Here is a 230,686-nt window from a genome sequence, read left to right as displayed (position 1 = left end):
TTGCGAGGAAGCCTACTTCGCATCGAGCGTGAGCTCGGTGAGAGTGTTGGGCTTTACCTCGATCTCCTGCTCAGCCTTCTTCTGGCCCTCACTGCGGACCACGAGGACCTTGCCAGCGGGCACGGCAACCTTGAAATTCGCATCGTAGGAGTAGGTGAACTTTTTGCGATTACCTTCCGCGTCTTGAGGCCCAAGGAGTTCCCAAGTGCCAGGGGTGGAAGAGCTCAGCTTCAGGGTGCCTGCGTTCAGAATCACAGCGCTGCTGGTCATCTTGCCACCAGTGACTTCCACCTCCTTGCTCACGGTGACGCCGCCACGGTTCACGGTGACGAGGTATTTGCCGGCGACGAGGCGGACTTTGGGCTGCGCATCATAGCTGTAGGTCGCCTTGGGTCGCTCACCTTCCGCGTTGGGCTCGCCAAACACATCCCATGTTAGGCCATCCGGAGCAGGCTCTGCCCCCTCACCCATGAGAGCACTGAGAGCCAGGGTGCCGGCATTCATGGCAATCGGCACTTCCACCAGTTTGCCAGCACTGATCTCGATGTCCTTCTTCATCAAGGCTGCTCCCCACTGAACATGCACGGTGTACTTGCCCGCGGGCAGGCTGATGGTGGGCTGCGCATCATAACTGTAAGCAACCTTCGGTCGGTTCCCCTCGGCATCTGGCGGACCCAAGATGTCCCAGGTGAGCTCATTGGCGACGGGCTCAGCACCCTCCACGGCAAGAGCGGAGAGCTTCACACGACCAGCGCCGAGAGTGAGTGTCTTCTCGATGGTCTTGCCAGCCTCGATGACGATGGTCGCCTTCCCTTTCGCATTCCCCACCTGGGCTTCGACCTCGAACTTTCCGGCAGGAAGCGACAACGTCGGTTGTGCATCATAGCTGTAAGCCGCCTTCGGGCGGTTCCCCTCGGCATCGGCCTCACCATACACGTCCCAGGCCACCTCCTTGCTCACGGGTGTGCCGCCCTCTTCCATCACGACGGCCAGCTTGACCTTGCCGCTGCCGATCAGCACCACAACGTCCAGTGTCTCGCCCGCCTTCACATCGACTTCCTTCTGGCCCTTCGCATTGCCGTATACCACGGTCACCAGGCAGGGGCCGGAGGGTAGTGTCATCTTCGGCTGCGCATCATAGCTGTAGCCGAGCTTCTTGCGCTGGCCTTCCGCATCTGGAGGCGAGTAGATGTCCCAACCGAGCTCCTTGGCAATCGGCGGCTGGCCTTCAGCCGAGATGGCGCTGAGCTTCAGATTACCGCTGCCGAGAATGACCTTCACTTCCTGCGGCGCGCCTTCCTTGACCTCTACTTCCACACTGGCGCTGGCATTGCCACGCGTGGCTTTGAGGAGGTATTTCCCCGCCGCCACTTTCATGAAGGGCTTCGCGTCATAGCTGTAGCCTGCCTTCACGCGGTTCCCCTCAGCATCGGCCGGGCCGTAGAGGTCCCAGCCGACATCCTTTTCAAAAGCGGTTCCGCCTTCCTTGTCATAGGCCACGGCTTTCAATCCCGTCTCGGCAAAGACAACCTCCTTCGTCACGGTCTCACCCTCTTTCAGCGCTGCGTCGACTTCGACAGACTTGTTGTTATGCTTCGCACTGATGGTGTACTTGCCCGGCTTCGGCAGCTCGCTGCTCCAGCGTCCGCCCGTGCCCTTCGCGAGAGCATTCTCTGAACCTTCAGCAAAGAGTTCAAAGCTCACGCCCTGAAGATACTCACCGCCGGAGGACTGTCTGGCCTCGACGACGAGTGTGGTCACAGGTTTGGCCACCTGCTTCATCGCCGTCTCGAGGGAGGTCTTCAGAGAGGCCGCATCTTTGGCAGCGAGATACATTCCGCCGGTCTTCTTCGCGAGGCATTCGAGGCCTGCGGTCTCGCCAGCCTTCATGTCAAAGCCAATGACGTGACAGGTGAAGTCGATGCCCAGGCGCTCCAGCTCCTCCGCCGCCATGCAGGGGTCTTTGTCACAGGTCTCCACGCCATCACTCACCAGGATGACGGACACCTTGGTTTCTTCAAACTTCAGATACTTCGCCGCCTGGATCACGGAGGCCGTGAGCGGTGTCTTGCCCTTCGGCTGCAGAGCCGCCACAGCTGCCGCGATCTCCGCCGCGCTGCCTGGCTTCGGCGGCACGAGCAGCTCGATGTCTTCACAATCACCTTTCTTGCGGTGTCCATAGGCCATGAGTCCCAGTTCCATCGCCGGATCCAGAGAACCGAGGATGTCCGAGACGACCTTCTTGGCGATATCGATCTTCACTCCACCCGGCACCTCGCCATACATGCTGCCGGAAGCATCAAAGACGATGATCGCCCTCGCCGGTGCTGCATTTTGCGCACTCGCTTGATCCATCCCGAACCCGATGAGCATCAAGGCCCATGCCGACAACAACGTGAGGACTGGTTTCATAGTGCCTGAACTACGCACCCACGCCTTGAAAAGTCTCCCCCATTTCTGTAACGAAAATATGCTGGCCGCTGGGGTGTCGGCTCAAGCCGGCACTTCCCTGCCCTCCTGCTCCTTGGCGGGTGTGCCCGCATGCCGTGCCTGACGCTTCGCTCCACCGCCTGCTGCTTTCGCGGCCATGTGATGTCCGCGGAGGTTCAGGGCTGCGCGGCTCGGGGTGCGGTGCCAGTCGGCTTCCAGGGTGGTGGCGACGAGATCATGATCCAGGGCCGATTCGTTGACGAGGAAGTCAAAAAGAGACTGGGCGATGACGTGGAGGGCGATCTGATGCGTGCGACCTAACTTCAGATGCAACCAGTCACTGAAGCGGAGAAACTCGGCGAAGGGCGAGGCACTGCCCTGCCAGAGGAGCTTCAGCGTGGAGGTGAAATGACCGCTGTTCGCCACCATGTCCCAGTAGCGCGCAAAGCGGCGCATGCGCTGCATGTCAGCAAAGGGGATGTCACGCGTGGACAGGATCTCATACGGCGGATGCGGCGCGTAGATCATGTGATGCTCGTCATCATGACGGACAATGGGCGTGCCGCGCAGGCGCTTGAGGATGCCCACCTGGATCTCCTGCGGCCCGAGATGCACCAGGCGGTCAAAGCCACGCCCGAAGCTCTCAATGCCCTCACTGGGCAGGCCGACGATGAGGTCCGCGTGAATGTGGACGCCGGTTTCCTCGCGGAGGAAGCGGAAGTTATCCTCCAGACGGCCGAGGTTCTGACGCCGGCTGATGTTCTTCGACGTGGCTTCATCAAAGGTCTGGATGCCCACCTCAAACTGCACGGCACCTGCCGGGAACTTTTTGATGAGGTCCCGCAACTGCTCCGGCAGGCGATCCGGCACCATCTCAAAGTGCAGGAACAGCCCGTCACGCCAGCGATCGAGGAAGAACTGCAGGATGCCCATGCTTGTCGGCAGATGCAGATTGAAGGTGCGGTCGACAAACTTGAACTGCGTGGCTCCACGGTCGAGCAGGCGCTGCATGGATGCCAGAAACGCCTCTGTCGCAAAAGCCCGCACCGGGATGTCCAGTGACGACAAACAGAACTCACAGGTGAACGGGCAGCCGCGCGAAGCCTCGACGTAGATGACTCGATTCTTCAGGTCTTCATCCGTGTAGAGATCGTAAGGCGCGGCGAGCGAATTGAGCGCCGGCAGTTCCGCCGCGATGACCTTCGGTAATGACGAATCAGATCCGCCTTCTAGCACTGCGTCGTCATTCAGCAAAGCGCGGCACACCTCCGCGAACTTCACATCCGCCTCGCCCGTGATCACATGATCCACCAGGGCGACAATCTCCTGCCCTTCCGTCTCATACGAGACCTCCGGGCCGCCGACGATGATGATCAGTTCAGGGCGGATGCGTTTCAGCAAAGCCACCACCTCCGTCGTCTGCTCGACATTCCAAATGTAGACCCCGAAGCCCACAATACGCGGTTGATGCGCCAGAATGGCCTCCACGATCTCCAGCGGTTGCTGGTTGATCACAAACTCCGCCATGCAGGCGCGATCCCTCAGCCCGCCCAGGTTCGCCATGAGATAGCGGAGGCCAAAGGAGGCGTGGATGTATTTCGCGTTGAGCGTGGCAAGGACGATGTCCGGCATGGGCCCCTATTGTGGCGGATTCTGTGAATCACGCCAGCACGCTTTGCGGACTCATGACAGCAGGTAACAGTCGAGCATCAGACGACTGCCAGCCGAGATCGGCTACGATGCGCAACGATCTATACGAGCAGTTACCGGCATCCGTCCTATTGGGTCACTTGATTTCGTCAGTCGACTGAGCGACGCGGAGTTTCATTGAACTCTTCAACTTCTGATCGTTCCCCGAGAAGTTCAATCCTGACACCATTGCCTTTCACCGTGAAAGTCCCGCCATCACGTCCGTCTTCTGTGGAGAGGGTGAGCACCAACTCGGTTTCCGCTAGGAGATGTCCGCCAGCAGGAATGAACCCCTCGTAAAGGGTTTCACCGACACGCAGGGTCCCGTGATAAATCCAGATCGGCAGGCACACCTCCTGAGAAATCTGAGCGGCGTCAATAATGGTAATCGTTGCGACCTGCGTCCATATCACTCCTGGATCGAAGCCTGGAAGCCCTAGAGACGCATGAATGTAAGCCGTGGAGAGAACGACTGATGTCGAGCCATCAATGTGATGAATGGCCGCTACCTCGCAGTCGTGTAGCTGGATATCCCTGTTCATGAATACATCGGGATGGATGCACCCATCGATGGACCGAGTTATAGAGGGATCCCAGACTGCCATGGCATGAATCAAGCCATCTTTGATGGTGAACCGGTGATCAACCTGGACGTCAGCTAGAAGTTCACCGGCGAGATCACGCACGACCTGATGCACGGTGACCACGATCCGTCCAAAACCCTCATCGCGGAAAGCCACCGGCTCCACATGAGGGTCGATCTCACTCCACTGCTCTGTCCAGTAAGCGCGCACTTCATCGGGTCCGCGGACAAAGCCACCTTTGAAAGCGCGCGGCCATGCGACATCCTGTGTCATCAGTGCGAGAGCAGCGTCAATGTCTCGCGAATTGAAAGCTGCATAAGCGGCGCGGAGAAGCTCGACGGATGGTGGAGGATCGGTTGGCGAGTTCGACATAAAGGGAGTTCTCCCGTTACGTACGACTCACAGCCCCAACCAAACTTTTTTAAGCGAGTGAATCTCCCGCCAGAATCTCCGCAATATGCCGCACCTTCACTTGCGGAGCCTCCCTGGCCAGCAGACCGCCGAGGTGCATGAGGCAGGACATGTCCGCACTGGTGATGAACTCGGCGCCGTGGCTGATGTGATCGTGAATGCGATCGCGGCCCATGGAGAGGGAGACGTCCGGCTCGAAGACGGAGAAGGTGCCGCCGAATCCGCAGCATTCATCGCAGCGATCCAGGGGGACGATTTGCAGACCTTCGATGAGGCTGAGGAGCTTCGCGGGTTTGGAAAAGTATGGGATCATCTGCTCGCTGCATTTGCCGAGACCGAGACCGCGCAGGCCATGGCAGCTCTGATGCAGGCCGACACGATGCGGAAACTTCGCGGGCAGTGAGGTGACCTTGGCCACATCATGCAGGAACTCGCACAGTTCATGCACTCGATGCGCCAGTGGATGATGTGAGGCTTCCAGACTCTCCTTCAAATGCAGCACGCAGCTTCCGGAAGGCGAAACGATGTGCTCAAAGCCATCAAACTCCTGGGTGAAGTCAGTCACGCAGCCTTCGCTCAGCTTGCCATAACCGGAGTTTGACATCGGCTGGCCGCAGCAGGCGGGCTTGGAGGGGATCTCCACCTCATGACCGAGCTGCTCCAGCAAGGAGAGCGTGGCCCGCCCCACCTGCGGGTAAAGTTGGTCCACGTAGCAGGGGATGAAGAGGCCGATTTTCATGCGGCAGGCGCTAGGCGTTCAACTGCTTTGAGGCAGGCTGGAAGGGCTGGTTCAGGGCCACCTCAAACTGATAGCCTCCCGAGAAATCTTCGAGGCTGTCGCCCTCGTTTTTGCCGAAGTAACCCGTGCCGATCAGATTGTAGACGATATTGCCCACGTCCTCGCCACGCTGGATGCCCCACTCATGGAGCACGGTGAGCGCCATCGGCCCATATTCTTCCAGGGCATGGAGCCGCACGCCTTCCAGCACTTCCTGGCCGGAGACATGCTGGTCCTCCTGGCCGGAGCGGAAATGCTTGGCAGCCACATGCAGGGCGTCCCGGACAAACTCATACGCCAGCGGGTGGTAACGCGAGTCTTGGGAAGTCGCTTGAGTGATGGCGAGATGAAACGTGAGGTCTTGGGACATCCTGAGATGACAGGGGGCAGGCTGCGAATGGGGCGGTGATTGATGCTTTCACAATGGGCAAGCGTCAAGCCTGGAGGCTGTGCCAGTTCCCCTACCCTCCAGTCAGGCACGAAAGAAGGATGTCAGGGCGCTTTTCGCGCTGGAAATGCGGGCCGGGCCTCGCGTAGTGTCGCCTCCCTCCCCAAATCACGGCCGTCCCCCACGCTATGCCCTCGGAAAAATCTGCCTCGCTCAAGAACCTCAAGCTCATCGGCCAGGAGAACCTGCCTGCCGACGGCGCCTTTCTGATCCTGCCCAGCCAGCTCAGCTATCAGGACCTGCTGAGGCTGGAGAGCCTGCTGGGCGGGCGCGAGGTGACCTACCTGGTGGAGCAAGGCGCGGCTCTGCGCCCGGAGATGAAGGCCCACATCGAGCATGAGAATGTGCACGCGCTGGCGGTGATTCCTGAAAGCACGGAGGTCGGGGTCTTCCGCCAGGCCATCAATGCCGAGATCAAACAGGGCCGGGTAATCATCTACCTTCCGGCTCAGGCGGCGGTGATCAATTCCCCCATGAGCACGGTGCCGGGCGTAAAGCTGGAGTTCCTGCTGAAGGCCAATGTGCCGGTGCTGCCGCTCTATGTGCAGAGCAGCACGGAGGTGGCCCTGGAGATCGAGCCCGCTTACGATGCGACGGATGTGGTGATGGTCTTTGGCAAGCTGATGAAGGCCGAGGAAGCCACTCTAGCGGCCTACCAAGAAGTATTGCTAAGCCTCGCCGAGAAAGCCTTCTCCTCCCACCCGGCTCTGGAGATGAACCTGGCGTATGCCATCCTGCTGGGTCTGAAGCGCTACGGCACCCGGAACAAGGTGGTGGATGGCAAGGACGACCGCGAGCTCGGCTATGACAAGGTGCTGGCGGCAGCGATCGCCCTGGCGGGACATCTAAAGTCCGAGACGAAAAAGAAGCGTGTGGCCATCGTGCTGCCGCCAGGCATCGGCGGATTTATCGCGAATGTGGCCGTGCTCCTGGCAGGTAAAGTCCCGGTGAACCTGAACTTCACGGCCGGACGTGCGGCCCTCGATCACGCCATCAAATCCAGCGATGTGGACCGTTTCATCACGGCAGACATCTTTGTGCGCAAAGTGCAGCAGTTCCCCTGGCCTCCTGGCAAGAACCTCGTCCTCATCGAGCGCGTGCTGCCGAAGCTGAAGATCAAGATCGCCATGTGGCTGGCACTGAGCAAAGTCCTGCCTGGGGCGCTGCTCGCGACACTGCTCGGCATCTCACGCAAAGGCGGCGATGGCGAGGCGCTGCTGCTCTTCACCAGCGGCAGTTCCGGCAATCCGAAAGGCGTGGTGCTCAGCCATCGCAACCTGATGGCAAACGTCATCCAGTTTGGCAGTCGTCTCGGCATGAGCAAGGGGGACAGCATCCTCGGCTGCCTGCCGCTCTTCCACAGCTTCGGCTGCACGGTCACGCTTTGGTTTCCGGCCATCTGCGGCGTGGATCTCATCACCTATCCAAGCCCGCTGGAAACGAAGAAGCTGGGTGAGTTGATCGAAAAGCATCGGATCACCCTCATGATCGCCACACCGACCTTCCTGCGAGGGTATCTGCGCGGGGTGAATCGTGAAGCGCTCACCTCCATCAAGCTCTGTGTCACGGGCGCTGAGAAGCTGCCAGCAACGGTTTCGGAGTCCTTCGAGGGCAAGTTTGGCAAGAAAGTCTTCGAAGGTTATGGCCTAACCGAAACTTCGCCAGTATCAAACGTGAACCTGCCGAATCCCCTGCCCCTTGGCGAGGCTTCCGAAGGGTATGTGTTCCTGCCGAGTCATCGCCCGGGAAGTGTGGGGCAGATGGTGCCAGGTCTCGCGATCCGAATCACGCATCCGGAGACGTTTGAGCCGCAGTCCATCCACAGCAGCGGCATGATCTGGTTCAAAGGCGCGAATATCTTTGAAGGCTATCTGGATGAGGCCAAACGCACCGCTGACGTGAAGAACAGCGATGGCTGGTTCCGCACGGGCGACATCGGCCGCGTGGACCTGGATGGCTTCCTTTACATCGAGGGTCGACTCAGCCGCTTCTCCAAGATTGCCGGTGAAATGGTGCCGCATGAAACGGTGGAAGATTCTTTGATGAAGGCCATGGGCCTGGAGAACGAGACCACCCGCAAGATCGCGGTGGTCGGCGTGCCGGATCCTGACAAGGGCGAGGCGCTGGTGCTGCTCACCGCGCTGCCCGGCGGTCCTGAACATCAGGAGATCCTGGACCTGCGCTATCGCCTGCTGGAGCGCGGCATGCCGCCGCTGTGGATCCCGAAGAAGATGATCCGCATCCAGGACGTCCCCATCCTCTCCTCCGGCAAGCTGGACGTGCAGGCCTGCGAGAAGATCGCCCGTGCTTCGGTCAGCTAAAGTGGGACAGGTTTTTAACCTGTCTTGTCCCGCACACCCCCAACGTTGGTGATCCCAACTGGCATCTCCTCCATGGGGCGCACTTTCAGTACTTGCCGCTGCGTGGCATTCCGAGTACCTGGGGCTGACGCCCCAGGCTGGTATGGAACGCGCCTTTGGCGCTGCAAGCCGGGGCTGCTTTCCACGTTTTTGATATGCTTCCTATTCTCGCTGCTGCCTCAGCCACGCTGCCACCGTATTGGACCATTCTTCCGTTTGCCCTGCTGCTGCTGTGCATCGCGCTGATGCCGCTGTTTGCCACGCACTTTTGGGAGCATCACTACCCGAAGGTGGCAGTGGGTCTCGGGCTCGTCACGGTGGCCTACTATCTCGGAGTGCGGCATGACTGGCACCCGCTCCAGCATGCAGCGCACGAGTATGTGAGCTTCATGGCGCTGGTGGGATCACTCTTCGTCATTTCCGGCGGCATCAACATCCGCGTGAAGGGCGAGGCCACGCCGCTGCGCAATACCGTCTTCCTGGCCATCGGCGCGGTGCTTTCAAACTTCATCGGCACCACCGGTGCCTCCATGCTGATGATCCGCCCGTGGATCCGGATGAACAAGTATCGCATCACCGGACAGCACATCGTGTTCTTCATCTTTGTGGTGAGCAATTGCGGCGGAGCGCTGACTCCCATCGGTGATCCACCTTTGTTCCTCGGCTTTCTGCGCGGGGTGCCCTTCTGGTGGGTGCTGGAGCATGCTTGGTTAGGCTGGCTGATCTGCGTGAGCCTGCTGTTGGTGGTTTTCTTTGTGCTGGACACCCTCAACTTCCGTCGGGCGCCCAAGCCTGTGCGTGAGAAGGAAACTCATGAGGAGCATTTCTTCCTGCGCGGCCTGCCGAACCTAGCCTGGCTCGGCCTGGTGCTGGTGGCGGTCTTTCTTCCGAAGAGTGTACAGGAAACCGTCATCGGCGGTGTCTTGAGCGTCCCGGCCTTGGTCATGATCATCGCTGGAGCAGCGTCTTACTTCACCACCAAACGGGCAGTGCATGAGGCGAATGATTTCAATTTTGGTCCCGTGAAGGAAGTCGGCTATCTCTTCATCGGCATCTTCCTCACCATGATCCCGGCGCTGCAGATCCTGCAAAGCGGCGAGGCCGTGCAGATCAGCACTCCGTTGGGCTATTACTATGCCACCGGCACTCTCTCGGCTTTTCTGGACAATGCACCGACCTATTTGAGCTTCCTGGCTGCTGCCATGGGCACGGAGCATCTGTCCGTGGATTCGACGAAGGATGTCATCCACTTTGCCGAAACCCATGCGCACCATCTGATTGCCATCTCGCTGGCCGCGGTGTTCTTCGGAGCGGGCAGCTACATCGGCAACGGGCCGAACTTCATGGTCAAGGCCATTGCGGAAAAGGCCAAGGTCGATACCCCGGACTTCCTGCGCTACATCTGGCAGTTCTCCATCCCTATTCTGCTGCCCATTTTGATCGTCGTGGGCTGGCTGGTCGTGAAGTGAATGAGGAATGGCGAAGGAAGCTCTCCCGGGCAGCGTTTAGTCTGGCCTGATTTTCCTCTCCATGAACCGTCGCCTTATCCTCCTCACCGCTCTCGCTGCTGCCCATCTGCCGCTCATCGCCGCCCAGCAGGACGACCAGTATGTCCTCGGCCCTGACTCGCAGGAAAAAGCCGATGTACCAAAGGGCGAGGTGATCCAGATGCCAGCCTGGAAGGACTCCAAAATCTACCCCGGCACCACCCGTGACTGGTGGATCTACGTGCCCGCTCAATACAAAAAAGAAACCCCCGCCGCCGTGATGGTGTTTTGCGATGGCGCAGGCTTCGTGAAGCGTGACGGCCAGTTCCGCGTGCCCAACGTGTTCGACAATCTCATCGCCAAAGGCGAGATGCCGGTGACCATCGGCATCTTCATCCAGCCCGGCACCTTCCCCACCAGCAACCCGAAGGAGAAGGCGCGCAGCAACCGCAGCTTCGAGTATGATTCACTGGGTGACCTGCATGCGCGCTTCTTGCTTGAGGAGATCCTTCCCGCTGTGGCCAAGGACTACAATCTGACCACGAATCCTGATGAGCGTGGCATCTGCGGCAACAGCAGCGGTGGCATCTGCGCCTTCACCGTGGCCTGGGAGAGGCCTAACGAATTTCGCAAAGTCATTAGCCATATCGGCAGCTTCACGAACATCCGTGGCGGCCACGTGTATCCAGCCCTGATCCGCAAGACGGACAAGAAGCCGCTGCGCGTGTTCCTGCAAGATGGCAAGAACGACCTCGACAACCAGTTCGGCAACTGGCCGCTCGCGAATGAAGACATGGCCGCCGCACTGAAGTTCGCCGGCTATGACTACCAGTTCGTCCTCGGTGAAGGCACCCACAACGGCAAGCACGGCGCGGCTCTGCTGCCTGACACACTCCGCTGGCTCTGGCGCAAGTAAGGAGCTTGGATCATCTGCGCCTATCTGAGTTATCTGCGGTTAAAACTCCCTGTATGAAACACCTATTTCTCTCCCTTGCCCTGCTGACCTCTGCTGCGGCCCAGGACACCTCTTTGCATGAGTATCTGAGCGACTCTGAACCGTGGAAAGAAGCGGCTTCGGGCTATGCTTTCACAGACGGGCTGTGCGTGGATGAAGCGGGCAATCTTTTCTTCACGGATGTGAAGGGTGGCAAGGGCATCTACAAGCTCGATGCTGCCTCTGGAAAGGTGGATCTGTTTCTGGATAACCTGCCTGGCATCAGCGGTCTTCAGATCGGACCGGATGGCCGTTTCTACGCCTGCCATAACAAGGAGCAGCGCGTGATTGCCATCACCATGAAGGGCGAGGTGGAAGTGCTGCACAGCGGGGTGAAGTGCAATGACCTCGTGGTCAGCAAGGCTGGGAATGTCTACTTCACGGAGACTCCCACGCAGATGATTCATCTCATCACAAAGGACAAGAAGCACATCGTGGCAGATCAGGGCCATGTGGCCAAGCCAAACGGCATCACCATCTCCCCCGATGAGCGCACCCTGGTGGCTTCCGAACATGGTGGCAAGCATGTCTGGGCCTGGCACATTGAGGATGATGGCACCCTCACAGGCGGCGCGCCCTTCATGACCATGTGGCTGCCAGTCGGTAAGGAGACAGCCTCGGGCGATGGTGCCACCACCGAGTCCAAAGGCCGCTACTTTGTCACCAGCGAACTCGGTGTGCAGATCTTTGATCCTGCCGGACGTCTCTCAGGCATCATCGCCAAACCAGTGGCGGACGGAAAAGTCGTGAGCTGTGAGTTTGCCGGGAAGGATCATGATCTCCTTTTCGTGGCTGCGGGTGACAAGCTTTTCAGCCGCAAGCTCAAGGTCACGGGTTACTTCCGCTGATACTCACAAAGAGGCTCGACGGCGATTTCTGAAGTCGCTAACCTCGGCTTCATGTGCTGCTTCTCAGGAACTCAATTGGTCCAAAGTGTCAGTAAGACCCGCATCTTCGGCCGGCAGGAAAAGAAACTCCAGCATCTGATCTACTCCATGTCCATCGTGGCGAGTGATGCGGTGGCGATGGTTCTCCCTGTTCCTGTGGTGCCGGGAGGTCCGGACGATGCCATGAAGTTCGCCGACTTCTCCGGCTATCCGAAGGTTTTTGATGATCTGGAACTTGGGTTTCGTCCTCCGGTGACCGTCTACAGAGGATCACCAGCTGCACTGCCTGCGTTGCCCAAACCCGTCTTGGAAGTCAAACAGGTCGGGGCTTATGAAGCCAGCTTTGTGCCGACGATTGCCGATTTCAGCCGTCTCGATGCACGCTTCCGACTGCCGGACGATGTCTGGAAAAAGCTGCCCGGATATGCCGCCTTTGGTTTTGCCGTCTTCAAGCTCCGCGCAGGTGCGCAGGATGTGCACCCCATGGCCTTCTCATTTCCCACCGCCAGACCTGGGCATGTGTTCTTCCCTACCCTGCACATCCACGATGGAGAGGTGCATGCGAAGGAGCATTTTGATCACACTCTCTATCTGCAGGGCGAAAACTTAAACCTGAACCCAGGGTGGCAGGGATCGCCTGGAGTTGCCATGAACCACGTGAAGTGCGAGCAGACACATCATTTCGTCCTTCCGGAAATGCATGTGCATCGACGCCGAATCTACGGCAAGCATGCCAATGGAGACATCGTGTTGAAGCCATTGGTGTGACATAGGTCACGCTTCCAGCAACCGCTGAATATCTTCACTGGTTAGGCGGAGTTTCTCAGTGCGGCCGGTGAGGAGGCCTTCGATGAGGGCGGCCTTGGTCTTTTGCATCTCGACAATGCGTTCCTCGATGGTGCCCTGGCAGATGAGCTTGTGGATGAAGACGGGCTTGGTCTGGCCGATGCGGTGGGCGCGGTCGCTGGCCTGGGCCTCAGCAGCGGGATTCCACCAGGGATCGTAATGAATGACGGTGTCGGCGGTGGTGAGGTTCAAGCCTGCGCCGCCAGCCTTCAGGCTGATGAGGAAGACGGGCACCTCGCCTTTTTGAAAGCGCATGATCGGTGTCTCGCGATCCTTGGTATCACCCGTGAGTTTCACGTAGCTGATCTTAGCTTTCTTGAGCTCGCCCTCGATAATGCTGAGCATCTCGGTGAACTGGCTGAAGATGAGGATGCGATGTCCCTCATCCAAAAGCTCGGGCAGCATCTCCTCCATGAGGTAGGCGGTCTTGGCGGAGGTCTCGAGCTTCTGCGCGGCCTCGATCTTCATGAGCTGCGGATGGCAGCAGACCTGGCGGAGCTTGAGCAGCGCGTCCAGCATGATGATCTGGCTGCGTTCCACGCCTTGATTGCTGATGGCATCCCGCACCCGCGCATCCATGGCGGCGCGGATGGTTTCGTAGAGATCGGTCTGGGACTTGTCCAGCTCGATGGTGTGCAGGATCTCCGTCTTCGGCGGCAGATCCTTCGCCACCGCACTTTTGGTTCGGCGCAGAAGCAGAGGCTGCAGACGCTGGGAAAGCTGCTTCTGTCGCTCGGTGTCTGCATCACGCTCGATCGGGGTGCGATAGTAGCTGCGGAAGCCCTCTGCATCTCCCAGCAGCCCGGGCATGAGGAAGTGGAAGAGGCTCCACAGCTCTCCGAGATGATTTTCAATCGGCGTGCCGGTGAGGCAGAGGCGATGCCGGGACTTCAGACTGGCGCAGACCTGCGCGGCCTTGCTCTTCGGGTTCTTGATGTTCTGCGCCTCGTCCAGCACCACGATGTGCCACTCGGTCTTACGCAGCATCTCGGCATCACGCACGAGCAGCGGGAAGGAGGTGATGACGAGGTCATGCTTGCTGATGCGGTAGTAGTCCGCGTGGCGTTCATCGCCATGCAGGAGCAGCACATTCAGCGCAGGCGTGAACTTGGCCGCCTCACGTGCCCAGTTTCGGATCACGGAAGTAGGGGCGATGATGAGCGTCGGGCGGTCCATGCGACCTGCCTCCTTTTCGGTCAGCAAGTGCGCGAGTGTTTGTAATGTCTTACCGAGGCCCATGTCATCCGCCAGCACGCCGTGAAGGCTGAACTCACGAAGAAACTGCAACCAGGAAAGGCCTTCATGTTGATAGGGCCGAAGCTCTGCCTTCAGGCCCGCAGGTGGCTGGACAAAGGACATCTCAGTGAAGCCCTCGAGCCGTTCACGCAGTGCATTCAGCTCGGCGGGAGCACGGATGGGCAGACCGTCCAAAGTGGCCAACTGGGCTGCGCGCAGCTTGTCGAGATGCAGTTTACCGTCTTTGCCGCGAGCGGGCCGTGAGCTGAGGAGTTCATCCAGGAAACGCAGCAGCACCAGCAAGCGCTTCGCAGGCACGGACAGCACATCGTGACTCGGCGGTGGCAGAGCCAGCAGGAAGCGCTGCTCAAGGTTTTGCTCGAGGATGGCAGGGGTGAGTCCCTGGTCGATGCAGTTCACCAGGATCGGCACCAGCGAGACCCGCTTGCCTTCGATCTCGATGCCAAGATCAAGCGCGAAGCTGTCACGTCCGGCGACCTCGGTTTGCAGGTCAGTGAACCAGGCGTTGTCATCTGCAAGGTGGATGGCATAACCAAATTCGTGATCAATTTGCACATCCCATCCTTCAGCACGGAGAGCAGGAACCTGCTCCTCCAAAAACTTCGCCCAAAAGATGGCCTGCACGGGTTCCGCCACAGTCATCAGAGGTTGCAAGGTTTCTGAAGCCTGTGACTCAGGCAGAAGATCGCGCGCCGGATGCAGGCCGGCATGCATGAGGTCTGACACAAGCAGGCGCTCCATGCGCAGATGCCGCGTGAGAATGTGCGTGCTGCCATCTTCTCCAGTCCAGCGAGATCCAGTGCCGCGACCAAGCATCTGAAACGTATCCGGGCAGTCATCATAACGCACCCTGGGCTCCGCCACACCAATGCTGTAAGCTGCGTGATGCATGGAACTGCGGCCCATCTTCAACTCCACACGCTCGATGCTGACACGGCGCAGCACGAGGATGGGGCGAGGATTGTCATTCTCCACAATGACCACGCGTTCCTCAGGAGGAGTCTCCTCTTTGGTCGCACGTCCCACACCCTCGGCAGCGATCATCTGGACCAGTTTCTGGCCTTCGACGGTGCTCAGCGTGAACATCAGCGTGGCCGCATGCTCACAGAGAGCACGACTGCCGAAGCAGGAACAGCTTGAGGTCATTTGCAGATCCCCATTCACCGCAAAGCGCAGGTTCAGACGCGGCTCATGGTAGTTGTTCTCATTCGGGCCAACCTCACCGGAGACGTCCATCACTGCACCGTCGGTAGTCACCACAGAGCGGAGGCGGACGTGGGCCGACTTTACCTGCTTCATCGCCTTCTCCAGAACCGCGCGCTGAAAGAGCCACATCCAGGCCTTGCGGGCGATCTGGGACCAAAGCTTGGAGAAAGGGTAGGCGGGGGTATCGTTGGGCACGGTTGGAACCCCTGCGCATAGCCCCTGGAAGCCATCGCGCCATCACTTTTCTCACATGCCGGGGCTGCACCCCTATTTGTGGTAAACCAGGGCCGGGTGACTTGATGGTCTTTTATTTTACCTTCCCCGCGATCTGACGTCTTGCTTCTTTCAGACCGTCCTGAGAGGCTTGGGGATGGATAGGTTCGGCGAGCATCGCCGTTACGTCTTTTTCCGCCCAGCCTATGAGAAGTCATTCCCGACGTAGCCCTGCCCACCATTTTGCCCAGGCTATTCTGACCGTTGCAGCCTTGGCTCTGCTGCCCACAAGCTCCTCGGCCCAGGCACCTGATACCCTCCTCTACCCCATTCCCCCTCCCGCTGGTGTGCAAAGCGGTGCCCAGACGGGCGCAGCCGTGGCCACAGATGGGGTCCGGACCGTGGTAGGCTCTCCCCAGGATGACACGCTCGCCAACAATGCGGGGGTGGCCCGGATCTATGATGCGGTCAGCGGCGTTCTGCTCTATGAACTGCCCAACCCCGCGCCTGCCGCGAATGATTCGTTCGGAGGGGCCGTCGCCATCTCTGGTGCACGAGTTGTCGTTGCGGCCCCCAATGACGATCTTGGCAGCAGTAACGCAGGAACCGCCTATGTGTTTGACCTCGCCGGAGCAAACCCCACGGTTCCAACCGTGGTGCTAGGCGCTCCGAGCCCCCAAGGCGGAGCTAACTTTGGCTATGCCGTCGCGATCTCAGGCAATCTCGTTGTAGCGGGCGCATACGATTACAACACCAGCGTCGATGGCGCAGGACGCGCCTGGGTGTTTGATCTCGGCAGCGCCACACCCGCCACACCCGTGCATACTCTGGACAGTCCGAGCCAGGCCACGTCCGAGGAGTTTGGCGTATCAGTCGCCATCTCCGGAACCAAGATTGTGATTGCAGCCCGCCGCGATGACACCAGCGCCACCGATGCCGGCATCGCCTACGTGTTTGATGTGGGCAGCGGCACGCCCACGACACCGCTTCATACCCTGCTCAATCCCACCCCGCAGGGAGCGGACCTCTTCGGCACCAGTGTGGGCATCTCAGGCTCCTACGTGGCGGTGGGCGCGGACCGTGACAACACCGCCTTTGTAGATGCTGGCGCGGTGTATGTTTATCATCTCGCCGGTGCCACGCCTGCGACTCCTATTGCCACGGTGAACAATCCAACCCCGGCGGCCAGCGACTTCTTCGGCATCAGCCTGGCGCTGTCTGGCAGCCGCCTGGTCGTCGCCGCGCACAGGGATGACACGGGCGCCACGGATGCCGGCAGTGCCTATGTTTATGACCTGACCCCCACCAGCGCCACGCTGAGCCATTCTCTTTTCAATCCCTCGCCAGGAGTGGATGACCTCTTCGGCTTTAGCGTCGCCATCGCGGGCACTACCGTCGTGGTGGGGGCAAACCAGGATGATGACATCGCCCGGGACTCAGGGGCCGCTTACTCCTACAACCTCGCAAGCGGCACGCCCACCTCGCCCGTGATTACCTGGAATGAAGCCGGCCCCTCTGGAGGTGATGAGTTTGGCAACTCCGTTGCGATCTCGGGCAATCGTCTAGTGATCGGTGCCCCGTCCAATGACACCGACGTGCCGAATGGTGGCATCGTCTATGTCTATGATCTGGCGGGCAGCACACCAGACACACCTGTCCTCACCCTTCATAACCCTGATCCCGCCGCCGATGACAACTTTGGCTATACCGTGGCCATCTCGGGGTCACGACTCGCTGTGTCCGCCTACCAGGACGACACCGCAGGCGCTGGAGCCGGTGCCGTCTATGTCTACGATCTGGACGGTGCCACGCCCGACGTCCCGGTCTATTCCCTCTACGAACCTGTGCCCAGCGCGCAGTTCGGCCTGTCCCTGGACATCTCCGGCACGCGCCTGGTGGTGGGAGCCATCTTCAGTGATGTCGGGGCCACGGATGCAGGCAGCGCCTATGTCTACGATCTCACCGGTGCCACACCCGCCACGCCCGTCTTCACCCTCAATAATCCTGCGCCGTCAGCGAGTGACAACTTCGGCCGTGCCGTGGGCATCTCCGGCTCCCGGGTTGTCGTGGGCGCTTATTTCGATGACGCGACGGGTTCCAATTCCGGCATCGCCTATGTCTACGATCTAAGCAGTGGCACTCCGACAACGCCCACCACGCTCAACAATCCCTCTCCAGCCTCGAATGACTGGTTCGGGAGGTCTCTCTCCGTCTCAGGTTCCCTCGTGGTGATTGGCGCCTGGAATGATGACACGGGTGCTGCGAACACCGGAAGTGCCTATGTCTATGATTTCAGCAGCGGCACACCCACCACACCCGCGTTTACGCTGAACAACCCCGACCTCGGTGTGGGTGCCAACTTCAGCGGAACCGTGGACATCTCTGGCTCACGCGTCTTGGTGGCTGCTTTCCTCGATGACTTCGCTGCCCTGAATTCGGGCAGCGTCTATCTTTATGATCTGGCGGGTGGCACGCCGCTTTCACCCGTCACCATCTTCCGCAATCCCTCGCCAGACGAGGATGACGAGTTCGGCCAGAGCGTGGCTTTGGACGGCCCCTTTTCGGTCGTCGGGGCTCATCATGATGACATCGTCTCCGCGAACAAAGGTTACGCCTATGTCTACGGCCAGCCTCCGACCGTCACCACGCCCACCTCCGCCAGCATCAGCACCACGAGCGCCATACTCGGCGGCAATGTCATCAGCGACGGCGGTGGCGCGATCACCGAGCGCGGCGTGGTGTATTCCATCCAGCTCTTGAACGGCAGTCCGCAACTCGGCGGCGCGAATGTCACGAAAGTCACGGCCAGCGGCACCACCGGTGTGTTCACCGCGAACAGCGGCGTGCTGGAGGTGGGTGTCACCTATGCCTTCGCCGCCTACGCCACGAATGCGGCGGGCACGGGCTACACCAGCACTGGCACCTTCACCACACTGGGTGTCGGCAACACCGACAACGGCGGTCCGGGCTCCTTGCGACAAGCGCTGCTGGCCGCGGCTGCGAACCCAGGACCAGATAACATCGTGTTCAATACCAATCTGAGCGGACAGACGATCACCCTGGCCTCTGAATTGCAGGTGACGGACAACGACGATGTGACGCTAGACGGCGGCAACGTGATTCCAGGCATCAAGATCACCGGCTCCACCCGGCTGATCAGCCAGGCTTCGAACGGCATGCTGACCCTGCGCGGACTCACTTTGACAGGCGGCAATAGCAACTCCAACGGCGGTGCCATCAGCAGCGTTGGCACTCTCGTTTTGGAGAACTGCACGCTGGTCGGCAATTTCGCGGAAACAGGCGGAGCGGTGTTCAGCAATGGCTCGCTCACCCTCACGAACTGCACCTTCACGGAGAATTCAGCCACCTCGGGCGGCGCTGTTTATCACCTCGGCACACTGGAGGTGAAGCACTGCACCATCACGGCCAATTTGGCGCAAAATGGCGGCGGCATCTATGTGGCGAGTGGCACCTGGACACTGGCAAACTCCATCGTCGCTGGAAACATCTTCAGCACGTCCGGAAACGGCCGGGACATCGCAAACTCGGGCAAACTGACGCGCCTCGGCGGCAACATCGTGCAGGATCTATTCAATAGCATCGGTGCCGGCACTGACGGCGGCCCGGACGCCATCAATGCGCCTCCTTTTGTGAGTCCGCTGGCTGACAACTACGGCCCCACCGAGACCATGGCTCCGCATCCCACCAGTGCCGCGATTGACCAGGCCAGCGTGCTCAGCACACCGCTGACCACCGACCAGCGCGGCTTCCCCAGACCGCTGGGCCTGCGACCGGACATCGGGGCCATGGAAGGCGCGGTCATCATGGTCACGACTGCCGTGGATGAACTCGATCCACCAGGCACGCCCGGCAGCGGCGTGTCCCTGCGCGAGGCACTGCGTGATGCGCCACCCAGCGGTGCCGTGATCGCTTTTGACCGCGCGGTCTTCTCTGGCCTCACGCCAACAACCAACACCCTCACGCTCACCAAGGGCCCGCTGCCAGCCAGCAGCAGCTTGCTGTACGGTCTGCCCAACCCCGGCGGCATCACGCTTGTGAATGCGCCCGTGATCATCGCCCAGCCGCAGTCACTCTCCCAGGCCGCAGGCACCACAGCCGTGTTCACCGTGGCCGCTCCGGACGTGAACAATGCCTATACCCATCAGTGGCGGAAAAACGGGGTGAGCATCCCGCTCGCCATCGGCTCCACACTCACCCTCAACAACATCACCGAAGACGACGAGGCGGTGTATGATGTGCGCCTGTTCCGCGCGAATCTGGTGGGCCCCCTCATGGTGGATGTGCGATACGCCAATGCGGCGGAGATCGTCAGCCAGCCTGCAAGCTTGATCGTGGACACGGCTCCGCTTGGCATCCAGCGCGGGCCCGCGAATGCCATGATCGCCCTGGGCAGCAGCCACACGCTGAGCGTGGTGGCATCCGGGCCGGGCACGCTGACCTACCAATGGTTGCTCCAAGGCAAGAACATCAGCGGCGCCACCAGCCGCACCTACACCATCGCCAAGGCCGCGCTGACGCATGCCGGCGCCTACCAATGCCTCGTGAAGACCGGCACTCAGCTTCCCGGTGTATTCAGCGCTGCGGCAGAGATCGGCGTGGTGGACACCGCCGTGAAGACCTTCCATCTCAAGGCGGGCGCCACTTTCACCGCGCTAGTGAATGCTGCGGGCAATGGCCCTCTCAGCTATGCTTGGCTGAAAAATGGCGGGAGCACGACCTTCAACACGAAGACCTTCACCATCAAACCCGTGGCTGCGGGAGATGCGGGCCTTTACACCTGCACCGTGACAGGTGCCGCAGGTGTCTTCACCGGCGGAGCACCCACGCGGCTCACCGTCAGCAATGCCGCGCCCCAGATCATGAAACCTCTGACTCCGCCGCCTGCGGTCATTGGTCAAAACTACTTTTATCAGATCCCCATCGCCAGCGTGGCGGGCGCTCCGGCCACCGCTTTCACGGTCGGCGGCCTTCCGCCCGGCATGACCTGGGACAAGCTGACCGGCATCATCTCCGGCAGGCCCACGGCCTCCACCAAGCCGCTCGGTTATCCTCTGACCATCAAGGCCAGCAATCCTTTCAGCAGTGACAGCACCACTACCACGCTTTTGGTTAACGTGGTGCCTGCCACGGCGGTCGGCACCTTCGCCGGACCTCTGGAGCGATCCACGCTCAACGACAACCTCGGCGGCCGTTTTGACCTCGTCACCACGGCCTCCGGCGCCTGCTCAGGATCGGTGACGCTCGGCGCACGTGCGAAGATCCCTTTCACCAACCAGCTCTTGCTCAGCTCTGGCGTGGGTGATGTCATTCTCCGCGCCAACATCCCAGGCATCACACTGCCGGACAAGACCGTGCTCACTGCCTACATTGAAGTCTTCGCCTTGGATCAACGCGCGGTGCTCACGCTCGTGCATCCCACCCTTGGCACCACGCTGCTCACCGCAGCCTGGAGGAATTCCTGGACCAAGACTAAGCCCGCCACCGCCTACGCGGCCACCTACACAGCGCGACTCGATCCCGAGAACGTCGGCACCTCGCCTCGGGGCTACGGCTTCGCGACCCTCAGCGTGGCAGCGGATGGCTCCGTCAAACTTAGCGGCAAGCTACCAGATGGCAGCGGCATCACGGATGGAGGCTTCGTCGGACCTGAAGGCCAGCTTATGCTCTTCAACCTTCTGTACACCAAGCGGGGCAGCCTTGTCGGCCCGCTGCAAATCACCCCGGCACCCCTTCTTCCAGACAACACTTTGGACGGCACTCTCAGCTGGTTCAAACCCGCGCCTCTGCCAAAAAGCACTGACACAGTTTACAAAGACGGCTTTGGCCCGCTGAACGTCGCAGTGGCAGGCAGCCCCTACATCGCCCCGGCCAAAGGACAACGGGTGATGGGTCTAGGCACCGCGCCGAACCCGAATGCGAAGATGGCCTTCACACTCGGCGGCCTCTCGCCGGAGTTCGAGCAGTTCATGCACATCTCCAACCCGAGCGCCATAGGTCTAACCAACAAGGCTACAATCGTCTCGCCGGTCTTCAACGGCACCAAGGTCACCCTGCTGGACGCGGCGAAGGGCTTGATCGGAGGCAACTTCACCATCGCTGGAGCCAGTACAGCGCTGGATCGCCCCGCACCTTTTGAAGGACTGATCGTGAAAATCGGCGCGACCACACGAGGCTACGGCTACTTCCTGCTGCCCAGCGTGCCTGTCGGACTGGAGAAGGTCGCCACCTCGCCGAAGCTCAGCGGCCGCGTGGTGCTCGGGGCACCGTAAGTGCCGACTTAAATAAAGTCATCTGCGCTCTCCGCGTTATCTGCGGTTAAAATCATCTCTGCGGTCCGAACGCAGAGACAAAAAAACAACTCTGTCGGGAATTGACGCTCAGGAAAAAAACCCCCAAAACCTGAAGCCAATTGATGTCCCCGACAGAGTTGATATTTACGTTATATTCGGTTGGCGTTTGGGCGGGCAATCCTAAATGTCTCTGCTCTGGGCAAAAAACTTTTCCTGGTGCATACCATGTGATCACACCCCTATGAATCGAGCTGCTTTTCCATCTTTTCGTGCTCCTTTTTATCTGTCTTTAATCGCGGGATTATTCGGGATTATCACGACTTCCCAGGCTCAGCTCGGCGGGTCTGTGCGTCAGGTCATTGTGGCCCGTGCAGCGACGTGGAATTCCAACACAGCCTCCCTGCAATGCTATCAGCGTGCCTCGGCGCGTGATCCCTGGCAGCCGGTGTTTGCGAAGCCGTTCCCCGTGCTTTTGGGCAAGAAGGGACTGGCCTGGGGACGCGGTGTCTTCACTCCGCCGCAAAACGGGGTACAGCCGAAGGTGGAGAAGGACTGGCGTGCACCCGCAGGTGTCTTCCAGCTCGGCCTGCTCTTTGGCTATGCAGCGCAGCCACCGGGAGGAAGCCGCTGGCCCTATCACCAGGTGGGGGATCTGGATGCGTATGTGGATGATCCTCAGAACCCCTACTATAACCAGCACGTGCGGGTGGACCCGAACCGCATCCCGCCCTGGTTTGAGAAGCAGAAAATGCGCCTCGGCGATGCCGCCTACAAATGGATGCTGGAGATCCGGCACAATCAAAAGCCTGCCGCACCTGGCTACGGCAGCGCTATCTTCTTCCATGTGCGCCGCGGTGTGGACAAGCCGAGCGCGGGCTGCACCACCATGGCCGTGGAAAACCTGGAGCGGCTCATCCGCTGGGTGGATCCCAGCGCCTCTCCGCACTATGTCTTGCTACCGACGGCGGATTACGATTATCTGCGCGCTTCCTGGCGGCTTCCATGAAAGGTGGCGGTCTGCCGGACCACCTACGCCAATCATGAGATCATTTTTGTTTCTGTTGTTGGCCGCGACCAGCGGTCTCGTCGGCGCGGCGGAGCATGAGATCGGTGTGCCAGTTTTTGGCAGCCAGAAATACACGGAGTATGTGCCCGGTGACCTGCCGCTGGTCATTTCATCTCCTCACGGTGGCGCGCTGAAGCCTGACACAGTGGCCGATCGCACCTACGGGGTGCGTGCGGCCGATGCGAATACCCAAGACCTCGCACGGCGCATCGCGGCTGAGGTCAAGAAGGCGACCGGCAAGCAGACCACGCTCGTCATCAGCCATCTGCACCGCAGCAAGCTGGATCCGAATCGCGAGATCAAGGAAGCCGCGCAGGGAAACTCAACCGCTGAGAAAGTGTGGGGTGAATATCACGCCTTCATTGAAGAAGCGCTTCAGGCGACGGTGAAGCGCCACGGAATCGCCTTCTTCATTGATCTCCACGGCCAGAACCATCCCGATATTCGGGTGGAGCTTGGCTACCTGCATGATCCGAATGACTACGCCAAGGCGGTGAACGAACTGAACTCTTCTGAGTTCATTCAGACTGGCAGTCTGGCTCTCATCAAGAAGCTCAATCCCGGCCTCGACTACCCTTCCCTGCTCAGCGGTCCTGAGAGCCTCGGGGCACTGCTGGAAAAGCGCGGATTCCCCTCCACGCCCAGCCCGCGCATGCCCGTGCCGAGCGTGCCCTACTTCAAGGGAGGCTACACCGTGGCGACCCACGTGCCTTCCAATCCCCAGGTCTGCGGCCTGCAGATCGAGGCCAACCGCGTGCGCCTGCGTGACACGGAGGAAGGCAGGCAGCGCTTCGCCGAGGCGCTCGTGAATGCGCTGGAAGTGTATTTCCCGAGGTTCCTGAAGATGGGGCTGGATGGCAAGAAGTGAGCCTCGTCGCAAGGACAGAGAGGATCGCAAGGACGTATAGAGAGTGTGATGATCTCTTTACCTCTTCGTGGAAGCCACTTTGTTTCACAAAGTTCCTGCTTGCGCTCTTCACTTTATATCACAAAGTAACTTTCATGAGCACCCAGCAAGCTGCGTTGGAAAATCTGCGCGTGATTCGATCACTGATGGAGAAGGCCCACATTTACCGGGCCATCTCCGCACCAGCGGCGCTGGTGGGGGGCGTGCTTGCCATCGCGCTCGGGGGGTATGGAGCTTACACAGGGTTCTCGTTGAAGACGCCGATGGAACCGATGACGTTTTTGATCGCCTGGCATGCGGTGCTGCTCATTGCCGGAGTGATGAATGTGGTGCTTTTGGCGAAGGAGGCCGGGCTGCGTGGCCAGCCACTGATTTCCGATGGCATGCGCATGGCGATGCGGGCGATCTCGCCGCCTCTGATTGTCGGTGGAGTGATCGGTGCGGGAATGATCCTGGCTTTTCATAACCTGACCATGGCTGCGCTGACCTGGACGGTTTGTTATGGTCTCGCGCTTCTGGCCACGGCCAGTTTTTCGCCACGCTCGCTGATCCGGCTCGGACGCTTGTTTGTCGGCGGCGGGCTGGTCTTGTTCATCGCCTGGGCGGCCGTGCCGGACATCCGCCTGCTGCCCACAGATGAAGGTCCGGCCTCGCTGATCATGGCGGTGACCTTCGGCCTCCTGCATCTCTTTTACGGTATTGCCGTCCTGATCCGCACGAAACCTGAGCCCCTGACTGCGGAATGATCGACTTCGACCAGATCGACAAAACGATCCACGAGAAGGCGCGGCTGTCTATCATGACGCTGCTGGCCAGTCGTGGAGAGTGGTCGTTTCAGGAGATGAAGGCCGAGCTGGGCATGAGCGATGGCAATCTCATCACGCATCTACGCACGCTGACCGCGGCCGAGTTCGTCAAAGAGGATCGTGATGAGAGCGGCAACCGTCCGCGCACCACTTACAAGCTCACCGCTGCCGGCAAAAAAGCCTTCAAGAACTACATCGACCTTCTCGAGTCCATCGTGAAGTCCATCAAGCCCGACGCCTAGAGTCGTCTCTCTGCATTTGCGCATCACCATGCCCACTCACTTTGTCACACAAAGTTAAATCACCCCAACAACAACCAACATCCCATGAACCTCCATCTCGCTCAACATCACGGCATGTGCTTCGGCGTGCGCGACGCCCTGCGCGCCACGCATGAAGCCGCCAAACGCGAACCCGTGACCATCCTCGGCCAGCTCGTGCATAATCCGCTCGTCGATGCACATCTCAAGACTCTGGGAGTGCGCAATGGCCAGCTTGAATCCACCGAATCAGCCAGCACTCAGCGTGTGGTCATCACCGCGCATGGTGCGGCGGACACACAACGCGAAGCCTGGCGCAGTGCGGGTCATGCTATCACGGACACCACCTGCCCTCTGGTGAAGAAGGCTCATCAGGCCCTGGCAACGCTTGTGCAGGAGGGCTATCACCCCATCGTCATCGGTCAGCGGCAGCATGTGGAGGTGCGTGGATTGGTGGGAGATTTCCCCGAAGCCACGGTGGTGCTTGAAGAGGTGGACACGCTCCAGATTCCTGCAGCGGCGAGGTTTGGTGTGATCTCGCAAACCACGCAACCTCTGGATCGTGTGCTGGAACTGGTCTCCGCCATCAAGCGCCAGCATCCGCGTTCCGAAGTGCGCTTTGTGGATACTGTCTGCCATCCGACGAAGCAGCGCCAGACAGCCCTGGAAGTGCTTTGCCATCAGTGTGAGGTGGTGATCGTCATCGGCGGACGCAACAGCAACAACACGCGCCAGCTCACGGAGAAGGCCACGCGCCTCGGCGTGCGTGCGCATCAGGTCGAATCCCCCGACGACCTTCGCGAAGAGTGGTTCACCGGCATTCACGAGGTCGGCATCACGGCTGGGACGTCCACCCTCGATGAGACCGTGACCGCTGTGATGGACCGGCTCAGAAAAATGACGCCAGCCTGAACTTTTCCAACCGAGAACAGTGAACTGAGAACCGCGAACAGAGAACAGAGAACAAGAACACATTAGCCTAACCAACATTCATGAACACCCAAGCCTGGATCACCCACTTCGAACGCAACACCCGCCTCAATGACGAGATGGAACTCCCCACGGAAGCCTGCACACTACCGGAGTCCGCGCGAGCACCGCTCGTCGCCTCCATCGCCACCTTTCAGCTCGGAGAGTCGGGCACCGGCTCGCGGCTGAGGCGCTATGCCCGTGAGGTGGCGCCGCTGGAGAACTTCCGCGGTTATCAGCGCGCCATTGATCTCTTCGTGGCGGAGGAGCAGAGCCACTCACGTCTGCTGGCACGCACGGTGGAGCATCTGCGCGGCACCTTGCTGACGAAGCAGTGGACGAACTCCATCTTCCGCCGCCTGCGCTTCCTGGTAAACCTGGAGTTCGCCATCCAGGTGCTGCTCACGGCGGAACTGATCGCCGAGGTGTTCTTTGGCACGCTGTATCTGCGCTGTGAGGATCCGGTGGTGAAGAAGGTGTCACACAAGCTGCTGCGGGACGAGATGAAGCACCTCACCTTCCAGCGCGACTTCCTGAGCGAGCGGGTGGCCACCTTCAATCCACTGGGGCGCTGGCTCTGGAAGGCCCAATTTCAGGCCATCCATGCCATCACCTGCACCGTCGTGGCCTGGGATCATCGCCACACATTCCGGGCCCTCGGCTTGAAGCCTGGGGACTTCCGGCAGCGCTGCCTGCAGGCCTGGGAACGCTACCAGGAACGTCTGGACGAGGAACTGGTTAAGCTGGATTCGAAATTACCCGCCTCTCATTCGGACGAAGTTCATGGTGCAGATCATCGCCGTGCGGGTTGACTGTCTGGAGGCTGAGAGCATTCTACAGCCTCCCGAAATCCCCTCCCCCTGCATGATCTCACCGCGCCTTTCCGCGTCCCTCGCCCTGTGTCTTAGCGCCCTCTGGCAGCTTCCCACCACCGCCCAGGAGATCACGCATGAGCAGGTCACTGATTTTGCCTCGCTGGAAAAGCTGGCCGCCCAACTGGCGCTGAAGCCTTATGAAGCGCCGAACCAGAAGCTCGATCCCTTCTTTGAAGGCCTGAAGTATGACGGGCATCGCAAGATCCGCTTCCTGCGCGAAAAGGCGCTCTTCGCGGATCTGGGCGATGTCTATCGCCTCGAGTTCTTCCATCCAGGCTGGATGTTCAAGAAGCCGGTGCAGTTCTTCTCCACAGGCGTGGACAAATCCGCAGGAGTGCCTTTCGACCAAAAGTTCTTCGACTACCAGGATCTGCCAGTGCCGGAGAAGCTCACCCCGCCGGCGGGTTATGCGGGCTTCCGTGTGCTGGCTCCGGACTCCATGATGAAGAAGCCTTTTGAATTCATGGTCTTCATGGGCGCGAGCTACTTCCGCGCGGTGACCACGGAGCTGGGTTACGGCATCAGTGCTCGCGGCGTGGCCGTGAACACCATCGGCGGAAAGCCGGAGGAGTTCCCGGACTTCACCCACTTCTGGTTCCAGCCGCCGAAGCCTGGCGACAAGTTCTTCAAGATCCTGGCCCTGCTGAATGGTCCAAGCATCACGGGTGCCTATCAGTTTGATGTCATGCCCGGCAAGACCACGGAGACGCTGATCAAGGCGACCCTGCATCTGCGCAACAAGGTGGAGATGCTCGGCATTGCCCCCTTCTCCAGCATGTTCTGGTTTGGTGAGAACAGCCATCCGAAGCCCTATGACTTCCGCCCCGAGGTGCATGACAGTGATGGTCTGCAGATCGAGATCGAAGGCGGCCCGGCCATCTGGCGTCCGCTGGATGTCAGCCGCGACCTGCGCCTGAGCATCCTGGAGACCGACAAGCTCAAGGGTTTCGGCCTCGCGGAGCGTGATCGTGACTTCAACAACTTCCAGGACCTGGAAGCCGTGTATCATCGCCGTCCAGCCGTGTGGGTGGAGCCGCGCACCGGCTTTGGCAAAGGCAGCGTGGTGCTGGTCGAACTCTCCACGGGTGAGGAAACCTGGGACAACATCGTGGCCATGTGGAAGCCTGCCGAACTCCCAGCGACCCCGCAGGAGCCTCTGAAGGTCGAGTATCGTCTTGCCTGGCTGGAGGAGCATCTCCCCGGCCTGCTGGGCAAGGTCATCTCCACCCGTCGCGGCTTCGTGATGGACAGTGACGACCACCTCTATGTGGTGGACTTCTCCAAGGGTGCCCTGGCTCCAGACAAGCCTGCCGACTGGGTGCCGGACATCGAAGTCATCATCAGCAACGGCGACGCAAAGGTGCTCGATAAGCGAGTGATGTACAATCACGAAACCAAGGGCTGGCGTGCCTTCTTCAAGATCGATGTGCCTGAGAAGACCAACCTCATCGAAATGACCTGCGACTTGAAGGATGGCGACAAGGCTATTTCGGAGCGCTGGATGTATCAGTGGAGGAGGTGATCTAGAATGTCATGACAGCGAACAACTTCATCACCCGATGGGACGCTGTGGTGACCCAAGAACGCGCCGAAGCGACTGCTGCTGGAGTGCCTGAAATCGCGGACGATCTTCGACTCGTCAATGCGCCACCAGCGCTTCTAACCGTCCCAGCCTTCCCTTCCGACGCTGCTCACTTTCTAGTCGAGGCAGGATTACCATGGAGTTGCGCGCCATTCCTTTCCTTTGAGGCCATCACACGAGGCCCGATCCCGCTTGTTCAGTACTACGGCGCCCAACAGTTTCCGCCCTCCGACCTGTCGCGCCTAGCTCCATTTTATATTCTGGGCTTTGACGGAGCCGGAGATCCCTTGTGTTTGGACTCTAGCCGCGATGGGGAGATCGTAGCGCTTGATCACGAGAATCGTTTCCAGACTCGCAAGTTCGTTTCATCAAACATCGCCACCCTTGCCGAGGCACTATTGGTCGTGCACACAAAGCCCCATGAAGACTTTGTCGAGCATGTTCAGGCCTTCGACCCGCGAGCAGCCGAGCCATCGGCTTTCTTGCCGTTACAGGTGCGCATGCTGATTGATTGACCAACATCCATCGGCCTGGGACCGGAAAGGTGCGATGCTCAGGAGACTCCCTTCCGCACTTTGGCAAGTGCGCCTACGACCGGATCAATCAAACACCACCGTCTTGTTCCGATAGACTAGCACCTGGTCACGGACGTGCCACCAGAGGGCCTTGGCGAGGACAGTCTTCTCAAGATCGCGGCCGAGGCGGACGAGGTCCAGCACGCTGTCCTCATGGCTGACGCGCATGACGTCCTGATGGATGATCGGACCTTCATCAAGGTCGGCGGTCACATAGTGGCTAGTGGCGCCGATGATCTTCACCCCGCGCACGTGGGCCTGATGGTAGGGCTTGGCACCCACAAAGGCCGGGAGGAAGCTGTGATGGATGTTGAGGATTTGGTTAGGGAAAGCCTCAATCATCGCCGGGCTGATGATCTGCATGTAGCGGGCAAGAACGACAGTGTCGATCTTCTCGCGCTTCAACAGCTCGATCTGCTCGGCTTCTTGGGCAGCCTTGTTATCCTTCGTGATCGGGAAATGGTAAAACGGGATGCCGAAGCGCTCGGCGGCGGGACGCAGGGTCTCGTGGTTCGCCACGATGAGCGGAATGTCCACCGGCAGGTCACCGGCCTCATGACGAGCCAGAAGGTCGTAGAGGCAGTGGTTCTCCTTCGTCACGAAGAGGGCGATGCGCTTGCGCTGGCTGGCGAAGTGCAGGCGCATCTGCATCTCATGGCGGCGTGCCATGGGCTGGAGTCGGTCGTAGATCTCTGACTTCTCCAGAGTGAAGTTCTCCAGGCTCCACTCCAGACGCATGAAGAAGGCATCTGCCTCCGGATCGATGTGCTGCTGGAGGTCGATGATGTTCCCGCGATGCGAGAAGATGAATCCCGTGACATCATGAACCAGCCCCGGCCGGTCCGGGCAGTGGATGAGAAGCGTGGCGGTGTCTGTCATGATGATGGGAACCTCTGATAAACGAACCTCGGTGCAGCTTGGGTCACTCAGATCAGCTCAGTCTTCACAGCGGCCAGCAGATCCGCATATTGGTCAAAGCCGGTGAACTGCGGGAACTCCGATTTGATGCTCTCCGGGGCGTGGAAGAAGAATCCCTTGTTTGCCGCGATCAGCATGTGGGTGTCATTGTAGCTGTCACCGGCGGCGATCACCTTGTAGTTCAGCCCGCGAAAGGCATTCACCGCATGCTGCTTCTGGTTCGACTGACGCAGGGTGTAGTTCACGATGCGACCCGTGGAGTCGACATCCAGCTTATGGCAGAAGATGGTGGGCCAGCCGAGCTGGCGCATGAGCGGCTGGGCAAACTCCTCAAAGGTATCACTCAAAATGATGACCTGCGTCAGGGAGCGCAGTTCATCGAGGAAAGCCTTGGCACCTTCCATGGGGGAGAGTGTGGCGATGACATCCTGGATGTCCGGCAGCTTCAGGCCGTGCTCGTCCAGGATTTTCAGGCGGCCTTTCATGAGCACGTCATAGTCCGGCTCGTCACGGGTGGTGCGGCGGAGTTCCGGGATGCCGGTCTTTTCGGCAAAGGCGATCCAGATTTCAGGCACGAGGACGCCTTCGAGGTCGAGGGTGACGATGGTTTGCTGGGACATGGGGGAGAGCCTTCCCTAGCGTGAAGGAGCGAGGGTGCAAGTTCACGGTTCCCAGTTCAAGGTTCGAGGTTGGCCTCGCCAGACAGATTTTTTACCACTTATAGGCACTGATGAGCACTGATGGCTTAGAAGTGAAGGTTCCAGACATTCGTGTTCGTTCGTGTCCATTAGTGGTTCAAAACTCTTCGACGCGACCTCCCCGCAAAGAACCTAGATTTAGCCCTCGTATCCAGAAGCCCATGCGTCCGATCCTCCTCGCTGCCCTTTTTCTCTCCCCTGCCCTGCATGCGGCCCGTTTTCCGGAGAAGACGCCTGACACGCCAGGAAACCGGATGCTGCAGAACTACTGGGAGCGGCAGGTGAATGAGATCGAAATGAACGGCGGGCTGAAGGACATCCAGAGCGCGGATGACTGGAAGGCGAAGGCACCGGAGTATCGCCGCCAGCTCGCGGAGATGCTGGGCCTGGATCCCATGCCTGCGCGCACGCCTCTCGAGGCCACCAAAACAGGAGAGCTGTCGGGTGAAGGCTGGCGCGTGGAGAAGATGCATTACCAAGCGGTGCCGGGTTTGTATGTGACTTCGAACCTCTACCTGCCTGAGAAGGTGGACAAGCCGCTGCCGGCCATCCTGTATGTCTGCGGCCATGCGAATGTGGTGAAGGACGGCGTGAGCTATGGCAACAAAACAGGTTACCATCAGCACGGCATCTGGTTTGCCAAACATGGTTATGTCTGCCTGATCATTGATACCGTGCAGCTCGGCGAGATCCGTGGCGAGCATCATGGCACCTACAGCAAAGGCCGCTGGTGGTGGATCTCACGCGGCTACACGCCTGCGGGCTTGGAGGCCTGGGCAGGCATCCGCGGCCTGGACTATCTGGAAACCCGGCCGGAGGTGGACAAGACACGCTTCGGCGTCACGGGGCGCAGCGGCGGTGGCGCCTACTCCTGGTGGGTGGCGGCGCTGGATGAGCGCATCAAGGCCGCCGCGCCCACCGCAGGCGTGACGAACATGCGCAACCATGTGGCTGATGGCTGTGTGGAAGGACACTGCGACTGCATGTTTTACGTGAACACGTATCGCTGGGACTATGATCGTCTCGTGGCTTTGGTGGCGCCGAGGCCGCTGCTCATCTGCAACACGGACAAAGATGACATCTTCCCCATCAACGGTGTCTTCAGCATCTTCCAAAATGTGCGCCGCATCTACTCGCTGCTCGGCGCGGACAGCAAGCTCGGCCTGCAGGTGGCTGAAGGTCCGCACAAGGATCTGCAACCGCTGAACGTGGGTGCCTTCCACTGGTTCGAGCGTCATCTCAAAGACGCGGATTCAATGGCCGTGCTGGATGAAGGCGCGAAGAAACAGCTCGAGCCCGAGCAACTTCAGGTCTTCAAAGAGCTGCCGAAGGACGAGAAGAACACCACGATCGACCAGACCTTTGTCCCCCAGGCAAAAGCACCCGAAGTGCCTGCTTCCCAAGGTGACTGGAACCAGCAGCGCGATGCGTGGATGACGGCGCTGAAGGACAAGGTGCTGGCCGGCTGGCCGAAGGACGCGCCCAGCATCCAGGTGGTCAAAGAGGGCCGCAGCGAGCGTGATGGCATCGAGTTCACTGCTTATGATTTCGAATCAGAACCTGGCATGCGTCTCAGACTGCATCTGGCTCATCGCGCAGGTTTGCGGGTCTCCGATCTGGAGCTGGTGGCGCTGAATGTGCTGGATGCGGAAGGCTGGGATCATTTCTGCAGCACGTATCACTCACGCTTTGGCAAGCACCTGGAGGTGTTTCCGGACATCAAGGCCGACGACAAAGCCTTCGAGAGCGAGAAGAAGATGTTTGAGAGCTTCAAGTGGGGCATGGCCTACATCGCCCCGCGCGGTGTCGGTCCCACGGAGTGGAGCGGCAGTGAGAAGGCGCAGACCCAGCGCCTTCGTCGCTTCTATTTGTTAGGCCAGACAGCAGACTCCATGCGTGCCTGGGACATCCGCCGCGCAGTGCAGGCGGCGCGACAGATCAGCGGACTCGAGGAGAAACCTTTGTGGATCCAGGCACAACGAGACATGGCCGCGAATGCGCTCTACGCCTCGCTCTTTGAGGACAAGATCACCCGCATCGACCTGCATGACCTGCCTGTCAGCCACATGGAGGGACCTGCTTATCTGAACGTGCTGAAGTATCTCGACATCCCACAGGCTGCCGCGCTGGCTGCCGAGAAGACCCGCGTGATCATCTACAGCGCGGATGAGAAGGCCTGGGCCTATCCAGCGGGAGTGGTGAAGCTGCTCGGCATCCCCGAAAAGAACTGGCAGATCCGCAAGCCGATGGGTGAGTGAGTGAATCACCTTTGACCTCGCGGGCATTCCATTTCATGCTCGCGGTCATGTTCGTCTGGTCCAAACTCTCCTCTGTGAAATGGATGGATGCCTGGGAAGAGCGCTTCTCCGGTAATCCTGCTCTCAATCTCGTCATCACCACCATCCCGGGTCAGGTGAGGGTCCGTGTGGAGATCTATGCGGAGAAAAAGAAGGACGTGGCGGCCGTGCAAAAGGAATGGGGCGGCAGCGTGCGCGAGGTGAAGCAGCAAAACTGGGCCGCGCTTTCCAAAGAGCCGATGCCATCCATCTCGGTGCGTGGCAAACTTGTGGTCGTCAGCGCACGCTCGGCGAAGGACATCGCCAAAGAGAAGAAGGCGAACGTCGGTAAGGAAGTGGTGGCCATTCCGGCCGACATGGCTTTTGGCACTGGTCATCATGCCACCACGGCCACCGTGCTGCGGATGCTGGTGGATGCGGCGAAGGAACTGGAAGGCCAGAAGTGGACCATGGCAGACCTCGGCTGCGGCAGCGGCATCCTGGCGATCGCCGCCGTGAAGCTCGGCTCGACCAAAACCTGGGGCTGCGACTTTGATCCGAAGGCCGTACTGGTCTCCAAGGAGAATGCCGAGCGCAATGGCACGGCCAAAATCCGCTTCACCGAGGTGGATGTGCTGGAATGGGAACCCAAGGAGCAGTGGGACCTCGTGGCCGCGAACATCTTTGTCACCGTCCTTGAGGAGGCCTTCCCGCAAATTGTCCGCTCGGTGAAGCCAGGAGGCTTCATCATGGCCTCAGGCATCTTGAAGTCACAGGCCCCTCCCTGCCTGAAGGTGGCCGAAAGCTGCGGCATCCGCTGGGACCGTGTGGTCACCAAGGGCAAGTGGCTCTCCGCCATGGGACGAAGAGTTGGTTAGGCTCATCAAGCCCCGGTCAACCCGCCAGCCCCTGGCTCAGAATCTCCTTGGTCGAGTCATCAAGGTCGCTCTCACGGATGCACCTATGGGCTCCTTGAATATCGTGGACCCCACCATGCCAGAGGCGGGCCAGCCACAGGGCCAGGCCCTGGCGTCTTGTCTCAGGCGTGACTTTTTCAAGCATCTCGATCGCCTCAGGGATAGGCAAAGGGGCAATCTTCTGCAGCTGTGGATCCGTAAGTTGAGCGAGGGGCATGAATCAGAGATTTGACGACGCTTGAGCTATCAACGTCGCAGGGGAGGAAATTGAGACAAAACCAACAAGAAAGACTACTAAGAGCACAACTATCAACAAAAACCAAGAGCCTTAACACAACCATAACAAAATTGATCCAGCCAAAGCTGGTTCCCCAGGTGAACCGTCACCAGCAAGCTCCAGACAACGACAAATCCGAAAGGGATTATCTGTGGCTCATACCATGACTGTTATATACACAAAACACATGGCAACATCAAAGCCATAACCTTAGGCAGCAACCTAAATAGCCACCAACCGTGAATCAAGCTAGCGAAACAAGGTCACCGATGGCATCTGAGACTCGTCACTGGGGATTCCAGCCTTGGGAAAAAGAATGTTGATGGTCTGCTCCCGAAACCATTCACGCAAAACCGAAAAGGGGACGTCCAGGTTTTGAGCGATGTTTTCAAGTTCGTCACCGCGCTGAAACTGTTCGTCAGCTTTAGCGAGGATGACCGTCTTTTCAGAGTCAGAATAGCGGCGTCTGCGACGTGGCATGTTAAGGAAGCGATTGGGGGGTTATCGAACCGGGCAGGGTCAATGAGTCGGACAGCAGCAAAAGGCTAAGAAACTTCCTGCAGTGTGCGTTTCCTCTTTGTGAACCACTGAACGACACTCGGGACATCCAAACTCCCTTCCACAGGCCACAAGGGTGGCGGAGAGAGGGCTTGGATGATGTCTTGCTGAGGGTTTGGGGGGGCCGCCGCATCAGGGGCTAAGATGACACGGATCAGCGTTTCCCGTCATGTAGCGAGAATTCGCCAATCATAGGCCATAGCTCAGTTTCCCTATCGGGATTTCCAATCCCGTGCCAGCAGGCTCAAAAAGACGTCAAGTAGCGAAAACTTGCTACAAGACCCAACCATTGGATAGTCTCGCAGGAAACTCAGCTATGTGCGAGAATTGACCTACCCGTGAGCATGCTTCTTTTCGTCAGGCGATTTTTGACCATCCAACTTCTTTCAGTCAGTCTGGTTGCGCAAGATTTGGACAAAAAAGCCGAAGACCCGCCTGCAGGCTCTTCGACGTCCCGGAAACCTCACGTCATTCATCTCAAGGCCGAGGACCTGGGCGACAACCAGGGAAACTGGATCGTCCCACCCGGTGAGGGTGCGCAGGCGACCTTTTTCCGGGTCCCTAACCCCATGTCCACCCGGCGTGTTCGACTGAAGCTGGAATTTCAGGGTGGGGAGGCGGGGAACTTTTTTCGCGAGTTCACGATTTCAGCAGCACGAAACCTGAAGCCATCCCTGAAGAGCGAGTGGACAACCCTCTTTCCAGTTTGGCTGCGCGCGTCCGAGGGTAGACTGGTTCGGGCGGCGGGGAACCGGCTTCAACTGGAGGGCGATGCGACGAATCCATCCCTGCAGATCGATGCAAGCCTGCCCTTTGATGACGTGACGGCACTCAAGTTGGAAGTCACGAAGACGGAGAGGCCAGGACTCGCCACCGTGCTGACACGGATGGACCTGGAGAGGGTTCCGCTGGCGACCACGAATGTGGCCCTGGGCGCTCCCGTGCGGACCTCGCATCCGCTGCCCGACGACATGCCTGCCCATTTTTTGACCGATGGACTGGGTGACACCGAGGTGAGGCCACCTGCGCCGAATCTGGGCCCGGCCTTTTACTACGAGATTGATCTCAAGCGCCGCTGGGAACTGGACCACATCCATTTTCGGTTTGAGGCAGATCCGCATGATGTCACCCGCTTTTCCCAGATCCGGGTGGAGCTCTATGAGGACAGGCCAGCCGCAGGCGTCAAACCCGTCTGGACAGCCCGTCCCCAAGATGATGATGCTGTGTATGCGGATTCGGGGCAGGCGAAGGTGCGTGAGATCATCGGTAAAAATGCTGGCAATGGAGTCTTCCGCGGCCGCTACCTCCGCATCTCCAGCGACAGCAAGGTGCCCCTTTCCCCCCAGCTTTCTGAGGTGGAGGTGTATCCTTCCCTCTTGCCCGCAGGTGTGACGACCCACGCCAATGAGCGGGTCATGGAGGCAAGTCATCCGCTGGAGATCTCCGCAGGCACGTCCTGGCTGGCCTTCTTTATCACCATGCCCGAGTTCAAGGACCCTGTGCCTTTCGAGACCCAATGGCGCATCACAGGCTTCCGGGACGAATGGCTGGCGGGCACGGCCAGCGGCAGTGTGGAGAGCCGCTGCCCGGCGCCTGGCAAATACGCCTTTGAAGCGCGGGTGAGACACACGGATGGAGTCTGGAACTCAGCCCGGCTCACGGTGCCGCTGTCAGTCCTGGTTCCCATCTGGCAGCGCCCGTGGATGCAGCTCGGCATCGTGATGCTGGCCCCAGCCCTGCTGGCACTCGTCACCTCCTGGATCGGCACACGGGTGATGACGCGGCGTGTGGCAGAGCTCGAGCACAAGGACGAACTCTCCGCCGAGCGTGCCCGCATCGCTCGGGACATGCATGACGCCGTGGGTTCACAGCTCACCCAGCTCACCGTGCTGCATGAGATCATGGCGGGTGATCCCGCTCTGTCCGAAGATCATCGGTCCAAGCTCCGCCAGCTGGCCAACACCGCACGAGCCAGTGTCGCAGCACTGGAGGAAGTGGTCTGGGCAGTGAACCCGAGCAATGACACCCTGGCCAGCACGGCCGCCTATCTGACTCATGCGGCGCGAGAGTATATGCGGCCGCTGGGCATCGCCTGCCGTCAGGATGTGCCGCACGAATGGCCTGAGAGACATCTCACCTCCCAGCTTCGACATCATCTCTTCCTGGCCTTCCGCGAGGCGCTGCAAAATGTGGTGAAGCACGCGCAGGCGGACGAGATCACCGTGACCTTGCGCTTTGAGGCCGAAGAGTCTCTCTTCCTGGTGAACATTGCGGACGATGGAGTCGGCCTGCCCTCGGAGACTGATGGCATGGAAAAAGATGGCCTCGAAAATATGCGTGACCGCCTTTCTGAGATTGGCGGCCATTGCCGGATTCGTTTACGCTCCGGCGGGGGAACCATCGTTGAAATGAAAATCGCCATTCCTGTTTAAGACATGCCTGTCCTGGTCGCCATGATTGAAGATGATGGTCCGTTCGCGGATGCGATGAAGCATTTCTTCTCGCTAAGCCACGATGTGGAGTGTGTGGCTGTGTTTCCGAATGCCGAGGCGGCCCTCGGAGGGCTGGCCGTGATGGAGCCGCTGCCAGATGTGCTGCTGGTGGACATCCATCTGCCCAAAATGGGCGGCATTGAATTCGTGGCGCGGCTCAAGGCACGCACACCGAACACACTCTGCCTCATGCTGACGATGTATGAGGAGAGCTCGCTCATCTTTGATGCGCTCAAGGCAGGAGCCTCCGGGTATCTGCTGAAGCGCACACCGCCGCAGGAAGTGGTGGCATCGATCCTGCAGGCGCAGTTTGGCGGTGCACCCATGTCACCCGAAGTGGCTCTGCGCGTGGTGAACTATTTTCATCAACCCGCGCCCGCTCCGGCCTCCGAGGTGTCCACCCTCGCCGCTCGTGAACGCGAGGTTCTCTACCTGCTTTCCAAAGGTTATCTTTACAAGGAGATCGGCGAGCAGCTGGAGATCTCCACGCACACGGTAAATTCCCACATCCGGCGCATCTATGAGAAGCTGCATGTTCAGTCTCGGAGTCAGGCCGTGGCGAAGTATCGTGGCTTGAAGTGATTGCCGCTGGTCTCAATCGCAGACAAAAAAGGCGCGGACCTTTTTAGGGGTCACGCGCCTGACGGTCACTTCCTCAGGTGCTCGCGTTCATCAGTTGAGCGTTGAAGTCGTGGTCACTGATGGATCGCTGCTCACCATGAGCGCGGATGTATCGCATGCCACATTCTTCAAACTGATTTCCCGGACCTAGATCGGGGTAACAAAAAGAGGCGCGGACCTTTTTAGGGGTCTCGCGCCTGACGGCCACTTGCTAGATACTCGTCATGGTAGTTGAGTTTCAATTCTGTGGTCACTGATGGATCGCGGCTGGCCCAGCAGGCGGATGTATCGCGTGTTCTTTTTTCACACTTTTCGCCCAGGAAGCTGCTTTTCCCTTCGGACAAGGACCATGAGACTGGCAAGAAACTTGCACCAGGGGGCGTAGAATCGCTTTCCCCACTTCATGCTTACCCTCTCTGGACCCTCCCACGGCAAACTTTGCGACGGCTACTCGCGTCGTGATTTTCTGCGCATTGGTGGCCTGGCGATGGGGGGCCTTTCCCTGCCCGATCTTTTGAAGGCAGAGGCTGAGGCGAGGACGGGGAGGCAGTTCAAGTCCATCATCATGATCTACCTCTGCGGTGCACCACCGCATCAGGACATGTGGGATTTGAAGATGGATGCCCCTCTGGAGATTCGCGGCCCTTACAAGCCCATCTCCACGAATGTCCCTGGCATCCGGATTTCCGAGCACTCTCCACGTCTGGCCAGGATGATGGACAAACTGGTGCCCATCCGCAGCATGTGGGGATCTCCCAATGGGGCGCATGATTCCTTTATTTGTTATACAGGTCGGCCGCCGCCTCCGAATGGTGGTGCTGCCCCCACCGGTCGCGCCTCCGATCCCCCTTCCCTGGGTTCCGTGATCTCACGCCTGAAAGGTCAGGCAGATCCTGCCATGCCTGCCTTTGTCGGCTTGTCTCCGAAAGCGGGTCACCCGCCCTATGGGTCGCCGGGACATGCGGGTTATCTGGGCTCTGCGCATACCGCTTTCCGTCCCAATGGCGCCGGTGTGGAGGACCTGAAGCTGAACAACATCTCCGTCGCTCGTCTGGATGACCGCCGCTCCTTGCTGAAGGGCTTTGATCATTTCCGCCGTGAGCTGGATCACAGCGGCCTGGTGGAGAGCATGGACAGCTTCAATCAGCAGGCCTTCAACGTGCTGACTTCCAGCAAACTTCTGAATGCCCTGGACCTCAATCAAGAGAGCCAGAAGACCCGCGAGCGCTACGGCAAGGGTGATCCCAAGAACTATGGAGATGGTGCGCCGCTGAACCTGGAGCACTTCCTCATGGCTCGCCGTCTTGTGGAAGCCGGCTCACGCGTGGTCACGCTGAACTTCGGCCGCTGGGATTTCCATGACAACAACTACCCGCAGCTTCTGCGTCACCTTCCGCTCTTTGATCAAGGCATGAGCGCCCTGGTGGAAGACCTGCATGAGCGTGGTCTGTCGGATGATGTCGCCGTCGTGGCCTGGGGTGAGTTTGGCCGCACACCGGTCGTGAACAAGGACGGCGGACGCGATCACTGGCCACGTGTCGGTGGTGCGCTGCTCGCCGGTGGCGGTTTCAAAACCGGTCAGGTCATCGGTGCCACGGATCGCCTCGGCGGTGAACCCTCCGAACGCCCCGTGCATTTCGGCGAGGTCTTTGCCACACTCTACAAGTTCCTCGGTATCGACCCGCACAAGACCACCGTGAATGATCTCCAGGGCCGTCCGCAGTATCTCGTGGATGCCTGGGAAGCGATGCCGGAGTTGATTTGAGGTGACAGGGTGAGCTATGTCCGCTTCTCGACCCAGGGCTAATAATCCATGAAAACAGCCGAGCTCATTCTCTTGGCATGGATCGCTGCGGCGAGCCTGCCCTCATGTACTTCTCAGAGTTGCGATGATGATGTGCAAGACAAGACGAGGGTAGTGGGAGTCATCGACCTAGACTCAGTCTATCGACATGAGTTTGTTTTAGCGGATGGCAAACTTTACGTCCGCCGCAGGGTCCACCCCGGTGGAACACGATGGACCTATTGGGTCAGTGACATCAGTCCCAAGGATTCGCTATTCCTGGAGAGTATTCTCCGGCACCAAGGCAAATCCCTGCCTTTCGCGCCTCCAGGCCCAATGGCTAGCTTCACATTGATCCATTCCAGCACCGCTAAAGAATGCAGGTATCACGACTATGAGTCGCTACGGCCGTTTGATGGCCGGTTGATGTCCATTCTAAGGACAGTGACCCGAGTGAAACCTGCCTGCCTGGAAAAATGGCCGCGACAAGTCATTAAACTTGCCGACGAATTTTGAAGCTACCGACAACAAAATAAAGAGGGCGGACCTTTTGGCGGGCTCGTGCCTGACAGCCACTTCTTCTAACTCATCATTGAAGTCGAGTTTCAAATCTGTGGTCACTGATGGATCACGGGGGCCTCCACATACGGATGTATCGAGTGTCTTTTTTTCCAACAGGCTTTCGTCACTCACTCTACTTCACCGGCAACTCCAACGGCCAGAAGACGGGCACGAGTAGGAGAATCACGCTCACGGTTAGGACAGTGAGACCACCACCGACCTTGATGAAGTCACTGAAGCGGTATTTGCCGGGGCCGTAGACAAGAATGCAGCTTGGTTCGAAAGGGGTCAGCACGGAGATGCTGGCGCTGAGCATGACAGCGATGGCAAAGGCCCGCGGATTCGCATGCATGGTGTCCGCGGCTTTCAAGGCTACGGGGAGCACGACGAGCGCGGCGGCGGCATTCGACATCGGTTGGGTGAGGATCACGGTCAGCAAACTGAAGCCTGCGAGGACGGTAATGGCCCCATACTGATGCAGATTGGTCACGACGAACTCGGCGAGCATCTTGTCCGCGCCGGATTTGGCCATGGCGGTGCCGAAGGCGGTCATGCCACCGATGAGGATGAGCAAACGCCAATCGACGTTTTCATAAGCTTTATCCAATGTCAGGCAGCGTGTGGCCAGGGCGATGAGCGCGACGATGAGGAAGCCGATGGCAGCCGGGAAGAAATCAAAGCTGCTGAGGATCACGGCTAGGGCGAAGACCGCGAGCACGGCCACGCCGCGCTTGCGGGCATTATGCGCCACGGCGTGCTCGGTGATGATGACCATCTCCGAGGTCTCCTCATAGACACGGATGCGGTCATAGGGCCCCTGCAGGAGCAGCATGTCACCGGCCTGCAGAGTGACATCGCCCATGTGGTCATTCAGCGTGCGGTCACCGCGCAGAAGAGCCAGCACGGAAAGCCCCGAGCGGCGGCGGAAGTTGCTGCTGCGCAGACTCTGGCCGACAAGGCTCGAGTGCGGTGTGAGCACGACCTCAGCAATGCTCGCATCCTTCATCTCGACGCCAGCGGTGCGCAGGTCCAGATCCTCCAGGATATCGATGCCCTCGATCTTCTTCACGCGGATGAGGTTCTGCACCTTGCCCGCGACAAGCACGACATCTTTCTCTTCCAGTTTCAGATGCGGACTGACCTCCACTTCATGCCCAGAGCGGCGAACCTTTAGCACCTGGAACTCCATCACGGAGAAGTCCGAAGAATACACTTCCTGGCCAATGATGGGCGAACCCGGCAGGATGACCACTTCGCAAAGATACTCGCGGATCGGTTCGGTGGAGATGCCACCTTCCGCACGATCACGCTCAGGCAGGAAGCGGTTGCCGATCAGCATCATGTAAAACAGACCTGTTCCGAAAATGACCACACCGACAGGGGTGATCTCAAACATGCTGACCGGATCCATGCCGAGCTTCGCCATGGCACCGCTCACGGCCACGTTGGTACTGGTGCCGATAAGGGTGCAGGTGCCGCCCAGAATGGAGGAAAACGCCAGCGGCATCAGCAGGCGTGACGGCGGGATGTTCAGCCGGCGTGCCAGCGCCACCACCGGACCAAGAAACATGGCGGTCACCGTGGTGTTGTTCATGAAGGCAGACACCGCGCCCACCGTGGTCATCATCCCTGCGACCACGCGTTTCGGCCGTCCACCAGTGGTGCGTGCCAGTACATGCCCGATGGTGTCCAGCACGCCCGTTTCACGCAGCGCGGCACCGATGATGAAGATGGCCCCGAGCATGACGATCACTTCATTGCCAAAACCGGCAAAGGCCTCGCCCGTGGTGAGGACTCCGCTGATCACCAAAACGCAGAGCAGTGAGAGCGTGACGAGGTCCACCGAGATCTTCTCAGTGGCGAAGAGGATGACGGCAACAACGAGCAGACCGATGACAATAGCGGCTTCCATGCGGGAGCGCCGATGATGGCGAGCAGGCAGCGCGTGACGAATGAAAAAGTGCGCCTTTAGAGACGGCTAAAGCATTCTGGAAAGCGGAGCTCACAGGCATCGCTGAGGATCATTTTTGCAAACCTGCGCAACTGCCCTCCCTCAGCTTGGTTTCAGCCCCCGTCGATCATTCAGACACTCATCCCCACTATGAAACCAACCTCAAAGTTCCTCTCTGGCCTCGGCTTCCTCGCCCTGGGCACATGCATGGCCGTCGCCCAAGACGGCGCCCCGAAGGGCAAAGGTGAAGGCGCCGGCAGCCGCATCGGCGAATTCCTGAAGCGCGCTGACGCAAATTCCGACGGCAAGATCAGCCAGGAAGAGTTCAACGAATTCTCCAAGCGCGACAATGGCGACCGCTTCTCCAAGATGGACGCCAATGGCGACGGTTTCGTCGACCAGGCTGAGATGGGCCAGATCGGTGAGCGGATGCGCGAAGGCATGCGCCGTCCAGGCGGTGAAGGAAGCGGCAGCCCGGAAGGCGGTTTCCGCCGTCCCCCAGGCACTGCGGCTGAAGGTGAGCGCCCTGCCCCTCCGCCCGCCCCTGAAGGTGGAAACCGTCCAGCACCACCCGAAGGTGGCCGCCCACCCGGCGGTGAAGGCGGACGTCCAGGAGGTCCTGGTGGCCCCGGCGGACCTGGAGGTCCTGGTGGCTTCAACCTTGATGACATCTATGGTCGTATGGACAAGAACGCCGACGGCGGTGTCGACAAGGCTGAGTACATTGAGTTCTCCAAGCAGGAGATCGAAACCCGCTTTGGCCGCATGGATGAAAACCAGGACGGCAAGGTGACCAAGGACGAGATGAAGGCCGGCATGGAACGCATGCGCGGCATGATGCGCGGCGGTCAGGGTGGTCCTGGCGGCCCAGGCGGACCTGGAGGTCCGGGCATGCGCCGTCCCGGCGGTGAAGGCGGCCCTGGCGGTGGTGGCGAAGGCGGTGGATTCCGTCGTCCTCCCCAGGAAGGTGGCACCGGCAGCCCACGCCCTGAGGCTGAAGCTCCGAAAAAGGATCCAGCCTGATTTCTGGCACTAAGTGATTCACAAGGCGGAACTCCGAGAGGGGTTCCGCTTTTGTTTTGAGCTTATGGCGGAGCCCCAGGTCGGGTCTTCGCCGCCACGATCACACGCAGCATGCCAAAATGGTTGCACATCGGTGATGACTCCCTATTTTCACGCTCTCACCGCATTACCCCGTGGTGTAATGGTAACACAGGAGATTTTGATTCTCTCGTTTAAGGTTCGAGTCCTTACGGGGTAACCACCCACGGTGGCTAGTGCTAATGACCCGCTTCCGCCCCTGCATTGATCTCCACTCCGGCCAAGTCAAACAGATCGTCGGCTCCACGTTGAGCGACTCCGGCAGCGGCCTCAAAACAAATTTCGTCAGTGATCGTGACTCCGCCTGGTATGGTGAGCTGTATCAAAAAGATGATCTTCCCGGCGGCCATGTGATCATGCTCGGGCCTAACAATGAGGATGCCGCGAAGGCTGCCCTCGGTGCCTTTCCTGGCGGACTGCAGCTCGGTGGCGGCATCCGCCCGTGCAATGCGGAGGAGTATCTCGCTGCGGGTGCCAGTCATGTGATCGTCACCAGCTATCTCTTTGAAACAGATGGAACTTTCTCCGAGACTCGACTGAACAAGATGGTCGCCGCCGCGGGCAAGGAACGCCTCGTGATCGACCTGAGCTGCAAGGCCACGGGCGATGGCTGGACGGTCGCGATGAACCGCTGGCAGACTTTGACCGATCTTCATGTGACGCCTGAAACGCTGAAGCACCTCGCCGCGCATTGTGATGAGTTCCTCATCCATGCCGTGGATGTCGAGGGCAAGTGCGAGGGCATCGATGAAGCGCTGGTCTCTTTCCTCGGCCAGCACAGTCCGGTTGCCATGACCTATGCCGGCGGCATTCATCGCATCGAGGATCTGCATCGCATCCAGCAACTGAGCGACGGACGAGTCGATGCCACTGTGGGCAGCGCGCTCGATCTTTTTGGCGGAAGCGGTGTTCGCTATGCAGATTTGCTCGCTTTCAACCGTAGAACTTCGCCCAACCTTCCCGCATGAAAATCATCCGTTACTCCGACTCCTCCGGCCAGACCAACTACGCCTCCCAGCAATCTGACGGCTCCGCGCTCGTCATCGAGGGCGATATCTTTGGTTCCTACAAAGTCACCGACCGCAAGGCTGACGTGGCCAAGCTTCTCGCCCCGGTGGAGCCGCGCATCATCCTCTGCATCGGCCTGAACTACAAATTTCATGCGGAAGAGAGCGGCGCTGCCATTCCTGAGAATCCAGTGCTCTTCATCAAGAACCCTGCCGCGGTGCAGAATCCGGGAGATCCGATCCTGCTACCTTCCGTGCTGAAGAGTGACAGCGTGGACTATGAGTGCGAGCTGGCTGTCGTCATCGGCAAGGCTGCGCGCAATGTCAGCAAGGCAGACGCGCTGAACTATGTGCTGGGTTACACTTGCGCGAATGATGTGAGCGCCCGTGACTGGCAGAAAAACGGCGGTGGCGGCCAGTGGTGCCGCGGCAAGACCTTTGATACTTTCTGCCCGCTGGGTCCCGTGCTGGTGACTCGCGACGAGATCCCGAATCCAAACGCGCTCAAGATCAAGACCATCCTGAATGGCGAGACCATGCAGGACTGGAGCACCAGTGACATGATCTTTGACGTGCCGCGCCTCATCGAGTTCCTCAGCTCGGACACCACGCTGCTGCCTGGCACCGTGATCATCACCGGCACGCCGCATGGCGTGGGCATGGCCCGCAAGCCCCCGGTGTGGATGAAGGCTGGCGATTCCGTCACCATCGAAATCGAGGGCATCGGCAGTCTGACCAATCCGGTTCAGCAGGCATAGACGAAAAGGAAATTGCAAACAGCGCCGAACCGCTGCTCTTTCCCGTTCTACCCAACTTAACCCATCCATGAAAACCCAACTACCGACTCTTGCCGCCCTCGTTCTCGCGTTTGCAGGCCTGACCGGAATTACCCAAGCCCAGGAGGAAACCAAACCCGTGAGTGAAGCCAAACCTGTCAAAATCGTGATGGAGACCAGCAAAGGCACCATCGAACTCGAGCTCGATGCCGCCAAGGCGCCGATCACCGTTGAGAACTTCGTGAAGTATGTGAAGAAGGGCCATTATGACGGCCTGATCTTCCATCGCTGCATTCCAGGCTTTATGATCCAGGGCGGTGGGTTCACCCCTGACATGAACCAGAAGGCTGTGGATGCCCCGATCTCCATCGAGTCCAAGAACGGCCTCAAGAATGACCGTGGCACCATCGCCATGGCCCGCACAAGCAACCCAAACAGCGCCACCAGCCAGTTCTTCATCAACGTGAAGAACAACGCCAACCTCGACTACCCAAGCTTCGACGGCTACGGCTACGCCGTTTTTGGCAAGGTGACCAAGGGTCTGGACATCTGTGACGCCATCGTCAGCGTGCCCACCGGCCGCAGCGGCCCTCACGGTGACGTGCCATCCGAGCCGATCCTCATCAAGAGCGTGAAGATCGCTGAGTAATCAGTATCGTCTGCAGCTTTGATTTTTCATCGCGGAGCCTGGTTTCAGGCTCCGCTTTTTTGTGGGACGAATGCGTGGTTGATGTTGAAGGCGCGGAGCGTCGTGGAGTGCGGCGGGAAGCGCTCACGCGCGACGCCGCTGTGCACGCGGAGGAGGTCTTCGAAACAGGAACGCGTCATCTGCGATCGATAGCGGTGTCGACGATGCACGGTGGCCCGTGCATCTCTGCCACCGCAGTCCGGGACGCTCCGCGACTTCATCGTCATCGGCGGACTCACCACCTTACACCCGATAAAAATCCAACGTGTGCTTCAGGCCTTCCTGCCAAGTGACCTGCGGCTCATAGGCGAGATCGGTGCGGGAGGCGGTGAGATCGGCGGCGGAGTGGCGGATATCGCCGCAGCGGCCGGGCTCATGCTTGGGGACGATGCTCTGGCCGGTAAGCTTGTTCAGCTCGGCAATAAGGTCGAGCAAAGTCACGCTGGTGCCTCCGGCGATGTTAAAGACACGGCCTGCGACATTTTCAGCGGGGCGCTCGGCAGCGAGGAGGTTTGCGGCGACGACGTTGTCGATATAGGCAAAATCGCGGGATTGCAGGCCGTCACCAAAGATGGTGGGGGGTTCACCGCGAAGCATCAGGGTGCAGAAGCGGGCGATGACGCCAGAGTAGGGAGAATTGAAACTCTGGCGTGGTCCGAAAACATTGAAGTAGCGCAGGGCCACGGTTTCGAGGCCGTAGAGCTGGTGAAACATCTGGCCATAGCGCTCGCTGGCGTATTTTTGCAGGCCGTAGGGGGTCAATGGCAGGACGGGATCTGATTCATGCTTCAGCGGGGCCTCGGTATCGCCATAGATCGCGGCGGAGGAGGCGAACATGAAACGCTTCACCTTGGCATCGCGTGCGGCCACAAGCAGGCCGAGGGAGGCATCCAGGTTCACCTGACTGCTCTCGACGGGCTGAGCCACGGACTGAGGCACGGAGGCGATGGCCCCCTCATGGAAGACCCAGTCACAGCCCTGAACGAGCTTTTTCACCAGGGCGGAGTCGGAGACGCAGCCCTTCACGAACTCGACTGAGTTACTACCACCGGCCCAGGCCAGATTCACGGGATCGCCCGTGCTGAGGTCGTCCAGCACCACCACTTTGGCACCGCGTGCCACCAGGGCCTGGGCGATGTGTCCACCGATGAATCCGGCACCGCCGGTGACGAGAGCTTTGATTTCCAAACGTGATGAGCTGGGCATGTGAGGGGCGCACCATCCGCAGGTGCCCACCTTTGGCAACTTCGTTACTCCAACAGTCCTGATTGACCTCCCTTGACCCTCCGCGCCGCCGCTTCATCATGGGCGCATCCCGCCGCATGAAACGCCTTTACCACCAAGCCCAGATCGCCTCCGAAGACAGCTCCCAACTCCAGCTTGGTGATGTGCTTGTGGAAGGTGACCGCATCATTGGCGTGGCGCCCACGATCAGCGGTGTGAGTGACTGCGAGGTCATCGACTGCCAGGGCCGCATCCTCATGCCGGCCATGTTTGACATCCATGTGCATGCGCGCGAACCCGGGCATGAGGACAAGGAAAACATCGGAAGCTGTGCCGAGGCCGCGATTAATGGTGGGGTGACTGGCTTCGTCATGATGGCGAACACATCCCCAACCATCGACAATGCAGGTGTGGTGCGCACGGTGCTGGAAAGCGCCCGCCGAGCACGCATCGGCTCTAGCATCTATGTCGCGGGTGCGATCACGAAGGGGCGAAAGGGCGAGGAGCTGGCGGGCATCGCCGGCATGAAGTCAGCAGGTGCGGTGATGCTCTCGGACAATGGTCACGCGGTCGACAATCCGCAGGTGCTGCGCCGTGCGATGGAGTATGCCAAGCATTTCGACATGCCGATCGCCAGCCACTGCGAGATCAAGGATCTGTCCGGCAAGGGCTGCATGCATGAAGGCAAAGTTAGTTATGCCCTGGGACTGCCGGGCATGCCGAGCATCAGCGAGGAGATCGGCATCTCACGGGATGTCCGCCTCGCGGAATACACGGGCGTGCACCTCAACATCCAGCACGTGACCACCGCCGAAGGCATGAGCACGATCAAGCGTGCGAAGGACCGCGGCATCCGTGTGACCTGCGAGATCACTCCGCAGCATCTCATCTTCAATCAGGAGCACATCGGCAACTACGACACAAACTACAAGATGAACCCGCCGCTGCGCACGGCGGAGGACAACGCAGCGCTGCTGAATGGGCTGAAGGACGGCTGGTTTGATGTCATCGTCACCGATCACTCGCCGCACACGCCGTTCGAGAAGAACCAGGACTTCGCCAGCGCTCCCTTCGGCATCACCGGACTGGAAACCGCGCTGCCGAGCCTTTTCCATCACTTCGTGAGCAAGGGCATCCTCGACTGGGGCTTGATCGTAAAGCGCTACTCCGCCGAGCCGCGCCGCATGATGAAGCTGGCCCCCGTGCCGGTGAAGGAAGGCGGACTCGCTGAGTTCATCGTTTTCAATCCGGAACGCAGCATGACCTTCACGCAAGACTTCATGAAGTCGAAGAGCATCAACACACCGTTCATCGACCAGACACTGAAGGGCATGGTGGAACGGGTGATTTACCGGGGTGAGGAACTGCTGGTGAGATAGTCTTTTGGAACATAAAGGTCCAAAAGGAGAGAAACGACTGGGCGGGGGCATGCGTTTGGCATGAGAACCAGCCATGAAGATCATCCTCGCCAGCCTGCTTCTCGCCGCCTCGTCATGGGCCGCTTCACCAAACATCATCCTGCTTATGGGGGATGATCATGGGTGGGAGGAGACAGGGTATCACGGGCATCCGCATGTGAAGACACCAACGCTTGATGAAATGGCGGTGAGCGGGCTGAAGCTGGAGAGGTTTCATGCGGCGCATCCGAGCTGCTCGCCCACCCGCGCGAGCTTTCTCACGGGACGGCACCCGAACCGCATGGGCACCTTTGCCCCTGGCTGGTCCATGCGTCCCGAAGAGATCAGCACGGCGCACATCCTTTCGAAGGCAGGCTATCAATGCGGACACTTTGGCAAATGGCATGTCGGTGCGGTGAAGAAGGAGTCGCCCGTCTCGCCAGGAGCGATGGGCTTTCATACCTGGCTTTCACACGATAACTTCTTTGAGCTGAACCCATCGTTCTCGCGTGATGGCGGACCGCCCGAGGTCTTCAAGGGCGAAAGCTCAGAGATCCTGATCCGCGAGGCCATGGCCTTCATCGATAAAGCGAAGCAGGATAAGAAGCCCTTCTTCACGGTCGTGTGGTTTGGATCACCGCATGAGCCCTACAGCGGCCTGCCGGAGGATCTGGCACTCTATGATGATCTGCCCGCGAAGTATGCGACCAAGAAGGTGCGCCTGACTTCAAATGAAACAGGTGCCCAGGTGCAGCGCCCTCTGGGCGATGTGCTGCGCGAACGCTACGCGGAGATCACGGCCATGGACCGTGCCATCGGCACGCTGAGGAAGCATCTGGCCGAACAAGGATTGAAACAAGACACCCTGCTCTTCTATTGCGGTGACAATGGCACCTCACCCGATGCCTCACTGGCTTCGCCGCATCGTGGTGTGAAAGGCGTGGTCTATGAGGCGGGCACGCTGGTGCCGGGATTGATCGAGTGGCCTGCGCGCATCCCCAAGCCGCGCAGCACGGAGGTGCGTGCCTGCACCAGCGATCTGCTGCCGACGATCTGCGCATTGACCGGACAGGCCGTGCCTACACGCCCGCTGGATGGGATCGACCTCACGCCTCTGCTGGATGATAAGATGACCGAGCGCGGGAGTCCCCTGGCCTTCTGGTGCTTTGACATCGGCCATTTGAAAAAGGACGCAACTCCGGTGCCCTATATCGATCCTGAACTACAGTTAGGCACCACACCGCTCGCCAAGCTAGCGGCAGGCAAGGCAACGCGTGATTTTAGCAACTTCCGTCATCCTGTGGTGAGTGAGGCGGACTACCTCGGGCCGCGAGCGATCATCGATGGTCACTTCAAGCTGGTGATTCATGAACAGAAGAAGGGCGAACCGAAGCGGGAGCTTTTTGATCTGGATGTGGATCTCGCGGAGAAGACGAATCTCTTCAGTGAGAAGGCGAACGTTGCCGAGAAGCTTCAAGTGAAGCTGCGTGACTGGCAGAAGTCGGTGCTCACAAGTCTGACGGGTGCAGACTATGGGAAGCCGTGATGGTTGATGAGGTTGTCAACGGACGCTCCGAACGGCCTGCCGAACCATCGATGCGACCTTCCACCTCCGACAGACCTGGAGATTTCTCCTAGAAAATGATTCACTCCGGCGGGAGTTCTGGCATGATGGGAGCTGTCTAACAGCGATCCCGCCTGCACCGCTCCCGATGTCTCTGTCACCTCATTCGAATACGCCTCCGCCAGCGGCACCGCCGATGCGTGGGTTTGCCATCGCAGGATCCATCGTGGTCCTGGGAGTTCTGGTGGTGATGTTTGGGTCGGTTGAAACTGAGATCTCCCGCAAGGACAAGCAGGCCCAGGAGACTCGGCGAGTAGACGGCGTGGAGTTCCTCCAGGTCGACAAGGTCAAGCCCGCTCACATTCCAGACGTGCTGGGCGCCAAGCTGACCCTGGATGCCCCCCAGGCTTCCGAGATCACCGCTCCTGATCTCAAGGAACTCAGCCTGACCGACAGGTTGGATGACTTTTTCCTGAACAACGTCGCACTGGAGAATCTGCCGCTGGGGCAGGCGATGGCTCTGCTGAAACAGATGCTCCTGACGACAGACAAACAGAAGGCGCTAGCACTTCACAAATTCATCGTCAGCCTCCCGACCGCCGCGCTAGGCAGGCTGGTGACGCTGCACAGCACCAGTATTTCCTATCTGGAGGCTGTGAAAACACTCGCCTCGATGGCGGGTTGTGATGTGGATCTCGGAGAGCATCGCATCACTTTGAAAGTCCAGGCCGGTCCCTGGCCGCAAACCGCCGGGAAACGCGCTCTCACGGACATGCTGGACAGAAAGGATGACCAGGTGACCAAAGACTCCGCAGACCAGCTCGCCTGGTTGAAGCGCGATGCTCTGCGCATCGGTGTGCGGTTCAACGGAGATGGCAGCGCCAGCATGACCGCAAGCCAGTGGGAAACCCTGCGTCTCATGCAGGATTACCGTCGCAGGCAGGAGCTTTCCCTCATCCCGCCCGTCGCAGTCTATCTTCTGCCCGAAGGTTATCTCTCCCCCATTCTTCAAGTCACGCCGCAGCAGGTGCTGCAATTGATGATGACTCTGAACCAGCAAGGCTTTGCAGCTTACAGCGACGTGCCTTACGCACTGCTTGATCCAAACATCGCCCAGCAAATCGTGGTCATCGCGAGAGTGGGTGATCGCGTGGTGGTCTCACAGCATACCACCATTCCAGTCCCCAGGCAGGCAGAGTATGAGCAGTATGTCTCGATGCCCGAACCACCCACTGGCTCAGAGGAGGCAATCTATTCCTACCAAGGTTCATCCATGGCGATGCTCATCGTGGATCAGACACCAGGGAGTGATCGTAACGTCTCCAGAATTGGGGAAGGTGAGGATTCACGCCTCCTTCAGATAGAAGCAGCAGGCTCCGTGACGGCATCTGCGATCACTCCAGCCATGGCGCGGGCGCTAGCCCAGATGATTGCCGAGAATCCAAATAGTCTAGGCTATGGCATGGGAGCCATCCTGCAAACTCCGCAGAACGCGGCAGAATCAGCCCCCGAGAGCGCGGCGACGACTCCCGCAGGCCCTTGACTCATTGGGCAGAAAGCAGACGGGCAAGCAGGAAGCTTGCACCACCTTCACGGCAGCTTCGCAGGCACGTAGGCGGCGGCGAGATCCACCTTGAAACGCCAGCTCACGACTTCATCAGGTTGGTCGGCGGCGCGCTTGAAGTTCAGCGTCACGGCACAGTCCTCGCGGCGCAGCTTATAAGGGAGCTGGTAGCTTACCACCATGGTGGCGGGATCGTACTGCGCAGGCACGGTGCCGATGCCGGCCACGCGCATCTTCACGCTTTCAGGGATGATGGTCTTCAGATTCGCAAGCTTGGCCTGAATGACCGGCTGGCGGTCTTTGACGAGCTCTTCAGGAACGGGTGAGAGCTCCACAAGAGCGTTGCCTTTTTCGTCCTTGGCAGAGGCCGTGAGGAAGTGGTTGGAGGAGACATCTCCACGGCCGCGGAAGCTTGTGGCGAGCTTGAAGTTCGTGTCACTCTCCCCGTGAATGATGTAGCGGCCGAGTTTCCCCATCGGCGTGTCCCAGTTGACCTTCTGGTTGTTCACGGTCACGAGAGTTTCATAGCCTACCTGTAGCGCGAGCTCTGTGGTGCTTTCGTCAAAGATGCCGAAGGGGTAGGCGAAGGAGGTGCAGGCGATGCCGAGGTTCTTCTCCAGGAATTCCTTGGAGTCCTTCAACTCACCAAGCAGCCAGAGCTGCTGGTCCGCATCATTGCGACCCTTTTTGTTACGCAGACTCTCATGGGAAACACTGTGGCTGCCGACTTCACAGCCATGCTTCATCATCTCGCGGATCTGGTCCCAGCTCAGCGAGCGTCCGCCGATGTTCACATACTTCTTGTAGAGGTAGACCGTGAAGGGAAAGCCATGCTCCTTCAGCACGGGATAGGCATAGGTGTGCACGCCTTCCCAGCCGTCATCCATGGTGATGACGATGGCTTCCTCGGGGATGTTTTTGCGGCCCTTGCGCCACTCCAGGACATCACTCAGCGGGATGACCGGGATCCCTGACTCCTTGATGGCCTTCATCTGCTCCGCAAACTTGCTGCCGGAGATGATCATGGGACTGCCACCGCGCTCCTTGAAGTCGTGGTAGCCGAGGATGGCCACCGTGGAGGATTTGTTGAGCTCAAAGGCCACGGCCTTCGGAGCCACATCCTCATGCTTCACGGTCTCGAAAACGGCGCTGTTGAGCACTTTGGCCTCTAGGGCCTGCTGCTCCGGGGTGAGGACGGGCTCAGCCTTCTTTTTCTGGGCTTCCTCCTCGGCGGGTGTGGTGATCCCGGCCAGCCGCGCGAGACGGTCGAGCTTGGCCTCCAGGCGCTTGCAGGAGGGGGCCAGGCAGCTGAGGGCTGCGAGAAGGCAGATCGTGGAAAATCTCATGGATTGGGCTAGGCAGGCTCTAACCGATTTTCACCTCTGGCGCAACCGGTGGCCTACCTGCGCGTGCGGGGAGTTGACCCCAGATTAAGGAGGCCCTTGCAAAGGGGACGGACGTGCTCAATCTGGAGCGTGCTCAGAACCCTCCTCAAATCCAAGATCCACCGCGCCACCGTCACTGACTCCAACATTCACTACGAAGGGAGCATCACCATCCCCACGGACCTGATGGAGGCAGCGGACCTGTGGGAGGGAGAGCGAGTGCTGGTGACGTCCATCACGAATGGCCAGCGCCTGGAGACCTATGTGATCACCGCCCCTGCAGGGTCGGGACAGATCGTGATCAATGGTGCCGCGGCGCACCGCATCAGCACGGGTCATCTGGTGACCATCATGGCCTTTGGCGAGAGCGAGACTCCAATCACACCGAAGCGTCTGCTGCTGAATGCGCAGAATGAGGTGGTGAATACGAGCGTGCAGTAATTAGCGACTTTCCCACGGCCCTTGAAGCGCGGACTTTAGTCCGCTGCATCTCGAACGGAGAATCATGGGGGCATTGACTCGCCCGAGGTATTCGCGCCCACGTCTTCGGCTTGAAGGCATGGGAGAGGTAGAGGGAACGAGGAAAGCGAGATCGACCTGCAGCGGACTGAAGTCCGCGCTCCTTGTGTCTAGCGAACTTCGCTTTTAGGCTGGCTGCTTCCAACTCGCGAAGGCCAGGACCACCCAGCCAATCATGAGGATCACACCGCCGAGCGGGGTGACGGGGCCGAGGAACTTCCAACCCATGTAGGCGAGAAGGTAGATGGAACCGCTGAAGAGCAGTGTGCCGACGAAGGTGAGGATCCAGCCGATCTTGGCGCTTTTGCCAGCCTGTCCCAGGAAGAGGGCCAGCACGTAGAGGAACATCGAATGCGGCAGCTGGTAACGCACACCGGTCTCCCAGGATTCCAGCTTGCCCGCTGCAGCGAGCAAGTCATGCACCGGACCATGCGCGCCCAGGGCGCCGAGCACGACTGCGGTCAATCCGGAGAAGGCTGCCAGGGCAAGAAGAGAGCGGGAGGGCGCGAGTGCCATGAAACGAGGAAGAGAGCGAAGGGTTTAGAAGCCTAACAAATTAGATAACACGAGCCCAAAGCACCTTGAGATAGCGGCTTTCCGGGCAGTTGGACATCACAGGATGATCGAGGCCAGGGCCGGTGCGGTCGAGGATCTGCAGTTTGCGATTCTGACGATGGGCAGCGCCGATGACGAGCTGCTCAAAGTCGTCCACGCCCAGCAAGCCAGAGCATGAGCAAGAGACGAAGAGACCGCCGGGCTTCACCAGTTGAAGGGCGAGGCTATTGAGGTCACGATACTTGAAGATGCCTTCTTCCTGGTTGTCGCGATGATGAATGAGCTTCGGTGGATCGAGCACCAGGGTGTCCCAGGACTGGCCGTTGCGCTGCATCTGACGGCCCCAGGTGAAGGCATCTGCATGCACCCAATCGACGCGAACCTGGTTGAGATTCGCATTCTGTTTGGCTTGAGCGATGGCCTTTTCATCGAGGTCCACACCGGTCACGTCCTCGCACTTGGCGAGCACTTTGGCCGAAAGCGCGAAGCCACCGGTGTAGGTGCAGAGGTCCAGCACGCGGCCATGAGCGAGACGTCCGAGCTTCAAGCGGTTGTCACGCTGATCGCAGAAGAAACCGGTCTTGTGCCCTGCCTCAAAGTTCACCACGTAGCGCACATCATGCTCGCGGATCTTCACGCTGCGCGGACCGGGCTGCGTGGCCTCCGGCACATCACCGATGCGGATCTGCTCGATCAAGGCGATGTCAGGGTCCACGCGGATGACCTGCTGAGTAGTGCCTAGTTCCTCATGGAGGATGGGCAGCCAGCGCTGGATGCGCCGCCAGGCTCCGAGGGTGGTGATATCAATCGAAAGCGTGTCCGCATAGCGATCGACCACTAGGCCGCTGAGGTCATCTGCATCTGAATGCACCACGCGGTAGGCTTCCGTGTCAGCATCGAGCTTGATGATGTTTTTACGCAGGCGGATGGCCTGACGGAGGAGATCGTCGAGACTGTCCTCGGTAAAATCTTCGTCCCCATGATGCAGGACGCGGAGGGGCACTCGAGCCCGGGGATTGTAGTAACCTGCGCCAAAGCGGCGGCCTTCCTTGTCAAAGATGCTGACCAGATCACCTGCCCCGGCATCACTGGAAACCATGCCGACCATGTTGGGGTACACGGCGGGGTGGTAGGAGTGGTACTTCATCTGCGCCCAGGGGCGCGGCCAGTCCTCGCTGCCGGGGGGCGGTGGCTTCGGTGGCGGGGAGGAGCGGCGATAATCTGGGCGGGGCATGGGTCGAACCCATTCTGTGGTCCCTGCCGGGCCTCTGTGCAACGGGCAATGCATGCCTGCTGCCCACACTTTATTTCCGATACAAAACTGGCATGCAGCCCAGGTTTGTGCTAGGGCCTCAGATTCCCCGGATGCCGTGGTCGGCAGACAGGGGAATCCCCCCATTTTTTCTCATGTCCGACCTCGTTTCCCAGATCCCTAGCATCATTTCCAGCTGTGAACCCCGCCTGCGTGCCGAGGCAGAACGTCTTGTCGATGCCGACTCCGTGCGCGGCCTGGACGTGACCGCCGAAGAGGCGCTGGCGGAAGTGCGGCTGGATGAGCAGAGCGTGAACACGCGCTGGGTCTTTGAAGACGGTGCCTGGAGCGGCGAAACGGACGTGGAAGACCGCGTGCTGCATGATCTGGCGCTCTGCACAGTGCTCATCGCTATTCAGAGGAAGGCTCAGCGTGATCCGGCGGCCTTCAAACTGGCCGATCTCGAGGTGCCGTTTCAGGAGGTGGTGGAAAAGCGTCTCGCACGCCAGTTCACCCCCGAGGAAGAGGCTTACTTCAGCAAGGTGGACAAGCGCTTCCAGCGTGTGCAGCAGACCGGCACAATCTACGACCACGACATGGTGCGCCTGCACCCGAAGTGGAGCATCCAGAGCGTGGATCCCCTGCCCCTCTGGCTGGAAGCGCCGAAGACTCTGCGTGAGTTCTGGGACTATGTGGCGCTGGCCCTCACGGATCGCGGCCTGCCCATCCCGACCTTTCTGCGCAATGTGGCGAATCTTACCGCTGTGCGTGAGCGCCTGAGCGAATGGCGCCAGGAGCGCACGGTGCCGCTGTGGAAGGAGCGTATCCGCCGTCTGCTGAATGATGACAGCCTCGCCAGCCAGGGTGTGCGCCGACAGGGTGACCTGCGGCTTTTGATCACCCCGGCGGAAGCACGGCTGCAGGGTCGCTTTGACGATCAGGAGCGCTATCATCCGCTCACTGGCACTGAGCTGCGTGACCTGGAAGAAGCCCAGGCCGTAGGTGGCTTGATGGTGCCGCCTGAGGCCGAACTGCTTTTGCTTTCAGCGCTTGGTCAGAGTTCGGCAAACGCCTCGGATGTATGCCGCTTTGATCTCGACTCGCATGGGCAGTGGCTGGGCAGCCTCTTCCAGCAGCCTTCGCTGGAAGGAAGACTGGTGACTCTCGACGAGCACCCTTTCCGCCGCGGCTCCTCCCTGCTGAAATGGCAGGCCAAGGAAGATGGCGAAGGCCGTCACCTCAAGCTCAGCATCGTCACCGAGGCTGGTGAGAGCATTCCGGGACCTCTGCGTGTGCTGCACGGCTCTGAGACACTGTATCTGTCCGGAGACACGGTCTTCGTGGGACCACGCTGGATGTCTGATGAGACGAAGGTGGAAGGTGAAGTGAGCATCCCTCTCGCCGCGCTGAACACGCAGGAAGGCATTGAGTTCCTGGAGAAGATCGGCCTGCCTTTGCCACCAAGCATCGCCGGGCGTGTGAGGCATGAAAAGCTGGAGACCCGAGTGCGCGCCGCATGCCAGAAGAAGGCTCCCGGGTCTAACATTGAGTATGCCACGTTTCAGGCCGAGGCCGTGAGTCCGGATGGCAAGGTGCGCGAAAAGCTGGGGCCCGGAGGCTGGGCACCCGTGCTGGACCACAGCGCCAAGGATGACGACTCTATCGTCTGCCGCAATCGTGACGCCCTGCTGGCCACGGAGGCGGTGATTCGTAATCTTTACCCGTCCTGGGACATCGAGGCGCAGGGTTTCCGCGTGCGTCTCACCAAAGCTTTCCCGGATCAATTCAACGCCTGGGCACACAACCTGCCAGAGAGTGTGACGCTGAACACGGACGAGCGTTTGCAGACCATCCTGGCGGATCCTTTGATCGCTCGCGTGCGCCTCGAAGCCACGCAGACGTCCACGATCGACTGGTTTGACCTGCGCATGATCTTTGAGATCGATGGCGCGGATCTGAAGCCTGCGGAAATTCGCAAGCTGGTGGCAGCGAAGGGTGGCTTTGTGCAGCTCGCTGACGGCACCTGGCGTCGTGTGAAGCTCGAACTCACCGAGGAGCAGATCGCTCTTATGGACCAGCTCGGCATTGATCTCGATTCGCCGTCTGATGAACTGCATCAACTGCACTGGCGCCAGCTGGCTGGCGACAAGGCGAAGGAGGTCATCAACCCACGCGCGTGGCAGAGCATCACGCAGCGCATGGAGCTGGCGCGCCTTGAAGAGAAGCCTGATTCACCAGAAGGACTCGCCGTCACATTGCGCCCCTATCAGGTCGAAGGCTATCACTTCCTCGCCTATCTGAGCGTGAACAAGTTTGGTGGCATCCTCGCAGATGACATGGGTTTGGGCAAAACCATTCAGAGCATCTCCTGGGTTCTCTGGCTGCGCACGCGTTTTCGCAACGCCTGGCCGTGTCTGGTCATCTGTCCGAAGTCCGTGCTGGATGTGTGGGCGAATGAGTTTGTGAAAGCAGCTCCAGGTCTGAACGTGCAGATCCTGCGTGACAAGGATGAGCTGGATCTGGAGAAGCTGAAGTCCGAGACACAGGTGCTGGTGATGAACTACGCGCAGATGCGCGGATGCATCGAGTATCTCGAAACGGTGAAATGGCTGGCCGTCATCATGGATGAGGCGCAGCAAATCAAGAACCCGGATTCACAGGCCGCCCGCGCTGCCCGTCGACTGAAGGCGGAGAACCGTCTCGCGCTCACCGGCACACCGCTGGAGAACCGTCTGCTGGACCTCTGGAGTCTCATGACCTTTGCGATGCCCGGTGCGCTGGGTGATCGCGCTTACTTCACGCGTAACTTTGACCGTCGTAAAGATGCGAAGGCCAGCGAGCGTCTCAGCGCCCGTCTGCGTCCCTTCCTGCTCCGCCGAACCAAAGGTCAGGTGGCGCGCGATCTGCCGTCCCGCAGCGAGGAAGCTCTGCTCTGCGAGATGAGCACGGATCAGGCCCGTCTCTACAAAGAGGAACTGGCCCGCGCCCAGCACCTGCTGCTCACCAGCAGCAACTTCGAGGTGCTCACCCGCAAGCGTTTCGCGGTGCTTCAAGCGCTCACACGTCTGCGTCAGATCTGCTGCCATCCGCAGCTGGCGAATGCCGAGAACAGCAAGACCGAGAGCGCCAAGTTCACCGCCACGCTGGAACTCATCGAAGAGCTCCATGCCGAAGGTCACAAGGTCCTGCTCTTCAGCCAGTTCGTCTCCATGCTGGAGATCCTGCGCGACAAGCTGACGGAGATGAAGATTCCTTATTACTGGCTCACCGGCAGCACGCAGAACCGCAGCGAGGTCGTGGACAAGTTCCAGAACGACGAGGAGGCCTGTGTGTTCCTGCTCAGCCTCAAGGCTGGCGGCAGCGGTCTCAACCTTACCGCCGCGAGCTACGTCATCCTTTACGACCCCTGGTGGAACCCGGCTGTCGAAGCCCAGGCCATTGACCGTGCGCACCGTATCGGCCAGACACAACCCGTGATGGCCTATCGAATGATCACCAAAGACAGCATCGAGGAGAAGATCATGCTTCTGCAGCAGAAGAAGCAGCTCATGTCGAACAACATCCTCGGCGAAGGCGGCTTTGCCCGCACGCTGGAGAAGACCGACTTCGAGTTCCTCTTCGACCTCGAAGCCGAAGAAAAGCTACGTCAGGAAGATTAATGCTGACATCAAGGCGCACTCGAGAGAGTGCGCCTTTTTTGTGGGGATAGAGGACAGAACCGATCGAAGGAACGAGACTGACCATGGTGACCGTTGACGCGGCCAGGTGGAGTCGCATGGTGACGAGACAAAAACCTCATCCAACCTTATGAAGATCCCTGGCATTCAAGGCTGTTTTGAAAAGACCCGCGGCATGTTTTACTTTGCCCGCATGTGCTCCAAGATCCGCCTGCATTCGCAGGGGCTGATGCCGGACGACTATCATGACATGCTCGGCAAAGGCTTCGATGGACGGACCTGCCGCTATCTCGATGTCAGCTATGAGGATGTGAAGGCGCAGGTGATTTCCGGCAAGACGAATGAAGAAGTGCTGGACTGGTGTCACGCCAACGGCCGCACGCTGAATGCCGAACAAATTTTGATCTACAACAGTTTCATGAGCAAGCGTGGCTGGCACGACGATGAAACGGACGAGTTCATCCCCGAGATGATCAAGGAGTATGGCCTGCCAGATAATGGTACGGTGCTCACCGACTTCGACCTCATCGAGATGGATGAAGGGCGGTGGTATCCGGACATGTGGCGGGATGCGTGGAAGTGACAACTTGCCCTTCCTCCTGTGATACCTACGCGAGCAGGTTCTTCACCACGTGATGCTCCTCCACGCCGGTGAGGCGCTGGTCGAGGCCTTGGAACTTGAAGCTGAACCGGCTGTGGTCGATGCCCATGAGGTGCAGGATGGTGGCGTTCAGGTCGTTGATGTGGACGGGGTCCTTGGCGATGTTGTAGCTGAAGTCGTCGGTCTCGCCGTAAACGGTGCCGCCTTTGACGCCGCCGCCGGCCATCCACATGCAGAAGTTTCGCGGGTGATGGTCGCGGCCGTAGTTGTCCTTGGTCAAGGTGCCCTGGGAGTAGACGGTGCGGCCGAACTCGCCGCCCCAAACGACGAGGGTGTCCTGGAGGAGGCCGCGCTGCTTGAGGTCCATGATGAGGGCGGCGGTGGCCTGGTCAGTGTCCTCGATCTGGCCGCGGAGGAGTTTGGGGAGGTTGTTATGCTGGTCCCAGCCGCGGTGGAGGATCTGGACGACGCGGGTGCCGCGCTCGATAAGGCGTCGGGCGAGGAGGGCGCTGTGAGTGAAGCTGCCGGGGCGCTGGACGTCCGGGCCATACATGTCCAGCGTGGCCTGGGACTCCTTGCTGAGATCGGTGAGCTCAGGGACGCTGGTCTGCATGCGGAAGGCCATCTCGTAGTTCGAGATGCGGGTCTGGATCTCGGGATCGCCAATGCGGGCGTGGTTGATCTCGTTGAGCTTATTCAGTGCATTGAGCATGGTGCGGCGGTCGGTGGAATCCACACCGTGGGGATTTTTGACAAAGAGGACGGGGTCCCCCTGCCCTCTCAAGGCGACGCCGGTGTGCTTGCTGGGGAGGAAGCCGCTGCTCCACATGCGGGTGAAGAGGGCCTGGGCCTGGCTGGCGGCGGGAAAGGTGGGGGTGAAGACGACGAAGGAGGGGAGGTCATTGCTCTCGCTGCCGAGGCCGTAGGCGAGCCAGGAGCCGATGCTGGCCTTGCCGGGGACCTCGTTGCCCGTCATGACGAAGGTGCAGGCGGGGTCGTGATTGATGGCGGTGGTGTGGACACTGCGGACAAGGGCGATGTCATCGACCACCTTGGAGGTGTGCTTGAGCAGCTCGCTGGCCCACATGCCGCTCTGGCCATACTGCTGGAACTTGAACATGGACGGGGCGACGGGGAGGCGCGCCTGACCGCTGGTCATGGTGGTGATGCGCTGGCCATTGCGGACGCTTTCGGGAAGGTCTTTATCAAAGTAGGCCTGGAGGCCGGGCTTGTGATCCCAGAGGTCGAGCTGGGACGGGGCGCCATTCATGTGCAGGTAGATGAGGCGCTTTGCCCTTGGGGCGAAATGCGGGAGGCCGGGAAGCGGCGGATGCACCTGACCTGCGGCGCTTGATGATCCTGGTGAAGCGGCGGCACCCGCGAGGTCGCGACCCAACATCGAAGCCAGCGCGATGCTGCCCGCACGCAGGCCGGTATGGCCGAAGAACTGGCGGCGGGTCTGCTGGAGGTGGAAGTCGAGGAGGGGGGACATGCGGGGAAGAGTAACGTAGACTGGGTGCCGGACTTTGCGGGGTTCCACGATTGGGAGTTCGGAGTGCTGAGGGCGGAGTTCGGAGTGAGGCATTCGGCCTCGAGGAACGAACGATGCCTCTAGGCCTTCATCGCTTCACTCTACCCAATCAGATCCGAAACCACCCACAAGGCACCCTCTTCGTAACTCCGGACTCCGACCTCAGCACTCCGAACTTTTTCACCCGCCAAACCCCAACACCTTGAAAGCCGCCGAAAGGTCTTCCGGCACCGGCGCATCGATGACCGTCTTATACCCTGAGGCGGGGTGCTTGAATTCGAGGCGGTGGGCGTGGAGAGCGAGGCGGCGGAGGCCAAGGGACTGGCGGAGGCGCTTGTTTAGGGAGAAGTCGCCATAGACGTCATCACCCGCGAGGGGGTGCTGGCGGGAGGTGGCCTGGACGCGGATCTGGTGCGTCTTGCCGGTGATGAGGGCGATGTCGAGTAAGCTGAGGCGGTGCTCAGCACTGTGCGCTTTGACCTGGTAGCTGAGCTCGGCATTCGGCGGGCGGCCTTTGACGACCTGGGTGCGGACGCCGCCGCCTCCGCGACTGGTGGCAAGGTGGTCCAGCCAGGTGCCCTGAGGCGCTGGCGAGCCACGGACGAGGGCGAGGTAATGCTTTTGGATGGTCCCTTCCTCAAAGAGAGCGCGGCAGCGGTCGGCGGTCTTTTCATCCAGAGCGGCGAGCAGCGCACCGGAGGTGTCTTGGTCGAGACGATGGATGAGCCAGACCTTGCCAGCGGGGCCTTCGAAGCAGCGGCGGTCGAGATCGTAGCGGCCTTCGAAAGCAGCCGTGTGCTTGGGATCGATGCGCGCGGAATTTGGATGCGAGAGGACCCCGGCAGGCTTGTTGATCACGATGATGAAACGGTCCCGATGAAGGACCGGACACTGGGTGATCACGTCGGCCATTGCCTTGCTCAAAACGGAGCCTGCCAGCCGAAGTAGAGTGCGGAGGAGTAGGCCGCTTTGCACAGGTAGTGCATGGACTGGTCCTGATGGAAGGAGGTGCGGCCGCTGCACTTCGCGACATCGATGATCCAGTGGATGGTGAACTCCACCAAGCCGAGGAGGAAGGAACCGGTGATGACCCACACGGCACCGCCATGCATGAAGCAATGCGCGGCCATGCACCAGATCCAAATGGCAGGCGGACGTGCGGGGTCCGCGAGCTTTTTCAGCAGGCGCCAGTTTTTGCCCGTGGCGATGTATTCCCCCTGAAGAGGGAAATCCATCAACGCATGTCCGATGGACAAGGCGAAGAATGCCTGAAAGGCAGCCAGTAGGTGATGGGGTGGGAGATCCAGAAGTCCGGACATGCGAAGCCTCAAACTCCGCTCCCCTGCCCTAGCTCGCAACTTGAAATTCAGGCCTTGATCATCTCTCCAACGGATCAAGGGGGAGGCAGCGGCACGTCGTCATTTCCAGCCGGAACGACCGGGATGGAGATGTTTGGCGGTGGAGTGGGGGCCACGTGAATGCCCGGGATGCCCGAAGGAGCGGGAGGCGGCAGCAAGGGCGTAGCGGCCGGTGCATGCGCGGGCTGGGCAGCCTGGACCTGCTGAGGCGCGGACGCCGGAGCCTGCTCTGTCGGCGGTGGAGCGCCGGGATCACCGAAGGTCACCCAACCGGCGATATCGCCCTTCTGCAGCTGGACTCGAGTTTTGTCCATGGTGGCACCCGGGTGCACTTTGCGGATCTTGATCCCCTGCTCGTTCTCGCTGCCGATGCGGGCTTCCGTGTACTGGCTGGTGGTGCGGTCGATGAGCACGGCCACGACCTGACCGTCCACCTCATACATGCCGGAGAGGCCTAGATTGTCGCTAAAGATGGGACCCGTGGGCGCATCAGGTGATGGCAGGTCCTTCGTGGTGAAGACGGACCTTTCCCACAAGGCTGCATAGTGCTGCACGTCTGGGAAAGCCACGGGTGGCGGCTCAGCGGCAAAGGCGGTGGAGCCCAGCGCAAGCACCGCACTGCAGGCAAGAGCACAAACATACATTTGGATAGGCAAAACAGAGTGTGTCTTCATGGTGTGCTGGCCTTGGAGAGTTTGGCGGAGGCTTTCTCGCGATAGAACTGGGTCACCTCAGCCTCGACGTTGATGGTCTTGCCCTCGCCCCCTGGTGAGATCTGAAGGCGGGTGATGCCGAGGAAGGAGTCCGGTGTCTGCATGGAGTGCAGCCAGGTGAAGAAAGCCTGCTCCTTCACCTTGGTAAGCGTGACTTTGACGGTGGCCTGATCGAAGTAACCACCCTCTTCCTCCAGGGGCAGTCCATCGGGGCCCATGGTCTTCACGGGCTCGAGGAATTCTTTGCCTGCGAGAGCGAGGGAGAGCTTGTCCGCCTCACGCTGGATGACTTCGAGCAGCTTCACGGAGGCGTCCTGACGTGAGCTGAAGCCGGGCACCTGCTTGTCCAGCCAGTCGTGACGGCGTTGCCATTCAGAGCCTTGGGCGATGGCCTCGTTCATCTCGATGATGCGGCCGCTCAGGGTTTCGTTCTCCTCACGGATGGCGAGGTAGTGCTTCATGCCCATGGCCACGGCTCCACCGCCGATGATGACGAGGAACATCACACCAAAGATGGTTAGAAGGATCTTTTCACTCTTCTTCATGGCTCGATCTCTCCTTTCAGTTCAAAGGTGGCGCTGCTATCACTGGCGATCTGCGGCGCCGGGACGTCAAAGGTGTAGCGGCTGAGTGCCTCGACCTCGGTGATCTCTTTCGTGTATTGAAGCGCCAGCGAAGGCATGGCCGTGCGGCCACGGAGGACGAGTGTCTTCGGAGTCCACTCGAAGTTCGTCATGCCGACTTCGATGCTGGAGGCCGGGCTCATGCAATCTAGCAGCACCTGCATAGGGTTCATGCTGGGATCAACAGCGGGAGCGGCTTCGATCCAGGCCTTCTTTTGATCCAGCACCTGGGAGGCCTGCGGCGTGAGATCGGCGATCTTCTCCAGCAGCATGTCACGCTCACGTGTGGCGGTGCTGATGAGCACCATCATGACGGCCAAACAGGCCGCGAGAGCGAGGCCGACGGTCAAGGCCATGACACGTGTGCGAGCACTAGCCTGCTGGCGATGGCGGGCCGCCATGATGTCCGCAGGCAGCAGTGTGCTGGTGCCTTTCTCAGGCAGACGAGGCGCAGGAGCAGGCTCGCGAGAAGCAGACAGGCCCGTGACACGCTCGATCTGCGCAAGGTCACCCTCCTCTTCCAGCCAAAGCACAATGCCTTGCACGCTGCCGAGCACGCGCTGGAAGCCGAGTTGAACACAAAGATGGTTAAGCTCACCCAGCGCCAGCTCATCCAGCCGATGCGCGGACAGAGGGCTGCAGTAAATGATGTCTGTGCCATGCGTGATGGTGACGATGAGGCGGCTCATCTCACGCTGGATGATGATGCTGTCCGCTGGGAGCTCGCGGCACTGCGCGCTGAGCATCACCTCATCAGGAAGACGTGCTGTATCGCCCAGCGGAGCTGCTTGGTCCTTCAGCGCGAGGATGCAGGCGAGATGCGCGCCGTCCTTTTCCTGGATGCGGCGCACTTGCAGGCCGTGATCTGGATCCGTCACACGCACGCCCATGCGCTCGAGATGAAGCATGGCCATGTCGCGCAAATGCTCAGGCTGGCCATGCAGCCAGGCGGGCAGCACCCAGGCATGGGAGGCCGGCAGGGCCAGCACACGACGATGCGCCTCTTTGGCGAAGATTCCGGCGCTCTCGCCAAAGCTGGCCGCATGCTCGCAGGCAGAGCCTTCCGTGCCGGTCCAGCGGGACCAGCCGTCGGCTCCTGGCAGCAGGAGGTCATGGGTGGGTTTACGATTTCGTGCCATGGATGGGAAGTTCGCCGCGCCAGATGGCTTGTTGGTTCTGCACGATCAGCACGAGGCGGCGACGGATGTCACCAAAGTGGCCTGTGCTCTCCAGACGCTTGATCGGCCCGGCAAATTGGATGATGCGGGTCAGCATCTCCACAGTCTGCGGCTGATAGACGCCGAGGAGCTGTGCGACCTGCATGGGGGAAGTGAGGCGGTTGTCATCACGCGTGTGCAAGGCACCGTCCTTGCCTGCACGCAGGGTCAAAAGAGGTGTGACACGCTCGACCGGAACATTGGCAATGAGCGCGATCAATTCAGCACGCGCTTCATTCACATCCACGCGTCCATCACCCATGACGGTGAACCACTCGCGCCAGTCAGGACGCAGCTCATTGACCTGGTTCATGCCACGCACCATGAGCATCTCCTCCACCTCGCGGAAAGGTTTGTTATACGGCAGCCCTTCAAAGCCGGCCTTTTGATAGTCACGCTTCTCCGCGCCCTTCATGCTGAGCTTGTCATCCTCATCGATCCAGTCACGCAAGGCATCGATCAAGGCCGTGCTCTGCTCGGGCTTCAGGCCCCAGGCGCCGAACAAACGAGGCAGCAAAACCTTGTCGCCACTGCCCACGAGCACATTGATGTTGAGGCGGGCTTCCTCGGTGGTGAGCTTGACATCATAGCCACCGCCTTCAGGAGTCGTGTAGTGCAACAGGCCATCATCCATCTGGATGGCTGGATGCCTGGCCACCTCGAGTCCCATCTGCGCGAGACGTTTTGCAAAGGTGCGGCCGCGCAGCTCACGAGTCGCCTTCGTGTCCGCATGCAGAGCCTTCGCGCCCGCCAGCACCACCATGCCCATGACCGCGATCATCCAGAACACCGCGATGAGCGCAGAGCCCCGGCGATAGTGGTTGATAGTGGAGTGGAGACGCATGGGATTAAATGACGAAATCCGAAAAACGAATGACGAATGAATGACCAAAGGGCATGAGAGGCACGCTGAAGTGCCGAAGCGTCATTGGTGACTGGCCATTGGGGTTTAAGCCCGCTGTTCTCGGCACGAGATCATTTGCAATCCAATAGGTGAACTCATACTCACGCGGGTCTTTGAGGAACTGGAAGTGAAGGCGCATGAAAAGCGGTGGCTGCGGGCGCTTGTCGGCGTTCCAGGTGGTGAACCAACGCTTCTTTTCGACATCATAGAACTCCCAGCGGAACTCCTTGAGTCCGGTGAGCAAAGGTAGCTCGGCGAGCTGCGAGTAGGCATCCATGGCCGTGGGTTTCTCGAGACACTTGAGGTGGCGGACATGCAGGTCGAGTGCGCCTTTCTCGGCACCACGCACGAGGGCAAACTCCACGGCATCCGCCAGTCTCACTCGCTGAGTCCAAACGAAGGGCACCTGCCCTCCCTCGATGAGCAGATTGCCACCCGCACCGCGCTTGGCTTTTTCCAGACCGCAGTTGAAGCGGATGCCTGGAGGCAGGTTCTCGAGATAGTCACGCCACGCGGTCGTAAAGTTGGTCAGGCGGGTTTCAGAAATGCGCGCCTGGTTCATGGAAGTGCCGAGCTGGATGGCTCCGTTGGCCAGCGAGTAGATGCCGCCGATGATCAAGCCAATCAGGCCCATGGCGAGGAGGACCTCGATGAGGGTGAATCCGGAGTTATGGGAACGCAGGTGTCTCACCTGCGCCTGGCTAAGGGCTGGCGGGTGAGTAAACATAGGTTTCCATCTGGCGTTTCAGACTGTGCTTGGTGCCATCCGCCAGCCATGCCTCGGCACGGATTCGGAACATTTTGTCGAGCTCGGTCTTCTCCTGCGTGAACAGGCGGACCTTCTCGATGCTGGCGCTGGCGTCGATGCCATCGCCCGTCTTGGGAAAAGAAACGGAGCCGGGCTTCAACTCCGGCTGATGCGAGACTTCAGCGAGCACGGACTCCAGCACACGCAGCACCTGAGCCTCCTGACGCGAGCTCTTCGTGGTCCGCGCGATCTGGTCCAACGCCTTCGTCATGCCGACGGCAACCATGCTGAAGAGTGCCATCGCCATGAGGATCTCCAAAAGGGCGAAGCCCCGGTAGGGACGCGCTGCGTCGCGTCCGAAGTTGGAGAATGGAAGACGTGTTTTCATATCATCCATTCACAATGACACTGCGGCGGACAGCGCATCCCGTGAGAGGGTCAAACCCTAGCTCAATGGTTCCGCTGGAACTTGTTAGGCGAACCTCGATCGGCTCGCAGATGCCGGTGGGGCTGAACTCCCAGACCTCACCACGCTTGGCATTGCGAAAGGACTTGTCGCCCACACGCTTGATCTGCACACGACCACCTTCCTCACCACCGAGGCCGCCATCCAGGGCAAGCTCGATCAGGCGTTGGCTCATCACGGCCTCTTGAAGCGTCTGGCGGACCGTCATCTCGATCTCAGCGGCGGTGCGCTTGAGCCGCGCCTGATCCTGCATGCCCGTCACGGACAGTGTGGCAATGCCCAGCAGCAGCATGCACAAGCCCATGGCAATGCAGATCTCAACCAGCGTGAAACCAGAACGCCCACGGCTCAGATGAGTCGTGGGAGTCCAGATCTTCGTGCTGTCGCTAATCTTCATTTCTGAGGTTCGTCATTCGTGCTTCGGCCTTCGTCATTCAGCGAAGCGATCAAAGGTCCCAATTCCCGATGTCATCACCCGTGTCAGGCTGGCCATCAGGACCCGATGAGTAGACATCGAAGCCGCCTTTGTCCTTCGAGCCTGGACGGCGGTAGTGGTAGGGGTTGCCCCAGGAATCGAGGAGAGGCTTCTTGAGCTTGTTCGTCCAGTTTTGGGGGGCGGGACGTGAGGCAGGCTTCGTGACGAGAGCCATCAAACCTTGCTCGGTGGTCGGCAGGAAAGTGTTGTCCACTTCGTAGCCGCGCAGAGCTGCCGTGAGCGTGTTGAGATCCGCCTTGGCACGTGTGCGCTTGCCGGAACTGGTGACATCACCCAGCGAGTAGATGCCCGCACCGACGAGCAGCGCGATGATGCCGAGGACGAGCATGATCTCGACGAGGGTGAAGCCGCTGGAGCGGTGTGCATAAGGCAAAGAGCGAAGAGTATGAAGACCCTTCTTCGATGTCTTGTTCAGTGTCGTATGTTTCATGGAGGTGTGTGTTTGGCTGTTGGAGAAAGGGTGTGGCTACTTGCTGATGTTGCCGATGGTCTGGAAGATCGCGGTCATCATGAGGTAGGCCATGGTGCCGACAAGGCCGGCCATGAGGAAAACAATCGCTGGTTGGGCCAGCGCAGTGAGCTTTTCGATCTTCTTGCTGAGATCGCGATCAAAGCGCTCGGCTGCCTTCGCGAGAGCAGCGGACATGTCACCGGTCTGCTCGCCCACGTTCACCATGTCGAGCAGGAGCGGCGGAAAGAGACCGCTGCGATCAAGCGCACGTGAAAGGCTCATGCCTTCGGCCACGAGAGTCATCACACCGTCGAACTCGCGTTTGAAGTGCGGGTTCTCGATCGCCTGCTGCGTGAGCTGCATCGCATGAACCATTGGCAGGCCGTTGCCCAAAAGGTTGGCCATGGTCTCCAGCATCTGCACAAAGAAGCGAGTGCGCAGCACATCACCAAAGAGCGGCAGACGCAGCTTGAAGCGAGCCCATGGAATCTGGGATTCTGGACGCTTCAGGATCGCCTTGGCGACGATGATGAGGGCAACAATCGCCATGAGGATCATCCACCAGGTGCTCTTCAGCAGGTCACTGAGCTTCAGGATCATCTGCGCCGCGACTGGCAGAGTGCCACCCGTGCTATCCATCAGCTCCATGAGCTGCGGGATGAGATACACCACAAACAACAGCGTCACTGCGATGGCCGCTGTGACGAGGAAGGAAGGATAGATGAGCGCAAAGAGCACCTTGCTACGCAGTGCGGCGATGGAGCGCAGATAATCCACCTGACGCTTCAAGATGGCAGGCAGGCTTCCGCTGGCCTCGCCAGCATTCGCAAGCGCGCAGTAGAGACCACCGAAGCTCGGGCTCGTGGCCGCGATGGCTTTGGAGAAAGGCAGTCCATCACGCACCTTCGTGCGCAGGGCTGTGGCCAGCGTCTTCACACCGGAAAGCTCACGGCGACGCTCCATGGTGGCGAGCGCTGGCTCGAGCTGGATCCCCGCGCTGAGCAGGTCTGAAAGCTCTTCCGTGAACATCAGTATCTGCTGATTCTTCAGCTTGATGGGTCCCACAGGATTGGCAGCAGCCTCCACACGCGCCTTGGCCGCAGCTTTCACGGCCACGCCAGCGGCTCCGGATTGCTCCAGGCGGAAAGGGCTGAGACGCTTCTTGCTCAGCAGGCTCATGGCCTCGGCGCGATCCGCAGCACTCAGCTCACCGGTGATGACACCGGTGGGGCTATGGGCGCTGTAGGCGAAGGTGGGCATGACTCAGAAAAGAATGTTAGGCGGCATGTTTGAGCGGAACGGTCACGGCACGTGCAGGCACCACATCGTCAGCCTTCCGGTCCATGGCGGTGACGCTGAGCACTTCCTCGATGGTCGTATCTCCGGAGAGCACCTTCTGGAAGCCGTAGCCGCGCATCGGGATGAAGCCGTCCTGCATCGCCTGCTTGTGAAGTTCAGCGGGATGCGCACGGGTATTGACCAAGTGCTGGAGAGCATGTGTGACCAGCACCACCTCATAGATGGAGAGACGTCCCTGATAACCGCTGCCACGGCAGGCCTCGCAGCCATTGGCGCGCATGATACGGCCCGGCAGTCCCTGCGGGAAGTTGATGCTTTGCAGATAATCATCCTCCACCTCGGCAGGCAGCTTGCACAGCGGGCAGAGTTTCCTAACCAGACGTTGCGCAAAGAAGGCTCGGACAGCGCTGGAGACGAGGAAGGGCTCCACACCCATGTCCACGAGTCGTGTGATGCCGCCGATAGCGTCATTCGTATGCAGGGTGCTCAGCACCAGGTGACCTGTGAGCGCCGCTCGGATGGCGATCTCAGTCGTTTCCAGGTCGCGCATTTCCCCGATCATCACGACATTCGGGTCACCGCGGAGAATGCTGCGCAGGCCGGTGGCAAAGGTCAGGCCGATCTCCGGCTTCACGGCGATCTGCACAATGCCGGGCATCTTGTACTCCACCGGATCTTCGATGGTCACGATGCGGCGATGCGCCTGATTCAGTTCCGTGAGATAAGCGTAAAGAGTGGTGCTCTTACCACTACCTGTTGGACCCGTGATGAGGATGATTCCGTTGGGCAGCTTCAAAAGTTCATCGACGATCGGACGCACATTGTCCGTCATGCCGAGGCGGTCGATGGTCACCGCTTGCTGCGCCAGAAGACGGAGGCTGATGCTCTCGCCTTCCACACTCGGGATGGTGGCCACACGCACGTCGATGGGCAGGCCATCGAGCTCGAGATTGATACGACCATCCTGCGGCAGGCGCTTCTCAGCGATGTCCAGGCGCGCCATGATCTTGAGGCGCGCAATCACGCTGGACTGAAGTGATTTGATGTTCTCCGGCACCGCCAGTTCTTCGAGGCGACCATCAATGCGGTAGCGAATGCGCAGGCGGTCCTGCTGCGGCTCCACATGAATGTCGGTCGCACGCTGTTCCAGGCCACGACGCAGGATCTGGTTCACAAAGCGCACCACGCTGGCTTCCTCATCCTCAGGAGCATCCAGCACGGTCACTTCATCACCGAGTTCCTCGCTGCCCCAGTCAGCACGACCACGCAGGATCTTCTCAAAAGTATCCGCACCGAGGCCATAGAGCTTCTGCAAACCTTCCGCGATGCGTGTGCGCTGGCCCACATGCCAGATGATAGTATGCGGCACACTGGAGGCCACACGCTGATGCGTCACCAGGTTCAGCGGATCAAAGGTCGCGAGGTGCAGAAACGGTCCCGCATTGAGATCATTCGATTCCGGATCTGCCTCTTCAAATCTCACGGGCAGAATGCGATGACGCAGCGCGATCTCCGCAGGGAGATGACGGCGCAGAGACTGCTCCACTGGCTTGTCAGCACTGCCTTCCCACCATGGCAGGCTCAGCGTGTGAGCCACGGCCATGAGGAAGTCACGTTCGCGCACGCCTTCACACTCCAGCACCGCCTCGATAAAGGAGGTCTGGTCATAGCAGGCCTGCTCCACAGCCTCAGCGACCTGCGGGTGATCAGCGCAGCCAGCTTCAGCGAGCAGATTTTGGATCAAAGGCATCATGGACAGAACACAGACAACGGGTGTATTTCTTTTGATGGAAATTATGGATTATCATAGAAATAGCAAGTCTTAAATATATCTAAACCTTTTATACAGGCTTAAAATCAGGCTTGAGACTGCCTTCCTTGGCATTCCTGCCGCTTCGGCCATTCCCTCCCTTGCCTCCCGCCCCGCCGCCGTCATACTCGCGGTCCGCCTCTCCCCCACCCATGGCATCCCCTTTCCTCACCCAGGATTTCCACGTTCGCTGGTCCACGCTCGATCCCATTCATATCCAGGCAGACATCGGCCAGGCCCTGCAGGCCGCCGAAGCCGCGATCAATCGGGTGAGCGAGCAGGACCGCGGCAAGATGAACTTTGACAGCGTGGTGCTCGGCCTGGACGAGGCCACCCGCCCTCTGAATGAAAGCTGGGGTCTGGTGACGCATCTGGATTCCCTGTGCAATTCCCCCTCCCTGCGTGAGGCGCATCACGCCATGCTGCCGCAGGTCAGCTCCTTCTTTGCCAAGATCCCCCTCAATGACCATCTCTGGGATCTGCTGGAAACCTACAGCAAGACCCAGGAAGCCCGCGACCTCCCGCCCGTCAAGAAGCGCGCCCTGGACGAGACCATGGAAAGCTTCCGTCAGGCCGGTGCTGATCTGCCTCCAGATAAAAAGAAGCGCCTCGAAGAGCTCGAGTCCGAGCTCTCCCAGACCACGCAGAAGTATTCGGAGAACGTCCTCGACTCCACGAATGCCTGGGAGCTCATCATCACGGATCCAGCGCGCCTCCAGGGCCTGCCGCAGTCAGCCATCGATGCTGCCCGCGCCGATGCCGCCGCAAAGGGACTCGGCACCCCTGAGGAGCCGCAGTATCGCTTTACCCTGAAGGCCCCCTCCATGATCCCGGTCATGGAATATGCCGAGGACGAAAACCTCCGCCGCACCGTCTGGGAAGGCACCACGAACATTGGTCGCTCCGAGAAGTGGGATAACACCCAGCTCGTCTGGAAGATCCTGCGCCTGCGCCATGAGAAGGCTCAATTGTTAGGCAAAAAGGACTTCGCCGATCTCGTGCTCCAGCAGCGCATGGCCAAAAATGGTGCCACAGCCCTGGCTTTCATTGAAAACCTCCACGCCAAGATTGCCTCCGCCTTCCAGCGCGAGACCATCCAGCTTCAAGAATACAAGGCCGATCACGCCGCGCAAACACCAGATCTCCTGCAGCCTTGGGAAGTCGCTTTCTGGTCTGAGAGACAGCGGAAGACCGAGTATGATTTCGATGAAGAGGAACTGCGCCCCTACTTCCCTCTCAACCAGGTCTTGAAAGGCATGTTTGATCTCGCGGAGAAGGTCTTCGACCTCCGCATCACCCAGCGCCCCACCATCTTCGTGCCTGTGGGCCAGCCCAGCACGGCCTCCACCCGCTCCACGCAGGAAGGCCCGGTCGAGGTCTGGCATCCCGAAGTGAAGTTCTACGAGGTGCATAACGAAAAGAATGTCCACATCGGCTCCTTCTACGCCGACTGGCATCCGCGTGACTCCAAGCGTGGCGGTGCCTGGATGAACTACCTCCACATGGGAGCCCCGCCCTATGGCGAGCGCGACCGCCGCCTGCATCTGGGCTTGATCTGTGGCAACATGACCCCTCCCGTGGATGGCAAGGCCGCCCTGCTCACCCATGACGAGGTCTGCACCGTCTTCCATGAGTTCGGCCACCTGCTGCACCAGCTCTGCGGCAATGTCGAAATCCCCTCCCTCAATGGCGTTAGCGTTTATTGGGACTTCGTGGAGCTGCCCTCCCAGATCATGGAAAACTTCTGCTGGGAGCGCGAGAGCCTGGACCTCTTCGCCCGCCATCACGAGACCGGCGAGGCCATCCCTGCCAAGCTTTTCAAAAAGGTCATCGCCGCCAAAAACTATCGCAGCGCCAGCGACATCATGCGCCAGCTCAGCTTTGGCAAGCTCGACCTCGAGCTGCACATCCGCCACGCCACCACCGAGGGTGCGGACCTTGACCAGCTCAGCCGCCAGATCGTGGGAGACTACCTCATGCCGCTGAAGACCGAGAACCCCAGCATGGCCCGCCGCTTCGGTCATCTCTTCAGCAGCCCCGTCGGTTACGCCGCCGGCTACTACAGCTACAAATGGGCCGAGGTGCTCGATGCCGACGCCTTCACCCGCTTCCAGAAAGAAGGCGTCCTGAACAACAAAGTCGGCCGCGACTTCCGCGAAAAAATCCTGAGCAAAGGCAACAGCGAAGACCCCGCCAAACTCTTCCGCGACTTCATGGGCCGCGACCCCGAGCCGATGGCGTTGCTGGTTAGGGCGGGATTGGGGTGAATGTCGTGACCGAACTCACTTTACGACTCTGCTTCTCCCAAATAAATCCGATCAATGGGATTGCCATCGCAAGGAAACCCAAAGCGCCATAGCCGATGCTGGCAATGCCATGATGGATGCTCCCAAGGGCAAAGTTGATAACATAATATCCATTCAAAGCCGAATGCACCGCCAGTGTATAACCAGGCCGGATCAATGTGAAAATCAAGGCCACCGTGGAACTCAAAACCATGGGGTGAGGTAGTGCCCTCGACAGGTCGCTTTGCCAAAAGGAGACTGGACTCATGAAGAGGCTCCACCCAAGGACAATGCCAGCAACCCCAGCCCACCGAGAAGTCATGATCGTGAAAGGGAGTCCACCCACATATCGACAAAGAAGATAGATGACGAAAACGCCTCCGCTCAGGATATAGCAGTAAAAACCCGTGACAAAGTAAACGACATCCACAGCGGAGAGCAGGTAGTGGCCCAAGCCCTCGGATGGAACCGTCCATCCCAGGGACTCAATCAGACCTCTAGTATCGAGCGCCACATCACTCATCATGATGACGAGAGCTGAGAGACAACAAAGCAAGCCGGTCAAACAAAGCACCGCAACGCTTTTGCCCAGCCAACGAATTAGATTTCGAGCCCTCGTCATCCCTGGAGTTCACCAGGAATGCCAAATGAGGTCAAGCTGGCACAACCGGATCTCCTCCTTGCCTGCCCCCAGACTTGTCATGAGGATCTGCGAATGATCTGATTATTCGATGCCAGGGAAGGCTTCGCAGTACAGTCCCCTCCAGAAGCAAACCTCCCCATTCAAAGCTGGGAGCGGAAGGGCCTTGCCATCCACTCGCCGACCCGCTCTTTCAGCGGCCGCTTCTTGAAGTCTGCTTCCGTGTACGGCTTGGCGTGTTCCAAATCGCGCAGGAAGATCTTGTCCATCTCGCTGCCGAAGCCTTCGTCATAGATGCTGAGATCAATCTCATCATTAATCTGCGCGGACCGGGCATCGAGATTGGATGTTCCAAGGATGGAAAACATTCCGTCCACCACCATCGTTTTGGAGTGGATCATCGTGGGCTTGTATTCAGAGATTTTAACCCCGCCTTGGAGCAGCTCCTCATATTCTCCCCTGCCTGCGGATTTCGTCATCGGCTGGTCATTGTGGGGACCGGGCAGCAGTAGTTGCACATCGACCCCACGTTTCACGGCATCCGTCAGCAGTTCCACCTGACCCGCAGTCAGCGTGCAGTAAGGGTTGGTGATGTAGATGGTCTTCTCTGCAGCGGCAATGGCGATAGCCTGAATCAGCGGAATGGCCGCGACGGTAAACTCATCAGAAGTCGTCACCTGCGTTCTCAGGTTGCCAGCATCGGCCAGCACAGGAAAGTGCGCACTGCCTGTGAGTATCTCCTGAGTCTCGCCCAACCAATGTTGCTGAAAGGCACTTTGAAATTTGGCCACGACAGGACCTTCAATCTTGGCGTGAATATCGCGCCAGTGATCTTTATCCTCCGCGTTGCCGCGCCATTCATCCGCAAAGCCGATTCCGCCGGTGAAGGCCTCGCGGCCGTCCACCACCAGGATGCGGCGGTGCGTGCGGCGGTTGATGCGGTCGACCCTCAGTGCCCGGGTGGGGTGGTAATAAGCAAACTTGCAGCCCGCATCCTCCAACCGTTTCACATCCGAATTCTTTAAAGCGGTACCAGATCCAATACCGTCTAGCAACACCCGCACCTCCACCCCGCTTTGCGCGCGCTCACAAAAGGCGTTGATGAACCCATCAGCCACCTCGCCGGAATGAAAAAGAAACGCCTCAAAGTTGACCGTCTTTTTCGCCTCTCGAATCGCCTGCAGCATCACTGGAAAGGTCCCGACCCCGTTGTGCAGGATGGTGATCTTGTTGCCGACGATCGGCAGCGGATCGGCCGAAGCATGGGCAGAGCCGAAAAACTCCGGTGACCTCACGCTGAAGGAATGAGGTGGCCTGTATTCAATGACCTCGCGACGGACAAACAGGATATTGTAGATCACCAGCCCGGCAGCCACCAGCGCCAGCGTCTCCGCCCATCCCCGGACAGTCAGTGGGCCGACTTTCCGCGACAAAAAGCTAAAATATCTCTCTTTCCGAGTTCCGGTCTTCCCCACATGCCCCCTCTTCTCCGCTGTCTGCGTCCGTTTCTTGGGGCGGGGTCGCTTGGTGGATGGGCTGCCAGCAGACATCTACAATATATCGACTAAGGCACGCGGTTTGGCCTTGTCCGCCCTCACAGGCCCCGATGGTTCGTTTCCAAACCTCACCACTCTCGCAAGCGCGCCCACGACGAGCCCCTCACCAAAGTGGGGTGTCCGGAATGCTGAAAGAAGTCCTGGATCGTCGTTGATAGGAGCATGACGCGTTCCGTCCTCCCTTTTCTCCTCCTCACCACCCTCGCCCCCGCCCAGAATGACAGCGGGGGCAATGATGTCACGGACAAGCCCGTGGCCACGCCGGTCATTCAGTGGAAGTTCGATGATGCCAAGGAACCAGGACCGCGTGCGCCGACCTTTCCGGGCTTTGCCAAGGAGAACACGGCCATGCGCTTCACGGGCGATGGCAAAAAATCCTTCCTCAAGATCGACGACAAGGAAGAACTCCGCTTTGGCCTGAATGAGACCATCACGATCGAGGCATGGGTGAAGGCAGGCAGCGTCTCCGGCGCGCCTTACATCATCGGCAAAGGCCGTCTGGGCACGAAGGAGTTTGGTCAGAACAATCAGAACTACGCCTTCCGTCTGCAGGGCGACAAAGCGGGCGCGCAGATCGGCTTCCTCTTCCATAGCGCGGATGTCCCCGGCAAGAAGGGTGACTGGCATCGCTGGTGGTCGAAGAGCACGGTGCCGACGGCAGGCTGGCATCACGTCGCCGTCACCTACACTTTTGGTAAGGCCAAAAGCATCAAGGGCTACATTGATGGCACTGAAACCGACGGCACCTGGGATATGGGCGGCGAGACGGATCGCGCGCCCGTGACAGATGGTGATGCGGTGATGATCGGCACCGGCTCCACGCTGGCCGCCTCGCATTCCCTCAATGGCTGGGTCGATGATCTCACGATCTACCGCGGCCCCATCGATGTCGAAGCGCTGAAATCCGCCTATCGCTTTGTGCCGCCGCCACCTGCCATCACCAAGAAGCAGGTGCCAGCGGGTCGAGTGCTGGTGCAATTGGCCGAGGAAGGCATGCCGGATGCAAACTCCTGGCCGAGCGAAGATCCCAAGGTCGCTGAAACCTACACCGAAGACGTCTTCGGCTTCTTTGACGTGCCGCAGAAGTATGTGGAGACGGGCATCCGTGGTGAGCGTCATGTGCCCTTCCTGCTGCGCGCCGCCGCCAGCGTGACCTTCCCGAAAGGCAAGCACCGCCTCCTGCTGCGTGCTCGCGGAGCCACGAACCTCTACATCGATGGCAAGACCATCCTGAACACGCCTTTCCCGCCGAATGACAGTGATGGTCACCACCTCGTGGCCGATCAGAAAGGTTACCTCGACCTCGGCCCTGATTTCCGTTTCGCGCCTCCCGGCAACCGCGAATCGTGGTGCGAGATCGAAGGCACCGGCAAGCCGCAGTTCATCGTGCTCGAGACCCTCGTGGGCAGCTACACCGGCAAAAGCGTGCGCCGTCCGGAGCTTGGTGAAACCGTCGTCGCCTGGTCGAAAGAAGGCACGGAGACCTGGAGCCTCATCACTCCCGGCAAACGTGAAGTGGCCTACAATGATGCTGGCTGGGCTGCCTATGAGAAAGAGCGCGCTCCTGTCTATGAGGCGATGAACATCAAAAAGCGAGCCGAGCTGCGTGCGAAGTCTAACACCTATTGGAACAAGCGCCGCGAAGCCGCCAAGACATGGCTGGCCAAGGCCGAGCCTATGGCCGTGCCAGAAGTCGCCGCCGATTTCCCGGTGAACAATGAGATCGACCGCTTCATCGGCGCGAAGATTGCCAGTGTCAGCGCCCAGAGCGCGAAGAAGGGCAGCGTGGACTATTTTAAGCAGATCCAGCCTCTCCTCGAAGCCAAGTGCACGGAGTGCCATCGCGGGACCAAGGCCAAAGGCGGCCTGCGTCTCGACTCCTTCGCGGATGCACTGAAAGGCGGCAAATCCGATGGCGCGGCCATCGATCCTGGCAAGCCGGACCACAGCGCCCTCATCGCCCGGATCATGACGGATGATGAAGACTCCATCATGCCTCCGAAGGGCAAACCACTAACCAAAGATGAGATCACCTTGCTCACGACTTGGGTCAAAGAAGGTGCCAACTGGCCCGAGATCCAGGCGGATCATCTCACGCTCACCCCGTTGACGGATGACCTCACCTTCCTGCGTCGTGCGACTCTCGATACCCTCGGCGTGGTGCCTTCTCTGGAGGAGATCGAAGCCTTCCAGAAGAACCCGGATCGCAAGGCTGCTATTGATCGCCTGCTCGCTGACTCACGCTGGGCGGACAACTGGATGGGCTACTGGCAGGATGTGCTGGCGGAAAATCCGAACATGCTCAATCCCACGCTGAACAACACCGGCCCCTTTCGCTGGTGGATCTATGAATCTTTGAAGGACAACAAGCCCATGGACCTCTTCGTGACCGAGCTTCTGCGCATGAAGGGAAGCGAGCGTCTCGGTGGCCCCGCAGGTTTCGGCCTCGCCTCACAGAATGACGTGCCCATGGCTGCCAAGGGCACCATCGTCAGCACCGCCTTCCTCGGTGTGGAGATGAAGTGCGCCCGCTGCCATGACTCACCGACTCATAAGTCGCTGCAGCAGGATCTCTTTGAGCTCGCCGCCATGCTCGGCCAGAAGGAGATCGCTGTACCCAAGACCAGCAGCGTGCCGATGGACAAGATCCATGCTGGTGGCCGCAAACCTCTGATCCAGGTCACCCTCCAGCCCGGCACCAAGGTGCAGCCGAAGTGGCCCTTCGTCGAATTCTGCGATGAATCCGCCGCTGCGCTCGCGGAAGACTCCAAAGACAGCCGCGATGTGCTCGCTGCAATGATCACCGCACCGCAGAACGAGCGTTTTGCCCAGGTCATCGCGAACCGCGTGTGGGCACGCTTCATGGGCCGCGGCATCGTGGAGCCTGTGGAAGACTGGGAGAAGGGCAAGCCCACGCATCCAGAGCTGGTGAAGTGGCTTGGCCGTCAGCTGGTGAGCAGTGGTTATGATGTGAAGGCCCTGGCACGTCTCATTCTGAACAGCCAGGCCTATCAGCGCTCCACCGACAGCACGCTGAAGCAGACCAGCCCGCTCTACACCTCCCCTGCCCCGCGCCGTCTTTATGCCGAGCAGATCGTGGACAGCCTCTTCGCCGCCACTGGCAAGCCCTTCCGCACCGAGGAAGTCTGCCTGGACATCGACAACCAGCGCGACCTGAAGAACAGCATCACGCTCGGCAAGCCTTACCGCTCCTGGATGCTCACCAGCACCAGCAATGAGCGCGACCGCCCCAGCCTCGCTCTTCCACGCATCCAGGCCGTGACGGACGTGCTCGGCGCCTTCGGCTGGCGCGGTTCCCGGCAGGATCCGATCAGCAAGCGCGACAACGATCCGAACGTGCTTCAGCCTGCCATCCTCAGCAATGGCACCGTCGGCGTCTGGCTCACTCGCATGAGCGATGACCACGGCATCACGCAGCTTGCCCTTCAAGAGCAGTCATTCGACGCCTTCCTTGACCAGCTCTTCTTGAAACTGCTCACCCGCAAGCCCACCGCCCAGGAGCGCGAACTCTACACCAAGCATCTCAGTGAAGGCTTTGAGCATCGTATCATCCCAGCGTCCGAGATCAATGCCTCCGTACCTACCACCCGCGCCCCGGAAAAATACGTGAGCTGGTCTAACCATCTAGATGGCGAAGCTACCACCGTGCGTCTGGAGCAGGAGAAAGCCTCCCGCCGTGGCGAGCCTCCGACCCAGAAGCTGAACGCCCAATGGCGCGGCCGCATGGAAGACGTGCTCTGGGCCATCCTGAACGCCCCCGAGTGGGCCTTCAGCCCGTAATCAGCTCCTTCAATCCCCCCCCCGGAATACCCAGGGCGAGGCCGGTTCATACCGCCTCGCCCTTTTTTATGTCACCTATTTAAGATTGCCCTCGGCCCGGCGCCTAAGATACAACGCCGGGCATGCCCCCCAAAAATCCGTTCGGTGTCTTGGTGTGTCTGTTTCTCGGCCTCTGCCTGCAAAGCATGGGACAACCAGCAGTGACCGTGCGGATTGCGACCGTGCAAGAAGAGGACTGGCGGCGCGAATCTAGCCAAGGCCCTGCCGAGACTCTTCGGGATCGCTTGAAGGCTCAAACTGTCATCGAACTCCACGGAGGCACGGCTCAGGAAAGCAAGCTGCTGCTCCGCAGCGGCAAAGAACAACCTGTGGTGCAACATTGGGATTATGCGGACGACAGCAACAAGGTCATCGCCAGGAAAACCGATCTAGAGTGGATCGGCACGCAGGTGATGGTGCAGCCAGGGGCGTTTGCATCTGATGGCACAGAGGAGCTGCTGGATATCGAGATCACGCATGACATCGCCGCGCCAGACAGCCGGGCTTATCAGTATGCGACGGCGGCCAAGGGGGCTGAACGTGACAAGCACACGGTCACGTTGCCGCGCCTTCATCGTCTGCACTGGAAAGGTGAGCTGCCGCCTGATCAAACGGAACGCGCCATCGCCAGCTTCCCATTGGAGGACAGCCCAGGCACAAGATTAGTGGTCTTTTTCCATTGCGACAAAGGTCCGAAAGCCCCCTTGCATGAGCTCACGCAGACTATCTACCGCGTGCCGGAGTTGGAAATGGTCGAACTGTTGCTGGCAAACCCCGCAAATGACGCGGCCATCATCGAACACCTGGAGAAAGCACGAACGGCTGGGCGAGCGAGCATCGTGTCAGAAGTCTCCACCCTCGCCGGCCGAAGGCTGACGGGCAGCCTGCAGGCAGGCACGGAACACCATCTCCCCAGCGAGATGAATCCCGAATATGACCTCCTCTATCAGCTTCCAGCCTCCTTTGAGCCCGTGCTGGAAGGAACTAAGCTGGATTTCCATGCCGATCCGAACCTCAACCTCATGGAAGACCACGCGGACAAAAAAGATCCTCTCGATCCCTTCTCCACCGGTCCCGTGCGCGCACGCGTGCCTGCCATCATTTCCTGGCACAGCCACATCCACACGCCCGGCCCTCTGGCCGTGAGCTGGCCGACATCATGGCTTCATGTGAGTGACCGGAACTACAAGCCCACAGGCAAGGCCATCACGGGCTTCATGGACTGGTATGACCGCTTCGGACAGATGGTGATGACCGATTTGAGTCTTCCTGACAACACGCCCCGTGTGGTGGCGATGCTGCCACCTGCGGACCAAGTCTGGGGGGCTGCTTGTGAAGGCCGCTGGCTGGATGTCATCGTGGCCCGCCGCCAGGATCAGGCGGAAGCCACGCCAGCCAAGGCTGCCGCTGATATCTCATCGTCGCGATTACTCATTGGCATCAGCCTGGACTCGCGAGACGCACTGGCGCTGCTGGAGAAGCGTGGCGGTCAGGATGACAGTGCGCTGCTGCGTCAGCTCATCCAGCGTGTCAAAGCAAGGACTGCCCAGGTGCGGCTTTCCACCAGTCATGGCTACGCGATCGAAGGCCATCAACATGAGGTCAGAAGCACACGCGAGCATGTCTACCCCACGGAGATGCCCAGTATTCCTTCCGCATGGAATGAGATGGAAATCGGCACGATGGTGCAGAGTGATGGTGACCAATTCGCCCTGGAGCAGGATCTGGCCCCGCCCGGCCGCATGGAGTGGAAGCTGGCCCTGGATGTGCCGGAAGCCATCATGTGGGAGCCCAGCCGTCGCTTCATCCGCTCGGAACCTGCCGTGCCCAGCAAGAGCGGCACTTATCTGTGCAGCGCGGCAGCCGTGCCAGTCATCCTTGCAGCACCGGGCATGCCTGCTGGCGAGACGCTGCTGATCTTCTCGCATCAAGGCAGTGGTGCAAGACCAGCGCAGGATCCCTCGCTGGTTCATCAGGAAATAGAGGCCTTGATCTTTGAGGTTCCCGAGTCAGACGCTGACGTCTGGCAGGCTCTCAAGCCGGCAGAATTTGCGGCACTTACAGCCCGAGAACTCAATGGCGGTCGCGCGAAACTGAGCGGCCACATGTTTCAGCGCCAGCGACCAGGAGCGGAGGGCCGGATCCGGCTGGTAGAGGAGCAAATGACAGCCACCGAGTTTGATCCTCCAGAGAAGGAAACTCCCGGTCGCATGAGGCCGACAGCCTTGGAAACCCTGCCGGTGGGCACGAGCATGGAAGCACATCAGATCCTGGAGGGCTTTGGTGAAGGAACGCTCATTGTCGACCTGCAGCACTCCATCGCCAAACCTGTGGAGCCAACCTTGCCAGACACGCTCAAGATCGCCGCGACTGGACATGAAGACTACCCGGGTGCGAAACATCTCTTCAGCGAATGGAAGATGGAACTCCCCAAGTTTCAACCTAACGAAATACGTTGTCTCGGTGTTCGCAAACTTCCCGGCAACGACAAATTCGTTCACATCGCCTACATTCGACTCCGTGAGGCGAAGTGACCCCGCCTCAGCTTCCTTCCATCGCCTGATAGAAAGTCTCCGTCTGCCTTGCATCGGGGATGACCTCGATCATCACCGCGCCATCGGGCAGATCGTGGAGATCCTGTGGTAGTGTGGCGCGCACATAGGAGAGGCCCCACATCGCGGCCCAGGGCTCAAAGCTCACGCGGTGGTTGTTCTCGATGACGTGCCGGACCTCCTCCGGCAGGCCTTGCAGACTCTTCACATGCGAGAAGATCTTGCCACCCTGGTTGTTGATGATCACAAGACGGCGGTTGCCCTGCGGAAGCTGCGGCATGATCCAGGGCGCGGAGAGATCATACATGGCGCTCAGATCACCCACGATCAGCCAGGAACTGCGCGAGCTCGCACTCGCCCCCAGCCAGGTGGAGACAATGCCGTCGATGCCATTGGCACCGCGGTTCGCATAAAACTCCACGCCCGGAGGTGGTGAATCCAGCGCCATGTTCATCTCGCGGATTGGCAGGCTGTTGCCGATGAACACACGATCTCCCTCGGTCACCAGACGCATGATGTGGCGCATCCAGGCGGGCTCACACAGCGGCCGCTTGGTGATCTCCTCCTCGAGATGACTTTTGCCCGGATGAATGGATGCTGGCACGAGACTCAAGGAAGCGAAATCGCTGAGAGCATGCCAGGGCAGCGTCTGCACATGCTGCTTGCGTGCCAGGCCTGGAAACTGAAGGCGCGAGACATTCGTCACCCACACAAAGGGTTTGCTCTCCAGATCACGCCACCAGCGGGAGGAAGGGATGCCGCCAATACGAATGACCTGACCGATCTCCAGCGAGTTAAAAGTGTCCTCGGCAGCGGGCAGAAGAAGCTCATCCAGGCTCGGACGATCAGGCGACTCCCCCCACAGGTTTGAAGTGGCCTCCGCGACGATGGGCAGACCAAGTTCCTTGAGAATCGGCGCGGCCTCGCGGGCCTCATGCGGATGCAGGCCGCAGGCGATCACCACCGTAGGCGAGCCAGAAAGGATAAAGGGCGCGGCCTTGGCAGGCTTCAGCGGCTTTTGGGGATGATGCTTCAGGAAATCGATCCCGCTGCGTTCCGCATCCAGCGGCTCATCCAGGCAGATGTTGATGTGCAGCGGCTTGTCCGTCAGCCGGGTCGGCCAGGAGATGCTGGTCCCCTCCTCCACGTCAATGCAGGCGCTCACATAGTCGCCAAAGAGATCCTTTTGCTCGATGGCTTGTGGCGCGCCGGTCCCGCGAAAACGCTTCGGCCGGTCTGCTGTGACCAGCACCAGCGGCAAACCTTGATAGTGGGCCTCGATCACGGCAGGCAGCAGCTCGGCCGCCGCCGTTCCAGAAGTCGTCAGCACTGCCACTGGCATGCGGTCTACCATCATGCGACCGAGCGCGAAGAAGGCTGCGCTGCGCTCCTCAAAAAAACTCCAGATCTTGATGCCGTCACTGGCCATGAGACCGGTAATCAGCGGCGCATTGCGCGCACCAGCCGCCACACATACCTCGGCCACTCCGAGCCGGGCCAGGGCGGTCAGCGTGGAGCGGATGAGGAGGCTTTTCATTCCGTGAAATCAGCTGGATCGACCTGCGGCTTAAACACCCGCAACGCCGGAAGGTCGTGCATGATATTCGGACTGCGCATCAAAGTTTCCCCGACAAGCAACGCATCAGCACCACAAAGAGCCAGTCTTTCGGCGTCCGACACCGTTTTGATACCGCTCTCCGCCACCAGGATGATGTCATCCGGCACCTCTTCAGCGATCGCTTCGGTCGTGCCCAGATCCACCGTGAAGTGCTTCAGGTTGCGATTGTTCACGCCGATGATGCGAGCGTCCGTGTCCAGCGCGCGCTCCAGTTCCGGCAGGTCATGCACCTCCACCAGCACATCCATCTGGAAGGTGTGCGCCACATCCAGCAGATGCACCAGCGTCTTCTGGTCCAAAGCGGCCACGATGAGCAGAATGGCATCCGCTCCCGCCACGACGGCTTCATAGATCTGCGCCTCATGAATGATGAAGTCTTTGCGCAGGCACGGTATGTCCACCTGCTCGCGGATCAGCGTGAGGTAGTTCAGATGTCCCTGGAAATACTTTTCGTCCGTAAGCACGGACAGCGCGCTCGCACCGGCTTTTTCATAACCGCGGGCGATGGTGAGCGGATCAAAGTCCGCCGAAATAGTGCCTGCGGAGGGCGAGGCGCGCTTGACCTCGGCGATCATGCCGAGGCGGGTCGGGTCAGCACGCAGCGCATCCGCCAGCGAGCGGAAGTCATCCCGCAGCGTCGCCGCGGCACGCAATTTCTCCACACGAGGCAGCAGCTTCTCCACCTCCGTGCGCTTATGAGCGATGATTTCGTCCAGCTTGTTCATGGGGCGCGGACAATGGGAAGCGCGGGCCGTGGTGCAAGATAAAGAGCGGGGTGTTTCGTCACCTGTGGCATCGCAGGGTTGAGCCACAGCCTGCTAAGCGCCCACAGCCTACCGTACATTGACCTATAAAAATCACTCGGAGCGATGCCTGAACCTGAATCATGAAGAAGCCGAAAGCGAAGCCTGCCCCCCAACGTCCCACGCCCTCCACCTCAAGCAAGGCTGGGAGCCTCACCGGTCTTCTCACTGAGGTCCGCCAGCTCATCCAGGGTGCCCGGCGAAGTGTCGCCACTGTCGTGGATACTCTCCAGGTGATGACGAATTTCGAAATCGGCCGCCGAATTGTGGAACATGAGCAGAAGGGGGCCAAGCGGGCAGCTTATGGAACCGAGCTGCTGAAGGAGCTTTCGGCGCGATTGACGGAGGAGTTTGGGCGAGGGTTTTCGGAGGATAATCTGTCCAACATGAGAAGGTTTTTCCTCATATGGCAGGAGCGAATCCAGATTTTCCAGTCAGCCACTGTAGAGATTTCCGAGACGCCGTCTCGGAAATTGGTCCCCACAAAGATTTCCGAATCGCTGACTCGGAAATCTGGAAATCCCTTCACTCTGAGCTGGTCGCACTACGTTGCGCTCCTCACCATCAAAGATCCCGACGAACGCAGCTTCTACGAGATCGAATCGGCACAGGCTGGCTGGGATGTCCGTGAGCTCAAACGCCAGAAAGCTTCCTGCCTTTACGAACGACTCGCTCTCAGCAGAGACAAGGAAGGCATCCGCAAACTGGCGAAGGAAGGCCAGGTGATGCAGCGGCCTGAGGACATGCTGAAGGAACCGCTGGTACTGGAGTTTCTCGGACTGGATGAGAAGGCCAGCTACTCGGAAAGTGATCTTGAGCAGGCCATCATTGACCGCCTGGAACATTTCCTTCTCGAGCTTGGCAAAGGATTCCTCTTCGAGGCCCGCCAGAAGCGCTTCACCTTTGATGAAGACCACTACTTCGTAGATCTCGTCTTCTACAACCGTCTGCTGCGTTGCTACATTCTCATCGACCTGAAACTCGACAAACTAACCCACCAGGACCTCGGGCAGATGCAAATGTATGTGAACTACTATGACCGCGAGGTGAAGCTGCCTGAGGAGAATGCGACCATCGGCCTGGTCATCTGCAAGTCCGCCAAAAAGACCGTCGTCGAGCTCACTCTGCCGAAGGACGCGAACATCCACGCGAAGGAATATCAGCTCTACCTGCCCACCAAAGAACTGCTGAAGCAGAAGCTCGACGAGTGGAGTGCAGCCGTGAGGCAGTAAGGCCTGGTTTCAAAAACCCGCCATACCACTTGCAACGCCGCGTGCGGTGAATTAGGCAGCACGTCCCATGGAAACGAACCAAAAGTCCGTCCTGACTGACCTCCAGGCGTTCGACGTGGCGAGCCTTAAAGGCCGCCTGATCGAGCTCCGGAGGTATCTTTGACGTCCCGAAACTGACCGAAGAGCTCAATGCTCTGGAACATAAGATGACCGCTCCCGGATTCTGGGACAGTCAAAATGCCGCGAAGAAGGTCATTGACCGCGCGAACGTCATCAAAAAACAAATCGAACCTCTCGGCGGGCTCGAATCACGCGTGGAAGACTTCCCCGTGCTGATCGAGCTGGCGAAGGAGCAGGGCGATGTGCAGAGCATCAAGGAGGTGCAGGTGGAGTTCGACGGCATTCAAAAAGCCATCGGAGCCTATGAGCTGGATCTCCTGCTCGCCGGCCCGTTTGATCGCGGCAGTGCCTTCATGACCATTCACTCTGGTGCCGGTGGCACGGAGGCCTGTGACTGGGCGGACATGCTGATGCGCATGTACATCCGCTGGTGCGAGCGCCACGGCTGCAAGGTGCAGATCATCGACCATCAGGAAGGTGATGACGTGGGCACACGCTCCGCCACGCTGGAAATCCAGGGCGAGAACGCCTTTGGCTTCCTGAAGTGCGAGCGCGGCGTGCATCGTCTGGTGCGCATCTCCCCCTTTGATGCGGCGAAGAAGCGCCACACCTCCTTTGCGTCCATCGACGTCACGCCTGACAACGAAGAGGACATCAACATCGACATCCGTGATGACGATCTGAAGGTGGACACCTATCGCGCGGGCGGCAAAGGCGGCCAGAACGTGAACAAGGTGGAAACCGCAGTTCGTATTACGCACGTGCCGAGCGGCGTCATCGTCGCCTGTCAGGTGGAACGCTCGCAGCCGAAGAACCGCGCCAAAGCCATGGCGATGCTCAAGGCCAAGCTCTACCAGATCGAGGAAGACAAACGCACCGCCGAAGTCGCCCGCCAGTATGGCGAGAAGACCGACATCGGCTGGGGCAGCCAGATCCGCAGCTACGTTTTCCAGCCCTACCAAATGGTCAAAGACCTCCGCACGGGTGAGAAGACAAGCGACATCTCCGGTGTCATGGACGGCGACCTTGATGCCTTCATCGAATCCAAGCTCCGCGGCAAGAAAGCCGGGGAAGCAGATGCTGACGACGACGAATAAACCAGCTCTGGGTTCCTGATTCTTTAACCACTAATGGACACTCATTTACACTAATGGTTCCAAGCCTTCTTTGGCTTGGTCACTAGTGACTATCAGTGCCCATTAGTGGCAAACAAAGATCGAATAGCAGAAGCAATGATTGTTACGCCGCCCACGGTCCCTGCTTGAGGACGATCTCGGGAACGAAGGATTTCCACTCGGGGTTTCCTTCTCTCAGCATCTGGCGGACGTTGGCGCTGCTGACGAAGACGCAGTCTTCGAGACAATCGGAGATGCTGCGAACGCTGCCGGTCTCCAAGAGGTAGCTCAATAGATGTGCCTGATGCGGCTGCACTTTGGCGAGCGCGCCGGTGCGCAGCTTGCCAGTGATGGGATCACCCACGGGATAAACATAGAGACGCACCTGGTTCTTGAAGAGACGACCGACCGCCTCGAGCAAGCCTCCGCCGAGATCGACATACCAGCGCTCGTTGAAGAGCTCCTCAAACAGCGGCAGGCCAAGCACAATACCCACCGGCTGCTGAGTGTAGCGGGCCAGATAGGAACTCAGGCGATGGAACTCGGCATACTTGGACACGAGCACGTTTTTACCGAGCGCTTGCAGGATGTCGGCACGCGCGAGGAAGTTTTGATACTCCACAGCGCAGTCATCCATGCAAAGTAGGTTATGCATGGTGATCTCGCAGATCTCCATCAGCCCGTCAGACTCCTCACCGAAGTCCTTTTTAAAGTGAGCGATTCCGCGATCAAGCATGTCGAGATTCACACGCGTGATGGGATCAAAGGTGCCGCGGCTGAGGAACACGGGCTTTTTATAGAGCACATCCGCCGCCTGTAAAATCTGACCATCTGGACCGAAGAGCGCCGCATCAGATAGACCGCTGCGCACAAGCTGGAGAGCGACAATACGATCCTCGAAATTGACCGCAGGAAAGGCCGGGCCACTGAAGTCGATCATGTCGATCTCGATGCGCCAGCGATTGAGGTCATCCATCAGGCTTTCCAGGAAGGTGGAGAGCGTGGAGCGCAGATGGAAGGCCGCGTAAATCAAGTTCACGCCAAGAATGCCGAGGGCCTCTGCCTGCAAAGGATTCGTGGCATCCAGCAAGCGCACATGGAGCTGGATGTCGCTGGGAGGCCCCTTGGGGTCTGTTTGAAAACGAAAGCCCATCCAGCCATGACACTCTTCCTTCGTGTCGCGGAAGCCTTTCGCTCGAACCGTGTTGGCGAGCGCAAAGAAGGTGGTGGTCTCACCACGCTTCGCGGCCAGACGATCCTGCACGATTTGATACTCGTGATCGAGCATGGCCGTCATGCGCTGACGCGAGACATAGCGCTGAGCCTTGCCATAGATCTCGTCACTGAAGGTCATGTCATAAGCGGACATGGTCTTCGCCACCGTGCCGGAGGCACCACCCGCGCGGAAAAACCAGTTCGCGATCTCCTGCCCTGCGCCAATCTCTGCAAAGGTGCCATACACGCGATGCGCGAGGTTCAGTCGCAGAGCCTTTTCAAGAGTTCCCGGACGTTCGTGGGGTGGAAGCGGAGTCATGGACATCGGTATTACGTTTGGCGGCGGGAACATGACTCGATCCGGTAGCAGATCAAATGCCACCTCGACGCGCTGCCACAATGATCTCGACACCCGATCCTTGAATCATGTCCGCCCACAGCTTCTCACGGCTGGCCAGCTTTTCAGGAGACCAGCGGTTGCCGATGCTGGTGGCATCCAGCAGCACCAGCAGTTCGGCGGCACGCTGGGAGCTCATGAGAGACTGCTTCACATCCAGCACGAAACGGCGCTGCACCTCCGCCTCCGGAGTGGTGGCCAGATTGAAGACCATCACCACACGCGGATGCGATGGCTTCCATGAAGCTGCGAAGTCATCCTCATCACCGAGATGTATGGAGACGAACTCACACTGTGACATTTGCCCGAAGCGCTCGCGCACACCGCGTGACCAAACTTCCCGATGCCCCGGCGTAGCATCCGTGCCATGCACAAGCACCGTGATGATCTCCTGCCCACCCTCAATCCGGCGCAAGGTGCGGACCAGATAACTGTTCCAGCCCAGGGACAGCATGCGCCGGTTGATGACCTGATGCGCGCGCCATGCAGTCAGCCCAGCAAGCAGTAACCGGGGAAGAATCACCAGCACCAGCAAGGTGCCCGCATAGAGATGAATCCAAGGAAGCGCTGGAGCAGGTGTCTTTGCCACACCTCCCGTGCGATGCATGGCAGGCAGCTGATCCAGAGGCAGCGGCAAGCGCAGCACCGATGAAGCAGGTGTGAAGAGGCCGCCAAAAAAGCTCTGCGCCTGGGTTTCATTCAGCAGCGTGCTCTCCCACACCGCGCGATATTCCTTCGACCAGCCGCGAGCATACAAACCAACCGCGCTGCCCAGTGCCAGCAAGGCCGCGGCAATATGCAGCCAGGCGCGAAAACGGCGCTGCCAGCGCTCCATGGCCGGCGCATTGGCCAGCAGGGCAAAGCGCTGATCCACGGTCAGACCTGTGGGAGGATCACCTTCAAAACCACCGCGCTCACCATTCTGTCGCGCCAGTTTTCCAGCCAGCCACTCGAGCCATGCGCTGCTGCTTTCCTTCTGAAACTCCATGACCAGGGAGATCAGCATGATCACCAGGTTCCATGCCAGCAGACCCACCAGTGGAAGAGCCAGAAGATTGAACTCAACATCCTGACCGAAGCCAGCAAGGGCATAACCAATAACAGCGGCAGCAGCCCAACCTAACCAAATCCATGTTTTACTTCCGGAAGCAACAGAGAGACGCTCGATGATGCGCACCAACGATCCATTGCAGCCCACCACCTCCTGCTCCAGCCAGCGCGCACGGCGTAACAAAAAGGATGTCTCACGAGCACCAGCAGGATCCTTGCTCACATTCTCCGCGGAGAGTCCGGCTCGTGTGCGTGCAGTCGCCTCGGCACGACGTTCCTCGGAAAGCAGGGCACCGTCGGTGTCCCCTTCCTCGATGGCGCGCCAGCGCAGGATGCTCTGCCAGTCATTCCAGTCCATGCGGGTCAACCATGCTTGAGTCGGATGCTTTTGATGCCTGAATTTTTCAATGTGGTTTGCAGTCTTTTTAGAATACGCGGCAACTCTTGGGTCAGGGCATGATTCACGGTGGGTTGCAGAACACGAACCGTTAAAACACCTCGCTGAATACTGTCAGGGCGGGAGTGGTTGAAGAGGAAGTCTCCCACGATCTCACGCCACGCGGCCAGGACCTCCTCCAGCTTCATCCGGCTGCCCAGGCCCGCCTGGATGATCACCTTCTCCACCAGGTCCGACACATTCTGGGTAGGGAGGTCCAGCACCGGACCTTCATCCCCCCCTCGCCACGCCGAAATCACCGCATGACGCAGGCGCTGGCGGGGGGTGGGGTATCGGCGGTCGGACATTGGTGCTACGATGCGCGCTGGATCGCAAAAATGCGAGGCCGATTTGTGGGGTCCCCTACCCTTGGACCGGAGTTTCACCCGAAAGTGCCAGTTTTGGATGATTTCCAAGGGAGAGGAAACTCTTCTTGACCCCTAAACCCCCCTCTTTTAGGATCGAAATTGTGAGAAACCTGAAGGGTTGGCGCTGCTTTTTGCGACTTAATGACGAAAAGATCGGTGTCGTCGCCGGCTCAGGTTCCTTACTTATTCATTTTCAATCCCTTTCCACTTGTGATTCACATGCTCGCCAGCCTTTTTGGTTTTGGAGTTAAAGATATCGGTATCGACCTTGGCACCGCCAACACTCTCGTTTACGTCAAAGATCATGGTATCGTGCTTCGCGAACCGTCCGTGGTGGCGGTAAAATCCGGCACGAATGAAGTCGTCGCCGTGGGTGACGACGCCAAGCGCATGCTCGGCCGCACTCCTGGTGGCATCACCGCCATCCGCCCTCTCAAAGATGGTGTGATCGCCGACTTCCGTGTCACGGAGGCCATGCTGCGCCATTTCATCCGCAAGGTTCACAACAACCGCCGAGCCATCCGTGGTCCGCGCGTGGTCATCGCCGTGCCCTCTGGCATTACTGAAGTGGAGAAGCGCGCCGTGAAGGAAAGCGCCGAAGCCGCAGGCGCTCGTGAAGTGTACCTTATCGAGGAACCCATGGCTGCTGCCATCGGCGTGGGCCTGCCTGTGCAGGAGGCTGCCGGTAACATGATCGTGGACATCGGCGGTGGCACCACCGAGGTGGCCATCATCTCCCTCTCCGGCATTGTTTACAGCCGCAGCGTCCGCGTGGCTGGCGATGAGCTGGATGAGTCCATCATCAACTACATGAAGCGCGCCTACAATCTCATGATCGGTGAGCGCACCGCTGAGGAGATCAAGCTGCGCATCGGCAGCGCCTTCCCGCTCGGCAAGGAGACCACCATGGAAGTCAAAGGACGTGACATGGTGGCCGGTCTGCCCAAGACGATCACCATCACCAGCCAGGAAGTGCGTGAAGCCATGCTGGAGCCTCTGAACGCCATCATCGATGCGGTGCGCACCACGCTGGAGCGCTGCCCGCCTGAGCTTGCCGCCGACCTTGTGGACCGTGGCATCATGCTGGCTGGTGGCGGCGCGCTGCTGCGCGGCCTCGACAAACTTCTCCAGGAAGAAACCGCCCTGCCCGTCCACGTGGCGGAGGATCCGCTCAGCGCCGTGGGCGAGGGCGCCGGTCGTGTTCTGAACGAACTCGAGTTCCTGAAGAAAGTGAGCACCACCGAGGTCTGACAGGTCAAGGCCTGTCTTCATGACGCCAACCCATTGTATGGCAACACCCAGCCAGGGTAACTGCCCATGAAAAAGCTCAACATTCTCGCGCTGCTGATCTTCGTCGCGGCCGTTGTGTCCGTGTTCACACTGGACACACCGACCACGCGGGAGATCCAGAGCCGCGTCATGTCCCTGCTCTCGCCCTTCATCCACTCCAGCACCGCCATTGAGGAGAGCATCAGCAATGTCGGCGCGCCCACGGTGGATCCGAAGGAAGTGAAGCGTGACAACGAGCGCCTCACCATCGAGGTCGAAAGACTTCGCATCATCTCCCAGAAGTACGTCCAGACGCTGGACGAGAATAACCAATTGCGTGAACTGATCGAGTTCAAGAAGAACAGCGCTTTCAAGATGACCGCCGCGCGTGTGATCAAGCGTGTCTCCTCCACTTGGTGGAACACGATGATCATCGACAAAGGTTCCCTGGATGGTCTGGCCACTGACACTCCGGTCATCAGTTCCGCAGGCTTGATCGGCAAGACTGGCAAGATGGCTCCGCACATGGCCGAGGTCATTCTTCTGACGGACGAGACCTGCCGCGTCTCCGCCAAGGTGGACGGCACTCTCGAGCAGGGCATCATCTCGGGCGAGCGCGCAGGTCTTGATCTGCGCCCTGACCTGCGTCTGCGCTTTCTCAACCGCACAGCCGTGCTGCAACCCGGCGCCACCGTGATCTCCACAGGCGAGGGCGGCATCTTCCCCGCCGGCCTAACCATTGGTCGTGTCAAACGCTTCGAGATGAAAGACATCACGGGTGAGGCCGTGGTGGAACCGACCGTCGATTTCTCCCAGTTGAAGCATGTCTTTGTGCTCGATGCCCAGGACAACACTGCCGCCGCACCTTCCAAGACAGAGTCAGGCGTGCCGAAAGCTGTGCCCGTGTCCGAGGCGCAAGCGAAGCCCTGATCTCCCTCTGCCATGGTCTTCTATCCAGTCACCCTCATCCTCCTTCTGCTGACCTTCGTGGTGCAGGAGTTCGTGCCGGGCATCACCATGGCCCATCACGCCACCCTGCTCCTGCCTCCGGTGTTCTTCTTCACGGCGGCGGTGGCGGTGCCCTTCCCCATGATGCTCATCCTGGCCTTCATCACCGGCTTTCTCTGGGATGCGCGCCATCTGCCCGCAGCCGCCGAAGCCGTGGCCTCGGGTGCGGACAGCCTCATCAGCGGTGCCATGGCCACGCCTGAGATCGTCACCGGTGGCGGGTTTGGCATCGGCATCTCCATCATCATCTTTGGCCTGCTGGGGACCTTCCTCCAGGGCGTGCGCCCTCTCTTTAAAAGAGGCCGCGTGGAGCTGCCCGTGCTGCTGGTGGGCTTCACCACCTTTGTCTGGCTGCTGCTGGAATACCTCATCCAGACCTTCATGCGTGGCAGCCTCTTCTTCCCCACCGCTGTCTGGACCAAGCTGGTCACGGACACCATGCTGGCGATGCTCGCTTCACCCCTTCTTTTCCTCCTTTTGTATTCTCTCGCGGGTCTGTCCCGTTATGAGATCAAGTATGATGGCCTGAAATACTCCTTCGATGGTCGTTAAATATCGATTCAGACTCTATCTCTTCACCCTGGCCATGGTCTGTGGCTTCGGGGTGCTGGTCTATCGTCTGTGGTGGCTGCAGATAGAGCACCACAAGGACTTCGTGAACAAAGTTCCCGAGGCAAAACGTGAGCGCGCCCGCCTCCCCGGCGTGCGTGGTGAGATCAAGGACCGCAACGGTGTCGTGCTGGCCACCAACCGCGCCACCTTCGAAGTCCGTGTGAACCTGAAAGAGGTGCTTGATGAGTACCTCCGCCAGTGCCGCATCAAGAAGATCGACGTGCCGATGATCAAGGTCGAGTTCAAGGACCGCGGTATCACGCGCCAAAAGGACGAGCCTGACATTGTGGTCATGTTCCAGGAATTGATTGAGGCGAAGCTGGCTGATCTCGGCCTGGCTGTCACTCCGTCTCCGGATCAGGACAGATACCTGCGCGTGCACTACCGCAGCTTCGGCGGCGTCATTCCCTGGGTGTATCGTGACAACCTCACCTTCTCCGAATTCAGCCGTTTCGCTGAACACAATCTTTCGCTGCCAGGCGTAAGCGTGGCCGAGCGCGGCAGCCGTGTGTATCCGCTCGGTGCGCTGGCTTGTCACATCATGGGTTATGTCCGTCTGCCGGACGATCAGCGTGTCTCTGAAGAAGAGCGCAAAGGCTGGGACTATTATGTGCCCGATGACTTCGGTGTCGCCGGTGTGGAGAAAAGTTTCGACAAGTATCTGCGCGGTCGCGCCGGTGCGCGTGTGATGCAGAAGAACGAGCGTGGTCGCATCGTGGGCGAAGTCGTGGATGCCTATGAGGCGCCGCGCAAAGGCAACGACGTGCATCTCACCATCGATGCACGTATTCAGTACATCGCCGAGATGGCTCTGCGTGATGGCAAGATCGGCCGCGGTTCCGTGGTGGTGATCAAGCCTGACACCGGCGAGGTCCTGGCCATGGCCACCGTGCCTAACTATGATCCGAACCGTTTCATTCCGAGCATCAGCACAAGGGAGTGGGATGCGCTGAACAACAATCCGGTGATCCCGATGCTAAACCGCGCCACACGTGGTTTTGCGCCAGGCTCAACCTACAAGGTGCCCATCGCTCTCGCAGGCTGTCTGGCGCACATCCAGGGTAATCACTACAACTGCAGTGGCAGCGTCACGTATGGCAACAGGCCCATGCAGTGCTGGATCCAGCGTCAAAGTGGTGGTTCTCATGGCAGCCTGGGCTTGAGTGATGCGCTCATGCGCTCCTGCAACTGCTTCTTCTACCAGTATGGGAATGCGGCGGGCATCGACGACATCACCAAGGTGGGCAAGTTGCTCGGCCTTGGTGAAAAGACTGGCATCGAGCTTGATGAAGAGGATTCAGGCATCCTCCCCAATCCGCAATGGTTGCGCCTGCGTTACCCCCAGGAGCGTTGGAGCAATGGTTACACGGCCAACGTCTCCATCGGTCAAGGGCAGGTGCTCGCCACACCCCTGCAGATGGCCTCGGTGGCTGCCTCCGTTGCTTCCGGCAAGTCCTACAAACCGCATCTCCTCTACGAGGTGAAGGATGGCACTGAAATCGTGGAGTCTCACAAGCCCGTGCTGCGTGCCGATCTGGGCCAGTTCTTCCCAGCCACCGATCTCGAGCTCGTCCGCAAGGGCATGTGGAAGGTCGTGAACGATGCTGGTGGCACCGCCAAAGCCGCCAAGATCCCAGGCGTGGAAGTCGCAGGCAAGACCGGCACCGCCCAGGCTTGGCGTGAGGATGAGCGTGGCGTCAGCGTGGTCGACAACCACACGCTCTTCATCAGCTTCGCCCCTTATGTGAATGCCAAGTATGCCGTCTGCATCATCGTCCAGGGCGGGAAGTCCGGCGGTGGCTGCGCGGCCCCAGTGGCCCAGCGTGTGCTGGAGCGCTCACTGGCACTCGAGCAAGGCTACAACCCTGGCATCCAGCCCTTGGGTGAGGTGGCCGGTAACTTTAACAAGATCGAAGCTGTCACCTACGCGGATGCAGGTGTGGCTTTGATTCCTGCAGCGGATGAGGACGGCGACACAGGTGGCGATGCCCCTGAGCGTCCCGCCGCGACCGAAAGGCCGCAGCGCACCAACGCCGCAGCACCGAACATTCGCAGAACGGGAGAGGCTCCGGCTTCTTCCGGGGCAAGCTCCAATCGTGACGGCACGAGACCTCGCCGGGGTCTCTTCAACCGTGGAGAGCCTTCTTCGGCACCCAGCGAGCCCGCACCTTCTGGCGGCGGACTCTTCCGCAGGCTGTTTCGCTCCCCCCGTTAAACGGCTCCCATTTCAGATAATCTTTCTCTATACTCCCACATCATGGCATTAACGTTTGTTCAGCGCGTCAAAGAATTCATCACCGGTAAAAAGGACATCCGAACAGGTACCCGTCTGGTCATCAATTGCGAAAAACTCGAGAACCGGGTGGCTCTCATCGAGAACGGTCTCATTGAGGAATACACCCTCGAGCGCACCGGCACGAGCACCATCGTCGGCTCCATCTTCAAAGGCCGCGTGAAGAACATCGAACACGGCCTCAAGGCTATGTTCATCGACATCGGTCTCGACAAGAACGCCTTCCTCCACTTCTGGGATGCGATCCCCGAAGCGCTCTCCAACCAGGGCATGGAAGAAGTGAACCGCGGTGGCGCAGGCAAGGCCAAGCAGAAGCGCATCAAGGCCGAGGACATCCCGCAGCTCTACCCTGTCGGCTCCGAGATCATGGTGCAGGTCACCAAAGGCCCGATCGGTAACAAAGGCCCTCGCGTCACCACCAACATTTCCCTGGCCGGACGTCTTCTGGTGCTCATGCCGCAGAACGACCAGTTCGGCATCTCCCGCAAGATCGAAGATCCGAAGGAGCGCGCCCGCCTGCGCAAGATCATCGAGCGCGTGAACCTGCCGGAAAACCTCGGCCTCATCATGCGCACGGAAGCCTCCGGCAAACGTGCCCGTCATATCATCCGTGACCTGAGCCTGCTCATCGAGCAGTGGAATGACATCACCGGCAAGCGTGACAGCAAAGGCGCCCCCGTCTGCTGCTTCCAGGAGCCTGAGCTCATCGAGCGCACCGTGCGTGATTTCCTCACTGAGGACATCGACGAAGTGGCCTGTGACGACAAGGAAACCGTGGAGCGCATGCAGAAGATGGCCTCCCAGATCTCCGGCCGCGCCAAGCGCCGCATCACCTACTATCAGGGCCAGACCGCCATCTTTGAGTCCTACGGCATCCAGAAGCAGATCGACAATGCCTTCTACCGTCAGGTTTGGCTGCCTTGCGGCGGCTACATCGTGATCGACCAGACCGAGGCGCTCGTCTCCATCGACGTAAACACGGGCCGAAACAAGGGCGGTGGCGGCGGCAAAGACCAGCAGGACAAGGTGCTGGTGGAAACCAACCTCGAAGCCGCTGCTGAAGTGGCCCGCCAACTCCGTCTGCGTAACATGGGCGGTTTGATCGTGGTGGACTTCATCGACATGAAGCACCGCAAGGATCAGCAGGCCGTGTACAAGGCCATGCTCGACCACCTGAAGCGTGACAAGGCGAAGACGCAGATCCAGCCGATCAGTCCCTTCGGCCTCATGGAAATGACCCGTCAGCGTCTGCACGAAAGCCTCAGCAGCGCCCTCTACGAGAGCTGCCCTTACTGCAAAGGCCACGGTCAGGTGAAGACTACTTTCACCATGAGTGTGGAGCTTCAGCGCGCCCTCAGCAGCATCCTCGGCCGCGGCAAGACGGAGCACAAAAACCTTGTCGTGGTGGTTCACCCTGAGGTGATGCAGCGCCTGAAGACGGAGGACGGCGAGCTGCTCGTCTCCCTGGAGCGCAAGTATGAGGCCCGCCTCACCTTCCGTAGTGACCCCACCCTGCACCGTGAGGACATCAAGATCACCAGCGCCCTGAATGGCGAAGAAGTCCGCGCCTAACCACTCCTGCCCCGCCCCCGAACCTCCTCCTTATGGAGGAGGATTTGAACATCTCCCGCCCCTGTCACTGTCCTAACTCCCATGCCCCCCCCTGCTAATCGCAATCGCATCGTTCTCATTGGCGCCGGTCTTGTGCTCGTCGTGGCCCTGTACTTCGGCTGGCAATGGGCGGGACAAGACAGTTCCCAGTCCTCCACAACCAAGAAAGACGTCCCTGCCGCCAAGCAGGAGGCGGTGAAGGGCGCGGATACGCTCCCCGGATCCTCTCCCGCCCCCAAGGCTGGCATGACCGGTGGTCCTGACCGCCTGATCACAGTCGAGGAAGGTGATGTGATGATCGATGAGATCCTGCGCTCCAACAAAGAGATCCCGCAGATGGCCCGCGATCTTCATGACCTCGTGAAGAAACTCAATGGTGAAGCCCAGGTGAATGCCAGCCGCCATCTGGTGAATCTTACCAGTGATGAAGACTACGGCCTCATCGCCGGCTACCTCACGGATCAGAAGATGAACCCGGATGTCGTCGAGGTGCTCTTTTCCGACCTCATGAACCGCAACCGCACCCTGCAGATGCCGTTGTTCATGAACATCCTCAAAAATCCCGCTCACCCGCAGAACGAGCAGACCCGCAACGTGCTCACGATCCTCGCCGGTGAAGACTTCGGCACCGACTGGGCCAAGTGGGATGCCTGGGCGCAGAAGGAGCTCGCGGCTCAAAAGGCCGGTCAGTGATCACGGCCTCGCCGGCGTATCCGCAAAGAGCGAACTACCAAGTTCGCTCTTTTTGTTTGCCCGAATAAGGCGCACTGCTGAGCCTTACGCCGTCCTATCAAACTCACCTGGTTCAAGCCGCGGCAGCGCGAGCCTTCGTCACCATTTCCATGAACAGCTTCTGCTGCTCTGCCAGTGCTGCCACGCGGTCTGCTAGCTTCGTGCGGGCTTCCAGCAGCACCCAACCCGCGTAGTCGGCATCCACCAGCAGACGGGCGAGTTCCGGATACGGATACTTGCCCTCATTCACCTCACGGACGTGAGTCGTCGCGCCCAGGAAAGGCTGCACCTTGGCGAAGTTTTTAACGATACCATCGCCAGCCAGATCCTCGTCATTCGAGTTCCAGCACACGCGCACGTTGTCACGTGCGGCCACTTCCATGATCGTCTTGATGTGCCCCAGATCACAAACACCTCCATGCACCTCCAGGCGGATTTCCTGGCCGAAACCCAGCGCATAGTCACCGATCTCCGCGAGTGACTTGCCGATCTGCTCCAGCGTCTTCTCCACCGGCACTTCCTTCGGCAGATTGTTAGGCTTCACCTTCACTCCACTGCCGCCGATGTCGTGACTGAGCTTCACATACTCTTTAGCGAGCTCGATGTGCTTGCGCACCTCATCCGCCTTCGCGCTATGGAACTCGCAGTTCGTGCCCATGCCGAGCACATCCACCGGCGAGTCTTCAAAAGCCTTCCGCACCTCGCCACGCTGCGCTGCGGTCATGGTAGTCTCCACTTTGTGCGCATGCTCGATGCGCAGCTCCACGCCCAGCACCTCGGATGTCTCGCAGTTTTTGATCAGCGTCGGCAGATCCCAGTCCGCGCCCCACATGTAGGTCACGAGACCGAAATGAATGTTCTCCCCCTTGTAGCTGAGCTTGCTCTCCTGGGCGAGCAACGGAGCAGCGAAGGCAGTCCCAAGAGCGGTGGTGATGAAATGGCGGCGGGAATTCATGGTAGGGTGGTGAGTAGCGGTTCTAACGTACATCGTCCGGCGAGACCAGACTCTTTTCACAGGTCATTCGTCCGTGATCATTTGGAGCTTCCGAAGGACGCAGCTACGCCCACCGGGAACATTCATATCCCAGACATGTGCAGAGGCGGAAAAAACCATCCCCCTATGATCTTACATCATAAGTTGATCACTCACAGTCACTTGTAGCTCTGGGAAGCTCATCACAAAAGGACACAGACCCGCTGAATTGTGCGTAGCGGCGGACGCTGGTTCCATCCATGATCGTGACCTAATCACATGGGCAAAGAATTCGACACCACACCGCAAACCGTCCCGCACGTCGCCACCCGGCATCGCACCATCTGCACGCAGGTCCCTCATCCGGACTCGCTTTCGCACATCGAGCGCAGCCGCAAGTTCGAGCCGCTGTCCATGCGCGGGATGCCACCCATCGTTTGGGAAAAGGCGGACGACATCTATGTCTTCGACAAATACGGCAATCGCTGGCTCGACTGGAGCAGCGGCGTGCTGGTGACCAACTGCGGCCACGGTGCCCCTGAAGTGCGTCAGGCCATGATCGACCAGATCAACAGCGGCCTCATTCACAACTATGTCTTCCCAAGCGAGGAGCGCCCGGAACTCGCCGAGGCGATCGCCAATGTTTCGCCAGATCCTTTGAAGAAGGTTTTCCTGCTTAGCTCGGGCAGCGAAGCCACTGAGTGCGCCATCAAGCTCAGCCGTGCCAACGGCATCAAGGTCGGCGGACGTGAGAAGATCGGCATCATCGGCTTTGATCGTGGTTATCATGGCCGCACGCTCGCCAGCCAGCAGGCAGGCGGCATGGCCGGGCAGAAGACCTGGATCGTGAACCTTGATCCGGCCATCATCAATGTGCCCTTCCCGGATGGTTACTGGGAAAACGACAGCAGCTTCGACGGCTTCCTCAAGGCCATCGAGAAGAGCGGCATGAAGCCTAGCCAAATAGCTGGCGTGATCATGGAGAGCTATCAGGGCGTGGGTCCTGACTTTGCTCCCGTGGAGTACATTCAGAAACTGCGCGCCTGGTGCACGGAGAACGATGTGGTGCTCACCTTCGACGAAGTGCAGTCGGGCTTCGGCCGCACGGGCAAGTTCTGGGCCTTCGAATACTACGGCGTGGTGCCTGACCTCATCTGCTGTGGCAAGGGCATCTCGTCGTCGATGCCGCTGAGCGCGGTGATCGGCAGCGCGAAGATCATGGACCAGTTCCCACCGGGATCGATGACGAGCACGCACTCGGGCAATCCCGTGTGCTGTGCCGCCGCCCTGGCGAGCTTGAAGAAGATCGTGGACGAAGACCTCACCGTCAATGCTGCCCGTCTCGGCCCGATCCTGGAAGAAGGCTGCCGCGCCGTGCAGCGCAAGTATCCGGACCTCATCGGCAATGTGACCGCCGCAGGCTATGTGGCCGGCATTCAGACCATCAAGCGCGGCACGAAGCAGCCTGACCACGATCTCGCTCATCGTGTGATCGAGCTCTGCTATCAGAAGGGCCTGCTCCTCTTCGCCCCTGTGGGTGCCTGGGGCCAGACTGTGAAGATCTGCCCGCCTCTCACCATGGGCAAGGAAGCCCTGGAAGAAGGCATCGCGGTGATGCACGAGGCCTTTGACCAGGCCGTGGCAGAGCTGGGTTGATCACTATTTTAAACAACGAAGCCAGGATGAGGTGTGAACTTCATCCTGGCTTTTTTGTGTCCCTTTCGTTTGCTTTCAAAATGGACTTCTCGCTGGTCAACGGTGGTCGGATGGTTAGTCTCTGCGGCGCATGTCCACGCTTATCCCCACTGAGTCGATTGGTAGTCTGCCTCGTTCGCGAGCCCTTCAGCAAGCCATGCAGGCTTTTGCCGCAGGCCAGATTTCCGCTGAAAACATGGAGCGTCATTTCGATGCAGCTGTGGCTGATACGATCTCACGTCAGGAAGAAGCAGGTGACACACTCCTGACGGACGGTGAGCAGGCCAAGCCAAGCTTTGTCACCTATCCGCTGAGTGGTCTCACGAATCTCGCGGGCCATGGTGTGGTCATTCCCTTCGCGGACGGCCATACGCGGCAGCTGCCCTGTCTCACTTCGGGTCCGTTTCGCTATGGCATCTATGCGGGCAGCTACCTCCCACGTGCTCGCAAGCACACAGGCCAAGCCCTGAAGCAGGCCGTGATCTCAGCCTCTGCCTTGTCCCTGCTCTATCCAGCGCAGGAGATCGATGGCTATTCGCGCGATCAGTTCATCAATGATCTGATCGAGGGTGCCGTCGCGGATATCCGAAGCTGCTTCGATCAAGGCGCGGCGAAGGTGCAGAACGACTTCACGGAAGCTCGTCTGGCCATCAAGCTCGATCCATCGAAGGGATTGCTAAAGCAGTTCATCGACCTCAACAATGAGGTGCTTGGGCGCTTCAGCGCGGACGAGCGGCAGAAGATCGGTGTGCATGTTTGTCCAGGTGCGGACCATGATTCGACGCACAGCGCTGATGTTCCTTATTCCGAGCTCATCCCTCTGCTGATGACCATGAACGCAGGGAACTTCTACCTTCAAATGGCTAGCGAGCGCGAACCTGAGGCCGCCTTACGGGTCGTCGCGGATCATCTGCAGGATCACCAGCGGATCTTTGTGGGTGTGATCGATGTGAATGACGAGCGGGTCGAGAGCAGTGCGGTCGTGCGGGACCGTGTCCTGATGGCCGCCCGATATCTACCAGTCAGCCAGCTCGGCACCTGTGATGACTGCGGTTTCTCGCCCTTTGGCGATGACATCGTGACGGCCCGGGACACCGCCTTTGCCAAGATCACCGCGCGTGTCCAGGGCACGCAGATGGCCCGGGATCAACTGGCCTGAGGCAGGAATTAGCCTTGTGATTCCGGGGCATCCCATGCAGCCTGCGGGCCGTGTTTTTCCAGTCTCGCGCTCCCCTCTTGTTGATCGTCTGTCCGCTCATCGCGGGCTGTGGATTTCTGCCGCCTCTTGGTTCCCGTCGGCTGAAGGAGGACGTGGCTGCCGTGCACTCTCGCGCGCCGGAAAAATGGACCGCGCTGCCAAAGATCGAGCCCACGGCGGCCACTGGCTGGCTGGATGATTTTAATAGTGTGACGCTGCGCCAGCTGGTGGATCGCACCATCGCAGCCAATCCGGATCTGAAAGCGGCGGGTGCCCGCGTGACGCAGGCGCGGGCTGAGACTGTGCAGGCTGGCGCGGCCCTCTGGCCCAGTATCTCAGGCGCATTCAGCGCCTCCCGCAGCCAGTCGCCAGGAGACCAGCGCTTCTCCGGGCTGGGGACCATCAACAACCGCTTCCGCCTGCCACTGAACGTGAGCTGGGAGGTCGATCTCTGGGGCCGAGTGGCCGATGAGCGCAGTGCCGCCCGGGCACGACGTTTTGCCGCCGAGGAGGATTTTCATGCTTCGCGACTTTCCCTGGCGGCAACCGCCGTCCAGACCGCCATCACACTCGCCGAGGCGCAATCCTTGCAGTCTCTGGCCGAACAAAATGTGCGGACACGCCGCGTGCAGCTCGGCATTTTGGAAAAGCAGATGGAGCGCGGGCTTGAACCAGATCGCGCGGCACTGGATGTCTCACTCGGCCGTGCTGATCTGGCCCGTGCTGAAGCCACGGTGCAGCAGCGCAAGGCTGCCGCAGACCAGTCCCGCCGTACGCTGGAAGTGTTAATGGGAGGCTATCCGGCAGGCACCGAGCGCGGCCTTACCTCCCTGCCGGTGCTGAAGCGCGGTATCCCCGCAGGCCTGCCCTCCGAACTCTTGCTGCGCCGCCCTGACCTGCGTGCCGCTGAGCGCCGTCTGGAGTCGGCCCTGCGACTGGAGAGTTCGGCGAAGAAGGCTTTCCTTCCGAGCATCCGGCTGACGGGTGATTATGGGCGAACCTCGCAGCAGACGGATGACCTGCTGGTCCCCGAAGCCGCCTTCTGGAGCATTGCCAGCAACGTGACCCAGAGCTTCTTCCAGGGCGGACGCATCATCGCCACGGTGCAACAAACCCGTGCACGCTATGAGGAGCAGCTTCAAACCTACACCAGCAGTGCGCTCACCGCTTTCCGCGAGGTCGAGACAGCCCTCGCTGCCGATGCCTTCCTGCGAGCACAAGCCGATGCGCTGAGCCGCTCCGCGGCTGAGGCCGAACGAGCTGAGTCGCTGGCTCTCGGTCAGTATGAGAAAGGTCTGACGGAGGTACTGACGCTTCTGGACACACGCCAGCGTGCCTTTGATGCGCGAAGTGCGCTCATCGCCGTGCAAGCCCAGCGTCTGCGCAATCGGACTGACCTGCACCTCGCACTCGGCGGCGAGTTCTGACCCCTCGGGCGGCTAAGCTCCAGCCAGACATGAAAATGAGTCAGCAGTCCTCCTCCTACCTGCCAGAGGTGGATGGGCTGCGTGCCCTGGCAATCTTGGCGGTGCTGCTGTATCACCTGGATCCAGGCCTGTGCAGCGGCGGCTTTCTGGGTGTGGATTTGTTCTTCGTGATCTCGGGCTTCGTGATCACGCGGAAGATTGCCCCGCAGATCAGAGCTGGGCGGTTTAGCTTTCGAGACTTTTACTGGAACCGTGCGCGAAGGCTGCTGCCAGTCTTCCTGCTGGCGCTGCTCACGATCTGGATAGCCGCTTGGTGGCTGCTCTTTCCGGCGGATCTCAAGAGCCTTGCCAGCACCACTTTGGCGGCCCTGCTTGGCCTAGCCAATTATCAGTTCTCGCGTCATCTGGACTACTTTGCGCCTAGTCTAGAGACACATCCCCTACTCCATCTCTGGTCGCTCGCGGTGGAAGAGCAGTTCTATCTTTTCTACCCTCTGCTGCTTGTGCTGGTTCTGCGCCGCCAGTCTATCCGTTGGCTGCTGCCCGTGGGTTGTGGGCTGTTGTTTCTTCTTTCCTGCGGCATGAGCCGCTGGCTGCCGTTGCAGGCCTTCTATGGGTTGGAATCACGCGCATGGGAGCTTGGCATCGGATGTTTGGTGGCGTTGAGGTGCCAGATGAAACCGAGTGCCTTGCTGAGCTGGCTTGGAGTATTGCCGTGTCTCGGCAGCCTTGTGGGTATGAGTGATCGTGCGGGACTTCCTGCTCCCGCGGCTCTGCCGATCTGCCTGGGCACGGCGCTGCTCATTGCTACTCGTTGTGGAGGACCTGGCAGCGTGCTGCATCGGGTCTTCGTGCTGTCTCCTGTCCGCTATCTGGGCCGCATCTCTTACTCTCTCTATCTCATTCACTGGCCGGTGCTGGCGCTTGGCCCGAAGCTGACGCTGAACTGGGGAACGCAGGAGAAGACACTGGCAGCTCTCCTCTGCCTGCTGCTCGCCGCCCTTGTTCATCACACGCTGGAAAATCCTGTGCGCCGCATGCGCTCGGGATGGAAGTTTGCAATTCCGACAATCGGTGTGGCGGTGCTCTTGGCCTCGTTCGCTGTGCTGGGACGATCCAGGCAAGGATGGTTAGGCTCACCTGGAGAGCAGGCACTGAGACAGGTGTATCCCGAATGTACCCAGTCCAAGCCTGAAACGAATCGTTGGTTGCGGTTAGGGCTTGCTGGCAGGCCTCCAGACGTCCTGCTCGTAGGTGACAGCCATGCGCAGTGCCTCATTCCAGCTCTCGATGACGCCTTGAAGCAGCGCGGCCTCTCCGGTGCCGCCTGGGTGGCGCATGCGACACTGCCGCTGGAGAACATCGAGACCTCTGCACATAGCAAGACCTTCGCTCGCGAAGCCATGCCTGAGCTTCTGCGCAGCCCGGCGAGCAGGGTGGTGCTGATGGCAAGCTGGACTTCCTACCTCACCAGTGATTCAGCGGACAAGCAGGCACGCCTGCGTATTCTCACGCCACACAGGAGCGTTGAGGAGGGAACCCAGATGGTTACAGCCGCAATTAAACATACCGCCACCGAGCTCATGGAGGCTGGGAAGCAGGTGGTGCTCGTGGATCCCGTGCCGACCTATCGGGTCCATGTTCCTGAATATCTGGTGAAGACATCGCGCTGGGGTATGGCTGCTGCGACGGAACTGATGACACTCACGGATCATCAGAAGCGCCACCAGGCTGCCCTCGCAGCTTTGGATGAGGTGGCACGTACCATTCCAACCATCCGCCGAGTGCCGTCAGCCAGTCTTATGACCCGAGATGGTCACCTGATCTACCAACAGTCAGGCCGCTCACTCTATGAGGACAGCAGCCACCTCACTCGCGAAGGCGCAGAGATGATTGTGCCTGCATTTATCGACTCACTTAGCCGGTGAGCCTGGGCCTTTGATGAGTTCAGGTGGAGCTACTTCCAGCTTCTCCAAGATGCGCTGGGGAATCTCGACGGCTTTCATCTTGCCCGTGGCTTTGTCCCTCTGCACGCAGGCGACGATGAGACGGCCCTCGGCGCTGAGATCTCCATCCTCTTTCCAAAAGCGCACCAGGTAACGAACGGTTTTCCGGCGCACTTCCTCCACCAGCAACTCCATGGTGAAGACGTCCTCAAACTTTAGCGGAGCGCGGTAGTCACACGAAGCGTGCACGCGTGGCCAGCCGACGTAGTCACCGTCCGTCACCACGTTATGCCCGTCCCAGATGGACATACCCATGCCGCGGAAGAAGTCATGCTCCACCCGCTCCATGTAGCGGAAGAAGTTCGAGAAATGCACGATCCCCGCCATGTCTGTGTCAGCAAACTGGACGCGATCTGTGAGCGTGTGGCGATAAGGCATGGGGAATGTCTGGCGCAGGCTTCCGCCTCATTCAAGCCTCACCCTGCCCTCGCGATCAAAGGCCGTGGGCAGCAGTCGGGCGCGAACGATCTCTGGTTTTTCCGTCCACGTTCTTTCGCATTGCAGCACGATCTCCAGCAGCGCGCCCTGGGACCACTCGGCATCAGGGCCCGGCCCATCAAAGACGGCATTGCCCAGGGAGTAAGCCACGGTGGCCTTATCGATGCGTTCGAGGGACTGCACGACATGCGGTCCGCTACCGACGATGAGATGCGCCCCGGCATCTCTGCACTTAGCAGCCAGCAGCCTCTGCCTGGGGCTCGGCGCAATACTATGCTCCCCCCCCCAGTGCGGCATGACGATCACAAAACCAGCCTGCGCAGCTGCCTTGCGCACCTGCACCAGCAGCGGCTCAAAGTCAGGCTCAAGTGAGTCATCCCACGCGATCAAGGCGAGCTTTTGATCCTTCACCTGAATGATGACAGGCTCCTCCTGCACGGCTTTCAAGCCAGCGTGCTCAAGCTCCCTCACGGTCTGTTCACGACCCTCCGGGCCGAGATCCAGTGCGTGATTGTTCTCCACGCTCAAGGCTGTAAAACCCACCTCGCGCAGACACTCAAGCGCCGAGGGAGCGGCCACCAAGGTGATGCGACCTTTTGCAGGAGCCGCCGGTTGCGCGGAGATAACACACTCGAGATTTCCCATCACCAGATCCGCACCCGCCAAGGTCTCACGCCAGGCCCGCAACGGATTGCCTTCCTTCGCGATGGTCTGAGTCACACCGCGACCGAGCATGATATCTCCGGCGAAGATGAGACGCAGCGGCTTCAAAGGTGGACGCAGGCCCATGAGCTTCGGAGGCGCACGATTCGCGGAGAGTCGGGCGAGAGTCAGAATCTCCGGTCGTCCTTCAAGCTGATGCACGCAGAGATCCTCTGCACCCAACTGGCCCAAAGGCGGCCGATCCTCCCACAGCGCCGCGAGATGCGAACCAAAGTGCAGAAGCGCTGGTTGGCCATCCGTGGGCAGACTGTCCAGAGGCTGAAGATCTGACTCCACGTCACGCGGACTGCCCCAACCTGCACGTGAGCCTTCAGCGCGCAGGCCCTGGACGATGAAGTTGGCGCAATCCGCGCCCCAGTGCGTGCTCGGACCGAAACCATAGTGACGACGAAACAGCAGACGCGAATCAAAGATGTAGGGCAGACCAAACTGCTCACTCCAGGCAGCACGCGCGCCCTTGGCGCCGGAAGCATGGATGCAGAGGATCTGTGCTGGGGTGCGCCAGGACTCGCCATCACGGAAAACCTCGGCTTCGACTTCTAGCGTGCCGCAGTGCAAGGCAGGATCGAGCCATCGGCCTAACTGTTTTTGTGTCAATTCACCCATCACCGGACCCTCAGCCATGAGGACTCGCTCATGATGGATCCAGCGCGGGGCCTGGCTGGAGAAGCCGAAATCGGCTCCGATGCGATACTCAGCCCCCTTCGCACGCAAGGCATACCAACGAACACGAGAACCGACAGGCTCGGGATCAATGCGCAAAGTGAGCTTGCCATCCGCAGGAGCACTCCAGGTCTGGTCTGGGCGACGGCGCCCGCCGCTCACTTTCAGTTTCGGCAGGAAGGGATCGGTGCTCCAGGCTTCCAAAAGGTCCTCGGCTTTCTCGCGGTCAAAGGCACAGGTTTGCGGCTGCCAGTGGTTTAGCAGCAGGGTGCGAAGTTCCGGAGCAGCTTTTGTGAGATCGAGCGCTGGAATGCGCTTCGCCTGCCGCTCCAGAAGGCGTGCCATCAGGGAATGATCAGGGCCTGTGCGTGCGAAGGGCTCAAACTGCACCCTGGCCTGCGCTACTCGCCAGACGGTGTCCAGCGCCAGTGTGGTCAGTTTCTCAGCCTGCGTGGCATCTCGAAGGTAGGGTGATGAAATGGCGACGGAGATGTCCACCAGGCCACGCAGCCGGAGCACGCTGGAAAACACTTCCTCGACCTCGGCAGCGAGGAGGTCGTCCGAAGTCTTCGCGAAGAAATCCAGATCGATACTCGACACGACGCGACGTGATTCCGGCCATGTGGAGGACTCTTTGAGGAAGGCCGCCAAGTCCATCACGCGATAGCAGGATGAGAGCGGACCGGCATCACGTGGCAGAGCTTCCTCATGGGCATCGAGATACTCGCGTGACTCTTTCTCCAGACGTTGTGCTTCTAAAGGTTCCAACTTCAGCGCAGGCACCCAGATCACTTCGGAGATCGGAGCGGGCATGAGGGACTCCAGCCAGTTGAAGCATTGGATGCGCCCTTCCTGACGCCAAAGCTTCAGCATCTCGGATCTCAACTCTTTTGTCGGGCCACGCCGGATGTCCGCACGGATCTTGTCGGAGTTGGCGATGCCATTGGCATCACAGTGTGCATCATAGAGCACAAGCGTGTGCTTCTCCTCAAAGGGCAGTGTCTCGACCAGATGATAGAAAGCTCCCGCATGAGATTCCTCCACATGCACGGGCAGTGGCTGCGAATGCGATGGCAGGGCCAGCAGGCACAGCGCGAAAGCTGACACCAAAGCTGCCCGCCGCAGATTCATCGCGCGGGCTGGATCTTGGGGGCTTTCTCCAGCGGCTGAATGAGCACAAGCTCGGTCAGCGCAGTGTCCTGATATTTGGCACCTGGATAAGCCTTGGCGATAGTGAGCTTGATGGTCTCCACCGGCTTGTCCGAGGCAGGCAGATCAAAGAAGAACTTTTCGTTCTCCAGAAACTCGTCAGGGATGCTCACGCGCTTCGCCTCGCCGCCATTCACACTGACATCGAGCTCTGCCACGCGGCCATTCGCCTGATACAGATCCTTCGATGTGGCATAACCATTGACGATACCGACACGGCTGATTTTCGCAGGCTTCGGCAGCTTCAACGATAGTGATTCACCGACTCCATCGCCTTTGGAACCTTCAACCCAGGCACCTTCGTCGCCGGAATCACGGAGATTGTCGGCCTTGTAGTTTTTCTCACCCTGGGCAGCGAGAGTGGAGCTGGCTTCGATGGTGAAATCACTGCGCCAGAACTCCCAGTTCTTGCCCTTGAGCTTGCCTTCGTCATCGAAGACACTTTCGCCATAGGACACATACTCGTTGAGGAAAAGGGCATCGCCATCCTGGGCTTTCTCCTGCTCTTCCTGGGAGGCTGAATTGAAGGCGCTCTGCTGGAACATTGCCTCACGGGTGACGATCTTCAGATCATCTTCAAGAGTAGGTTCGAAGTCGGTGAACTGCCAGTGCCACTCGTTGCCCTTGCGCTCAAAACGCTTCGGATGGCTGAGTGTGACGCTCTCGGGAGAAATGGTCGCAGCTTTCACAATGACCGTTCCTTGCTTGATCGGGCCAGCCCAGAGACCAGCGGCGGAAAAGAGGTAGGTGAGACTCAGCGGGCCGAGGCGCGCATCGTCAGAGACGTAGTCATACTCGCCGTAGTAGGGATTGCGGTAGTTCACAATGAGGCGGCGGGTCTGGCCCTCCTCGAAGTCGAGATTGAAGACATGCCAGGAGTTTACCACAGCGCCTTCGACGAGGCCTTCCTCGCTCAGCTTGAATTCATCGGAGCGTTGCTGCCATTTCACATCCTTGCCATCGGCTTTGAGCACCAGGTTTTCGATCTTGGGCTTCAGCGTTTCAGGTTTGACCTGCTGCCCCTCAGGCGCGTTTTCATCATACTTGACGCCCACCGAGATAGCGCTCGGGAAGCCGGCCTCGATCTTGACCTTCTTGCCGGGATTGTGCAGCACGTATTCGATGCGCACGTCGGCATACTCGATGTGCAGGTCGATCTCCAGGCGCTCGGAGATCATCTCCACCTGCTCGACATTCTTGGGCTGCAAGGCGGAGGTTCGCTGGAAGGCTCCGGTGTGTTTGATGCCCGTGAGGTAACCACCACCATTCGCGAAGAGAAACGACGGCACGAGGAGGAAGATCCAAAGGTGTTTCATGATTCCGGAACGTAGGCCCTTCACCGGGGCCGTCAATAACCACAGAGTGTTACTCCAACTCCCCAAAAGCCGCCCCAAGATGGGCGATGACATCCGTCGGCAGCACGGAAAGCTGTGCCTGAGAAAGCGCGGCGATCTCTGCCGCACGTCCGCAGGCCCAGGCACCGATGCCGGCAGCTTGGTGCAGAGGGATGCCCTGCCCTGCCAGTGCGGCGCAGACGCCGGTGAGCACGTCTCCCATGCCGCCGGTAGCCATGCCGGGGTGGCCGGTGGTGTTAAAGAAGGTCGGAGAGCTTTCAGTGGCAATGACGGTGCGCGCGCCTTTCAGGAGAAGCGTGTTTCCAGGAAAGGCTTGAGCCCAGCTCTCGGCTTGAGTCAGCCGGGGATGAGATGACCCGTCCCCGACCAGCCGCGCCATTTCACCAGGATGCGGCGTGAGCAGGCGTGGAGGTGTGGAGGTCAGGAAAACGGACACTGGGGTGCGTGCGACCATGGTGATGGCATCTGCATCCACCACGGCGGGCATGGAGGCGTATTGGATGACATTCAGGATCTCGTCCTCGCTCTCGAAGCCGAGTCCTGGGCCGATGGCGAGCGCATCAAAACGCATGTCCAGCACGTCACGGTAGTCCTTCACCACTTTCACCATGATCTCTGGCGGAACCTTGGCAGCGAGAAGTTCATAGACCTCTTCTTTGACCAGCAAGGTCACCAAGCCTGCACCTGCGCGCAAGGCCCCGCCGCAGGCTAGCACGGCAGCGCCGATGAAGCCGCGCGAACCGGCGATGATGCCGACACGACCTGCCTGGCCTTTATGAAAGTCGAAACGGCGGCGCGGCAAGAATCCGCTCAGGAGTTCAGGGGTGAGTAGTTGCGGCCCGCCGTCATCTTCGACCGTCAGTTCGGCTAGAGGGACTAGGGCGAGCCGTCCGACATGCGAGACGGCAGCATCCGCGATGAGGCCTGATTTTCCATGAGCGACGGTGACGGTGAGATCAGCGATCACGCAGTCGACGGATGGCTCGCCGGTGTCTCCGTTCAAGCCGGAGGGAATGTCCATCGCCACGGTGTGGGCATGTTGCTCGAGGCGCAGCGCATTCATCTCGGCAGCGAGTGCGCGGATGTCTGGGCGCATCTCGCCGACGGCTCCAATGCCTAACAAACCATCTAACTGAACGACGGGTCTTGGCAGGTCTGCAACATCAATGGGGCTGGCTGACACTGCAAAGTCAGTCAAGGCATCGAAGTGTCCGCGAGGCAGCGGCTTGAGCTTTTCGAGGGGGCCGCTGAGGCGCACTTGGATCTGCCAGCCGAGCTTTTGCAGTTCACGTCCTGCCACGAGGGCATCGCCACCGTTGTTGCCACTGCCGAGGTAGAGGATGAGCGTGCCTGGCTGAGGAAAGAGGCGCCAGACCTCACGGGCGATGCCGCAGCCGGCCTTCTCCATCAGATCTGCCGCGCTGACACCGCGCTCGAAGGCGCGGGCCTCGATATCCTGCATCTGGCGGCATGTGACGATCATGGTTTCAGCGTCAACGTGACGCGTCTCACCTCTGCCACAGTGGCCCCGGGGATGTCCAGTGCGCGCAGCGTGAGCAAGCCACGTCCGGCGGGGAGCTGGATGGTACCGAGGCTCAGAGGTTTGAAGTCCCGCATAAAACTTTCGCCTTTGCGCGAGGCGCGGTCCTGGTCGTCGATCAGGCGTGGATACCAGCCTGGAGTGACTTTGCCGGTGGTCTTGGCTTCGCCCAAACTGAGCTCGATGGTGGCTCCGGCATCGGCCTCAGGGCAGACGTAGTCGATGCTAACCTCGTACGTGCCGGCGGTGTGCACATCGACATCCCAGGTCATGGTGTCTTCCTTGGTCTTCCAGTTCACAAAGTAGGAGCAGTTCGGCGCGCTGGAACTGCGCTGCACGCCAGCGTGCGGTTTGCCATCGCGAGCAGGCAGCATGGTGGTGGGGAACTCGGCATAGCCCACGGGATAGGGGCGATCATCAGCGGGCTTGCCAGCACCGCCTTTGCCCTTGCCGCCCTTCTTCTTCGCGTCCGCCGCGGGTTTGTAGGGCTTGCCAAAGACTTCTTGATGCCATTTCGAGCCTGCAGCGGCGAGAGTGGAGGCGACATCAGGTTTTTCTGCCGCGATGTCCTTGGTCTGATTCGGATCGGCGGCCATGTCAAAGAGTCCACCGGCTGCATCCAGGCGATACTGCTGCGAACGCACACTGAGGCGGCCGCCGTTGTAGTTCATCAATTCGCGGGGCGAGCGCTTGGCCATGCCGCCCTTGAGTTCGATGGAGAGATCGATACCATCCAGGGGCTTCGTCGAGACGGGCTTCACACCTGCCAGCGCGGAGATAGTGGGCATGAGATCAATGGCGCCGCTGATCTGGGTGATGGTCACGCCCTCTTTGATTTTGCCAGGCCAGCGCATGAAGAGCACGCTGCGCACACCTCCCTCATCCGTCACGCCTTTGCGGCCCTTCATACCACCGTTCCAGCGAAAGCTGTTAGGCCCGTTGTCACTGAAATAGACGACAATGGTATTCTCAGTGATCTTGAGCTCATCGAGCTTTTTCAGCACACGGCCCACGTTCATGTCGATGTTGTCCATCATCGCGAGGACGCAGCGGGTGACATCCATTTCCTCATTGGCACCCTCCTGCCCGCGCAGGGTGATCTTGGTCTCAGGGAACTTGTTCCAATGCTCATCCGGCGCGCTGAAAGGCGAGTGTGGTGTGGTGAGCGGGATGTAGCAGAGAAAGCGCTGTTCCTTGTTTTTCTCCATGAACTGCATGGCGCGATCTGTGAGCACATCCACGATGAAGCCTTTGGCGCGGAACATCTTGCCGTTCTCCTCGAGCGGCGGGTCAAAGTATTCGCCCCAATGACCGCTGGTATAGCCGACATACTCGTCGAAGCCGCGCGCATTCGGATGATAGGGCCACTGGCTGCCGTTGTGCCATTTGCCAAAGGCGCCTGTTTTGTATCCAGCCGCCTTGAAACCGTCCGCGAGGGTCTTTTCATCCGTGTTCAGGCGTTCCTGGCCTTCAGACACTCCAAGCACGCCACCGCGTGAATGATAGCGACCGGTGAGGAACTCGGCTCGTGTCGGAGCGCAGAGAGCACAAACAAAGAATCGATCAAAGCTCGCGCCAGACTTCGCCAGCGAATCGATATTTGGTGTCTGGAGGTTGGTATTGCCGTTGATGGAGTAGTCTCCCCAGCCTGAATCATCCGCGAGGAAGACTACCACATTGGGCCTCGTCTCGGCCAGAGAGACCGAGGTGAGCAGGAGTCCGAGGAGAAGGAAGGAGAGCAGGCGTGACATGGAATCCCTCTAACAGTGCCGGAGCCTGCGGCTTTTCATCAAAACAAGAAGGCGGACTCCGTGGAGTCCGCCCTGTCGATGGTTTCCTTAACTTAGCTGCAGCTTAGCGTGAGCGGCGCTGGCTGGAAGGGCCTGCCGAAGGTGCGCTAAACGACCGCGAAGCAGACGGTGCACTGAAGGATCTGGACATGGTCGGAGGCGCGCTGCGTGACACAGAAGGCATGCTGCGAGAGATCGAAGGCGCGCTCCTGGAGATGGAGGGCGAGGAGAAACTCGCGAGCGGACTTGGACGATCCGCGCGGCCACTTGGACGTGGCAACGACGGAGCACTGAAGGAACGCGACGGAGAGGGAGCTGGTGAGCTGCGGAACCCGCTCGGACGGCTCAGGCTGCGCGGAGACGGCAGATTGGGGATCGAAGGAGCGTTGTTGATGGAGGATCCACGGAAACTCGAGGGGCGTGTCACCTGGGCAGCGTAGCGACTGCTAGGTGAATTATACCTGGAGGAGACGTGGTTGTGGTGATGGTGGCCGCTGCTTCCGCTATAGTAGCGGTTGTATCCGTAACCACCTCCCCAGCCGCCGCCGAAGAGGCCCACGCTGGTATACGGTGAGTAGCCGTAACCGCTGTATCCATAGCTAGGGTATCCATAACCGTATCCGTCATACCCACTATAACCGTATCCGCTACCGTAGTAGGGTCGGCTGGAGGAGTAATAGTTCACGCTGGAGTAACCCGGCGATGCATAACCAGGTGCACCATAACCGCCGGCCACTGGGTAGCCGTAGGGGTCCACGCAGGAAGAGAGGGACAGGCCGCCGAGGACGGCTGCTGCCAAAAGAGTGAGTTTTGTTTTCATGGCTAGGAGGTGAGACTCAAAGCTGTGAGAGGCTATTCAGAATAATTTGCGCCTTATTCCCGCATCAGCCGGAAACCCCACTCCCGGGAGCAGAGACCGGAAGGTGTTCAAATGCGGCGAATTGACTCTTTTGCCGTCCATTCGACGAAGACTACAACGTGCCCGCCTCAATCTGATCCAGGTAGATAAAGTCCGGGGATTTCACGCCAGCCTCCTTGCGGATCTGGACCAGCTTCGGTGACTCAAAGAAGGCCTTGGCATCCGCGATGGAGGTCCAGGCTGAAAAATGCACAATTTTGTTAGGCTCCTTTTCATACTTCAGGACCTGGTAGGAGCGCTCACCGGCGGCTTTGCGAATACCGGCGGCATTATCGAAAACGGTCTTCCAGGCCGGGTAGTCTTCGACTTCGTGGATGATGAGTACGTATTGCATCGCTGAGGATGAACCGCAGATAACACAGCGGGCACGGATGTCCTGAACAAAAAAAAGCCCTTTCGTGAAGAGAGTGACATGGAAGTCGGAAGAGACTTGGCAAGTCCCTCTCCTTGCTCCACCATCCATGCAGCCACCACGCCGCATGATTGTCACCATCAGCATCATTGCCCTCTGCGGCCTTTTGTTTGTGATCCTGGAGACATTCCTTCCGGGCGGCATCGCGGGTTTCCTGGGCGTGCTGTGCATTTTGGCAGCCGTGATCCTGGCCATGATGGCGGATGAGCTGGATCCATGGTCCCCCATGGAACGCACGGCGCTGGCCTTTGGCATTGTGGCCGGTGCCTCCGTGGTCTCACTCATCTGGCTGCGTTTCTTCGCGGTGAAGTTCTGGTCTCGCTCCCTCACCCTGAAGGCGGAGGTTCCTGCGCCCAAGGCGGATGCTAACTGCCCGAATGACAGCGAGGGTACGTCTCTCACGGAACTCCGTCCTCTAGGTCGAGCTGAGATCGATGGCCGACGCTATGAGGTGCGCTGCCAGGATGGTTTTGCTCCCGTGGGCGCACGTCTGCGTGTCACCGGCCATGAACCCGGCAATCTCGTCGTTCGTTTGATCTCCTAACCTCGTCTCTCTCCACCATGCCAGCTCTCAATACCATCCTCGTCGGCGCTTCGCTCGTCCTCGCCCTCATCATCTTCCTGATCGTGGCGAAGTTCTTCAATCTCTGGCTGCGTGCACGCATCGCGAACGCGCCGGTGAGCATCGTGAACCTGCTGGCCATGTATCTGCGTGGAGTGCCAAACGCCTTGATCGTGGACACCCGCATCACGGCGGCGAAGGCGGGCATCCCGATTAATACTGACCAGCTTGAGGCTCACTATCTGGCCGGTGGTGAAGTGACCCATGTCGTGCTGGCACTAATCGCTGCTGACAAGGCTGGCATCCCGCTCGACTACAATCGCGCCTGCGCCATCGACCTCGCTTGTAAGGGCACGGGCAAGACCGTGCTGGAAGCGGTGCGCACAAGCATCAATCCCAAGGTCATCGACTGCCCGCATCCTGACATGGGTCGCGGGGGCAAGATCGATGCGGTGGCCAAGGATGGCATTTCTCTCCGAGTGCGTGCTCGAGTAACCGTGCGCACGAACCTGGACCGCTTCGTCGGTGGTGCCACCGAGGAGACCGTGGTGGCCCGTGTCGGTGAAGGCATCGTGACCTGCATTGGCTCCTCCCACTCTTATAAAGATGTGCTGGAGAATCCCGACGCCATCTCCAAGCTGGTGCTGCACAAAGGGGTCGATGCTGGAACCGCCTTCGAGATTCTCTCGATCGACATCGCTGACATTGATGTGGGCGAAAACGTGGGCGCGAAGCTGCAGACGGAGCAGGCCGAGGCGGACAAGAAAATCGCCCAGGCGAATGCTGAAATGCGCCGCGCTGCTGCAGTGGCCCTGGAGCAGGAAATGTCTGCCCGCACCCAGGAAATGCGCGCCCGAGTGGTGGAGGCCGAGGCCCAGGTGCCGCTGGCCATCGCCGAAGCCTTCCGCAATGGGCAGCTGGGAGTCATGGACTACGCCAAGTACAAGAACGTGCTCGCGGATACCGACATGCGCAGCAAGATCGCTGGTGGATCGCCGGGCGGGACGGGGGCTTAAGGCATTCACAAGAGCGTTGAAATTGTCACTCCTTGATTTAGAATCGAATTGAGATCAAAAGGCCCTCGAAACTTTGAATCACTCTACTGATGGATCCGCAGAGCATAGAATCCCTTCAGGCAGCGATGCCTGTGAAAGTGGCGAGTCCCGCAGAAATGCGAAAGATCCGCTTCAGGAGCTTGCTGTCTTCGCCCAAACTCTCCCAGGCCCAGGTGCATGCGCAGATGCGGAGGAATGGTTCAGTGCCCAGTCCGAATCCCTGGTATCGTGGGCCCGACGCGAACAGTGGCTCGTTGACGCATCTGAACTCGAACACCTGACGGCTGGCTTAAAAAGACTGGAGGGTGGTTTGGAGCATCGCGTTTTCTTTCATGAGGAGATGCGCCGCGTGCTGAAAATCACCAAAGCCCCTTTCTTTGGCACGCAGGTGGAGGCATGGCGTTATGCCCGCAACGCCCTTTGGGCGAATCTTCTCTTCGGTGACGACATCCGCCTGGAGGGTATCCTGCTCACGCAAGAAGGTGCTTCTATTGTCATCTCCCAGCCTCTCGTTCAGGGGGATTCCCCGACGCTGGAGCAGATTGCCCAATGGTTCACCGATCAAGGCTATCGAGCAGACGGTTTTAACAAATGGTGCAATGAGGCGGGGACCGTCATCGCTGACACACACCCCGGAAATTTTATCCGGATCGAAGATGGAACATTGATCCCCATCGACCTGCAGATTTTGAGTGTGGGTGCCGCCGATCTGTGAAGGCGGGCGTGATTCCCGTCCCGCATTCGCGTTGGTTGAGTGGGTTGATTTTGACAGGAGAGGGCGCACCCGCTAAACCTCACGCCCGCATTCCAACCCGCCCCGACCTCGCCATGAGCAAAAACTCCGCCAAAAAGATCATCAATGACCCGCTGAAGTGTGCCGACGAACTCTTTGAAGGCCTCGTGCTCGCTTACGACGGCAAGGTCCGCCGCGTGGGCAAGCGCTCCCTGGTGATGAATGACCTGCGTCCAGATGCTCCGGCCCTGCTGGTGGGCGGTGGCGCGGGCCATGAGCCGATCTATCACGGCCTCGTCGGCAAGGGCATGGCGGATGGTGCTGCCGTGGGCGAGATCTTCGCGGCTCCACCTCCGGACATCGTGCTTGAGGCCACTCAAGCGGTGAACCGCGGCAAGGGTGTGCTCTTCCTTTACGGCAACTATGCCGGTGACGTGATGAACTTTGATATCGGCGGTGAGCTGGCCGCGGACGAAGGCATCACCGTCAAGACCGTGATCATCAATGACGATGTCTGCTCTGCTCCGCCGGACAAGAAGCAGAACCGCCGTGGTGTGGGTGGCCTTGTGCCGATCACCAAGCTCGCAGGTGCTGCTGCCACAGTCGTGGATTCTTTGGATGAGCTGGTCCGTATCGCCCAGAAGGCCGTGGACAACACCCGCACCGTCGGCGTGTCCACGAAGCCAGGCTCCATCCCTGCCACGGGTGAGCCTACCTTTGAACTGGCAGATGACGTGATCGGTCTCGGCATGGGCATCCATGGTGAGAAGGGTGTGGGCCTCATCCCCATGTGCACCGCTGACGAGCTGGCCGCGAAGATTCTCGACCTGCTCTTTGCTGACGACATGCCGCTGAATGCGGGTGATGAGATCGTGTTCTTCGTGAACAGCCTCGGCTCCACGCACATGATGGAGCTTCTCATTCTCCTGCGCGCCGCGCGTCCGATCCTGGATGCCCGTGGCATCAAGGTGCATCACACCATCGTGGACAGCATCGTCACCTGCCAGGAAATGGCGGGCGTGAGCTTCAGCATCACGAAGCTGGATGCCGAGCTGAAGAAGCTCTGGGATCTGCCCTGCGAGAGCGTGGGCTACACCAAACTTTGAAGCAGACCGTTTGCGGTTGTTTGCCGTGGTTGACGGTTGTTTGCAGTTGTTTTTCCAAGCCACCGCAAACAACTGCGAACGATTGCAAACCACCGCAAACGGCTCCTCCCTTCCCCGCATGACCGACTGGCAATATGTGACGCTGACATTCTCACTGGTGGCCATCACGCTCAGCGTGATCGCGCTGGGACATCTGCTCACTCATCAGCGGGATCATCGGTCAGCGGCGTTTTGGGTGGCGATCATTGTGCTTTCGCCGTTTCTCGGAGCGTGTCTTTACGGGCTGCTAGGGATCAATTTCATTCGTCGGCGCGGCCAGCAGTATCGCGGTGGCATCGGTCCAGCTTATCGCGACCCTGTGCCCACCTGCCCGCTGTTTGTCCATGGGGATGCGGAGCGCTCCGAGCGTGATGGATCCCTGGCAGTGACCCTTGACCGCATCTCGCGATTTAATTTTAGTTCGGGCAACAGCATCGTGCCCTTTATCAATGGTGATGAGGCCATGCCGGCGATGATCGCCGCGATTCGTGAAGCGAAAAGCAGCGTGGCGCTCTCCAGCTATATTTTTGAGGCCACGGGCATCGGAGCTGAGTTTGTGGATGCCCTGGACGCCGCCTGCAAACGCGGCGTGCAGGTGCGTGTGATCGTGGATGATGCGGGCACGCGCTACTCCTGGCCACCCGTGACCAAGGTGCTATCTGAACGTGGAGTGCCTGTGGAACGCTTCATGCCTAACCGCTTCATCTTGCGGCTGCTGACGATGAATCTGCGAAACCATAAGAAGGTCCTCGTCGTCGATGGCTGCATCGCCTTCACGGGCGGGATGAACATTCGTGAGGGGAACATGCTGGCGCGCCATCCAGGTCATCCCGTGCAGGATCTGCAGTTCAAGCTGACAGGTCCGGTCGTGACCCAGATCCAGCGGGTGTTTGCGGAAGACTGGATCTTTTGTTCGGGCGAGGCTCTGGACGAGAAGCTGTGGTTTCCGGAGATCGCGCCGACCGGCAATGTGCATGGCCTGGGCATTGTGGACGGACCGGATGAAGACTATGAAGTGATGCCGACGGCGCTGTTTGCGGCGCTCAGTGCCGCCCGGCATCAGGTCTGCATTGTCACTCCTTACTTTCTTCCGCCGGTCACCCTACTTGCAGCCTTGAAACTCTGCGCCACGCGCGGGGTCGATGTCACCATCATCACGCCTGCGAAGAACAACATCCCTTTCGTGGCCTGGGCTGCGCGCACTCTGTATGGCGAGCTTCTGCATGCGGGCTGCCGCATCTATGAATCACCAGCGCCGTTTGATCACTCGAAGCTGCTCCTGATTGATGATGCATGGTCGATCCTGGGTTCCACCAACTGGGATCCGCGCAGTCTGCGACTGAACTTTGAGTTCAATGTGGCATGCCACAATACGGCGCTCGTGACGAGATTGAAGGCGATCGTGGACCAGAAGAAAGCCATCAGCGCGGAGATCACGGAAGCGATGCTGGAAAACCTCCCGCTGAAAGAGCAGCTGAGAAACGGTTTCGCGAGGTTGTTCATTCCGGTGCTGTGAAGCGCGGGCATAAAAAAGGGCCGGGAGAAAACTCCCGGCCCTGTGATTTGAATTGAGCGAACTAGATCAGCTTGTCGGCATCACTCCGCGCCCGCAGCAGGCTTGGCGCCGTCCTTGAAGCAGTAGAGGTGAGTGTGGGTGGTGATGTAGATGCAACCGTTGGCGGCCACTACGCTGCTGAGCAGAGGAGACGGGAACTCGATGGTCTTGAGTTCCTTGAGTTCCTTGCCTTCAGCGAGGATGAAGAGCTCGCCCTCTTCGTTGCCGATCCAGACTTTGCCATCGGCAACCATCGGGCTGGCCCAGATGTGGCCTTTGGTATCGAACTTCCAGTATTCTTTGCCGGTCTTGGCATCCAGGCAGAACACGCGGCCGGTGTAGTCAGCGGTGTAAACCAGACCATCCTTCACCGCAGGGGTGGAGATGGAACGCTCGATGCCTTTGAAGGTCCAGACGGCTTTGCCGGAGAGATCACCGGACTGCTTCGGATCAATGCAGCTCAGCATGCCCACGCCTTCACCGTGCTCAGGGTCCTGGCCGATGTTCACGTACACCAGACCGTCGTTGTAAACCACGGTGCCGATGATTTCGCTAGGGCCGTCATACTCCACATACTTGATGGGCTCGCCAGCGCTGTTCTTCCGATACTCCGGAGGATTCGCGTCGTAGCGCCAGAACTCTTTGAGGATATCGAAGTCGTCCTTCTTCTCCGTGGTCATGTCCATGGAGTAGACCCAGCCATCACCAGCGCCGAAGACGATCTGCTTCTTGCCATCAACCTCAGCCAGTGTGGGGCTGGACCAGGAGCAGTGAAGCACGCGCTCGGAGGCCACATGATCCATCTCGCCAAGGAGAGTGCCGTCTTCAGCATTCAGCATGATGAAGCTCGGAGCCTGGGGAGCAGGAATGTTCGTGTGGGTCCAATCCACGCCATTGCAGGTCGGGGCGAAGAGCTTGCCATCAATGACCAGCGGGTAGCCAGCGGTGGCATTGTGCTGGAAGACGCCAAGCTCTTTGTACATGTCATACACCCAGAGGATGTCTGCATCGGTCTTGCCGGGTTCGATGACCACAGGCTTGCCGTCCTTGTCTGGAGCGGCCATGAACTGGGCCTCGTCCTGCATGCCCTGGTTGCCATTGGACATGCCGTTCACGTCCATGCAGATGATCTGGCAGCGATTGCCCGGCACGTAGGCCTTGTCACCGACCACGGTGGGGCTGGCGCAGACACCCAGGTATTCCCAGTCGTTCACCTTGCCGGAGCCCATCTTCGGAGAGATGAGCTGCCACTTGTACTCACCGGTGTACTCATCAAACACCATAACGATACCGCGGTCACCGATGTGCTTGTCATTGCGAGGAGACTCGTTGTTCGTGCCGACATACACCTGGCCACCGGCGATCACCGGCGTGCCGTAGGTCTGGGAGCCGAGCTTGGCCACCCAGAGACAGTTCTTGGTGGTGCTCATGTCGATGTCTTCAGCACCTGGGCCTTTGTTGGCTTCCTCGGCGTTCGGACGGAGACGGCCGGCGATCTTTGGCGCGGCTTTCGGGCCGTATTTCTTGCCGGGATCAATGTCCATCGGCAGCCCTTTCTCGGGCGAAACCATGTTGCGGCTGTTGCCACCGCCCCACTGGGACAGATCGGCCGCGTGGAGGGTTGAAGCGCTGATGAGCGCGAGAAGTGCAGAGGTTTGGAGCTTCATTGGGTGGATAAAGAAAGGAAATGGAGACTACTTGTTTTCAGTAATGCTCAGATTGTCGAGGAATACGCGCTTCTGATTCATCGGGGTGAAACCAAAGATGCCGGGGCTGCCCTGGGTGTGGGCTCTGGCCACCTTGGCCTCGACGGTCCAGGCTTCAGGCTCAGGCTGGCCTTTGGTCCAGATCTTGCCTTTGACCACGCCACTTCCGTCCGCGTTCGTGTCGACTCGAGTCTTCAGCGTGTACCATGTGTTGGCGCTCACCTTGAAGGGTGCGGCCACGGCGAGACGCTCAGGATTAGAGCTCACTTCAAGCTTGTTGGCATTGCTGCGAAGGCAGATGAGGTAGCGCTGGTTGATCAGACCAATGTCAGACTTCGAGCGGGCGCTGCCGTCCGTCATCACGTCTGCCTGCATGGTGTAATTGGAGAGCGTGGAAGGTGCCACGAACACGGTTCCGCGCTGGAACAGCAGACGGTCAAAGCTCTTGCCGAACACTTTGTTGCCGTCCTTCTCCATGACCTGGAACTTGAAGCGGGCACCGATCCAAGGCAGCGGCGGGAAGGAGAACTTGTAGGCTGGATTCGCGGCATCGGCCGGGAACTCGTCCGCGAGTTCATAGGCCTCGAAGTCTTCGGTGATCGGCAGCGCCTTGAGCGCACGACCGCGGATGGTGCCAAAGGTGCCGTCTGGAGCAGTGCCTTTGAAGGCGCCAGCACTGACCTTCGCATCGGCAGCCACCACAAGTTCGCCAGCGTCATTGAACTTGGCATCCATCGTGGCCTTCACCTTCGCGGTCGGCGGGATGAAGCTTTCCCACTTCACGCCTTCCACCTTGTCACTGACCACCATGCCATTGGCATCGATGCTGCGAATGCGGAAAGCCTGTTTGCTGCCACGCATGATGACCACTTCCGCAGGGATGATCTGCAGAGCCACGGCTTTGCCGGCTTTCGGGATCACGGCCACGGGAGCGGGATCGGTCTTGATGCCCTTGTTCGGAATCGGGAAGGCGTAGAACGTGTCCGTGGTGGTCACATACAACACGCCATCGCAAACGACAGGAGCACCCAGGCATTGGGCCGAGTCACCGCCATCGAGTTTGATCTCCTGCACGATCTCACCATCGGTCGCGCCGGGCTTCACCACGACCAGCTTGCCTTCCATCATGGGGCAATAGAGCAGGCCATCGACATAGAGCGGCGAGGAATGGAGGTTGGCGTTGCTGAGCTTCTTCTTCCAAAGGTCCTTGCCGGTGTTCGCATCGATGGCGAGCAGTTCGCCACCATCACTGAGCTGATAGATGGTGTCTCCGACGACCACCGGCGAGCTGCTGGTGGCACCCACAGGATTGCGCCAGACTTCAGCGCTGGGTTCAAGAACGGTCGTCTCCGCGCCAGGGGCTGCGGCAGCCAGCTTCTCCGGGAGCTTGACGCAGGACATGCGCCCCTTCTCCGTGCTGTCTACGTTTTCATCATTATGCACGGTGATGACGTTGCCCTTGTGCAGGACCACGCTGGGGTTCATGCCGTTTTTGCAGAGCGGCATGCGGAAGTAAGGCTTGCCGCTGCGGGCATTGAAGCAGACGAGGTTGCCACAACCGGTGGTGTAGTAGGCGACACGCTTGCCGTCACGAGTCTCCAGCACCGGGGTCGAAAAGGAGGAGTCCACAGGCGGGCTCACGCCGGGAAGGCTCCACCAGACGAGCTCACCAGTCTTCTTATCAAATCCATACACGCGGTCCGCAGCAGGGCCGTCAGCGCCCCAGTTGGAGAAGATGTAATGGACCATGACGATGTCTCCTTCAATCACCGGACTGCCCACGCGGCTGTTCGGGAAGGTCATGCGGCCAAAATCCTCCATCAGAGGGATGTCGAAGGCCTTCTTCCCATCGAGATCATAGCAGACGAAGCGTCCGGCATTGCTGACGAGGTAGATGCGCTTGGTCTCCGGATCCACCGTGGGGGCGCCGATCGTGTATCTATTGTAGATGGAATCGCTGAGGTAGTCGGAGATCTCGATTTCCCAGAGCTTCTTGCCGGTCTTGGCATCGATGACCGCCAGGACCTCGATCAGGTCGGTCGTCTCACCGCGATAGCCCCAGAGGACCACCTTGCCGTCCACCACCACCGGGGAGCCACGGCCGCGCATGTCGTAGGTCCAGGCAGGCGTGTCCGGCAGTTTGCCAGCGTCCGTGTAGTGCTCCAGGCTGACGCCGTTTTGGAGGGGGCCGCGCCAGTTGGTCCAGTCATTGGCGGTGGCAAAGGTTCCTGACGACAGTAGCGCGAGGGCGGCCAAGGCGGCCCGGCGCGGAAAAACGAAGGATTCCATGAGGGATAAAAGGGGTGGCTGAAGGCCTACACCGTCCATGCAGCCGAAGCCACTTCAACGCCTTTGTCGGAGACGTCGAAAAACACCTCTGCACGCTGGGGGGGGAATAGGAGGAGAGACAACGGCACCCCGCAGAGGCATCTTTCGTTTTGGCGGCTGACCTTGATAGGGGATGTGTCAAGCAGGTTGTTATGCTTATTCACATGAACAGTTTCTTATCCACATGGGTGTCAAGGCACTTTCTTCTAAAATTATTAGAGTTTTATCCGAAATGAGACATCTCAAAAGTGAGAATTCCTCCTCTTTTTGCAAAAAACAACCCCGTTGGTTGACGTCCTCACCAAAAGTTTTTACTCTCCACTCGTCATCACCGGGCCGGTTTCCTGGTGCTGGCCACAAGAGTTGCAGTTCTTAGCTTCGACTTTCGTGCCAAACGGTCCTCACTGTTGTTGGTTGCTGGATCGCCAAACAGACCCTCTGGTTTTCGCAGACCAGAGGGTCTTTTGTTTTCAGCACATGCGCATCATTGAATGTGATGTGATGCATCAAACATCGTGTTGCGGAATTTCTGAGCGCTCTTCCATGCACGTGCATCACGCATGTCATCACCACGACGTCAGGAAATCATCTCCACGCTTCCATCACTCGGATGGTTGATCGCATTCTTCGCACTGCCATGCCTCATCAGTCTCACACTCGCGTTTCGTGCGAGTGATCTGCGCGGTGGTGTGGGTGATGGATGGACACTCGAGACGGTGAAGTCATTGGCAGATCCGATCTATGTACCTGTGTTGATGCGAACAGTGGGCATCAGCTTCATCACCACGATGGTCTGCCTCATGCTCTCACTGCCGATGGCCTGGCACATGGCACGCTGTTCGGTGAACTGGCGGAATGCGCTGCTGCTGCTCATCATCCTTCCTTTCCTTACTAACTTCATCATACGCATCTTCGCCTGGCGTTCGCTGCTGCATCCAGACGGGCCGCTGAAGCATCTGCTTGTGTGGCTGAACCTGATCAGTGAAGATGCGCTGCTGCTGAACAACATCGGCGCGGTGATGCTGGTGATGATCTACACCCAGCTGCCCTTTGCCATCCTTCCGCTGTATGCGGCGGCAGAGAAGTTCGACTTCCATCTGATGGATGCGGCGCGTGATCTCGGTGCCACGGGCTGGAGTGCGTTTCGCAAGGTCTTCCTTCCAGGTGTGCGCCAGGGCATCATCTCCGCCTCTGTCATCGTGTTCGTTAGTTCACTAGGTCAGTATGTCATTCCACAGTTTGTTGGCGGCACGATGGATGAAATGATCGGCAACAAGATCGTACAGCGGGCCTTCACGGATCGAAACCTGCCGCTGGCCAGCGCGCTCTCTGGCGCGCTGCTGATCATGGTGATGATTCCGGTGCTGATGATGACCTGGCGAGAAAGGAGGGCGCGCGCATGAAGCGGTCACGTGTTCCTGCGCTCATCACTCTCCTGGTGCTGGTCTTCCTGCATGCGCCAATGATCGTGCTCGTGGTGAACTCCTTCAACGAGTCCCGCTTCGGTGGCGAGTGGGAAGGCTTTACCCTCAAGTGGTATGAGCGTCTGTGGGAAGCCGATGAAGTGTGGGAATCTCTGCAGGTGACGCTGAAGGTGGCCGTGAGTGCCACGCTTACTTCAGTCTTGTTAGGGACATTGGCCGCGCTGGTGCTGCATCGCTGCCGGTCATGGCTGCAGACGGCGCATCAAACTCTGGTGACGCTGCCACTGGCACTCCCGGACATTCTGATGGGCATGTCACTGCTCGCCTTGTTTGTCGCCATCGGCATGGAGACGGGCATGACGACGCTCTGGATCGCACACACGACCTTTTGTCTTAGCTATGTGACCATGGTGGTGCTGGCACGGTTGCAGGACTTTGATTTCACACTTTTGGATGCCGCGCGTGATCTGGGGGCGAGTCGCTGGCAGGCGACACGACGTGTTCTTTTGCCTCTGCTACTTCCGGGTATGATCGCCGGAGGTCTGCTGGCTTTCACACTCTCCATTGATGATTACGTCATCACCTTCTTCGTCTCCGGTCCTGGCACCACCACCCTGCCCCTGCGCGTGGCCAGCATGATGAAGACGAGCCGCAGCCTGCCGGTGATCAATGCGCTGAGCACGCTGATGATCGCGGGGACTTTTATATTAGGCGTGATCAGTTTCAGGCTGCAGCGGCGGAGGTAGTTTGCCGGGTCGGTCTTCATTTTACTTCGCTTAAGACATAGTGATAAAAGAAGGAGAGTGCGGCAACCGCCGCCATAAAGCCCAGCCAAAGTCCAACGAGGAATCTCACAGGCCGAATTTTCCTGTTGCTGCCCATCTCCCAGTTTTTCACGAAGAGATTCCACGCCTCAGGTCTGCGCGAATAGAGCCATGTCATGTACGAGCATTGCCACAGGTTGAAGGCCATGAGGGGCAGGACTAGATAGAAAAACATAGCCGTGGATTGGAAGATAAGAGGTCTAGGCCAGAAACAGCAAGCGCGACATGCCTGGGGAATGCGCAGATCGCGAAGGGGCGCTGTATGCTGCTTTTGGTTATTGCATCACGGCTCAATCCAAAGCCCCTGAGAGATGAAGGAAGGCATTGGTTCATTTGGCTGATGGCATTGGTTGGCTGGGGCGAATGCTGATCTCTTTCGTCCCTCACCGGGACTTGGCTGCGATGAGAGAGCGCTCACACAATTACCCCCGGCTGAAGCCGGGGGCTATTTCCTTTCGCCTCTCCGAGGCTTCAAACCAGCCCTCCTACGGCTTCGCGTAGCGGGTCTTTTCATTGGTGGTAGAGCCCGGGCTCGATGCTTCTGTCGAAAGTGTCCTCGTCACGAGTTGGCCTTCGATTGTGTGCACGGCTCACGACAGCAGTGTCGCGCTTGAGCGCTTCTCATCGCACTCTTGACGCTTCGCGAGGATCGGAGTGCCATCCGAATTCGTGAACGACGATTGCACGAAAAAGCCCTGAAGCCAATGAAGGCCTCAGGGCTCCTATTATAATAGCAGAGCTTCAGATCATGCCTTCGGCACGACGTACTCATAGAGGCCGTTCACGCCGGGGAGCGGGATCGGATACTTGCCGCTGGCGTCAGCGATGAGCGGTGCGGCACCATCCATGGTGAGCTTGTCGACGTTCGGAGCGAACTCGTGATCGTGGGCCATGAGCTGGTCAAAGGTCACGAGCTGGCCGGTGTGGGCGCTCATACGGCCCATGACGGTGACGAGGCTGGCCATGGCACCGCGCTCGACTTCATTGTAAGGCTTGCCGTTCGTGATGGCGTCGACGAGGTCCTGCCACTCGAGATCATATGGATTCGGCTCGGGCTGCTTGCCGCGCCAGATGATTTCCTTGGGGTTCTTGTTCTGACCTTTGAAGGTCATCGCCTTCGACGGGAAGTGACCGGCGGTGGAGACGACGGCCATGCCTTTGCTGCCGTGCACGTAGCTGGCGAACTCGTTGTGAGTCTTCATGGCGTTGCGGCCTTCGAGCCAGAACTTGCTGCCATCGCGGAAGGTGTACTCCACGCTGTAGTGGTCGAAGTTCTGGTCCACGTAGTCGCCACGCTCGGTGCGGCCGCCGGTGGCCTTGGCCTCGATCGGGAAGTCGTTCTTCATCCAGCAGATCTCGTCGATGTTGTGGATGTTGAAGTCGCTGAAGGCACCGCCGGAAGCCCAGAGGAAGCTGTGGAAGTTCTTGATCTGGTAGATCAGTTCGTTCGGGTCGGTGGCCACATCACGCGGCTTGGTGAAGCATGTGCCCACTGGACCCTGGAGACGGTAAGCGCGACCGAGAATGATATCGCCGATCTCGCCCTGCTGGATGCGATCAAAGAGCTCACCACGCACGCGACAGTGACGGCACATGAGGCCGACGCCGACTTTGAGACCTTTGGCTTCAGCCTTCTTGCCCAGCTCCAGCATGCGGCGTCCGCTCGGGGCATCCACGCAGATGGGCTTTTCCATGAAGACGTTCACGCCCTTGTCGATGGCGTATTGGAACTGCACCCAGCGGAAGGCCGGAGGCGTGGCGAGGATGACGATGTCGTTTGGCTTCAGCATGTCGATGGCCTTCTTGTAGGCATCGAATCCGATGAACTTGGTATCGGCGGAAACGGAGAAGCGGTCGGGGTGCTTGCCGCTCAGACCATTGAAGCTGGCCTCAAGGCGGTTTTCCTGCACGTCGGCCATGGCGACGAGGCGGGTGCGCTGCTTCACGCCCATCATGTTGCTGGCAGCACCGGTGCCGCGACCACCGCAGCCGACGAGGGCCACGCTGATGGTGTCATCTCCCTGGGCATGGACATAGGGGATGTGGATGCCGGAAAGCACAGACAGGCCGGCGGTTGCCTGGGTGGCGGTCTTGATGAAGTCTCGGCGCGACGAGTTGGCTGGGGTGTTTTCCATATGGGTGAAAAAGTCTGGCTGAAACCAACGCTGCGGGGCAAGCATTCTTTGTCTGAAAGTATGGGACCGGGTGAGAATGGAATGGGTCTGCGGATGCAGCCAAACTTGCCAAAGTGCGGGGATTTGAAGGGATAGGTCTCCCGTGGCCAACCGAGGGCTTCCAAACCTATCCAGGCCTGCCAACGTTTGTTTCAAAGTATTGTAGTACGTGATTGCCAGACGGACTTCCCTGCATGTAGCCTCCGCCCTCCTGCGTTAACTCCGCCCCTTTCCCAACCTCATGAGCAAGAAGAAAGCCGCCAAACCCGCCCCGAAGAAAGCTGCGAAAGCCGCCAAGGCCGCCAGCAGCAACAACAAGTCCCTGCTGGTCGAGAACCGCGTGTTCAAGCCTAGCGCTGAGTTCTCCAAGAAGGCGCGCATCAGCTCGATGGCCCAGTACAAGAAGATGCATGAGGAGTCCCTCAAGCATCCTGACAAGTTCTTCGGCCGTGAAGCGAAGGAACTGAACTGGAGCAAGCCCTTCACCAAGGTGCTGGACTGGAAATGCCCGAACGCGAAGTGGTTTGTCGGTGGCAAGCTGAACGTCAGTGAGAACTGCCTGGACCGTCATCTGGAAGGTCCGCGCAAGACAAAGGCGGCTCTAATCTGGGAAGGCGAGCCCGGCGAGAAGCGAGTGCTGACCTATCAGCAACTGCACCGTGAAGTGTGCCGCTTTGCTAATGTACTGAAGCGCAACAAGGTGAAGAAGGGTGACCGTGTGATCATCTACATGCCAATGATCCCTGAGGCAGCGATCGCCATGCTGGCGTGCACACGCATCGGCGCGATGCACAGTGTGATCTTTGGCGGCTTCAGCGCGGAGTCCATCAAGGACCGCGTGCTCGACTGCGGCGCGAAGATCATTGTCACGGCAGACGGCGGCTATCGTCGCGGTGCTGTGGTGCCTTTGAAGAAGAATGTGGATGATGCTCTCAAGGGTGGTGACACTCCGGTGGAGACGGTGATCGTTCATCGCCGCACCGGCCAGGATGTGCACATCGAAGAAGGCCGCGATGTCTGGTGGCACCGCGAGCTGGAGTATGTGGACGCCAACTGCGCCGCCGTGGCGATGGATTCTGAGTCACCTCTGTTCATCCTTTATACCAGCGGCAGCACGGGCAAGCCGAAGGGCATCCTGCACACGACCGGCGGTTACCTTCTGCACGCGCAGATGACCTGCAAATACGTCTTCGATCTGCGTGATGATGATGTGTACTGGTGCACCGCCGATATCGGCTGGGTCACGGGCCACACCTACATGGTCTATGGACCGCTGGCGCTCGGTGCCACATCTTTGATGTTTGAAGGCGCGCCGAACTGGCCGGAGAATGACCGCTTCTGGAAGATCATCGAAGAATATGCAGTGACGGTGTTTTACACCGCTCCGACCGCCATCCGCTCCTTCATGAAGTGGGGTGATGAGTGGCTGAAGAAGCATGACCTCAGCAGCCTGCGCCTGCTCGGCACCGTGGGTGAGCCGATCAATCCGGAAGCCTGGATGTGGTATCATAACAAGGTAGGCGGCGGCAAATGCCCGATTGTGGACACCTGGTGGCAGACCGAAACCGGCGGCCACATGCTCACGCCTCTGCCTGGCGCGACTCCCACGAAGCCCGGCACGGCCACCCTGCCCTTCTTCGGCGTGGATGCAGCCATCGTGGATGATCTCGGCAAGGAAGTCGGCGTCAATGAGCAGGGCAAGCTGGTCATCCGCAAGCCATGGCCATCCATGCTGCGCGGCATCTGGGGTGACAAGAAGCGCTATCAGGACGCTTACTGGAGTGACTTCAAAGGCTGGTACTTTGCTGGCGACGGAGCCCGTCGTGACAAGGACGGCAACTTCTGGATCATCGGCCGAATCGATGATGTGCTCAACGTGGCGGGTCACCGTCTCGGCACTGCCGAGGTGGAGAGCGCGCTCATCTCTCATCCTTCCGTGGCCGAGTCCGCAGTCGTGGGTCGCCCCGATGAGATGAAGGGCCAGGGTGTGGTCTGCTTTGTCACTGTGAAGGAAGGCATCACCGCCAACCGCGAACTCGCTGACGAGCTGAAGAAGCACGTGCGCAAGGTCATCGGTCCCGTGGCGACTCCGGATGAGATCCGCTTTGCCGCAGCTCTGCCAAAGACCCGCTCCGGCAAGATCATGCGCCGTCTCCTGAAACAGATCGCCGCTGGCGAGCTGATCAAGGGTGACACCACCACGCTGGAAGACATCAACGTCATCGCCCAGCTCGCCGCGAGCAGTGGCGAGGACTGATCTTAGAGCCATCTTGTAAATTCAAGGGAGGTGCCTGGGAAAACCGGGCACCTCCTTTTTGTTTGGGCACAGTCCCAGGCGGACACAACAAACTGGATGCTTTTGTGTCCCTTTGGAGGCACCTTGGTAGCCCCCTCAGTGCGCCACCTCTACGTCCACATCCCCTTCTGCCACCGCGTTTGCCCGTATTGCAGCTTCTACAAGCACACACCGGGAAACACGCCCATGGCGGCGTTTGTGGATGCGGTGCTGGCGGAGGCTGAGATGGCGGGCCGCGACTATGACCTGAAGCTGGACACGGTCTATTTCGGCGGCGGCACCCCCACGGCCCTGAGCGAGGTGCATCTGGAGCGGCTGCTGACCGGACTGCGGGAGCGCATGGATCTCACCGGAGTGCGTGAGTTCACCTGCGAGGTGAATCCGCGCACGATCACGGATTCGAAAGCGGATATGATGCGTGCCCAAGGCATCGACCGCATCAGCCTGGGCATCCAGGCCTGGGATGAGGAGACGCTGCGCACGCTAGGTCGCGACCATGCACCCGATGATGCCGAGGAGACCTTTCACACACTGCGCAAAGCAGGCTTTCGCAGCGTGAGCATTGATTTGATGTTTTCGATTCCGGGACAGAGCCTCGAAGCCTGGAGGGGCACGCTGGAGCGGAGCATCTCGCTCAACCCGAACCATATCTCGGCCTACAATCTGAACTATGAGGAGGACACGGAGTTCTTCGAGCGTCTGCGCAAAGGGCAGTATCGCGTGGAAGAAGAGCGTGATGCCGACTTCTTCTATGCAGCGCTGGACCAGCTGAACTCGGCTGGCTACGAGCACTACGAAATCAGTAACTATGCGCGTCCGGGTTACCGCTCCATTCATAACGAAGCCTACTGGCTGGGTGAAGACTACATCGGTCTCGGTCCAGGATCCTACTCCACGGCCAAGGATCATCGCTGGCAGAACATCGCAGATACCAACCGCTACATCGAGCTCCTGCAATCTGGCCAAAGCGCCGCCCAGCCTGGCGAGGCACTCACGGCTGAGCAACGCCGCACCGAACGATTCGGGCTGGAACTGCGCACCGCGCGCGGGCTTCCAGAGAGCCTGGTCAAGGCACCCGAACAACGTATGATCCGCGTGCTGGGAGAGGAGGGGCTACTCCTGGTCGAGAATGGTCACATCCGCCTCACCCGTGCGGGCAAGCCGCTAGTGGATTCCGTGGCCGTGGCGCTGATGGGCGCATGACAAACCAACTTTGCTCATGATATCGCCCTCACTCTCCCCTGCCCCAGCTCTGGCTCGTGCCGGGTGGCGGGCGCAGATGGAAGAGCATCTCAGGCTGGTGAGCGCACAGGCCGATGCCTTTGTGGAGCGCCGGAGCCGTGGTGAAAAACATCCGGTGCACGACTTCCTCTTCACCTATTACCAGTTTTCTCCCGCCAAGCTGAAGCGCTGGATGCCGCCGCTGGGCGTGAATATCGAGGTCGCGGATGAAGATGTGCAGGAGATGCCATGGCTCGGCACGGCCCCGATGCAGCGTGAAGGCTCAGTGACGCAAATGGGCACGCACACAATGGGCTCCGGCCTGCGTGATCTGGCGCGCTGGGTGGCTTCCCTCTGCACGGCGATCACGAACCGCCCGCCACGTCTGCGCTGCTATGGCCTGCATGAGTGGGCCATGGTGTATCAGCAGCCACGTGAGCAGGTGCGCCATCAGGGTTATGAGCTGCGGCTCTCGCCGGAGACGCTGGCGGAGTTTGTGAGGTCGCAGACGGTGTGCTGCTCACACTACGATGCCTTCCGCTTCTTCACGCCTGAAGCACGGCCGATGAATGTCTTCCAGCCCGTGCTGGAGACGCGACTGGAGATGGAGCAGGGCGGCTGTCTCCACACCAACATGGACCTGTACAAATGGTCCGCGAAGCTATGGCCCTGGGTCGGTAGCAGTCTCGTGGGAGAGTGCTTTGCGCTGGCCTTTGAAGGACGGGATCTCGACATGCGTGCAAGCCCCTATGATCTGAAGCATCTGGGCTATGAGCCGATCCCGATCGAAACAGCGGAAGGTCGTGCGCAGTATGAGTTAGAGCAGAAAGCACTGGCGGAGAAAGCGGTGCCATTGCGGGAGAGGTTAGGCAAGGCGGCGGCATTGATCGCAGAGGCATGAGGGAGACATCCCGAGTCATCCGAAAGGAGAATTTGAAACTCTTTTTGTTAGTCATTTGACCTCCGACCTTCGTCGGATGAGTTGAGGGCGTGTTGTCCGTCCGAAGTCGGATGGTGGGGTTTTCAGGAGAGGCACATGGTCGCTGCGTCACACCAACGCCCCCTCATGAAATCCAACTTCACACGCTCTCTTTTTCTCGCCGCAGCTTTGCTCGGCTCCGCCTGCAACAAAGCTCTCGCCTATGCGGACAACTTTGAGAACGCGACCGACATCTCCGGCTTCACCCGATACCAGTCAGATGATCACTCCATCCTGAACTGTACGATGCAGGCTGGCGAGCCAGGCCTGTTCTGGGGCGACCCGGGGGCTGGCAAGACTGTCTGGTGGAAGTGGACGGCCCCTGAAGATGGCTTCTGCACGGTCGACACGCTGAAGGAGACCGAGGCCGAGCACATCCGGGACACCGTGATCGCCGTGGCCACCGGGCAGACTGTGAATGCACTGACATTGGTGGCATTTAGCGATGACCATTGGACGAGCGGAAACGGGGCATCGCATCGCGGCGCGAGCTGCACGTTCTACGCGGTGAAGAACACGACCTACCACATTGTGGTCGATGGCCTCTCACCTTCCAACATCACCGCGACCCAGCACCAAATGTCCATGAAGCTGGCCCTGCTGCCGAAGCGCCCGACAAAGAAAGCCGGCGCATGGAGGATCTTTGGCGAGCCCAGCCTCCACGGCACCCTGAGCTTCAGCAAGACCTCTGCCTACAGTTTCACCGCCAAGTTCACCGTCGGCCAGAAGAGCCATTCGTTCGCCGGTGTGCTGAGCCCGGAAGGCTTTTACTCCATCTCCTTTCCACGCTCGGCACCCGCCGGCAGCCCTCCGCTGGCACCTCTGGGGCTGATCATCGATGCCAAAGATGGCGGCTCTTTTCACGTGGGCTACGGCGGCGTGGAGTGGTCGAGGGAGGACTTGCTGGAAGTGATCTCCTTCCCTGCTGGCACGTTCAGCAAGGTGGCGGGCAATTTCTCCGGCAGCTTTGCGCTGGACAACAATGTGGCCGCGAACGGTCTGGTCTTTGCGACGGTGAAGCCCAACGGCACCGTGACTGGCACGACCACACTGCCTGATGGTGTGAAGGTGACTTTCTCAGGCCCGCTGACCCGCTACAGCGGCACGGAGTCCGTGCTGCCGGTGTGCGCAACCCAGCAAACTGGTAAAGGCTACTTCTTCCAGAAGCTGCGCTTCGTGGAACTTGGTCAGGAAGACCGCATGAACTCCGTGGGCAGAGTCTATTATGTGCGTCCGCCAGCGCCGAAGTCGGCCTTCTACACGGCAGGGATCGATGCCGACGGCATCCTTGAGGGCGGCACGTATGTGAAGCCTCTGGCCAACCAGCGTGCTCTGGGCTTCCTGAATGGCACAATGGGTGACGGCACGCTACGCATCCCGATGGTGGCGGGAGAGATCGCAAATGATGTGATGGAAGGCCTGAACCTCAGCATCGCGAACAAATTTATCTTCAAGACACCCGCTATGCGCAAACCGGTGCTGACGCTGAACACGACCACCGGACTGGTGACGGGCAGCATCTATGAGCCTGCGGGCAAGAAGCGCACGATCACCGGTGCTCTCTACAAGCATAACAACCAGCTCTTCCTCAAAGGCCAGGTCGCCGGCACCACGCAGAATGTGAGCTTCGAGGTGACGCCGTGATGACTAACTTTTGCGAGTTGATGTGGAGCCCTGAGATCTGTGATGAGGTCTCAGGGCTTTTTGTTCGGCTAACACTCATGAACGCAGGAGTCCGAACGATCGAGGGAGCGCGGCATGTGTCATCCATGGTGTTGTCCTGGACTAGCGACCCATGTCCTCACGGACGTCGGACTTGTGGATAAAGCTCTGGGAGTGACGGAGACATCCCGAAATCACCCGAGAGGAGTATTGAACACCCTTTTTGTTAGCCATCTGACCTCCGACCTTCGTCGGATACCATGAGGCTGCTCTGTCCGCCCGAAGTCGGATGGTGGGTTTTCAGGGGTGGCGCATGGTCGTGGCGTCACAACGACCCCATTCCATCTGATGAAAACCAACGTCATACGCTCCACCTTCCTCGCCGCCGCGCTGCTCGGAAGCACTTCCTCGCAGGCCCAGGCCGGCGAGGACAACTTCGCCGCCGCGACCGAGATCAGCGGCGGACAGTACACCTCGCCCAACATCTCCCTTTTGAACTACACCAGCGAAAACGGCGAACCTCCACTGGTCTGGGAGGACGGAGCGGCGGGCAAGTCGGCTTGGTGGAAATGGACGGCGCCGGAAGATGGCTTTTGTACGGTGGACACCCTCAAAGAGCCGGAGACGATGGCCATCTATGACCCCATCATCGGTGTCTACACCGGCGCGACCGTGAACGCGCTGACACGAGTCGTTTTCAGTGATGATCACTGGACGAATATCAACGGAGGCACCTATCGCGGCGGCAGCTGCACCTTTTACGCGACGAAGAACACCACCTACCACATCACGGTGGACGGGCTCGATGCGTCCTCCGTGACAGCCGCCCAGCACCGCGTGCGTCTGCACCTGGGGCTGCTGCCCAAGCGTGCCAGCAAAAACGTGGGCGTGTGGCGGGACTACACAGACCCGACGCTGTTTGGCAACCTGACCTTTACCAAGACCTCGGCATTCAGCTTTTCGGCCAAGTTCACCCACGGCACCAAGAGCTACCCGTTTTCCGGTGTGCTGAGTCCGGAGGGCTTTTTTTCCACGGCCTTCCCGCGCACCTCACCTGTGGGTAGCCCGCCGCTGACGCCGATCGGCCTGATCATTGATGCGAAAGTGGGCGGCTTCTTCCATGTCAGCACGGGAGGGGCTGACTGGGATTCTCAGAAACTCTATGAGGTAATCCAGTTTCCGGTGGGCACGGTGAGCCAGGTGGCGGGTAATTTTTCCGGCAGCTTCATGCTCAACGGCCTGAATGGCCAGGGCATGGTGTTTGCCACGGTGAAGCCCAACGGCACCACCTCGGGCACGACGACTCTGCCTGACGGCGTGAAGGTCACTTTCTCGGGCCCGCTGGCCTTTGAGAGCTCCACGGAGTCCGTTCTGCCCCTATGCACCACTCTTCATGGCGGCAAGGGCCACTGCTTGCAGAAGCTGAAGTTCGCGGACCTGGGCCAGCATGATCATCTGCTCTCGCAGGGGAGCATTTATTACATCCGCCCGCCTGCGGCGAAGAGCGCCTTTTACCCGAACGGAATCAACTCCTACGGTTCCCTGTTTGGCGGCACCTGGACCAAGCCTGCGCTGAACCAGCGCGCCCTGGGCTTCCTGGAAGGCGCCATGGGCGATGGCACGCTGCAGATCCCATCGGTGCTGGGCGAGATCAACGCGGTGATGGAAAACCTCAACTTCAGCACAGCTAACAAATTTATCTTCAAGACTCCCGCCATGCGCAAACCCGTGCTGACACTGAACACGCTGACCGGCCAGGTCACCGGCAGCATCTATGAACCTGCGGGCAAGAAGCGCACACTGACCGGAGCCCTCTACAAGTATAACAACCAGCTCTACCTCAGAGGCCAGGTGTCCGGCATCACCCAGAATGTGAGCTTCGAGGTGAAGCCGTGATGACCCATTCTTGCTAGTTGATGTGGAGCCCTGAGATCTGTGATGAGGTCTCAGGGCTTTTTGTTTCGGATAGCCAGCCTCTGCTCCATCCTCTAAAAGCGGCGTGCCATTCGAAGCCGGGCGGCAAACGGTGGAGCCCATCCTTCGCTCTGCAAGCTTCGGAGGGCATTCTTCGCCTTCTATGGTCGGCGAAGAATGGCGGAAGAGGTGGGATTCGAACCCACGGTGGGGTTACCCCCACGCCTGATTTCGAGTCAGGTACCTTAAACCACTCAGCCACTCTTCCGTGCAATCAGTTGCCGGAGACTAGCGGGTCATCCGCCCTTGGCAAGCATGGTGTGGAAGGATTTTCAGCGATGGCCGCGGGTGCCTGATAGCTGGACCACTCGCCGCTGGCCCAATCCAGCACTTCAAGGCCCCGGAGCTGCTTCTTGTAGTCGTAGGCGCTGGGTTCCCGCGTGGCATACCCGGGATAGTAGTGGCGGCAGCCAAGCTGGCGGCTGTGCTCGATCTCCAAAAGCATGGTGTAAATGCCCAAGCTGCGCCAGGAATGCTCCGGCTCAAACATGCCGTAGACGGCGGAGGTGGAGGTGGTGCCGACATCGAGGTAACTGATGGCGAGGAGAGTGTCTCCCTCATACACACGGCACTCCACGCATTTCCCAGGCACATGTGCCGGGTCATGGGAAAGGAAGGTGCTGAGGTCATCCGGCACGTTTTCTTTGAAGCGGGCCTTGTGGCGCTGAAACATGGCCTGGGCTTCCGTGGTGATCTGGGCGGGCTCAAACACGTGTCTGAGGTCGGCATTCCGGCGGAGCACGCGGCGCTGGCTTTTGGTGAACTGGACTTTCTCGAGGTCGAGTCGGAGTGGGGTGATCCTTTTGATGCCAGCGGCATCCACGCTCATGTTATAGCGGAAGAAGGTGGCGCCAAAATGCCTCCAGCCAGCGGCCCAGAGCTGGTCCATGATCTCAGGTGGAACCTCAGCGCACTCGAAGACCTGGTCGAGAAGAGGAGGCATGTCAGCAGAGACTAGATCCGTCCGCTCGATTTCAGATCGAGATAGCGGTTGGCCAGGGCGATGGGAAGCTGCTGGGCGGTCTCATCCACCGTGGGGATGTGGCGGGCTTCCAATGTCTTCAAGATTTGCGCACGCTGGCTCTGATAATGGCTGAGGGCGCCGTAGCTGAGCGCATCATTGACCGTGGCGATGGGGCGCGCGGCACGAGTCTCCATCTCCGCCTCACGCAGGGTGGCAACGAGCACAAGATGGCGGTTTTGCAGAAGCTGAACGGCCTTGGTGAGATGACTGGTGTCCTCGGTGCGCAGGTTCGTCAGCAGGATGACAAGGGCGCGGCGCTTTTGCAGAGCCATCACTCGCTGCGCGGCCTCGATGAAGTCACTCGGCTCGGTGGTGGCCTCGTAGTCATACAGATGGTTCAGCAGCTTTGGCATGGCTGGCAGGCCTTTCACGGGCTTCAACCAGCGCTGAATGCCGCCGAAGCCTGCGACGCCGACCTCATCTCCCTGCTTCAGCGCGAGGTAGGCGATGAGCAGCATGGCATTCAAGCAGTGGTCAAACTGGCTCAGCTCTCCATCCATGGCGCGCATGCGGCGGCCGCAGTCTGGAACGAGGAGCACGCTCTGGTCCCGCTGCTCTTCGAACTCGCGGCTGATGAGCATCTGCCGGCGTGCGGTGGCCTTCCAGTCCACTTTGGAGAGGACATCGCCATCCTGATATTCACGAAGCTGGCGGAAATCCAGCGTGGCACCTTTACGGCGACGTTTGATGATGCCCATCTGCTCCTCACGGTTCGCCATGGCGAGCAACGAGTAACGCACGATGGGCTCGTAGTTTGGATAGCAGCGTGTCTCGCTCGGTGTGCCGGGCCGATACTGCCTCTGCCAAAAGCCGAAACGCGAACGGATGAGCATATGCGCGGCTGAGAAGACATGACGTCCACGTTTGGTGAAATGCACCTGATAGGAGAGGTCGAGGTGCTCGCCCGCAGGCAGCTCGCCATCCCAGGGAAGTCCGATGGATTCCGCTTCGGGCGGGAGGCCATCATGCACACGAACTCGCAACGCATGCTGCAAGGTATGACGCAGAGTCAGTGTAGCCTCTCCTGGCACGCCCAGGGCAAAGCGACCGGGCAAGACACGACTGGCCGTTAATGCCGATGCCCGAGGTAAAAGAAAGCCATCCAGAGCCAGGACCAGTGCCAGCAGACCGGCGCCGATGAACCAGGCTACTTTCAAGTCCGGCCAGATCGACGCCAGCAGCCCAAGGCCCGTCCAGGCCGCGGCTAGGCGAAGAGTGAGGAGAGTCGGACGCATGGGCACAGAGAAAGCGGTTCGCAGAAAAAATGCCAGTCGAAAGAACAGGGCTTTGCGGAGACCAGGGTCAAGAAGGTGACGTGCATACTTCTCAAGCATGACTCTGTGAGGCTTTGAACTCTTGACCATCCCCGCTCCCACCACGAAAAGAACCACACGTCTGCCTATGCTCACCCGCCGCTCTTTTCTCCTCTCTTCCAGCGCTGCTGCGCTGACCGGCTGCCAGATGATGCCCCCGGCCCTGCAGCAGATGCAGCAGCCAATGGCGCAGGCTCCGCAAACGGGGCCCTTCATGCTCGGGATCGACATGCTCGCGGCGCGTGGGTTTGACCTGCTGCGAGGCAAGCGTGTGGGTTTGATCACCAATCACACAGCCTATACGAGTCGTGGTGAGCTGACGCGAGTGGCGATGAAGCGGGCGCTTGGGCCGGGTTTGGTGGCCCTGTATGGGCCGGAGCATGGCATCGATGGCACCGTGGGCGCGGGCAAGCACATCGCCACGCGGCGTGATCCGGTGACGGGCTTGATCGTGCACTCGCTGTATGGCCCGACTCGCAAGCCAACAGCGCAGCAACTGGCGGGCATTGATGTGCTGGTGTTTGACGTGCAGGACATCGGCTGCCGCAGTTATACTTACATCAGCACCATGGTGGTGGCGATGGAGGCCGCGGCTGAGCAAGGCAAGTTCTTCGTGGTGCTGGATCGTCCGAATCCGATGGGTGGCTGGCGTGTGGAGGGGCCGCCGGTGGAGTCGCGCTGGAAGTCCTTTGTCAGCCAGATCCCGATTCCCTATGTTCACGGCATGACAGTGGGCGAACTGGCGATGATGACGGCCGCGCATGGCTGGATCAGCCGTGCCCCCAAGATGACCGTGGTGAAGATGCAGGGCTGGACGCGTAACATGACCTGGGCCAACACGGGCCTGCGCTGGCACGCGACATCGCCTAACATTCCGCATGTCATGTCGCCCTTCTACTATGTGGCCACGGGCATCCTCGGTGGAGCGGCAGCGGTGGACATCGGCATTGGCACTGACAATCCTTTTGGTTATGCCGGTGGCAGTGGTGTGAACGCACAGTCGATGGCGGCGGCGTGCCAGGGCTTTGGGGCCAGTGGCGTGAGCTTCTCGCCTTACTCAAGAAATGGCTTCGGTGGCGTGAAGCTGAGCATTCATCCACAGGCGGCGACGGATCTCACCGCGCTGGATGTGCGCATGCTGGAGGTGCTGAACCGCCTCACGAATGGTCGCGCGCTGGCCCGCATGAGCGGTGACAAGCTGAATCTCTTCCACAAGGTCGCGGGCAGTGACTCGCTGTATCAAAACCTCCGCCGAGGTGTGCCCGCCAGCCGCATCATTGCAGGCTGGTCAGGCTACACGAGTTCCTTCCGGAACTCACGGCAGAGGCATCTGATGTATGCTTGAGCCTCGCTGGGAAACTCAAGCATCATGAGTTAGGGCTTTGGCACCTTCTTGAACTCACGGGTGAGCGTGGTGAGCGAGTCTTCCACGCCCATGCGCTCAAGGCTGGAGGCTCCGACGAAGCCGTCAGCGGTGGTCTTGCTCAGGATGTACTCGACATCCTTCGGAGTGTTGATGGGGCCGCCGTGAGTGAGGGTAAAGATGTTTGGGTTCACGCTCTTCGCGGCATCGATGATGTCCTGCGAGACCTTGACGGTGTGATCCCAATCGACCACGGCATTCACCACGCCGATGCTGCCACCGACAGTGGTGCCGACGTGAGCGATCACGGCATCCGCGCCATTCTTCGCCATCTTGATGGCTTCCTCAGGAGTGGCCACGTAGACGATGCTGAAGAGGTCCATGCGTGTGGCCAGACCGACCATCTCAAACTCCTTTTCCACGCTCATGCCGGTCTCTTCCAGCACGCCACGGAAGTGGCCGTCCACGATGGTGTGGGTGGGGAAATTGTTCACGCCCGAGAAGCCCATTTCCTTCACGCGGCCCAGCCAGTGCCACATGCGGCGGCGGGGATCCGTGGCATGCACGCCACAGACGACCGGGATCTCTTTGACGACGGGAAGCACCTCATACTCGCCGATCTCCATGGCGATGGCATTCGCATCACCATAAGCCATGAGGCCGCAGGTGGAACCGTGGCCCATCATGCGGAAGCGACCGCTATTGTAGATGATGATGAGGTCCGCGCCGCCCTTCTCAATGAACTTGGCGCTGATGCCCGTGCCTGCTCCTGCGGCGATGATGGGCTCGCCCTTTGCCAGCGTGGCCTTCAGGCGGTCGACGACTTCCTGCTTCGTGTAGGGATTTCCGATTCCGGTCCAGGGATTGGGCATGGCAGTGGTTGGGTTGACAGTGGTTTACGATAGTTGACGGTGGATGAGAGTGGATTGAATCCACGGTTCATCAGGGCCAACAAGTCTAAACAACCGCAAACTGCCTTCCATGCACGCGTCCACTGCCATCCAGGAACTATCTGAAACCCACACCCTCGGCACGGACACGGAGTATCGCGTGGTGCGGGTGAGTGCCTCAGACAACCGCCCCTGGATCCGTGGCGCGCCTGTGTGTGGGACGCTGAAGACCCATCGCATCTGCCACGCTGGAACCATGACGGCGCATGCGCCCTATCGAATTGTGCGGATGCACCAGAGCGGCCTGTATTTCCTGGCCTGCGTGAGCGGTGAGGGGCGAGTGCTGGTGGATGGTCGCTGGCAAAAATGCGGTGCGGGCATGGCGGTGGCGCTTCCCCCTTTCATGGTGAACGCCTTTGAAGCGGTGAAGGGCAAACCCTGGCGCTGCTGCTGGGTTCGCTATGAGCAGCAACCGGGACAACAACCGATCCTGAACAGCAGCTCGCCACTGATGGCGTCCTTTCTGGGAGCACCTTTGTATTCAGCGATCGAGGGGTTGATCGAAGAAGCGGGTCATGAATCAAAACCTTCCGCCATGTTTCACTGGGTCGAGTTGATCCAGAACTACATCGAGCGCTTTGCCCAGCCTTGGCAGCAGGACGATCGCCTGTGGCGCCTCTGGGAGATGGTGGCTGCTGATGTGGGCCGGGACTGGACCCTGGATGAACTGGCCCACCAGGCGCATGTCAGCGCGGAGCATCTGCGCCGCCTCTGCCGCCGCGCCCTGGGGCGCACGCCCATGCACCACGTGACCTGGCTGCGCATGCGCAAGGCCTGCGAACTGCTCTCCACCACGAATCTGAAGATCGAGACGGTCTCGCACACGGTGGGGTATCAAAACCCGTTTGTGTTCAGCAACACGTTCAAGAAGTGGATCGGCTGGCGGCCGAGCGAGCATCGCAGCCGGGCGAATCAGTGAGGGGGGAATTTTTAACCGCAGATAGCGCAGAGGGCACAGATGGATGGAGGATTGTGGCATCTCCCTTTGATCCCGGGCCGCCACTGGCTATGGCGTGAGGGATGATGCATGACACTATCGCGGCGATTTCGACGGCTCTTGGGGAGGCGGCGCTGGCGGTGCTGCGCATTTCCGGGCCGGAAGCGCTGAAGGTGGCGGCAAAGGTTTTTGCCGGCAGGGCTCCCGCGACGGAGCTAACACCGCGCATGGCACATCGGGCCTCGGCGAAGACTGCGGATGGCATCACGCTGGACGATGGACTGCTCATCTGCTTCCGGGGTCCTGCCAGCTACACCGGTGAGGATGTGGTGGAGTATCATGGGCACGGTGGCTTGCTGGTGACCCAAAAAGTCTACGAGGCCGTGCTGGCGGCTGGCGTAAGGGCCGCAGGGCCGGGCGAGTTCACGCAGCGTGCCTTTTTGAATGGCAAGATGGATCTCACCCAGGCTGAGGCCGTGATGGATTTGATCCAGGCGCAGAGTACTTTGGCCCTACGGGCTGCGCATGAGCAGTTAGGCGGAGCCATTGGCAAGGAAGCTCTCGCTCTGAAAGAGGTGCTCATTCCCGTGCTCGCGCATGTGGAGGCCTACATTGATTTCCCGGAGGAGGACATCTCGCCGGATACCGGCGCGGCACTGATCGCCCGTATGGACGAGGTCCTCATACGGGCCCGGCGCCTCATCGATACCGGCGAGCAAGGCCGCATCCTCCGTCATGGTGCGCGCACGGTGATCTGCGGCGAGCCGAACGTGGGCAAGTCCAGCCTGCTGAATGTTTTGTTAGGCTTTGAGCGTGCCATCGTCAGCCCGACCGCAGGCACCACGCGTGACACCATCGAGGAAGTCATCCAGGTCCACGGCATCCCGCTGCGGCTGGTGGACACTGCGGGACTCCGTGAGCATTCGAGCGATGGCATTGAGAAAGTCGGCATGGAGCGCACGCGCCGTGAACTCGAGCGTGCCGATCTCATCTTGGAGGTGGTGGATGCTTCCCTGCCCCCGGCGCAAACACATCGTGTGGAGCTTCCAGAAGGTGCTGAGAAGCGGCGCATCCTGCTGCTGAATAAAGCGGATCTCGGCGTGGCTCCCGGCTGGCCTGGGGAGGCGGTGCGTCTTTCCTGTGAAGCTGGCACTGGCGTGGAAGCTCTGCGCGAGGCCATCCGCGAGCTCGTGCTGCACTCCGGCCCGCTCATGAGCGAGCATCCCGTGGCCATCAACTCACGCCATCAGGTGTGTTTTGAGCGTGTGGCCGCACACATTACCGCGGCGAAGGCGGCACTGAATGCTGGTCAGGCTCCGGAATACATCGCCCTCGATCTGCGTGAAGGGCTTCAAGCACTTGGCGAGGTCGTGGGCGTGGTGGATGTGGAAGAGGTGTTGGATGTGATCTTCTCGAGCTTTTGTATTGGGAAGTGATAGACTCCAACAGAACTCATTCAGGCACTATCGACGGCGGACTGCGAAAGTCATCGGAGAAGCGTAATGACGGCCCTTTGCCCGTGATTGGCTCGACAAAGTAGGCTTGCTTGTGAGCTCCAGCGGCCAGTCGGACGATCGCAGCTTCAGCATCCGCCCGACATGGAAAATCGCCCGCATGAAACTGAACGCCGTTGTCATCCTGCCTTATCAGATGCACCGGCTTAAGCTGAACTCCATCCGCAAGCCAGCCAAGATCTCTGCTGGTTAGGCCGAGCGCCATTAAGACATCATCCGCGTGCTGGGCAACGTCGCCCCTCATCACATAAAAGATCAGGGCATCTTTCGGGCCAAGCTCGACATACTGGATAGAAAAATACGAACCCTTTGCCATCTCAAACACCGCCATCTTGGCCGGACCCAATCCGTCTTCCATGTAGGATTCCCATTCGATCGGCTGCCCAATGCTCAACGTTGCAGGAGTGTGCAACAAGCCGCCGCCCTCGGTCAAAGCCGGGCCGGAGAACTCGTTTTCAGGAACCTGACGCATCGTCAAAAACTTACGGATACAAACCGCGCAGTGCCTTCGCCTCATGCACGCGCTTGATGCCGAGGCTCAGGGCGGCGAAGCGCATGGAGATGCTGTTCTTCTTCGCATGATTGAGGGTCTGGATGTAGGACTGCTCCAGCAGGCGGAAGAGCTTGTCCATGACTTCGCCCTCGCTCCAGAAGAAGCTCTGCAGGTCCTGCACCCACTCGAAGTAGGAGGCGATGACACCACCGCTGTTGCAGAGGATGTCAGGGATCACAAAGATCTCCGGTCTCTTGGCCAGGATGGCATCCGCTTCAGGAGTGGTGGGGCCGTTCGCACCTTCGGCGATGATGCGGCATTGGATCTGCGCGGCGTTCTCGCCAGTGATCTGACGCTCCAAAGCTGCCGGCACCAGAATGTCACAGGGCGTCAGCAGAAGCTGCTCGTTGGTGATGGGTTCTGCTTCGGGGAAGCCAACCACGCCCCGTGTTTTGGCCACGTATTCATTGAGGGCATTCAGGTCCAGACCGTTCGCATTGTAGATGCCGCCAAAGGCATCACTCACGGCGATGATCTTGATCCCCTGCTTCGCCATCGAGATCGCCGCGACCGAACCAACATTGCCATAACCTTGGATGACCGCTGTCGCACCCTGCGCCTGAATGTTCAGGGTATCCATGGCACGAGAGACGAGGTAGGCCACACCGCGGCCCGTGGCTTCCTTGCGGCCCAGCGAGCCACCAAGCAGCACCGGTTTCCCGGTGACCACGCCAGGCACGGCATGTCCCATCTGTAGAGAGTAGGTGTCCATGATCCAGGCCATGACCTGCTCATTCGTGCCCACATCCGGCGCCGGAATGTCCACCTGCGGCCCGAGAACGGGGATGAGCTCCTGCGTGTATCGACGTGTCAGGCGCTCCAGTTCACCGGTGGAAAGAGAACGAGGATCACAGGTCACGCCACCTTTGGCACCGCCATAAGGCAGGCCTACCAGAGCGCACTTCCAGCTCATCCACATGGCTAGAGCGGCGACCTCGCCGATGGTCACATCCGGGTGAAAACGAATGCCGCCCTTCGTGGGTCCGAGCGTGAGGTGATGCTGCACTCGATAGCCCATGAAGACCTCCACGCGACCGTCATCCATGCGGATGGGCACGGACACTGCGAGCGCGCGCTTGGGCATCTTGAGGCGGTCACGGGCCGCTTCGGGGATGTTCATGAAGTCAGCCACCAGATCAAACTGCTGGCAGGCCATGCGGAAGATAGGAGAGTCGTAGAGGTGCAGGTTCATGGGAGTGCGAGAGAGCCGACTTTACTGAGATACAATTCGGAAAGCGATGCTCGAATTTGAAACAAAAGGCATTCTCGGCCCTGGGGAAGGCAGAATCCTGCTTGCCGACGCCCCCTGACCATGCGAAAAACGCCCCGCTGAGTGCCGCGCCCGTAGTTCAACGGATAGAATGGTGGTCTCCGAAGCCGCAGATTCAGGTTCGATTCCTGACGGGCGCACCAGCCACCGGTCTGATTAAAATCGGAGATAGGGGTGGCGAACATGTCGATATCGGCAGGAACTGGGGAGCTGAGCCTGCCCGGCCCATCCACAAAAGGCGAACATTTGCCTGTTCACACGCCGGGTGATCTGCCATTTTTTTCACTTCAAAATATTCGTCCGGTTACCTAGTCACGCCTTGCACACATCCTCGGGTGTGGAGGGCCAAAGATTTCTCCCGCCTCTTTTCACATGCGTTCGCGTCCGCTCTTTCTGCTCGTTCTCACCGCTGTCACTTTGATCTCTTTTTTTGCGGGATGGACAAAGCCGAGCCAGCCGGTCACTGCCAGCTACACACCAAGTGAGCAGCTCGGTCCGCCGCTGACCAAACCTGTCCTGGCTTCGCCAGAACAGAAGCATTCAGCCACAGACAAGGGAGCTTCACACCCTGTCCCCCCAGAGTCAGAGAAGAACTCTGCCCAGATCGCAGGGAACTCGCAGACCGCACTGAATACTCTCCCCAAAACAGAACAGGAGTCACTTTGGGCCGCGCTGGGTTCGGCGCGCCGGGCAGTGCAGCCGTTGACCGATCATGAAGCCAGCCTTCCGCAAAACAAGGGCGTCCGCTACTTCGCCCAAAATCCAGCCCAGCACCTCACGATGCGCTTTTTGGATGGCTCCGTGCGCATCGAGTCAGGCCGCGGCGGCAAGTGGGCGGCCACGCTGGGTCTGGACACCCGCACAAGACCGCAACCAAACCTAACCAATGATCGTGTGGAGTATCATCACGCCAATGGCATCACCGAATGGTATGAAAACCGTGCAGATGGCATCGAGCACGCCTTCAAGGTAGCCCGGTGTCCCGACTCCACATCGGGTGAACTGCGAGTGCCCGTGTCTTTGCAAGGTGTCCAGGCGCGGACCGGCGAAGGGCCGCGAACATGCAGCCTCACCTTTACCGACACAATCAGTGGAGCTCCCGTATTGAGCTATGGTGCGCTGAAGGTCTGGGATGCCCAAGGCAAGGAACTCGCCGCGCATTATGAGACGAAGCCACAGGGGGTAGACATTGTGGTCGCGGATGCAGGGGCTGTGTATCCAGTCACCATTGATCCATTGGTAGGTTCTATCGAAGCCGAGCTCTTGCCGCCGATCACCGGCATGGGATGGGGTGGAACGCCTCTTGGCCAGGTCGTGGCGCTGTCAGAGAATACGGCGATCTTTGGCATGGAGAACGACACTACAGTGGCTGGACTCGCAACAGGCAGCGCCTATGTTTTCGTTCGTAACGGAACGGCCTGGACACTACAAGCAAGGTTGATCGCCGATGATGCCGCCTACTCAGAATATTTTGGCAGCTCAGTCGCTCTGCAAGGAGACACTGCCCTCATTGGAGCAAACCGGTTTGGTGACTGGGCACCTGGCAGTGCTTACATCTTCATTCGCAACGGAACAACCTGGACACAGCAGGCCAAATTCACCGGCGACCTGGACAGGGGCCTTTTTGGCTCCTCTGTGGCCCTGGCCGACAACACGGCGGTGGTAGGTGCCTATGGCGAAGACATGTACAAAGGCGCCACGTACATTTTTGTCCGTAGCGGCACCACGTGGACGAGGCAGGCCAAGCTCACTGCCAACGACGGAGAGGAAGATAACAACTTCGGAGCCTGTGTCGCCCTCTCTGGAAACACAGTACTTGTGGGCGCACCTGCTGACGACTCCTACAGAGGCAGCGCCTATGCCTTTGTCCGAAGCGGAACCACCTGGACTCAGCAGACAAAGTTTACCGCCGCCAGCAGAGCCATGAACTCCTATTTTGGAGGTGCTTTGGCCATCTCAGGCGACACTGCACTGATTGGCGCGCCACAGGACGCTTCTTTCAAAGGGAGTGTGCATATTTTTGTCCGAAGCGGCAGCACTTGGAGTTTCCAAACTCAACTGGCACCCACCCCGGGGATATTAACCTTTGGAAGGGCGGTGGCACTGTCCGGAGACATGGCGTGGGTGGCAGCTTCCAACACCGTTTATGTGTTTAACCGCAGCGGCACCTCCTGGACCTCCAATGCCACGCTGAATCTGACTGGACGAGGCATGGGCGGGAACATGGGAGGCTATCTCGCCGCATCCACCAACACCCTCCTGATTGGCGCAGCCTATGCCAGCACCGAAGCGGGACCTGGAGCGGGCAGCGCCTATGTGTTCACTCGAAATGGCAGTGCATGGAATGAGGAAGCCAGCATCAGCCTTGGTGACAATTCAAGCGACAACACCTTCGGCACATCCCTCGTCATGTCAGGGGAGATGGCGGTCATCGGAGCCCAGCAAGACAGCACCGCAGCGGGGAGCAGAACCGGCAGTGTTCACGTCATGGTGCGCAACGGCACTACTTGGACACGTCAGGCCATGCTCAATGCGGACGATGCCTCGGAGGGTCTTGAGTTTGGGAACGCGGTTGCCATTTCAGGGGATTCCATCATCGTCGGCGCATGCTGGGCTGACTTGACCATCGGCTGGCTGCGCCAGGGTGCTGGCTGTGCCTATGTCTTCACCCGCACTGGCACCACCTGGAGTCAGCAAGCCAAGCTCATCGCCAGCGACGCAAGTGATGATGATTTGTTTGGATCCTCGGTGGCGATATCAGGGGACACGGCGTTGATTGGTGCCGAGAGAGGGGACGTCAACAGCACCGGCACGGCCTATGTTTTTGTGCGCAATGGTTCAGTCTGGAGCCAGCAAACCCGGCTGATGAGCAATAGCTCCACCCCTTACAGCGGCTTTGGCCACACCGTGGCTCTATTTTCACCAGACGTCGCGCTGGTGGGACGATCTCACGAAGACACACCTGCTGGAACGAGGACAGGCTGCGTGTATATGTTCACACGAAGCGGCTCCACCTGGGGCCTCAATGGCAAGATCACCGCCAGCGACGCTGCGGCGAATGATTACTTTGGTGGCCTGATAGCTTTGTCTGACAACACACTGCTCATCAGTGCAGGTGGTGACCAGGGAGTTGGGTCGCTCTGTGACGGGAGCGTTTATGTCTTTGTCCACAACGGGGCTCTCTGGACTGAGCAAGCCAAACTTAACGTGGCCAAAGACCCGCGAAACAGCTACTTCGGTGGAGCGCTCGCCATCTCGGGTGACATCGCCGTGGTTGGAAACTCGAGCTACGACCTGGGTGACCTTTCTGTGGCAGGCATCGTTCGTGTCTTCACGCGAGAGGGATCTATCTGGACTCAGCAGCCATCTCTCAATCCCGACGTCCCCCTAGAATGGTCTTACTTTGGGGCTTCAGTGGCTGTGTCTGGAAACACGGTCATGGCGGGCAGACCCTATGAAGATCTACCGGCTTCCAGCTCACAAAACGCATCCTCAAACAGAGGCAGCGTTTTTGTTTTTCGTCTGGCGTCTCCCCGCCCAAAAATCTCTTTAAGTGGCAATGGTCGCACGATTGCCACGGGGGATACGACCCCCAGCTCGAGTGACGACACGCATTTTGGCCTCACTCCTGTCGGTAGCGGACTCGTCACCCACACGTTCACGATCACCAACCCTGGCACCGGAGAGCTGGCGCTGACAGGCACGCCCTATGTGAGCGTGGAGGGCAGCAATGCATTCAGGGTCATGCAACAGCCGGCCTCAGGCACGTTGCCTCCAGGCGGCACGCAGACCTTTCAACTCAGGTTCTACCCAACGACTGGAGGCGCACACACCGCCGTGGTGAAGATCTCCAGCAATGATGAGGAGGTCAGCGCTCTCACGATGACCGTGAGCGGAGGACGTGCTGTGGCACCCTCGATCATCACGCAGCCTCTCAGCCAGCTTGTGCCATTGGGCGCACCCGCCAGCTTGAGTGTGGTTGCTGGCGGTTACCCCACCCCGCCAGTCCAGTGGAAGAAGGACGTGACTATGATTCTGGGAGCCATCCATAATCCATTTGTCATTCCCGTGACCAAAGCTGCTGATGTCGGCATTTACAGTGTCGTGGTGGCCCCGTATTCAGCCTCACCTCCAACCTCAGAATCCGTCTACCTGGGGCTCGTCACCCAGAGTCCGGGCACGCAGGTATTGAAGACAGGAGGCGCGCTGAAGCTTGCCTGCACCGCCATTGCCCCCAAGACACCCGGGGTCAAGCTCACCTACCGCTGGCAGCGTGGTGAAGCCGCCCTCTCAGATGGCACCATGATTAACGGAGCCGTCGTCAAAGGCGCAGCCGACACGGTGCTCACCCTCACTAAAATCGGCGTTGAAGACGCTGGCATCTACACCTGTCTCGTCACGATGGAGACACCCGGAATTCCAGCCACACATGCAAATGCGCCCAAAACCACCAATGGAAACACCACCGTCCATGTCGTGGGCGGAGTGCCGGATGTGGATGCCATCCCAGCGGCCACGATCTCCGTCAGCCAGCCGGTCAACATGACGATCACGGCCACCAACTTCCCGACTGGATTCTCCGTCAGCGGACTGCCTGCGGGTTTGAAGTTTGACGGCAAGACCGGACGTCTCACGGGCAAGCCCACCTCGCCAAGCAAAAAAGACAAGAATGGTGCTTATACGCCCAACAAATTAAGCTTCAAAGCCAGCAACCCCGTCGGCACAAGCACGGCGGAGGATTTTTATCTCACCATCCAGGAACTAGATCCAGGTGCCATCGGCACCTTCAACGGCATCGTCGCTCGCTCTGCTCATTCGAACTTTGGCATGGGCGGCCACCTGCAGATTACGGTCGCAAGCACCGGCATCGTCTCTGGATCGGCGACCCTGGCAGGGCAGAAGCACAGTATTCTTGGCTCTCTCGATGCCTCCACAGACAGCGACCCGACCGGCGAACTCATCATCAAACGCAGTCCCGCAAGCCTCGGTGACCTGAAATTGACGCTGAGCATCGACACAGAGAAAGATCTCCTCCAGGGCACCATTGAGGATCCCCAGTTTAAGATGCTTGAAGGCAGCATTGACCTGGGAGATCCCAATGAGCCAGGCCTGATGGATGGGGCTGTGGATGCTGCTCGATTCGACAGCCCGTCCGGCATCGCCCTGCGGCCTGATGCATCCGGATACATCGCCGACACCGGCAATCACGTCATCCGCCTCGTCAATTCGGTCACCCAGGAAGTCTCTACCTACGCAGGCAGCGGCGTGGTAGGCTTTGTGGATGGAGATGGCGAGGCGGCCTCCTTCAACTCACCGGAAGGCCTCGCGCTGGATACGGCCGGCAATCTCTATGTGGCTGACACAGGCAATGCCACGATCCGCAAGATCTCCCCGGCGGGCACGGTCACCACCTTCGCTGGCACGGCAGGCCAGTTTGGCAGCACCGACGGCATCGGCACTTCCGCACGCTTCAGCCAGCCTTGTGCGCTGTGCCTTGACCCTGCGGGAAATCTCTATGTAGCGGACCGTGGCAATCATCTGATCCGCAAAATCACACCCACGTCCGTGGTCACCACACTGGCGGGCAAGGCGAATGCTCCAGGTCATAAAGATGGTTCGGGGGCCGGTGCACAGTTCAAGGCACCGGGCGGCATCACCTATGATCCGTTGCTAAAGGCATTGTTTGTGGCCGACACGCAAAACCGTGTGATTCGCAAGGTGACCCTGGCTGGAGCCACCACGACCTACGCGGGCTCACCTGGCGTGAGCGGTGATGACGACGGCTTGTTTGCCAATGTGCGCTTCATGGCTCCGGTCGGAATCACATCCCTGGGGGACGGCCGGCTCGTTGTCGCTGACACCCTTCTCGTCCAGCTGAATCCCAATGGAACGGCAGGCACTGTCTCCGAGAGCCTTCCCGGTCTCAACCAAACCGGTCACCCGGTCGCGCTGGCCTGCAATGCGAACGAGCAGAGCCTCATCGTCGTGCATGACACGCTCCATGCAGTGTTTGGCTATGAGCCGGGTGAACCGCTGGGCGATGGCTTGGTCGAAGCGCGGCGCAACACATGGTCCAATGCTTCCCTGGTTCCGCCTCAGCTGCAGGGCGCCTACAATGCCGCGATCGAAACCACCGCAGCCGTGGGAGACGTGGAATATCCGCAGGGTGATGGCTATGCGCAGGTCAGCGTGGACAAGATGGGCGTGGCCAAATGGACCGGGGTGGCTGCTGATGGTTCCACCTTCACATTCAGCACCTTCATGGCAGCCAACCACAGCATCCCGCTGCATGCCATGCTCTATAAAAACACGGGCAGCCTGCAGGGTGAATGCCTCGTCAATGACACCACACTCGACATCATCAACGTCAGCACTCTTGCCTTTGATTGGAACAAGATTGCTCAGCCGCTGGCCAGCACTGACCGGAGCTATAAGACAGGTTTCCTCCGCCATGCGCTGCACCTCAGAGGTGGCAAATATACACCTAACAATGTATTTGGCTACCTGGGGCTGGCGGGCGCATCGGCGAACATGCAGCTCACCTTCAGCGCCTCGCGCATCCCGCAGTTCCTTCAGCCCTTCATCCTCACTGCACCGAACACGGTGAGCGTGGGATCCCCTGTGAATTCACTGACACTCAAGCTGGACCCGAAAACGGGAACCTTCACTGGCAGCTTCAAGGAAAGTACTGCCGGGGTCACCGTGCCGTTTGCTGGCATGTTGATCGACTATGAGGCGGGTCCGGTCAGGCGTGGCCATGGTCACTACCTCATCCCAGATTCCGCCAGCAACACGTCACCCATCCAGTCCCAACGCGTGAGACTGGAGCGTGTCGTCGCGCCTTGATCCGTTGGCCTTACTTCCGCCGCTTGAGCTGGATGCGTTTGAAGCGGGCCTGGCCGTCGAGGCTGACGCTTTGGACTTCGGCGTCGTTGACGAAGACATTGTGGATGATCCGGCGGTAGTAGCTGTTCATGGGCGGCAACACCTCGGGCCGGCCGGTGGCGCGCACGCGCTCGCCCTGCTCGCGGGCGTGCTCGACCATCTGGTCCTCGCGCATGCTGCGGTAGTGGTCGATGTCGACGCGAATGCGCGGAGAGTTGGGGATGTGGCGCTGCAGGACGCGGTTCACGAGGTACTGGATGTCCTCGAGCGTGGAGCCGCGCTTGCCGATGAGGCGCTGGCTGTCGTCCTCCGAATGAATCATAAGCACCAGCCCTTCGGGGCCTTCATCCTGGTCGATCTTCACGGTGAACCCCAGGTAACCAAGCATGGTGTCCAGGATCTGGCTGGCGTGATCAAGCGGTGTCATGCCGGAGTTTTACGATGCGGAAGGCGGCTGGGCAATTCCGAATCGCGAATGCTAGGAGTTGGCCACCTCGCTTGAGACGACCGGCCCCGCTTCGCGGAACACGGTCGTCCTACATTTTACTCCAAACGAAACTCGCCGGAGGAGGCGAGCAGGCGCTCCAGGGCACGGCGATAGGGGCTGGGCATGGGGAGGGCGGAGAGCTCGTCCAGCGGGATGAGTCGATGGCTCTCGGGCCATGTCTGGGTGGGCTTTCCGGGGACTTCGTGGACCCAGAGGGTGACTTTGTAGCGGGTGATGCCGTAGGTGGTCTTCAGCAGCACAGAGGGTGGTTTGACGGAGAACTCTTCGGGCAAGGCAGGCAGCTTCCACAGGCCAGTGCGGCGGCTGCCGGTCTCCTGCTCCAGTAGGATCCCCTGCCCTGTGCGCAGGAAGAAGACGCGCTCGGTCACTTCGGTGATCTCGGGACGTGCGCCTTTCACGGGCAAGGTTTCAGGTTCATCGGCGAGGCAGTGATGATGCACGGGACAGGCATCGCAGACAGGTTTCGCGGGTTTGCAGATGGTCTGGCCGAGCTCCATCAAGGCGGAGTTCAAGGCACGCGGATCCTCGGTGGCCTGAACGAGTTCTTTGGCGCGGTCCCAAAGACGTTTGATGCCTGGCGTGGAGTCGACGGGCGTGGCGTCGTTGTCGAGACGCGAAAGGACACGCGCGATGTTGCCATCGACGATGGGTTCGGCCAAACCAAAAGCGAAACTGCTGATGGCACCCGCAGTGTAAGGGCCGATACCGGGGAGGCTGCGGATCACTTCGGGATCACGTGGAAACAAGCCGCCGTGGTCGCTGACGATGACCTGGGCCAGCTTGTGCAGATTGCGGGCGCGGCGGTAGTAGCCGAGGCCTTGCCAGGCACCTAACACCTCGCTTTCGGAGGCTGCGGCGAGAGTTTGGAAGTTCGGGAACTTTTCCATCCAGCGCGCGTAGAAGCCGCGATCCAGCACGGTGGCGATCTGCGTCTGCTGGAGCATGATCTCCGAGACCAGCACGGCATACGGATCATGGGTGCGGCGCCAGGGGTAGTCTTTGCCTTCCTTGCGAAACCAGGTCACGAGGTCTGCGGTGAGCGCCGCTGCGCCTTCAGCTTGGGCGGGCTTTTGTTGAGCGGACTTGGAAGGCTTGGGGGTGGGCACGGAGGCGGCGGGCGAGGTGCGTGATCTTGGCCGGAAATGCGCGAGCTTCCATCCGAAAGGTGGAAATGATTTTCGGACCGGGTGGGCGCAACACAACTGTCTGCGCACAACACATCTTCGTTTTAGGAAGGTGCTGCGTGCGCACGAGAGCGGCGTCGCCGAGGCAAGGGTGCCCTTGCCTCTCTGCCGCCGCACTCCGGGACGCTTCGCGACTTCGTTAGCCTACAAGCTTGCGAGCTTCGGCGAGGGCTGCATCCACCTTGGACACGTCCTTGCCGCCGCCGCGGGCGAAGTCGGGTTTGCCCCCGCCTTTGCCGCCAACGATGGGGGCGATGGTCTGGATGATCTTGCCGGCCTGGACCTTGGCTTGATGATCCTTGGCGACGTTCGCCATGAGGGTGACGTTGCCGCCACCGGTGGCTGCGAGCACGATGACACCGTTGAACTGGCCTTTGAGGGCATCATTCACGGCCATGGCGTAGTCAGCATCGACATCGCCAAGATTGACGACGATGGCGTTGTTCTCGGCACCGGCGAGGAGTTCCTTGGCCTTGCCGGAGGCTTCGCGCTGCTGGGCGGCCTTGAGGGCTTTCTCGAGTTCCTTCTGCTGGGAGAGAAGCTGGTCGAGCTTCTTCTCGAGATCGGCAGCGCCTTGAGCGCTGACCTTGCCAGCGAGCAGCTTGAGCAGGTCGGCATCGGCACGAGCGGCGTTGTAGGCTTCGAGTCCAGCGACGGCTTCGATACGGCGCTGCCCGGCGGCAATGGCGCTTTCACCTACCAAGCGGAAAAGGCCGATCTCGCCAGTGTGGCGGGTGTGAGTGCCACCGCAAAGCTCCATGCTCCAACCATCGATAGCGTTGGGCTTGCCGCCGATCTGCACGACACGGACGTTCTCTGGATACTTCTCACCGAAGAGTTGCATGATGCCGCTGTTGTTCTTGGCCTCGGCATAGGGGATCTCGCTCCAGGACACAGGATCATTCGCGAGGACGCGCTCGTTCACCAGACGCTCAATATCAGAGAGCTGAGCAGGGGTCAAAGCGGCGCTATTGAAGTCGAACGTAAGCTTGTCTGCAGTGACATTGGAGCCCTTTTGCGTGGCATCCTGGCTGACGACTTCATGAAGCGCCCAGTGCAGGATATGCGTGGCTGTGTGATGACGCTCGATGGCATGACGGCGCGCAGCGTCCACCTCCACAGTGACAGAGGCACCGACAGCTGGCGCTTCATCATCCTTCATGAAGTGCAGCCAGATATTGCCCGCCTTCGTGGTCGAGGAAATGGGAAAGGTGTTCGCACCAATGATCAGCAGACCGCCATCACCGGTCTGACCGCCCATTTCGGCATAACAAACACTGCGATCAAGAATCACCGCAGTCTGGTCTTTTCCCTCCTTGTCCTTCACAGAAAGGACTTCAAGCACCCTGGCCTCGTTCTTCAGTTCTTCGTAACCGAGAAACTGGGTTGCTTCCTTAGTCTCGATCTCGCTGAGGGACACAGTCCTCTTGTTACCCTTGCTGTCCGCAGCGCTGCGATCTTTCTGCTCCTGCATGAGCTTGTCAAAGACAGCCTTGTCCACCTTCAAGCCGCGCTCGCGGGCCAGCAACTCAGTCAGATCGAAGGGGAAGCCGTAGGTATCGTAGAGCTGGAAGGAATCCGCGCCGCTGATGTCGCCGCCTTTGGCAGCTTTTTCAAAAAGCTCGATGCCTTTGTCGAGGGTGCGGTTGAAGCTCTCCTCCTCCATCTTTAGCACGTTTTTCACCTGCTCCTTTTTCACGCGAAGCTCGGGGAAGACATCGCCCATGTGAGCAGCGAGGACGTCGACAAGTTTGTAGAAGAAGGGTTCCTTGCCGGAGAATCCGAGGGTGCGGCCATACTTCACGGCGCGGCGGAGGATGCGGCGGAGGGTGTAGTTGCGGTCGCTGTTGCCGGGCTGGATGCCATCGGCAATGGAGAAGCTGAGGGTGCGGAGGTGGTCGGCGATGACGCGGAAGGCGACGTCGATCTTTTCCTGCTCGCTGACGGGGATGACGTGTCCCTGCTCGTTGGGCTTTGGCAGCGTGCTCTGGTAGTGCTTGCCGCTGAGCTTGGTCAGTTCATCGAAGATCGGCTTGAAGACATCGGTGTCGTAGTTGCTGATCTTGGCATTCTCGAAGTCGGTGAAGTTCTTCGTGCCCTGGATGATGGAGGTAAGGCGCTCGAAGCCCATGCCGGTGTCCACGTGCTGCGCGGGCAGCGGGGTGAAGGTGCCGTCCGGGTTGGCATTGTACTGAATGAAAACGTTGTTCCAGATCTCGATGCAGCTCGCATCGCTGCCGTTGACGAGCTTGGCACCTTCGCGCTGGCGCTCTTCGCTGAGCTCGATGGGGCCGGGGGTGAGGTCGATGTGGATCTCGGTGCACGGACCGCAGGGACCGGTGTCGGCCATCATCCAGAAGTTGTCCTTCTTGTTGCCGTTGACGATGTGGATGTCGGGATCGAGACCGACGGAGCGAAACTTCTCGGCCCAGAGGTTCCAGCTCTCTTCATCGCGATCAGCGGGATCTCCCTTCTCTTTGTTAGGCTGGTAGATGGTGGCGAAGACGCGGCTCGGGGGGAACTTGAAGCGTTCGACGATCAATTCCCAGGACCAGGAGATGGCTTCCTTTTTGAAGTAGTCGCCAAAGGACCAGTTCCCCAGCATCTCAAAGAAGGTGTGGTGATAGGTATCGAGGCCGACGTCCTCGAGGTCGTTGTGCTTGCCACCGGCGCGGATGCACTTCTGGGTGTCAGCAGCACGAGTTGGCAGGCCTTTGGCGAGAACACCGGGCCAGGTGTCCACATCTGCGCTGCGCTCGCCGAGGAAGATGGGCACGAACTGGTTCATGCCGGCGTTCGTGAAGATGCGCGCGCCGTCGCGGCTGGTGTAGCCGACGTTGTCGCTGGGCACGATGGTGTGCTGCTTCGACTTGAAGAAGTCGAGGAAGGTCTGGCGGATCTGGGCGGCGGTAGGAACGACGGCGGACATGAGAGGGCGAGAAAAGGGCGCGGAGTATGGAGGGGACGGCGAAGCCGTCAACGGGGGGAGTGGGGAGCAGGCTCCATCGCCCTCGTAGAACGAGTTTTCCAACTCGTTCTCTCCCGGCCGCCTGCGCTCACCCAATCCGAACGAACTGGAAAGTTCGTTCTACGATTCAAACGAACTGGAAAGTTCGTTTTACGTGGCCCGCGTCTACCGCCTCTTCTCAAGGAAGAGGGTGAACTCGTGGCGGTTGTAGGTGAGGTGGGTCTGGGCGAAGAGGCGGAGACCGGCTTCGGTGGCAGTCTGGACGATGCGGCGGAAGAGGGCGCAGGGCTCGTCGACGGTCTCAATGCGCGGGACTTTGAGGGTGAAGACCACCAACCCGCCGGGCTTCAGGGGGCCGGAGAGGCGGATGATGTGGTCGATCGACTCTTCGGGCGGGCCGTTAAGGTCGGAGAGCATGGCATCGTAGTAAGCCTTTGGCGCTGGCTCGTATTCCGCGACATCCACGTGCGCAAATTTCAGGCCGGGACGGTTGTTCAGGCGCTTGTCTAGCGGGGCTTTGTCGATGGCCGTCACGAATTGACCACGGGAGAGCAGCTCCGAGGTCATACCGCCGGGGCAGGCGCCGAGTTCCAGCCAGTGGCTGCGCTCGGGCATGGCCGGGCGATACATGAGGAGGTAGTGCAGGGCCTCGGCGATCTTCGCGCCGGCACGGCTGATGGTGTCCGGGGAATCCTGATCGATGTACTTGCTGCCGCCGGGGTAGAAACCATTGCTGGCACGCGGACTCTGCATGCCGCAGAAGAGGCCTTCCTTTCCAACAACGCAGAAGAGAGTCTCCGATCCTGGATTTTGCGCTTCGACGGTGCCTGCGGTGAGCTTGGGAAAGAGGGTGAGCAAGCGCCCACGCAAGTTCGAGGCGAGGCCGCGATAGTAGGGGTCCGGCGAAGTGGGATTCAGCAGGCCGACGAAGATGCCCTGGGGTGAGCGATCGCCAAATTTCTTCAGCAGGGTCTGAGCGGCTTTCTCGATGAAGCCGTCCATCTTCTGCGGGTTGCAGGGCCAGGAGTGATCCAGGGGCAAGTTCCAGCGCGCAAACTTCGCGGCTTCGGACTGCTGGATGAGCTTGGGAGTCGTGGTCTTGATGGAGTAGAAATCCAGGCCTAACCGCGTGTGTGACGTCGCACCAAAGCGTGCGAGCACCTCTTTGGCGATGCCTTCAAAGATTTCAGGAATGCGCACGAGCCAGGCTGCAGGCGCAGGAGTTGAGACAGGATCAGACATGAATGTTACTTGATACCAATGACCATGGAATCCGGGCCGACGAGATGCTCGACGCGGCAGTCTTTGAAGCCTGCCTCCTGCATCCAGCCGATGCAGTCCGCGCCGCTGTAATCAAAGCCGCCGGGGGTCTCGATGAGCATGTTCAGGCTCATGAGCAGGCCAAAGGCGTTCTGGCGACGGTCGTCGTCAATGATGGCATCATAGACGACCACGGCACCGCCCTCAGGCAAGGCAGCGTAGGCTTTGCGAAGAAGCATCTGCTTTGCTTCGAGATCCCAGTCATGGAGGATGTGGCCGAAGAGGAGCACGTCAGCTTGAGGGAGCTCATCGGTGAAGAAGCTGCCGGCCTGGAAGGAGACACGATCTGCGAGGCCGAGACCTGCGACGTAGTCTGTGAAGATGGGGCCGACCTCCGGGAGATCGTAACCGATGCCTTTCACGTGCGGCTGCGCGAGAGCGATCTGCGAAACGAGGTCTCCCTGAGCGGTGCCAATGTCCGCGCAGGTGCTGTAGTTTGCCCACGGAAACTGGCGCGCGATAGCCATGTTCGCCCCACGGCTCACACCTGACATGGCGCGCAAGAACTCACGCAGCCGTGCCGGATCGGCATAGACGATGGCGAAGGGATCCTGACCGCCGCCTTTGGTTTCGTTTTGCGGTGAGCCGGTGTGCAGGGCTTCCGTCAAGCCGCCCCAGAAGGGGTAGAGACGATGGTTCGACATCTCGAGGATGCCACCGATGTAGGAAGGCTTGGCTTTATCGAGGAAGACTTCCGTGTCGGGGGTGTTGCGATAGGTGCCATCGTCATCGCGAAGCAGGAAGCCGAGGGCGACGAGTGCATCGAGGAAATCGCGAGCGCCACGAGGGTGCAGTTTGAGGCGCGATTGAAGATCGGCGAGGTTCCCAGGCTGCTGGGCGAGATGCGTGAAGATCTCCAGTTCCACGGCGGTGAGCAGCGCCTTGGAGTTCCAGAAGGCGAGGCCGGTTTGCAGGATATGTTCGGGGGTCGGAGGCATGGCAGCGAAGGCGGACCCCATCGCGGCAAAGCGGTGGGATGTCACCTGCAAATGCGCGGGAGGCCTGATCACAAGGCTTCACGTGTCTTCGGGCACCGGGTGGCGCCAGTTTCCGTCAGGCGTGAAGAAGCGCACCGGCAGGATGGCCAGGGACGCCACGGCAAAGGCGTAGCCGTTTTGAATCAACAGGCCGGAATGCAGGCCTCCCATCCACCAGAATCCGACGACTCCGCCCAACAGCATGAGCACTCCCATCAGACAGCGCCAGAAGGCAGGAAGGGTATCATAAGTGGACTGGGTCAGCTCCGCGTATCCCAGCAGCACAAAGACGAGGAAAAGTGCCATCCATTTCACCGTGGCCGCAGTGGCCAGCAGCTTGGGCAGGAACGGGATCCAGCCCGGCGCCCGGTAGATGGCCGCCAGCAGCTCGAAGTTTTCCACCACGTCCAGCAAGGCACCCAGGATGACCAAGCCGATCTGCAAGGAGCGCAAGGCACCCTTTTTCTGCCGGAGCACCAGCAGGATGAAAAGCGAGGCATAACCAACGATGAAGGCAAAATCCCATTGGGTGATGGCGGTGGCGACATCGCGGTCATGCCTGCCACTTTTCAAATGCGGCGGCAGAAGTTTGTCGATGCCCTCCTGCCCGCCTGCGAGGCCCAGGGCCACGATGGGGCTGGTGCCGCCGTAGTCGAAGCCGAGGTCCTGGAGGCGTATCATGGAGCGGCTCCAGTCTGCCTCTCCCCGCATGATCAGCGTGGTCACGAGTGTGATGAGCCAGGCCACGATGGTGAGCCAGAAGATGGGCTTCAGGGAGGATCGCGTGCTCATGGGTTTCCCGGGGCCGGTTCTGTCTTGCCTGACTTTGGTGAGATGAATGTCTTCAACAGATCGCGATTGAGCTGCTGGGGCTTCACCAGGTATTCGGCTGATGCCGAGCCTGGATTGACGATGGGCTGCATGGTCGGCGGAGGTGCGGCCACGGGAGCGGGGAGATCCGTCGTTTGCGGTGGAACCAATTGTTGTTGGGCCATGATGGCGGTTTGCGGCAGGATCTCCTTGGTTTGCAGCATGGTGCTCACCGCTTCGCGCGCGGAGCTGTCGATCTGGGCAATCTCGCTGGGGCGCAGGTGCCAGGAAAGGGGTGCCTTCATCATGTCCGCAGGAATGAAGAACCAGTCGGCAAAGCGCTGCAGTATTCCCCGCTGATCGTTTTCAGTCGGAGGCATCGGAGTCTTGGGCAGCAAGCGCACGTGGCGAATGAAGGGCCTGCCGGGAGGCCGCTGGTATTTGGACTCCAGTTCCAGCTGCCAGCGCAGGCTGAACTGGGCCAGCAACTGACCGGCGTAAGCGGACTGACTGCTATTGCGGACATGCATCATCGTGAGGCCTGGAGAGAGCACGTCATAGAGAGCCCCCTGGGATGTCCGGCCAAGGTCCACAGGGGTGAGACGCATGGGGTCGGCTGGCGGTGCAGGAAAAGCGGCGAGTTCGATGACCATGACCTCGTCCGGCAGTTCACGGCCGGCCTTGCTCAGCGTGGTGAGGGCTTCGTCCAGCCACTCCAGAGCACCGACCATGCCGCTGTTCTCAAAGTAACCGCCATCCACGGCATGATGCAGGCTGCCACCCACTGGAAAGACACCGGCATTCTCTGTGCCGGGGAGGATGAGGCCGTTGCCCTTGCCATCGGAGATGGCGGGACGTGCAGCGGGACTGATCAGAGGAAAGGTGGCGGAAAGCCTGGCCGCGGTGAGCATGGGAATGTCCGCGATGTAGCGCTCCGTGAACTCGAAGTTGCCCGCTCTTGGCGGTTGCAAATAGCCTAGCGGGCTGCGCGGGCTGGTGGAGATGGCCATGCGCTCGCCAGTCTCGACGATGGTCGAATTAAAGATCAAGGCAGGCCTAACTAATTTTAACGCGTCAGCCGCCCATCTTTCCAGGGTGGCGTGCTCCAGACCTCCGAAGCCATACAGAAGCTCGGCATTCTCCGCCCAGGCATACTCCAGCATGCGGCCACGATCATTGAAGAGCATCTCCTCCGAGGTGAAGGCGGAGGGAAAGGTGGCGCGAAGCAGGTCTTTTTTCACCATGCCCACCACGGCCTCGGTCAGACTGCTCGCGGAGGCGGCCTTCGCAGCGTTGTCGAGATCGGGAGCGCTGGGATTCATGCCCACAGCATAGGCATAGTGAAGAGCGCCCACGCTGCCTCCGGAAACACCGCTGATGAGTCTGACCGAGTCATGAAAGCCTGGGCTGCCCGCCGCGGCCATCTGCACCTCGAGCTGCTCCAGAACTCGTGTGGTCCAGGCTGCGGACTGAATGCCGCCGCCAGCGGTGGAGACGATCACCAGCGGACGGTGTTCCTCAATGCTTTTCTCCACGATGCCGGCTGGGGTCGGCAACGCTGGCGCGGATGGGGCACGAGGCAGCACCGGATAGTAGTGATCACTCTCGCGCCAAAGGTTGGTGAAGGTGCAGTAAGCGACGATGCCGGCCATCAAGGGCACCCGATGACGATCCAGAATGAAGGCCACACTGCTCAGCAAGAGGGAGAGCACGCAAATGAGCAACAGCAGCGAGGCGAGCGGATGGATCACCCCCTCATCTACGACAAGGAAGATGATGACCAGCAGACTGCCGTAGGCGAGCACGCTGAGGTGGCCGTCCGCCAGCGTCACGTTCGTGAATGAGAAAGGCTTGTCTTTGTCTCGCAACTCGATCAGCCCGGGTGATTTGCAAAGGCCGTTGGAGACCAGGAAACTCAGAATATCAGCTGGCCAGCCATGGCGCAGGTCGACCAGCTTCCGCTCGATCCTTCCCAGCCCTGCCCGCATAATGATGCCGCAGCAGGCACCGGCGATGAGTCCTTTGAGCAGCATGGGCCAGAGCTCCCTGTTCGAGGCGCGCAGCACGACGACCATGTTCAACAGCACGGCGATGGAAGCGATCCAGTTCCAGGCCCTCACCATGCCCGGCTTCAGTGTATCCACAGGTGCGTCAAAACGAATGTCCCCATGCATGTCCACCAGCTTCCGCTGATGAATGAGACAGCCGACGGTGATGACCAGGGAGAAGCCGATGATCAGGGCGCCAGGAAGCGTGCGGGCATCGTAAGCCCCCAGCACCGAGGTGCGCAGAGGGCCGCAGGCCAGCAAGGGCAGCAACAGCATTGCCAGCAGGCCGATGCAGGCCACGCGAGTCAGATACAGGTAGTGCAGGACATTCAGCAGATGATACCCGATGAAGCCCAAGGGCCTCGGCAATCGGGCGAGGCTGAACACCGCGCGGCGAATGATCGAAGTGGGGGCTGTCTTCATGGAGGACAATAACTCAAAGAGCTGCCCAAGTTACAGCATCAAGCCGACCTGCAAATCGTGAATCCACCTGCGATGATTCCCTTCCCTGCCCTGCCGACAAGATTGACCCACCCGCTATGATCTCCGTAAGGCTGACGAAGCGTGATCGTATATGAAGAGCCATGACCAACCGCCGCCGCTTCCTCACCCAATCCGTCGCCGCATCCACCGGCGTGTTCTACATCGCCAAAACCTCCTGGGCGCAGAAAAGCCCGGGCGACACGATCAACATGGCCGTCATCGGCTTTGGCGGACGCGGAGGCAGCCACATCAGCGGCTACAACAAACTGAAGAGTGACGGCGTGAAGGTGGCCGCGCTGTGTGATGTGGACAGCAATGTGCTGAACAAGCATGTGCAGAATTTCGACAAGGAGGGCAACAAGGTCGTGGGCTACAGCGACATGCGCCGTCTCTTTGAAAACAAGGATATCGATGCGGTGAGCATCGCCACGCCGAACCACTGGCATGCGCTGGCCACGATCTGGGCCGTGCAGGCGGGCAAGGATGTGTATGTGGAGAAGCCTGTGTCTCACTGTGTGTGGGAAGGCCGGCAGATGGTGAAGGCGGCGCGCAAGTATAACAAGATTGTGCAAACTGGCACGCAGAGCCGTTCCAGCCGCAAAGGCATCGGCGAGGCGGTGAAGTGGGTGCAGGGAGGCAATCTCGGCAAGATCCTGCTCTCACGCGGTCTGTGCTACAAGCGCCGCGCGAGCATCGGCAAGGCCGAGGGTGAGCAGAAGATCCCGGACACGATTGACTATGATCTCTGGTGCGGCCCGAGTCCGAAGACGGCGCTGACCCGCAAGAAGCTGCACTATGACTGGCACTGGACCTGGGCCTATGGAAACGGCGACCTCGGCAACCAGGGCATCCATCAGATGGACATCGCGCGCTGGTTCCTCGGTGAGATGGAGCTGTCTCCGAGCGTGTGGAGCGTGGGTGGCCGTCTGGGTTATGAAGACGATGGCGAAACCGCGAACACGCAGATCATTTACCACGGCTACGAAAAGGCTCCGATGATCTTTGAAGTCCGCGGCCTGCCGGAGAAAACGGACAGCAAGAACATGGACAAGTTCAAGGGCGCCGGTGTGGGTGTGATCGTGGAGTGTGAAGGTGGCTATGTGGTAGTGCCGAACTATTCCAGTGCCATCGCCTACGACAAGGATGGCAAGGAGATCAAGAAGTTCGAAGGCAGCGAGGACCATTTCAAAAACTTCATCAATGCCTGTCGCAGCCGACGTGTGGATGATCTGCATGCGGACATTTTAGAGGGGCATCTTTCCAGCGCGCTCTGCCACACGGGGAACATCAGTCATCGCTTGGGGCAAAAGGCGGCTTCGGGAGAGATCCTGGAGAAGATCAAGGGAGACAGCTTTGCGGCCGACACCTTTGAGCGCATGAAGGAGCATCTCGGCAAGAACGATGTGGATGTGGAGAAGGACAAGCTGACGCTCGGCCCTGTGCTGAAGATGAACGGCAAAGAGGAGCGCTTCATCGACAACGATGCGGCGAATGACATGCTCAAGAACAAGTATCGCGAGCCGTTTGTGGTGCCGGAGATCAGTTGATCTCCCTGCCCTGGGTTCTCGTTTCCTCAAAAATCACCGCCAGACGCGGCGGTGATGCCACGTTGATAGCGCCCCTATGTTTAGAACTACCTTCCTTTTCGCCGCCCTTCTCACCCTGGCCATGCCTCTCGTCGCCGAGGATGGGTTCACCCCGCTCTTTGATGGCAAAACCCTCACCGGCTGGGAGCAGCACAGCGGCGCTGCCGAGTATCGTGTGCAGGATGGCGCCGTGGTGGGCAAGACGGTGCCGAACACGGGCAACTCCTTCCTGTGCACGGCGAAGAAGTATTCGAACTTCATCCTGGAACTCGAGTTCAAGGTCGATCCGTCGATGAACTCGGGCATCCAGTTCCGCAGCAACTACTACACTCAGGAGACTGAGGTGGAGATCGCCGGCAAGAAGAAGAAATTCCCGGCTGATCGTGTGCACGGCTATCAGTTTGAGATCGACCCGAGCGCACGCGCCTACACGGGCGGTGTGTATGATGAAGGCCGCCGTGGCTGGCTTTTTGACCTGAAGAACAACGAGGCCGCCCGCAAGGCCTTCAAGCAGGGTGAGTGGAACACGGCCCGCATCGAGTGCCGTGGCAACAGCATTAAGACCTTCATTAACGGGGTGGCTGCGGCTGACCTAACCGATGACATGACCAAGGAAGGTGTCATCGCCCTGCAGGTGCATGGCATCGGCAAGAAGACCGAGGCCGTGGGCAAGGAAGTAATGTGGAGAAACATCAAGATTCAGGAGCTGAAGTAACTCTTTCCACAAAGATTTGATGCCGCCAGATCTCCGGTCTGGCGGCATTGTCATTTTCAAGACTACGCGCCGGTGTGAATTAACTGCAAGGCGCGACGGATCTCGCTGAACTGCGCGGGCTTGATGAGATGGGCCACGAAGCCTGCCTTCAGGGAGTTTTGCATGTCCAGTTCCGTGCCAAAGCCGCTGAAGGCGATGCCGCGAAGGCCATGCCGCTCGCGCAAGAGATCCATGAGCTCATGACCGGTGCCATCTGGCAGGCCGAGGTCGGAGAGCACGGCATCAAACTCAGCTTCACCGGCCTGAGCGACCGCGTCAGCCTTGGTTCCCACACCGACCACCGAGTGCCCCTCGCGCTTGAGGAGGCGGCAGAGGACCTGCAGGGTTGGATCATGGTCCTCCACGACGAGGAGGCGCATGGCGATCAGGCCATCTGATGAGGGCTGGCCAAGATCCTCTGGGGGAGCCTCAGACAGGGCGGCACTCTGGACAACTCCGGACAGGACCACGGTGAAGCGGGCGCCCTTTCCTGGCCCGGCACTGGAAGCTGAAATGCAGCCGCCATGAAGTGTGATGACCGCCTTGGCGATGGCGAGGCCCAGGCCAAGACCTGGAGAGCGCGGCTCAAGTGAAATAGGGCCCTGCTCAAAGGGCTCGAAGATGCTGGCCTCCATGCCAGGCTCCAAGCCGATGCCCTCGTCCTCAACTTCGATGCACAACTCGTCATGGTTGTCCGAGGTGCGCACTTGGATGCGGCGTCCGGCCGGGGAGAATTTGATGCCGTTCAGCAAGAGGTTCCAAAACACCTGCTGGAGGCGTGTGGGGTCACCCGCGAGACATGCTTTTGAGGCCCGGAGATCCAGGCAGATTTCGATGCGTTTCTCACGGGCTTCGTCCCGCACCATCTCCGCCACGTGCCTCAGCAGTGAATGCACATCACAGGGTTCACTGCGCAGCGAAAGCTTTCCACGGGTGATGCGGGTGATATCCAGGAGGTCGTCAATCAAGCGGGCCTCCAGGGAGATGTTACGCTCGATCATCCGAAGTTGCTGACGAACCTCCGGAGGGAGGGTGGGATCGTCCTTCAGTTCCGCAGCCGTCATGAGCACCGGGGTCAGCGGGGTCCGCAGCTCGTGGGAAAGCTGCGCGATGAAGGCATCCTTGGCAGCGGAGGCGGTGCGGGCGGCAGCCTCGCTTTCCTTCAGGCTTGCTTCAGCCTTCTTGCTCGCCGTGATGTCAAAGGTGGCTCCATCAAAGCGAATGGCGGTGCCATCTTCCGCATAAAAGGTGCGCCCCACGGCGCGGATCCATTTCACCTCGCCACGCTTCGGCGACACGGTGCGATACTCGACGTCATAACGTGTCTTGTGGGCGATGGAGTGCTCGATGGAGACGCGGACACGCTCCCGGTCATCCGGGTGCATGATGGAGTAGAACAGATCAATGTTCACCCTGGCATCCGCCGGCAGCCAGAAGTGCTCTTTCACCACGGTGTCCCACTCCAGCTCGTCAAAGGGCAGATCACAGAACCAATAACCGACTTCAGCGACGTCTTTGACGAGTTCCGTGCGTTGTGTGGACAGGTGCAGGGCTTCCTCAGCGCGCTTGTACTCGGTGATGTCCTGAACGGTGCCGCGCAGTCCGATGACACGGCCATGATCGCCCTTCACCGCCTCGCCGCGAGCGGTGACCCAGATCTTTTTCCCAGCACAGAAGGCTTCGATCTCGAGCTGGTAGCCCGTGCCTGTTTTCACGGCGTTCTGCACCGCTTCATTCAGGCGCACCCAGACTTCCTCGGGATAAAAGACGCCCCGCTGATCCTTGAAGGCCGGCATGGGATCCCTGGCCGGATCCAGGCCGTAAATGCGGTAAAGCTCATCAGAACCACGGGTCACATCCGTGCTCGCATCCCAATCCCAGCTGCCGATGTGGGAGAGATGCTGGGCCTCGCGCAGCAGGCGCGCCTGCTCCATGAGCGAATGCTCGCGCTCCCGACGCTCCTCAAGCTCAGCCTCCAGCTTGTCACGCCAGCGGTGAAACCGCTCTCCCAAGATGATGATGATGACCGCCACCGAACCGGCAAAGATCATGGACAGGGAGGCGCGGCCGTGGTCGATGCCAGAATCTGCTGAAACATACAGAAGGGCCGTGACGACAAAACCCGTCAGGGAGGCCACAAGAGCAGCCTGCCAGCGGCAGAAACGAGCCGCGACAGCCACACCTGCCAGCAAGATCAGAAATGGCAGCCGTCCGCCCAACCAAGGATGCAAAAGCACCCGGATAACCACAGACGCCAGGACGACGAACAGAGCCACGCCAAGAAACTTCCAGGGAGCGTGGACGCGTGGACGTGGCATAAGGTGATCAGAAGCCGTGGCAGCTGCTTAAAGTTGTCAACACCACCGTATCGGCGGGCATCGCGCCATCAAGAAAAATTGGAGGTGATGAAACGGCCCGCCGGAACAAGCGCGGACACATCACTCCTCCCCCTGCATCACGATGGCCTGATCCACGATGGCGCGGCTGGCCTCGAGTTCATCATTCACGACGGCGGTGGCCCCAAGACGCTTCAGGCGCTCCACGTCCGAGGCAAAGCGTGCACGGGCAAGGATGGGGATGTCCTCCCGCTGATGCCTGACGAGCGCGATGCCATCGGCAGTGACGGTCGCATCCGGGAAGGTGAAGGCCACAAGGCGTGCCTCACGCAGGCGTGAAAGCTCCCAAGTCTCCTCATGTGCTGCATCCGCGAAGAGCACGGGCTGGCCCTGACGTTTCAAGGAACGCACGGTCTCGGCATTCAGGTCGATGACGAGGGTCTTGATGCCTTGATCGAGGAGGGATTTGTTCAGCTTCTCACCGACGGGGCCGTGGCCCACGATGATGGCATGCTCCGAAAGCCCCTTGATGCGCTGGCGGAGGATGTCTGACTCAGGCAGCTTCATTTTGCGGCGGCCCCAGCCGAGCTTTTCCAGGCGGATGCCCAGAGGTTCACCACCGCGCATGAGCGCCGGGAGGAGGCCCATGCTGAGGGCAGCACTGCCAATGAGGATCTGCTGTATGTCAGCGCTCCACAGCCCTGCCGGGCCAGCTTTTTGCAATAGGACCAGCGAGAACTCCCCTGCACTGCTGAGGCCGATGCCGGCCATGAGCGCCTGACGATGCACCAATCCCAAACGACGTGCGATGACCGTGATGAGCGTGGTCTTGATGAGCATCAAAGAGGCCGTGAGAAGCAGCAGAACCTGCCAGTGCCGAAGGGCTGCGGCGACATCGACCATCAGGCCCACGGAAACGAAGAAGATGGTCAGGAACAGGTCCTTGATGGGCATCACGTCCGCATGGATGCGCGGCTTGTAGATGGACTCACTGACGGCAAGACCCGCCACAAAAGCGCCCAAGGCGAGGCCGAGCTGGAGCATGCCGCCGATGAAGGCCAAACCGACGCAGCAACCAACCACACTCAGAGTGAAGAGCTCACGGTTGCGAGTGCGTGTGACGGCATGAAGCAGGCCGGGAATGAGCCAGCGTGCACAGACACCGGCCACGACGACGAACAGGCCGCCGCGCCAGGCTAGCGAGCCCATGCGTGAGAGCATGGAGACATCCTCATGATGTCCTGGCTCAGGCAGCAACAAAGGCAGCACCAGGAAGAAGAGGATGATGAAGAGATCCTGGAAGATGGCCACGGCCAGGGCCATGCGCGCACCGGGACTGCTTTCCTGCCCCAGATCCTGGAAGGTCTTCAGGCTCACCGCAGTGGAGCTCATGGTCAGAGCCACCGCCACCAGCACGGCGGCCGTGCCGCTGAAGCCGCAGGCCAAGGCCACGCCACCTGCGACGAGTGCACACGAGCCCATCTGCCAGCCACCGCCGAAAAGGGCCAGACGGTGCACATATTTCAAATCACTCAGGGAGAACTCGAGACCGAGCGTGAACATGAGCAGCATCACCCCGAACTCTGACATCTGGGAGATGCCCTCCTGCATGTTCGCACCACCGAGCGCTCCAAGGATGCCGCTGTTCGCAATGATCACGCCGCAGAGAAAGTAACCTGCCAGAAGGGACTGCTGGAGACGCAGCAGAAGCAGGGACATCAGCACCACGCCCACAAGCATGAGGGCGAGGAGGACAAAAAGCGGGGGAAGTGCGGAGGCAGCAGCAATCATCATTCGGTAGAAAAAGGGGCGGACCGGGGGAGAACAGTTTTTTGCACTTCGGGTTAGATTTGCCCTTCGTCATCCAGATTTCGTCATTGGGATTGCCGTTTCATGCATTCTGCGCTCCCATCGGGACCGCATGACTTCCGAATCTCCGCCTGATCTGCCGTCGCCCTACGCGCCATCGCCAGCCGTGCCCTCCTATGCTCCCCCGGTCGAGCCTTCTTATGCGGCCCCACCAGCGATGCCTGCGCCGGAAGCGGCACCTGCCGAGACGATCTATGCGCCGCCTGTGTCTCCAACCCAGCGCTGCATGCAAATTACGCAGGCGATTCGTGCCGCGATCGAGCAGGTCTTCGTCGGCCAGACGGAAGTGATTCACCAATGTCTCGCCGCTCTGCTGGCTGGCGGACATGTGCTGCTGGAAGGCAAGCCAGGCCTGGGCAAAACGCACCTTGTGCTCGCGCTGAGCCGCACCTTTGGGGCGCAGTTCCGGCGCATCCAGTTCACGCCGGACCTTATGCCTTCGGATGTCACGGGCCACACACTCTTTGACCTGGGCTCGCAGAGCTTCCGGGTGCGCCAGGGGCCGATCTTCACACAGCTCTTGCTGGCGGATGAAATCAACCGCGCCCCGGCCAAGACCCAGTCTTCTCTTCTCGAGGTGATGCAGGAAGCCCAGGTGACGATCGATGGTGAGAGCCATGCGCTGACGCCTCCCTTCATGACCTTTGCCACGCAGAACCCGATCGAGCAGGAAGGCACTTATCCCCTGCCCGAGGCGCAGCTCGACCGTTTCCTGCTGAAGGTGCAGATCGACTATCCTTCGGCGGCTCAAGAGTCCTGGATCGTGCGCGCCACCTCCTCCGCGGCAGGTGGTCGTGGCTTGTCACCCAATCATGTCGGCCAGATCTGCTCCACCGCGGACATTCTGGAATTGCAGCAGGAAGCCGCAGCCGTCGAGGCTGTGGAAAGCGTGGTGAACTACGCTGTTGCCATCACGCGCGCCACACGCGCTCATGGTGCCATCGCTCTCGGTGCGGGCACGCGCGGAGCCATCTCGCTGGTGCGTGTGGCCAAGGCCTATGCGCTCATGGAAGGACGGACGTACATCACGCCAGGTGATGTGAAGCGCGCCAGCCTGCCGGTGCTGCGCCACCGCATCACCCTCACGCCTGAAGTGTCCATCTCCGGCCAGACGGTCGATCAAGTGCTGGACAGCGTGCTGCGCAGTGTCGAAGCCCCACGCGCCTAACACCTTATGCGTTTCGTAAGGTTCATTCTCCCGTTTTTGCTCCTGACCCTGGGTGTCCATGCCCAGGACACCGGCCCGAAAGAAGACGCCACAGGGGTGCCAAAAGACCAGGGCACGATCCTGCAGCTCCAGATTTTTTTGGACAAACATTTGTTCGGCCCAGGCAAGCTGGACGGAGCCGTCGGTGAGTTCACCTACAAGGCGGTGGTGAACTACAACTATGCCACAGGCCATCGCGACATCTACAACTGGCAGCATGTCCTGGCCGCGGCGGCGAAAGAGGTTCCGGTGATGTATGCCTCCTTTAAAATCCGGCCGGATCTGATGCAGCACATCAATCCCGAGCTTCCAGAAAAGCCGGAGGAGCAGGTAAAGTTTCCTGCCATGGCGTATCGCAGCATCGTGGAACTGGTGGCGGAGCGTTTTCACACGGATGAAACCTTCCTGGCGAAGCTGAATCCCGACAAGAAGATGGAGAGCCTGAAGGTCGGTGACAGCGTGGTGGTGCCTAACATCAGGTCTTTCCGCATTGAGGAGGTCAAACCTCTCGCGAGCTACAAGGCGGACCCGGTGCTGAGCAAGAACACCATTGTCATCGATACAACCGAGCGCATCGCCGTGGTGTATGGACCCGGGGAGAAGTTCCTGGCGGCTTTCCCCATCACCCCAGGCAAGCCGGAGTTCATCCCGGTCGGGAACTGGTCGGTGAAGACGATCCTGAACACGCCGACCTTCCGCTATGACAAGCAGTTCCTGGAGGCAGGTGTGCGTGGTGAAGAAGCCTATCAGCTCCCTCCAGGGCCTAACAGTCCCGTGGGAATCATCTGGTGCGGGATCAGCAAGAGCGGCATCGGCCTGCATGGCACGGCATCACCGCGCACCATCGGCCGCAGTCGCAGCGCGGGATGCGTGCGCTTCGCCAATTGGGATGCGATCCGGCTGCCGACGTTGATTCGTCCCGGGTCGCCGGTGATTGTGAGGTGACCAGGTTGGCGAAGTTATGCGCTTTCAACATGCATGAGACGCGCCTGTGGAGCTTTGAAACATGCTCGTCGTCGCAGGTGGAATGTATAAGCTTCCTTGACCTTTGACGACATGGCCTCTTGACTGAGGACTTCCATGATCCGCACTGCCATCCTGAACGTCGTCGGCCTGACGCCCCGCCTCATCGGCGAGCACACGCCGAAGATCCGTGCCTTCATGGAGCGGCAGAACAGCACGCTGATCGAGCCGGTGGTGCCAGCAGTGACCTGCACGGCGCAGGCCACGTATGTGACCGGCAAGATGCCGCGGGAGCACGGCATCGTGGCGAATGGCTGGTATGACCGTGACTATGCGGAGCATCGCTTCTGGAAGCAGCCAGAGCAGCTGGTACAGGGGGAAAAGCTCTGGGACATGCTGCGCAAGCAGGATCGCGAGTTCACCTGCGCGAAGGTCTTCTGGTGGTACAACATGCACAGCACCGCTGACTTCGCCGTCACACCACGCCCGCTGTATCTTAGTGATGGCAGCAAGGTCTTTGACATCCACACGCAGCCGATGGGCATGCGGGAGCGGATGAAGCGTGACCTGGGTGAGTTTCCCTTCATGCACTTCTGGGGGCCTGCCTCAGGCATCCAGTCCTCTGAATGGATCGCCGCGAGTGCGAAGTGGATCGAGGAAAAGCACTGGCCCACGCTGAGCCTCGTGTATCTGCCGCATCTGGACTACAACCTGCAGCGCGTGGGTTTGAAGATGGATCTCATCCGTGATGATCTGCGCCAGATCGATGACGTGGTCGGTGACCTGATCAGCTTCTATGAGAAGCGGGACATCCAGGTGGTGATCCTGTCTGAATACGGCATCACGGATGTGGATCGCCCCGTGCATCTGAACCGTGTGTTTCGCGAGAAGGGCTGGCTCTCGATCAAGGATGAGGTCGGTCTGGAGACGCTGGATCAAGGAGGCTCACGGGCCTTCGCGATTGCGGACCATCAGCTGGCGCATGTGTATGTGAATGATCCGAGCATCCTGGATGAAGTGCGTGCGGTGCTGGAGCAAACACCGGGTGTGCAGCAAGTGCTCGGCAAGGTGGAGAAGAGCTACGCACGGCTGGATCATGCGCGCAGTGGTGACTTGATCGCGATCGCGGATGAGCGGAGCTGGTTCACTTATTACTACTGGCAGGACGACGCCAAGGCGCCGGACTTCGCGCGCTGCGTGGATATTCACCGCAAATGTGGTTATGATCCGGTGGAGCTGTTTGTGGATCCGAAGATCAAGCATCCGAAGCTGAAGATGGGGATGACGCTGGCGAAGAAGAAGCTGGGCTTCCGCTATCTGATGGATGTGATCCCGCTGGATGCCACGCTTGTGAAGGGCAGTCATGGCCGGGTGCCGGAGGACAAGCGGGACTGGCCGGTGCTCATCGGCGGATTCAAAGCGCTGCCACAGAGCAGCCCGGTGCGGGCGGATCAGGTTTGCGGGCATCTGCTGGAGCTTTGCTCGGGGAAGTAGGGCGTGGTCCCTGGTGCCCGGAAGGAAGACTCACGTCTTTCCTCTACACGGCGTGACTCATGCCGGATTGCGATACAATGCATAACAAGAGTCTATTTTCGTTTTGCGGAGGCCGTGGGCAAAACCATGACATGCGGCTACGCCAATTGCTCATTCCCGGATACCTCATTTCTTCAGCACTCCTTTACGGTGGAGAACCTACAGCTCCGCCCGTGGTGCTGCCACCGACCCTCGACAAAGTGCAGTTCACCTTTCATGCGCGTGTGCGTGGTGAGTACCGTGAGAACGTCTTCGACTTCAACAAAAAGAACGACGCACTGACGGATGACAGCTGGATCCTGCATCGCATCCGCCTTGGCATCGAGTGGCAGCCGACCGACTGGCTGCATGTGACGGTGCAGGGACAGGATGTGCGCGAGTCTTTCTCCGACCGTCCAGACGTGCCACTGCAGCAAGGTGCGGAGGGTGATGATGCTTTTGACCTTCGACTGGCATCTCTCGAGTTTGGTGATCCGAAGCATCTCTCGCTCAAACTCGGACGTCAGGTGCTCACGTATGGTGATGAACGTCTGGTGGGCCCGTTGGAATGGCTGAACTTCAGCCGAACCTTTGATGCGGTGAAACTGCACTATCAGGAGAAGGACTGGTGGATTGATGGCTTTGCCTCCAGTGTGGTGCGCCTGCATGAGTCCAAGTTCAACAACTCCGACTGGACTGACACGCAGAACTCACGCCGGCAGATCTTCAGCGGCCTTTACTTCAGTACCACAGCGCTGGATGTGCAGAGCACGGATCTTTATGCGTATCATCTGCATGAGGAAGCACTGGCCGGCAGCACGGACTTCGTGACCCTGGGCACACGCATGAAGGGTGATCCCTTGAAGCTGAGCGGCTGGGACTACATCGTGGAACTCGTGGGCCAGACCGGACAGGTCCGCGGTCAGGATCTGAAGGCTTATGCCTATCATCTTGAGGGCGGCTACAACTGGCTGAGCAATCCCTGGAAGCCACGGCTCGCGCTCGAGTACAGCGCTGGCAGCGGCGATGGTCAGGCGGGTGACGGACAGGTGGGAACCTTCCAGAACCTGTTCCCCACGAACCATCCGCCCTATGGTTTCATGGACACGATGGCCTGGCAAAACATGCACAACCTAGTGCTGCGTCTCGCCGCGCAGCCGCACAAGAAGGTGAAGACCACCCTGGACATGCATGCCTTCTGGCTCGCGGACACGGGTGATGCCTGGTATCGCACCAACGGCACCACCCAGGTGCGCAACATCACGCCAGGTGCCAACAACTACGCGGGCGCGGAGCTGGACTTCACGATCAACGCGAAGCTCACGCAGCATCTCGACATGCTGCTCGGTTACAGCCACTTCTTTGCGGGCTCTTATCTGGATGACACGGGAGCCGGAGATGATGCGGACTTCGCGTATCTGATGCTGACTTTGAACTATTGAGGCCGCTTCGACGTGCCTCACCCCATCATCACTGACACAATCACGCCGATCAGGATCAACAACAAAATCACCAAGAGGATGATCGGCACGACCGACGACTTGTACTTCACGTGAGGTGTGGCGGCGATGATGTCCTTGTATTGAGGAGAAAACACCATGCTCGCCTTGGCACCGATCAGATTCAGAAGAATCATAATGCTAACGATGGTGCCAAGAGGAAATCCAAGCAGGCCAATGATCGATAACGCGACGGAGGGCCAGCGTGCCCAGGAGCGTAGACGACGCAGGCCGTAGGCCAGTATCCCTTGTATCATCGCAACAACCAAGATGACGTTTCCTTCCAGGAAGATTGACTGGTCAGTCTTCCGAATGAATCCTATGACGATGGTCACACCCAGCATTCCCCACAAGACCATGCCCAGATAAAAGAGCGTGCCCACGGACTTCACCGTGGCCTCGGTCTTGATATGCTCTTGCCGGATCGCCTCAGCCTCGGCGTTTCCAGGACGAGAGGCCGACAGTTCGGTGACTTGAGGAGGGGCGTAGGGATTCGTTTCCATGCGGGATTTACCTTATCTATAGAACAAGTGCCGACTGCAAGACATCACCGTGGATTCGTAATTGAAGGACGTCTTATCACTGCGTAACTAGCAGTGTATGTCCAACCCAGCCTCTGCCTCCCCTGCCCCGCGAACCATCATCGTGATGGGAGTCTGCGGATGCGGAAAGACGCTGATCGGGACGAAGATTGCCGAGAAGCTGGGGGGTGTGTTTGAGGACGCGGATCATTTTCACTCGGAAGCAAACAAGACAAAGATGAACCAGGGCATCCCGCTGACGGATGAGGATCGCTGGCCGTGGTATGCGACACTGCGAGCACGCATCGAGGAGATGCGCGGCAAGACACCGGTGTATGTGCTGGCCTGCTCGGCGCTGAAAGCGGTGTATCGTGAAAAACTGCGCGCGGGTGATGATGAGCAGACGCTGGTGTTTGTGCATCTGGAGGGTTCGCGTGAGCTCATCTTTGGGCGCATGTCGGCACGTGAGGGGCACTACATGCCAGTGAGTCTTTTGGACAGCCAGTTTGCCATTTTGGAACCGACGGCGGATCTCCTCTCCGTGTCAATTGAAGGGACGCCGGATGAGATCGTGGAAGAGGCGATGGGGAAGCTGTGAATTTTTAACCGCAGATCACGCAGAGGGGTGCAGATGGTCTGAACGGGAGGCTTTCCTGCCGTGATTCGTCTGCGATCAAAGTTCATTGAGGGCATGCTTACGCCTGCCTCTACATCGGATGCTCCCTGCGGCTTGGCTTAACGCTCCATCTTCCGGCTGGCGTGGGAGAAGAAGTGCTCGGTGATGAGGTCAGAGAGCTTCTCAAGATTCGCGGCCAGCATCTCGCACATGTCTGGAAGAGTGGTGGTGACGCTGGCCTCGGCCTTGGAAATGGCGGAGAGATTGATGCCAAAGAGGTCTGATTGCAGAATGTCCGTCTGCTGATGCGGCGTGAGCTCGAGATCGATACCAGGGGCCTGTGGAAGGTGCGAGGTAAGACGGCCGAGGATCTGGAACTGATGTGCGGCGGAGCGTGGGTTGCTGTCGTTCAGCAGCAGCAAATCCAGCACGGGCACCAGGCTCGGCCTCGCGAAGTGCAGGCGGCGGTAGGTCATGGTGCTATCGCAAATCTCCAGCAGAGGCGTGAGCAGCGCGTCATCCCTTTCAGAACGCTTCGTGGCCGTGCCGACGAGGCCGAGCACGATGTAGGCGCGTTCGATGCGCTTGCCGATTTCCAGAAAGCGCCAGCCATGACCACGGGTCATGTTTTCCTGCTGCATGCCGGAGAAGGCGGCGAGGTCCAGGATGAGCGTGTCCAGCATGCCCTGCGCGGTGCTCAGCACGAACGGACTGGCGGGAAGACGTGCATCGCGATCCAGGCGATTGAAGAGCCGCCACATGTCATCCGAAAGGCGGTCACGAGCGGCAGCAGCATTGAAACGAAGACGCCCCAGCAGATCAGGGATGCCACCGTTGCGCTTCGGATCACGCAGCAGGGCGGGCAGATGCTCAGCCAAGTCCGTGGTGCCGGCAGGAACGAGCCCGAGATGTGCCATGAGGGCGAGGCAGCCTTCAGCCTCATGCCCCTGGATCTGGGATCTCTCACCGGAGAGGCGCTGCATGACGGCGCGGAGCACGCGGACGGAGGCCTCGAGACGCTCCGCATAGCGGCCTAACCAAAAAAGGTGATCGGCCACACGGCTGGGCACACCACTCGGTGGACGTGCGGGGCGGATGACCACGGGCTGCTGCTGGCGCAGCTTCTCATAATACGGGTCTGGTTTGCCATCGCCAACGATCCAGGTGTCCTTGCTGATACCACCACTGCGCATGGTGACAAGCCAGCGATGAGGCTCCGGACTGACACGGGAAAGGCCGCCGGGCATGGTGGCAAAGCCGCCGCCCTGGGCGACGGCAAAGGCGCGCCAGACAAGGGCGCGTGGCTCGATCTTGCCCTCACCGGTCCAGGTGGGTGTGGTGGAAAGCTGGAGGACTTCCTGGGCGACCCACTCATGAGGAGCGGCGCGAATGGTGTCCACCATCCGCGCTTTTTGTTCGGCATCGAGATCGGCCATGAAGACTGGATCACGTGCCCCACGGACGAAGGCAGGCTTGACTACCCAACGATCTGGATCTGCCAGCACCATGTCCAGTTCACGACGCTGACCGCACCACCAGGTGGGCACGCAAGAGAGACGCAGTTCCTCACCCAACAGATGACGGCAGAGGCCGGGCATGAAGGGATGCAGTGCCGGTGTCTCGATCAAGCCGGTGCCGAGACCATTGGCGAGAGCGATGCTGCCATTGCGCCAGCCTTCGAGAAGACCGGCGACGCCTAGCATCGATTCAGAGTTAAGTTCCAAAGGATCACAAAAGACGTCATCCACATGGCGGATCACCACCTCAACACGACGCAGGCCTTCGAGCGTCTTTAGATGCACATGGCGGTCACGCACGGTGAGGTCCGCGCCTTCCACCAGCGGGAAGCCGAGATAACGAGCCTGGAAGGCATGCTCGAAGTAGGTCTCGTTATACGGGCCTGGGGTGAGCATGAGGATGCCGGCCTCACCGCTGCGCTGCTTGGGTGCCAATGAGCGCAGCATCTCCCGCTGCATCTCATAGTAGGAGGCCAGGCGGCGAATCTTGGAGGCATTAAACTCCTCCGCATGCACGTTCGCCATGATGATGCGGTTTTCCAAGGCATATCCATGGCCGCTAGGGGCCTGGGCACGATCCGCCAGCACCATCCATTGGCCTTTGGCATTGCGCACAAGGTCGCAGCCGAAGCTGAAGACGAATTTGCCGCCGGGAGGATTGATGCCAAGCACCGGGCGCAGGAAGCCCGGATTCGCATGAATCAGGCTCGGCGGTATGAGGCCCTCTTTGAGGAGGTTTTGCGGGCCGTAGAGATCCTGAAGGATGGCATTGAGCAGCCGTCCGCGCTGATCCAAACCGCGCTGGACTTCCGCGAAGTCATCCTGAGCAATGATGAAGGGCAGCAGGTCCAGCGACCATGGGCGGCTGGTGCCCAGGGCATCGTCATAAATGTTATACGTGACACCGTGGTCACGCAAGAGGCGCTGGATGGACTCCGACCGGGCGACGAAATCCGAGGAGGCACACTGGCGCAGAAAACTGCCAAAGGTGTGCCAGTGCGGGCGCAGGCGGCCCTCGGCATCCACCATCTCGTCAAAAACGCCCTTCTCAGCCAGATAACCGGGCACGCGGAGAGGATCCTCCTCGGAAACAAGAGGAGCGGTCGGCGCGGCGGGTCGGAACTGGGACTGCGAGGCGGCGGACGAAGGCATGTGGCTGGGGCGGAATTTACCATAGACGCGAGAACCGGGCCAAGCGCACCTCGGATTTCGGGATTTTCTGGGGGTGGAGGGAGATAGGCGGTGGGAGAAGATGGCGGCACTCAGGTCAAAGACCTTTTCCATTTTTCAAGGTGGATAGGTTATACGGGCTGGCCGACCATCGGAGCAGACAGGTTGCAAACCTGTCCTACTTTTTAGAAACCTGTCCCACTTTTTGGATGCCTGAGAAGCCGACATCACCGCCGGAAGACAAGCTTGCCGCCGCCTTCATCGAGTTCATGGAGGTGGAGCGGAGGTCGTCTCCACGCACGCTGGAGAACTATGATCATGCGCTGAGTGAATTTCGCAAACGGCACAAGGGCTTCACGAAGTGGGAGGACCTCACCGCAGATGACTTCCGCCTGTATCTCTTCGGGATGATGAAGCGGGAGCTAGGCCGGGCCACCATCCGCCTGCACTTCGCGGCGCTGCGATCCTTCTTCAAATGGCTGACCCGCCGCCAGGGATGGAAGGCCAATCCGCTGCTGGACGTACAACTGCCCAAGCAGGAGAAGAAACTGCCGGTGGTGCTGACGGTGACGCAGATCAGCGACATGCTGGCGCTGCCACTGAAGCTGCCAAAGAGCAGTCGTGATGCGGTGTGGGCTCCAGAACGTGATGCAGCCATCCTGGAGATGTTTTACTCCACGGGCATGCGGCTTGCCGAACTGGCCTCTCTGAATGTGGAGGATGTAGATGCTTACAGCGACACCGTGCGAGTCATTGGCAAAGGTCGCAAAGAGCGCCTGCTGCCGGTCGGCACTCCCGCGATGGAGGCGGTGCAGCGCTACCGGCAAAAGGCGGGCGTGCACAGCGGAGCGCTGTTTCTGAGCAAACGGCGCCGGCGCATCACCAACCAGGCGATCGCGGATGTGGTGGACAAGTACTGGAAGGCCTCCGGCATGCCAGTGCATGTGACACCGCACAAGCTGCGGCACAGCTTTGCTACACATCTCTTGAACAATGGAGCTGATCTGCGCAGCGTGCAGGAGCTTCTGGGTCACGCGAGCCTGAGCACGACGCAGATCTACACCCACGTCTCCACGCAGAGGATGAAGGAAGTTTACGAGGCTGCGCACCCCCGGGCCTGACAAAGTTTCGTCTCGTCAAAGCGCTCATTATCAGGCACATTGAGTGCGCCCCCCTCAATGCGCCGTGAACTCTTTGTGATGCTTGGCTGCCTCATTTTCATGGGGACGGAAGCCATTGCACAGCAGAAGCGGCCCCAGGGAATGAAGTTTCGGGATTGTGCGTCTCTCTGCGCCGGACTGCATGCCTCCATCGAAAAGTATCCGGAGCGGTTGGGCATGTGGATCGAGGATGCTCTCGTCATTCATGAGGACTGCGTGAGTGAGATCGTCACGACTGCCATGGATGCGGTGGGTAATGAACCTGAGGCGGTGCGGGTCATTCAAGAAACGACGCTGCATGTGGTGCCGCATCGACAGCGGGAGATCCTCACTGCGCTGAAGAAGTTCAAGATTCCCTCAGCCGTGGCATGGACAGAACCTGAGGAAGAAGTCCGCCGGGCCGTGGTGCCCACAGCGGAGGTCAAAGCGTCTGACAGCTTCGAGGTTCGACGCGCGCTAGCGCCTGAGGTGAGCCAGCCCACACCGATCGAGGAAGTTCGCCGCGCGGTGGTGGCGGCCCCAGCCGAGGCTAAGCGTACAGCACCCGGAAAGGTCGCAGCCAAGAAACGGCCACGCCGGTGAAGACGGCGATGACACCCGCCATTTCCGCCATGGGAATCTTCAACACCGTGAAGGATGAAATGCCAAGGCTGAGCGCTCCGAGACCTGCGACAGCACCGGCCACGTGATAGATGTGTTTCCCGATGTGATGGTCATTGGTGAAGGCAGCAGCATTCGCCACCGCGCAGCACATGAAGGCCAGAGCCACAAAGCCATAGTCCTCCACGTCTTTGACGTAGCCGAGAGACAGCGCGGCGATGGCAAAGAAGATGGACCATCCAACAACCGCACCTTCCCAAAACTCACGCGGCTTCAGCGCCTGCCGTGCAAAGCGGTCCATGGCGACAAAGAAGGTGCTCAATCCTCGGGCGAGATGAGACCACAGCGCAAACATCATCCACAGACCGATCACCAGATAGGACAGCACCGGTGAAACTGTCTTCAGCCAGCCGCTGAGCAGTCTGTAGCCCACGAAGCCGCCAAGCATGATGGCATTCTGCTTTCCCTCCGTGAACTGGTCCATCCAATGACCAAAGCGCAGGTAGCCATTATAGAACCAGGAACGGGCACGGTAACTCTCGATGAGGCCTGAGCGGGCGCCCTCGTTCATCGGATTCAGCCTCAGGGCTTCCATGAAGTGCTCGTTCGCCTTCTTGTGGTCGCCCGTCATCACCGCCTGCCATCCAGCGCTGGTATGTGCGGCATCGTCCTCCGGATCACGCTGGAGCTGGTAGTTGATGAGTTCGGTGTTGTCCGCGTCCTTCTTTTGCAGAAGCAGCGCTGCGGACAGCACCTCCGTGGCCATGGAGTTTTCCGTGTCGATGGACAGAGCCATGCGGGCTGACTCCTCAGCCTTCGGAAAATTCCGCAGGCGAAGGTGCATGCGTGCGAGCACGGCATGAGCAAAGTCACTCTCGGGTTCGAAGGCCACGGCTTGCTCAGCTTCTGACAGAGCTTCCTTCATCCCGGCGGTCTGACCATCCCTGGCCTTCGCATTCAGGGCCAGCGCCAGCACGCTGCGAGCAAAACTGTTTTCAGGTTGGAGCGACACCGCCCGCCGCGCCGCGTCCACCGCCCGCGCCGCGGTCTCATCGCTCTCCATCCAGCAGAGCGACAGCATGAGATAGCTGGGCACATGCTGCGCATCCAGGGAGATGGCCTGCTTGTAGCAGGCAATGGCATCCGTGAGCCGATGCTGGTTCTGCAGCAGGCGTCCGCGCTGGAAGGCAGCGTCAGGCGAAGGATGGAAGTCGTCAGACATGCTACGTGACGTGGTTCGCTTTTTGGTTAGCGCTTGATGAGACCCAGATACTTCAGCACGTCATCATAGAAGCCGCCCTGGTTCGAGTACATAGCGTAGTTCTTCGCGCTCTCGAACCAGGCCTTGGTGGTCGGCTTGTGGCTGGCGGCGGCCTTGATGAGGTCCTTGGTATTCAGCGGGATGACTTTTCCTGTGCGCATGGCCTGGTTCAAAACCTCCTCGGTGGCGAGATCAAAGACGGCCTTCAGATCCGCACCGGAGAAGTTCTCGCACTTCTTCGCAAGAGCACGTGGATCAAGATCCGAGATGGGCTTTCCCTGGGCCATGACCTCAATGATGGACGTGCGGCCCGGCTCATCCGGCGGTGGAATGAACAGGGTGCGGTCAAAGCGGCCTGGACGGCGGAAGGCAGGATCGATATGCCAGGGTGCGTTTGTGGCACCGATGATGAGAACACCTTCATTGTTAGACTCAGCACCGTCCATTTCGGAGAGAAAGGCATTGATCAGGTTTCTACCCGCGCTGTGGCGCAGGTCACGACGGTCCGCGGCGAGGGCATCCACCTCATCAAAGAACAGGATGCTCGGCGCATTTTGCCGGGCGAGTTCGAAGACCTCGTGCATGTTCTTTTCCGAATTACCGATCCACATGTCCAGGATCTGATGCAGACCGAGAGCAATGAAGTTGGCCTTGATCTCGCCTGCCGTGGCCTTGCTGATCAGCGTCTTGCCACATCCAGGAGGCCCATAGAGCAGCACGCCGCCACCGACCTTCTTATCATAAGCCTTGAAAAGATCCGCATGCTGCAGCGGATAAATGATCTTCATGCGGATCTGCTCCTTCACATCCTCCATGCCGCCGACATTGGCGAAGTTGAGCTTGGGCTTGTCAAAGTCTGCCAGGCCCAGATCAAAGGCAGCGCCGCCGCGAGGGTGAGTATCGTCATCATCCGTGTCACCGCCCTCGTCCTCATCTTCATCGGGCTTCTTTTTGCGCTCGTCCGCGGCTTCGATGAAGTTGCCGCTGGAGGTCATGGCTGCACGCTTGCGGCCGGCAGAGTCGTCGCCGCCGGGTTTGATCCCATGCAGGTCTTTTTCGATGCCTGGATCGGCCAGGGAGCGGTTCAAGGAGACGCCTTGATCGTAAAAGGTGCGGGCTTTCACCATCTCACCCTCGGTGATGTAGATGCGCGCCAGCAGGAGGCAGGCGGGAGCGCAGCTAGGCGCTGAGGAAAGGATTTGCTCCGCACGCACCGCAGCCTCCGAGGTATTGCCTTTGAGGAAAGCCACACGAGCAAGACCAAGGCGCGCCTCCACGTGCACGGGATCCGCATTCAGCACGCGCTGGAAGCTGACGAGAGCCTCCTCCAGCAACCCCTCCTCCATGCAGCCTTCCGCAAAGAGCAGCAGCAGCGGCGCATTGTCAGGTGAGTGTTGGAGAGCGAGGCGGAGGGCGTCGAGGTTTTGAGCCATGGTGAGTCAGCGAGTGCAGCCTGATGCGGGATTCAAGACAAGCACGAAGTATGCTGCAAAAACTTTTTAACCTAGGCCCCCGGATTCTCCACCGACAGGCATTTTCCCATGCCCTGCTGCACCTTCAAAGCATGTGCGACCACCCCTTGACCTCACCTGGAAAGGTCGTATGATGACCACGTCAATACTGATTGGGGACGTCCTGGTTTCGACGGGTAGTCTACGGTCGGGGTGGCATGCCGGGGATGATTCGTTGGCCCCGTTAACAATCGAGTCAAACAAACAACAGCAAACTCTTCTGAGCTTGCCCTCGCGGCCTAAGCCCCGCGACATCACCTGAGGAATGTCTGGTACCTCAGCTGATGCCACTACCAGGCTGGCTGGATGACCGCGCGACCGGGTCGAAAGCGAGATCAAACAGGACGCTGGATGAACGGGATTTCGCAGGTTGAAGCCCCTCATCGAGACCAAATAGCCTGATAAGCATGTAGAGGCTTCGGTCTATGGCCATTCGGACAGGGGTTCAATTCCCCTCGTCTCCACTCAGTGTTGAAGGGCGCAGGTTACTGATCATCAGTGACCTGCGCTTTTTCTTTGGGCGCGTGGCAGAAGTGAAAACATCAACGATAAGGGAAATTTCCTCTGATGGTTCTATCGACCGAGGGTTGGAATCTGTCTGCCCATTGCGGCGTAGAGGATATGCCGCAGTTGTTTGAGCGTCCGGCGGGCGCTGAGACTGTCCAGGCAGAGCACCTTGACGGTATAGCCCTGACCAGAGATGAGCGCACTGTGACCAAGATAGACTTCGGGGCTGTTGAGAGCCTCGATCTCCTGCACAGGAAAGATCAACTCCCCCAGGATGAAGCAACTGAGATAGTGCGCTACTGGATAGACCAGCTTCAAAGCCTCCAAACTGGAATCCTCGGGACTCAGGCGATAGCGTTCGCGGGCGACGAGCGTTTCACCAATCGTCGCATCCAGATCCCAGTTCAGCTCGGCATACTCAAAGACCTCGCCACTGGCCACACGACCCGGGGTGAGCCAGTCGAAGAAGAGTAGCGTGCCGCCGGGTTCGGCATGCAGCTCGGTGGTCTGCTGGTAACGAGCACCGGCCTGCGGGATGAAGGGTTCCGGGAAGAACTCCAGAAAGGCGTCTGCTTGCACGCTGAAGCGCTGCTTCACCTTCGCGGGACCTCCGCTTCGTGAACGATACACGCGGCTGGCGCTCGGTGTGGTCAAAACCAGTGATGCACCGGATTCCGCCTCGGCATTCAACTCGATGCTGTCTCCATCAAAGATGCCTGCGGTCGGATTAACCACATTTACAACCAAGGATCCCGCATCCTCATGAGGCTTGCTGATCTGCAGCGGAGCGCGGAAGGACTGCTGCCGCAGATAGGTCTGGCCGGAGTCGTAGCATGAGCCGATGAGATGGAGGTGGCCGTTCAAACGAAGAGGTAGTCACGTTTCAACCAGCCGATAAGATCATCCCTGCCCTTCTCAGACTTCATGTCGGCAAAGAGGAAGGGTTTGCTGCCACGCATGAGTTTGGAGTCGCGGGCCATGACGTCAAGATCGGCTCCGACATACGGAGCGAGGTCGATTTTGTTGATGAGGAGGAGGTCGCTGTTGCGGATGGCAGGGCCGCCTTTGCGCGGGATCTTGTCGCCTTCCGCCACGTCGATGACGAAGATGAAGACATCCGCGAGCTCGGGGGAGTAGGTGGCGGAGAGATTGTCGCCGCCGCTTTCGATGAGCAGGAGTTGCAGGTCAGGGTGGCGCTTCTCGAGCTCGATCACCGCAGCCATGTTCATGCTGATGTCATCGCGGATGGCGGTGTGCGGACAGCCGCCGGTCTCCACACCCATGACGCGATCCGCAGGCAGGATATTTTGCCGCAGCAGAAACTCTGCATCCTCGCGCGTGTAGATGTCATTGGTGATGACAGCGAGGGAGAACTCATCCTTCAACCACTGGCAGAGGCGCAGCACGCACATGGTCTTGCCGGAGCCCACAGGGCCGCCGATGCCGATTCGCAGAGGTCGGGGATTGCTCATGAGATGAAAAGTCGTTCGTTCGCACGGGCGTGGCGCATGGAGGCGATCTCCAGCAGAGGGTTGAACCAGCCGATGCGGGTCTCTGATGCAGAGATCATGCCATCTAATCGACCTGCCAGCAGTGTCATGCTGCCGCGGATGATGAGCTGGCAGCGCTCCTGCCCAAGCCTGATGAGCTTCATGGCACTGATGGCATAGCCACTGAGGGTTTGCAGGCCAAAGGCACAACACGCCGCGCTCACCGGCAGATGCCGCGTCTCCAAAGCACAGGCGATGAGATGATGACAGGGAGCGGCCCTCTGCACGTAGGTCGAGACAAAGTCATCCTTGTTGAGCTTCTGCACCAAGGAAAGCCTTCGTGAACCAAGCTGGCGACTGGCCTGCCGAAGCTCTCCCGCGAGTTTCCAGGCATCGAGATCCTCATCCAGTCGGCGCAAGGTCCCATGATTAGCAGCTGATGCCGCAGCATGAGCTTGCAGCAAAAAGGGCAGCTCAAAATTCAGCAGGCTTGGGATGATCTGACGATGCAGAAAAATTTCGAGATCATCCGCATTCTTCACCAGACCATGCTGCACCAGCTCTTCCAGCCCCATGGAATGCGCATAGGCACCCGAGGGAAACTGCGAGTCATTCACCTGCAAAAGCCAGGGCAGCCATTCAGGGAGCATGAGCAGTGACACGCAGAGGGTTGAAGATGACACTGATCTCCTCAAAGGCCCAGCCCTCGCGCTCGCAGAGCTGCAGCACCGCCACATCATGAGTGATGCGAATGACGCCATCGATGATCTGCACACCGAGATGCAGATTGCCGATCTTCCAACCCATGAGAGCGGCTTCATCTGCCGAGCTCGGACGGATTTGATACACCAACTCCGGTTCCTGATGCACGATGTAGTCGGCTTCAGGAGTCTGATGGATCACACCGCCATGCTTCAGCCGTGAAGCGAGATCAAAGCCGAACTCGGTGCCATCCGCGGCCACACCGCGCCAGCGCCGTTTGAGAAAGAGCCGCCGCTCGGCCATCAGCTCCACCTGCTCTGCAGCAGGACGTGGAGAGCAGTCCAGGAGCATGCGGGTGACCAGGATCATCAGAACAGGAAGTAGCGCTGGGCCATCGGCAGCACGCTTGCGGGCTCGCAGCGCAGCTCGCGTCCATCGGCCTTCACGGTGTAGGTGTCCGGATCCACCTCGATCTTCGGCAGGTAGTTGTTCCAGAGCATGTCGTGCTTGCTCACCTTGCGACAGTTCTTCACAGCGCTGAGCTGCTTGTGCACGCCGAGGGCTTTCACCACACCGCTCTGGAAGGCGGCATCACTAATGAAAGTCAGGCTGGTCTTGAACTTCGCACGGCCATGCGCGGCAAACTGGTGGCGATACATCATCGGCTGAGGAGTCGGGATGCTGGCATTCGGATCACCCATGTTCGCCATGGCAATGAGGCCGCCTTTCAGCACGACCTCTGGCTTCACGCCAAAGAAGGCCGGCTTCCACACGACGAGGTCGGCAAGCTTGCCGACTTCGATGCTGCCTACCTCATGTGAGATGCCATGGGTCATCGCAGGATTGATGGTGTACTTCGCGACATAACGCAGCGCGCGGTAGTTATCGGCGGCGTTGTGTTCCGGAGGACCATCGAGCTTACCAAACTGCACCTTCATCTTGTGCGCGGTCTGCCAGGTGCGTGTGATGACCTCACCTAGACGGCCCATCGCCTGGCTGTCGCTGGACATCATGGAGATGGCGCCGAGATCATGCAGCAAGTCTTCTGCAGCGATGGTCTCTGGCCTGATGCGAGACTCGGCGAAAGCGACGTCTTCAGGAATCTTGGAATCGAGGTGATGACAGACCATGAGCATGTCCAGATGCTCGTCGATCGTGTTGATCGTGAAGGGGCGTGTGGGGTTCGTGGACGATGGCAGCACATTCGCCTCACCGCAGACGCGGATGATGTCGGGCGCATGTCCACCACCCGCACCTTCCGAGTGATAAGTATGAATGGTTCGTCCTTTAAAAGCTGCGAGCGTGCTTTCGACAAAGCCTGCTTCATTCAACGTGTCCGTGTGGATGGCCACCTGCACATCGAGTTCATCCGCGACACCTAAACAAGTATCGATAGCGGCAGGCGTGGTGCCCCAGTCTTCATGCAGTTTCAGACCGATGGCACCCGCGAGCACTTGCTCACGCAACGGCGCAGGTGTGGAGCAGTTGCCCTTGCCGAGAAAGCCGAGGTTCATGGGATACTCATCCGCAGCCTCCAGCATGCGGTGCATGTTCCAGATGCCCGGTGTGCAGGTGGTGGCATAGGTGCCGTGCGCAGGACCTGTGCCACCGCCGATCATGGTGGTCACACCGCTAGCCAGCGCATGGTCGATCTGCTGCGGGCAGATAAAGTGAATGTGCGTGTCAATACCGCCCGCAGTGATGATGCAGCCTTCGCCCGCGATGACTTCCGTGCCTGCGCCAATGACCATGCTGATGTCATCCTGCAGCATGGGATTTCCCGCGTGGCCGATGCCGACAATGCGCCCGTGCTTGATGCCGATGTCCGCCTTGATGATGCCCTGCACGGCATCGATGATCGTGGCGTTGGTGATGACGAGATCCAGGCATTCAGCATCCAGGGCCAGACAGGACTGCGCCATGCCATCGCGGATCACTTTGCCACCGCCGAACTTCACCTCGTTGCCATAGCCACCACTCTCCGCGATGAGGTCGCGCTCGATTTCGATAAAGAGCTCGGTGTCGGCCAGGCGCACCTGATCGCCGACCGTGGGACCAAACATGCTGGTGTGTTGTTTGCGAGTGATCTTCATGCGGGCAGAGGTCCGTTGACGAGATTGTTCAGGCCATACACCTCGCGTTTTCCAGCAAAGGCCACGACCTCGACCTCACGTGTGTCTCCTGGCTCGAAGCGAACAGCGGTGCCAGCGGGTATGTTGAGGCGAAAACCAAGCGCTGACTCGCGATCAAAGTGCAGCGAGGTGTTCACCTCATAGAAATGAAAGTGGCTGCCAATCTGCACGGGCCGGTCACCGGTGTTCGCCACGATGAGCTTGCGTGTCGCGAGGCCTACATTCGCTTCGAGTGCCGTGGCATCAGGTGGATGAATGATTTCTCCAGGGATCATGGTGTCAGCGCACGGGGTTGTGAACGGTGACCAGCTTCGTGCCGTCCGGAAAGGTGGCCTCAACCTGGACCTCGTGGATCATCTCAGGCACGCCTTCCATGACCTCGGCACGCTTCACGATGGTGGTGCCGTAGCTCATGAGCTCGGCCACACTGCGGCCATCGCGCGCGCCTTCCATGATCTCGGCGGAGATGATGGCGACTGTTTCCGGATAGTTCAGCTTCACACCGCGATCACGTCGCTTGCGGGCTACATCTGCAGCCACGACGATGAGCAGCTTTTCCTGTTCACGTGGAGAGAGATGCATGGCGTGAGTGGCAGGATCAGTGAGAAGTCACGCGGGCAGGACGCTTCAGACGGAATGGCGTGACAGCCAACTCGGTCACAACAGAGCCGCAGCAAGCCAGCACGGTGGTCGTGATCATGAGCCCCGCCACGTACCAGCCGCTGCCTGCATCCAATGGCCAGGCGATACCGTGTTGATTCCCCTGCCAGAGCGCCAGCATCGTGATGCCAAGGAGAGTCATGGCCTGTCCACGGAACGTGGATGCAGACCAAGTCATCACGGCCATCATCGCCGTCAGCAAAGCCCACGAAACCTCAGGCAGCACGATGCCCTGCAGTCCACTGATCACTCCACCCAGCATGGCTGGCAGAAGACAGACCAGCGGAGAAATCTTGTTGCTGCGCCCCTTCCACAGAACAGCCAGGACGCCGACGACAACCGCAAAAAACCAGTGATCCACGCCTAACAATGGGTGCCGAATCCCCGCCATGAAGGCCATGCCATCCTCAAACTCGTCCACATCCTCCATGCCGGGTGGGAGGTGATGCGCGAGTAATGGAGCCGAGGTAAGCCAGAGAAGGCTCAAGCAGGCCAGCAAACGACGCACAAGCCGGGGGGAGCGTAGTGATGACATGAAGAAATGAGAGATTGGGTCAAACAGTCAGGAACTCCTTCACCACAGCGTCGGTAAGATCCTTCACCCCTCCCTCAGCAACCACCGTGCCACGATCCATGATGTAGAAGACATCCGCGAGCTCGCGACAGAAGTCGAGATACTGCTCCACGAGCAGGATGCTCATCTTGTCCTCCGAACGCAGGATTTTGAGAGCATCACCAATCTGGTCGATGACGTTCGGCTGGATGCCTTCCGTGGGTTCATCGAGGATCAGCACCTTCGGCTCGGTAAGCAGGGCGCGCGCAATGGCGAGCTGCTGCTGCTGGCCGCCGCTAAGCATGCCACCTTTGCGCGGCAGGAACTCTTTAATGATGGGGAAGAGCGTGAAGATGCGGTCAAGCTTCCCGCTGGTCTTGATGCCGCGCGCGGTGGCTCCGAGCAGGAGGTTTTCCTCCACGGTGAGAAAGGGGAAGATATCGCGGCCCTGCGGCACATAGGCCAGACCTTGGCGTGCCCGGTCTTCAGGAGCGAGCCGAGTGATGTCCTTGCCCTCCAGGGTGATCTTGCCGGAGTCCGTTTTGAAGAGGCCCACGATGGAGCGCAGCGTGCTGGTCTTGCCCACGCCGTTGCGGCCCATGAGGCAGCAGAGCTGGCCGTCAGGCACGGTGAGATCGACCCCGCGCAGGATGCGGCTGCCGCCGATGGAGGCGTGAATGGAGGAAAGAGTGAGCATGGAGATGGTTAGGCGGCTTTCTTGCGTCCGAGATAGACTTCGATCACCTTGGGATCATTCTGCACAGCATCCACGCTGCCCTCGCAAAGCACGCTGCCCTGATGCAGCACGGTCACTTTGCGCCCCGTGGCGATCTGCTTCACAAAAACCATGTCATGCTCGATGACGATGATGCTGTGCTTGCCCGCCAATTTCAGCAGCAGCTCGCCCGTGAGCGCGGTTTCGTCATCGCTCATGCCTGCAGCAGGTTCATCAATGAGCAGCAGCTTGGAATTCTGCGCCAGCAGCATGCCGATCTCCAGCCACTGCTTCTGACCATGAGAAAGGGAACCCGCGAGATCCTCTCGTCTCGAGCCGAGATTGATGATCTTCAGAATCTCATCGATTCGGTCCACATCCGTGCTGGTCGTCTTGCTGAACAAAGTGCGCCACACACCGCGCACACCTTCCAGGGAGAGCAGCAGGTTCTCAAAGACTGTGTGATCGGTGTACACGGTCGGCGTTTGAAACTTCCGTCCGACGCCAAGTCGTACGATCTCATGCTCGCTCAGCGGTAGCAGCTCGGTGTTCGCTCCAAAGGTGATGGTGCCGGTGTCAGGCTTCGTGCGGCCTGTGATGAGATCGAGGAAGGTGGTCTTGCCCGCGCCGTTGGGGCCGATCACGGTGCGCAACTCCCCTTCCGCCAGATAGAAATTCAGGTTCGTGATGGCCTTGAACCCGGCGAAGGATTTGTTCACGCCTTCAGCGTTGAGGATAAGAGGCTTGTCCATGGTGGTGAGATCATTCGGCTTTGTCAGCAACCTTGGTGAGCGGGATAGAATCAGGCTCTTCCGGAGGTTTTCGGCTTTTCAGCCAGCCCTTCACCATCCCCGGAACACCCACGATGCCCTTCGGCAGAAACAGCACCACCAACATGAACAGGCCGCCCAGAATGATGAGCCAGAGATCCGGATAGGCTCGTGTGGCCCAGCTCTTCAGCGCGTTCACACTTACGGCACCGACAATGGGGCCGATGAGAGTTCCGCGACCACCGACCGCGGTCCACACCACGGCTTCTAGCGACTTGTCCGTGGTCATCTCACTCGGATTGATGATGCCCACCTGGGGCACGTAGAGCGCACCGCCGATGGAGCCGATGAGCGCGCTCAAGACGAAGATGAAGAGCTTGAAGTTAGGTGAGGAATAGCCGCTGAAGAGCACGCGGTTTTCGCTGTCGCGAACGGCCTGCTGCACCAAGCCAAAGCGGCTGCGCGTGAGGCAGCGCAGACCCGCATAAGTCAGCGAGAGCACGATGGCGGTGATGATGAAAAGGCCGCGCTGGGTGCCAGGGCTGCGGATGTCATAACCCAGGATGAAGCGGAAGTCCGTGAAGCCGTTGTTACCACCCATCAGCATGTCATTGCGGAAGAACATGAGGGAGGCGCCATAAGTCAACGCTTGCGTGAGGATGGAGAAATACACGCCGCGCACTCGTGAGCGGAAGGCCAGCCAGCCGAAGACATAGGCCACAATGCCGGGGATGAGCAGCATCATGATCATGGCAAACGGGAAGCTGCTGAAAGGCTTCCAGAAGGTGGGAAGCCTCTCCCAGCCTAGGAAGACCAGGAAGTCAGGCATGTCCTTGTGATACTGCCCCATGTCCCCGATCATGCGCATGAGGTACATGCCCATCATGTAACCACCAAGAGTGAAGAACAGCGCCTGACCGAGGCTGAGCAGGCCTGTGTATCCCCACAAGAGATCCACACTGATGGCCAACATAGCGTAGCAGAGATACTTACCCCAGAGATTGATCGTGAAGTCGCTGATCCAGCCGAGGCTGTTCATCAGCGGCATGAGCACGATGAGGAAGAAGGCGACCGCAGCCGTGATGGACCATTCTCTTTTGGCAATGGGGCGGACGAGCAGTGAATGCGTCATGAGTGCAGAAGGCGTGAGTGAAGGTGAGTTCAGGATTCCAGGCTGCGTGTCTTCGTGGCGAAGATGCCGGCGGGCCGCCACTGCAGGAAGAGGATGATGGCTCCGAGCACAAGGATCTTGCCGAGCACGGGATTTCCCAAAATCTGCTGCAGAGACTGATCCACCACACCGATGCCAAGCGCGCTGATGACCGTGCCCACAAGGCTGCCGACACCACCAACGACCACGGTCATGAAGGCATCCACGATGTAGTTCTGACCCAGGCTGGGACCTACATTGCCAATCTGCGAGAGGAAAGCACCTGCGAGACCTGCCAGGCCGCTGCCGAAGCCAAAGGTGAGCATGTTCACACGCTCTGTGCGCACACCGAGACAGGCGGCCATGTTGCGGTTCTGCATCACGGCGCGGATCAGCAGGCCTAACGGTGTTTTTGTCAAAAGCATCCAGGTGCCGACCACGATGAGGATGGCAAAGCAGATGACGAACACGCGGTTCCAGCCGAGTCCTACATCGTAGATGGTCCAGCTATCACTCAACCAGGACGGGCTGCCGACCTGCACATTGTTGGAGCCAAAGACGAGCCGGAAGATCTGCTGCAGCACGAGTGATACACCCCAGGTCGCGAGAAGACTTTCCAAAGGTCTCCGATAAAGAAAACGAATCACACCACGCTCAAGAGCAAGGCCGACCAGTGTCGCCATGAGGAAGGCCAACGGCAGTGCAATAACAAAATACATCTCATACACCCACCCGGTGGTGTGCATGCCCGGGATCTGCATTTTGATGCCGAAGGGCGAGAGAGCCAGCCCCTCAGCAAACACACACTGAACGACATAGGTGGTGTAAGCGCCCACGGCGATGAGCTCGCCATGCGCCATGTTGATCACGCCCATCAAACCAAAGGTGATGGCCAGACCAATGGCGACCACGAGCAACACCGAGCCTAACGAAAAGCCACGGAAGATCGTGCCAAAGAAGTTCACTGTCGTGCGATGACTTTCCACAGCAGCGAGAGCCTTCTGAGCGGAGGCCAGGAGCTCCTTGTCACCTGATTTCTCAGACTCTTTGATGATGCCGTTTAGCGCATCGCTGGCGCTGAGCGGATGAATTTCTTCCAGAGCCTTACAGCCCGTGAGGCGCACAGCGGGATCGGGACTGCGAAGCTGGGTGAGGGCAATGGCTTCCTCGACGGCGCGCTTTACTTTGCCATCTGTTTCGACTTTCAAGCGACCTTCCAAAATGGGCAGCTTCGCGAGATCACGCTCCATGCCGAGCTGGTTGATGGCCATGAGGCGGTCCTTGGCCTCAGGCGCAGCCAGCTTCGACAAGTCCGTCACCGATTTCATGGCGCGACGGATGCTGCTGTCTGTCTCTGCGATCTCAGCGCGAGCGGGTGAAAGCCGGATCACCGCACCAGCGGCATTCTTGAGGGGTTCTTTGGTATCCAGGCGGATGGCCGTCTCTTTCTTTACGGCGTCAGGATCGCCTGCAAGGGTGACCGCCACAGGTTTGTCATCCGGACCTTCCGCGATGTAGATGCCGCCTTCTTTCCAGGCGGTGAAGAGAGGTTCCATCTCCGGGTCACTTGAGCCTGTGAGGGACATGACAAGCTTCACCTGGGCATCACTGTCTTCGGAAAGTGTGATCGCCTCGGCGATGATCTGCCGCGCTGTTCTGGCCTCTTGAGCCAGAACGGGAATGACCAGGAGAAGTGAGGCGACGATGCCAGAGAGCCAGGTTCTATACATAGCAAAAACGTGTTCGTGACCGAGTGCTCATCAGCGCAGTTTTAGTGCCAGCGTCGTGCGCTGGTTGCGCATGGATGAGACTTTCTAAAAAGTGGGCGGCCCGCCACCACGCGGGCCGCCCGGTTTTACACATCAACCGCCCTCGACCGTGAGGGAAACTGTGTGGCGATGAAGTGAATCACTTCGCCTTGAAGGTGCCTTTGAGGAAAGGCTCGCCGAAAACGTTGTCGTAAGACTTGAGGATCTTGAACTGGCCGTTGGCCTTGGTTTCACCGATGAAGACATTCTTCGTCACGTGATGGTTCTTCTGGCTCGTCACGGTTCCGCCAGGGCCGTCAAAGCTGATGCCCTTCTCCAGTTCGGCGATGACTTTGTCGACTTCGAAGCTGCCAGCCTTCTCCACAGCGGCCTTCCAGAGGTACACGCCCACATAGCTCAGCACCATGGGAGAGCAGGTCACACGGCCTTCCTTCACGATCCCTGGCACATCGCTCTTCGCCAGCCAGGCTTCAAAGTCCGTGATGAACTTTTCGTTAGCGTCGGACTTGATGGATTGAAAGTAGGTCCAGCAGCCGAGCTGACCCACGAGCTGCTTCGCTGGCAGGCCGCGGAACTCGTCCTCGGAGATGGAGAAGCTGACCACGGGGCAGGTTTCTGCCGTGAGACCCGCAGCAGCATACTCTTTGAAGAAGGGAACGTTGGTGTCGCCATTTAGAGTGCTGACCACGCATGTGTCGCCACCGGCCGCGTATTGTTTGATCTCCGCTACGATCTGCTGGTAGTCGGTATGGCCGAAGGGGGTGTATTTACCTGCGGAGATGATCTTGCCGGACTCGTCTTTCTTAAAGCCACCGCCGATGTTCTCAAGCGGCACACCTTTGCTCAATAGATACTCGAGAAGCACGAGGTTTGTGGTCTGTGGATAGACGTAGTCGCTGCCGAGGAGGTAGAACTTCTTGTAACCTTTCTCGAGGAGGTAGTCCACGGCAGGAGTGGCCTGCTGTCCGACAGCTTCCGCTGTGTAAAAGATGTTAGGCGACATTTCCTCGCCTTCATACTGCACTGGATAGAAAAGCAGGCCTTTGTTGGATTCGAACACGGGCAGTACCGATTTGCGGCTGACAGAGGTCCAGCAGCCGAAGGTCACGGCCACCTTGTCCTGCTCCAGAAGCTGCTTTGCCTTCTCCGCGAAAAGCGGCCAGTTCGAAGCACCATCCACCACCACAGGCTCGATCTTCTTGCCGAGCACGCCGCCCTTGGCGTTGATCTCGTCAAAGGTGAAGAGAAGGACGTCCCGCAGAGACGTCTCCGAAATCGCCATGGTGCCGCTCAGAGAGTGAAGCACGCCGACTTTGACGGTTTCGGCCTGGGCAGTCGCGAGCGCGGCGACAGCTCCGATGAGCAGGGTGAGGCGGGAGAAGAGGCTTTTGGGTTTCATCTGTGTTTGTAGTGATTGCGAATCCGGGATGATGTCCCTCGGGAGGGGTGAGAAGCCGTTTCGCATCAATCATGCCAGTCACACTGGTGCACATCGCGATGCCTGGATTTAAGCGCTTTGCAGCGCGGGCGATGCGGCGCGGAGAGATGTGATGAATCTCGAGGCGAGTGTTGCGTGTTGCACCGTGCAACACCTTCAACACCGGACAGTGACGCCAGCGGTCTATCGAGCCTCCATCCAAGCTGGAAGAGGGTGCTAAAGGTCGCGTGGCACACGCTTTGCTCTGCCTGGAAGGGACCCGGCTCTTTGCCAACCTCGCAGCAGATCTCCCCCTATGACCGCTCCCACCATCTATGTCCTCCATGCCGCCTATCGCTCCAATGAACTGACCCCTGTGCAACTGGTGGATCAACTTCTGGATCAGTGTGACAAAGCCGACCCGGCGATCTGGATCACACGGCTCGATCGCACGCAGTTGCAGCCCTATCTCGATGGCCTCAAAGGTCACTCGCCGGACACGAGACCGCTCTACGGCATACCCTTCGCCATCAAAGACAACATCGATCTCGCGGGTGTGCCGACGACAGCGGCTTGTCCCGGCTTCTCCTATGTGCCTGAGGTCTCCGCGCCCGTGGTGCAGGCTCTGATTGATGCGGGTGCCATTCCATTGGGCAAAGCGAATCTGGATCAATTCGCCACGGGCCTGGTGGGCACGCGTAGTCCCTATGGTGTACCGGTGAACTCCATCAAAACGGGAGACATCCCAGGCGGTTCCAGCTCAGGGTCGGCGGTGGCGGTCGCACTGGGGCTGGTAACATTCTCCCTGGGCACGGACACGGCAGGATCAGGACGTGTGCCTGCTTCATTCAATAATTTGGTAGGCTTCAAACCCAGCCGGGGAGTGCTCAGCACCAAAGGGGTGGTGCCTGCATGCAAGAGCCTGGACTGTGTGTCCATCTTTGCTTTCACGGCGGCCGATGCGGTAAAGGTGTTTAAGCTGACCCACGGCTTTGTGCCTGAGGATGCGTGGGCGCGGCCCTATGCGCCTTCGGCTCCGGGGTGGAGTCCTGGTACGCCTTTCCGCTTTGGTGTGCTGCCGCAGAGCCAGAGGCACTACTTCGGCGCTCCAGAGGCGGATGTCCTGTATGAGGAATCAGTCTCCAGGCTGAGTGCGCTGGGTGGCACGCCCGTGGAGGTGGACTTTGAACCCTATCTGGAAACAGCGCGCCTTTTGTATGGCGGTCCCTGGGTGGCCGAGAGATATGCAGCCACGGCTGCAATGCTGGAAAGCAATCCTGATGGCATGCTGCCCGTCACACGCGGAATCATCTCCGGGGGCAACAAACCCACGGCGGTGGACGCCTTCCGCTCCATCTATCGTCTCGCCGAATTGAAGCGTGCCAGCGAAGCGCTGTGGAAGCAGGTGGACATCATGCTCACTCCCACGGCACCACGCTGCTATACCCTCGAAGAGGTGGAGGCCGAGCCCGTGCAGTTGAACGCGAATCTCGGCACCTACACGAACTTCATGAATTTGTTAGACCTGTGCGGCTGCGCTGTCCCGGCGGGCTTCCTTCCGAATGGCCGTTCCTGGGGAGTGACGCTGATGGCACCAGCGTTTCAGGATGAGCGCATCCTCGCGCTGGCGGGAGCCTTGCATGAGTTGAGTGGAGTGACTTTAGGAGCCACGGGAAGTGCTTTGCCGCCCGCTTCCACGAACGCTACTTCCACTCCCGGCTGGATGTCTGTAGTGGTCTGCGGTGCCCACATGGAAGGTCTGCCACTGAACAAGGATCTGCTCTCACGAGGTGCAAAGTTGAAACAGCGCGCACGAACCGCGCCGGTGTATCGCATGTATCATCTGCCGGGAGCTGGGGCTCGTCCGCCAAGACCGGGCTTGGTCCGCACACCGGGGCATGGGGCAAGTATCGACGTCGAAGTTTGGGAAATGCCCGAAGCTTCGCTGGGCACCTTCTTTGGAACCATCAAACCGCCGCTCGGTCTTGGGTGGGTTGAGTTGGAAGATGGCAGCTCGGCTTGTGGGTTCGTGTGCGAGAATGCGGAAGCGCGACCTGAGCAGGACATCACCGAGCATGGTGGATGGCGTGCATGGATGGCAGCGCAGAAGTGATTACTGGCCTTCCTTCGGCATGCGGCGGTAGATGCGGCTGCGGTTCACATTCAGGAGCCGCGCCGCTTCTGTCACGTTGCCGCCGGTTTGTTCGAGCGCACGGCGGATGAGCGTGTGCTCGGCTTCATCGAGATTCAAAGGCACGCTATCGGCCTGCGCGGTGAATGATGTGGGCGTAGTCACAGTCATCACTGTGGTGGTCGACGTTGGCATCACGAGTTGCAGATGCTCGGGGCGGACTGTCTTGCCACCGCTAAGGATGAGCGCGCGCTCCATGACGTTCTTTAACTCACGCACGTTCCCCGGGAATGAGTGGCGGCCCAGCATGGTCATGGCGGATGATTCGATGCCAGGAGGTGTCATGCCCATTTCGGTCGCGAATACCTTCAGGAAATGTGAGCAAAGCAAGGGGAGATCCTCGCGACGCTGGCGCAGCGGCGGTGTCTCCACCGTGTAGCGGCCTAACCGATAGTAGAGATCTTGTCGGAAATCTCCACTGGCGATCTTTGCGCTCAGATCTGCATTCGTGGCACTGACGACACGCACATCCACACGCATGGACTTTGTGGAGCCGACCGGAGTGACCTCACCATCTTCCAGCACACGCAGCAGCTTGGCCTGCAAGGCCGCAGGCATGTCACCGATCTCATCAAGGAAAAGCGTGCCGCCATCCGCGAGCTCAAAGTAACCTTTGCGATCCGAGGTGGCGCCTGTGAAGGAGCCCTTGGTGTGGCCAAAGAAGAGAGACTCCAGCAGCTCCGAAGGCACGGCCACGCAGTTCACGGGAATGAAAGGGCCGTCCGCGCGAGTGCTGTGATGATGCAGGGCACGAGCCACGAGCTCTTTGCCAGTGCCGCTTTCACCTGTGATCAGGACATTGGTCTTGCCGAACTGACGCAACCTCTCGATGTCCGCGAGGATGTTGCGCAGATGCGGGCTGTTGCCCACGAAGCCTTCCAGGCCCCAGCGCTGAGCTTCGCGCGATGCCATGGATGACAAACGCTGCGCGGCCTTGGCATGGGCATGCTCCGCTTCCACACGGCGAGACATCTCAGCCTCGAGCTCGGCATTGCGCTGCTGCAACTCACGCGTGAGGCGGCTGATCTTCAGATGCGTGGCGACTCGTGTAATGACCTCTTCCGCTTGAAAGGGTTTCAGGATGTAATCCACCGCACCGACACGGAACCCTTCCAGCACGCTTTCGGTCTCATTGCGACTGGTGATGAAAATCACCGGCACCTCCCGCGTGGCCTCTTCCGCCTTCAGAGTGCGGCAGACGTGAAAGCCATTGTGGCCAGGCATCATCACATCCAGCAGCACGAGGTCAGGCTTGGCGCGCTCCGCAATCTTGAGCGCATCCTTGCCGCTCGAGACCGCCAGAATCTCATACCCCTGCGGCTCCAGCACACTGCTGAGGAGGGACAGACTGGCGGGCGTGTCGTCGGCGATAAGGATGCGAGGTCGGTTCATGAAACGGGGATTTGTGCCACGACACGTTGAATCGTCTTCATGTCGTAGCTGGCGAGGAAGGTGCGCAGATGTTGTGCCAGTCTCTGACCTGCTGTGCCGAGCTGCTCCATTTCGGTCAGGCAGCCTTTCAACACGGTCGCGCTGTGCAGCTCCGCCGCCATGGTCAGGCGCGTGGCAAGCTCTTCAGGCAGCGTGAGTTTGAGGAGGTCGATGGATTCCTCCGCGCTCGCTTCCGCAGGCTCGTCCTTATAGATGAACTCTGCCCCGAGCAGATGCTGCAGGCAGCCGTAGATGCGCTCCGCACGAAAAGGCTTCGCGACAAAGTCATCACAGCCAGCCTTGAGGCATTCTGCGCGCTCGTGCGTGATCGCGGAGGCTGAGGTGGCGACGATCTTGACCTCCTCCACGCCAAATTCGGCGATGATGCGCCGCGTCGCCTCAATGCCGTCAAACTCCGGCATGCGCATGTCCATGAACACAATCTGCGGGCGTGACACGCGCACGACCTCCACGGCTTGACGACCATTTTCCGCCAGCACCACCTCACAGCCGATGAGCGTCAGCATGCGCGCCAGTACCTCGCGGTTTTCCGGGATGTCATCCACCACTAGAGCACGCACGACGGAACCTGGAGCGAGGCGCTGCACCTCACGTCTCCTCGGGGTCGCCTGTGCCTTGGCATTTGCGGCCTTCAGGGAAAGCTCGACATGGAAACAAGTCCCCTTCCCTTCCACGGAACGCAGACCGATGCTGCCGCCCAGCACCTCTACCTGCCGGCGTGCGATGGCGAGACCCAAACCCGTGCCACCACTGCCTCGCGCACCTGGCTCCTGCTGGAACGGCTCGAAAATGCGCTCGATAGATCCGTTGGGAATGCCGGGACCGGTGTCCTCCACCTCAAAGCGCCAACGATCCTGATCCTGCTGAATCACGCGCAGCACCACGCGACCCTGCTTGGTGAACTTCACCGCATTGCCGAGGAGGTTGATCATGACTTGGCGCAGTTTGCCCTCATCTCCATGCACACACACGGGCTGGTCCAGCGCGGGGGCCTCAATGCGTAGACCTAACTGCTTTTGCTCACAGGGATGTTGAAACATCGCCGCCAGTTCGCGCACAAGGGCCGAGAGGTCGAAATCCGTGGTGACGACTTCCATGTGTCCGGCATCGATCTTGGAGAGATCCAGGATCTCATGGATCAGATGCAGCAGATGATCTCCGCTGCTAAGGATGGTGGCCACGGCATCCTGGTGAAAGCGCGGGAGGGCACCGTCACGCGCCAGGATCTGCGCATAACCCAGGATGGCATTCATGGGTGTACGGATCTCGTGACTCATGCTGGCGAGGAACTCCGACTTCGCGCGGTTCGCGGCCTCGGCCACGGACTCGGCTTTCTGCCGCACGACCACCTCGGCCATCAACTCCTTTTGAGCCTTGAGGATGGCCGCAGCCTGCACTGCACCTCTCCACAGATAGGCCGAAAGCAGGAAGGTGATGGCAAGCCCGGTAGTGAGCGCGACCCAGGGCATGGACTCGGTGCCGGCATCACGGAATGACTGTGTAGGTTCGAAGAAAAGAGTCCAGTGACGACCGCCGATATCCACCTTGGTCGTCCATGTGGGGTGATTCGGCAGACGCTCGCCGTCTTGCTGGTAGACGATGCTGCCGTCCTCTTCGTCCCGCACCGAAAGGGCCAATCCATTGTCACCAATGGCGCTCAGAGAGAGTTCGATGAGGTCGCCGATTCGAAACACAGCCGCTGCAAAGCCGCTGAGAGATGTGCGCCGTGATTCTACCGAATCAATCGGGCCTTGATAGAGAGCGTGATAAACCACGAAGCCGCGTTGGGATCCGGGTTCCTGCGCGAGACGGATGGGAGCCGTGGCCTTGGGTTCGCCAGTGTCACGTGCCTGATCCATGGCGATGAGGCGGCGAGGTTCCGAGCCCACATCGAAGCCCAGGGCTGGGGCGTTCTTGGCGAGACTATCGAGATAGAAGACGGGGAAGTATTCTTCACGTTCGCGGGCAGGCACTCTCACGCCTTCCGCAGTCTCCTCAGTGAAATGAAAATCCGGGAAGCCCTCTGATTTTCCGCGTGTCTCCCAGGCTGCGCGCTCAGACTTCCGAACACGTGGATCCCAGGCGAGAGCCTGCAGTTCATTTTGCCGGGACAGGGCTGTGCTGACAAAGGCATCAAACTCCTGGCGGGACACTTCACCGCGCACTTCGAAAAGAGCCTTGATGCTATGCAGCACCTCACGTGAGCGCATGATCTGGCCGCGAATGACTTCGGTATGATCCTGGGCTCGGCGCTCGACTTCCGCGAGCCTGTCCTCCTTTCGTGTCTTGAGCGCCAGCCCGGTCAAAAGGGCGCTCAAAAGCACACCAAACACCAGCGCGCAGACCGCGGGTGTTTTGTCAGGGCCGTCAGAGATGGAACCGGCGGAAGTACTCAAGAGGAAAGAACATCAAGAGCACTGTCCGTGCCATGGCACGGATGGATCCTGTGTTTCACTCCGGCGATGGTTCTGCTTTAAAATTACCTTCAATGAAGCGGACGGGCTTTTCATAAATGGCGAGCACGATGCAGCCGGCCTCGCTGATGACGCTGTGATAGGTTCCTGGCGGATGAATGCGCAGCGTGCCTGTGGGGATGACGCCATTTTGATCACGCTGGCTGCCAGCGAGGACGAGGATGTGCTCCCAGCCCTCATGCAGATGCATCGGAACGCGGGCTTCCTTGCGGAAGCGGATCAACGCGGCCGTGGGGCCGGTGATGCCGTCTCCGTAGAAACGATAGATGTCCACCCCGGCGCGAAAGAAGGTCCAGGGAATGTCATCCTCACGCTGGAGGATGTTGAAAATGTCATTCAGCTCGAAGTGAGGGAAACTAAAGCCTGGTTTGGGTGGTGTGTCGGTTGGGTTCACAAGGGAGAGGCCGTGTCAGACGACGAAACTAGTGGTTGGGCCGAGCCACGACCATCAGGCGGTGATGGCCTGGATGAAGGCGGCGGAATCACTCACAGCACCAAACACGCCACCTTGCATCTTGATCATCTTCAGCGCGGCGAGGTAGTTCCCGTAATCCGTGGCTCCGGTGCAGTCCGAGAGCATGAGGCACTCGAACCCGCGGTCATTGGCCTCCCGCATGGTGGTGTGCACACACACGTCCGTGGTGATGCCGGCGAGCACGATGTTCTGGATGCCTTTCTGCCGCAGCAGCATGTCCAGATCCGTGCCGTAGAAAGAGCCTTTGCCAGGCTTGTCGATGATGGCCTCGCCTTCGACTGGATAGAGCTCGGGGATGATGTCCCACCCCGGCTCCCCGCGAGTCAGGATGCGTCCGCAGGGACCCACATCCCCAATGCCGGCACCGATGCGCTGGCTGCGCCACTTTTTGTTTGCCGGAAGATCGGCGAGATCGGGACGATGGCCCTCACGTGTGTGCATGACGTGATACCCTTTGGCACGCACGGCTTCGAAGACCCGCTTGATCGGCTCGATGGGTGCGCGAGTCAGGCTGAGGTCGTAACCCATCTTGTCCACATAACCACCAGGGCCGCAGAAATCCGTCTGCATGTCAATGACCAGAAAGGTCGTGTTCTCGGGCCGGAGATCACCATTGTAAGGCCAGGGGTAAGGGTCAGCTTCGACGTAAGGCATGGGAGCAGGAAGGATGGAATGCAGACTGAGCAAGAGACGAACCAACTATTCGCACTAAGAAGATTTGTCCGGGTGATCCTGCGGCAAACCCGGCCGCAAAACCACCCGGACACTATGGAGCCAATCAACGACTAATTATCGACCAACCAAACTAACAGAGGGGGTGTCACGCAGGCTCGCCATGGAGATCTTCCTCCTCTTCTTCGAGGGCAGGAGGTGTGACCGTGGCGAACTTAGCGCAGCCCGCGAGCACAAGGGCCACAAGCACATAGCTGGCGGCCATCACTGGAGACTCGGCGAAGCCGATTTTCTCACCATGCATCAGCCCGAAGAAGGTAAGGAGTGCTCCCGCGAAGGCAAAGCCTGCGGCGGTAGAGAACTTCCGATCAATCACGAACACGGCGATGGCCGGGAGGATGACGCCGCTGAGGATGGAACCGCCCCCCATGACTTCCAGACCGTGATAGAGAACACCGACCTGGCCGAGCTTCTCAAGGCCCACGGCGGCAGCATTGGTGCCTGCGGCTCCGAGCGAGTTATCGATGAGCAGCTTGCCCCAGGCGGCGAGGTGAGGTGTGAGAGCCAGGATGATGGCCGGCGCATGACGCTTCGGCGTTTCCTGGAAGGCCTGTGCCCCGATGAGCATGCCGATGTAGAGAAGGATGGGCGAGATGGCCACGATGGGGATGAGCGAGGACATCAGCGAGATGATGCCGAAGGTGCAGAAGAGGATGACCACCACACCTGTGGCCGCAGAATAGCCAATTCTTCCCCCCATGGATTTCCAGCCCGGATGACCGATGTAAACTGCATTGATGAAAGGATTGCCCAGACAGCAGCCGATGAGGCTGACCACACCGTCGGCGGTGAGCACCCGCGTGGTGGGAAAGTCATCACCGGCGACGGCGGCGCTTTCCACATTGTCCAGCGCTTCCACAAGGTCATAGATGCCGAAGGGAATGGCAGTCACTAGAATGATGCCGAGGAACTCAAAGCCAGAGAAGATGTGACTGAAGGCGGGAAGCGGAATGGAGAAGCCGAAGTTGGCGAAGGAGTCTGTCAGCTTGGCCCAGGTCATGCCGCCGTAGTTCAAGCCGAAGAGATTCGAGCCCCAGGCGATCAACGAGCCAGCTGCGATGGCGACCAAGCCCGCCGGGATGCCTTTGTAGTAGCGCACACCGCCGAACCAGCTGAGCAGAATGATGGCGAAGCAGACCACGCCGATCACCGGAGTCATGAACATCTCAAGCGCGGGGCGCATTGAGATGAAGCTGATGGAAACACCCGCCAGCGTGCCGAGAAGCGCGGCGCGGGGAGTGATCTTGCGGATGATCGGTGCCACGAAGCCGCCGATCATGAGCACGAAGCTCTGGATGAACACCCAGGTGAGACCTGCCTCCCAGCCTTTGATCGGATCTCCCGTCTTCAGCGAGATGGGCAGCATGATGACAAAGACCACCACGAACATGTGCGGCACGCTGATCCCGGAAGGCAGTGCACACACATCACTCCGCCCGGTCTTCTTTGCGAGCTGATAGGCCAGCCAGGCATAGTAGATGGTGCTCATGCAGAGCATGAGGCCGGTGGCGGGGAGGATGCGGCCAAAGACGATGTCGTCCGGCATCTTCAGCACGAAGCGGAGAAGCGCTGTGAGGGTGAGGAGGTTGACCAGGATGTTTGTTCCGAATCCGAAGAAGGCATTCCAGTCTCCGGGTGTCCAGATCTTGGGCTTGAAGTCAGAGGTTGTCATGGGAGCATTGCTTGTTAGGTTTCACGAGGCGTCTTTGAACGAGAAAAGCAGTCAGGTCAGTCGGTCAGCCGAGCGCGGAGATGATCTTCGAGGAGTGGGAGACCCACCCGAAGATGCCGCCCTGGGCCTTGATCATTTTCAGCCCCATCTCCTGGAAGACGGGGAAGTAGGAGGCCACGCAGTCCTCGGGGACGAGGCATTCGTAGCCACGGTCATTGGCCTCACGAACCGTGGTGTTCACACAGACCTCGGTGGTAACACCCGTGACGATGAGCTGGGTGATGCCGAGATTTTGCAGGATGGCGTGCAGGTCTGTGGCGAAGAAGGCCCCCTTCCCTGGCTTGTCGATCACCGGCTCCCCGGGCAGAGGGTAGAGTTCAGGGATGATGTCATGCCCTTCCTCGCCACGAATGAGGATTCGGCCCATGGGACCTGTGTCGCCAATGGTCTTGGCGCCATGACCGCGCACTTTTTTAGCCGGAGGCAGGTCTGCGAGATCAGGGCGGTGGCCCTCCCGGGTATGCAGGACCTGCAACCCGGCCTCACGCCAGGCGACGAGCAGCTTTTGGTTAGGCTCGATCGACTGGCGGAGCTGGGAGACATCGTTGCCGAGCATCTCGCCAAAGCCTCCCGGCTCCAGGAAATCGCGCTGCATGTCGATGATGAGGAGCGCGCACTTGGAAGGAGTGATTTCCAGGCTGTAAGGCTCTGCTTCGATGCTGATGACGGCGTTTTTGTCCATGGGGAGCGGCGGGAGGCTGAGGTTTCGAGACCACTCAGGCAGGCAGGGGACGTGCCACGATCAGAAGAAGATCGAGACGCCGCCGTGGAACTGGAAGAGATTACGCTTGCGATCTCCATCAGCACCGAGAGCCACGTTGCCATCCAGCACGCCTGGATTGTTCAAGTGGTAGTATTTCACGCCTGCATAGAGGGACCAGGAGCCCATGTACTTCGGCATGAAGTTCAGCGGAATGCTGGCCTGCACACCCGTGCGGAAGATGGCCAGGCCGGAGCCTCCGGCGGTGCCGTCTGCCTTCTGGTAGAAGCTCTCGCCCACAATGTTGATGAAGGTCGGGAACTCAAACTTGACCGTCGTGAGGTCGATGGTGGGTGTCATGCCCACCGTGAAGTAGTAGCTCGTCTGCTCGTTGGCGGGATTGAAGACCACCGTGGCCTTGTTTCTCAGTTCCTTCCAGAAGGCGAGGTAGGGATTGATGGAGAACACTTTGTTGCCCGTCATGAGGCCGTCGGCGAAGGACAGCTTCGCTTCAAGATGCTGGGAGGTCTGGTAGGACCGCGTCATACTCTCAAAGGCGGTGTAGTTGATCTCGAACTTCCAGTAGTCGGCAAACTTGAAGGCGATGCCGGCGATGGGGTCGAACTCGTTCCAGTTGCCTGCATCTCTGCCGGACTGATGGGTGTGGATGGAGCTCCAGACTCCGAGAGTGAGGGTCACATCATTGAGCAGGCCATCTGGGTTCGAGTAGAGATTGGTGAAGAGCAGGAAGAGCGGCTGGAAGACCAGGCCCTGGTTTTCAACGTGAAGACCACGAGGCGTGATGTAGTCACTCGAGACATCCAGCTTCAAAAGGGCGTGGAAGGGAGAGGGGGCGGGGCTTTCCACCGTGGGAGCCACAGCGGCGGTGCCGGCGCGGACCTGGGTTGGCATAACAACAAGCGCGGCAGCCAGCAGCGAGGCCATGGCTAGCGTCTTGGCGTGACGGGAAGGAGCAGATGTTTTCATGGGGAGGGAGTAGAGTGCTTGGAAGCACTTCCATTCCCCTGCACGGCAGGTGCCAAAGCCTGCACCAAACACACATAACATTTATAACCAACACTTTAGACACCCCTTTAAAGCAGCTCAGAGAAGGTGTGCTTGTGCGTCCTGTTTCGCATTGCGACACGCGCAACACTCGAGGGCCCGGACTTCGCCACAGAAGCCCGGCCTGACGAGAACTGGAGACAGCCCACCCTGCCCGCTCTTAGACCGGTTCTCAAAAATCCTGTCACTTTGCTCGGCCGGCGGAGCGGCCTCACTGGCTGCGTCAGGTGCTTGTCTGTTATTTCCTAATAGCAGACGGCGCACCTTCCTTGCCATTGAGGCCGCTGCGTTCGCCGATTCAAAATGACATTCTTTTCGAGAACTGGTCTATCTCTCACGAAGTTAGTGTGTCTGGCAAAGACTCTTACAGAAGTACTCTGAACTTAAAAGAGCCTCAGCTGCGCGTCTTCAGACGTGCCAATAGCGGCAGCACCTGCGACATGGCACTGGACGGCACGGGCACGCGTAAAATGTGCGTGGGCATGTCTTCAAGGCAGTCGAGCTCAAGCCAGCGGTCGGTGAGACGGGCCTGAAGCACGGAGATGGGTGGCAGAGGGTGGCTGAACTCGGGGCCGATGAAGATGCCGTCTTCGCAGATGATGATCTCCACCCCCTCCGGCGGAGCTTCTGCTGGCATTGGAGGATAGGTGATGATGGCGCCAGGGGCCTGATCCAGAATGCGGCGGCGCTCCCCAAGCTCCCGCCAGGACGGTGCATCTACCGTCCAGCGTGCGTGAAGCCCTTCGCCCCGCTCCATCCTTCCCGCACATCCGGACTCATAAGCATAAACACCACCGGCAACCCCTAGACAGATCCCAACGATTCCCAGAATGGTCAGCATACCCACTTCGGCCCAACTAACGGGCGAGGCGGTTTTATCAAACTCATACCAGCGGAAGATGCTGATCAGCACCATGAGCAGGATGAAGGCCCCCAGAAAGCCCAGCGCGGCCTGGCGTTTCAGCCGGCGTGCGGTGGGGCGCTTTGAGGGATGGAGCTTGATCATGGCGGTCACGTATCGGGTCGTGAATCCAGCCTCACCCGATCAACCGCGATGCTCGCGGAAGCGGATGCCGAGCTCGCGTTCGAGCTGCATGAGCTGGGGGCGCTCCTTCGGGTGAATGAGAGCCAGCGACATGCCTTTCTTCCCGGCGCGAGCTGTGCGGCCGCTGCGGTGAGTGTAATATTCGAGCTGGTCCGGGAGCTGATGATGAATGACGAAGGAGAGGCCTTCGACATCAATACCACGTGCGGCGACATCAGTAGCGACAAGGAACTGCACGCGCTGTTTTTTGAAGGCGCGCATGACTTTGTCACGCTCCTTTTGCATGAGGTCGCCCTGGATGACATCCGCAGCAATGCCCATGGCGAGGAGTTCCTGAGTGAGCTCGTTCGCACCTGCCTTGGTGCGGCAGAAGATAAGGCCGCGGGCATCACGCTGACGCTTGAGGAAGGAGGCGATGAAGGCGGTTTTGTCCTCCCGCTTGCAAAGGGCGAAGCGGTGATCGATGTCGGGATTGACGACGTTCGCTTGATCAATCTGGATGTTGTGGGCCTGGGCGGACATGCAGCCTTTGATGAGCTGCTGGATGGCATCCGGGAAGGTGGCGGAGAAGAGCCAGGTGCTGCGGCGCATGGCGGCGAGCTTCAGGATGTCAAGCAACTGAGGCTTGAAGCCCATGCTGAGCATTTCGTCTGCTTCATCGAGCACGACGTAACGAACGAACTCGAGAGTGAGAGCATCGCGCTCGATGAGGTCAAGGAGGCGGCCAGGAGTGGCGACGACGATGTGGGTGGGACGTCGGAGGTTGTCGATCTGGCGGTCCATGTCATCGCCCCCCGTGAGGACTTCGACGAAAATCTTTTCGGTGTATTTGGTGAAGCGGAACAGCTGCTTGCCGATCTGCTTCGCGAGCTCGCGGGTGGGAGCGAGGACGAGACCCTGGATGTCCCGGTGCTTGGGGTTCATCTTGCTCAGCAAGGGCAGGCCAAAGGCGGCGGTCTTGCCAGTGCCGGTCTGGGCCTGAGCGATGAGGTCTCCCCCATTCTGAAGCAGGAAGGGGATGACCTTCAACTGAACTTCAGTGGGCTTGGTGATGGCGAGCTCTTCGAGGCCGCGGATCATGTCCTCGGGGACTCCGAGGTCTTTAAAAGGGGAGAGTGACATGGGAGTTCATGTCTCACGATGGGGAGAATTGCCAGCAGTAAAGCAGCCGGGGAAGGCCGGCAAGCAGACGGTCGGGATGGACTTGGGAGGAAATCAGCACGCCAGTCAGGGAGATCGTGGACGAGGGGAAGCCTGCGTCTACCTTGGCCGATGTCAGAGAGCGTCATCCAACAAGTGCGGGAACATCTGGACGTCCTTTACCGTAAGGAGTCCGGGCGCATCCGCGCCACGCTGATCCGGCTGCTGGGAGACTTTGATCTGGCGGAAGATGCGGTGCATGATGCCTTTGCGGCGGCGCTGGAGAAGTGGCCACGCGATGGCATGCCGGAGAATCCGCGCGCCTGGCTGATCTCCACGGGGCGATTCAAGGCCATCGATACGCTGCGGAGACGCGCGCGCTTTGATGCATCACAGGAGAAGATTGCGGAGGAGATCGAGGCACGCCAGGGCCATGAGGAAGGTGGAAAGGACGAAAGCATCGAGGATGACCGGCTGAAGCTGGTCTTCACCTGCTGTCACCCTGCGCTGGCCCCTGAAGGGCGGGTAGCCTTGACGCTGCGCGAGGTGTGCGGATTGACCACGGAGGAAATCGCCCGCGCTTTTCTCACCACAGCACCCACTTTGGCCCAACGAATTGTGCGGGCAAAGACGAAAATTCGTGAGGCACGGATTCCGTATCAGGTGCCGTCTGCCGAGGAACTGCCAGAGCGTCTGGCCGCAGTGCTACAGGTGGTATATCTGGTGTTCAATGAGGGGTATCTGGCGTCTTCGGGGGCATCGCTGATCCGCGCAGACCTTTCTGGAGAGGCCATCAGGCTGGGGCGGCTGCTGGTGGCGTCCCTGCCGGAACCGGAGGTGCTGGGCTTGCTGGCACTCATGCTGCTTCAGGAATCTCGCCGCACAGCCCGGACATCGGCTGCGGGTGAGCTCATTCTCCTGGAACATCAGGACAGGTCGCTCTGGAACCGCGAGCAGATCACTGAGGGCATTGCGCTGGTCGAGAAGGCATTGATCTCGCGCAGGTTTGGATCCTACACTTTGCAAGCAGCCATCGCCGCGGTGCATGCCGAAGCATCCACAGCAGCTTCCACCGACTGGCCGCAGATCGTGGCCCTTTACACGGCCCTGGCTCAAGCAGCGCCATCTCCTGTCGTCGAACTCAACCGCGCCATCGCCGTGGCGATGAGCGAGGGGCCTGAGGCAGGCCTAGCGCTCGTCGATGCTCTTTTGACCCGAGGAGAACTCAATGCCTATCATCTCGCCCACTCTGCCCGAGCTGACCTTTGTCGTCGCCTGGGCCGCAAGAGCGAGGCCCGCTCCTCCTATGAGCGCGCCCTTGAGCTGACCCAGCTGGAACCCGAGCGCCGGTTTCTCAAAAAGCGCCTCCAAGAACTGGAATAAGCGCGGGCTGAAAAAAAGATCCGTCCCCCTGTCGAATTCCGAATCTGCCAATCGACTACCCATTGAGACGGCCGGGAGAACGGCCGTGCCCGCAACAAACCAAACCATCCAAAAATGAAATTCCTCATGCTCATGATTCCCCGGGGCTATCAGCCCGACACACCCGCCTCTGAAAGGGCTGGAGAAGACTTTGCCCCGAAACTGGAGGACCTAGAACCCATGGGACGGTTCAACGATGAACTGGCCGAGGCAGGGCTGCTACGCGAGGTGGACGGACTGCACCCGATTGACAAAGGTGCCCGGGTGACCTTTGCCAAGGGAAAGGCCACCGTCGTCGACGGCCCCTTCATTGAGTCCAAGGAAGTGATCGGCGGTTACTGGATCCTCGAGGCCACTTCTAAAGAGCAGGTCCTGGAATGGGCTCAGCGCTGCCCGGCGCTGGATGGAGACGTGCTGGAGATCCGTCCGATCTATGACCTGCAGGACATCCCATCAACCCAACAGCCGTGACTCGGCAAAGCCAACAGGTCACTGAGATCTAAACACCCACCCAAAATCCTACCCTTATGAAATACATCTGCCTTGGCTACATCGAACCTAACAAGCTAGAAACTCAACCCGAAGCCGTGACCCATGCCATGGTGGACGAGTGCTTCACCTATGACGATGAACTGCGGAAGAACGGACACTTTGCCGGAGGTCATGCCCTGCAAGGCCCTCAGTCTGCCGCGACGCTGCGCTTTGAAAATGGCAAAGTGGTGGTCACTGACGGTCCCTATGCTGAAACGAAGGAGCAACTCGGCGGCATCCTCATCCTTGAGGCGCGAGACTTCAATCACGCTATCGAGCTGATGTCGAAGCATCCCGGAGTGAAGGCCGGCCCCTTTGAGATCCGGCCTGCGGCGGATCTCAGTGAAATGATCCAGGAAAGTGAACGGAGGCGCAGTGACAACGACGCCTGAGATGCATCCCCAAAAAATCCACGCATGAGTGCCTTTAGCGCTTCCCGGGAGATCCGGGCCACTGTGGAGCAGGTCTTCGCGGCGTTTAGCGATCCACAAAGGCTCGCGCGCTGGTGGGGACCTGCGGGTTTCACCAACACGTTCACCACCTGTGAGTTCAAGCCGGGCGGCGGCTGGTCCTTCACCATGCACGGGCCTGATCGTCGGGATTATCGGAATGAGGGCGTGTTTGAGGAGATCGATCCACCTAACAAACTTGTCATTCGCCACCTGTCCGAACCGAAGTTCAGCCTAACCATCACTTTGACTCCATGTGATGCAGGAACACTGATCTCATGGCTTCAAGAATTTGATGAACCAGAGGTGGCACGCCGGCTGGAACACATCCTCCGTCCTGCGAATGAGCAGAACCTGGATCGATTGTCGCTGGAGGCAGGAAGAATGCAGGCATCTTGAGGGTCGCCATCTCATCCTGCGAAAGTCGGATTGAGGGTGGAACCTGGCGGAGAATGGTGGGGGTCTACCACGTCTGGCCTTGTCCAGCGTGGCAGCCCAACCATGACTTTGTCCTCCCATCTCCGAACCGGCCTTCTCACCGCGAGCTGTCTTCTCGTCATGGCAGTCTGCGGAACCGCACTGGGTCAGGCCGTGCCGGAGACCGTCTTCTTCGATGTCCCGGCGAATCTGGCCGTGACACCGAATCCAACGCCATCCACACAGCTCAGCGCGGTGGCGGGATACCCTGTGGAAACAGATCGTCTCACGCTCGTCGCTCTGCTTTACCATCCAAACGCGCTCATTCATGGGCCTGGACCTTATCCCACGGTGATCATCCTGCATGGCTCAGGTGGCATGTGGCAGTCTGACACTATTGCCAGCGGTGCCAAGACAGCCCTGCGCCGCTGGGGTGAACGCCTTGCTGAGCGCGGCTTTCTCTGCCTGATGCCGGACAGCTTTAATCCACGCGGCATCCCGGGCAACTACTCCAGCCGCCGACCGCATCACGACAGCACCATCGATGACTCGGTGTGCTCGCCTAACTATGAACGCCCCAAGGATGTCGTCGCGGCGCTGACCTTTCTGCAAACACGTACCGATGTGGACTTTGAAAACATCGGCCTGCTCGGCTTCTCGCATGGCTCGCAGACGGGACTGAATGCGGTGCTCGATCCCTCGGTGAATCTTGGGAACTACACGGTGGACTACACCAATGCCGAAGGTGCCTCCGTGAAACTTGCTGTTCCTGCGCCTGTGCGCATCCCGGCCGCCCTGCCCTTTCCGCGCGTGGGCATCTTCTACTATCCGGGTTGCGGCCACTTTTCTTACCACGGTTCCCCCAGCAGCACCGCCGCAGGGCGCTACATGCCCGACCGCCGCATGCAGGTGGTGATGTATCATGGAACCAATGATTCTTTGTTAGGTGTAAGTGATCCGAATGCCTCCCCCAAGACCGGAAGCCTCAGTCCCATCAAATTCACTCTTGCCTCAGGTGCCCAGGCGGCCACGCTGAATCTGCCGAATCCCTTTGTGCAGCATCACCTCTTTGATCTGGTGAACCATTCCTTCGATGAGACCACCATCGAGGCCCAGGCAAACTGGAACACGGGCTTGGAAAGTGCGGACGAAAAGGCCAACCGCCTTGCTCGAGATGAAACTCTGAAGTGGCTGGAATTTCGTCTCCGCCGTCATGGCCTTACGCCTGCGCCTGATCCCAATATCCCTGGAGGACTGCTCGTCTCATGGACAGGCCGCGATCAGCTGCGTTATCGTCATCAGACCAGTGTGGATTTGGTGAACTGGACCCAGCAGGGCGCGGACATCATAGGCAGTGGCGCGGCCTTGCAGCAGACGGTGGTCCTGCCGCCCGAGAAGCGCAGCTTTCATCGCCTGATCTTTGATCCCGTGCCCGCCCCAGTGAATGACGTGCTCTACCAGTCCTTCTTCCTGGAGTATGCCGACTTCAGTTACTAGACGAGACAGACGCAGTCACCTTGCCTGGGAAGCAACCCCATAGATCAGAGGTGACTCGCCTTGCTGATGCGCGCCCATGTCTGGAGCCTTGCCCGTGAAGGCAGGCGTGAAGTTTGGAAGAGGCTGCGCAGTTCCCGCACCCGGGCTGCCCGGAGCAAGTTGAAAACGGCCAGTCTTTGTCTGGGCATTCATGCCTGCGTCAGTGACATAGGCAGGCACGCCGCGCACACCGTGCTTCTCATGCGTCTCAGGCACCTGGCCATTGAAGAGGTCATAGTCGAAATCATTGTCAACGTTAGGCTCCGCCGAGCTGGCGCTGCGATTGGTGGCAGCACGCACCTGGAGGATGTTGTTACGAGTGATCGTATGTGTGACGATGCGGCTGCCACCGAGTCCGCCCGTGGGCAGTGCACCATCCTCCGAGAAGACCGTGTTGTGGAAGATGTACTGGTGCCCAGTCTGCCACTTCACACCGCCGGCATTGCCCATCTTCAGGAAGCCATAGCCTGCCTGGGTCGGCGTGACCTGGCAGCGTCCCGTCACATTACCCCAGATGTACAGCGGGCCAATGGAGGTCGCCGCGTTGGCGATCATGTTCGCAGCACCGGAGACATAGTTGTCCCACACGCGCACATTGCGGCCTCCGCCCTCCACCTCCAGCCCATCATCCCAGGCGTGTGTCACAAAGTTCCCATAGATGTCTGAGTCCGCGCCCGGCGCGCCACGATAGCTGCCATTGGCACCACCGCCGATGGGGTCGTTGAACATGTGCTCGGGGTCAGACACGCATTCATTGTAGCGGATCACGTGGTTGCCTTCGGTGTCGAAGAAGCTGATCGCCTGCGGACCCGCAGGATGCGTGGATGCCTTTGGCTCATACCAGTTGTTCGTGTCCTGGCTCGGATGATGCAGCCGGCAGCGCTGCACCACGATGCGTGTGACCTTAGGATCACGGCAGAGCACAGCTGAGTCGCCATTGAAACCAAAGCCTGTCTTGGGATTGAACCTTCCCCAGTCCGAGATATCACAGCCTTCGATCACCACATCGTGCCCCGACTCCACGTCAATGGCACCCACAGACTTCTTGAGGAGATTGGTTGTGGCCCCAGCACCTTTGAGAGTAAAGCCACGCAGGATGACATACGAGGCATTCACCGTGATGCAGTTGTTATGCCGGTGCTTCACATCAATCGTCGCCCCCGCGCCATCATACACTTTCCACGCGTCCGGCTTGCCACCTTCGGTGATGACCAGGGGCGCATCACCACTCGGCACCCGCACGACCTCGCCTTCAGGAAGGCGTTCGCTCCAGGTGCTCGCCACCAGCCGCGTGGAGGTCTCTGTTCCAGCGAGCTTCAGCGCCACCTCATAGATCGTTCCTGGCTGCAAATGCACGATGCTGCCACGATAGTCCGTGAGATCCTCCTCAGTTCCCTCAATCGGATTGTAGCGCATGGACAGGCCTTCGCTCCACGTCGCCGCATCCTTCACACGATAACGCACCTCCACAGCCCGATCTAAAGCACCACCGGGAGGCGACCAATAGAGCCCCAGACAATGAAAGGTCGGCACGGCGAGTGCCTGGCCAGCAGGCGGCGCCTTCACTTGTCCAAACGTCGCTTGATGAGCGAGAAGCGTGATGATGAACAGGGCCGGGGAAAAGAAGCGAAATGACATGAGCACAGGTTGGAGTGAGACGCCGCAGAGAGACTCTCATAACGCTCCAACAGTCCACCGCTTGTCGACTTACTTCGCGCGGCCAATCTTTTCCACGGAGTCGAAATCAGCGGTCAAAGACCGCCAGGGATCTTCTTGAGCGCATCATTGATGAGTTTGTTGGCTTCGGCTTCGATGCCTTCGACATCACCAGGCTTCGCCGCACCAGAAGCTGGAGTGCTGGACCAGTCCAGCCCTTCGGTGAAGACCTTCACGCTGCAGCCCTTGCCAGCAGGCTGCACCATGATGGTCAGGTCGGCTTCGTTGAGCTTGCGCTTGAGGATGGCGTTGCTTTTGCCCATCAGGCTGCCTGGACCATCCTTCCAACCTTGGGCCTTGAGCTTTGCGGCAAAATCAGTCGCCACGGTGCTCACGGAAGACTCGGAGCGGAACGTGATGTGCCCAACCAGTTGTTTGTATTCCACATCCAGTGCTCCGGAAGGAAGAGGGAGGTCTTTGACCGCGATCTTCGGCCCGGCAGCAATGGGTTCTTCCGCAGGTTCATCGGTCTTGGTCATTTTCTTGCCTGCCTTTTTCGGTTCAGGCTCGGGTGCCTTCACGGCGGCAAAGGCTCCCTTCGGCAAAGGTGCGGAAAAGGTGAGATCCACATCCCATTTCTGTCCGAAGGCCTCATCCTCACCACCGGTGGTGAGATGCCCGGAGACATGTGTGTCCGTGACCTTGAAGTCGGTCATCTTGATCTGCCCGAGTGCGGTGAAAGGGGACTTCTCGTGCGATGTGTGCGCGACCTCACAGCCGAAGATTCGTCCATCCTTGAAGGTGCTGATACTCAGGGCGCTGCCGAGCTCCTTGAACATGGCATCAAACTCAGGCTTCTTGGACGAGGACGGATCCTTCTCAGTGAAGACGAACTGGATCGCCGCCTCATCACTGAAGGGCTCGCGATTCTGGACGACGAGGAATTTGATGTTGCCGTCCTTGCCATCGCCCAGGAACTTGCCCTGCACGACAGGCTTGTCTGGCAGCGTCTGAGCACTGATCATGGAGCCGCTGGCGAGAGCGACAACCATGGGAAGAAGAATAGTTCGATAGGCATTCATAAGGTCTAAAGGCTTCCTGATCGGCTGGGAGATGCAATCGGTTTCCCCCTGGGACACACGGAAGTAGCATGAGCTACTGAACACTTCGGGAGCACAGACCGCTCTATGCAGATCGCCACTCAAGCTTCCTGACAGCACCGTCCCAAGGGTGGTCTCGCAAATGAGTCAATGTCATGAACTCCGCGCCGTTCTCCGTGAGCTGGGCCATTGTCCAGCCTGTCGTGCTCACCTCAGGCCGCAGAACAAACGAGGTCGCGGGTGTGTTGACGATATGAATTCCACGATGCTGGGAATAGTCGCGGTGATGAATATGGCCGTGGATATAGGCCTTCACATGGGTTCTTGAAGCCAGAAGGTTCCACAGAGCTTCGGTATCCTCCAGCCCGCCCGGGAAATGCTTCTCATCGTCACCGAGACGCGGGTTGTGATGTGCCAGAATCAAAGCGGGCTTGTCGAAATGCTCATCCAGCATGCGGCCTAGCCAGGCGAGTTGCTCCGCGCCGAGCAATCCCTGCGCGACCATGGGCGCTTTGAGGGAATCGAGCAGGAACAAATTCGCCAGAGGCAAGGAAACCATGCCGACATGCCGTGACACGACCGTTGCATCCGGCCGTTTTTCCTCCTTCAGCACTTTGTAGAAGACATCACGGTCATCGTGATTGCCCAGCGTGAGGTGAATGGGAATGCCGGCTTGGTGCAGCGGTTCGACAAGCCTAGTCAGATGCTTGTAGTCAGCGGGCCGTCCATCACTTAACGCAAGATCACCATTGATGATGACGGCAGCGGGATATCTATCCTGCCTCAAGAGCCAAGCCACCGTGTCACGCAGATGTGTGGGGATGGGTGCGTTGGCAGGATGTGCACCGCCAATGTGCGTGTCGTTGAGAATGGCGATCTTGTTCGGATCGAACGCATGCTCGGCACCTAGACAAAGATTGGTGCCACAAACCACTGCTCCACCCAACTGAGCCATGAACGCTCGCCGAGAGGTGGAGGAGAGATGAATGGGCATAGGTGGGGTGCGCAATACTACACTAACCGTGCACGCTCATACACGCAGAAACTGACTGAAGGCAGGTCTGGAAAAGGACGGGGAGGCGAGGATCGCCAGTTGCGCGGGTGAAGCTTCTCGCCCAAATCCGGCACTGTAAGCCAAGCCTAGCGAACCGACCGTCCACCCACTGCCCTCACCATGAAGTCCCTCTATCCTGCCTGCCTTTCCGCGATGCTGCTCATGACGAGCTGCGATTCCACCCCGAAGAAGAAGGATGCCGCCTCCACGTCAGATGCTGTGCCGCTGCCTAGCTCTGCGCTGGCACAGACACCCCAGCCACAAGCTGCGACGGTGGATGCCAACGGCATCACGACGACGGCCAGCGGGCTGCGTTACAAAGTTCTCTCTTCTGGCCCTGAAGGCGGACGGTCCCCCGGTCGCCTGGACTCCGTGATGGTACACTACCGTGGCACGCTGACGGACGGTACGGTCTTTGACAGCTCCTATGATCGCGGGCAGCCCGCCACCTTTGGCGTGGGTCAGGTGATTCCCGGCTGGACGGAGGCACTCCAACGCATGAAGCCCGGTGACAAATGGATGATCCACATTCCTGCCCGTCTCGGTTACGGCAGCCAGGGAGCAGGTGCCAAGATTCCACCTAACAGTGATTTGATCTTCCAGGTAGAGCTGCTGCACGTGGTGAGCGGCTTCTAAGGTGCATCTCATTCGTTAGGCCATGCTGCGCTTCATCGTCTGTGTCCTGTTAGCCTTCTCATCGCTGCGGGCGGATGACTTCCGCTCGCTCGTTGGGGAAGCTCTGAGGCGCGGAGAGAAGCGCATCGTCATACCGCCGGGCAATTATCAGTTGGAGCCCCTAGGCTCTGGAGGTGAGCTCTGGCTGCTCAGCGGCTTGAAGGACATCGAGATCGTGGCTGAAGGTGTGACACTGACGGGCACGAAGCTCATGCGTGCCATCAGCCTGCATCGTTGCTCCGGCGTGACACTGCGCGGACTCACTGTCGACTATGATCCCCTGCCCTTCACGCAGGGAGAGGTGGTCGCCGCAACCGAGGACGGCGGCTCCATCGATATCAAGATCCATGCGGGTTATCCGCGGAAGCCTTATTCACGGATCGATGTGGTGGATGCGAAGACTCGCTTTCGTAAAAAGGGCATGCCATTTCTCTGGGGCACGAAGGCGGAGATGGTAGGTGAAGACGTCGTGCGCATCAGCCTTCCTGGAATCGGCAAAGCGGCGAAGCCAGGAGATCTGGCATCCCTCAGCACCGGCCAGGAAGCAGGTGCTCCGCATGCCATCTCCATCGATCAATGCGAGCAGATGCACTTTGAGAATGTCACCGTTCATAGTGCTCCCGGCATGGGCATCCTGGAGGCCGATGGTGAAGGCGGATCAACCTTCCGTCATTGCCGCATCGTTCCAGGTCCAAAGCCAAGCGGAGCTACCGAAGAGCGTCTGCTGAGCAGTTCGTGGGATGCCTTTCAAAGCAAGACGATCCGCAAGGGTCCGCTCATCGAGGACTGCGAGATCACCCATGCGGGTGATGATTCATGGAGCGTGCAGTCCTCTGATTTCCTGGTGGTGAAGTGCGAGGGAACTCACTTGGCACTTAGCAGCCGTGATGAGTTCACCAGCGGTGTGCAAACTGGCGATCGCCTGCGCGCCAACGTGGAGGGACCGGAATGGAAGATCGTGACACGCCAAGTGATGCGCAGAGAGAAGGCTGATCTCGCGCCAGACGTGCTGACCAAGCTGGAAGCTGCCAAAACGTGGGATGCTTGGAAAGCGAGTCCGCAATGCATTGTCGTGACTTTGGATCATCCGGCAGAGTTGAAGCCTGGTGACAGCGTCTATTCCCCAGACCGCATGGGCAATGGCTTCATTTTCCGTCGCAACCACATGCACAGCCCTGGTCGTGTGCTGATCAAGGCTGGTGGACTCATGGAGGACAACGTGCTCGACACACCGCATGCACTCGTTATCTGCCCTGAAGTGCCAAGTGGTGCAGCAGCAGGTATTGAAGACCTTGTGCTGCGCCGGAATGTCATCAAAAACGGCGGCTGGTTTTGCCCCGCTCCTTGGTCCACGCAGGCAGGCATCATTTCATTCACCTCCAGCAGCAGTTCCAGCTCACTTCGTGACACTCCCGTTTCCAAGAACGTGCTGATCGAGAACAACATCTTGGAAGGCGGTATGGGTCCGCATCTCATCGTCTCTTCAGTGCAAGGACTGACGGTGCGGGGCAATCGCTTTGTGAAGCCGCTGCAGGAAGCCCCGCCTGAGACAGGCGCGAGCTTCGGCATCCCCAGGGACAAGGTTGTGTGGATCACCCGCAGTTCGGGGGTCACCTACGAGAAGAACAAGATTGAAGAGCTCGGCCCCTTCGCGGCGAAGGAGCCGGTGACCAAGTAGCAAAATAAGTTAGGCAGGCTTGCCCAGCGTCTCGTTGAAGAAGGTCAGTGTCCGCTCCCAGGCCAGCTTGGCAGCGGCTTCATCATAACGCGGAGTCGTGTCATTGTGGAAGCCGTGGTTGGTGCCAGGATAGGTGTAGGCGGTGTAGCGGATCTTGTTCTCTTTGAGTGCTGCTTCATAGGCAGGCCAGCCCTCGTTTACCTTCGCATCGTTCTCGGCGTAGTGGATGAGCAAAGCCCCTTTGATCTTCGGCACATCCGCGGCAGCGGGCTGGCGACCGTAAAACGGGACGGCAGCCTGGATGAGATCAGGCAGACGAACCGCGAGCGTGTTTGACATGCCACCGCCAAAGCAGAAGCCGACGACGCCCATTTTGCCATTGCAGGACGCATGTTTGCTCAGCCATTCAGCGGCCGCAACGAAGTCCTCCGTCATCTGCGCGGGATCGCGCTTGGCCTGGAGCGTGCGGCCTTCGTCATCACTCCCTGGATAACCACCGAGCGGGAAAAGCGCATCCGGCGCAAAAGCCACGAAACCCGCCGCGCCGAGTCGACGAGCCACATCCTCCACATAAGGATTCAGGCCGCGGTTCTCATGCACGACGATGATGCCCGGAACCTTGCCAGAAGCCTTGGCAGGCTTCACCAGGAGGCCGCGCATTTTTCCGGCGCCTTTCGGTGAATCATACTCCGCATAGCTGGCTTCAATGCGCGGATCATCCTTGGCCACCTGCTGGGCCAGGGAGTAGTTGGGGCTCAGCATCTGCAGCAGCGCGGCGGCGGTGACACCTCCGGCAGCGAAGCGCGAGGCTTGATCGAGAAAAGCGCGACGGTCCACGCGGCCGTGCACATACTCGTCGTAAAGGTTGAGAAGTTCCTGATCAAAGTCGGCAGAGGTTTGGCGGTTCATAGCAGGGAGATTAACGAACCGCAGGGCCCGAAGGGAAGACCAAATCTGCCGCCCTATCTGGGATTCAGCTTTTCGATGCCTGCCAGATAGCGGACGGAGAAGTCAATGAAGGCACTCACCCTGGCCGGCAAAATGCGCTGACCGGGATAAACGATATGAATGGGTAGTTCCTGGGCTTTCAGGCGAGGCAGAACGGTCACCAACTCACCGGACTCAATTTCTTTCTCAATCAACCAGTCAGGCAGCAGGGACACGCCAATTCCCGCCCGCACTGCCTCGCGAATGCTGGTAACACCTTCAGAGATCAGCACGGGTGACGTGCGCAAGGTTTGGACGATACCTTTGCGATCAAACATGGTAACCTCCGTGGCACTCCAGAACTGGGATCCGGCCAGGGCAACCCAGGGCCAGTTTTGCAGATCCGCCAGTGTCTTGACTGGAGGCCGGCCCTCCACCAGGGCACGCGAGGCGGCCAGTTGCAGCGTGATCTTGCCAGCGGGCCGGGCGATCACACTTTCGTCCGTGATCTTGCCCGGAATGATGCCCACGTCACATCCCTCCTGAATAACATGCAAAGGCCGATTCGTTAGCGCCAGCGTCGCAGTGACATTGGGGTGCTCTTTCAAAAACCGACTAACCAAAGGTGTGATGATCCACTGCCCGAGGTCCATGGTGGCAAACACATGCAACTGACCGCTCAGCGTGGTGTGATCCGCATGCAGCCTGCGATTGGCCTCCTCGGCATGAGTGAGCATGGTCCTGGCATCCGCCAGCAAGCGCTGGCCGGTCTCGGTCACGCTCATCTGATGCGTGTCCCGCCGCAGTAGGACTGTGCCGCAGAGCTCTTCGAGAGTCCGCAGCTGCCGGCTCAGCGTCGGCTGGGAGACTCTCAGGCGTTTTGCAGCCGCTGAGATGCTACCACATTCCACAATGACCGTGAAGGCGCGTAGCAGAGTGAGGTCTTCAAAGGCTCTCATGCAAATCTTGAATGACTGTTATCGACATCTGGTGGCTACACGGACGGGGATGATGAGGACAAGCTGCCGCCGTCATCAGACACCCAACATCGGACACCCAAATCAAGACTATGAAAATCGTTATTATCGGCGGCACAGGACTCATCGGATCACAAGTGGCAAAGAAGCTCAGCGCACTCGGCCATGAGGTGCTCGCCGCAGCCCCCAGCACGGGCGTGAACACCCTGACGGGCGAGGGCCTTGCGGAAGCTTTGACTGGCGCTGCCGTGGTCGTGGACGTGGCCAATTCACCCTCGTTTGACGACGAGCCTGTGATGCACTTTTTCCAGACCTCCGGCCGCAATCTGCTGGCGGCAGAAGCGGCAGCGGGTGTAAAGCATCACATCGCCCTTTCCGTGGTGGGCACCGAGCGCCTGCTCGCCAGCGGCTACTTCCGCGCGAAGATGGCGCAGGAGCAATTGATCAAGTCCTCGCCCGTGCCCTACACCATTGTGCGTGCCACGCAGTTCTTCGAGTTCACCGGCAGCATTGCTCATGCCAGCACGGATGGGCAGACGGTCCGCCTGTCCACGGTGATGATGCAGCCCATTGCCTCGGCAGATGTGGCGGCCGCACTTGCGGATGTCGCTCTTGCAGCCCCTCGAAATGGCACTGTAGAACTGGCCGGACCTGAGCCGATCCGCATTCATGATCTGGTGGGCCAATACCTAAAGGCCACCCAGGACTCCCGAACCATCGTCACAGATGAAAAAGCCGGCTACTTCGGCACTCCCGTGAATGACCAAAGCCTCACGCCAGGGGCGCATCCGATCTTGGGCAGCACACCCTTCGATGCATGGCTACGGAGCTCGGGAACTCAGAAGTAAGCGGGGATTTTGGGGCAGGTTTACTCCCTGAGCGACCTGCCCCACCGCATCTGCGCCAAATCCGATAGAGCCAGGGGGTGTTTACCGTAGCCTACAGCCCCCCGTTTGAAGCATAAAATCACATCCCCCGGAACAACTGGCAGCGGCCTGATGGCCATGGCCCTTTTTGGCATTACCTGCACCCTGCCCCTGTCTGGTCATGCCCAAAGTGCTGACGACAAGAATGCGGAGGAACTCCGCGTGGATGCGCTCAAGTCCTTCCGGGAGAAAGCGGCCCCGTTTGTGAAGGACTACTGCGTGGAGTGCCATGGCAACCGCCGGTCCAAGGGAGCGCTCAATTTCGAGGTCGCCGTCAAGAAGCCCGGAGATGCGGCCTTCAGCCAGAAGTGGGCGCAGGCCCTAGCCAACGTGAATGCTCACGACATGCCGCCGGATGACTCGGACCAGCCTTCCGACAAGGAGCGCCAGGACTTCCTGGACACGCTGGCGAAGATCAAATTCCTCAGTCCTCGTGATCCCGGCCCCTTCGTGATCCGTCGCCTAACCAAAATGGAGTATGGAAACACGCTCCACGATCTGTTTGGCGTGGATCCCAAGGTCACCGAGGAACTCCCCGACGAGGTGTTTGGCGAGGGCTACATGAACACACTGTCGCCTCTGCAGTCGGAGCAGTATCTCGGCATTGCCAATGAAGTACTTAACAAGACTCTCGGCCCGAAAGATGGACCTGCCACAGAATTGCAGAAACGTTTGTTCGGCAAGAATCCCGAGGCTGGAGCAGATCTGCGCGCAGAGGCCAGGAAGGTCGCGAGCTCACTGGCACGCAAGGCTTATCGCCGTCCGGCTTCCGAGGCCGAGTTGGAGGTGCTGGTGGGTGTGTTTGATCTGGCCCAGAAGAACAAGCTCCCCTACCCTGCCTCGCTTCGACTCATGCTGAAGGCGGTGCTCGTGTCTCCGCAGTTCCTTTTCATCACACCAGCGAAAGCAGCGGAGGCTGGTCAGGCCATCATTCCGCTCGATGACTACCAGATCGCCTCGCGTTTGTCCTATCTGCTGTGGGCCACGATGCCTGACGCGGAGCTTTCAGCTCTCGCGGATCAAGGCAAGCTGCATGAGCCTGAGGTGTTGAAAGACCAGGTGAAGCGTCTTTTGGCGGATCGCCGCTCACGGGCGCTCTTTGACGGTTTCGGAGCGCAGTGGCTGGGGGTTGGCGAACTGAAGAACCAGACTTTTGATCCCGCGAAGTTCCCCCAGATGACAGCGGAACTGCGTGCCGCCATGTATGACGAGGCACGGCTGTTCTTTGACAGCATCGTACGGGAGAATCGCAGCGTCATCGGCTTCGTGGACAGTGACTACACCTACCTGAATGGCACTCTGGCGAAGCTGTATGGCATGGAAAAAAGCGTCACGGGTTCCGAGATGCAGCAGGTGAAGCTGACGAACAAAAACCGTGGCGGCATTCTCGGCATGGCAGGCATCTTGGCCACCACCTCTTTCCCAAACCGCACCAGCCCCGTGAAGCGCGGTGTCTGGGTGCTGGAGCAGGTGCTGGGAGAGCGTGTGCCGCCCGCACCGCCAAACGTGCCCACTTTGGAGAAGCAGGATGGCAAGAAGGTCGCCAATCTGACGCTGCGCCAGCGCACCGAACTGCACCGCACGAATGCCGTCTGTGCGAACTGCCACAAGATCCTCGACCCCATCGGCTTCGGGCTGGAGAACTTTGATGCCATCGGCCAATGGCGTGACCAGGACGACACTGGAGGCAAGATCGATGCTGCGGGCGAGCTCCCCGGTGGAAAGCACTTCTCATCGCCCAAAGAGCTCAAAACCATCCTCAGTGCACGAACGGCGGATGTGGCGCGTAATCTCACAGAGAGACTGCTGGCCTATGCCCTGTGCCGGCAACTCGAAGGCTATGATGAGATCGTGGTGGACCGCCTGATGGAGACCATCGCCAAGGATGGTTATCGCATGCAGACGCTCATCACGGAGGTCGTCACCAGCTATCCTTATCTCAATCATCGCATCCAAGAACAACCCACTGCCACCGCCAATGCGAAGTAACTTCCTCATCGACCGCCGCGCCTGCCTGAAAGGCGTGGGAGCCTCCCTCGCGCTGCCGCTTTTGGAGACCATGGGCTGGGCAGATCTGGCCAAGGGCAAAACCGTGAAGCCACCGGTGCGCATCGGCTTCATGTACATGCCGCACGGAGTGATCATGGACCAGTTCTGGCCGGCGACTCCGGAGAGCTTTCTGAAGTCCCCGCCGCCTGCGCTGGAATCCCTGCGCCCCATCTTGAACCAGTGCCTGCTGGTGAAAGGCATCTCGGGCGTGCCCATCTCGCCTTTCAATGGAGCCCCCCACGCACTGGAGCTCTCCACCTGGCTCACCGCACAGCTACCGGACGCGGACAAACGCAACCAGATCAACATCGCCATCTCCGCAGACCAGATCGTGGCGAATTACATCGGCGGCATGACTTCCCTGCCCTCGCTGGAGCTGGCCACCATGCCGCAGACGCACAAGGAGAACCAGGAAGGCCTGAACGAAGGCTACTACTCGCACTGCAGCTATCGCTCACCGACCCAGGCGGTGCCCGCCGAGACGAACCCGCGTAATGTATTGAATCGTTTGTTCGGCAAGTCTGACAAACCCGGCAGCCTCTCACAGGCTGATCCGCTGGACCGCCAGATGCTGGACCTTGTGATCGGCGGAGCCAAGGATCTGCGCAAGAGACTGCCTCAGGCTGACCAGCATAAGCTGGACGAGTATCTGGACAGCGTGCGTGCCGTAGAGCGCCGCATCGCGGCCATTGAGCACCGTCAGAAGGAAGCGGCGATGGAGAAAGCAGGCGTCGCTTCCAGCAAACGCAACACTTCCGATTCACCGCCGATCGAGATCAAAATCCCTGAGGGCGACAAGCGCAGCGAGTACATGCAGGTCATGTGTGATCTGAACGTGCTGGCCTTCCAGACCGACACCACCCGCGTGAGCACCTACATCGGATCCACACCGAATGGTGTGTCCTATCCAGAGCTCGGCTTCAACGACACGCATCACTCACAGACGCATCACAACAATGAAGCCGCGAAGTCCGGCAAGGTCGCCGCGATCACGAAATTCAACATCGACCAGTTCGCGTACATGGTGAAGAAGATGGCCAGCCTGCGCGAGGGTGATGGCACCCTGCTCGACAACTGCATCATGATGTGGGGTTCGGGCCTCGAAGATGGCAACAAGCACAGCCGCGAGAACCTGCCCTTCATCGTCGCAGGCAAAGGCGGCGGCACCGTGAATACCGGCCGCTTCCTGGACAAGGTCAAGGGCAACCAAGGCGACTTGCTCACCACCCTGCTCGCCTGCGCCGGGGTGCCTCTGGACCGCCCGATTGGCATTGCCACGAAGCAGATCAAAGAGATGATGATCGGCATCTGATCGACAGCTACCAGCCTTGTGAGTTGAACAGTTGGCGCCTGGCAGTCAGGCATTCCTCATGGTATTTGGCTTGCCTATTCCCAATCAACTAAGCAAGCTCAAGGAGTAGCCCCGATGTCTACCAGCACTCCCGCCACCGCTTCCACTGTACGTTGCAGCCCATGCCGCAAAACTTACACGTTGGAGAGTCTCGCCAATCCACGACGCTGCCCGCAATGCGGCGGTCCCACACGGACAGCATCCCAGGATGAAGGCTATCGCACAGCCACTGAATCCTCGCTTGAGAGCCTGCGTTCCAAATGTCTCTTCATGATGCGCAACCTCAGCTTCGGCATGATGGGTGTGCAGATCCTCACGTACGTCATCGCGGACCGCCAGTTCGCGGAGTTTGTGGATCATTTCGTGATGATCACCTCGACCATCTCCGCGGCAACCACCGAGCTCTGGGCCTGGACACGCCGGAACTTCTGGATGGTCATTGCCTCCGTCCTGATCCAGATCACAGCGATTCTCATCTTCTTTGTGCTCGTGGGTTTGATGAGCCAGTTCCTTCGCGGCCCCGGGGTATTTTTCATAGCCGCCCTCCCGCTGGCAGGCTCACTAGCCGCCTGGCGAAATTTTGGCGCCTACACCAAGATTCTACGCCTGCACCAAAAGAAGTGAGTCATTACTTTGATCCTCGCTAGAGATCCCAAATCCATGATCCGCGCACTCCCCCTCCTCTTCCTGGCGACCACATCGCTCTTCGCCGCTGAACCCGTGGTCGACGTCTGGCCTGAAGGCAAGATGCCGGGCAAAGGCGCGAAGGAGGCGGAAGCCGAGGTGCCGCGCAAAGACGGCTATCACCGCATCACCAATGTCAGCCGTCCCACGCTGACTTTGTTCAAGTCCACGCGTCCTGACAACACACCTGCGCCCGTGATCATCGTCTGCCCCGGCGGTGGTTACAGCTACACCGTGATCGACAAGGAAGGCACTGAAATCGCCACGTGGCTGAACAAGAGCGGCATCAGCGCGCTGGTGCTGAAGTATCGCACACCGAACAATCGTGAGGGTGCTCTCCAGGATGCGCAGCGTGCGATCAGCCTTGCCCGTGGGCATTCCAGCGAGTGGGGAATTGACCCGAAGCGTGTCGGCATCATCGGCTTCTCTGCCGGAGGCAATGTGGCGGCCAAATCGAGCACGCAGTTTGAGGCCCGTGCTTATCCTGCGACCGATGCGGTGGACCAGCAGAGCTGCCGCCCTGATTTCGCGATCCTTGTTTATCCTGCCTATCTCGATGACAAGAAAGGCGGCGTCTCACCCGACCTCAATCTGAAGGTCAGCATCCCGCCCACGCTCATCATCCACAGCGAGGACGACAAGACGCACGTCGTCGGCAGCAAGGTGTATCATGAGGCGCTGAATGCCGCGAAGATCGGGCACGAGTTCAAGCTCTACCCTACTGGCGGCCACGGCTATGGTCTGCACTGCGAGCGCGATGCCAAAGTCTGGCCTGAGGATGCCCTGAAGTGGCTCCAAAGCATCGGTATGCGCTAGGTTTGGCGGGCTTTTCTGGGCCTGTCTGCCCAGGGAAATGGGAGGGTTCTGAAAATTTTTTTCAGAATGTTGTCCTCCGGGCCGGAACTCGTTCGTCGCCTTGTTGAACCGCGTGGTTCAAACCACTTAAACAACAAGCCCCTCAAAACCGATGAACACTCAAATCTTTGTCAACCTGCCCACCTCCGACCTCCCGCGCACCCTTGCCTTTTGGAAGGCGCTCGGCTTCAGCCACAATCCCACTTTCACAGACGACACTGCCGCGTGCATCGTGATCAGCGAGCACATTCATCTGATGGCCCTGACCCATGCCAAGTTCCGCGAGTTCACCCCGCGTGAGATCTGCGATACCCGCAAGGCCACCCAGGTGCTGAACTGCCTCTCCTGCGAAAGCCGCGAGGAAGTGGAAGGTCTTGTCTCCAAGGCCATGGCCAATGGCGGCACCTCCTATGCCGGCCCCAAAGACTATGGATTCATGTATCAGCATTGCTTTGCGGACCCTGATGGTCATCAATGGGAGCTCATCCACATGAGCGCCATGCCTCCGGAAGCCTGATTACCTTTCCCCTGAATCCAGAACAACACTCCACCCTCCTAACATTATGATCAAAAAGATCCTTCTCGGCCTCGTGGCCATCCTTGCTGTGGTGCTGGTCATCCCGGTTTTTAAGACTCCGCACTACCGTGTGGAGCGCAGTCTTGCCATTGCAGCACCACCTGCCGTGCTCTTTGACTACGTGAACAACCACAAGAAGTTCAACGAGTGGAACCCCTTCGCCAAAATGGATCCACAGGCCAAGATGACCTACAGTGGTCCAGAGGCCGGCGTGGGCGCTGTCTCCAGCTGGGCTGGCGAGCTGACCGGCGAAGGCTCCGCCACCATCACGGAGAGCAAGCCTAACGAACTTGTCCGCGAGCGCATGGACTGGAAGAAGCCCATGGAAGGCGTGAGCACCGTCGAGTTCACGCTCAAACCTGAGGGCGACAAGACCGTCGTGACCTGGGCGATGTTTGGTGAGAACAACTACGTCGGCAAACTCATGAGCCTCGTCATGGACTGCGAGAAGATGTGCGGTCCTGAGTTTGAAAAGGGACTGGCAAGCCTCTCACAGCTCGTCGCTGCCAAGCCTGCTCCGTAACCTGCCGCACACATCCAAGGACATGGAAACTCAGGAATACCTCGTGCTGTCCCGCGGACAGTGGGACAGCACCGCGAGCAAGGAAGAGATCGAAACGGCGATCACCAAGTTTTACGACTGGATCAATGATCACGTGGCCCATGGCCGCATGAAACACGGCAGCCGCCTCACCACCGAGCGCGCCGTGGCTTCGAAGACCGGCTACGTCATCGATTCAGCCTTCGCTGAGGGCAAGGAGATCATCGGCGGCTATTGGTTCATCATCGCCTCCAGCCTGAAGCAGGCGGCGGAATATGGAGCGCAGAACCCATGTGCTGCCCTCGGCCTCAGTTATGAAATCCGGCCTCTGGAAGGCGTGCGAGCCTCCGCCTACGACATCACCAACGAAACACCCCAGTCATGAACAACCAACAACCTGTCGGCGAACATTTGCTCTTCATCCGTGGCACTCATTGGGGCAGCTCTCTGTCCCCCGCTGAACTGCAGAATGCAATGACGGCCTTCTACGCCTGGGTCGATGGCCTTCGCAGCAAGGGCCTGCTGCGCGGTGCCCAGCCTCTGATGGAAGAGGGCAAGCTCGTCACGGGTGCCCGAGGCACAGTGGTGACGGACGGAGTCTTCGCTGAGTCCAAGGAAGCCATCGCCGGCTACTTCCTGCTCTCCACGGACAGCACTGCCGAAGCGGTGCGCCTAGCCCAGGAGTGCCCGGTGCTGGCTTATGGCGTGCAGATCGAGGTCCGTCCCGTGGCGGATGTCTGCGGACCCATGGCCGACGTCAAGGCTAACACAGAGGCAGCCGCAGCCTAACTAATTAATTGGCACAGCAGCCCACGTGTCACATGTTAATTTGAACAGTTCTTCCAGTTGACGGAAATCCGCCTCATGCTTCATCATGAGGTATGCATGCGGATTCCCCAGCCGGATTAACCGACGACTTGTTCAGACGCGAAAGCGGTCGCTTGATCGCGACGCTGGTGGCGCAGCTAGGGACGCATCGCCTGCAACTCGCGGAGGACGTGGTGCAGGAGGCCATGGTGAAGGCGCTGCAGACCTGGCCTTATCGTGGCATTCCTGACAATCCCGGGGCCTGGCTCATGCAGACTGCGAAGAATCTCGCTCTGGATTTGCTGCGCCGCGAGCAGCGCTGGAATGAGAAAGAAACCAGCATCGCTGCTGAATCCGGTCGCTGGCTGTCTTCAGGAGACTCTCCCATGCCGACAGACGATGAGATCGCGGATGACACGTTGAGGATGCTCTTCGTGTGCTTCCATCCGCAGCTCTCCATGGAGGCGCAGACAGCACTCGCTCTGAGAACCGTCTGCGGCATGAGCGCGGCGGAGATCGGCAGTTCCTTTCTCACCAGCGAGGCTGCGATCTCGAAACGCCTCGTGCGTGCGCGCCAGCTCATCCGTGAACTGGCGCTGCCCTTCACCGTGCCTGGAGTGGCTGAGCTTCCGGAAAGGCTCGAAGGTGTGCTCGGAGCCATCTACCTGCTTTTCAATGAAGGCTACAAATCCTCCAGCGGCACCACCTTGGTGCGTCATGATTTATGTCACGAAGCCATCCGGCTTGTGAACCTGCTGCTCGCGCATTCGGCAACCCGGCAGCCTCGCGTGTTTGCGCTGCTCGCCCTGATGTGTCTGAATGCTTCTCGCCTCGCCGCACGCACGGACAGCGAGGGACGTCTCATGCGTCTGCATGAGCAAAATCGTGCCGTGTGGGATCAGCGCTTGATTCACCAAGGACTGCAGGCTCTCGCCAATGCCAGCATCGGCGATGATGTCAGTCACTACCACCTGGAGGCCGGCATCGCCGCCTGCCACTGTCTCTCACCAGATGAAGCCAGCACCGACTGGCAGCGCATTCTCTCGCTCTATGATCAGTTGATGGTGATCCGCCCCTCGCCGATCACGGCGCTGAATCGCGCGGTCGCTGTGGCACGTCTGCACGGCCCCAAAGAAGGCCTCGCGGAGATCAGCAAGATCACGGATCGCAGCACGCTGGAAGCCTATCATCTTTACCACGCCATCCGCGGTGCCTTCGCAGCTGAGCTTGGCCGCACAGCGGAGGCACTCACGCATTTCCGCCAAGCTGGAAACCTGGCCACCACACCTTCGGAGCAGGATTTCATCCAGCGTCGCATTCGTGAGATTAGCGCGGTTTAACGCCACAAGACGCCCGGGAACTTCTTGGAGATAGCTTGGCGATGCTTCGGCCACTCGCGTGTCAGGAAGGCAGGCCAATCCTTGATAGTCGCCAGACGTTTGCCATCGGGAGTGCAGAGGCTAAGAAGCACCGGAAGGCGGCCTTCACAGAGGCTGGGGTGCTCTTTGAGCGCGAAGCAATCATAGAGCTTCACCTGCACTTCTGGCGACTCGTTCACGTAGGAGAGCTTCACCGTGCTGCCATCGGTCCACGGAATGGAGAGTGGCACCAGCTCATCCAGCCAGCTGACCTGCCCGGAGGCCAGATGTTGATGAAACGCAGCCATGAGAGGCGCAGCCTGGGCTTCCTTGACCAGTGAGAGTCCTTTGAAAGCACGGGCGAGACAGGCGGTGATGGCATCTGCATCCAAAGCGGCAAACTCCAGTTCTGGCAAAGTGCTGTGGACGAGATTCACACGGGCGATGAACTGCTTCAGCCGATGATCCATGAGCGGAAGATCAAAGGCTCCAGCGCGATGAGCTTCAGCGAGGCAACGACCGCTGGCGATGGGATCGAGATCGCGCTGCTGCGCTTTCTGCTCAATGACGAGATCTCGATAGCGCACGAGTTTCACGGCGGCGACACGCTTGTTCTGCGCATCAAAGAGGTGCTCGATGGTGGTGCTCAGATGCTGCGGAAACATCTCGGCGATCCACTCAGGCTTCACGCTGGTGGCGAGACTGAGCAGAGTCAATGAACTGGCACCCCGAGAAGGCGCATCTCGCAGATTCGCGGCCACCAAAAAGGTGGCAGCCTGCACCACGCTCTCACGAACAAGCTGGCCTTGCCGGTGCTCGGTGAGGTCGCACTCAGGCCTGCCGGGCACGCGCCGTTTGGCGAGCTGATCCGCAAAGCCAGCCATGATGCAGCGTCGCAAGGCTTCTTCATTCTTGGCTGCGCTCACGGGTGCAGCATCGCGGTCATGCAGACGCTGCTGCTGGGCTGCATTCAAGATCTGCTGAAACGTCTGCTCCACCTGACGGGCAACCTGGGCATTGATGCCATAGCTGCGGCAGCGCTCGAAGCTGAAGCCGTTCTCTTTGGCGAAGTCATAGGCACGCATGAGCGTGATGAAGTCAGAGTCCTCACTGTCCTCAAACATCTCACGCGCACTTTTGGTTTGGGCATCATCACGATCCAGACGCGCGAGCAGGTCACGTCCACTGACCAGGGCCGCGCACAGAGCAGCGTCAGGCACACAGCCTCTCTGGCTGGCCTCGATCAGCATGCGTGAGTAGCGTGGATGCATCGGGAGGCGCAGCATCTGGCGGCCGATGGGTGTGAGATTCCCCTGCTCCTCATGCAAAGCTCCGAGCATGGTGAGCAAGCGCTCGGCACGCTCCACAGCCTGCGGGTCGGGCTTGTCAAGCCAGTCAAACGTCGCGGCTTCGCGGATGCCGAGCGAGTGCAGCAGCAAGACGACCTCCGCGAGGTCACTGCGCTGGATCTCGGGCGTGTTACGCGCCTCACGGTCTTTATGACCGATCACGGTCCACAAGCGATGACAAGTCCCGGGTGCTGTACGGCCTGCACGCCCTTTGCGCTGATCGGCACTGGCCCGGCTGATGGGCTCAAGCAAGAGAGTGCCGATGCCACGCTCCGCATCATAGCGAGCCACACGCGCGACACCGCTGTCCACCACGTGACGAATGCCATCAATGGTGATGCTGGTCTCGGCGACGTTGGTGGCGACGATGACCTTGCGCAGAGAGTTAGGCGCAAAGGCGCGGTCTTGCTCTTGAGGTTCGAGCTCTCCATGCAAGGGGATGCATGACACACGCTCCTGAGTTCTCAGGCCTCGCAGTGCATCAAGAGTGCCATTGATCTCGCCGCGTCCGGGCATGAAGACGAGAATATCGCCGGGGTTACGTTCATGGATGATGCGCTCCACCGCCTCCGCCGCCTGCAGCGTGAGCGGACGTAAGTCAGGATGAGACAGGTATTCGACTTCAACAGGAAAGCTCTGGCCTTCGGAGACAAGGATCGGGCACAAGTTCAGATAGGCAGCCACCGGCTCCGCATCGAGTGTGGCCGACATGACCACCATGACGAGATCCGGGCGCTGACTTTGCTGCAGGTTCTTCACCAACGCGAGGGCAACATCGCTGAGCAAGTTCCGCTCATGAAACTCATCGAAGACCACCGCGCCGATGTTGGCCAGCGTCGAGTCATCCTGCAGCCAGCGCAGCAGAATGCCTTCTGTCACAAAGCAGATGCGCGTGCCTACACTGGTGTGGTCATCAAACCGGATCTGATAGCCCACCTCGGCACCGAGCTTGCTCTCACGCTCCCAGGCCACACGCGTGGCCACCGTGCGAGCGGCGACGCGGCGAGGTTGCAGCACCACGATCATTTTATCACCCGCGATTCCTCCATC

At 59.5% G+C, this 230,686-nt stretch carries 178 protein-coding genes, 3 tRNA genes, 1 other RNA gene and 1 pseudogene (1 of these 183 running past the window's edge); 90 read left to right on the top strand and 93 right to left on the bottom strand.

The features are described 5' to 3' along the window. Positions 1 to 12: 12 nt before the first annotated feature. The 5 genes and pseudogenes from BGE01nite_RS02575 to BGE01nite_RS02555 form a co-directional block, all read right to left on the bottom strand. A complete protein-coding gene (locus BGE01nite_RS02575) occupies positions 13 to 2,412 on the bottom strand; it encodes a vWA domain-containing protein (protein WP_146848695.1) in 2,400 nt (799 codons plus the stop codon). A gap of 81 nt (positions 2,413 to 2,493) precedes the next feature. Beyond that, the gene (locus BGE01nite_RS02570; RefSeq protein ID WP_146848694.1) at positions 2,494 to 4,062 is read right to left on the bottom strand and encodes a B12-binding domain-containing radical SAM protein; all 1,569 of its coding nucleotides are present in this window, start codon (positions 4,060 to 4,062) and stop codon (positions 2,494 to 2,496) included. A 653-nt stretch (positions 4,063 to 4,715) separates the two neighbouring features. After that, positions 4,716 to 5,075: pseudogene (locus BGE01nite_RS29775) on the bottom strand (nuclear transport factor 2 family protein); the annotation flags it as partial. 49 nt (positions 5,076 to 5,124) lie between these two features. Beyond that, positions 5,125 to 5,853, bottom strand: coding sequence for a (Fe-S)-binding protein (locus BGE01nite_RS02560; protein WP_146848692.1), 729 nt, complete (start codon positions 5,851 to 5,853; stop codon positions 5,125 to 5,127). A 10-nt stretch (positions 5,854 to 5,863) separates the two neighbouring features. Next, positions 5,864 to 6,262, bottom strand: coding sequence for a Minf_1886 family protein (locus tag BGE01nite_RS02555; protein ID WP_146848691.1), 399 nt, complete (start codon positions 6,260 to 6,262; stop codon positions 5,864 to 5,866). Positions 6,263 to 6,468: 206 nt separating this feature from the next. Here BGE01nite_RS02555 and BGE01nite_RS02550 point away from each other — a divergent pair, with 206 nt between their 5' ends. The 5 genes from BGE01nite_RS02550 (at position 6,469) to BGE01nite_RS02530 (ending at position 12,836) form a co-directional block, all read left to right on the top strand. After that, a complete protein-coding gene (locus tag BGE01nite_RS02550; RefSeq protein WP_146848690.1) occupies positions 6,469 to 8,661 on the top strand; it encodes an AMP-binding protein in 2,193 nt (730 codons plus the stop codon). Between the two features lie 194 nt (positions 8,662 to 8,855). Then, a complete protein-coding gene (locus BGE01nite_RS02545; protein WP_146848689.1) occupies positions 8,856 to 10,169 on the top strand; it encodes a sodium:proton antiporter in 1,314 nt (437 codons plus the stop codon). Between the two features lie 61 nt (positions 10,170 to 10,230). Further along, positions 10,231 to 11,103 (top strand): alpha/beta hydrolase, encoded by an 873-nt coding sequence (locus BGE01nite_RS02540; protein WP_146848688.1) that lies wholly within the window; start codon positions 10,231 to 10,233, stop codon positions 11,101 to 11,103. Between the two features lie 53 nt (positions 11,104 to 11,156). Beyond that, positions 11,157 to 12,029 carry an SMP-30/gluconolactonase/LRE family protein gene (locus BGE01nite_RS02535; protein WP_146848687.1) on the top strand — a complete coding sequence of 291 codons (873 nt, stop codon included), beginning with the start codon at positions 11,157 to 11,159 and terminating at the stop codon, positions 12,027 to 12,029. A gap of 51 nt (positions 12,030 to 12,080) precedes the next feature. Next, complete coding sequence (locus BGE01nite_RS02530; protein WP_170266538.1) at positions 12,081 to 12,836, top strand: hypothetical protein; 756 nt, start codon at positions 12,081 to 12,083, stop codon at positions 12,834 to 12,836. Between the two features lie 6 nt (positions 12,837 to 12,842). On the opposite strand, the gene BGE01nite_RS02525 is transcribed toward BGE01nite_RS02530, so the two are convergent. Continuing rightward, positions 12,843 to 15,572 (bottom strand): DEAD/DEAH box helicase, encoded by a 2,730-nt coding sequence (locus BGE01nite_RS02525; RefSeq protein ID WP_146848685.1) that lies wholly within the window; start codon positions 15,570 to 15,572, stop codon positions 12,843 to 12,845. Between the two features lie 290 nt (positions 15,573 to 15,862). On the opposite strand from BGE01nite_RS02525, the gene BGE01nite_RS02520 reads away from it, so the two are divergent. The 9 genes from BGE01nite_RS02520 to BGE01nite_RS02480 all read left to right on the top strand — a co-directional run bounded on the left by BGE01nite_RS02520 (position 15,863) and on the right by BGE01nite_RS02480 (position 28,881). Then, complete coding sequence (locus tag BGE01nite_RS02520) at positions 15,863 to 21,880, top strand: choice-of-anchor Q domain-containing protein (protein WP_170266537.1); 6,018 nt, start codon at positions 15,863 to 15,865, stop codon at positions 21,878 to 21,880. Between the two features lie 367 nt (positions 21,881 to 22,247). Beyond that, a complete protein-coding gene (locus tag BGE01nite_RS02515; protein ID WP_170266536.1) occupies positions 22,248 to 22,907 on the top strand; it encodes a L,D-transpeptidase family protein in 660 nt (219 codons plus the stop codon). Between the two features lie 34 nt (positions 22,908 to 22,941). Beyond that, positions 22,942 to 23,835, top strand: a complete 894-nt coding sequence (locus BGE01nite_RS02510; protein WP_146848682.1) for an N-formylglutamate amidohydrolase — start codon at positions 22,942 to 22,944, stop codon at positions 23,833 to 23,835. A 134-nt stretch (positions 23,836 to 23,969) separates the two neighbouring features. Continuing rightward, the gene (locus BGE01nite_RS02505; RefSeq protein ID WP_146848681.1) at positions 23,970 to 24,620 is read left to right on the top strand and encodes a hypothetical protein; all 651 of its coding nucleotides are present in this window, start codon (positions 23,970 to 23,972) and stop codon (positions 24,618 to 24,620) included. Continuing rightward, entirely contained in the window at positions 24,617 to 24,922 is a 306-nt protein-coding gene (locus BGE01nite_RS02500) for a transcriptional regulator (protein ID WP_146848680.1), read from the top strand. The genes BGE01nite_RS02505 and BGE01nite_RS02500 overlap by 4 nt, the downstream gene beginning before the upstream one ends. An 84-nt stretch (positions 24,923 to 25,006) precedes the next feature. After that, positions 25,007 to 25,852: a 4-hydroxy-3-methylbut-2-enyl diphosphate reductase gene (gene ispH, locus BGE01nite_RS02495; protein WP_146848679.1), complete on the top strand. Its 846-nt coding sequence runs from the start codon at positions 25,007 to 25,009 to the stop codon at positions 25,850 to 25,852. 80 nt (positions 25,853 to 25,932) lie between these two features. Beyond that, entirely contained in the window at positions 25,933 to 26,721 is a 789-nt protein-coding gene (locus tag BGE01nite_RS02490; protein ID WP_146848678.1) for a diiron oxygenase, read from the top strand. A 52-nt stretch (positions 26,722 to 26,773) separates the two neighbouring features. Next, the gene (locus BGE01nite_RS02485; RefSeq protein ID WP_146848677.1) at positions 26,774 to 28,306 is read left to right on the top strand and encodes an OpgD/OpgG family glucan biosynthesis protein; all 1,533 of its coding nucleotides are present in this window, start codon (positions 26,774 to 26,776) and stop codon (positions 28,304 to 28,306) included. 11 nt (positions 28,307 to 28,317) lie between these two features. Continuing rightward, positions 28,318 to 28,881 (top strand): SUKH-4 family immunity protein, encoded by a 564-nt coding sequence (locus tag BGE01nite_RS02480; RefSeq protein ID WP_146848676.1) that lies wholly within the window; start codon positions 28,318 to 28,320, stop codon positions 28,879 to 28,881. A gap of 84 nt (positions 28,882 to 28,965) precedes the next feature. Here BGE01nite_RS02480 and purU read toward each other — a convergent pair whose 3' ends face one another. Continuing rightward, entirely contained in the window at positions 28,966 to 29,820 is an 855-nt protein-coding gene (gene purU / locus BGE01nite_RS02475) for a formyltetrahydrofolate deformylase (protein WP_146848675.1), read from the bottom strand. A 47-nt stretch (positions 29,821 to 29,867) separates the two neighbouring features. Further along, entirely contained in the window at positions 29,868 to 30,479 is a 612-nt protein-coding gene (gene thrH, locus BGE01nite_RS02470) for a bifunctional phosphoserine phosphatase/homoserine phosphotransferase ThrH (RefSeq protein ID WP_146848674.1), read from the bottom strand. Between the two features lie 239 nt (positions 30,480 to 30,718). On the opposite strand from thrH, the gene BGE01nite_RS02465 reads away from it, so the two are divergent. Together BGE01nite_RS02465 and BGE01nite_RS02460 are read left to right on the top strand one after the other, a co-directional pair. Then, a complete protein-coding gene (locus BGE01nite_RS02465) occupies positions 30,719 to 32,815 on the top strand; it encodes an alpha/beta hydrolase family protein (RefSeq protein WP_146848673.1) in 2,097 nt (698 codons plus the stop codon). Between the two features lie 47 nt (positions 32,816 to 32,862). After that, positions 32,863 to 33,711, top strand: coding sequence for a 50S ribosomal protein L11 methyltransferase (locus BGE01nite_RS02460; protein ID WP_146848672.1), 849 nt, complete (start codon positions 32,863 to 32,865; stop codon positions 33,709 to 33,711). Positions 33,712 to 33,727: 16 nt separating this feature from the next. Here the strand turns inward: BGE01nite_RS02460 and BGE01nite_RS02455 are convergent, their stop codons facing one another. Next, entirely contained in the window at positions 33,728 to 33,967 is a 240-nt protein-coding gene (locus BGE01nite_RS02455; protein WP_146848671.1) for a hypothetical protein, read from the bottom strand. A gap of 1,187 nt (positions 33,968 to 35,154) precedes the next feature. Here BGE01nite_RS02455 and BGE01nite_RS02445 point away from each other — a divergent pair. The 3 genes from BGE01nite_RS02445 (at position 35,155) to BGE01nite_RS02435 (ending at position 39,463) form a co-directional block, all read left to right on the top strand. Next, on the top strand, positions 35,155 to 37,017 hold the full coding sequence (locus tag BGE01nite_RS02445) for an ATP-binding protein (protein WP_146848669.1): 1,863 nt from the start codon (positions 35,155 to 35,157) through the stop codon (positions 37,015 to 37,017). Between the two features lie 3 nt (positions 37,018 to 37,020). Further along, on the top strand, positions 37,021 to 37,659 hold the full coding sequence (locus BGE01nite_RS02440) for a response regulator transcription factor (protein ID WP_146848668.1): 639 nt from the start codon (positions 37,021 to 37,023) through the stop codon (positions 37,657 to 37,659). 442 nt (positions 37,660 to 38,101) lie between these two features. Continuing rightward, positions 38,102 to 39,463, top strand: coding sequence for a DUF1501 domain-containing protein (locus tag BGE01nite_RS02435; protein WP_146848667.1), 1,362 nt, complete (start codon positions 38,102 to 38,104; stop codon positions 39,461 to 39,463). Between the two features lie 712 nt (positions 39,464 to 40,175). On the opposite strand, the gene BGE01nite_RS02430 is transcribed toward BGE01nite_RS02435, so the two are convergent. Next, the gene (locus BGE01nite_RS02430; protein ID WP_146848666.1) at positions 40,176 to 41,954 is read right to left on the bottom strand and encodes an SLC13 family permease; all 1,779 of its coding nucleotides are present in this window, start codon (positions 41,952 to 41,954) and stop codon (positions 40,176 to 40,178) included. A gap of 189 nt (positions 41,955 to 42,143) precedes the next feature. On the opposite strand from BGE01nite_RS02430, the gene BGE01nite_RS02425 reads away from it, so the two are divergent. The 5 genes from BGE01nite_RS02425 to BGE01nite_RS02405 all read left to right on the top strand — a co-directional run bounded on the left by BGE01nite_RS02425 (position 42,144) and on the right by BGE01nite_RS02405 (position 45,526). Further along, positions 42,144 to 43,016: an EF-hand domain-containing protein gene (locus tag BGE01nite_RS02425; RefSeq protein WP_146848665.1), complete on the top strand. Its 873-nt coding sequence runs from the start codon at positions 42,144 to 42,146 to the stop codon at positions 43,014 to 43,016. Between the two features lie 167 nt (positions 43,017 to 43,183). Continuing rightward, a tRNA-Gln gene (locus BGE01nite_RS02420) sits at positions 43,184 to 43,257 on the top strand. Positions 43,258 to 43,276: 19 nt separating this feature from the next. Beyond that, a complete protein-coding gene (hisA, locus tag BGE01nite_RS02415; protein ID WP_146848664.1) occupies positions 43,277 to 44,062 on the top strand; it encodes a phosphoribosylformimino-5-aminoimidazole carboxamide ribotide isomerase in 786 nt (261 codons plus the stop codon). Continuing rightward, entirely contained in the window at positions 44,059 to 44,859 is an 801-nt protein-coding gene (locus tag BGE01nite_RS02410) for a fumarylacetoacetate hydrolase family protein (protein ID WP_146848663.1), read from the top strand. The genes hisA and BGE01nite_RS02410 overlap by 4 nt, the downstream gene beginning before the upstream one ends. A 67-nt stretch (positions 44,860 to 44,926) precedes the next feature. Then, a complete protein-coding gene (locus BGE01nite_RS02405) occupies positions 44,927 to 45,526 on the top strand; it encodes a peptidylprolyl isomerase (RefSeq protein WP_146848662.1) in 600 nt (199 codons plus the stop codon). A 282-nt stretch (positions 45,527 to 45,808) separates the two neighbouring features. On the opposite strand, the gene BGE01nite_RS02400 is transcribed toward BGE01nite_RS02405, so the two are convergent. Further along, on the bottom strand, positions 45,809 to 46,771 hold the full coding sequence (locus BGE01nite_RS02400) for an NAD-dependent epimerase/dehydratase family protein (RefSeq protein WP_170266535.1): 963 nt from the start codon (positions 46,769 to 46,771) through the stop codon (positions 45,809 to 45,811). 116 nt (positions 46,772 to 46,887) lie between these two features. Between BGE01nite_RS02400 and BGE01nite_RS02395 the strand changes: the two genes are divergently transcribed. The 3 genes from BGE01nite_RS02395 (at position 46,888) to BGE01nite_RS02385 (ending at position 51,293) form a co-directional block, all read left to right on the top strand. Further along, positions 46,888 to 48,168, top strand: coding sequence for a dihydroorotase (locus tag BGE01nite_RS02395; RefSeq protein WP_146848661.1), 1,281 nt, complete (start codon positions 46,888 to 46,890; stop codon positions 48,166 to 48,168). Positions 48,169 to 48,241: 73 nt separating this feature from the next. After that, complete coding sequence (locus BGE01nite_RS02390; protein WP_146848660.1) at positions 48,242 to 49,732, top strand: sulfatase family protein; 1,491 nt, start codon at positions 48,242 to 48,244, stop codon at positions 49,730 to 49,732. Between the two features lie 166 nt (positions 49,733 to 49,898). Further along, positions 49,899 to 51,293: a hypothetical protein gene (locus tag BGE01nite_RS02385; protein WP_146848659.1), complete on the top strand. Its 1,395-nt coding sequence runs from the start codon at positions 49,899 to 49,901 to the stop codon at positions 51,291 to 51,293. A gap of 47 nt (positions 51,294 to 51,340) precedes the next feature. On the opposite strand, the gene BGE01nite_RS02380 is transcribed toward BGE01nite_RS02385, so the two are convergent. Beyond that, positions 51,341 to 52,660, bottom strand: coding sequence for a polysaccharide deacetylase family protein (locus tag BGE01nite_RS02380; protein ID WP_146848658.1), 1,320 nt, complete (start codon positions 52,658 to 52,660; stop codon positions 51,341 to 51,343). A gap of 129 nt (positions 52,661 to 52,789) precedes the next feature. Here BGE01nite_RS02380 and panD point away from each other — a divergent pair, with 129 nt between their 5' ends. Next, entirely contained in the window at positions 52,790 to 53,140 is a 351-nt protein-coding gene (gene panD, locus BGE01nite_RS02375; RefSeq protein ID WP_146848657.1) for an aspartate 1-decarboxylase, read from the top strand. Between the two features lie 204 nt (positions 53,141 to 53,344). On the opposite strand, the gene BGE01nite_RS02370 is transcribed toward panD, so the two are convergent. Beyond that, positions 53,345 to 53,734 (bottom strand): DUF423 domain-containing protein, encoded by a 390-nt coding sequence (locus BGE01nite_RS02370; protein WP_146848656.1) that lies wholly within the window; start codon positions 53,732 to 53,734, stop codon positions 53,345 to 53,347. A 40-nt stretch (positions 53,735 to 53,774) separates the two neighbouring features. Continuing rightward, positions 53,775 to 55,007 (bottom strand): class I SAM-dependent rRNA methyltransferase, encoded by a 1,233-nt coding sequence (locus BGE01nite_RS02365; RefSeq protein WP_146848655.1) that lies wholly within the window; start codon positions 55,005 to 55,007, stop codon positions 53,775 to 53,777. Between the two features lie 173 nt (positions 55,008 to 55,180). On the opposite strand from BGE01nite_RS02365, the gene BGE01nite_RS02360 reads away from it, so the two are divergent. Together BGE01nite_RS02360 and BGE01nite_RS02355 are read left to right on the top strand one after the other, a co-directional pair. Next, positions 55,181 to 58,684 (top strand): DEAD/DEAH box helicase, encoded by a 3,504-nt coding sequence (locus tag BGE01nite_RS02360; protein ID WP_170266534.1) that lies wholly within the window; start codon positions 55,181 to 55,183, stop codon positions 58,682 to 58,684. Positions 58,685 to 58,832: 148 nt separating this feature from the next. Next, positions 58,833 to 59,285, top strand: coding sequence for a DUF5069 domain-containing protein (locus tag BGE01nite_RS02355; protein ID WP_146848653.1), 453 nt, complete (start codon positions 58,833 to 58,835; stop codon positions 59,283 to 59,285). 25 nt (positions 59,286 to 59,310) lie between these two features. Here the strand turns inward: BGE01nite_RS02355 and BGE01nite_RS02350 are convergent, their stop codons facing one another. From BGE01nite_RS02350 to BGE01nite_RS02290, 13 genes are all read right to left on the bottom strand, one after another. Beyond that, a complete protein-coding gene (locus BGE01nite_RS02350; RefSeq protein ID WP_146848652.1) occupies positions 59,311 to 60,795 on the bottom strand; it encodes a DUF1501 domain-containing protein in 1,485 nt (494 codons plus the stop codon). 219 nt (positions 60,796 to 61,014) lie between these two features. Further along, positions 61,015 to 61,746, bottom strand: a complete 732-nt coding sequence (locus BGE01nite_RS02345) for an RluA family pseudouridine synthase (protein ID WP_146848651.1) — start codon at positions 61,744 to 61,746, stop codon at positions 61,015 to 61,017. Between the two features lie 8 nt (positions 61,747 to 61,754). Further along, the gene (locus tag BGE01nite_RS02340) at positions 61,755 to 62,153 is read right to left on the bottom strand and encodes a DUF3307 domain-containing protein (RefSeq protein ID WP_146848650.1); all 399 of its coding nucleotides are present in this window, start codon (positions 62,151 to 62,153) and stop codon (positions 61,755 to 61,757) included. A 74-nt stretch (positions 62,154 to 62,227) separates the two neighbouring features. Further along, positions 62,228 to 62,866, bottom strand: coding sequence for a hypothetical protein (locus tag BGE01nite_RS02335; protein WP_146848649.1), 639 nt, complete (start codon positions 62,864 to 62,866; stop codon positions 62,228 to 62,230). Further along, positions 62,863 to 63,450: a hypothetical protein gene (locus tag BGE01nite_RS02330; RefSeq protein ID WP_146848648.1), complete on the bottom strand. Its 588-nt coding sequence runs from the start codon at positions 63,448 to 63,450 to the stop codon at positions 62,863 to 62,865. Before BGE01nite_RS02330 ends, BGE01nite_RS02335 begins: the two co-directional genes overlap by 4 nt. After that, positions 63,447 to 64,667: a hypothetical protein gene (locus BGE01nite_RS02325; RefSeq protein WP_146848647.1), complete on the bottom strand. Its 1,221-nt coding sequence runs from the start codon at positions 64,665 to 64,667 to the stop codon at positions 63,447 to 63,449. Before BGE01nite_RS02325 ends, BGE01nite_RS02330 begins: the two co-directional genes overlap by 4 nt. Beyond that, the gene (locus BGE01nite_RS02320; protein ID WP_146848646.1) at positions 64,651 to 65,589 is read right to left on the bottom strand and encodes a type II secretion system minor pseudopilin; all 939 of its coding nucleotides are present in this window, start codon (positions 65,587 to 65,589) and stop codon (positions 64,651 to 64,653) included. Before BGE01nite_RS02320 ends, BGE01nite_RS02325 begins: the two co-directional genes overlap by 17 nt. Positions 65,590 to 65,593: 4 nt before the next feature. Next, positions 65,594 to 66,376, bottom strand: coding sequence for a type IV pilus modification PilV family protein (locus tag BGE01nite_RS02315; RefSeq protein WP_146848645.1), 783 nt, complete (start codon positions 66,374 to 66,376; stop codon positions 65,594 to 65,596). Next, entirely contained in the window at positions 66,351 to 66,785 is a 435-nt protein-coding gene (locus BGE01nite_RS02310; RefSeq protein ID WP_170266533.1) for a PulJ/GspJ family protein, read from the bottom strand. The genes BGE01nite_RS02315 and BGE01nite_RS02310 overlap by 26 nt, the downstream gene beginning before the upstream one ends. Position 66,786: 1 nt before the next feature. Continuing rightward, positions 66,787 to 67,260 carry a hypothetical protein gene (locus BGE01nite_RS02305; protein ID WP_146848643.1) on the bottom strand — a complete coding sequence of 158 codons (474 nt, stop codon included), beginning with the start codon at positions 67,258 to 67,260 and terminating at the stop codon, positions 66,787 to 66,789. 49 nt (positions 67,261 to 67,309) lie between these two features. Then, positions 67,310 to 67,789 (bottom strand): type II secretion system major pseudopilin GspG, encoded by a 480-nt coding sequence (gspG, locus tag BGE01nite_RS02300; RefSeq protein ID WP_146848642.1) that lies wholly within the window; start codon positions 67,787 to 67,789, stop codon positions 67,310 to 67,312. Between the two features lie 36 nt (positions 67,790 to 67,825). Further along, a complete protein-coding gene (locus BGE01nite_RS02295; protein WP_146848641.1) occupies positions 67,826 to 69,070 on the bottom strand; it encodes a type II secretion system F family protein in 1,245 nt (414 codons plus the stop codon). Positions 69,071 to 69,086: 16 nt separating this feature from the next. Continuing rightward, complete coding sequence (locus BGE01nite_RS02290) at positions 69,087 to 70,862, bottom strand: GspE/PulE family protein (protein WP_246145647.1); 1,776 nt, start codon at positions 70,860 to 70,862, stop codon at positions 69,087 to 69,089. 209 nt (positions 70,863 to 71,071) lie between these two features. Between BGE01nite_RS02290 and BGE01nite_RS02285 the strand changes: the two genes are divergently transcribed. Next, positions 71,072 to 73,186: a M3 family metallopeptidase gene (locus tag BGE01nite_RS02285; RefSeq protein ID WP_146848640.1), complete on the top strand. Its 2,115-nt coding sequence runs from the start codon at positions 71,072 to 71,074 to the stop codon at positions 73,184 to 73,186. Here BGE01nite_RS02285 and BGE01nite_RS02280 read toward each other — a convergent pair. Both BGE01nite_RS02280 and BGE01nite_RS02275 read right to left on the bottom strand, forming a co-directional pair. Beyond that, the gene (locus BGE01nite_RS02280; RefSeq protein ID WP_146848639.1) at positions 73,167 to 73,730 is read right to left on the bottom strand and encodes a hypothetical protein; all 564 of its coding nucleotides are present in this window, start codon (positions 73,728 to 73,730) and stop codon (positions 73,167 to 73,169) included. The two genes, BGE01nite_RS02285 and BGE01nite_RS02280, sit on opposite strands and share 20 nt — an antisense overlap. Positions 73,731 to 73,987: 257 nt before the next feature. Then, complete coding sequence (locus tag BGE01nite_RS02275) at positions 73,988 to 75,277, bottom strand: phospholipase D-like domain-containing protein (RefSeq protein ID WP_170266532.1); 1,290 nt, start codon at positions 75,275 to 75,277, stop codon at positions 73,988 to 73,990. A 285-nt stretch (positions 75,278 to 75,562) separates the two neighbouring features. Between BGE01nite_RS02275 and BGE01nite_RS02265 the strand changes: the two genes are divergently transcribed. Both BGE01nite_RS02265 and BGE01nite_RS02260 read left to right on the top strand, forming a co-directional pair. After that, a complete protein-coding gene (locus BGE01nite_RS02265) occupies positions 75,563 to 79,201 on the top strand; it encodes a DUF1553 domain-containing protein (protein WP_218032876.1) in 3,639 nt (1,212 codons plus the stop codon). 122 nt (positions 79,202 to 79,323) lie between these two features. Beyond that, positions 79,324 to 81,774 carry a hypothetical protein gene (locus BGE01nite_RS02260; RefSeq protein ID WP_146848637.1) on the top strand — a complete coding sequence of 817 codons (2,451 nt, stop codon included), beginning with the start codon at positions 79,324 to 79,326 and terminating at the stop codon, positions 81,772 to 81,774. Between the two features lie 7 nt (positions 81,775 to 81,781). On the opposite strand, the gene menD is transcribed toward BGE01nite_RS02260, so the two are convergent. After that, entirely contained in the window at positions 81,782 to 83,329 is a 1,548-nt protein-coding gene (gene menD / locus BGE01nite_RS02255; protein ID WP_146848636.1) for a 2-succinyl-5-enolpyruvyl-6-hydroxy-3-cyclohexene-1-carboxylic-acid synthase, read from the bottom strand. Beyond that, positions 83,326 to 84,135, bottom strand: a complete 810-nt coding sequence (gene trpC, locus BGE01nite_RS02250) for an indole-3-glycerol phosphate synthase TrpC (RefSeq protein WP_146848635.1) — start codon at positions 84,133 to 84,135, stop codon at positions 83,326 to 83,328. The genes menD and trpC overlap by 4 nt, the downstream gene beginning before the upstream one ends. 161 nt (positions 84,136 to 84,296) lie before the next feature. Here trpC and BGE01nite_RS02245 point away from each other — a divergent pair, with 161 nt between their 5' ends. Both BGE01nite_RS02245 and prfB read left to right on the top strand, forming a co-directional pair. Beyond that, positions 84,297 to 85,445 (top strand): PDDEXK nuclease domain-containing protein, encoded by a 1,149-nt coding sequence (locus BGE01nite_RS02245; RefSeq protein ID WP_146848634.1) that lies wholly within the window; start codon positions 84,297 to 84,299, stop codon positions 85,443 to 85,445. Positions 85,446 to 85,512: 67 nt separating this feature from the next. Continuing rightward, positions 85,513 to 86,662, top strand: a protein-coding gene (prfB, locus tag BGE01nite_RS02240) for a peptide chain release factor 2 (RefSeq protein WP_425485683.1) whose coding sequence is annotated in 2 segments (ribosomal slippage) — positions 85,513 to 85,605 and positions 85,607 to 86,662 — 1,149 coding nt in all. Because the reading frame shifts where the segments join, the coding sequence is not laid out codon by codon here. 142 nt (positions 86,663 to 86,804) lie between these two features. On the opposite strand, the gene BGE01nite_RS02235 is transcribed toward prfB, so the two are convergent. The 3 genes from BGE01nite_RS02235 to BGE01nite_RS02225 are packed head-to-tail and all read right to left on the bottom strand — an operon-like array spanning position 86,805 to position 90,194. Then, on the bottom strand, positions 86,805 to 88,214 hold the full coding sequence (locus tag BGE01nite_RS02235; RefSeq protein ID WP_146848632.1) for a TonB-dependent receptor: 1,410 nt from the start codon (positions 88,212 to 88,214) through the stop codon (positions 86,805 to 86,807). Between the two features lie 52 nt (positions 88,215 to 88,266). After that, positions 88,267 to 89,700: a DUF2868 domain-containing protein gene (locus BGE01nite_RS02230; protein WP_146848631.1), complete on the bottom strand. Its 1,434-nt coding sequence runs from the start codon at positions 89,698 to 89,700 to the stop codon at positions 88,267 to 88,269. 5 nt (positions 89,701 to 89,705) lie between these two features. Further along, complete coding sequence (locus BGE01nite_RS02225) at positions 89,706 to 90,194, bottom strand: DciA family protein (RefSeq protein WP_146848630.1); 489 nt, start codon at positions 90,192 to 90,194, stop codon at positions 89,706 to 89,708. A gap of 171 nt (positions 90,195 to 90,365) precedes the next feature. Here BGE01nite_RS02225 and BGE01nite_RS02220 point away from each other — a divergent pair, with 171 nt between their 5' ends. The 6 genes from BGE01nite_RS02220 to BGE01nite_RS02195 all read left to right on the top strand — a co-directional run bounded on the left by BGE01nite_RS02220 (position 90,366) and on the right by BGE01nite_RS02195 (position 97,632). Then, entirely contained in the window at positions 90,366 to 91,397 is a 1,032-nt protein-coding gene (locus BGE01nite_RS02220) for a rod shape-determining protein (protein WP_146848629.1), read from the top strand. A 66-nt stretch (positions 91,398 to 91,463) separates the two neighbouring features. Beyond that, on the top strand, positions 91,464 to 92,345 hold the full coding sequence (mreC, locus tag BGE01nite_RS02215; RefSeq protein WP_146848628.1) for a rod shape-determining protein MreC: 882 nt from the start codon (positions 91,464 to 91,466) through the stop codon (positions 92,343 to 92,345). A gap of 12 nt (positions 92,346 to 92,357) precedes the next feature. Further along, entirely contained in the window at positions 92,358 to 92,975 is a 618-nt protein-coding gene (locus BGE01nite_RS02210; RefSeq protein ID WP_146848627.1) for a hypothetical protein, read from the top strand. Further along, a complete protein-coding gene (mrdA, locus tag BGE01nite_RS02205) occupies positions 92,965 to 95,250 on the top strand; it encodes a penicillin-binding protein 2 (RefSeq protein WP_146848626.1) in 2,286 nt (761 codons plus the stop codon). The genes BGE01nite_RS02210 and mrdA overlap by 11 nt, the downstream gene beginning before the upstream one ends. A gap of 42 nt (positions 95,251 to 95,292) precedes the next feature. Beyond that, positions 95,293 to 96,900 carry an Rne/Rng family ribonuclease gene (locus BGE01nite_RS02200; RefSeq protein ID WP_146848625.1) on the top strand — a complete coding sequence of 536 codons (1,608 nt, stop codon included), beginning with the start codon at positions 95,293 to 95,295 and terminating at the stop codon, positions 96,898 to 96,900. Positions 96,901 to 96,981: 81 nt separating this feature from the next. After that, positions 96,982 to 97,632, top strand: coding sequence for a hypothetical protein (locus BGE01nite_RS02195; protein WP_146848624.1), 651 nt, complete (start codon positions 96,982 to 96,984; stop codon positions 97,630 to 97,632). Between the two features lie 112 nt (positions 97,633 to 97,744). Here the strand turns inward: BGE01nite_RS02195 and BGE01nite_RS02190 are convergent, their stop codons facing one another. Continuing rightward, positions 97,745 to 98,626, bottom strand: a complete 882-nt coding sequence (locus BGE01nite_RS02190; RefSeq protein ID WP_246145646.1) for a sugar phosphate isomerase/epimerase family protein — start codon at positions 98,624 to 98,626, stop codon at positions 97,745 to 97,747. Between the two features lie 297 nt (positions 98,627 to 98,923). Between BGE01nite_RS02190 and BGE01nite_RS02185 the strand changes: the two genes are divergently transcribed. The 4 genes from BGE01nite_RS02185 to BGE01nite_RS02170 all read left to right on the top strand — a co-directional run bounded on the left by BGE01nite_RS02185 (position 98,924) and on the right by BGE01nite_RS02170 (position 104,892). Further along, positions 98,924 to 100,300: an aspartate aminotransferase family protein gene (locus BGE01nite_RS02185; RefSeq protein WP_146848622.1), complete on the top strand. Its 1,377-nt coding sequence runs from the start codon at positions 98,924 to 98,926 to the stop codon at positions 100,298 to 100,300. 130 nt (positions 100,301 to 100,430) lie between these two features. Continuing rightward, positions 100,431 to 101,498, top strand: a complete 1,068-nt coding sequence (locus BGE01nite_RS02180) for a cobalamin-independent methionine synthase II family protein (protein WP_146848621.1) — start codon at positions 100,431 to 100,433, stop codon at positions 101,496 to 101,498. A 77-nt stretch (positions 101,499 to 101,575) separates the two neighbouring features. Then, positions 101,576 to 102,964, top strand: coding sequence for an efflux transporter outer membrane subunit (locus tag BGE01nite_RS02175; RefSeq protein WP_170266531.1), 1,389 nt, complete (start codon positions 101,576 to 101,578; stop codon positions 102,962 to 102,964). 29 nt (positions 102,965 to 102,993) lie between these two features. Continuing rightward, a complete protein-coding gene (locus tag BGE01nite_RS02170) occupies positions 102,994 to 104,892 on the top strand; it encodes an acyltransferase family protein (RefSeq protein WP_146848619.1) in 1,899 nt (632 codons plus the stop codon). Here BGE01nite_RS02170 and BGE01nite_RS02165 read toward each other — a convergent pair. The 7 genes from BGE01nite_RS02165 to BGE01nite_RS02135 form a co-directional block, all read right to left on the bottom strand. Beyond that, entirely contained in the window at positions 104,878 to 105,348 is a 471-nt protein-coding gene (locus BGE01nite_RS02165; RefSeq protein ID WP_146848618.1) for an acyl-CoA thioesterase, read from the bottom strand. The genes BGE01nite_RS02170 and BGE01nite_RS02165 overlap by 15 nt on opposite strands. A gap of 27 nt (positions 105,349 to 105,375) precedes the next feature. Continuing rightward, positions 105,376 to 107,925 carry a CapA family protein gene (locus BGE01nite_RS02160; protein WP_146848617.1) on the bottom strand — a complete coding sequence of 850 codons (2,550 nt, stop codon included), beginning with the start codon at positions 107,923 to 107,925 and terminating at the stop codon, positions 105,376 to 105,378. Beyond that, positions 107,922 to 109,319, bottom strand: coding sequence for an NADase-type glycan-binding domain-containing protein (locus BGE01nite_RS02155; RefSeq protein ID WP_170266530.1), 1,398 nt, complete (start codon positions 109,317 to 109,319; stop codon positions 107,922 to 107,924). Before BGE01nite_RS02155 ends, BGE01nite_RS02160 begins: the two co-directional genes overlap by 4 nt. Positions 109,320 to 109,368: 49 nt before the next feature. Next, positions 109,369 to 110,841, bottom strand: a complete 1,473-nt coding sequence (locus tag BGE01nite_RS02150; protein ID WP_146848615.1) for an NAD(P)H-hydrate dehydratase — start codon at positions 110,839 to 110,841, stop codon at positions 109,369 to 109,371. Next, positions 110,838 to 112,649 (bottom strand): arylsulfatase, encoded by a 1,812-nt coding sequence (locus BGE01nite_RS02145; protein ID WP_146848614.1) that lies wholly within the window; start codon positions 112,647 to 112,649, stop codon positions 110,838 to 110,840. The genes BGE01nite_RS02150 and BGE01nite_RS02145 overlap by 4 nt, the downstream gene beginning before the upstream one ends. A gap of 103 nt (positions 112,650 to 112,752) precedes the next feature. After that, complete coding sequence (locus BGE01nite_RS29270; protein WP_176601356.1) at positions 112,753 to 113,508, bottom strand: hypothetical protein; 756 nt, start codon at positions 113,506 to 113,508, stop codon at positions 112,753 to 112,755. A gap of 151 nt (positions 113,509 to 113,659) precedes the next feature. Further along, positions 113,660 to 113,941 (bottom strand): antibiotic biosynthesis monooxygenase, encoded by a 282-nt coding sequence (locus BGE01nite_RS02135; protein ID WP_146848613.1) that lies wholly within the window; start codon positions 113,939 to 113,941, stop codon positions 113,660 to 113,662. Positions 113,942 to 114,068: 127 nt separating this feature from the next. Between BGE01nite_RS02135 and BGE01nite_RS02130 the strand changes: the two genes are divergently transcribed. The 5 genes from BGE01nite_RS02130 to BGE01nite_RS02110 all read left to right on the top strand — a co-directional run bounded on the left by BGE01nite_RS02130 (position 114,069) and on the right by BGE01nite_RS02110 (position 119,030). Beyond that, positions 114,069 to 114,563 carry an NfeD family protein gene (locus tag BGE01nite_RS02130; protein WP_146848612.1) on the top strand — a complete coding sequence of 165 codons (495 nt, stop codon included), beginning with the start codon at positions 114,069 to 114,071 and terminating at the stop codon, positions 114,561 to 114,563. Between the two features lie 17 nt (positions 114,564 to 114,580). Further along, positions 114,581 to 115,597, top strand: coding sequence for a flotillin-like protein FloA (gene floA / locus BGE01nite_RS02125; RefSeq protein ID WP_146848611.1), 1,017 nt, complete (start codon positions 114,581 to 114,583; stop codon positions 115,595 to 115,597). Between the two features lie 73 nt (positions 115,598 to 115,670). Then, positions 115,671 to 116,351 carry a putative polyvalent protein kinase domain-containing protein gene (locus BGE01nite_RS28845; RefSeq protein WP_170266529.1) on the top strand — a complete coding sequence of 227 codons (681 nt, stop codon included), beginning with the start codon at positions 115,671 to 115,673 and terminating at the stop codon, positions 116,349 to 116,351. A 113-nt stretch (positions 116,352 to 116,464) separates the two neighbouring features. Next, the gene (locus tag BGE01nite_RS02115) at positions 116,465 to 117,475 is read left to right on the top strand and encodes a dihydroxyacetone kinase subunit DhaK (RefSeq protein WP_146848609.1); all 1,011 of its coding nucleotides are present in this window, start codon (positions 116,465 to 116,467) and stop codon (positions 117,473 to 117,475) included. 118 nt (positions 117,476 to 117,593) lie between these two features. Then, complete coding sequence (locus tag BGE01nite_RS02110; RefSeq protein ID WP_146848608.1) at positions 117,594 to 119,030, top strand: phospholipase D-like domain-containing protein; 1,437 nt, start codon at positions 117,594 to 117,596, stop codon at positions 119,028 to 119,030. An 80-nt stretch (positions 119,031 to 119,110) separates the two neighbouring features. Here the strand turns inward: BGE01nite_RS02110 and BGE01nite_RS02105 are convergent, their stop codons facing one another. Together BGE01nite_RS02105 and BGE01nite_RS02100 are read right to left on the bottom strand one after the other, a co-directional pair. Next, positions 119,111 to 120,736, bottom strand: a complete 1,626-nt coding sequence (locus BGE01nite_RS02105; protein WP_146848607.1) for an outer membrane protein assembly factor BamB family protein — start codon at positions 120,734 to 120,736, stop codon at positions 119,111 to 119,113. A gap of 27 nt (positions 120,737 to 120,763) precedes the next feature. Beyond that, positions 120,764 to 123,064: an outer membrane protein assembly factor BamB family protein gene (locus BGE01nite_RS02100; RefSeq protein WP_170266528.1), complete on the bottom strand. Its 2,301-nt coding sequence runs from the start codon at positions 123,062 to 123,064 to the stop codon at positions 120,764 to 120,766. Positions 123,065 to 123,663: 599 nt separating this feature from the next. Between BGE01nite_RS02100 and BGE01nite_RS02095 the strand changes: the two genes are divergently transcribed. Both BGE01nite_RS02095 and BGE01nite_RS02090 read left to right on the top strand, forming a co-directional pair. Next, on the top strand, positions 123,664 to 124,506 hold the full coding sequence (locus BGE01nite_RS02095) for an ABC transporter permease (protein ID WP_146848605.1): 843 nt from the start codon (positions 123,664 to 123,666) through the stop codon (positions 124,504 to 124,506). After that, positions 124,503 to 125,273, top strand: coding sequence for an ABC transporter permease (locus BGE01nite_RS02090; protein WP_146848604.1), 771 nt, complete (start codon positions 124,503 to 124,505; stop codon positions 125,271 to 125,273). Before BGE01nite_RS02095 ends, BGE01nite_RS02090 begins: the two co-directional genes overlap by 4 nt. A gap of 16 nt (positions 125,274 to 125,289) precedes the next feature. Here BGE01nite_RS02090 and BGE01nite_RS29330 read toward each other — a convergent pair whose 3' ends face one another. Next, a complete protein-coding gene (locus tag BGE01nite_RS29330) occupies positions 125,290 to 125,499 on the bottom strand; it encodes a hypothetical protein (protein WP_146848603.1) in 210 nt (69 codons plus the stop codon). A 598-nt stretch (positions 125,500 to 126,097) separates the two neighbouring features. After that, complete coding sequence (locus tag BGE01nite_RS02080; protein WP_146848602.1) at positions 126,098 to 127,486, bottom strand: Gfo/Idh/MocA family protein; 1,389 nt, start codon at positions 127,484 to 127,486, stop codon at positions 126,098 to 126,100. 280 nt (positions 127,487 to 127,766) lie between these two features. On the opposite strand from BGE01nite_RS02080, the gene acs reads away from it, so the two are divergent. From acs to BGE01nite_RS02055, 5 genes are all read left to right on the top strand, one after another. Next, a complete protein-coding gene (gene acs / locus BGE01nite_RS02075) occupies positions 127,767 to 129,782 on the top strand; it encodes an acetate--CoA ligase (RefSeq protein ID WP_146848601.1) in 2,016 nt (671 codons plus the stop codon). A 123-nt stretch (positions 129,783 to 129,905) separates the two neighbouring features. Next, entirely contained in the window at positions 129,906 to 131,024 is a 1,119-nt protein-coding gene (gene hemW, locus BGE01nite_RS02070) for a radical SAM family heme chaperone HemW (RefSeq protein WP_170266527.1), read from the top strand. A 16-nt stretch (positions 131,025 to 131,040) separates the two neighbouring features. Beyond that, positions 131,041 to 131,943, top strand: coding sequence for a hypothetical protein (locus BGE01nite_RS02065; protein ID WP_146848599.1), 903 nt, complete (start codon positions 131,041 to 131,043; stop codon positions 131,941 to 131,943). Positions 131,944 to 132,108: 165 nt separating this feature from the next. Continuing rightward, positions 132,109 to 133,665 carry a hypothetical protein gene (locus BGE01nite_RS02060; protein WP_146848598.1) on the top strand — a complete coding sequence of 519 codons (1,557 nt, stop codon included), beginning with the start codon at positions 132,109 to 132,111 and terminating at the stop codon, positions 133,663 to 133,665. 366 nt (positions 133,666 to 134,031) lie between these two features. Continuing rightward, complete coding sequence (locus BGE01nite_RS02055) at positions 134,032 to 135,579, top strand: hypothetical protein (RefSeq protein WP_146848597.1); 1,548 nt, start codon at positions 134,032 to 134,034, stop codon at positions 135,577 to 135,579. A gap of 196 nt (positions 135,580 to 135,775) precedes the next feature. On the opposite strand, the gene BGE01nite_RS02050 is transcribed toward BGE01nite_RS02055, so the two are convergent. The 3 genes from BGE01nite_RS02050 to BGE01nite_RS02040 all read right to left on the bottom strand — a co-directional run bounded on the left by BGE01nite_RS02050 (position 135,776) and on the right by BGE01nite_RS02040 (position 137,916). Next, positions 135,776 to 135,865, bottom strand: a tRNA-Ser gene (locus BGE01nite_RS02050). 6 nt (positions 135,866 to 135,871) lie between these two features. Beyond that, the gene (locus tag BGE01nite_RS02045; RefSeq protein WP_146848596.1) at positions 135,872 to 136,600 is read right to left on the bottom strand and encodes a GNAT family N-acetyltransferase; all 729 of its coding nucleotides are present in this window, start codon (positions 136,598 to 136,600) and stop codon (positions 135,872 to 135,874) included. An 11-nt stretch (positions 136,601 to 136,611) separates the two neighbouring features. Continuing rightward, positions 136,612 to 137,916 carry a DUF58 domain-containing protein gene (locus BGE01nite_RS02040; RefSeq protein WP_170266526.1) on the bottom strand — a complete coding sequence of 435 codons (1,305 nt, stop codon included), beginning with the start codon at positions 137,914 to 137,916 and terminating at the stop codon, positions 136,612 to 136,614. A 166-nt stretch (positions 137,917 to 138,082) separates the two neighbouring features. Between BGE01nite_RS02040 and BGE01nite_RS02035 the strand changes: the two genes are divergently transcribed. Beyond that, positions 138,083 to 139,339 carry an exo-beta-N-acetylmuramidase NamZ family protein gene (locus BGE01nite_RS02035; RefSeq protein WP_146848594.1) on the top strand — a complete coding sequence of 419 codons (1,257 nt, stop codon included), beginning with the start codon at positions 138,083 to 138,085 and terminating at the stop codon, positions 139,337 to 139,339. A gap of 29 nt (positions 139,340 to 139,368) precedes the next feature. Here the strand turns inward: BGE01nite_RS02035 and BGE01nite_RS02030 are convergent, their stop codons facing one another. Next, positions 139,369 to 140,229 (bottom strand): phosphoenolpyruvate hydrolase family protein, encoded by an 861-nt coding sequence (locus BGE01nite_RS02030; RefSeq protein ID WP_146848593.1) that lies wholly within the window; start codon positions 140,227 to 140,229, stop codon positions 139,369 to 139,371. Between the two features lie 109 nt (positions 140,230 to 140,338). On the opposite strand from BGE01nite_RS02030, the gene BGE01nite_RS02025 reads away from it, so the two are divergent. Next, complete coding sequence (locus tag BGE01nite_RS02025) at positions 140,339 to 141,226, top strand: AraC family transcriptional regulator (RefSeq protein ID WP_146848592.1); 888 nt, start codon at positions 140,339 to 140,341, stop codon at positions 141,224 to 141,226. Between the two features lie 101 nt (positions 141,227 to 141,327). Then, entirely contained in the window at positions 141,328 to 142,680 is a 1,353-nt protein-coding gene (mnmE, locus tag BGE01nite_RS02020; RefSeq protein ID WP_246145645.1) for a tRNA uridine-5-carboxymethylaminomethyl(34) synthesis GTPase MnmE, read from the top strand. 16 nt (positions 142,681 to 142,696) lie between these two features. Here mnmE and BGE01nite_RS02015 read toward each other — a convergent pair whose 3' ends face one another. Together BGE01nite_RS02015 and BGE01nite_RS02010 are read right to left on the bottom strand one after the other, a co-directional pair. Then, positions 142,697 to 143,230 (bottom strand): hypothetical protein, encoded by a 534-nt coding sequence (locus tag BGE01nite_RS02015; RefSeq protein WP_146848591.1) that lies wholly within the window; start codon positions 143,228 to 143,230, stop codon positions 142,697 to 142,699. 10 nt (positions 143,231 to 143,240) lie between these two features. Further along, entirely contained in the window at positions 143,241 to 144,503 is a 1,263-nt protein-coding gene (locus BGE01nite_RS02010) for a Glu/Leu/Phe/Val family dehydrogenase (RefSeq protein WP_246145644.1), read from the bottom strand. Positions 144,504 to 144,649: 146 nt separating this feature from the next. On the opposite strand from BGE01nite_RS02010, the gene BGE01nite_RS02005 reads away from it, so the two are divergent. Both BGE01nite_RS02005 and BGE01nite_RS02000 read left to right on the top strand, forming a co-directional pair. Next, positions 144,650 to 144,724: transfer RNA gene (locus BGE01nite_RS02005), tRNA-Arg, on the top strand. A 229-nt stretch (positions 144,725 to 144,953) separates the two neighbouring features. Further along, positions 144,954 to 151,427 (top strand): choice-of-anchor D domain-containing protein, encoded by a 6,474-nt coding sequence (locus BGE01nite_RS02000; protein ID WP_146848590.1) that lies wholly within the window; start codon positions 144,954 to 144,956, stop codon positions 151,425 to 151,427. A 10-nt stretch (positions 151,428 to 151,437) separates the two neighbouring features. On the opposite strand, the gene BGE01nite_RS01995 is transcribed toward BGE01nite_RS02000, so the two are convergent. The 7 genes from BGE01nite_RS01995 to BGE01nite_RS01965 all read right to left on the bottom strand — a co-directional run bounded on the left by BGE01nite_RS01995 (position 151,438) and on the right by BGE01nite_RS01965 (position 161,704). Further along, a complete protein-coding gene (locus tag BGE01nite_RS01995) occupies positions 151,438 to 151,893 on the bottom strand; it encodes a Jag family protein (RefSeq protein WP_146848589.1) in 456 nt (151 codons plus the stop codon). 116 nt (positions 151,894 to 152,009) lie between these two features. Then, positions 152,010 to 153,080, bottom strand: a complete 1,071-nt coding sequence (locus tag BGE01nite_RS01990) for an A/G-specific adenine glycosylase (RefSeq protein WP_146848588.1) — start codon at positions 153,078 to 153,080, stop codon at positions 152,010 to 152,012. Between the two features lie 217 nt (positions 153,081 to 153,297). Next, positions 153,298 to 156,087 (bottom strand): alanine--tRNA ligase, encoded by a 2,790-nt coding sequence (gene alaS, locus BGE01nite_RS01985; RefSeq protein ID WP_146848587.1) that lies wholly within the window; start codon positions 156,085 to 156,087, stop codon positions 153,298 to 153,300. Positions 156,088 to 156,291: 204 nt separating this feature from the next. After that, positions 156,292 to 157,368: an SAM-dependent methyltransferase gene (locus tag BGE01nite_RS01980; RefSeq protein WP_146848586.1), complete on the bottom strand. Its 1,077-nt coding sequence runs from the start codon at positions 157,366 to 157,368 to the stop codon at positions 156,292 to 156,294. A gap of 5 nt (positions 157,369 to 157,373) precedes the next feature. Beyond that, positions 157,374 to 158,384 carry a methyltransferase gene (locus tag BGE01nite_RS01975; protein WP_174770031.1) on the bottom strand — a complete coding sequence of 337 codons (1,011 nt, stop codon included), beginning with the start codon at positions 158,382 to 158,384 and terminating at the stop codon, positions 157,374 to 157,376. Between the two features lie 78 nt (positions 158,385 to 158,462). After that, positions 158,463 to 159,215: a hypothetical protein gene (locus BGE01nite_RS01970; RefSeq protein WP_146848585.1), complete on the bottom strand. Its 753-nt coding sequence runs from the start codon at positions 159,213 to 159,215 to the stop codon at positions 158,463 to 158,465. Further along, entirely contained in the window at positions 159,212 to 161,704 is a 2,493-nt protein-coding gene (locus tag BGE01nite_RS01965; RefSeq protein ID WP_146848584.1) for a patatin-like phospholipase family protein, read from the bottom strand. Before BGE01nite_RS01965 ends, BGE01nite_RS01970 begins: the two co-directional genes overlap by 4 nt. 161 nt (positions 161,705 to 161,865) lie before the next feature. Between BGE01nite_RS01965 and BGE01nite_RS01960 the strand changes: the two genes are divergently transcribed. Continuing rightward, complete coding sequence (locus BGE01nite_RS01960; RefSeq protein ID WP_146848583.1) at positions 161,866 to 163,311, top strand: Gfo/Idh/MocA family protein; 1,446 nt, start codon at positions 161,866 to 161,868, stop codon at positions 163,309 to 163,311. 76 nt (positions 163,312 to 163,387) lie between these two features. Beyond that, a complete protein-coding gene (locus tag BGE01nite_RS01955; protein WP_146848582.1) occupies positions 163,388 to 164,065 on the top strand; it encodes a 3-keto-disaccharide hydrolase in 678 nt (225 codons plus the stop codon). 62 nt (positions 164,066 to 164,127) lie between these two features. Here BGE01nite_RS01955 and BGE01nite_RS01950 read toward each other — a convergent pair whose 3' ends face one another. Then, positions 164,128 to 166,422 carry a hybrid sensor histidine kinase/response regulator gene (locus tag BGE01nite_RS01950; RefSeq protein WP_146848581.1) on the bottom strand — a complete coding sequence of 765 codons (2,295 nt, stop codon included), beginning with the start codon at positions 166,420 to 166,422 and terminating at the stop codon, positions 164,128 to 164,130. A gap of 120 nt (positions 166,423 to 166,542) precedes the next feature. Next, positions 166,543 to 168,234 carry a cation:proton antiporter domain-containing protein gene (locus tag BGE01nite_RS01945; RefSeq protein WP_146848580.1) on the bottom strand — a complete coding sequence of 564 codons (1,692 nt, stop codon included), beginning with the start codon at positions 168,232 to 168,234 and terminating at the stop codon, positions 166,543 to 166,545. Between the two features lie 232 nt (positions 168,235 to 168,466). Between BGE01nite_RS01945 and BGE01nite_RS01940 the strand changes: the two genes are divergently transcribed. The 4 genes from BGE01nite_RS01940 to BGE01nite_RS01925 all read left to right on the top strand — a co-directional run bounded on the left by BGE01nite_RS01940 (position 168,467) and on the right by BGE01nite_RS01925 (position 173,433). Continuing rightward, positions 168,467 to 169,477 carry an AAA family ATPase gene (locus BGE01nite_RS01940; RefSeq protein ID WP_146848767.1) on the top strand — a complete coding sequence of 337 codons (1,011 nt, stop codon included), beginning with the start codon at positions 168,467 to 168,469 and terminating at the stop codon, positions 169,475 to 169,477. Positions 169,478 to 169,513: 36 nt separating this feature from the next. Then, positions 169,514 to 170,461, top strand: coding sequence for a L,D-transpeptidase (locus BGE01nite_RS01935; RefSeq protein ID WP_170266525.1), 948 nt, complete (start codon positions 169,514 to 169,516; stop codon positions 170,459 to 170,461). A gap of 135 nt (positions 170,462 to 170,596) precedes the next feature. Continuing rightward, a complete protein-coding gene (locus BGE01nite_RS01930; protein WP_146848578.1) occupies positions 170,597 to 171,973 on the top strand; it encodes an alkaline phosphatase family protein in 1,377 nt (458 codons plus the stop codon). 131 nt (positions 171,974 to 172,104) lie between these two features. Continuing rightward, entirely contained in the window at positions 172,105 to 173,433 is a 1,329-nt protein-coding gene (locus BGE01nite_RS01925; RefSeq protein ID WP_170266524.1) for an alginate export family protein, read from the top strand. 17 nt (positions 173,434 to 173,450) lie between these two features. Here BGE01nite_RS01925 and BGE01nite_RS01920 read toward each other — a convergent pair whose 3' ends face one another. Next, positions 173,451 to 173,993 carry a hypothetical protein gene (locus BGE01nite_RS01920; RefSeq protein ID WP_146848576.1) on the bottom strand — a complete coding sequence of 181 codons (543 nt, stop codon included), beginning with the start codon at positions 173,991 to 173,993 and terminating at the stop codon, positions 173,451 to 173,453. Between the two features lie 97 nt (positions 173,994 to 174,090). Here BGE01nite_RS01920 and BGE01nite_RS01915 point away from each other — a divergent pair, with 97 nt between their 5' ends. Continuing rightward, the gene (locus BGE01nite_RS01915; protein WP_218032875.1) at positions 174,091 to 174,609 is read left to right on the top strand and encodes a gluconokinase; all 519 of its coding nucleotides are present in this window, start codon (positions 174,091 to 174,093) and stop codon (positions 174,607 to 174,609) included. Between the two features lie 137 nt (positions 174,610 to 174,746). Here BGE01nite_RS01915 and BGE01nite_RS01910 read toward each other — a convergent pair whose 3' ends face one another. Then, positions 174,747 to 177,296, bottom strand: a complete 2,550-nt coding sequence (locus BGE01nite_RS01910) for a circularly permuted type 2 ATP-grasp protein (protein ID WP_170266523.1) — start codon at positions 177,294 to 177,296, stop codon at positions 174,747 to 174,749. Between the two features lie 227 nt (positions 177,297 to 177,523). On the opposite strand from BGE01nite_RS01910, the gene xerA reads away from it, so the two are divergent. Beyond that, positions 177,524 to 178,435 (top strand): site-specific tyrosine recombinase/integron integrase, encoded by a 912-nt coding sequence (gene xerA, locus BGE01nite_RS01905; protein WP_146848574.1) that lies wholly within the window; start codon positions 177,524 to 177,526, stop codon positions 178,433 to 178,435. 57 nt (positions 178,436 to 178,492) lie between these two features. After that, positions 178,493 to 179,056: a hypothetical protein gene (locus tag BGE01nite_RS01900; protein ID WP_146848573.1), complete on the top strand. Its 564-nt coding sequence runs from the start codon at positions 178,493 to 178,495 to the stop codon at positions 179,054 to 179,056. Here BGE01nite_RS01900 and BGE01nite_RS01895 read toward each other — a convergent pair. Together BGE01nite_RS01895 and BGE01nite_RS01890 are read right to left on the bottom strand one after the other, a co-directional pair. Further along, a complete protein-coding gene (locus tag BGE01nite_RS01895) occupies positions 179,004 to 180,296 on the bottom strand; it encodes a tetratricopeptide repeat protein (protein WP_146848572.1) in 1,293 nt (430 codons plus the stop codon). The genes BGE01nite_RS01900 and BGE01nite_RS01895 overlap by 53 nt on opposite strands. A gap of 26 nt (positions 180,297 to 180,322) precedes the next feature. After that, positions 180,323 to 181,768, bottom strand: a complete 1,446-nt coding sequence (locus BGE01nite_RS01890; protein WP_146848571.1) for an ATP-binding protein — start codon at positions 181,766 to 181,768, stop codon at positions 180,323 to 180,325. 193 nt (positions 181,769 to 181,961) lie between these two features. Here BGE01nite_RS01890 and ssrA point away from each other — a divergent pair. After that, positions 181,962 to 182,313: a transfer-messenger RNA gene (gene ssrA, locus BGE01nite_RS01885) on the top strand. A 106-nt stretch (positions 182,314 to 182,419) separates the two neighbouring features. Here the strand turns inward: ssrA and BGE01nite_RS01880 are convergent. The 13 genes from BGE01nite_RS01880 to urtA all read right to left on the bottom strand — a co-directional run bounded on the left by BGE01nite_RS01880 (position 182,420) and on the right by urtA (position 193,693). After that, positions 182,420 to 183,217, bottom strand: coding sequence for an urease accessory protein UreD (locus BGE01nite_RS01880; RefSeq protein ID WP_146848570.1), 798 nt, complete (start codon positions 183,215 to 183,217; stop codon positions 182,420 to 182,422). Beyond that, complete coding sequence (ureG, locus tag BGE01nite_RS01875) at positions 183,214 to 183,825, bottom strand: urease accessory protein UreG (RefSeq protein ID WP_146848569.1); 612 nt, start codon at positions 183,823 to 183,825, stop codon at positions 183,214 to 183,216. The genes BGE01nite_RS01880 and ureG overlap by 4 nt, the downstream gene beginning before the upstream one ends. Further along, positions 183,822 to 184,493 carry an urease accessory protein UreF gene (locus BGE01nite_RS01870; protein WP_170266522.1) on the bottom strand — a complete coding sequence of 224 codons (672 nt, stop codon included), beginning with the start codon at positions 184,491 to 184,493 and terminating at the stop codon, positions 183,822 to 183,824. The genes ureG and BGE01nite_RS01870 overlap by 4 nt, the downstream gene beginning before the upstream one ends. Next, positions 184,483 to 184,896, bottom strand: a complete 414-nt coding sequence (locus BGE01nite_RS01865; RefSeq protein WP_170266521.1) for an urease accessory protein UreE — start codon at positions 184,894 to 184,896, stop codon at positions 184,483 to 184,485. The genes BGE01nite_RS01870 and BGE01nite_RS01865 overlap by 11 nt, the downstream gene beginning before the upstream one ends. A gap of 17 nt (positions 184,897 to 184,913) precedes the next feature. Continuing rightward, complete coding sequence (gene ureC / locus BGE01nite_RS01860) at positions 184,914 to 186,638, bottom strand: urease subunit alpha (RefSeq protein WP_146848566.1); 1,725 nt, start codon at positions 186,636 to 186,638, stop codon at positions 184,914 to 184,916. Then, positions 186,635 to 186,952, bottom strand: a complete 318-nt coding sequence (locus BGE01nite_RS01855; protein WP_146848565.1) for an urease subunit beta — start codon at positions 186,950 to 186,952, stop codon at positions 186,635 to 186,637. The genes ureC and BGE01nite_RS01855 overlap by 4 nt, the downstream gene beginning before the upstream one ends. Before the next feature lie 4 nt (positions 186,953 to 186,956). Further along, entirely contained in the window at positions 186,957 to 187,259 is a 303-nt protein-coding gene (locus BGE01nite_RS01850; RefSeq protein ID WP_146848564.1) for an urease subunit gamma, read from the bottom strand. Positions 187,260 to 187,275: 16 nt separating this feature from the next. Further along, a complete protein-coding gene (locus tag BGE01nite_RS01845; protein WP_146848563.1) occupies positions 187,276 to 187,872 on the bottom strand; it encodes a HupE/UreJ family protein in 597 nt (198 codons plus the stop codon). Positions 187,873 to 187,891: 19 nt separating this feature from the next. Then, on the bottom strand, positions 187,892 to 188,587 hold the full coding sequence (gene urtE / locus BGE01nite_RS01840) for an urea ABC transporter ATP-binding subunit UrtE (protein ID WP_146848562.1): 696 nt from the start codon (positions 188,585 to 188,587) through the stop codon (positions 187,892 to 187,894). Between the two features lie 8 nt (positions 188,588 to 188,595). Then, positions 188,596 to 189,357 carry an urea ABC transporter ATP-binding protein UrtD gene (urtD, locus tag BGE01nite_RS01835; protein WP_146848561.1) on the bottom strand — a complete coding sequence of 254 codons (762 nt, stop codon included), beginning with the start codon at positions 189,355 to 189,357 and terminating at the stop codon, positions 188,596 to 188,598. 10 nt (positions 189,358 to 189,367) lie between these two features. Further along, positions 189,368 to 190,507 (bottom strand): urea ABC transporter permease subunit UrtC, encoded by a 1,140-nt coding sequence (urtC, locus tag BGE01nite_RS01830; RefSeq protein ID WP_146848560.1) that lies wholly within the window; start codon positions 190,505 to 190,507, stop codon positions 189,368 to 189,370. Between the two features lie 29 nt (positions 190,508 to 190,536). Next, positions 190,537 to 192,255, bottom strand: coding sequence for an urea ABC transporter permease subunit UrtB (urtB, locus tag BGE01nite_RS01825; protein WP_146848559.1), 1,719 nt, complete (start codon positions 192,253 to 192,255; stop codon positions 190,537 to 190,539). Between the two features lie 178 nt (positions 192,256 to 192,433). Next, entirely contained in the window at positions 192,434 to 193,693 is a 1,260-nt protein-coding gene (gene urtA, locus BGE01nite_RS01820) for an urea ABC transporter substrate-binding protein (protein ID WP_146848558.1), read from the bottom strand. Between the two features lie 334 nt (positions 193,694 to 194,027). Here urtA and atzF point away from each other — a divergent pair, with 334 nt between their 5' ends. Further along, complete coding sequence (atzF, locus tag BGE01nite_RS01815) at positions 194,028 to 195,824, top strand: allophanate hydrolase (protein WP_146848557.1); 1,797 nt, start codon at positions 194,028 to 194,030, stop codon at positions 195,822 to 195,824. On the opposite strand, the gene BGE01nite_RS01810 is transcribed toward atzF, so the two are convergent. The 9 genes from BGE01nite_RS01810 to BGE01nite_RS01770 form a co-directional block, all read right to left on the bottom strand. Further along, a complete protein-coding gene (locus tag BGE01nite_RS01810) occupies positions 195,825 to 197,294 on the bottom strand; it encodes a sigma-54-dependent transcriptional regulator (RefSeq protein WP_146848556.1) in 1,470 nt (489 codons plus the stop codon). It abuts the gene before it with no gap. Next, positions 197,291 to 199,750, bottom strand: coding sequence for a CHASE domain-containing protein (locus BGE01nite_RS01805; protein WP_146848555.1), 2,460 nt, complete (start codon positions 199,748 to 199,750; stop codon positions 197,291 to 197,293). Before BGE01nite_RS01805 ends, BGE01nite_RS01810 begins: the two co-directional genes overlap by 4 nt. A gap of 55 nt (positions 199,751 to 199,805) precedes the next feature. After that, positions 199,806 to 200,222 carry a cupin domain-containing protein gene (locus tag BGE01nite_RS01800; protein WP_218032874.1) on the bottom strand — a complete coding sequence of 139 codons (417 nt, stop codon included), beginning with the start codon at positions 200,220 to 200,222 and terminating at the stop codon, positions 199,806 to 199,808. 54 nt (positions 200,223 to 200,276) lie between these two features. Next, entirely contained in the window at positions 200,277 to 200,957 is a 681-nt protein-coding gene (biuH, locus tag BGE01nite_RS01795; protein WP_146848554.1) for a biuret amidohydrolase, read from the bottom strand. Between the two features lie 166 nt (positions 200,958 to 201,123). After that, a complete protein-coding gene (locus BGE01nite_RS01790; protein ID WP_146848553.1) occupies positions 201,124 to 202,707 on the bottom strand; it encodes a regulator in 1,584 nt (527 codons plus the stop codon). 64 nt (positions 202,708 to 202,771) lie between these two features. Continuing rightward, positions 202,772 to 203,449, bottom strand: coding sequence for a cysteine hydrolase family protein (locus tag BGE01nite_RS01785; RefSeq protein WP_146848552.1), 678 nt, complete (start codon positions 203,447 to 203,449; stop codon positions 202,772 to 202,774). A gap of 60 nt (positions 203,450 to 203,509) precedes the next feature. Beyond that, positions 203,510 to 204,454 carry a hypothetical protein gene (locus BGE01nite_RS01780; RefSeq protein ID WP_146848551.1) on the bottom strand — a complete coding sequence of 315 codons (945 nt, stop codon included), beginning with the start codon at positions 204,452 to 204,454 and terminating at the stop codon, positions 203,510 to 203,512. A gap of 472 nt (positions 204,455 to 204,926) precedes the next feature. Further along, positions 204,927 to 205,538, bottom strand: a complete 612-nt coding sequence (locus tag BGE01nite_RS01775) for a hypothetical protein (RefSeq protein WP_146848550.1) — start codon at positions 205,536 to 205,538, stop codon at positions 204,927 to 204,929. Positions 205,539 to 205,577: 39 nt separating this feature from the next. Then, the gene (locus BGE01nite_RS01770) at positions 205,578 to 206,699 is read right to left on the bottom strand and encodes a DEAD/DEAH box helicase (protein WP_146848549.1); all 1,122 of its coding nucleotides are present in this window, start codon (positions 206,697 to 206,699) and stop codon (positions 205,578 to 205,580) included. 150 nt (positions 206,700 to 206,849) lie between these two features. Between BGE01nite_RS01770 and BGE01nite_RS01765 the strand changes: the two genes are divergently transcribed. From BGE01nite_RS01765 to BGE01nite_RS01745, 5 genes are all read left to right on the top strand, one after another. Then, positions 206,850 to 208,100 carry an RNA polymerase sigma factor gene (locus BGE01nite_RS01765; RefSeq protein ID WP_146848548.1) on the top strand — a complete coding sequence of 417 codons (1,251 nt, stop codon included), beginning with the start codon at positions 206,850 to 206,852 and terminating at the stop codon, positions 208,098 to 208,100. A 114-nt stretch (positions 208,101 to 208,214) separates the two neighbouring features. Further along, a complete protein-coding gene (locus BGE01nite_RS01760; RefSeq protein ID WP_146848547.1) occupies positions 208,215 to 208,610 on the top strand; it encodes a YciI family protein in 396 nt (131 codons plus the stop codon). 56 nt (positions 208,611 to 208,666) lie between these two features. Further along, complete coding sequence (locus BGE01nite_RS01755) at positions 208,667 to 209,062, top strand: YciI family protein (RefSeq protein ID WP_146848546.1); 396 nt, start codon at positions 208,667 to 208,669, stop codon at positions 209,060 to 209,062. Positions 209,063 to 209,086: 24 nt separating this feature from the next. Next, positions 209,087 to 209,518, top strand: a complete 432-nt coding sequence (locus tag BGE01nite_RS01750) for an SRPBCC domain-containing protein (RefSeq protein ID WP_146848545.1) — start codon at positions 209,087 to 209,089, stop codon at positions 209,516 to 209,518. A gap of 102 nt (positions 209,519 to 209,620) precedes the next feature. Beyond that, the gene (locus BGE01nite_RS01745; RefSeq protein WP_146848544.1) at positions 209,621 to 211,033 is read left to right on the top strand and encodes a dienelactone hydrolase family protein; all 1,413 of its coding nucleotides are present in this window, start codon (positions 209,621 to 209,623) and stop codon (positions 211,031 to 211,033) included. Between the two features lie 15 nt (positions 211,034 to 211,048). On the opposite strand, the gene BGE01nite_RS01740 is transcribed toward BGE01nite_RS01745, so the two are convergent. The 3 genes from BGE01nite_RS01740 to BGE01nite_RS01730 form a co-directional block, all read right to left on the bottom strand. Then, complete coding sequence (locus BGE01nite_RS01740; protein WP_146848543.1) at positions 211,049 to 212,710, bottom strand: right-handed parallel beta-helix repeat-containing protein; 1,662 nt, start codon at positions 212,708 to 212,710, stop codon at positions 211,049 to 211,051. 113 nt (positions 212,711 to 212,823) lie between these two features. Continuing rightward, positions 212,824 to 213,780 carry a hypothetical protein gene (locus tag BGE01nite_RS01735; RefSeq protein ID WP_146848542.1) on the bottom strand — a complete coding sequence of 319 codons (957 nt, stop codon included), beginning with the start codon at positions 213,778 to 213,780 and terminating at the stop codon, positions 212,824 to 212,826. A gap of 133 nt (positions 213,781 to 213,913) precedes the next feature. After that, positions 213,914 to 214,822, bottom strand: a complete 909-nt coding sequence (locus BGE01nite_RS01730; protein WP_146848541.1) for a metallophosphoesterase family protein — start codon at positions 214,820 to 214,822, stop codon at positions 213,914 to 213,916. Between the two features lie 180 nt (positions 214,823 to 215,002). Between BGE01nite_RS01730 and bamJ the strand changes: the two genes are divergently transcribed. Beyond that, positions 215,003 to 215,518 carry a BamJ family beta-barrel-assembly machinery protein gene (gene bamJ, locus BGE01nite_RS01725; protein ID WP_146848540.1) on the top strand — a complete coding sequence of 172 codons (516 nt, stop codon included), beginning with the start codon at positions 215,003 to 215,005 and terminating at the stop codon, positions 215,516 to 215,518. 22 nt (positions 215,519 to 215,540) lie between these two features. After that, positions 215,541 to 217,235 (top strand): hypothetical protein, encoded by a 1,695-nt coding sequence (locus tag BGE01nite_RS01720; RefSeq protein ID WP_146848539.1) that lies wholly within the window; start codon positions 215,541 to 215,543, stop codon positions 217,233 to 217,235. A 9-nt stretch (positions 217,236 to 217,244) separates the two neighbouring features. Here the strand turns inward: BGE01nite_RS01720 and BGE01nite_RS01715 are convergent, their stop codons facing one another. Both BGE01nite_RS01715 and BGE01nite_RS01710 read right to left on the bottom strand, forming a co-directional pair. Beyond that, positions 217,245 to 218,144, bottom strand: coding sequence for a dienelactone hydrolase family protein (locus BGE01nite_RS01715; protein WP_146848538.1), 900 nt, complete (start codon positions 218,142 to 218,144; stop codon positions 217,245 to 217,247). 53 nt (positions 218,145 to 218,197) lie between these two features. Further along, a complete protein-coding gene (locus tag BGE01nite_RS01710) occupies positions 218,198 to 219,121 on the bottom strand; it encodes a LysR family transcriptional regulator (RefSeq protein WP_146848537.1) in 924 nt (307 codons plus the stop codon). Positions 219,122 to 219,231: 110 nt separating this feature from the next. Between BGE01nite_RS01710 and BGE01nite_RS01705 the strand changes: the two genes are divergently transcribed. From BGE01nite_RS01705 to BGE01nite_RS01660, 10 genes are all read left to right on the top strand, one after another. Further along, entirely contained in the window at positions 219,232 to 219,987 is a 756-nt protein-coding gene (locus BGE01nite_RS01705; RefSeq protein ID WP_146848536.1) for an SDR family oxidoreductase, read from the top strand. 150 nt (positions 219,988 to 220,137) lie between these two features. Then, the gene (locus tag BGE01nite_RS01700) at positions 220,138 to 222,054 is read left to right on the top strand and encodes a DUF1592 domain-containing protein (RefSeq protein WP_146848535.1); all 1,917 of its coding nucleotides are present in this window, start codon (positions 220,138 to 220,140) and stop codon (positions 222,052 to 222,054) included. Next, on the top strand, positions 222,044 to 223,426 hold the full coding sequence (locus tag BGE01nite_RS01695) for a DUF1552 domain-containing protein (RefSeq protein ID WP_146848534.1): 1,383 nt from the start codon (positions 222,044 to 222,046) through the stop codon (positions 223,424 to 223,426). Before BGE01nite_RS01700 ends, BGE01nite_RS01695 begins: the two co-directional genes overlap by 11 nt. Positions 223,427 to 223,735: 309 nt before the next feature. Then, complete coding sequence (locus BGE01nite_RS01690) at positions 223,736 to 224,089, top strand: hypothetical protein (protein WP_146848533.1); 354 nt, start codon at positions 223,736 to 223,738, stop codon at positions 224,087 to 224,089. Positions 224,090 to 224,125: 36 nt separating this feature from the next. Beyond that, complete coding sequence (locus BGE01nite_RS01685; RefSeq protein ID WP_146848532.1) at positions 224,126 to 224,965, top strand: alpha/beta hydrolase; 840 nt, start codon at positions 224,126 to 224,128, stop codon at positions 224,963 to 224,965. Positions 224,966 to 225,116: 151 nt separating this feature from the next. Continuing rightward, positions 225,117 to 225,521: a VOC family protein gene (locus BGE01nite_RS01680; RefSeq protein WP_146848531.1), complete on the top strand. Its 405-nt coding sequence runs from the start codon at positions 225,117 to 225,119 to the stop codon at positions 225,519 to 225,521. Positions 225,522 to 225,567: 46 nt separating this feature from the next. Then, complete coding sequence (locus BGE01nite_RS01675; protein WP_146848530.1) at positions 225,568 to 226,104, top strand: SRPBCC family protein; 537 nt, start codon at positions 225,568 to 225,570, stop codon at positions 226,102 to 226,104. Positions 226,105 to 226,126: 22 nt separating this feature from the next. Continuing rightward, positions 226,127 to 226,507, top strand: coding sequence for a YciI family protein (locus BGE01nite_RS01670; RefSeq protein ID WP_146848529.1), 381 nt, complete (start codon positions 226,127 to 226,129; stop codon positions 226,505 to 226,507). Next, on the top strand, positions 226,504 to 226,911 hold the full coding sequence (locus BGE01nite_RS01665; RefSeq protein ID WP_146848528.1) for a YciI family protein: 408 nt from the start codon (positions 226,504 to 226,506) through the stop codon (positions 226,909 to 226,911). The genes BGE01nite_RS01670 and BGE01nite_RS01665 overlap by 4 nt, the downstream gene beginning before the upstream one ends. A gap of 128 nt (positions 226,912 to 227,039) precedes the next feature. After that, complete coding sequence (locus BGE01nite_RS01660) at positions 227,040 to 228,269, top strand: RNA polymerase sigma factor (RefSeq protein ID WP_218032872.1); 1,230 nt, start codon at positions 227,040 to 227,042, stop codon at positions 228,267 to 228,269. On the opposite strand, the gene BGE01nite_RS01655 is transcribed toward BGE01nite_RS01660, so the two are convergent. Continuing rightward, on the bottom strand, positions 228,266 to 230,686 hold the 3' portion of the coding sequence (locus BGE01nite_RS01655) for an ATP-dependent RNA helicase (RefSeq protein WP_146848526.1). It continues 135 nt past the right edge of the window; the window shows 2,421 of its 2,556 coding nt (coding positions 136–2,556); the start codon falls outside the window, past its right edge; it ends in the stop codon at positions 228,266 to 228,268. The two genes, BGE01nite_RS01660 and BGE01nite_RS01655, sit on opposite strands and share 4 nt — an antisense overlap.

Origin of the sequence: Prosthecobacter gellanilyticus (assembly GCF_007992435.1) — a bacterium.
In the GTDB taxonomy this organism is placed as follows: domain Bacteria; phylum Verrucomicrobiota; class Verrucomicrobiia; order Verrucomicrobiales; family Verrucomicrobiaceae; genus Prosthecobacter; species Prosthecobacter gellanilyticus.
This window is presented reverse-complemented; position numbering and strand designations above follow the sequence as displayed.

Coding starts and splice junctions, on each gene's coding strand:
- BGE01nite_RS01755 (WP_146848546.1), top strand. CDS start 208,667: ATGAAATACATCTGCCTTGGCTACATCGAACCTAACAAGCTAGAAACT.
- BGE01nite_RS01940 (WP_146848767.1), top strand. CDS start 168,467: ATGCCTGCGCCGGAAGCGGCACCTGCCGAGACGATCTATGCGCCGCCT.
- BGE01nite_RS01850 (WP_146848564.1), bottom strand. CDS start 187,259: ATGCATCTCTCTCCACGTGAACAGGAAAAGCTGCTCATCGTCGTGGCT.
- BGE01nite_RS01855 (WP_146848565.1), bottom strand. CDS start 186,952: ATGATCCCTGGAGAAATCATTCATCCACCTGATGCCACGGCACTCGAA.
- BGE01nite_RS02110 (WP_146848608.1), top strand. CDS start 117,594: ATGACCGACTGGCAATATGTGACGCTGACATTCTCACTGGTGGCCATC.
- BGE01nite_RS01995 (WP_146848589.1), bottom strand. CDS start 151,893: ATGACACCGCTTGATCACGCCAGCCAGATCCTGGACACCATGCTTGGT.
- BGE01nite_RS01695 (WP_146848534.1), top strand. CDS start 222,044: ATGCGAAGTAACTTCCTCATCGACCGCCGCGCCTGCCTGAAAGGCGTG.
- BGE01nite_RS01710 (WP_146848537.1), bottom strand. CDS start 219,121: ATGAGAGCCTTTGAAGACCTCACTCTGCTACGCGCCTTCACGGTCATT.
- trpC (WP_146848635.1), bottom strand. CDS start 84,135: ATGAACAAGCTGGACGAAATCATCGCTCATAAGCGCACGGAGGTGGAG.
- BGE01nite_RS01735 (WP_146848542.1), bottom strand. CDS start 213,780: ATGGTTGTCGCTCTCGCCAGCGGCTCCATGATCAGTGCTCAGACGCTG.
- urtB (WP_146848559.1), bottom strand. CDS start 192,255: ATGTATAGAACCTGGCTCTCTGGCATCGTCGCCTCACTTCTCCTGGTC.
- biuH (WP_146848554.1), bottom strand. CDS start 200,957: ATGCCTTACGTCGAAGCTGACCCTTACCCCTGGCCTTACAATGGTGAT.
- BGE01nite_RS01665 (WP_146848528.1), top strand. CDS start 226,504: ATGAACAACCAACAACCTGTCGGCGAACATTTGCTCTTCATCCGTGGC.
- BGE01nite_RS29330 (WP_146848603.1), bottom strand. CDS start 125,499: ATGGCCTTCAACCTGTGGCAATGCTCGTACATGACATGGCTCTATTCG.
- BGE01nite_RS02480 (WP_146848676.1), top strand. CDS start 28,318: ATGACAGCGAACAACTTCATCACCCGATGGGACGCTGTGGTGACCCAA.
- hisA (WP_146848664.1), top strand. CDS start 43,277: ATGACCCGCTTCCGCCCCTGCATTGATCTCCACTCCGGCCAAGTCAAA.
- BGE01nite_RS02115 (WP_146848609.1), top strand. CDS start 116,465: ATGAGCAAAAACTCCGCCAAAAAGATCATCAATGACCCGCTGAAGTGT.
- ureG (WP_146848569.1), bottom strand. CDS start 183,825: ATGAGCAATCCCCGACCTCTGCGAATCGGCATCGGCGGCCCTGTGGGC.
- urtC (WP_146848560.1), bottom strand. CDS start 190,507: ATGACGCATTCACTGCTCGTCCGCCCCATTGCCAAAAGAGAATGGTCC.
- BGE01nite_RS02015 (WP_146848591.1), bottom strand. CDS start 143,230: ATGCGTCAGGTTCCTGAAAACGAGTTCTCCGGCCCGGCTTTGACCGAG.
- BGE01nite_RS02340 (WP_146848650.1), bottom strand. CDS start 62,153: ATGTCCGGACTTCTGGATCTCCCACCCCATCACCTACTGGCTGCCTTT.
- BGE01nite_RS01960 (WP_146848583.1), top strand. CDS start 161,866: ATGACCAACCGCCGCCGCTTCCTCACCCAATCCGTCGCCGCATCCACC.
- BGE01nite_RS02405 (WP_146848662.1), top strand. CDS start 44,927: ATGAAAACCCAACTACCGACTCTTGCCGCCCTCGTTCTCGCGTTTGCA.
- BGE01nite_RS01685 (WP_146848532.1), top strand. CDS start 224,126: ATGATCCGCGCACTCCCCCTCCTCTTCCTGGCGACCACATCGCTCTTC.
- BGE01nite_RS02575 (WP_146848695.1), bottom strand. CDS start 2,412: ATGAAACCAGTCCTCACGTTGTTGTCGGCATGGGCCTTGATGCTCATC.
- BGE01nite_RS02345 (WP_146848651.1), bottom strand. CDS start 61,746: ATGGCCGACGTGATCACCCAGTGTCCGGTCCTTCATCGGGACCGTTTC.
- BGE01nite_RS02150 (WP_146848615.1), bottom strand. CDS start 110,841: ATGATCGTCACATGCCGCCAGATGCAGGATATCGAGGCCCGCGCCTTC.
- BGE01nite_RS01770 (WP_146848549.1), bottom strand. CDS start 206,699: ATGTCACTCTCCCCTTTTAAAGACCTCGGAGTCCCCGAGGACATGATC.
- BGE01nite_RS02540 (WP_146848688.1), top strand. CDS start 10,231: ATGAACCGTCGCCTTATCCTCCTCACCGCTCTCGCTGCTGCCCATCTG.
- BGE01nite_RS01690 (WP_146848533.1), top strand. CDS start 223,736: ATGATGCGCAACCTCAGCTTCGGCATGATGGGTGTGCAGATCCTCACG.
- BGE01nite_RS02425 (WP_146848665.1), top strand. CDS start 42,144: ATGAAACCAACCTCAAAGTTCCTCTCTGGCCTCGGCTTCCTCGCCCTG.
- BGE01nite_RS01780 (WP_146848551.1), bottom strand. CDS start 204,454: ATGAAAACATCTGCTCCTTCCCGTCACGCCAAGACGCTAGCCATGGCC.
- BGE01nite_RS02305 (WP_146848643.1), bottom strand. CDS start 67,260: ATGAAGATTAGCGACAGCACGAAGATCTGGACTCCCACGACTCATCTG.
- BGE01nite_RS02130 (WP_146848612.1), top strand. CDS start 114,069: ATGCAGCCACCACGCCGCATGATTGTCACCATCAGCATCATTGCCCTC.
- acs (WP_146848601.1), top strand. CDS start 127,767: ATGAGCAAGAAGAAAGCCGCCAAACCCGCCCCGAAGAAAGCTGCGAAA.
- BGE01nite_RS02555 (WP_146848691.1), bottom strand. CDS start 6,262: ATGTCCCAAGACCTCACGTTTCATCTCGCCATCACTCAAGCGACTTCC.
- BGE01nite_RS02295 (WP_146848641.1), bottom strand. CDS start 69,070: ATGCCCACCTTCGCCTACAGCGCCCATAGCCCCACCGGTGTCATCACC.
- BGE01nite_RS02260 (WP_146848637.1), top strand. CDS start 79,324: ATGCCCCCCAAAAATCCGTTCGGTGTCTTGGTGTGTCTGTTTCTCGGC.
- BGE01nite_RS02500 (WP_146848680.1), top strand. CDS start 24,617: ATGATCGACTTCGACCAGATCGACAAAACGATCCACGAGAAGGCGCGG.
- BGE01nite_RS01700 (WP_146848535.1), top strand. CDS start 220,138: ATGGCCATGGCCCTTTTTGGCATTACCTGCACCCTGCCCCTGTCTGGT.
- BGE01nite_RS01765 (WP_146848548.1), top strand. CDS start 206,850: ATGTCAGAGAGCGTCATCCAACAAGTGCGGGAACATCTGGACGTCCTT.
- BGE01nite_RS02040 (WP_170266526.1), bottom strand. CDS start 137,916: ATGCGTCCGACTCTCCTCACTCTTCGCCTAGCCGCGGCCTGGACGGGC.
- BGE01nite_RS01950 (WP_146848581.1), bottom strand. CDS start 166,422: ATGCCACGTCCACGCGTCCACGCTCCCTGGAAGTTTCTTGGCGTGGCT.
- BGE01nite_RS02320 (WP_146848646.1), bottom strand. CDS start 65,589: ATGCGTCTCCACTCCACTATCAACCACTATCGCCGGGGCTCTGCGCTC.
- BGE01nite_RS02045 (WP_146848596.1), bottom strand. CDS start 136,600: ATGCCTCCTCTTCTCGACCAGGTCTTCGAGTGCGCTGAGGTTCCACCT.
- BGE01nite_RS02165 (WP_146848618.1), bottom strand. CDS start 105,348: ATGCCTTATCGCCACACGCTCACAGATCGCGTCCAGTTTGCTGACACA.
- BGE01nite_RS01955 (WP_146848582.1), top strand. CDS start 163,388: ATGTTTAGAACTACCTTCCTTTTCGCCGCCCTTCTCACCCTGGCCATG.
- BGE01nite_RS01745 (WP_146848544.1), top strand. CDS start 209,621: ATGACTTTGTCCTCCCATCTCCGAACCGGCCTTCTCACCGCGAGCTGT.
- urtD (WP_146848561.1), bottom strand. CDS start 189,357: ATGGACAAGCCTCTTATCCTCAACGCTGAAGGCGTGAACAAATCCTTC.
- BGE01nite_RS02560 (WP_146848692.1), bottom strand. CDS start 5,853: ATGAAAATCGGCCTCTTCATCCCCTGCTACGTGGACCAACTTTACCCG.
- BGE01nite_RS02155 (WP_170266530.1), bottom strand. CDS start 109,319: ATGAAACACCTTTGGATCTTCCTCCTCGTGCCGTCGTTTCTCTTCGCG.
- BGE01nite_RS01895 (WP_146848572.1), bottom strand. CDS start 180,296: ATGTCTGACGACTTCCATCCTTCGCCTGACGCTGCCTTCCAGCGCGGA.
- BGE01nite_RS02290 (WP_246145647.1), bottom strand. CDS start 70,862: ATGATGCCTTTGATCCAAAATCTGCTCGCTGAAGCTGGCTGCGCTGAT.
- BGE01nite_RS02245 (WP_146848634.1), top strand. CDS start 84,297: ATGAAGAAGCCGAAAGCGAAGCCTGCCCCCCAACGTCCCACGCCCTCC.
- BGE01nite_RS01930 (WP_146848578.1), top strand. CDS start 170,597: ATGATCCGCACTGCCATCCTGAACGTCGTCGGCCTGACGCCCCGCCTC.
- BGE01nite_RS01785 (WP_146848552.1), bottom strand. CDS start 203,449: ATGGACAAAAACGCCGTCATCAGCATCGAAGCAGAGCCTTACAGCCTG.
- BGE01nite_RS02395 (WP_146848661.1), top strand. CDS start 46,888: ATGAAACGCCTTTACCACCAAGCCCAGATCGCCTCCGAAGACAGCTCC.
- BGE01nite_RS01750 (WP_146848545.1), top strand. CDS start 209,087: ATGAGTGCCTTTAGCGCTTCCCGGGAGATCCGGGCCACTGTGGAGCAG.
- BGE01nite_RS02335 (WP_146848649.1), bottom strand. CDS start 62,866: ATGAAGACACACTCTGTTTTGCCTATCCAAATGTATGTTTGTGCTCTT.
- BGE01nite_RS01810 (WP_146848556.1), bottom strand. CDS start 197,294: ATGAACCGACCTCGCATCCTTATCGCCGACGACACGCCCGCCAGTCTG.
- BGE01nite_RS02080 (WP_146848602.1), bottom strand. CDS start 127,486: ATGGAAAACACCCCAGCCAACTCGTCGCGCCGAGACTTCATCAAGACC.
- BGE01nite_RS02000 (WP_146848590.1), top strand. CDS start 144,954: ATGCGTTCGCGTCCGCTCTTTCTGCTCGTTCTCACCGCTGTCACTTTG.
- BGE01nite_RS02200 (WP_146848625.1), top strand. CDS start 95,293: ATGGCATTAACGTTTGTTCAGCGCGTCAAAGAATTCATCACCGGTAAA.
- BGE01nite_RS01740 (WP_146848543.1), bottom strand. CDS start 212,710: ATGTCATTTCGCTTCTTTTCCCCGGCCCTGTTCATCATCACGCTTCTC.
- BGE01nite_RS01775 (WP_146848550.1), bottom strand. CDS start 205,538: ATGATCAAGCTCCATCCCTCAAAGCGCCCCACCGCACGCCGGCTGAAA.
- BGE01nite_RS02400 (WP_170266535.1), bottom strand. CDS start 46,771: ATGCCCAGCTCATCACGTTTGGAAATCAAAGCTCTCGTCACCGGCGGT.
- gspG (WP_146848642.1), bottom strand. CDS start 67,789: ATGAAACATACGACACTGAACAAGACATCGAAGAAGGGTCTTCATACT.
- ureC (WP_146848566.1), bottom strand. CDS start 186,638: ATGAAGATCACTCGCAAACAACACACCAGCATGTTTGGTCCCACGGTC.
- BGE01nite_RS02370 (WP_146848656.1), bottom strand. CDS start 53,734: ATGGCACTCGCGCCCTCCCGCTCTCTTCTTGCCCTGGCAGCCTTCTCC.
- xerA (WP_146848574.1), top strand. CDS start 177,524: ATGCCTGAGAAGCCGACATCACCGCCGGAAGACAAGCTTGCCGCCGCC.
- BGE01nite_RS02095 (WP_146848605.1), top strand. CDS start 123,664: ATGTCATCACCACGACGTCAGGAAATCATCTCCACGCTTCCATCACTC.
- BGE01nite_RS02490 (WP_146848678.1), top strand. CDS start 25,933: ATGAACACCCAAGCCTGGATCACCCACTTCGAACGCAACACCCGCCTC.
- BGE01nite_RS29270 (WP_176601356.1), bottom strand. CDS start 113,508: ATGAAAACAAAACTCACTCTTTTGGCAGCAGCCGTCCTCGGCGGCCTG.
- BGE01nite_RS02325 (WP_146848647.1), bottom strand. CDS start 64,667: ATGGCACGAAATCGTAAACCCACCCATGACCTCCTGCTGCCAGGAGCC.
- BGE01nite_RS02105 (WP_146848607.1), bottom strand. CDS start 120,736: ATGAAGCTCCAAACCTCTGCACTTCTCGCGCTCATCAGCGCTTCAACC.
- BGE01nite_RS02100 (WP_170266528.1), bottom strand. CDS start 123,064: ATGGAATCCTTCGTTTTTCCGCGCCGGGCCGCCTTGGCCGCCCTCGCG.
- BGE01nite_RS02460 (WP_146848672.1), top strand. CDS start 32,863: ATGTTCGTCTGGTCCAAACTCTCCTCTGTGAAATGGATGGATGCCTGG.
- urtE (WP_146848562.1), bottom strand. CDS start 188,587: ATGCTCACTCTTTCCTCCATTCACGCCTCCATCGGCGGCAGCCGCATC.
- BGE01nite_RS02280 (WP_146848639.1), bottom strand. CDS start 73,730: ATGATGAGTGATGTGGCGCTCGATACTAGAGGTCTGATTGAGTCCCTG.
- BGE01nite_RS01680 (WP_146848531.1), top strand. CDS start 225,117: ATGAACACTCAAATCTTTGTCAACCTGCCCACCTCCGACCTCCCGCGC.
- BGE01nite_RS01705 (WP_146848536.1), top strand. CDS start 219,232: ATGAAAATCGTTATTATCGGCGGCACAGGACTCATCGGATCACAAGTG.
- mrdA (WP_146848626.1), top strand. CDS start 92,965: ATGGTCGTTAAATATCGATTCAGACTCTATCTCTTCACCCTGGCCATG.
- BGE01nite_RS02330 (WP_146848648.1), bottom strand. CDS start 63,450: ATGAAGAAGAGTGAAAAGATCCTTCTAACCATCTTTGGTGTGATGTTC.
- BGE01nite_RS01920 (WP_146848576.1), bottom strand. CDS start 173,993: ATGGAAACGAATCCCTACGCCCCTCCTCAAGTCACCGAACTGTCGGCC.
- BGE01nite_RS02550 (WP_146848690.1), top strand. CDS start 6,469: ATGCCCTCGGAAAAATCTGCCTCGCTCAAGAACCTCAAGCTCATCGGC.
- purU (WP_146848675.1), bottom strand. CDS start 29,820: ATGACAGACACCGCCACGCTTCTCATCCACTGCCCGGACCGGCCGGGG.
- BGE01nite_RS02090 (WP_146848604.1), top strand. CDS start 124,503: ATGAAGCGGTCACGTGTTCCTGCGCTCATCACTCTCCTGGTGCTGGTC.
- BGE01nite_RS02410 (WP_146848663.1), top strand. CDS start 44,059: ATGAAAATCATCCGTTACTCCGACTCCTCCGGCCAGACCAACTACGCC.
- BGE01nite_RS02195 (WP_146848624.1), top strand. CDS start 96,982: ATGCCCCCCCCTGCTAATCGCAATCGCATCGTTCTCATTGGCGCCGGT.
- BGE01nite_RS02160 (WP_146848617.1), bottom strand. CDS start 107,925: ATGAATCTGCGGCGGGCAGCTTTGGTGTCAGCTTTCGCGCTGTGCCTG.
- BGE01nite_RS01910 (WP_170266523.1), bottom strand. CDS start 177,296: ATGCCTTCGTCCGCCGCCTCGCAGTCCCAGTTCCGACCCGCCGCGCCG.
- BGE01nite_RS02355 (WP_146848653.1), top strand. CDS start 58,833: ATGAAGATCCCTGGCATTCAAGGCTGTTTTGAAAAGACCCGCGGCATG.
- atzF (WP_146848557.1), top strand. CDS start 194,028: ATGACCGCTCCCACCATCTATGTCCTCCATGCCGCCTATCGCTCCAAT.
- mreC (WP_146848628.1), top strand. CDS start 91,464: ATGAAAAAGCTCAACATTCTCGCGCTGCTGATCTTCGTCGCGGCCGTT.
- BGE01nite_RS02350 (WP_146848652.1), bottom strand. CDS start 60,795: ATGTCCCCCCTCCTCGACTTCCACCTCCAGCAGACCCGCCGCCAGTTC.
- BGE01nite_RS02220 (WP_146848629.1), top strand. CDS start 90,366: ATGCTCGCCAGCCTTTTTGGTTTTGGAGTTAAAGATATCGGTATCGAC.
- BGE01nite_RS02435 (WP_146848667.1), top strand. CDS start 38,102: ATGCTTACCCTCTCTGGACCCTCCCACGGCAAACTTTGCGACGGCTAC.
- BGE01nite_RS02505 (WP_146848681.1), top strand. CDS start 23,970: ATGAGCACCCAGCAAGCTGCGTTGGAAAATCTGCGCGTGATTCGATCA.
- BGE01nite_RS02465 (WP_146848673.1), top strand. CDS start 30,719: ATGCGTCCGATCCTCCTCGCTGCCCTTTTTCTCTCCCCTGCCCTGCAT.
- BGE01nite_RS01925 (WP_170266524.1), top strand. CDS start 172,105: ATGCGGCTACGCCAATTGCTCATTCCCGGATACCTCATTTCTTCAGCA.
- BGE01nite_RS02030 (WP_146848593.1), bottom strand. CDS start 140,229: ATGCCCAATCCCTGGACCGGAATCGGAAATCCCTACACGAAGCAGGAA.
- bamJ (WP_146848540.1), top strand. CDS start 215,003: ATGAAGTCCCTCTATCCTGCCTGCCTTTCCGCGATGCTGCTCATGACG.
- BGE01nite_RS02380 (WP_146848658.1), bottom strand. CDS start 52,660: ATGAGATTTTCCACGATCTGCCTTCTCGCAGCCCTCAGCTGCCTGGCC.
- BGE01nite_RS01915 (WP_218032875.1), top strand. CDS start 174,091: ATGTCCAACCCAGCCTCTGCCTCCCCTGCCCCGCGAACCATCATCGTG.
- BGE01nite_RS02055 (WP_146848597.1), top strand. CDS start 134,032: ATGAAAACCAACGTCATACGCTCCACCTTCCTCGCCGCCGCGCTGCTC.
- BGE01nite_RS01945 (WP_146848580.1), bottom strand. CDS start 168,234: ATGATGATTGCTGCTGCCTCCGCACTTCCCCCGCTTTTTGTCCTCCTC.
- BGE01nite_RS02035 (WP_146848594.1), top strand. CDS start 138,083: ATGCTCACCCGCCGCTCTTTTCTCCTCTCTTCCAGCGCTGCTGCGCTG.
- BGE01nite_RS01670 (WP_146848529.1), top strand. CDS start 226,127: ATGGAAACTCAGGAATACCTCGTGCTGTCCCGCGGACAGTGGGACAGC.
- BGE01nite_RS02230 (WP_146848631.1), bottom strand. CDS start 89,700: ATGGACTGGAATGACTGGCAGAGCATCCTGCGCTGGCGCGCCATCGAG.
- BGE01nite_RS02485 (WP_146848677.1), top strand. CDS start 26,774: ATGATCTCACCGCGCCTTTCCGCGTCCCTCGCCCTGTGTCTTAGCGCC.
- BGE01nite_RS02010 (WP_246145644.1), bottom strand. CDS start 144,503: ATGAACCTGCACCTCTACGACTCTCCTATCTTCCGCATGGCCTGCCAG.
- BGE01nite_RS02310 (WP_170266533.1), bottom strand. CDS start 66,785: ATGAAAACACGTCTTCCATTCTCCAACTTCGGACGCGACGCAGCGCGT.
- BGE01nite_RS01975 (WP_174770031.1), bottom strand. CDS start 158,384: ATGCCTCCGACCCCCGAACATATCCTGCAAACCGGCCTCGCCTTCTGG.
- BGE01nite_RS02535 (WP_146848687.1), top strand. CDS start 11,157: ATGAAACACCTATTTCTCTCCCTTGCCCTGCTGACCTCTGCTGCGGCC.
- BGE01nite_RS01980 (WP_146848586.1), bottom strand. CDS start 157,368: ATGTCTGATCCTGTCTCAACTCCTGCGCCTGCAGCCTGGCTCGTGCGC.
- BGE01nite_RS01730 (WP_146848541.1), bottom strand. CDS start 214,822: ATGCCCATTCATCTCTCCTCCACCTCTCGGCGAGCGTTCATGGCTCAG.
- BGE01nite_RS02025 (WP_146848592.1), top strand. CDS start 140,339: ATGCACGCGTCCACTGCCATCCAGGAACTATCTGAAACCCACACCCTC.
- menD (WP_146848636.1), bottom strand. CDS start 83,329: ATGAAAAGCCTCCTCATCCGCTCCACGCTGACCGCCCTGGCCCGGCTC.
- BGE01nite_RS02145 (WP_146848614.1), bottom strand. CDS start 112,649: ATGTCACGCCTGCTCTCCTTCCTTCTCCTCGGACTCCTGCTCACCTCG.
- BGE01nite_RS02180 (WP_146848621.1), top strand. CDS start 100,431: ATGTCCACGCTTATCCCCACTGAGTCGATTGGTAGTCTGCCTCGTTCG.
- BGE01nite_RS02365 (WP_146848655.1), bottom strand. CDS start 55,007: ATGCCCCGCCCAGATTATCGCCGCTCCTCCCCGCCACCGAAGCCACCG.
- BGE01nite_RS01675 (WP_146848530.1), top strand. CDS start 225,568: ATGATCAAAAAGATCCTTCTCGGCCTCGTGGCCATCCTTGCTGTGGTG.
- ispH (WP_146848679.1), top strand. CDS start 25,007: ATGAACCTCCATCTCGCTCAACATCACGGCATGTGCTTCGGCGTGCGC.
- BGE01nite_RS01790 (WP_146848553.1), bottom strand. CDS start 202,707: ATGACAACCTCTGACTTCAAGCCCAAGATCTGGACACCCGGAGACTGG.
- BGE01nite_RS02135 (WP_146848613.1), bottom strand. CDS start 113,941: ATGCAATACGTACTCATCATCCACGAAGTCGAAGACTACCCGGCCTGG.
- BGE01nite_RS02440 (WP_146848668.1), top strand. CDS start 37,021: ATGCCTGTCCTGGTCGCCATGATTGAAGATGATGGTCCGTTCGCGGAT.
- BGE01nite_RS02570 (WP_146848694.1), bottom strand. CDS start 4,062: ATGCCGGACATCGTCCTTGCCACGCTCAACGCGAAATACATCCACGCC.
- BGE01nite_RS02510 (WP_146848682.1), top strand. CDS start 22,942: ATGAGATCATTTTTGTTTCTGTTGTTGGCCGCGACCAGCGGTCTCGTC.
- floA (WP_146848611.1), top strand. CDS start 114,581: ATGCCAGCTCTCAATACCATCCTCGTCGGCGCTTCGCTCGTCCTCGCC.
- BGE01nite_RS02285 (WP_146848640.1), top strand. CDS start 71,072: ATGGCATCCCCTTTCCTCACCCAGGATTTCCACGTTCGCTGGTCCACG.
- BGE01nite_RS02185 (WP_146848622.1), top strand. CDS start 98,924: ATGGGCAAAGAATTCGACACCACACCGCAAACCGTCCCGCACGTCGCC.
- BGE01nite_RS02170 (WP_146848619.1), top strand. CDS start 102,994: ATGAAAATGAGTCAGCAGTCCTCCTCCTACCTGCCAGAGGTGGATGGG.
- BGE01nite_RS02190 (WP_246145646.1), bottom strand. CDS start 98,626: ATGAATTCCCGCCGCCATTTCATCACCACCGCTCTTGGGACTGCCTTC.
- BGE01nite_RS02065 (WP_146848599.1), top strand. CDS start 131,041: ATGATATCGCCCTCACTCTCCCCTGCCCCAGCTCTGGCTCGTGCCGGG.
- BGE01nite_RS01870 (WP_170266522.1), bottom strand. CDS start 184,493: ATGCTCCCTGAATGGCTGCCCTGGCTTTTGCAGGTGAATGACTCGCAG.
- BGE01nite_RS01965 (WP_146848584.1), bottom strand. CDS start 161,704: ATGAAGACAGCCCCCACTTCGATCATTCGCCGCGCGGTGTTCAGCCTC.
- BGE01nite_RS02455 (WP_146848671.1), bottom strand. CDS start 33,967: ATGCCCCTCGCTCAACTTACGGATCCACAGCTGCAGAAGATTGCCCCT.
- BGE01nite_RS01845 (WP_146848563.1), bottom strand. CDS start 187,872: ATGTCATCACTACGCTCCCCCCGGCTTGTGCGTCGTTTGCTGGCCTGC.
- BGE01nite_RS01890 (WP_146848571.1), bottom strand. CDS start 181,768: ATGGCTCAAAACCTCGACGCCCTCCGCCTCGCTCTCCAACACTCACCT.
- thrH (WP_146848674.1), bottom strand. CDS start 30,479: ATGTCCCAGCAAACCATCGTCACCCTCGACCTCGAAGGCGTCCTCGTG.
- BGE01nite_RS02390 (WP_146848660.1), top strand. CDS start 48,242: ATGAAGATCATCCTCGCCAGCCTGCTTCTCGCCGCCTCGTCATGGGCC.
- BGE01nite_RS02265 (WP_218032876.1), top strand. CDS start 75,563: ATGACGCGTTCCGTCCTCCCTTTTCTCCTCCTCACCACCCTCGCCCCC.
- BGE01nite_RS02315 (WP_146848645.1), bottom strand. CDS start 66,376: ATGTTTACTCACCCGCCAGCCCTTAGCCAGGCGCAGGTGAGACACCTG.
- BGE01nite_RS02385 (WP_146848659.1), top strand. CDS start 49,899: ATGTCTCTGTCACCTCATTCGAATACGCCTCCGCCAGCGGCACCGCCG.
- BGE01nite_RS01720 (WP_146848539.1), top strand. CDS start 215,541: ATGCTGCGCTTCATCGTCTGTGTCCTGTTAGCCTTCTCATCGCTGCGG.
- BGE01nite_RS01970 (WP_146848585.1), bottom strand. CDS start 159,215: ATGAGCACGCGATCCTCCCTGAAGCCCATCTTCTGGCTCACCATCGTG.
- urtA (WP_146848558.1), bottom strand. CDS start 193,693: ATGAAACCCAAAAGCCTCTTCTCCCGCCTCACCCTGCTCATCGGAGCT.
- mnmE (WP_246145645.1), top strand. CDS start 141,328: ATGATGCATGACACTATCGCGGCGATTTCGACGGCTCTTGGGGAGGCG.
- BGE01nite_RS01865 (WP_170266521.1), bottom strand. CDS start 184,896: ATGCTCCTGGACTGCTCTCCACGTCCTGCTGCAGAGCAGGTGGAGCTG.
- BGE01nite_RS02210 (WP_146848627.1), top strand. CDS start 92,358: ATGGTCTTCTATCCAGTCACCCTCATCCTCCTTCTGCTGACCTTCGTG.
- BGE01nite_RS02530 (WP_170266538.1), top strand. CDS start 12,081: ATGTGCTGCTTCTCAGGAACTCAATTGGTCCAAAGTGTCAGTAAGACC.
- BGE01nite_RS02545 (WP_146848689.1), top strand. CDS start 8,856: ATGCTTCCTATTCTCGCTGCTGCCTCAGCCACGCTGCCACCGTATTGG.
- BGE01nite_RS02235 (WP_146848632.1), bottom strand. CDS start 88,214: ATGACTCCGCTTCCACCCCACGAACGTCCGGGAACTCTTGAAAAGGCT.
- BGE01nite_RS02060 (WP_146848598.1), top strand. CDS start 132,109: ATGAAATCCAACTTCACACGCTCTCTTTTTCTCGCCGCAGCTTTGCTC.
- BGE01nite_RS01715 (WP_146848538.1), bottom strand. CDS start 218,144: ATGAACCGCCAAACCTCTGCCGACTTTGATCAGGAACTTCTCAACCTT.
- BGE01nite_RS02430 (WP_146848666.1), bottom strand. CDS start 41,954: ATGGAAGCCGCTATTGTCATCGGTCTGCTCGTTGTTGCCGTCATCCTC.
- alaS (WP_146848587.1), bottom strand. CDS start 156,087: ATGTCCGCCGTCGTTCCTACCGCCGCCCAGATCCGCCAGACCTTCCTC.
- BGE01nite_RS02360 (WP_170266534.1), top strand. CDS start 55,181: ATGTCCGACCTCGTTTCCCAGATCCCTAGCATCATTTCCAGCTGTGAA.
- BGE01nite_RS02445 (WP_146848669.1), top strand. CDS start 35,155: ATGTCCACCCGGCGTGTTCGACTGAAGCTGGAATTTCAGGGTGGGGAG.
- BGE01nite_RS01760 (WP_146848547.1), top strand. CDS start 208,215: ATGAAATTCCTCATGCTCATGATTCCCCGGGGCTATCAGCCCGACACA.
- BGE01nite_RS01900 (WP_146848573.1), top strand. CDS start 178,493: ATGCGCCGTGAACTCTTTGTGATGCTTGGCTGCCTCATTTTCATGGGG.